The 222,253-nt window shown below is 64.6% G+C and carries 215 protein-coding genes and 1 tRNA gene (2 of these 216 only partly in view); 112 read left to right on the forward strand and 104 right to left on the reverse strand.

The window, feature by feature from the left end; translation table 11 throughout:
- From ACYCVF_RS23815 to ACYCVF_RS23830, 4 genes are all read right to left on the reverse strand, one after another.
- On the reverse strand, nt 1-273 hold the beginning of the coding sequence (locus ACYCVF_RS23815; protein WP_459600832.1) for a CarD family transcriptional regulator. The gene continues 537 nt to the left of window position 1, outside the view; the window shows 273 of its 810 coding nt (coding positions 1-273); it begins with the start codon at nt 271-273; the stop codon falls past the left edge of the window.
- Nucleotides 274-616: 343 nt separating this feature from the next.
- Nucleotides 617-955: a ferredoxin FdxA gene (gene fdxA / locus ACYCVF_RS23820; protein WP_025033361.1), complete on the reverse strand. Its 339-nt coding sequence runs from the start codon at nt 953-955 to the stop codon at nt 617-619.
- A 132-nt stretch (nt 956-1,087) separates the two neighbouring features.
- Nucleotides 1,088-1,339, reverse strand: a complete 252-nt coding sequence (locus ACYCVF_RS23825; RefSeq protein ID WP_459600899.1) for an RNA-binding S4 domain-containing protein — start codon at nt 1,337-1,339, stop codon at nt 1,088-1,090.
- Nucleotides 1,340-1,361: 22 nt separating this feature from the next.
- The gene (locus ACYCVF_RS23830; protein WP_459600834.1) at nt 1,362-4,829 is read right to left on the reverse strand and encodes a helicase-related protein; all 3,468 of its coding nucleotides are present in this window, start codon (nt 4,827-4,829) and stop codon (nt 1,362-1,364) included.
- A 32-nt stretch (nt 4,830-4,861) separates the two neighbouring features.
- Here ACYCVF_RS23830 and ACYCVF_RS23835 point away from each other — a divergent pair, with 32 nt between their 5' ends.
- Nucleotides 4,862-5,173, forward strand: a complete 312-nt coding sequence (locus tag ACYCVF_RS23835; RefSeq protein ID WP_459600836.1) for a hypothetical protein — start codon at nt 4,862-4,864, stop codon at nt 5,171-5,173.
- A gap of 395 nt (nt 5,174-5,568) precedes the next feature.
- On the opposite strand, the gene ACYCVF_RS23840 is transcribed toward ACYCVF_RS23835, so the two are convergent.
- Entirely contained in the window at nt 5,569-6,378 is an 810-nt protein-coding gene (locus ACYCVF_RS23840; protein WP_459600901.1) for a DUF3108 domain-containing protein, read from the reverse strand.
- A gap of 525 nt (nt 6,379-6,903) precedes the next feature.
- On the opposite strand from ACYCVF_RS23840, the gene rpmB reads away from it, so the two are divergent.
- From rpmB to ACYCVF_RS23870, 6 genes are all read left to right on the forward strand, one after another.
- Nucleotides 6,904-7,215, forward strand: coding sequence for a 50S ribosomal protein L28 (gene rpmB / locus ACYCVF_RS23845; protein WP_271531252.1), 312 nt, complete (start codon nt 6,904-6,906; stop codon nt 7,213-7,215).
- Nucleotides 7,216-7,413: 198 nt separating this feature from the next.
- Nucleotides 7,414-8,025 carry a DEAD/DEAH box helicase family protein gene (locus ACYCVF_RS23850; protein ID WP_459606628.1) on the forward strand — a complete coding sequence of 204 codons (612 nt, stop codon included), beginning with the start codon at nt 7,414-7,416 and terminating at the stop codon, nt 8,023-8,025.
- Nucleotides 8,009-8,839, forward strand: coding sequence for a hypothetical protein (locus ACYCVF_RS23855; RefSeq protein ID WP_459606629.1), 831 nt, complete (start codon nt 8,009-8,011; stop codon nt 8,837-8,839). The genes ACYCVF_RS23850 and ACYCVF_RS23855 overlap by 17 nt, the downstream gene beginning before the upstream one ends.
- Before the next feature lie 60 nt (nt 8,840-8,899).
- Entirely contained in the window at nt 8,900-9,781 is an 882-nt protein-coding gene (locus ACYCVF_RS23860) for a hypothetical protein (protein WP_459606630.1), read from the forward strand.
- A gap of 111 nt (nt 9,782-9,892) precedes the next feature.
- On the forward strand, nt 9,893-11,257 hold the full coding sequence (locus ACYCVF_RS23865; protein ID WP_459600838.1) for a DUF2235 domain-containing protein: 1,365 nt from the start codon (nt 9,893-9,895) through the stop codon (nt 11,255-11,257).
- 138 nt (nt 11,258-11,395) lie between these two features.
- Nucleotides 11,396-11,872: a cupin domain-containing protein gene (locus ACYCVF_RS23870; protein WP_459603659.1), complete on the forward strand. Its 477-nt coding sequence runs from the start codon at nt 11,396-11,398 to the stop codon at nt 11,870-11,872.
- Nucleotides 11,873-12,077: 205 nt separating this feature from the next.
- Here ACYCVF_RS23870 and ACYCVF_RS23875 read toward each other — a convergent pair whose 3' ends face one another.
- Complete coding sequence (locus ACYCVF_RS23875) at nt 12,078-12,875, reverse strand: helix-turn-helix transcriptional regulator (RefSeq protein ID WP_459603658.1); 798 nt, start codon at nt 12,873-12,875, stop codon at nt 12,078-12,080.
- Between the two features lie 312 nt (nt 12,876-13,187).
- Here ACYCVF_RS23875 and ACYCVF_RS23880 point away from each other — a divergent pair, with 312 nt between their 5' ends.
- From ACYCVF_RS23880 to ACYCVF_RS23890, 3 genes are all read left to right on the forward strand, one after another.
- Entirely contained in the window at nt 13,188-13,502 is a 315-nt protein-coding gene (locus ACYCVF_RS23880) for a hypothetical protein (protein ID WP_459603657.1), read from the forward strand.
- A gap of 271 nt (nt 13,503-13,773) precedes the next feature.
- A complete protein-coding gene (locus tag ACYCVF_RS23885) occupies nt 13,774-14,193 on the forward strand; it encodes a DUF6647 family protein (RefSeq protein WP_459603656.1) in 420 nt (139 codons plus the stop codon).
- 288 nt (nt 14,194-14,481) lie between these two features.
- Nucleotides 14,482-14,727: a PilZ domain-containing protein gene (locus tag ACYCVF_RS23890; RefSeq protein ID WP_028177491.1), complete on the forward strand. Its 246-nt coding sequence runs from the start codon at nt 14,482-14,484 to the stop codon at nt 14,725-14,727.
- Nucleotides 14,728-15,200: 473 nt separating this feature from the next.
- On the opposite strand, the gene ACYCVF_RS23895 is transcribed toward ACYCVF_RS23890, so the two are convergent.
- The 5 genes from ACYCVF_RS23895 to cobS form a co-directional block, all read right to left on the reverse strand.
- The gene (locus ACYCVF_RS23895; protein ID WP_459603655.1) at nt 15,201-15,608 is read right to left on the reverse strand and encodes a hypothetical protein; all 408 of its coding nucleotides are present in this window, start codon (nt 15,606-15,608) and stop codon (nt 15,201-15,203) included.
- A 221-nt stretch (nt 15,609-15,829) separates the two neighbouring features.
- Nucleotides 15,830-16,942: an NADH:flavin oxidoreductase/NADH oxidase gene (locus ACYCVF_RS23900; protein ID WP_459603654.1), complete on the reverse strand. Its 1,113-nt coding sequence runs from the start codon at nt 16,940-16,942 to the stop codon at nt 15,830-15,832.
- Nucleotides 16,943-17,170: 228 nt separating this feature from the next.
- Nucleotides 17,171-18,268 (reverse strand): esterase-like activity of phytase family protein, encoded by a 1,098-nt coding sequence (locus ACYCVF_RS23905; RefSeq protein ID WP_459603653.1) that lies wholly within the window; start codon nt 18,266-18,268, stop codon nt 17,171-17,173.
- Nucleotides 18,265-20,169 (reverse strand): cobaltochelatase subunit CobT, encoded by a 1,905-nt coding sequence (gene cobT, locus ACYCVF_RS23910; RefSeq protein WP_459603652.1) that lies wholly within the window; start codon nt 20,167-20,169, stop codon nt 18,265-18,267. The genes ACYCVF_RS23905 and cobT overlap by 4 nt, the downstream gene beginning before the upstream one ends.
- 204 nt (nt 20,170-20,373) lie before the next feature.
- Nucleotides 20,374-21,372 carry a cobaltochelatase subunit CobS gene (cobS, locus tag ACYCVF_RS23915; RefSeq protein ID WP_459606631.1) on the reverse strand — a complete coding sequence of 333 codons (999 nt, stop codon included), beginning with the start codon at nt 21,370-21,372 and terminating at the stop codon, nt 20,374-20,376.
- A 297-nt stretch (nt 21,373-21,669) separates the two neighbouring features.
- Here cobS and ACYCVF_RS23920 point away from each other — a divergent pair, with 297 nt between their 5' ends.
- A complete protein-coding gene (locus tag ACYCVF_RS23920) occupies nt 21,670-22,323 on the forward strand; it encodes a DedA family protein (protein ID WP_459603650.1) in 654 nt (217 codons plus the stop codon).
- 63 nt (nt 22,324-22,386) lie between these two features.
- Here ACYCVF_RS23920 and ACYCVF_RS23925 read toward each other — a convergent pair whose 3' ends face one another.
- Nucleotides 22,387-22,572 carry a hypothetical protein gene (locus tag ACYCVF_RS23925; RefSeq protein WP_459603649.1) on the reverse strand — a complete coding sequence of 62 codons (186 nt, stop codon included), beginning with the start codon at nt 22,570-22,572 and terminating at the stop codon, nt 22,387-22,389.
- Nucleotides 22,573-22,714: 142 nt separating this feature from the next.
- Entirely contained in the window at nt 22,715-23,971 is a 1,257-nt protein-coding gene (locus tag ACYCVF_RS23930) for a citrate synthase family protein (RefSeq protein WP_459603648.1), read from the reverse strand.
- 74 nt (nt 23,972-24,045) lie between these two features.
- Between ACYCVF_RS23930 and ACYCVF_RS23935 the strand changes: the two genes are divergently transcribed.
- The gene (locus ACYCVF_RS23935) at nt 24,046-25,140 is read left to right on the forward strand and encodes a citrate synthase/methylcitrate synthase (RefSeq protein ID WP_459603647.1); all 1,095 of its coding nucleotides are present in this window, start codon (nt 24,046-24,048) and stop codon (nt 25,138-25,140) included.
- Nucleotides 25,141-25,564: 424 nt separating this feature from the next.
- Here ACYCVF_RS23935 and ACYCVF_RS23940 read toward each other — a convergent pair whose 3' ends face one another.
- Nucleotides 25,565-26,200: a J domain-containing protein gene (locus ACYCVF_RS23940; RefSeq protein WP_459603646.1), complete on the reverse strand. Its 636-nt coding sequence runs from the start codon at nt 26,198-26,200 to the stop codon at nt 25,565-25,567.
- A gap of 105 nt (nt 26,201-26,305) precedes the next feature.
- Here ACYCVF_RS23940 and ACYCVF_RS23945 point away from each other — a divergent pair, with 105 nt between their 5' ends.
- A complete protein-coding gene (locus ACYCVF_RS23945) occupies nt 26,306-26,575 on the forward strand; it encodes a BolA family protein (protein ID WP_459606667.1) in 270 nt (89 codons plus the stop codon).
- Between the two features lie 113 nt (nt 26,576-26,688).
- On the opposite strand, the gene ACYCVF_RS23950 is transcribed toward ACYCVF_RS23945, so the two are convergent.
- From ACYCVF_RS23950 to ACYCVF_RS23960, 3 genes are all read right to left on the reverse strand, one after another.
- Nucleotides 26,689-28,041 (reverse strand): hemolysin family protein, encoded by a 1,353-nt coding sequence (locus ACYCVF_RS23950; RefSeq protein ID WP_459603645.1) that lies wholly within the window; start codon nt 28,039-28,041, stop codon nt 26,689-26,691.
- A 67-nt stretch (nt 28,042-28,108) separates the two neighbouring features.
- Nucleotides 28,109-29,251: a 3-dehydroquinate synthase gene (aroB, locus tag ACYCVF_RS23955; RefSeq protein WP_459603644.1), complete on the reverse strand. Its 1,143-nt coding sequence runs from the start codon at nt 29,249-29,251 to the stop codon at nt 28,109-28,111.
- Entirely contained in the window at nt 29,248-29,871 is a 624-nt protein-coding gene (locus ACYCVF_RS23960) for a shikimate kinase (RefSeq protein WP_459603643.1), read from the reverse strand. Before ACYCVF_RS23960 ends, aroB begins: the two co-directional genes overlap by 4 nt.
- Nucleotides 29,872-30,018: 147 nt before the next feature.
- Here ACYCVF_RS23960 and ACYCVF_RS23965 point away from each other — a divergent pair, with 147 nt between their 5' ends.
- The 4 genes from ACYCVF_RS23965 to ACYCVF_RS23980 all read left to right on the forward strand — a co-directional run bounded on the left by ACYCVF_RS23965 (nt 30,019) and on the right by ACYCVF_RS23980 (nt 34,334).
- On the forward strand, nt 30,019-30,165 hold the full coding sequence (locus tag ACYCVF_RS23965; RefSeq protein ID WP_035669499.1) for a hypothetical protein: 147 nt from the start codon (nt 30,019-30,021) through the stop codon (nt 30,163-30,165).
- A 17-nt stretch (nt 30,166-30,182) separates the two neighbouring features.
- On the forward strand, nt 30,183-31,139 hold the full coding sequence (gene xerD, locus ACYCVF_RS23970; protein ID WP_459603642.1) for a site-specific tyrosine recombinase XerD: 957 nt from the start codon (nt 30,183-30,185) through the stop codon (nt 31,137-31,139).
- A 304-nt stretch (nt 31,140-31,443) separates the two neighbouring features.
- Nucleotides 31,444-32,406, forward strand: coding sequence for an acetyl-CoA carboxylase carboxyltransferase subunit alpha (locus tag ACYCVF_RS23975; protein ID WP_459603641.1), 963 nt, complete (start codon nt 31,444-31,446; stop codon nt 32,404-32,406).
- A gap of 404 nt (nt 32,407-32,810) precedes the next feature.
- Nucleotides 32,811-34,334: a L,D-transpeptidase family protein gene (locus tag ACYCVF_RS23980; protein WP_459603640.1), complete on the forward strand. Its 1,524-nt coding sequence runs from the start codon at nt 32,811-32,813 to the stop codon at nt 34,332-34,334.
- 185 nt (nt 34,335-34,519) lie between these two features.
- On the opposite strand, the gene ACYCVF_RS23985 is transcribed toward ACYCVF_RS23980, so the two are convergent.
- The 7 genes from ACYCVF_RS23985 to ACYCVF_RS24015 form a co-directional block, all read right to left on the reverse strand.
- Nucleotides 34,520-35,215 carry a branched-chain amino acid ABC transporter ATP-binding protein gene (locus ACYCVF_RS23985; RefSeq protein ID WP_061023328.1) on the reverse strand — a complete coding sequence of 232 codons (696 nt, stop codon included), beginning with the start codon at nt 35,213-35,215 and terminating at the stop codon, nt 34,520-34,522.
- Nucleotides 35,208-35,942 (reverse strand): ABC transporter ATP-binding protein, encoded by a 735-nt coding sequence (locus ACYCVF_RS23990; RefSeq protein WP_459603639.1) that lies wholly within the window; start codon nt 35,940-35,942, stop codon nt 35,208-35,210. The genes ACYCVF_RS23985 and ACYCVF_RS23990 overlap by 8 nt, the downstream gene beginning before the upstream one ends.
- On the reverse strand, nt 35,929-37,020 hold the full coding sequence (locus tag ACYCVF_RS23995; RefSeq protein ID WP_459603638.1) for a branched-chain amino acid ABC transporter permease: 1,092 nt from the start codon (nt 37,018-37,020) through the stop codon (nt 35,929-35,931). Before ACYCVF_RS23995 ends, ACYCVF_RS23990 begins: the two co-directional genes overlap by 14 nt.
- 129 nt (nt 37,021-37,149) lie before the next feature.
- Nucleotides 37,150-38,367, reverse strand: a complete 1,218-nt coding sequence (locus tag ACYCVF_RS24000) for a substrate-binding protein (RefSeq protein ID WP_459603637.1) — start codon at nt 38,365-38,367, stop codon at nt 37,150-37,152.
- A 4-nt stretch (nt 38,368-38,371) separates the two neighbouring features.
- The gene (locus tag ACYCVF_RS24005) at nt 38,372-39,229 is read right to left on the reverse strand and encodes a branched-chain amino acid ABC transporter permease (RefSeq protein ID WP_459603636.1); all 858 of its coding nucleotides are present in this window, start codon (nt 39,227-39,229) and stop codon (nt 38,372-38,374) included.
- A gap of 36 nt (nt 39,230-39,265) precedes the next feature.
- Entirely contained in the window at nt 39,266-40,780 is a 1,515-nt protein-coding gene (locus ACYCVF_RS24010; protein ID WP_459603635.1) for an amidase, read from the reverse strand.
- A 164-nt stretch (nt 40,781-40,944) separates the two neighbouring features.
- Nucleotides 40,945-42,129: a substrate-binding domain-containing protein gene (locus ACYCVF_RS24015; protein WP_459603634.1), complete on the reverse strand. Its 1,185-nt coding sequence runs from the start codon at nt 42,127-42,129 to the stop codon at nt 40,945-40,947.
- Nucleotides 42,130-42,308: 179 nt separating this feature from the next.
- On the opposite strand from ACYCVF_RS24015, the gene ACYCVF_RS24020 reads away from it, so the two are divergent.
- Both ACYCVF_RS24020 and ACYCVF_RS24025 read left to right on the forward strand, forming a co-directional pair.
- Nucleotides 42,309-42,752, forward strand: coding sequence for a MarR family winged helix-turn-helix transcriptional regulator (locus ACYCVF_RS24020; RefSeq protein ID WP_025576502.1), 444 nt, complete (start codon nt 42,309-42,311; stop codon nt 42,750-42,752).
- Nucleotides 42,753-42,919: 167 nt separating this feature from the next.
- The gene (locus ACYCVF_RS24025) at nt 42,920-43,342 is read left to right on the forward strand and encodes a response regulator (RefSeq protein WP_459603633.1); all 423 of its coding nucleotides are present in this window, start codon (nt 42,920-42,922) and stop codon (nt 43,340-43,342) included.
- Here the strand turns inward: ACYCVF_RS24025 and ACYCVF_RS24030 are convergent.
- A complete protein-coding gene (locus tag ACYCVF_RS24030) occupies nt 43,293-44,819 on the reverse strand; it encodes a sensor histidine kinase (protein WP_459603632.1) in 1,527 nt (508 codons plus the stop codon). The genes ACYCVF_RS24025 and ACYCVF_RS24030 overlap by 50 nt on opposite strands.
- A 292-nt stretch (nt 44,820-45,111) precedes the next feature.
- The gene (secA, locus tag ACYCVF_RS24035; RefSeq protein WP_459603631.1) at nt 45,112-47,952 is read right to left on the reverse strand and encodes a preprotein translocase subunit SecA; all 2,841 of its coding nucleotides are present in this window, start codon (nt 47,950-47,952) and stop codon (nt 45,112-45,114) included.
- Between the two features lie 350 nt (nt 47,953-48,302).
- Here secA and ACYCVF_RS24040 point away from each other — a divergent pair, with 350 nt between their 5' ends.
- Both ACYCVF_RS24040 and argJ read left to right on the forward strand, forming a co-directional pair.
- The gene (locus tag ACYCVF_RS24040) at nt 48,303-49,229 is read left to right on the forward strand and encodes a peptidylprolyl isomerase (protein ID WP_459603630.1); all 927 of its coding nucleotides are present in this window, start codon (nt 48,303-48,305) and stop codon (nt 49,227-49,229) included.
- A gap of 102 nt (nt 49,230-49,331) precedes the next feature.
- The gene (gene argJ / locus ACYCVF_RS24045; protein ID WP_459603629.1) at nt 49,332-50,573 is read left to right on the forward strand and encodes a bifunctional glutamate N-acetyltransferase/amino-acid acetyltransferase ArgJ; all 1,242 of its coding nucleotides are present in this window, start codon (nt 49,332-49,334) and stop codon (nt 50,571-50,573) included.
- A gap of 117 nt (nt 50,574-50,690) precedes the next feature.
- Here the strand turns inward: argJ and ACYCVF_RS24050 are convergent, their stop codons facing one another.
- The gene (locus ACYCVF_RS24050; RefSeq protein WP_459603628.1) at nt 50,691-52,016 is read right to left on the reverse strand and encodes a TadE/TadG family type IV pilus assembly protein; all 1,326 of its coding nucleotides are present in this window, start codon (nt 52,014-52,016) and stop codon (nt 50,691-50,693) included.
- A 135-nt stretch (nt 52,017-52,151) separates the two neighbouring features.
- On the opposite strand from ACYCVF_RS24050, the gene mutT reads away from it, so the two are divergent.
- Entirely contained in the window at nt 52,152-52,562 is a 411-nt protein-coding gene (gene mutT / locus ACYCVF_RS24055) for an 8-oxo-dGTP diphosphatase MutT (RefSeq protein ID WP_459603627.1), read from the forward strand.
- Nucleotides 52,563-52,665: 103 nt separating this feature from the next.
- Here mutT and ACYCVF_RS24060 read toward each other — a convergent pair whose 3' ends face one another.
- Entirely contained in the window at nt 52,666-53,514 is an 849-nt protein-coding gene (locus tag ACYCVF_RS24060) for a methyltransferase domain-containing protein (protein WP_459603626.1), read from the reverse strand.
- Between the two features lie 195 nt (nt 53,515-53,709).
- Between ACYCVF_RS24060 and ACYCVF_RS24065 the strand changes: the two genes are divergently transcribed.
- Genes ACYCVF_RS24065 through ACYCVF_RS24080 form a run of 4 tightly spaced genes read left to right on the forward strand, consistent with a single transcriptional unit; the run spans nt 53,710 to nt 56,187 of the window.
- Nucleotides 53,710-54,519: a ComF family protein gene (locus tag ACYCVF_RS24065; protein ID WP_459603625.1), complete on the forward strand. Its 810-nt coding sequence runs from the start codon at nt 53,710-53,712 to the stop codon at nt 54,517-54,519.
- A gap of 35 nt (nt 54,520-54,554) precedes the next feature.
- Nucleotides 54,555-54,830: a glutaredoxin 3 gene (grxC, locus tag ACYCVF_RS24070; protein WP_459603624.1), complete on the forward strand. Its 276-nt coding sequence runs from the start codon at nt 54,555-54,557 to the stop codon at nt 54,828-54,830.
- Entirely contained in the window at nt 54,827-55,705 is an 879-nt protein-coding gene (locus tag ACYCVF_RS24075) for a carbon-nitrogen hydrolase family protein (RefSeq protein ID WP_459603623.1), read from the forward strand. The genes grxC and ACYCVF_RS24075 overlap by 4 nt, the downstream gene beginning before the upstream one ends.
- The gene (locus ACYCVF_RS24080) at nt 55,702-56,187 is read left to right on the forward strand and encodes a DUF1178 family protein (protein WP_459603622.1); all 486 of its coding nucleotides are present in this window, start codon (nt 55,702-55,704) and stop codon (nt 56,185-56,187) included. The genes ACYCVF_RS24075 and ACYCVF_RS24080 overlap by 4 nt, the downstream gene beginning before the upstream one ends.
- Before the next feature lie 111 nt (nt 56,188-56,298).
- On the opposite strand, the gene ACYCVF_RS24085 is transcribed toward ACYCVF_RS24080, so the two are convergent.
- The 3 genes from ACYCVF_RS24085 to ACYCVF_RS24095 form a co-directional block, all read right to left on the reverse strand.
- The gene (locus ACYCVF_RS24085) at nt 56,299-57,198 is read right to left on the reverse strand and encodes an EamA family transporter (protein WP_459603621.1); all 900 of its coding nucleotides are present in this window, start codon (nt 57,196-57,198) and stop codon (nt 56,299-56,301) included.
- 136 nt (nt 57,199-57,334) lie between these two features.
- A complete protein-coding gene (gene ubiG / locus ACYCVF_RS24090; protein WP_459603620.1) occupies nt 57,335-58,102 on the reverse strand; it encodes a bifunctional 2-polyprenyl-6-hydroxyphenol methylase/3-demethylubiquinol 3-O-methyltransferase UbiG in 768 nt (255 codons plus the stop codon).
- A gap of 14 nt (nt 58,103-58,116) precedes the next feature.
- Entirely contained in the window at nt 58,117-58,584 is a 468-nt protein-coding gene (locus tag ACYCVF_RS24095) for a PH domain-containing protein (RefSeq protein WP_459603619.1), read from the reverse strand.
- A 152-nt stretch (nt 58,585-58,736) separates the two neighbouring features.
- Between ACYCVF_RS24095 and ACYCVF_RS24100 the strand changes: the two genes are divergently transcribed.
- The 5 genes from ACYCVF_RS24100 (at nt 58,737) to ACYCVF_RS24120 (ending at nt 65,917) form a co-directional block, all read left to right on the forward strand.
- The gene (locus ACYCVF_RS24100; RefSeq protein WP_459603618.1) at nt 58,737-59,993 is read left to right on the forward strand and encodes an aspartate kinase; all 1,257 of its coding nucleotides are present in this window, start codon (nt 58,737-58,739) and stop codon (nt 59,991-59,993) included.
- A gap of 373 nt (nt 59,994-60,366) precedes the next feature.
- Nucleotides 60,367-62,634: a phosphoenolpyruvate--protein phosphotransferase gene (ptsP, locus tag ACYCVF_RS24105; RefSeq protein ID WP_459603617.1), complete on the forward strand. Its 2,268-nt coding sequence runs from the start codon at nt 60,367-60,369 to the stop codon at nt 62,632-62,634.
- 56 nt (nt 62,635-62,690) lie between these two features.
- Nucleotides 62,691-63,776 (forward strand): peptide chain release factor 1, encoded by a 1,086-nt coding sequence (prfA, locus tag ACYCVF_RS24110; RefSeq protein ID WP_459603616.1) that lies wholly within the window; start codon nt 62,691-62,693, stop codon nt 63,774-63,776.
- Between the two features lie 3 nt (nt 63,777-63,779).
- Nucleotides 63,780-64,661 (forward strand): peptide chain release factor N(5)-glutamine methyltransferase, encoded by an 882-nt coding sequence (gene prmC / locus ACYCVF_RS24115; RefSeq protein ID WP_459603615.1) that lies wholly within the window; start codon nt 63,780-63,782, stop codon nt 64,659-64,661.
- A gap of 464 nt (nt 64,662-65,125) precedes the next feature.
- On the forward strand, nt 65,126-65,917 hold the full coding sequence (locus ACYCVF_RS24120) for a DUF4167 domain-containing protein (protein WP_459603614.1): 792 nt from the start codon (nt 65,126-65,128) through the stop codon (nt 65,915-65,917).
- 123 nt (nt 65,918-66,040) lie between these two features.
- On the opposite strand, the gene ACYCVF_RS24125 is transcribed toward ACYCVF_RS24120, so the two are convergent.
- The gene (locus tag ACYCVF_RS24125; protein ID WP_459603613.1) at nt 66,041-66,787 is read right to left on the reverse strand and encodes a methyltransferase domain-containing protein; all 747 of its coding nucleotides are present in this window, start codon (nt 66,785-66,787) and stop codon (nt 66,041-66,043) included.
- Between the two features lie 108 nt (nt 66,788-66,895).
- Here ACYCVF_RS24125 and gloB point away from each other — a divergent pair, with 108 nt between their 5' ends.
- Entirely contained in the window at nt 66,896-67,663 is a 768-nt protein-coding gene (gene gloB, locus ACYCVF_RS24130) for a hydroxyacylglutathione hydrolase (protein ID WP_459603612.1), read from the forward strand.
- Between the two features lie 9 nt (nt 67,664-67,672).
- Entirely contained in the window at nt 67,673-68,095 is a 423-nt protein-coding gene (locus tag ACYCVF_RS24135) for a cupin domain-containing protein (protein ID WP_459603611.1), read from the forward strand.
- A gap of 121 nt (nt 68,096-68,216) precedes the next feature.
- Here the strand turns inward: ACYCVF_RS24135 and yddG are convergent, their stop codons facing one another.
- The 3 genes from yddG to ACYCVF_RS24150 form a co-directional block, all read right to left on the reverse strand.
- On the reverse strand, nt 68,217-69,086 hold the full coding sequence (gene yddG, locus ACYCVF_RS24140) for an aromatic amino acid exporter YddG (RefSeq protein WP_459603610.1): 870 nt from the start codon (nt 69,084-69,086) through the stop codon (nt 68,217-68,219).
- A gap of 143 nt (nt 69,087-69,229) precedes the next feature.
- Complete coding sequence (gene phbB / locus ACYCVF_RS24145) at nt 69,230-69,955, reverse strand: acetoacetyl-CoA reductase (RefSeq protein WP_459603609.1); 726 nt, start codon at nt 69,953-69,955, stop codon at nt 69,230-69,232.
- Between the two features lie 240 nt (nt 69,956-70,195).
- On the reverse strand, nt 70,196-71,374 hold the full coding sequence (locus ACYCVF_RS24150; protein ID WP_459603608.1) for an acetyl-CoA C-acetyltransferase: 1,179 nt from the start codon (nt 71,372-71,374) through the stop codon (nt 70,196-70,198).
- 302 nt (nt 71,375-71,676) lie between these two features.
- On the opposite strand from ACYCVF_RS24150, the gene phaR reads away from it, so the two are divergent.
- Both phaR and ACYCVF_RS24160 read left to right on the forward strand, forming a co-directional pair.
- Nucleotides 71,677-72,267: a polyhydroxyalkanoate synthesis repressor PhaR gene (gene phaR / locus ACYCVF_RS24155; protein WP_459603607.1), complete on the forward strand. Its 591-nt coding sequence runs from the start codon at nt 71,677-71,679 to the stop codon at nt 72,265-72,267.
- Nucleotides 72,268-72,310: 43 nt separating this feature from the next.
- Nucleotides 72,311-72,928 carry a class I SAM-dependent methyltransferase gene (locus tag ACYCVF_RS24160; protein WP_459603606.1) on the forward strand — a complete coding sequence of 206 codons (618 nt, stop codon included), beginning with the start codon at nt 72,311-72,313 and terminating at the stop codon, nt 72,926-72,928.
- Between the two features lie 6 nt (nt 72,929-72,934).
- On the opposite strand, the gene ACYCVF_RS24165 is transcribed toward ACYCVF_RS24160, so the two are convergent.
- Nucleotides 72,935-73,822 (reverse strand): branched-chain amino acid aminotransferase, encoded by an 888-nt coding sequence (locus tag ACYCVF_RS24165; RefSeq protein ID WP_459603605.1) that lies wholly within the window; start codon nt 73,820-73,822, stop codon nt 72,935-72,937.
- Nucleotides 73,823-73,969: 147 nt separating this feature from the next.
- On the opposite strand from ACYCVF_RS24165, the gene ACYCVF_RS24170 reads away from it, so the two are divergent.
- The gene (locus ACYCVF_RS24170) at nt 73,970-74,905 is read left to right on the forward strand and encodes an alpha/beta hydrolase (protein WP_459603604.1); all 936 of its coding nucleotides are present in this window, start codon (nt 73,970-73,972) and stop codon (nt 74,903-74,905) included.
- Between the two features lie 9 nt (nt 74,906-74,914).
- On the opposite strand, the gene ACYCVF_RS24175 is transcribed toward ACYCVF_RS24170, so the two are convergent.
- Nucleotides 74,915-75,160, reverse strand: coding sequence for a hypothetical protein (locus ACYCVF_RS24175; protein WP_459603603.1), 246 nt, complete (start codon nt 75,158-75,160; stop codon nt 74,915-74,917).
- A 209-nt stretch (nt 75,161-75,369) separates the two neighbouring features.
- On the opposite strand from ACYCVF_RS24175, the gene ACYCVF_RS24180 reads away from it, so the two are divergent.
- Entirely contained in the window at nt 75,370-76,239 is an 870-nt protein-coding gene (locus tag ACYCVF_RS24180) for a hypothetical protein (protein ID WP_459603667.1), read from the forward strand.
- Between the two features lie 66 nt (nt 76,240-76,305).
- On the opposite strand, the gene ACYCVF_RS24185 is transcribed toward ACYCVF_RS24180, so the two are convergent.
- Both ACYCVF_RS24185 and ACYCVF_RS24190 read right to left on the reverse strand, forming a co-directional pair.
- Nucleotides 76,306-76,866, reverse strand: coding sequence for a carboxymuconolactone decarboxylase family protein (locus ACYCVF_RS24185; protein ID WP_459603602.1), 561 nt, complete (start codon nt 76,864-76,866; stop codon nt 76,306-76,308).
- A 162-nt stretch (nt 76,867-77,028) separates the two neighbouring features.
- On the reverse strand, nt 77,029-77,493 hold the full coding sequence (locus ACYCVF_RS24190) for an Lrp/AsnC family transcriptional regulator (protein WP_459603601.1): 465 nt from the start codon (nt 77,491-77,493) through the stop codon (nt 77,029-77,031).
- Nucleotides 77,494-77,651: 158 nt separating this feature from the next.
- Between ACYCVF_RS24190 and ACYCVF_RS24195 the strand changes: the two genes are divergently transcribed.
- Nucleotides 77,652-78,668 (forward strand): 1-aminocyclopropane-1-carboxylate deaminase, encoded by a 1,017-nt coding sequence (locus ACYCVF_RS24195; RefSeq protein WP_459603600.1) that lies wholly within the window; start codon nt 77,652-77,654, stop codon nt 78,666-78,668.
- Between the two features lie 199 nt (nt 78,669-78,867).
- Here the strand turns inward: ACYCVF_RS24195 and recQ are convergent, their stop codons facing one another.
- The 6 genes from recQ to ACYCVF_RS24225 form a co-directional block, all read right to left on the reverse strand.
- Entirely contained in the window at nt 78,868-80,733 is a 1,866-nt protein-coding gene (gene recQ / locus ACYCVF_RS24200; protein ID WP_459603599.1) for a DNA helicase RecQ, read from the reverse strand.
- Between the two features lie 103 nt (nt 80,734-80,836).
- Nucleotides 80,837-81,580, reverse strand: a complete 744-nt coding sequence (locus ACYCVF_RS24205; RefSeq protein WP_459603598.1) for a polysaccharide deacetylase family protein — start codon at nt 81,578-81,580, stop codon at nt 80,837-80,839.
- A 105-nt stretch (nt 81,581-81,685) separates the two neighbouring features.
- Nucleotides 81,686-82,684 carry a homoserine O-succinyltransferase MetA gene (gene metA / locus ACYCVF_RS24210; protein WP_459603597.1) on the reverse strand — a complete coding sequence of 333 codons (999 nt, stop codon included), beginning with the start codon at nt 82,682-82,684 and terminating at the stop codon, nt 81,686-81,688.
- 12 nt (nt 82,685-82,696) lie between these two features.
- A complete protein-coding gene (locus ACYCVF_RS24215) occupies nt 82,697-83,998 on the reverse strand; it encodes an O-acetylhomoserine aminocarboxypropyltransferase/cysteine synthase family protein (RefSeq protein WP_459603596.1) in 1,302 nt (433 codons plus the stop codon).
- Nucleotides 83,999-84,253: 255 nt separating this feature from the next.
- Nucleotides 84,254-85,816: an amidase family protein gene (locus ACYCVF_RS24220; RefSeq protein WP_459603595.1), complete on the reverse strand. Its 1,563-nt coding sequence runs from the start codon at nt 85,814-85,816 to the stop codon at nt 84,254-84,256.
- Nucleotides 85,817-85,945: 129 nt separating this feature from the next.
- The gene (locus ACYCVF_RS24225) at nt 85,946-87,127 is read right to left on the reverse strand and encodes an MFS transporter (RefSeq protein WP_459603594.1); all 1,182 of its coding nucleotides are present in this window, start codon (nt 87,125-87,127) and stop codon (nt 85,946-85,948) included.
- Nucleotides 87,128-87,225: 98 nt separating this feature from the next.
- Here ACYCVF_RS24225 and ACYCVF_RS24230 point away from each other — a divergent pair, with 98 nt between their 5' ends.
- The gene (locus tag ACYCVF_RS24230) at nt 87,226-88,179 is read left to right on the forward strand and encodes a LysR family transcriptional regulator (RefSeq protein ID WP_459603593.1); all 954 of its coding nucleotides are present in this window, start codon (nt 87,226-87,228) and stop codon (nt 88,177-88,179) included.
- 112 nt (nt 88,180-88,291) lie between these two features.
- Here ACYCVF_RS24230 and ACYCVF_RS24235 read toward each other — a convergent pair whose 3' ends face one another.
- From ACYCVF_RS24235 to ACYCVF_RS24245, 3 genes are all read right to left on the reverse strand, one after another.
- Nucleotides 88,292-88,585 (reverse strand): hypothetical protein, encoded by a 294-nt coding sequence (locus tag ACYCVF_RS24235; RefSeq protein ID WP_459603592.1) that lies wholly within the window; start codon nt 88,583-88,585, stop codon nt 88,292-88,294.
- 315 nt (nt 88,586-88,900) lie between these two features.
- Nucleotides 88,901-89,272, reverse strand: a complete 372-nt coding sequence (locus ACYCVF_RS24240) for a hypothetical protein (RefSeq protein WP_459603591.1) — start codon at nt 89,270-89,272, stop codon at nt 88,901-88,903.
- A 269-nt stretch (nt 89,273-89,541) separates the two neighbouring features.
- Nucleotides 89,542-89,892: a hypothetical protein gene (locus ACYCVF_RS24245; RefSeq protein WP_459606632.1), complete on the reverse strand. Its 351-nt coding sequence runs from the start codon at nt 89,890-89,892 to the stop codon at nt 89,542-89,544.
- A 349-nt stretch (nt 89,893-90,241) separates the two neighbouring features.
- On the opposite strand from ACYCVF_RS24245, the gene ACYCVF_RS24250 reads away from it, so the two are divergent.
- From ACYCVF_RS24250 to ACYCVF_RS24260, 3 genes are read left to right on the forward strand one after another with little or no spacing between them, the layout of a single operon-like run.
- A complete protein-coding gene (locus ACYCVF_RS24250) occupies nt 90,242-90,508 on the forward strand; it encodes a hypothetical protein (protein WP_459603589.1) in 267 nt (88 codons plus the stop codon).
- Entirely contained in the window at nt 90,501-90,797 is a 297-nt protein-coding gene (locus tag ACYCVF_RS24255; protein WP_061019981.1) for a hypothetical protein, read from the forward strand. The genes ACYCVF_RS24250 and ACYCVF_RS24255 overlap by 8 nt, the downstream gene beginning before the upstream one ends.
- Nucleotides 90,798-90,854: 57 nt before the next feature.
- Complete coding sequence (locus tag ACYCVF_RS24260) at nt 90,855-91,133, forward strand: DUF1488 family protein (RefSeq protein WP_459603588.1); 279 nt, start codon at nt 90,855-90,857, stop codon at nt 91,131-91,133.
- Nucleotides 91,134-91,452: 319 nt separating this feature from the next.
- On the opposite strand, the gene rpsU is transcribed toward ACYCVF_RS24260, so the two are convergent.
- Nucleotides 91,453-91,731 carry a 30S ribosomal protein S21 gene (gene rpsU, locus ACYCVF_RS24265; protein ID WP_061020015.1) on the reverse strand — a complete coding sequence of 93 codons (279 nt, stop codon included), beginning with the start codon at nt 91,729-91,731 and terminating at the stop codon, nt 91,453-91,455.
- Between the two features lie 433 nt (nt 91,732-92,164).
- Between rpsU and ACYCVF_RS24270 the strand changes: the two genes are divergently transcribed.
- The 3 genes from ACYCVF_RS24270 (at nt 92,165) to ACYCVF_RS24280 (ending at nt 92,988) form a co-directional block, all read left to right on the forward strand.
- A complete protein-coding gene (locus tag ACYCVF_RS24270; RefSeq protein WP_459603587.1) occupies nt 92,165-92,374 on the forward strand; it encodes a cold-shock protein in 210 nt (69 codons plus the stop codon).
- A gap of 97 nt (nt 92,375-92,471) precedes the next feature.
- Nucleotides 92,472-92,738 (forward strand): transcriptional regulator, encoded by a 267-nt coding sequence (locus tag ACYCVF_RS24275; RefSeq protein ID WP_459603586.1) that lies wholly within the window; start codon nt 92,472-92,474, stop codon nt 92,736-92,738.
- 34 nt (nt 92,739-92,772) lie between these two features.
- Nucleotides 92,773-92,988: a hypothetical protein gene (locus ACYCVF_RS24280; RefSeq protein ID WP_459603585.1), complete on the forward strand. Its 216-nt coding sequence runs from the start codon at nt 92,773-92,775 to the stop codon at nt 92,986-92,988.
- Between the two features lie 14 nt (nt 92,989-93,002).
- Here ACYCVF_RS24280 and ACYCVF_RS24285 read toward each other — a convergent pair whose 3' ends face one another.
- Together ACYCVF_RS24285 and ACYCVF_RS24290 are read right to left on the reverse strand one after the other, a co-directional pair.
- Complete coding sequence (locus ACYCVF_RS24285) at nt 93,003-93,188, reverse strand: hypothetical protein (protein ID WP_459603584.1); 186 nt, start codon at nt 93,186-93,188, stop codon at nt 93,003-93,005.
- Between the two features lie 434 nt (nt 93,189-93,622).
- Complete coding sequence (locus ACYCVF_RS24290; RefSeq protein WP_459603583.1) at nt 93,623-94,639, reverse strand: zinc-binding metallopeptidase family protein; 1,017 nt, start codon at nt 94,637-94,639, stop codon at nt 93,623-93,625.
- A 389-nt stretch (nt 94,640-95,028) separates the two neighbouring features.
- On the opposite strand from ACYCVF_RS24290, the gene ACYCVF_RS24295 reads away from it, so the two are divergent.
- Nucleotides 95,029-95,835 (forward strand): transglutaminase-like domain-containing protein, encoded by an 807-nt coding sequence (locus ACYCVF_RS24295; RefSeq protein ID WP_459603582.1) that lies wholly within the window; start codon nt 95,029-95,031, stop codon nt 95,833-95,835.
- A 22-nt stretch (nt 95,836-95,857) separates the two neighbouring features.
- On the opposite strand, the gene ACYCVF_RS24300 is transcribed toward ACYCVF_RS24295, so the two are convergent.
- Together ACYCVF_RS24300 and ACYCVF_RS24305 are read right to left on the reverse strand one after the other, a co-directional pair.
- Nucleotides 95,858-96,097, reverse strand: a complete 240-nt coding sequence (locus ACYCVF_RS24300) for a DUF6894 family protein (RefSeq protein WP_459603581.1) — start codon at nt 96,095-96,097, stop codon at nt 95,858-95,860.
- A gap of 582 nt (nt 96,098-96,679) precedes the next feature.
- Nucleotides 96,680-96,916 carry a DUF6894 family protein gene (locus ACYCVF_RS24305; protein ID WP_459603580.1) on the reverse strand — a complete coding sequence of 79 codons (237 nt, stop codon included), beginning with the start codon at nt 96,914-96,916 and terminating at the stop codon, nt 96,680-96,682.
- 542 nt (nt 96,917-97,458) lie between these two features.
- On the opposite strand from ACYCVF_RS24305, the gene ACYCVF_RS24310 reads away from it, so the two are divergent.
- From ACYCVF_RS24310 to ACYCVF_RS24320, 3 genes are all read left to right on the forward strand, one after another.
- Nucleotides 97,459-98,436, forward strand: a complete 978-nt coding sequence (locus ACYCVF_RS24310; protein WP_459603579.1) for an AfsR/SARP family transcriptional regulator — start codon at nt 97,459-97,461, stop codon at nt 98,434-98,436.
- A 149-nt stretch (nt 98,437-98,585) separates the two neighbouring features.
- Nucleotides 98,586-100,598, forward strand: coding sequence for a caspase family protein (locus ACYCVF_RS24315; protein WP_459603578.1), 2,013 nt, complete (start codon nt 98,586-98,588; stop codon nt 100,596-100,598).
- Between the two features lie 103 nt (nt 100,599-100,701).
- On the forward strand, nt 100,702-101,040 hold the full coding sequence (locus ACYCVF_RS24320; RefSeq protein ID WP_459603577.1) for a hypothetical protein: 339 nt from the start codon (nt 100,702-100,704) through the stop codon (nt 101,038-101,040).
- A gap of 446 nt (nt 101,041-101,486) precedes the next feature.
- Here ACYCVF_RS24320 and ACYCVF_RS24325 read toward each other — a convergent pair.
- Together ACYCVF_RS24325 and ACYCVF_RS24330 are read right to left on the reverse strand one after the other, a co-directional pair.
- Nucleotides 101,487-101,576 (reverse strand) — tRNA-Ser (locus ACYCVF_RS24325).
- 545 nt (nt 101,577-102,121) lie between these two features.
- Nucleotides 102,122-103,255 (reverse strand): ROK family protein, encoded by a 1,134-nt coding sequence (locus ACYCVF_RS24330; RefSeq protein ID WP_459603576.1) that lies wholly within the window; start codon nt 103,253-103,255, stop codon nt 102,122-102,124.
- 328 nt (nt 103,256-103,583) lie between these two features.
- Here ACYCVF_RS24330 and rplU point away from each other — a divergent pair, with 328 nt between their 5' ends.
- From rplU to ACYCVF_RS24345, 3 genes are all read left to right on the forward strand, one after another.
- On the forward strand, nt 103,584-103,970 hold the full coding sequence (rplU, locus tag ACYCVF_RS24335; protein WP_061028931.1) for a 50S ribosomal protein L21: 387 nt from the start codon (nt 103,584-103,586) through the stop codon (nt 103,968-103,970).
- Nucleotides 103,971-104,072: 102 nt separating this feature from the next.
- Nucleotides 104,073-104,342 carry a 50S ribosomal protein L27 gene (gene rpmA / locus ACYCVF_RS24340; RefSeq protein WP_024338898.1) on the forward strand — a complete coding sequence of 90 codons (270 nt, stop codon included), beginning with the start codon at nt 104,073-104,075 and terminating at the stop codon, nt 104,340-104,342.
- A 140-nt stretch (nt 104,343-104,482) separates the two neighbouring features.
- Nucleotides 104,483-105,076 carry a GNAT family N-acetyltransferase gene (locus ACYCVF_RS24345; protein WP_459603575.1) on the forward strand — a complete coding sequence of 198 codons (594 nt, stop codon included), beginning with the start codon at nt 104,483-104,485 and terminating at the stop codon, nt 105,074-105,076.
- Nucleotides 105,077-105,108: 32 nt separating this feature from the next.
- On the opposite strand, the gene ACYCVF_RS24350 is transcribed toward ACYCVF_RS24345, so the two are convergent.
- Nucleotides 105,109-106,023, reverse strand: coding sequence for a DMT family transporter (locus ACYCVF_RS24350; protein ID WP_459603574.1), 915 nt, complete (start codon nt 106,021-106,023; stop codon nt 105,109-105,111).
- 266 nt (nt 106,024-106,289) lie between these two features.
- Here ACYCVF_RS24350 and ACYCVF_RS24355 point away from each other — a divergent pair, with 266 nt between their 5' ends.
- The 3 genes from ACYCVF_RS24355 (at nt 106,290) to ACYCVF_RS24365 (ending at nt 109,631) form a co-directional block, all read left to right on the forward strand.
- Nucleotides 106,290-106,772: a MaoC family dehydratase gene (locus ACYCVF_RS24355; RefSeq protein WP_459603573.1), complete on the forward strand. Its 483-nt coding sequence runs from the start codon at nt 106,290-106,292 to the stop codon at nt 106,770-106,772.
- An 85-nt stretch (nt 106,773-106,857) separates the two neighbouring features.
- The gene (gene obgE, locus ACYCVF_RS24360; RefSeq protein ID WP_459603572.1) at nt 106,858-107,898 is read left to right on the forward strand and encodes a GTPase ObgE; all 1,041 of its coding nucleotides are present in this window, start codon (nt 106,858-106,860) and stop codon (nt 107,896-107,898) included.
- Nucleotides 107,899-107,996: 98 nt separating this feature from the next.
- Nucleotides 107,997-109,631: an alkaline phosphatase family protein gene (locus tag ACYCVF_RS24365; RefSeq protein WP_459603571.1), complete on the forward strand. Its 1,635-nt coding sequence runs from the start codon at nt 107,997-107,999 to the stop codon at nt 109,629-109,631.
- Nucleotides 109,632-109,765: 134 nt separating this feature from the next.
- Here ACYCVF_RS24365 and ACYCVF_RS24370 read toward each other — a convergent pair whose 3' ends face one another.
- The gene (locus tag ACYCVF_RS24370) at nt 109,766-110,743 is read right to left on the reverse strand and encodes a Bug family tripartite tricarboxylate transporter substrate binding protein (protein ID WP_459603570.1); all 978 of its coding nucleotides are present in this window, start codon (nt 110,741-110,743) and stop codon (nt 109,766-109,768) included.
- Between the two features lie 194 nt (nt 110,744-110,937).
- Here ACYCVF_RS24370 and proB point away from each other — a divergent pair, with 194 nt between their 5' ends.
- From proB to ACYCVF_RS24420, 10 genes are all read left to right on the forward strand, one after another.
- Nucleotides 110,938-112,059: a glutamate 5-kinase gene (proB, locus tag ACYCVF_RS24375; protein ID WP_459603569.1), complete on the forward strand. Its 1,122-nt coding sequence runs from the start codon at nt 110,938-110,940 to the stop codon at nt 112,057-112,059.
- A gap of 203 nt (nt 112,060-112,262) precedes the next feature.
- Nucleotides 112,263-113,570 carry a glutamate-5-semialdehyde dehydrogenase gene (locus ACYCVF_RS24380; protein ID WP_459603568.1) on the forward strand — a complete coding sequence of 436 codons (1,308 nt, stop codon included), beginning with the start codon at nt 112,263-112,265 and terminating at the stop codon, nt 113,568-113,570.
- A gap of 19 nt (nt 113,571-113,589) precedes the next feature.
- Nucleotides 113,590-114,234: a nicotinate-nucleotide adenylyltransferase gene (locus ACYCVF_RS24385; protein WP_459603567.1), complete on the forward strand. Its 645-nt coding sequence runs from the start codon at nt 113,590-113,592 to the stop codon at nt 114,232-114,234.
- A 212-nt stretch (nt 114,235-114,446) separates the two neighbouring features.
- Entirely contained in the window at nt 114,447-114,803 is a 357-nt protein-coding gene (gene rsfS, locus ACYCVF_RS24390; protein ID WP_024338888.1) for a ribosome silencing factor, read from the forward strand.
- A 95-nt stretch (nt 114,804-114,898) separates the two neighbouring features.
- Nucleotides 114,899-115,381 (forward strand): 23S rRNA (pseudouridine(1915)-N(3))-methyltransferase RlmH, encoded by a 483-nt coding sequence (gene rlmH / locus ACYCVF_RS24395; RefSeq protein WP_459603566.1) that lies wholly within the window; start codon nt 114,899-114,901, stop codon nt 115,379-115,381.
- A gap of 32 nt (nt 115,382-115,413) precedes the next feature.
- Nucleotides 115,414-116,739 (forward strand): murein hydrolase activator EnvC family protein, encoded by a 1,326-nt coding sequence (locus ACYCVF_RS24400; protein ID WP_459603565.1) that lies wholly within the window; start codon nt 115,414-115,416, stop codon nt 116,737-116,739.
- Nucleotides 116,736-118,094, forward strand: a complete 1,359-nt coding sequence (locus tag ACYCVF_RS24405) for a S41 family peptidase (protein ID WP_459603564.1) — start codon at nt 116,736-116,738, stop codon at nt 118,092-118,094. Before ACYCVF_RS24400 ends, ACYCVF_RS24405 begins: the two co-directional genes overlap by 4 nt.
- Nucleotides 118,095-118,237: 143 nt before the next feature.
- Complete coding sequence (locus tag ACYCVF_RS24410) at nt 118,238-119,464, forward strand: divergent polysaccharide deacetylase family protein (RefSeq protein WP_459603563.1); 1,227 nt, start codon at nt 118,238-118,240, stop codon at nt 119,462-119,464.
- Between the two features lie 78 nt (nt 119,465-119,542).
- Entirely contained in the window at nt 119,543-120,049 is a 507-nt protein-coding gene (locus ACYCVF_RS24415) for an RNA pyrophosphohydrolase (protein WP_459603562.1), read from the forward strand.
- A 64-nt stretch (nt 120,050-120,113) separates the two neighbouring features.
- Nucleotides 120,114-120,614: an RNA pyrophosphohydrolase gene (locus ACYCVF_RS24420; protein WP_459603561.1), complete on the forward strand. Its 501-nt coding sequence runs from the start codon at nt 120,114-120,116 to the stop codon at nt 120,612-120,614.
- A 170-nt stretch (nt 120,615-120,784) separates the two neighbouring features.
- Here ACYCVF_RS24420 and ACYCVF_RS24425 read toward each other — a convergent pair whose 3' ends face one another.
- The 5 genes from ACYCVF_RS24425 to ACYCVF_RS24445 form a co-directional block, all read right to left on the reverse strand.
- Nucleotides 120,785-121,192: a F0F1 ATP synthase subunit epsilon gene (locus tag ACYCVF_RS24425; RefSeq protein ID WP_459603560.1), complete on the reverse strand. Its 408-nt coding sequence runs from the start codon at nt 121,190-121,192 to the stop codon at nt 120,785-120,787.
- Nucleotides 121,193-121,280: 88 nt separating this feature from the next.
- Nucleotides 121,281-122,714: a F0F1 ATP synthase subunit beta gene (gene atpD, locus ACYCVF_RS24430; protein WP_459603559.1), complete on the reverse strand. Its 1,434-nt coding sequence runs from the start codon at nt 122,712-122,714 to the stop codon at nt 121,281-121,283.
- A gap of 84 nt (nt 122,715-122,798) precedes the next feature.
- The gene (locus ACYCVF_RS24435; RefSeq protein ID WP_459603558.1) at nt 122,799-123,671 is read right to left on the reverse strand and encodes a F0F1 ATP synthase subunit gamma; all 873 of its coding nucleotides are present in this window, start codon (nt 123,669-123,671) and stop codon (nt 122,799-122,801) included.
- A 178-nt stretch (nt 123,672-123,849) separates the two neighbouring features.
- A complete protein-coding gene (atpA, locus tag ACYCVF_RS24440; RefSeq protein WP_061028897.1) occupies nt 123,850-125,379 on the reverse strand; it encodes a F0F1 ATP synthase subunit alpha in 1,530 nt (509 codons plus the stop codon).
- Nucleotides 125,379-125,939: a F0F1 ATP synthase subunit delta gene (locus tag ACYCVF_RS24445; protein WP_459603557.1), complete on the reverse strand. Its 561-nt coding sequence runs from the start codon at nt 125,937-125,939 to the stop codon at nt 125,379-125,381. The genes atpA and ACYCVF_RS24445 overlap by 1 nt, the downstream gene beginning before the upstream one ends.
- A gap of 656 nt (nt 125,940-126,595) precedes the next feature.
- Between ACYCVF_RS24445 and ACYCVF_RS24450 the strand changes: the two genes are divergently transcribed.
- Nucleotides 126,596-127,099: a septal ring lytic transglycosylase RlpA family protein gene (locus ACYCVF_RS24450; protein WP_459603556.1), complete on the forward strand. Its 504-nt coding sequence runs from the start codon at nt 126,596-126,598 to the stop codon at nt 127,097-127,099.
- Between the two features lie 236 nt (nt 127,100-127,335).
- On the opposite strand, the gene ACYCVF_RS24455 is transcribed toward ACYCVF_RS24450, so the two are convergent.
- A complete protein-coding gene (locus tag ACYCVF_RS24455; protein WP_459603555.1) occupies nt 127,336-129,546 on the reverse strand; it encodes a primosomal protein N' in 2,211 nt (736 codons plus the stop codon).
- A gap of 111 nt (nt 129,547-129,657) precedes the next feature.
- On the opposite strand from ACYCVF_RS24455, the gene ACYCVF_RS24460 reads away from it, so the two are divergent.
- Both ACYCVF_RS24460 and ACYCVF_RS24465 read left to right on the forward strand, forming a co-directional pair.
- Nucleotides 129,658-130,623, forward strand: coding sequence for a tyrosine recombinase XerC (locus tag ACYCVF_RS24460; RefSeq protein ID WP_459603554.1), 966 nt, complete (start codon nt 129,658-129,660; stop codon nt 130,621-130,623).
- Nucleotides 130,624-130,707: 84 nt separating this feature from the next.
- The gene (locus tag ACYCVF_RS24465; RefSeq protein ID WP_459603666.1) at nt 130,708-131,301 is read left to right on the forward strand and encodes a DUF4337 domain-containing protein; all 594 of its coding nucleotides are present in this window, start codon (nt 130,708-130,710) and stop codon (nt 131,299-131,301) included.
- Nucleotides 131,302-131,475: 174 nt separating this feature from the next.
- On the opposite strand, the gene ACYCVF_RS24470 is transcribed toward ACYCVF_RS24465, so the two are convergent.
- The 12 genes from ACYCVF_RS24470 to ACYCVF_RS24525 form a co-directional block, all read right to left on the reverse strand.
- Entirely contained in the window at nt 131,476-132,006 is a 531-nt protein-coding gene (locus ACYCVF_RS24470) for a hypothetical protein (RefSeq protein ID WP_459603553.1), read from the reverse strand.
- Between the two features lie 35 nt (nt 132,007-132,041).
- On the reverse strand, nt 132,042-133,442 hold the full coding sequence (lpdA, locus tag ACYCVF_RS24475) for a dihydrolipoyl dehydrogenase (protein WP_459603552.1): 1,401 nt from the start codon (nt 133,440-133,442) through the stop codon (nt 132,042-132,044).
- A 57-nt stretch (nt 133,443-133,499) separates the two neighbouring features.
- Nucleotides 133,500-134,261 (reverse strand): SDR family oxidoreductase, encoded by a 762-nt coding sequence (locus tag ACYCVF_RS24480; RefSeq protein ID WP_459603551.1) that lies wholly within the window; start codon nt 134,259-134,261, stop codon nt 133,500-133,502.
- A gap of 54 nt (nt 134,262-134,315) precedes the next feature.
- On the reverse strand, nt 134,316-135,560 hold the full coding sequence (gene odhB / locus ACYCVF_RS24485; protein ID WP_459603550.1) for a 2-oxoglutarate dehydrogenase complex dihydrolipoyllysine-residue succinyltransferase: 1,245 nt from the start codon (nt 135,558-135,560) through the stop codon (nt 134,316-134,318).
- A gap of 165 nt (nt 135,561-135,725) precedes the next feature.
- The gene (locus tag ACYCVF_RS24490) at nt 135,726-138,695 is read right to left on the reverse strand and encodes a 2-oxoglutarate dehydrogenase E1 component (protein WP_459603549.1); all 2,970 of its coding nucleotides are present in this window, start codon (nt 138,693-138,695) and stop codon (nt 135,726-135,728) included.
- Between the two features lie 137 nt (nt 138,696-138,832).
- Nucleotides 138,833-139,717, reverse strand: coding sequence for a succinate--CoA ligase subunit alpha (gene sucD, locus ACYCVF_RS24495; protein ID WP_135171531.1), 885 nt, complete (start codon nt 139,715-139,717; stop codon nt 138,833-138,835).
- A 34-nt stretch (nt 139,718-139,751) separates the two neighbouring features.
- On the reverse strand, nt 139,752-140,231 hold the full coding sequence (locus ACYCVF_RS24500; RefSeq protein ID WP_459603548.1) for a DUF1579 domain-containing protein: 480 nt from the start codon (nt 140,229-140,231) through the stop codon (nt 139,752-139,754).
- Between the two features lie 4 nt (nt 140,232-140,235).
- Nucleotides 140,236-141,432 carry an ADP-forming succinate--CoA ligase subunit beta gene (sucC, locus tag ACYCVF_RS24505; protein WP_459603547.1) on the reverse strand — a complete coding sequence of 399 codons (1,197 nt, stop codon included), beginning with the start codon at nt 141,430-141,432 and terminating at the stop codon, nt 140,236-140,238.
- A gap of 200 nt (nt 141,433-141,632) precedes the next feature.
- Nucleotides 141,633-142,601 (reverse strand): malate dehydrogenase, encoded by a 969-nt coding sequence (mdh, locus tag ACYCVF_RS24510; RefSeq protein WP_459603546.1) that lies wholly within the window; start codon nt 142,599-142,601, stop codon nt 141,633-141,635.
- A gap of 263 nt (nt 142,602-142,864) precedes the next feature.
- On the reverse strand, nt 142,865-144,052 hold the full coding sequence (gene zapE, locus ACYCVF_RS24515; protein WP_459603545.1) for a cell division protein ZapE: 1,188 nt from the start codon (nt 144,050-144,052) through the stop codon (nt 142,865-142,867).
- Between the two features lie 177 nt (nt 144,053-144,229).
- A complete protein-coding gene (gene thpR / locus ACYCVF_RS24520; RefSeq protein ID WP_061029339.1) occupies nt 144,230-144,766 on the reverse strand; it encodes an RNA 2',3'-cyclic phosphodiesterase in 537 nt (178 codons plus the stop codon).
- 175 nt (nt 144,767-144,941) lie between these two features.
- On the reverse strand, nt 144,942-145,577 hold the full coding sequence (locus tag ACYCVF_RS24525) for an arylesterase (RefSeq protein ID WP_459603665.1): 636 nt from the start codon (nt 145,575-145,577) through the stop codon (nt 144,942-144,944).
- A gap of 55 nt (nt 145,578-145,632) precedes the next feature.
- Here ACYCVF_RS24525 and ACYCVF_RS24530 point away from each other — a divergent pair, with 55 nt between their 5' ends.
- From ACYCVF_RS24530 to ACYCVF_RS24545, 4 genes are all read left to right on the forward strand, one after another.
- Nucleotides 145,633-146,355: an ABC transporter ATP-binding protein gene (locus tag ACYCVF_RS24530; RefSeq protein WP_459603544.1), complete on the forward strand. Its 723-nt coding sequence runs from the start codon at nt 145,633-145,635 to the stop codon at nt 146,353-146,355.
- Entirely contained in the window at nt 146,352-148,922 is a 2,571-nt protein-coding gene (locus ACYCVF_RS24535) for an ABC transporter permease (protein ID WP_459603543.1), read from the forward strand. Before ACYCVF_RS24530 ends, ACYCVF_RS24535 begins: the two co-directional genes overlap by 4 nt.
- 270 nt (nt 148,923-149,192) lie before the next feature.
- On the forward strand, nt 149,193-149,984 hold the full coding sequence (locus tag ACYCVF_RS24540) for a Bax inhibitor-1/YccA family protein (protein ID WP_459603542.1): 792 nt from the start codon (nt 149,193-149,195) through the stop codon (nt 149,982-149,984).
- 226 nt (nt 149,985-150,210) lie between these two features.
- Nucleotides 150,211-150,741 carry an N-acetyltransferase family protein gene (locus ACYCVF_RS24545; protein WP_459603541.1) on the forward strand — a complete coding sequence of 177 codons (531 nt, stop codon included), beginning with the start codon at nt 150,211-150,213 and terminating at the stop codon, nt 150,739-150,741.
- A 66-nt stretch (nt 150,742-150,807) separates the two neighbouring features.
- Here the strand turns inward: ACYCVF_RS24545 and ACYCVF_RS24550 are convergent, their stop codons facing one another.
- From ACYCVF_RS24550 to acnA, 3 genes are all read right to left on the reverse strand, one after another.
- On the reverse strand, nt 150,808-151,179 hold the full coding sequence (locus ACYCVF_RS24550; protein WP_459603540.1) for a DUF2794 domain-containing protein: 372 nt from the start codon (nt 151,177-151,179) through the stop codon (nt 150,808-150,810).
- A gap of 586 nt (nt 151,180-151,765) precedes the next feature.
- Nucleotides 151,766-152,542 (reverse strand): DUF1223 domain-containing protein, encoded by a 777-nt coding sequence (locus ACYCVF_RS24555; protein ID WP_459603539.1) that lies wholly within the window; start codon nt 152,540-152,542, stop codon nt 151,766-151,768.
- A 233-nt stretch (nt 152,543-152,775) separates the two neighbouring features.
- Nucleotides 152,776-155,496, reverse strand: a complete 2,721-nt coding sequence (gene acnA, locus ACYCVF_RS24560; RefSeq protein WP_459603538.1) for an aconitate hydratase AcnA — start codon at nt 155,494-155,496, stop codon at nt 152,776-152,778.
- Nucleotides 155,497-155,737: 241 nt separating this feature from the next.
- Here acnA and ccmA point away from each other — a divergent pair, with 241 nt between their 5' ends.
- From ccmA to ACYCVF_RS24585, 5 genes are all read left to right on the forward strand, one after another.
- On the forward strand, nt 155,738-156,340 hold the full coding sequence (gene ccmA, locus ACYCVF_RS24565; RefSeq protein WP_459603537.1) for a heme ABC exporter ATP-binding protein CcmA: 603 nt from the start codon (nt 155,738-155,740) through the stop codon (nt 156,338-156,340).
- Between the two features lie 280 nt (nt 156,341-156,620).
- Complete coding sequence (gene ccmB / locus ACYCVF_RS24570) at nt 156,621-157,289, forward strand: heme exporter protein CcmB (RefSeq protein ID WP_459603536.1); 669 nt, start codon at nt 156,621-156,623, stop codon at nt 157,287-157,289.
- 91 nt (nt 157,290-157,380) lie between these two features.
- Nucleotides 157,381-158,172 (forward strand): heme ABC transporter permease, encoded by a 792-nt coding sequence (locus tag ACYCVF_RS24575; RefSeq protein ID WP_459603535.1) that lies wholly within the window; start codon nt 157,381-157,383, stop codon nt 158,170-158,172.
- Between the two features lies 1 nt (nt 158,173).
- Nucleotides 158,174-158,353: a heme exporter protein CcmD gene (gene ccmD / locus ACYCVF_RS24580; protein WP_459603534.1), complete on the forward strand. Its 180-nt coding sequence runs from the start codon at nt 158,174-158,176 to the stop codon at nt 158,351-158,353.
- On the forward strand, nt 158,350-158,943 hold the full coding sequence (locus ACYCVF_RS24585) for a DsbE family thiol:disulfide interchange protein (RefSeq protein ID WP_459603533.1): 594 nt from the start codon (nt 158,350-158,352) through the stop codon (nt 158,941-158,943). Before ccmD ends, ACYCVF_RS24585 begins: the two co-directional genes overlap by 4 nt.
- Nucleotides 158,944-159,080: 137 nt before the next feature.
- Here the strand turns inward: ACYCVF_RS24585 and ACYCVF_RS24590 are convergent, their stop codons facing one another.
- Together ACYCVF_RS24590 and ftsY are read right to left on the reverse strand one after the other, a co-directional pair.
- Nucleotides 159,081-159,683 (reverse strand): septation protein A, encoded by a 603-nt coding sequence (locus tag ACYCVF_RS24590; protein WP_459603532.1) that lies wholly within the window; start codon nt 159,681-159,683, stop codon nt 159,081-159,083.
- 3 nt (nt 159,684-159,686) lie between these two features.
- Complete coding sequence (gene ftsY, locus ACYCVF_RS24595) at nt 159,687-160,631, reverse strand: signal recognition particle-docking protein FtsY (protein ID WP_459603531.1); 945 nt, start codon at nt 160,629-160,631, stop codon at nt 159,687-159,689.
- 47 nt (nt 160,632-160,678) lie between these two features.
- Here ftsY and ACYCVF_RS24600 point away from each other — a divergent pair, with 47 nt between their 5' ends.
- Nucleotides 160,679-161,380, forward strand: a complete 702-nt coding sequence (locus ACYCVF_RS24600) for an RluA family pseudouridine synthase (protein ID WP_459603664.1) — start codon at nt 160,679-160,681, stop codon at nt 161,378-161,380.
- Between the two features lie 220 nt (nt 161,381-161,600).
- On the forward strand, nt 161,601-162,710 hold the full coding sequence (locus ACYCVF_RS24605) for a DUF2336 domain-containing protein (RefSeq protein WP_459603663.1): 1,110 nt from the start codon (nt 161,601-161,603) through the stop codon (nt 162,708-162,710).
- A gap of 35 nt (nt 162,711-162,745) precedes the next feature.
- On the opposite strand, the gene mtaB is transcribed toward ACYCVF_RS24605, so the two are convergent.
- On the reverse strand, nt 162,746-163,999 hold the full coding sequence (gene mtaB / locus ACYCVF_RS24610; RefSeq protein ID WP_459603530.1) for a tRNA (N(6)-L-threonylcarbamoyladenosine(37)-C(2))-methylthiotransferase MtaB: 1,254 nt from the start codon (nt 163,997-163,999) through the stop codon (nt 162,746-162,748).
- Nucleotides 163,999-164,874 (reverse strand): diaminopimelate epimerase, encoded by an 876-nt coding sequence (dapF, locus tag ACYCVF_RS24615; RefSeq protein WP_459603529.1) that lies wholly within the window; start codon nt 164,872-164,874, stop codon nt 163,999-164,001. The genes mtaB and dapF overlap by 1 nt, the downstream gene beginning before the upstream one ends.
- 234 nt (nt 164,875-165,108) lie before the next feature.
- Here dapF and ACYCVF_RS24620 point away from each other — a divergent pair, with 234 nt between their 5' ends.
- Both ACYCVF_RS24620 and ACYCVF_RS24625 read left to right on the forward strand, forming a co-directional pair.
- Entirely contained in the window at nt 165,109-165,873 is a 765-nt protein-coding gene (locus tag ACYCVF_RS24620; protein WP_459603528.1) for a GyrI-like domain-containing protein, read from the forward strand.
- Between the two features lie 5 nt (nt 165,874-165,878).
- Nucleotides 165,879-166,583 (forward strand): SIMPL domain-containing protein, encoded by a 705-nt coding sequence (locus ACYCVF_RS24625; RefSeq protein ID WP_459603527.1) that lies wholly within the window; start codon nt 165,879-165,881, stop codon nt 166,581-166,583.
- 160 nt (nt 166,584-166,743) lie between these two features.
- Here ACYCVF_RS24625 and ACYCVF_RS24630 read toward each other — a convergent pair whose 3' ends face one another.
- On the reverse strand, nt 166,744-167,724 hold the full coding sequence (locus ACYCVF_RS24630) for an MBL fold metallo-hydrolase (RefSeq protein ID WP_459603526.1): 981 nt from the start codon (nt 167,722-167,724) through the stop codon (nt 166,744-166,746).
- A gap of 525 nt (nt 167,725-168,249) precedes the next feature.
- On the opposite strand from ACYCVF_RS24630, the gene ffh reads away from it, so the two are divergent.
- The 7 genes from ffh to ACYCVF_RS24665 all read left to right on the forward strand — a co-directional run bounded on the left by ffh (nt 168,250) and on the right by ACYCVF_RS24665 (nt 174,245).
- On the forward strand, nt 168,250-169,794 hold the full coding sequence (ffh, locus tag ACYCVF_RS24635) for a signal recognition particle protein (RefSeq protein ID WP_459603525.1): 1,545 nt from the start codon (nt 168,250-168,252) through the stop codon (nt 169,792-169,794).
- A gap of 92 nt (nt 169,795-169,886) precedes the next feature.
- Entirely contained in the window at nt 169,887-170,219 is a 333-nt protein-coding gene (gene rpsP / locus ACYCVF_RS24640; protein WP_459603524.1) for a 30S ribosomal protein S16, read from the forward strand.
- 9 nt (nt 170,220-170,228) lie between these two features.
- Nucleotides 170,229-170,801 (forward strand): ribosome maturation factor RimM, encoded by a 573-nt coding sequence (gene rimM, locus ACYCVF_RS24645; RefSeq protein WP_459603523.1) that lies wholly within the window; start codon nt 170,229-170,231, stop codon nt 170,799-170,801.
- A 34-nt stretch (nt 170,802-170,835) separates the two neighbouring features.
- The gene (gene trmD, locus ACYCVF_RS24650) at nt 170,836-171,579 is read left to right on the forward strand and encodes a tRNA (guanosine(37)-N1)-methyltransferase TrmD (protein ID WP_459603522.1); all 744 of its coding nucleotides are present in this window, start codon (nt 170,836-170,838) and stop codon (nt 171,577-171,579) included.
- Between the two features lie 109 nt (nt 171,580-171,688).
- Nucleotides 171,689-172,072: a 50S ribosomal protein L19 gene (gene rplS / locus ACYCVF_RS24655; protein ID WP_459603521.1), complete on the forward strand. Its 384-nt coding sequence runs from the start codon at nt 171,689-171,691 to the stop codon at nt 172,070-172,072.
- A 466-nt stretch (nt 172,073-172,538) separates the two neighbouring features.
- A complete protein-coding gene (gene leuC / locus ACYCVF_RS24660; protein ID WP_459603520.1) occupies nt 172,539-173,945 on the forward strand; it encodes a 3-isopropylmalate dehydratase large subunit in 1,407 nt (468 codons plus the stop codon).
- A 90-nt stretch (nt 173,946-174,035) separates the two neighbouring features.
- Nucleotides 174,036-174,245 carry a hypothetical protein gene (locus tag ACYCVF_RS24665; protein ID WP_459603519.1) on the forward strand — a complete coding sequence of 70 codons (210 nt, stop codon included), beginning with the start codon at nt 174,036-174,038 and terminating at the stop codon, nt 174,243-174,245.
- Between the two features lie 96 nt (nt 174,246-174,341).
- Here ACYCVF_RS24665 and ACYCVF_RS24670 read toward each other — a convergent pair whose 3' ends face one another.
- Nucleotides 174,342-174,950: a hypothetical protein gene (locus ACYCVF_RS24670; protein ID WP_459603518.1), complete on the reverse strand. Its 609-nt coding sequence runs from the start codon at nt 174,948-174,950 to the stop codon at nt 174,342-174,344.
- A 176-nt stretch (nt 174,951-175,126) separates the two neighbouring features.
- Here ACYCVF_RS24670 and ACYCVF_RS24675 point away from each other — a divergent pair, with 176 nt between their 5' ends.
- Nucleotides 175,127-175,426 (forward strand): DUF1330 domain-containing protein, encoded by a 300-nt coding sequence (locus ACYCVF_RS24675; protein ID WP_459603517.1) that lies wholly within the window; start codon nt 175,127-175,129, stop codon nt 175,424-175,426.
- Between the two features lie 13 nt (nt 175,427-175,439).
- On the opposite strand, the gene ACYCVF_RS24680 is transcribed toward ACYCVF_RS24675, so the two are convergent.
- Together ACYCVF_RS24680 and ACYCVF_RS24685 are read right to left on the reverse strand one after the other, a co-directional pair.
- Complete coding sequence (locus ACYCVF_RS24680; RefSeq protein WP_459603516.1) at nt 175,440-175,736, reverse strand: hypothetical protein; 297 nt, start codon at nt 175,734-175,736, stop codon at nt 175,440-175,442.
- Nucleotides 175,736-176,029 (reverse strand): hypothetical protein, encoded by a 294-nt coding sequence (locus ACYCVF_RS24685; RefSeq protein ID WP_459603515.1) that lies wholly within the window; start codon nt 176,027-176,029, stop codon nt 175,736-175,738. Before ACYCVF_RS24685 ends, ACYCVF_RS24680 begins: the two co-directional genes overlap by 1 nt.
- A gap of 252 nt (nt 176,030-176,281) precedes the next feature.
- On the opposite strand from ACYCVF_RS24685, the gene ACYCVF_RS24690 reads away from it, so the two are divergent.
- The 4 genes from ACYCVF_RS24690 to ACYCVF_RS24705 all read left to right on the forward strand — a co-directional run bounded on the left by ACYCVF_RS24690 (nt 176,282) and on the right by ACYCVF_RS24705 (nt 179,152).
- Complete coding sequence (locus ACYCVF_RS24690) at nt 176,282-176,680, forward strand: metallopeptidase family protein (protein WP_459603514.1); 399 nt, start codon at nt 176,282-176,284, stop codon at nt 176,678-176,680.
- 279 nt (nt 176,681-176,959) lie between these two features.
- Nucleotides 176,960-177,565 (forward strand): 3-isopropylmalate dehydratase small subunit, encoded by a 606-nt coding sequence (gene leuD / locus ACYCVF_RS24695; protein ID WP_459603513.1) that lies wholly within the window; start codon nt 176,960-176,962, stop codon nt 177,563-177,565.
- Nucleotides 177,566-177,703: 138 nt separating this feature from the next.
- Nucleotides 177,704-178,489 carry a glycosyltransferase family 32 protein gene (locus tag ACYCVF_RS24700; RefSeq protein WP_459603512.1) on the forward strand — a complete coding sequence of 262 codons (786 nt, stop codon included), beginning with the start codon at nt 177,704-177,706 and terminating at the stop codon, nt 178,487-178,489.
- Between the two features lie 243 nt (nt 178,490-178,732).
- On the forward strand, nt 178,733-179,152 hold the full coding sequence (locus ACYCVF_RS24705; protein WP_459603511.1) for a hypothetical protein: 420 nt from the start codon (nt 178,733-178,735) through the stop codon (nt 179,150-179,152).
- Between the two features lie 18 nt (nt 179,153-179,170).
- Here the strand turns inward: ACYCVF_RS24705 and ACYCVF_RS24710 are convergent, their stop codons facing one another.
- Together ACYCVF_RS24710 and ACYCVF_RS24715 are read right to left on the reverse strand one after the other, a co-directional pair.
- Nucleotides 179,171-180,652, reverse strand: a complete 1,482-nt coding sequence (locus ACYCVF_RS24710; protein WP_459603510.1) for a caspase family protein — start codon at nt 180,650-180,652, stop codon at nt 179,171-179,173.
- Between the two features lie 675 nt (nt 180,653-181,327).
- Nucleotides 181,328-183,004, reverse strand: a complete 1,677-nt coding sequence (locus ACYCVF_RS24715) for a methyl-accepting chemotaxis protein (protein ID WP_459603509.1) — start codon at nt 183,002-183,004, stop codon at nt 181,328-181,330.
- Nucleotides 183,005-183,509: 505 nt separating this feature from the next.
- Here ACYCVF_RS24715 and ACYCVF_RS24720 point away from each other — a divergent pair.
- A complete protein-coding gene (locus tag ACYCVF_RS24720; RefSeq protein WP_459603662.1) occupies nt 183,510-184,448 on the forward strand; it encodes an AraC family transcriptional regulator in 939 nt (312 codons plus the stop codon).
- Between the two features lie 75 nt (nt 184,449-184,523).
- Here ACYCVF_RS24720 and ACYCVF_RS24725 read toward each other — a convergent pair whose 3' ends face one another.
- Nucleotides 184,524-185,405, reverse strand: coding sequence for an HpcH/HpaI aldolase/citrate lyase family protein (locus ACYCVF_RS24725; protein WP_459603508.1), 882 nt, complete (start codon nt 185,403-185,405; stop codon nt 184,524-184,526).
- A gap of 102 nt (nt 185,406-185,507) precedes the next feature.
- Here ACYCVF_RS24725 and ACYCVF_RS24730 point away from each other — a divergent pair, with 102 nt between their 5' ends.
- Nucleotides 185,508-186,149 (forward strand): carbonic anhydrase, encoded by a 642-nt coding sequence (locus tag ACYCVF_RS24730; protein WP_459603507.1) that lies wholly within the window; start codon nt 185,508-185,510, stop codon nt 186,147-186,149.
- Between the two features lie 54 nt (nt 186,150-186,203).
- On the opposite strand, the gene ACYCVF_RS24735 is transcribed toward ACYCVF_RS24730, so the two are convergent.
- The gene (locus ACYCVF_RS24735) at nt 186,204-187,238 is read right to left on the reverse strand and encodes an aspartate-semialdehyde dehydrogenase (protein WP_459603506.1); all 1,035 of its coding nucleotides are present in this window, start codon (nt 187,236-187,238) and stop codon (nt 186,204-186,206) included.
- A gap of 116 nt (nt 187,239-187,354) precedes the next feature.
- Here ACYCVF_RS24735 and ACYCVF_RS24740 point away from each other — a divergent pair, with 116 nt between their 5' ends.
- Both ACYCVF_RS24740 and ACYCVF_RS24745 read left to right on the forward strand, forming a co-directional pair.
- The gene (locus ACYCVF_RS24740) at nt 187,355-188,143 is read left to right on the forward strand and encodes a hypothetical protein (RefSeq protein ID WP_459603505.1); all 789 of its coding nucleotides are present in this window, start codon (nt 187,355-187,357) and stop codon (nt 188,141-188,143) included.
- Nucleotides 188,144-188,300: 157 nt separating this feature from the next.
- Nucleotides 188,301-188,687, forward strand: a complete 387-nt coding sequence (locus ACYCVF_RS24745; protein ID WP_459603661.1) for a hypothetical protein — start codon at nt 188,301-188,303, stop codon at nt 188,685-188,687.
- A 155-nt stretch (nt 188,688-188,842) separates the two neighbouring features.
- Here ACYCVF_RS24745 and leuB read toward each other — a convergent pair whose 3' ends face one another.
- Complete coding sequence (gene leuB / locus ACYCVF_RS24750; protein WP_459603504.1) at nt 188,843-189,955, reverse strand: 3-isopropylmalate dehydrogenase; 1,113 nt, start codon at nt 189,953-189,955, stop codon at nt 188,843-188,845.
- Nucleotides 189,956-190,198: 243 nt separating this feature from the next.
- Between leuB and ACYCVF_RS24755 the strand changes: the two genes are divergently transcribed.
- Nucleotides 190,199-191,407, forward strand: a complete 1,209-nt coding sequence (locus ACYCVF_RS24755) for an MFS transporter (RefSeq protein ID WP_459603503.1) — start codon at nt 190,199-190,201, stop codon at nt 191,405-191,407.
- Between the two features lie 53 nt (nt 191,408-191,460).
- Here ACYCVF_RS24755 and ACYCVF_RS24760 read toward each other — a convergent pair whose 3' ends face one another.
- The 4 genes from ACYCVF_RS24760 to ACYCVF_RS24775 all read right to left on the reverse strand — a co-directional run bounded on the left by ACYCVF_RS24760 (nt 191,461) and on the right by ACYCVF_RS24775 (nt 194,679).
- A complete protein-coding gene (locus tag ACYCVF_RS24760; RefSeq protein WP_459603502.1) occupies nt 191,461-192,243 on the reverse strand; it encodes a molybdopterin-binding protein in 783 nt (260 codons plus the stop codon).
- A 14-nt stretch (nt 192,244-192,257) separates the two neighbouring features.
- A complete protein-coding gene (locus ACYCVF_RS24765) occupies nt 192,258-192,887 on the reverse strand; it encodes a cytochrome b/b6 domain-containing protein (RefSeq protein WP_459603501.1) in 630 nt (209 codons plus the stop codon).
- Between the two features lie 183 nt (nt 192,888-193,070).
- The gene (locus tag ACYCVF_RS24770; RefSeq protein ID WP_459603500.1) at nt 193,071-193,625 is read right to left on the reverse strand and encodes a fasciclin domain-containing protein; all 555 of its coding nucleotides are present in this window, start codon (nt 193,623-193,625) and stop codon (nt 193,071-193,073) included.
- Nucleotides 193,626-193,917: 292 nt separating this feature from the next.
- Nucleotides 193,918-194,679 (reverse strand): SDR family oxidoreductase, encoded by a 762-nt coding sequence (locus ACYCVF_RS24775; protein WP_459603499.1) that lies wholly within the window; start codon nt 194,677-194,679, stop codon nt 193,918-193,920.
- Nucleotides 194,680-194,765: 86 nt separating this feature from the next.
- Here ACYCVF_RS24775 and ACYCVF_RS24780 point away from each other — a divergent pair, with 86 nt between their 5' ends.
- Nucleotides 194,766-196,295 carry a malonate--CoA ligase gene (locus ACYCVF_RS24780; RefSeq protein ID WP_459603498.1) on the forward strand — a complete coding sequence of 510 codons (1,530 nt, stop codon included), beginning with the start codon at nt 194,766-194,768 and terminating at the stop codon, nt 196,293-196,295.
- Between the two features lie 183 nt (nt 196,296-196,478).
- Here the strand turns inward: ACYCVF_RS24780 and ACYCVF_RS24785 are convergent, their stop codons facing one another.
- On the reverse strand, nt 196,479-197,339 hold the full coding sequence (locus ACYCVF_RS24785) for a sulfite exporter TauE/SafE family protein (RefSeq protein WP_459603497.1): 861 nt from the start codon (nt 197,337-197,339) through the stop codon (nt 196,479-196,481).
- 509 nt (nt 197,340-197,848) lie between these two features.
- On the opposite strand from ACYCVF_RS24785, the gene sdhC reads away from it, so the two are divergent.
- The 4 genes from sdhC to ACYCVF_RS24805 all read left to right on the forward strand — a co-directional run bounded on the left by sdhC (nt 197,849) and on the right by ACYCVF_RS24805 (nt 201,390).
- The gene (gene sdhC / locus ACYCVF_RS24790) at nt 197,849-198,247 is read left to right on the forward strand and encodes a succinate dehydrogenase, cytochrome b556 subunit (RefSeq protein ID WP_459603496.1); all 399 of its coding nucleotides are present in this window, start codon (nt 197,849-197,851) and stop codon (nt 198,245-198,247) included.
- A complete protein-coding gene (gene sdhD / locus ACYCVF_RS24795) occupies nt 198,244-198,660 on the forward strand; it encodes a succinate dehydrogenase, hydrophobic membrane anchor protein (RefSeq protein ID WP_459603495.1) in 417 nt (138 codons plus the stop codon). The genes sdhC and sdhD overlap by 4 nt, the downstream gene beginning before the upstream one ends.
- A gap of 3 nt (nt 198,661-198,663) precedes the next feature.
- A complete protein-coding gene (sdhA, locus tag ACYCVF_RS24800; RefSeq protein ID WP_459603494.1) occupies nt 198,664-200,499 on the forward strand; it encodes a succinate dehydrogenase flavoprotein subunit in 1,836 nt (611 codons plus the stop codon).
- A gap of 108 nt (nt 200,500-200,607) precedes the next feature.
- Nucleotides 200,608-201,390 (forward strand): succinate dehydrogenase iron-sulfur subunit, encoded by a 783-nt coding sequence (locus ACYCVF_RS24805; protein ID WP_459603493.1) that lies wholly within the window; start codon nt 200,608-200,610, stop codon nt 201,388-201,390.
- Here the strand turns inward: ACYCVF_RS24805 and ACYCVF_RS24810 are convergent, their stop codons facing one another.
- On the reverse strand, nt 201,391-202,593 hold the full coding sequence (locus ACYCVF_RS24810) for a GAF domain-containing protein (RefSeq protein WP_459603492.1): 1,203 nt from the start codon (nt 202,591-202,593) through the stop codon (nt 201,391-201,393).
- Between the two features lie 434 nt (nt 202,594-203,027).
- Between ACYCVF_RS24810 and ACYCVF_RS24815 the strand changes: the two genes are divergently transcribed.
- The 8 genes from ACYCVF_RS24815 (at nt 203,028) to ACYCVF_RS24850 (ending at nt 213,756) form a co-directional block, all read left to right on the forward strand.
- The gene (locus tag ACYCVF_RS24815) at nt 203,028-204,641 is read left to right on the forward strand and encodes a GMC family oxidoreductase (protein WP_459603491.1); all 1,614 of its coding nucleotides are present in this window, start codon (nt 203,028-203,030) and stop codon (nt 204,639-204,641) included.
- Nucleotides 204,642-204,989: 348 nt separating this feature from the next.
- Nucleotides 204,990-207,143: a hybrid sensor histidine kinase/response regulator gene (locus tag ACYCVF_RS24820; RefSeq protein ID WP_459603490.1), complete on the forward strand. Its 2,154-nt coding sequence runs from the start codon at nt 204,990-204,992 to the stop codon at nt 207,141-207,143.
- A 52-nt stretch (nt 207,144-207,195) separates the two neighbouring features.
- Nucleotides 207,196-209,148 (forward strand): ABC transporter ATP-binding protein/permease, encoded by a 1,953-nt coding sequence (locus ACYCVF_RS24825; protein ID WP_459603489.1) that lies wholly within the window; start codon nt 207,196-207,198, stop codon nt 209,146-209,148.
- A gap of 229 nt (nt 209,149-209,377) precedes the next feature.
- The gene (locus ACYCVF_RS24830) at nt 209,378-210,202 is read left to right on the forward strand and encodes an FkbM family methyltransferase (RefSeq protein WP_459603488.1); all 825 of its coding nucleotides are present in this window, start codon (nt 209,378-209,380) and stop codon (nt 210,200-210,202) included.
- Between the two features lie 24 nt (nt 210,203-210,226).
- Complete coding sequence (locus ACYCVF_RS24835; RefSeq protein ID WP_459603487.1) at nt 210,227-210,613, forward strand: VOC family protein; 387 nt, start codon at nt 210,227-210,229, stop codon at nt 210,611-210,613.
- Nucleotides 210,614-210,679: 66 nt separating this feature from the next.
- A complete protein-coding gene (locus ACYCVF_RS24840; protein WP_459603486.1) occupies nt 210,680-211,165 on the forward strand; it encodes a pyridoxamine 5'-phosphate oxidase family protein in 486 nt (161 codons plus the stop codon).
- Nucleotides 211,165-211,407 carry a hypothetical protein gene (locus ACYCVF_RS24845; RefSeq protein WP_459603485.1) on the forward strand — a complete coding sequence of 81 codons (243 nt, stop codon included), beginning with the start codon at nt 211,165-211,167 and terminating at the stop codon, nt 211,405-211,407. Before ACYCVF_RS24840 ends, ACYCVF_RS24845 begins: the two co-directional genes overlap by 1 nt.
- 186 nt (nt 211,408-211,593) lie before the next feature.
- Nucleotides 211,594-213,756 (forward strand): OmpA family protein, encoded by a 2,163-nt coding sequence (locus ACYCVF_RS24850; RefSeq protein ID WP_459603484.1) that lies wholly within the window; start codon nt 211,594-211,596, stop codon nt 213,754-213,756.
- A gap of 56 nt (nt 213,757-213,812) precedes the next feature.
- Here ACYCVF_RS24850 and ACYCVF_RS24855 read toward each other — a convergent pair whose 3' ends face one another.
- A complete protein-coding gene (locus ACYCVF_RS24855) occupies nt 213,813-214,769 on the reverse strand; it encodes a homocysteine S-methyltransferase family protein (protein WP_459603483.1) in 957 nt (318 codons plus the stop codon).
- Nucleotides 214,770-215,002: 233 nt separating this feature from the next.
- Here ACYCVF_RS24855 and ACYCVF_RS24860 point away from each other — a divergent pair, with 233 nt between their 5' ends.
- Entirely contained in the window at nt 215,003-215,623 is a 621-nt protein-coding gene (locus tag ACYCVF_RS24860; RefSeq protein WP_459603482.1) for a TetR/AcrR family transcriptional regulator, read from the forward strand.
- 9 nt (nt 215,624-215,632) lie between these two features.
- Here ACYCVF_RS24860 and ACYCVF_RS24865 read toward each other — a convergent pair whose 3' ends face one another.
- The 6 genes from ACYCVF_RS24865 to ACYCVF_RS24890 all read right to left on the reverse strand — a co-directional run.
- A complete protein-coding gene (locus tag ACYCVF_RS24865; protein WP_459603481.1) occupies nt 215,633-217,390 on the reverse strand; it encodes an alkaline phosphatase in 1,758 nt (585 codons plus the stop codon).
- A 117-nt stretch (nt 217,391-217,507) separates the two neighbouring features.
- Nucleotides 217,508-218,845: an argininosuccinate synthase gene (gene argG, locus ACYCVF_RS24870; protein ID WP_459603480.1), complete on the reverse strand. Its 1,338-nt coding sequence runs from the start codon at nt 218,843-218,845 to the stop codon at nt 217,508-217,510.
- Nucleotides 218,846-218,937: 92 nt separating this feature from the next.
- Nucleotides 218,938-219,714 (reverse strand): phosphatase PAP2 family protein, encoded by a 777-nt coding sequence (locus ACYCVF_RS24875; RefSeq protein ID WP_459603479.1) that lies wholly within the window; start codon nt 219,712-219,714, stop codon nt 218,938-218,940.
- 135 nt (nt 219,715-219,849) lie between these two features.
- Nucleotides 219,850-220,344 carry a hypothetical protein gene (locus ACYCVF_RS24880; RefSeq protein ID WP_459603478.1) on the reverse strand — a complete coding sequence of 165 codons (495 nt, stop codon included), beginning with the start codon at nt 220,342-220,344 and terminating at the stop codon, nt 219,850-219,852.
- Nucleotides 220,345-220,470: 126 nt separating this feature from the next.
- Complete coding sequence (gene rlmN, locus ACYCVF_RS24885) at nt 220,471-221,673, reverse strand: dual-specificity RNA methyltransferase RlmN (RefSeq protein WP_459603477.1); 1,203 nt, start codon at nt 221,671-221,673, stop codon at nt 220,471-220,473.
- Nucleotides 221,674-221,857: 184 nt separating this feature from the next.
- Nucleotides 221,858-222,253, reverse strand: the 3' portion of a protein-coding gene (locus ACYCVF_RS24890; RefSeq protein ID WP_459603476.1) for an invasion associated locus B family protein. The gene runs 252 nt beyond the window's last position; only the last 396 of its 648 coding nucleotides appear in the window; its start codon lies beyond the right edge, outside the window; the stop codon is at nt 221,858-221,860.

A 222,253-nucleotide genomic window follows, 5' to 3' on the forward strand; every position in this document is an offset into this window, starting at 1 on the left:
CAGGATCTGGCCGACACCGTGAGCGGGATAGACGACGAATTCGTTGGCCTTGAAGCCCTGACGCTGGGTCACGACCTTCTTTTCCTCGACCTTCGGAGGAGCAGCGGGCTTGGCAGCCGGCTTGGCGGCGACGGCGGGAGCCTTGGCAGGCGCAGCAGCAACAGGGGCCTTCGCCGCGGGCTTGGCAGCGGGGGCCTTGGCGGTCACAGGCTTGGCGGCAGCAGGCTTGGCAGCGGTCGCTTTCGCGGCCGGTTTGGCAGTCTTGTTAGGCATTGCGCTTCTTTTGTTCTTCGAGGACTTTGCAGCCGGCGCCTTCGTCGCGGTCCGACCCTTGGATGCGCTACGGCTGGCCGCGGCGACTTTTTTGGCCTCCTTATGGGAAGCCCTCGCTGAAGTACTCTTTTTACGCGTTTTCTGTGACACAGCCTGCGCGCGGAAACTGCCACGCCCCTGTTCGACATTTGGTTTCACGGGAACCCAGAGGGGCCAACCGGCTGACGGGGTTCGGCTTAATGTGCCCAATATAGCACATTTCCCGCAAAAATCAATGATTTAGGGGTCTTCAGGCCTGGTTTTCGGCGGCAGCGCCGCTATTAGGGTTAAGTTTGGGCGCGAATTAGTCCCCGGAGCCCGGGTTCGGAGAGAAATATTTCTCGAACTTGCCGTCCATCCCGTCGAACTCCTTGGCGTCGGCGGGTGATTCTTTCTTCTGGGTGATGTTGGGCCAGCTCTTGGCGTAGTCGGCGTTGACCTGGAGCCACTTTTCCAGGCCCGGTTCCGTATCCGGCTTGATGGCGTCGGCGGGGCATTCCGGCTCGCACACGCCGCAATCGATGCACTCGTCGGGGTGGATGACGAGCATGTTGTCGCCCTCGTAGAAGCAGTCGACCGGGCAGACCTCGACGCAGTCGGTGTACTTGCACTTGATGCAGTTTTCAGTGACGACGTAAGTCATCCAACGCTCCGAAAAGCTCTTTTAAAAGTCGCGGCTTGCGTAGCGCGGATGGCCCGGCGCCGCAAGGTCGTGAAGGTCCGATCATGACGGCTTTGCGCTGTTGATCGGCCAAGAAATGAATGCGAAGCGCAATTAATTGCGCATCCCGAGCTCCTCGTAGAGCCCCCGTGCCGAGGCAGCATCGCCGCGGCGTTCGTTGAAGCCGGTCACCTTCAGGACGCGCACCGTGCGATCGAGCGCGATGGTGAGCACGTCGCCGATCTTGACCGCATGTCCGGCCGACGTCTCGCGCACGCCGTTGATGCGGACGTGGCCCCTGACGACCAGCTCGGCCGCGGAGGTGCGCGCCTTCACCACCCGCGCGTGCCACAGCCATTTGTCGATGCGCTGCCGCTCGGTCGTCGGATCACTCCTTCCGGCCGGAGAGCTGCTCCTTCAGCGCGGCGAGCTTGGCGAAGGGCGAGTTCGGATCGACCGGACGGTCGCGCTCGCGCGGGGTCGCGCTGGAGGCGTAGGGACGCAGCGACGGTCCGGATTCGCGGTCGCGACGATCGCGGCCCTTGTCGCGGTCACGGCCACGGTTGTCGCGGCCCTTGTCGCCGAACTTGCCTTTGTCACGGTTGCGATCCTTGTCGCCGCCCTTGCCCTCGAAACGACGATTCCTGTCGTCGCGGCCCTCGGGACGCGGCGCGCCTTCCCCACCGCCTTCGCGCGGCTTGCGGAAGTCCCTGCCGCCATCGCGGCGACCGCCGCCGTGGCGATGTCCGGACTTCGCGCCTTCGGCAGCTTCGCCGGGCGCGGCGTTCGCCGCACCGCCAGCTTCCGCACCCGCCTGAGGGCGAGGCTGATGGTGACGCTGGTGGCGATGGCGCTCGTGGCGCGGCTTGCGGTCCTCGTGACGGCCGCCGGGACGCCAGACCTCGACGAGTTCAGGCTCCGCCGGGGCGGTCGCCACCTCGGGCGTCGCAGCTTCGGGTGCGGCAGCGTCGGGCGATGCAGCGGCTTCGATCGCTGCCGTCTCGGCGGCGGCGGCTTCCAGGCCGGCGGCCTCGGCCGGCGCAGCGGTCTCCTCAGTGGACGGCGCGATGCCGGGCGCATCTTCGGGCGTGACGGGCGCTTCGGGCGAGGCCTCGAGCGCCGGCTCGGCCGGCGCGGCCTCGTCCTGCGGCTCCACGCCGGGCGCGTCTTCGACGGTGACGGCTTCAGCCGCCACGTCCGCGGCCGGCGTCTCGGATGCAGCCGCCTCTTCCGGCAGACCCGCAACGGCCTCAGCCGCAGTCTCGGTCGAGGTCTCTATCGAAGTCTCTGTCGAAGTCTCGATCGAAGTCTCGGCGCTGCCTTCGACGGGCGGCGTCTCCGCTGCAACGGTTTCGGCGACGACCGGCTTTTGCGGCAGCGGCGGACGCTTCTCCATGCGATAGCCGAGCGCGCGCAGCACGGAGGCGAAGTCCTCGCCGGCCGATCCCGTCAGCGAGGTCATCGCCTGGGTGACGACGAAGCTGCGGCCGTCGAACGCGCCGGCGGGCTTTTCGCCGGGCGAGTTCTCGCGCCAGGCCAGCGCCGGGCGGATCAGATCGGCGAGCCGCTCCAGGATGTCGACGCGCACGGCGCGCTCGCCGGCCTGCTTGTAGCCGAGCACGCGATAGGCATCGCGCGGCAGGGCCTTGTCGACCGGGAACGAGGTGCGGCCCGAAGATGCCAGATGCTGCGCGCCGGAGAGCGACGAGAGATCGACATTGTCCTGCTTCAGCGCCCAGAGCAGTGCGGCGAGCGCACGTGCGGCAGGCTTGAGCAGGCCCGGGAAATAGATGTGGTAGGCGCCGAAGCGGACGCCGTATTTGCGCAACACCGCGCGCGAGGGCTGGTCGAGATCCTTCAGCTCGTTGGCGATCCTGGGACGCTCGAGCACGCCGAGCGCCTCGACCAGCTGATAGGCGATGCCGCGGGCAATGCCGGTGACGTCCTCGGCCTTGGACAGCTCGAACATCGGCCCGAGCAGTTTCTCGATATGGGTCTTGAGCCAGAGCTCGAGCCGCGCCTGCACCTTGTCGCGGGGGCCGCCGGTCAGGCGCTCGTCGGAGATGATGCGAATGCGCGGATGCAGCGCCTGGTCTGCGGCAGACAGCCGCGCCACGGCATCGCCGGTCCAGCGGATGATGCCTTCGGAGGTGAGCACGAACTGCTCGTCCGGTGCATTGCCGAGCTTTTCGGCACGCGCGTTGATCTCGCCGGCGAGCACCGCTTGCGCTGCAGCCTGCAAGGCTTTCGCATCGGAGCCGGCTTCCGCCGCATCCGGTGCAAAGGTGAAGCCATCGAGGCGGCCGATGACATGGCCTTCGACGATGACTTCGCCGGTCTTGCCGATTTCCGTATTCAAGCTCGTGTTCTCCCGCAGGCGGCGCATCAATACACTGGTCCGGCGATCAACGAAACGCTCAGTCAAGCGTTCATGGAGCGCATCCGATAATTTATTTTCGACCTCGCGCGCGATTCCCTGCCAGCGTTCGGGGTCTTTCAGCCAGTCCGGTCGGTTGGCGACGAAGGTCCAGGTGCGGATCTGGGCGATTCGGGCCGACAGCGTGTCGATGTCGCCGTCGATGCGGTCGGCCTGGGTGACCTGGGACTCGAACCAGGAATCGGGAATGCATCCCTTCCGCATCAGGAAGCCGTACAGCGTCGTCACCAGCTCGGCATGGGCGGCGGGCGACAATTTTCTGTAGTCCGGGACCTGGCAGGCCTCCCAGAGCCGTTCCACCGCGGCCTTGCCATGCGCGATATCGCGCACCTCGACGTCGCGCGCGGCGTGATCGAGCACGCGCATGTCCTCGGCGATCGGCGCGCGCGTCAGCGCCTCGTGGCCGGGAGCGAGGTTCAGCGACACCTGGAGCGCGCCAAGCGAGGAGAAGTCCAGCCTGGAATTGCGCCATTGCAGCACCTTCACGGGATCGAAAGTGTGGTTCTGCAGCGCGTTGACGAGTTCGGGCTCGAACGGCGCGCAGCGGCCGGTGGTGCCGAAGGTGCCGTTGCGCGTGGCCCGTCCGGCGCGGCCGGCGATCTGCGCGAATTCGGACGGCGTCAGGCGGCGGAACTGGTAGCCGTCGAACTTGCGGTCGGAGGCGAAGGCGACGTGGTCGACGTCGAGATTGAGACCCATGCCGACGGCGTCGGTGGCGACGAGATAGTCGACGTCGCCGTTCTGGAACATCGCCACCTGCGCGTTGCGGGTGCGCGGCGACAGCGAGCCCAGCACCACGGCGGCGCCGCCGTGCTGGCGGCGGATCAGCTCGGCGATGGCGTAGACCTCGTCCGCCGAGAACGCGACGATGGCGGTGCGGCGCGGCTGGCGGGTGATCTTGCGGTCGCCGGCGAATTCGAGCTGGGACAGGCGCGGCCGCGTGATCATGGAGACGCCCGGCAGCAGCCGCTCGATGATCGGGCGCATCGTGGCGGCCCCCAGCAGCAGCGTCTCGTCGCGACCGCGGCGGTTGAGCAGCCGATCGGTGAAGACGTGGCCGCGTTCGAGATCGGCGGCGATCTGCACCTCGTCGACGGCGAGGAAGGAGACGTCGAGATCCCTCGGCATCGCCTCGACGGTGGAGACCCAATAGCGCGGGTTCTTCGGCTTGATCTTCTCCTCGCCGGTGACCAGCGCGACGCTGGCTTCACCGGCTCTGGCGGCGATCTTGTTGTAGACCTCGCGCGCGAGCAGGCGCAGCGGTAGGCCGATCATGCCCGAGGGATGCGCGAGCATCCGCTCGATGGCGAGATGGGTCTTGCCGGTGTTGGTCGGCCCGAGCACCGCAGTGACGCCCGCGCCGGGCACTCGATCGTGAAGTGCGCGCTCGGAGGCGAAGGGGGAGGGAGAAAAAGCCATGTCTATCGATTAGGTAGTAGCAATTGGGGCGAATGTCAGTGCCGGATGAGGCGGGCCGGGGGCTGGGTGTCGGCCATGTCTCCGAACGCTGCGCAGCAACCATGCACTCCACTGTCATGCCCCGGCTCGACCGGGGCATCCAGTACGCCGCAGCCTCTCCACTCCATCACAACCGCCTCGGCGTACTGGATCGCCCGGTCAAGCCGGGCGATGACACCGTGCGTATGGAAGCGCCCTCCCCGAACCTTGCGCAACTGTCTCACTTTGCGACGCTTTTTCGGTTCGCTTTAAGCTTCGGAACGACTCTAGAACGAATCGCGGCCGAATCGCTGACTCCGGATTGAGTCCCGTTCCGTTCTCGCAACATGTCGCGGGACTCGTGTTGGTTGTGCACTAGATGGAGGTTCGGGCTGCCGCACAAGCGGCGTCTGGAGGGCGAAATCGTTAAAGCTGGGGACGGCGCGGAGTCGAATCAGAATCGGGGCGGAGTCAAATGGATTCCAGGCCTCGCGGCCCGCCAAAATAAAAAGTGCGAAAACAACCCCATGCACAGTAGGTAAGTCATTGATTTTATTAAGAGTCGATTCCGAACCCCATTTCTTTCGTCATTCCGGGGCGCGACGCAGTCGCGAGCCCGGAATCCATCGGGCCGCAGCGACTGTCTCACGATGGATTCCGGGCTCGCGCCAAGGGGCGCGCCCCGGAATGACGGCCGAGAGAGAAGGCGCGGCCCTCTCGCCTACTGCGTCTTCGCCACGCGCGGCGGCTGGGCCGCGGTGATGAAGCTGGTGGCTTCCAGCATGGCGGGGCCGAGCGGGGTCGGCACTTTCAGCCAGAACGGGACCAGGATGCGCGTGCCGGCGATGGGGGCAAACGCGATCTCCATGTTGCGCTGGGCGGCGAGGTATTTGATCACGGGGCGATCGGGGATGTAGCCGGCGACCGGCACGAAATAGATCGAGCACACCACGACCGGGCCCTTGTACCCCTTCTCCGCCTTCACGCTCTCCATGCGCTTGAAATCGAGCTTGAGCTCGTAGCGCATGCGGCCGTCGAACACGGGCGCGGAGTTGTGGCAGGCGTCGGGCGTAACGGGGTCGCCGGTGCCGGGCACGCGCAGCAGCGAGGCCGTCATGGGGTCCCAGACGCCGCGGCGATGCGCCTCGGTGACGACGATACGATCAGGATCGACCGGCGGCTCCGGCAGGATCGCGAACTCCTTCACATTGCCCTTGTCGAGCGTGATGCGGATCTCTTCGGTCTTCTTCTGCGTGGTGGTGGAGGCCTGGTAGCCGGTCGCCACCAGCGCGCCGTTGATGATGCGCCCCTGCGAGGCGCCGGTGCCGGACCCGCCCGTGAACGATTTCAGCAGCCCCGAGGTGCCGCCGGAGGCCGCCGCCGAGAATACGTCGTCCTGGATGTCGATGTTCCAGGCGCCCTTGCCGACGGGAATGCCCGCGAGCGAGGCCTCATATTGCGCCTCGAGCTTGCCTTGCGCCGCGGCCGGCACCGCGCCCCACGCGACAGTCAGGGCGCACAGCGCCGTCAGCCAGCCGGCACGGCGCGGACGGACCGGACGCAGATCTTGCGCAAAAGTGAGCGTTGAATGCACGAAACAATCCAATCGGAGCGCGATGCGCTGTTACTTAAGCCAAAAACCGCGGCAAACAATGTGTCCAGGCGTCCTGACCCGGGAACTTCACTGGACTCTTCGGCGGTGAATACGCCCTTTATGTGATGGTAAAGCGCGACAAACATTGCCGTTTTGGTGATCTGGCGGTATCCGCGGGCTCCCACCTCTCGCGGCCCCCTCAGCTGTCATGCCCCGGCTTGACCGGGGCATCCAGTACGCCGCGGCCCCTCGCCTCCAGCCGCACCGTCGCGGAGTACTGGATCGCCCGGCCAAGCCGGGCGATGACACCTGTTGCGGGGTACGAATCCCCGCCCAAAACCTTGACGTCCCGCCCCTTCCCCCCTATACGTCCGCCCGCTCCCTGCAAGGACAGAGAATTTGCCCCCGTGGCGCCCCGAATGGCGGCCGCACTCGTTGGGGGTTCAGGATAAGGATTATGCCATGTCTCGCCGCTGCGAACTGACGGCCAAGGGCCCCCTCGTCGGCCACAAGGTCAGCCACTCCAACATCAAGACCAAGCGCCGCTTCCTGCCGAACCTCGTCAACGTGACGTTCATCTCGGAAGCCCTCGGCCGCAACGTGCGCCTGCGCGTCTCCACCAACGCGGTCAAGAGCGTCGACCACAATGGCGGCCTCGACCCCTTCCTGCTCAAGGCCAACGCCGACAATCTGTCGCCGCGCGCCCTCGAGCTGAAGCGCGCCATCCAGAAGAAGGTCGGCCCGACGCCGGCGCCGGAGAAGAAGGCGAGCTGAGTTTTTCGGAAATTGGGCGGGGGCTAGGTTGCGTCGCGTGGCGTAGGCTTAGCCGAGTAAGAGTTTGAGTGGCGGCCGGATCGGAAGATCCGGCCGTTTTTGTTTTTGCTCACCCTCATTATACCTCCGCCTAGCTTGCTCCGAATCTAATGCTCGCTATGATCGTGCAAAACGATAGTTCAACTAGGGGGCAATCGATTGGGGCTCAGCATCACCGAGCTACGCGCCATTGCGCAGCAGCGCGATAGATATCAAACGCAACTGTCTCGCCTAAGAGCAGCAGGCAAACAGACGTCATGTATCGAGGCGGCTGTTGCGAGTGCTTGCGAGACCCTTAGCACCAAGACAACATCGTTCGTGATCTACGGTGAGCCGCAGAGCGGCAAGACCGAGATGATGATCTGCTTGACCGCGAGGCTCCTGGATGATGGGCATCGAATTGTGGTGCACCTTCTGAATGACAGCGTGCAGCTTCTCCAACAAAACCTAGATCGCTTTCAACGGTCGAAGCTTTCACCTGCGGCCCGCAACTTCTCGGAGGTTATCGACCCAGAGTACTCCCTATCGACAGGGTATCACGTCATCTTCTGCAAAAAGAATGCGAGCGACCTCACGAAACTAAATCAAAAGCTGGAGAAAATTGGCAGTAAGGTGATCGTGGATGATGAGGCCGACTTCGCAACGCCAAACGCATTGATCAACAAGAGCGACGTAACCCGGATATCCACGAAACGCAGACTTGGAGACTCGCCGATTCGTCCGATACTGGTTCGACGATTACGCCCGTCGTCAATTGAGCTCGCTTGCTGAAGGGATCTTCGACGTCAAGGACGAGCCTGTGAGAGAGGCATTGTGGTGCGCCTTCTCACGTCTCATCATCACTAAGCAGGCTGGCGCGTCATTGGCGATGGATTTGTCGCACAGCCGTCCCCATCGTGCATTCGAAAATGCGCCAATAAAGCCGTTCAATAAGTTCCTTGCAGCAGTCGAGTTGGTTATTAAGAATTGTATCGCCAAGAACAAACCCGATAGGGGGCCGCCAACCCGGACCCTTCTTGGCGATGCTCGCGACCTTCCAATCAGAGCCGGCTCGATAGATCTTGTGCTGACCTCTCCGCCATATCTAAACGCAATCGACTACATGCGGTGCAGTAAATTCTCACTGGTTTGGATGGGATATACGGTCAGTGAGTTGGGCAACATTCGCACCGAAAGCGTAGGCACAGAATGCGGCGATCAAGATGCACGCGAGAATGAAGGCATTCGAAAGATCATTTCGGAGTTGCGGTTAACACCTAAGCTTTCTGCTCGTCACGAAGCGGTACTGGCGCACTATGTCGATGATATGATGCGAGCCGTGGGCGAGGCCGCGCGTGTTCTTTCGCCGGGCGGGAAGGCCGTATACGTTGTCGGCGAAAATACTGTTCGGGGTACGTTCATTCCGAATGCCAAGATTGTAGCCACCGTGGCAGAGAGGTCGGGGCTCAGCATTGACCAACGGCGGGCAAGAACGCTTCCAGCTAACCGGCGCTATCTCCCTCCTCCCCCTGCCAAACACCTTACTGCCGCCTCGTTGGATACCCGAATGCGGCGAGAAGTTATTCTTTCGTTTTCAAAGCCGTAACGAGACCACTCCCCGCGAGAGTTTGAGTGGGACGTCAACCCATAAGGTTGGAACCAAGTAGTGATTGATCTTCACGAGCGCCTCTCTGAGTTTTCGTACGGTTATGGAATTACCAGAGAAGTACAGAACCTTCTGTCTGACGTCGCAATTGAAACTGTACCCTTCATGCCCAGTCTCATCCAGGAAGATGAGTTGGGCTTTGATGTGGGCTTCAACAGACCGGGTGCGGCTCTCTTGCTTCAGTTCAAATTGGGCCAATCTCTCCGCCGCTTCGTGCGGGGATATAATTGCTTTGTTGTTCCCGCATTGGATAAGCCGTTCTTCCGATTTTCGGTGGATACGGCGGAGCCCGATGGACAGTTCGAGACGCTGCTAAAGGCTGAGCAAGATGGAGCAGAGACATATTACGTGGCGCCTAGATTTGCGGACTGGCCTGAGTACGCACGTTTATTTGAGACCGGCGCTGTGCTCGAGCAATCTATACTCGTGACTCCAAGCACGATCCGCAATGCTCTTGTCGCGCAAGGCTCGCCGGACGGCATGCATCGTGTAGTGTATGATACAAACTCCGTGTACGTATGCTCCGAGCCTTATCAAGTCAGCGACACTCGAAAGACTTCGCTTGTGGAAGGCGTCGTCCAGCGAGTGGTCGCTGAAGGCGAAAATTTGGCCAAGACAGTTCGAAGAATATACGAAGGGTTCGATCACCGGTCGTCAATTAGGCGGCTACGGCCAGATGCAACACTCCAGGGCGAGCAGGCATTGAGCAGTGCTGGGTCTATCGGCGAACGAACTCCCGAGCCAAAAAGGAAGCAGGAGCGCAACCAACGCTTGGAGCAATTGCGGAAGCGAGCGCGGACCGAAGATGACGCCGTTAGTGCAGCTCTAGGCCTTGAACTGTGGGCATTGGGAATCCAATTGATTTTCGCAAGTCGCGATTGATGGTCGCTGCAAGATGCACTCGACAAGCCACTGTACCGGGCTGTAGAGGGGTCCCTATTTCCTCCCTTTCCGCTATACTCGCCCCGGTAGCATCACCCGGAGGCGCATCCCATGGAGCCGGCGCACACCACCGACCGCAAGCCCGAGCCAAAACACCTCGTCATCTGCTGTGACGGCACCGGCAACGAGATCAGCGAGAACATCTCCAACGTCCTGAAGCTCTATCGCTGCCTGCGCAAGACCGCGAAGACGTCGCCGCGGCAGATGGTGTTTTACGACCCCGGGGTCGGCACGTTGACGGAGCCGACGACGTGGCACCGGCTCAGGGCCAACGTCAATCTGGTGCTGGGGCTCGCCACCGGCTATGGGCTCGATGACAACGTGCTGTCGGCCTATGGCTTCCTGGTCGAGCATTATGCGCCGGGCGACCGCATCTATCTGTTCGGCTTCTCGCGCGGGGCCTATACGGTGCGGGTGCTGGCGGGGCTGATCCACAAGATCGGGCTGATCTCGCCGGAGCAGGCGAACCTCGCGGGAAGCGGCCTCATCGCCTACAAGCAATATTCCGGCACCGGGCGCGGCAACGCCGTCGAGGACGTCGAGAACGTCGCGTTCGACGACCAGGGGCCGCTGCCGAAGGACGCGTTCGACCTCGCGGCGCAGTTCGCGCGCATCACCTCGACGCGCTGGCCGACCATCCACTTCATCGGCGTCTGGGACACGGTGGCGAGCGTGATCGTGCCGCGCGCCGACCGGCTGTTCTGGCCGAGCCTGGAGGAGCTCGCCTTCACGCTGCGCAATCCCAGCGTCAGGATCTTCCGGCAGGCGATCGCGATCGACGAACGGCGCTGCATGTTCCGCCTGAAGCAGTACCGCGAGCCGCAGGACTTCTGGAGCAACCGCTACGTGCCGGACGAGAAGAAGGTGCCGCAGGACATTCTGCAGGTGTGGTTCGCCGGCGTGCATGGCGACGTCGGCGGCGGCTATCCGGAGGCCGAGAGCGGCGACTCCAAATATCCGCTGATCTGGATGATCGAGGAGGCCGCCAAGGCCGGGCTGAACTTCAACCCGCGCACGGTGAACCAGCTCGCGTGGGGCGTCCAGCGCAAGAACTCGCCGTTCCACTACGTCGCGCCGGCCTATACGGGGAAGACGGGCCAATTGCACGATTCCATGACGGCGGCCTGGCGCGTGCTGGAGTATTTGCCGAAGAGCGCGAAATACAAGGAATGGCCGGAGCGGAAGGTCTATTTCGGCTTCTACATCCCCGACTGCGAGCCGCGCCTCATCCCCGAAGGCGCGCATGTGCATGAGAGCGTGCTGAAGCGGATGGCGGTGGAGCCGGACTACCGGCCGGTGAACATGCCGAAGGCGTATGTGACGGTGCCGATGCCGGTGGAGCCGGGGCATGCGGAGGCAACGGCGGAGATGGAGGGCGCGGCTTCGCCGCCGGCTGGAGAGCCGAAGACGAGCTAGGGCGCGGAAACGTCGACGTCAGCCTGCCGAGGCACAGCGAAAGTTTCAAATGTTGGGCGTGACGGCGGATTGTGCCCCTAGCGGACGGCCACAACCTATCGTAGCATTAGGAGACCTCAGTCTAGCAGGAGCGCAACGATGCCGTCCTCCAAGCTGACGATTGGTTTCATAATTATAGTTTCTTGGTTCGGATCTCCGATGGCGCAAGCGCAATCACCTGCGTATGCCCGCGTCGTGCCTGCTGACATCAAGTGGAGCGCACTACCCTCCATGCCCAAGGGGGCACAGATTGCCGTGCTCCATGGCAGTCCCGCCAAGCCTGGCCTGTTTACGATCCGCGTCAAGTTGCCCGCGAATTTCAAGCTGCCGGTGCATTCTCACCCGGACGAACGCGTCCGTACAATCATTTCCGGCACCTACTATTCTGCGATTGGGGACAAGGTCGAAAGCTCGACGCTGATGGCCTTTCCTCCGGGTACGTTCTCGCATGTGCCGGCCAAGGTATGGCAGTTTGCGGAAACAAGGGATGAAGAGGTCGTGTTTCAGATCACCGGCGTCGGGCCAACAGGTATCGATTATCTCAACGCCGCGGACGACCCCCGAAAACCTCGATAGGGCGGGCGGACACGTTTCTTGCTTTTGGTCCTCAGCTGCGTTGCCGGGCGGACCGGATGATGTCTGCCTTGGAGGGTGAGCAGAAGCCCTTAAGCATGATGGGATGAGGCGTGATCGATGCAACAGATGGAGGTGCATTCCCTCTCCCGCTTGCGTGCGCCTTGCTCAGAGATTGCCTCTTAGGCCGACGTTCGGGCTCGATGCATCATCGCAGCTTGCCGAGCCAGAGCGCGGCGAGCGCCGCGCGGTTGCGCACGCCGAACTTGGCGTAGATCGACTTGACGTGGAAGTGCGTGGTGTTCGGACTTTGGCCAAACTTCTGCGCAATCTCCTTTTCCGCGTGCCCGTCGAGCAGTGAAAGCAATACCTTGCGCTCAGCCGGTGTCAGGGCGGCGTTGGCTATGAGCAGACCGTGGCTGAGCAGTTGTTGGCGGTGGAACCATCTCAACCCCCGCATCGTAAAGCCCAGAAGCTCGCCGTCCTGCGCCGAGAAGCGCGGTGCCTGCGCATCGCGAAAGACGAACAGGCGGATCCTCACGTCCTCATTGAGCGCAATGCGCACTGAAATGCTGTCGACGAACCCGACGTCCAGATAGTGCCGACGATAATGCTCGCCCTCGAACCATTCCGGCGGCAGCGCTTCGAACAGCAGGCGGACGCGGAACGGCTCATCACCGGACGTGGAAAGAATCTGGGACAGGTCGACCTTGCCGGACCAGAGCGTATCGTACTGCTTCTGCACGGATGCCGCCACGGCCGGTATCGGGTCCAGCACCCGGACAAGGCGCGGACGCCAGCCAAGCAAGGGATCGGTCCGTTTACGCGAAGGCAATCGCACGACCGCCCCCCACAGCACATTGCGTGCCGACAACATGGTCCGCAGTGCGGACAGCAGGTGTGTCAGCGCGGCGTCACCGTCGGCGACCGAGAAGTCGGCCAGCTGATCCCAGAGTGCATAGACTTCTTGGTTTTGCGGATCGATGGGATCCGTGGAGAGATGCATGTCATTCCCGAAGCGTGTGCAGGCCGCCGACTGCTCGAGTATCCATAAAGGACAATGCACCACCTTTCCAGGTAGTTCTCAGACAGTTCAATCGGCGCGATAGTCAGCTCGGTTGTTGGGAAACGGGTCCTCACCGTTCGTATTCCAGTGCGATTGATCGCACCATCTCGCGCCTGCGGGACGCAGGTGTGCTTTTCTCGAGACTCACACCCGGAGCGCAAATCGGCTTCGAGCGGTGAGCATCCAAGCGCATTCTTTTCGTAAACGTCATCGCGGACCACATTGCCTCAGGAGGTTTTCCTGCAAATTTACATGATTGAGCGTGGTCACGCCGACCATCCGATTGCGCGACTGCCTTTCACGTGGTGGGAGCGCGCCCGCTTCCGGTCGAAGCTACGTGCGGACATCAGGGACAGATCTGATTTTCTACGCGATATCGGCGTCGACGTGTTTGAAGCGCATGCCGAGGCGTTTCGCTTCTTCTGGCAACCGATCACGCTGAAGCGCCTGCCGATCCCGGACCGCGCCCCTGCAACTGCCGCCATCGCGCGGCCGGCCGTCGATGGCAATGGCTCCAGATATCGTGCTGACAACGCTTCAAATCGTCAACCGACCCTGGTGTCCTGACGATGAAGAGCACTTCGCAGCCTTCGTCCGCACTGCCGCCTCTTGCGTCGTTTCAGATCGGGAATGAATGGCGACGCTTCCTTGCTTCCATCAAGTCGGCGCTGCGAAGCTCACGGCGCCTTCAGGCGGATCGAATCCTGCGTCAATACGATCATTTGATCGCGCGTCCCGAGCAAGCCGCCGCAGGGCCAACCTGGCCGGAATTCCGAAACTCGGAGAATCCTCGCCACCGGCAGGCCGCGCTGCGGTCTCACCGCAGGAGGTCGTTTGCTTGGATAGCCTGATCGCAATCTACATCGCATGGATCGTTGCCAAGACCGGCTTGCTGGCTCCTGATCATCCGCAGATCCACTTCGTGACATCGGCGGACATGGCAATGCGACACGGCTCGCCGGAAAATAGCGGGTTGGAGTTGCAGGCGCTCTACAATCGCGACGAGGGGGCAATCTACCTGCCTCAGGGCTGGCGACCCGATGATCTGCGACAGAAAAGCACTCTGGTGCATGAAGTGGTGCACCACGTGCAGAGGGCAAACAACATCGTCCTCCCCTGTATCGCTGCCTACGAACGCCAGGCCTACGAACTGCAGATTGAATGGCTGCGGGAACAAGGCGTGACTGATCCGTACGAGCTCATCAGAACCAACGAGCTGGGCATCTACATGGCCAGCGTATGCCGTGACGGATCATAGGCGCCAAGTGCCAGGGGGACCCGTGTGGTGGGACCGGTGACGGTCTCTCGCGTTGAGCACGGCCCCCTGCCGAGACATCACCCACCCCACTCGCGCGGCGCGATCCACTGAGCGAGCTTCGCTCGTCCCCGACCCTCCAGGGCAGGGTGGCCCGCTACCGCCGCTTTTCTGCCTTCGCCGGCACTTTTCGTTAAAATTCTTCTGCCGGCCTTAGCTGCTTCGCATCAACTCCCCGGCATCATCGTCACCCGAACCCGCCGCTAGATGCGGAATTGGAGGAGAGTGCCAATGCATCCGCGCCGCCATGTCCGCGTCAAGCCTGCAGGGCTGGTGTCCCGGCAGGCCAAGATCATCACCGACCCGCGCGCGCCGGTGATCCCCTGCACGCTGATCGACTATTCGCCCGGCGGGGCCTGCGTCGATCTCGGCGGCCAGGTGAAGATTCCCGATCGCTTCGAGCTCCTGCACGTCAACACCAAGAAGCGCTGCCGCATCGCCTGGAAGCGCGGCACGCGCGTGGGCGTGGTGTTCTGAGAAGCGCTGTAGCTGGTAAACAAAAGGCTCGCCAAGCACTCCGCTCGGCTCCCTCCCCCCTTGTGGGGGAGGGTTGGGGAGAGGGGTGGCCCAGCAAAGGGTGTTGGTCGCATGCGAGGTGGCGGCCACAGAGCGCCGCGCAACTCGCAAGAGCTCGTCGTGTGGCTACCCCTCTCCCTAGCCCTCCCCCACAAGGGCAGGGCTATCGCATATAGGCGGTCTCGCCTGTGGCCATCCTTCGAGACGCCCGCCGTTGGCGGGCCCTCAGGATGAGGACCGAGGTCGTGGCGACCGTTTCAACGAGCACGGATGCTGTCTAGCCTCATCCTGAGGAGACCGCGCAGCGGTCGTCTCGAAGGACGAGGCGTGCGCACCGGCCGTCGCGACAAGTCATATGCGATCGCCCTGCCCACAAGGGGGGAGGGAATGCATTGTGCTTGTGGCGCGATCTTTCACTGCAGCAATAAGCGCTTTTACTTCCGCATCCTGGCCTTGGCGCCCGCGACGATCTGCATTGCGACGCCGGCGAGCCAGGCAACGAGCGCCAGCCAGGCGTAGCTGATGTGCGGCTCCAGCCGGAGCACGATGATCGCGACGGAGACGAAGGCGATGAGCGTGGCGCAGAGCGTGCCGGCGGAGCTCATGAATTCGGCCGCGTCGATCTGGCTGTGCGCATCGTCGAACGGCAGTTGCGGCGTATCGATGCCGAGATAGAAGCCGATCCCGCCGAGCACCATCATCAGGAGCAGGAAGCCCTGCGTGGTGAGCGCGGGAATGGCCGCCCCCACATAGGCGCCGACGAACAGCCCGCAGGCCGCCCCGGCCATCGCAAGGCCGACGCGCTCGAACACGTGCGCAGCTTTTCGGACAGGATAACGCATGGGCAGCCCCTCCATTGCCTCGACCGCGCGAGGCTAGGCCAGTTTTGAGGGCCGTGGAAGCTCGGGGAGCTACGGAGGGGTGAGGAACATCTGAATCACCTGGTGCACGCCTGCCTCCCATTGTCATTGCGAGCGAAAGCGAAGCAATCCAGAGTCTTTCCGCGGAGGGATTCTGGATTGCTTCGCTGCGCTCGCAATGACGGGGGGCGGCAGCGCGCTGCCTACCGCGCCCCGAACGTCGTCTTGCCAAACAGCGCCTTCTGCGTCGAGGGCTGCGAGCGCCAATATTGCGGGGGCGCTTCGACCTCGCCGCCGAGCTCGGCGGCGGCGTGCCAGGCCCAGCGCGGGTCGTAGAGCATGCCGCGGGCGAGCGCGACCATGTCGGCCTTGCCGGATGCGACGATCTCTTCCGCGAGCCTTGCTTCCGTGATCAGGCCGACGGCGATGGTGGGCAGGCCGGTCTCGCGGCGGATAGCGTCAGCGAACTGCACCTGATAGCCGGGGCCGAGCGGGATCTTCTGCAGCGGCGAGACGCCGCCGGAGGAGGCATCGATCCAGTCGACGCCGCGCGCCTTCAGCGCCTTCGCGAACGCGATGGTCTGCTCCAGGTCCCAGCCGCCCTCGACCCAGTCGGTCGACGACACCCGCATGCCGACGGGCTTGTCGTCGGGAAACGCGGCGCGGACCGCGTCGAACACTTCCAGCGGGTAGCGCATGCGGTTGTCGAGGCTGCCGCCATATTCGTCGGTGCGCTTGTTGGAGATCGGCGACAGGAACTGATGCAGGAGGTAGCCGTGCGCGCCGTGGACCTCGATGGCGTCGATGCCGAGCCGCGCGGCGCGGCGGGTCGAGTCGACGAAGGCTTCGCGGATGCGCTTGAGGCCGGACGCGTCCAGCGCCGCAGGGGCGGCCTCGCCCTCCTTGTGCGGCAGCGCCGACGGGCCCACCGTCTGCCAGCCGCCTTCGCTGACCGGAATCAGCTGGCCGCCGTCCCACGGACGCGCGCTCGAGGCCTTGCGGCCGGCATGGGCGAGCTGCATCGCGACCGCGGTGGAGGAATGCTTGCGCACCGAATTGAGGATCGGCTTCAGGGCGGCTTCGCAGGCATCGCTGTAGAGCCCGAGACAGCCGGGCGTGATGCGGCCGATCGCCTCCACATGGGTGGCCTCGATGCAGAACATCGCCGCGCCCGACAGGCTGAGATTGTTGATGTGGGTGAAGTGCCAGTCGGTGGCGACGCCGTCATCGGCCGAATACTGGCACATCGGCGACACCACGATGCGGTTCTTCAACGTCAGGCCGCGCAGCTTGATCGGGGAAAACAGGGCGCTCATGCGGGGAGTTCCGGGGGATGGAGGGGCAATGATGGGAGTGTAGTGACGGAGGCGTCGATTGCCAGCGGTATAGCAGGAATGGCCGGCGTGACGGAATGCATTGCCGGAAGATGGCGAGCGAATCGGCCTCCGCATCGTCATTGCGAGCGCAGCGAAGCAATCCAGTCTGCCGCTGCGGAACGATTCTGGATTGCTTCGCTGCGCTCGCAATGACGGGGAGAGACTGCCCTACTCCGCCAGCGTGAATTGCAGCAGCAGGGTTCGCTGCAGCATCGAGAAATTATCGTCGGAGATCAGGGTCAGCACCGTCTCGCCTTCGCTCGTGACGTGGGCGTCGATGCCCTCCATGTTGTCGATCTCGTGGCCGAGATCGGCGGCGAACAGCGCGGGGCCGTCGACCAGCACACCGGGCGCGATCGACTTGAGCGGAATCGAGCGGATGCGGATGTTGACGCCGGTGAACCAGGAGAATTTGCGCTCGAGGATGAGCAGCTCGCCCGAAGGCAGCAGCACGGCATCGCTGATGTCGTAGTTCTCGGTGCGCCGCACGCTGAACTGGCCGGGCGTGGAGCCGCCGATCAGGAGGGCGACGAGATTGCCGTCGGCGTCGAGCCCGCGCTCGGAGAAGGCGATCAGGGTGCCCGCGAGCGGCTGTCCCTGTCCCTGTCCCTGGGCCCTGGGCACGAAGACCATCGCCTCCAGCCCCTTGTTGTAGGGCAGCTTGCGCAAAGCCGGCGGAATGGCGATCGACTCGCCGCGGGCGCTCGTGCCGCCCTTGGCGAAATCGTAGCGCAGGATCTGGTTGACGCGCTCGAGCCCGACATAGACGAGGTTGCCGTCGCGCGCGAGCGATTCGGAATCCCACCAGAGGTGCTTTTCCGTGATCGGCCGCCCCTCGGCGCCGAGCAGCGGCGCGGCCTCGACGTCGGCGAGGCCAACCATCTCGCGGCCGGAATAGCGGATGGCGCCGGTGAACCAGCCGCCCTGGTCGGAGACCGACAGGAAACGCTCGCCCTTGCCGTCGAGGAAGCGGATGCCGGACAAGCCGCCGAAGCCGCGATAGGACGAGGTCAGCACCAGCCCGCTGCGATACTCCAGCGCGCCGAAGCGCGTGCGCGAGCGGTCACGCGGGTCGAAATTGGGGATCGGGCGCGCATTGACCTCGACGCTGACGGGGGCGGCGACGGCATGCTCGACCTGGAGCGGGACTTGAGCTGTTCTTGGCGGCGGCTCGGCCCTCGCCTGCGAAAGGCGGGAGACGGCGAGGGTGGAAAATCCCGCCGCTGCAAAGCCTAGAAAGCTGCGGCGGGATGAAAGCGTGCTCACGAATGCAATTTGCGTCGGGGGCGGCCGGCCGCTTGCGTGGGCGCCGTGTTGGTCTCGCTGAAGAGTTCGGCGAGCTTCTCGGTGATGGCGCCGCCGAGTTCCTCGGCGTCCACGATCGTCACCGCGCGGCGATAATAGCGCGTCACGTCGTGGCCGATGCCGATCGCGATCAGCTCGACCGGCGAGCGGGTCTCGATCTCCTCGATGATGTGGCGCAGGTGCCGCTCGAGATAGTTGCCGGGATTGACCGACAGCGTGGAATCGTCGACCGGGGCGCCGTCCGAGATCATCATCAGGATCTTGCGCTGCTCGGGCCTGCCGAGCAGGCGCTTGTGCGCCCAATCCAGCGCCTCGCCGTCGATGTTTTCCTTCAGCAGGCCCTCGCGCATCATCAGGCCGAGATTCTTCCGCGCACGGCGCCAGGGCGCGTCGGCGGATTTGTAGATGATGTGGCGGAGGTCGTTGAGGCGGCCGGGATTGGCCGGCTTGCCGGCGGCAAGCCACGCCTCGCGGGATTGCCCGCCCTTCCAGGCGCGCGTGGTGAAGCCGAGGATCTCGACCTTGACGCCGCAACGCTCCAGCGTGCGCGCCAGGATGTCGGCGCAGGTTGCGGCGACCGTGATCGGGCGCCCGCGCATCGAGCCGGAATTGTCGAGCAGCAGCGTCACCACGGTGTCGCGGAACGTCGCCTCCTTCTCGTGCATGAAGGACAGCGGGTGATAGGGATCGGTGACGACGCGCGACAGGCGCGCAGGGTCCAGGATGCCCTCTTCGAGATCGAACTCCCAGGCGCGGTTCTGCTGCGCCATCAGCTTGCGTTGCAGCCGGTTGGCGAGGCGGGCGACGATGCCCTGCAGATGCGCGAGCTGCTTGTCGAGATAGGCGCGCAGCCGCTCCAGCTCGTCGTGGTCGCAGAGGTCCTCGGCAGCGATGATCTCGTCGAATTTCGGCGCGAAGGCGTGGTACTCCGGCCCGCGCGGCTCGTTCTTGCCGTGCGAATTCGGACGCGTCGCCTCGCCCGGCGTCTCGTCGTCGCCGAGCTCGCCGTCGTCGAATGTGTCGGAGGTCGAGGCCTGCGCGCTTTCCATCGCGCTCTCGCTCATCTCTTCGGACGAGGCCTGCGCCTGGTCGGCGCTCATCTCCTGCGCGGCGTCGGAATCGGGCGAGCCTTCGGCGCCGGACTGGTCGTTGTCGCCGTCCTGGTTCTCGTCGTTCTCGTCGTTGTCGTCGGTGTCGGCATTGCGCTCGTCGCCGAGCTCGAGCGCCGACAACAGGTCGTGCACGGCATCGCCGAACCGGGCCTGGTCCTCGAGCACGCCGTCGAGCCGGTCGAGCCGCTTGCCGATCTTGTCCTCGAGGATGGGGCGCCAGAGATCGACCATCTTCTTGGCCGCGGCCGGCGGAGCCATGCCGGTCAGGCGCTCGCGCACCAGCATCGCCAGTGCGTCCGCGAGCGGCGCATCGGCACGGTCGGTGATCTCGTCGAACTTGCCGCGATGGAAATGGTCGTCGAGCATCGCGGTGAGGTTCTTCGCAACGCCCGCCATGCGGCGTGCGCCGATCGCTTCGACCCGCGCCTGCTCCACCGCCTCGAACACGCCGCGCGCCTGCGGATTGCCCGGCATCAGCTTGCGGTGAACCTTGGGATCGTGACAGGCGATCTTGAGCGCGATGGAATCGGCATGGCCGCGCACGATCGCGGCGTCGCGCTTGGTCATTTTCCGCGCAGGCTCGGGCAGCCGCGCCTTGCCGGGCGCAAGGCCCGGCCGCTCGGCGGCGAAGGAGACGTCGAGCTCGGGCGATTTCGCGATCGCCTTCAGGCAAGAGGCCACCGAGCGCTTGAACGGCTCGGTCGGCGCTTCCTTGTTGGTTCGGAATTTGGAGTTGGAGGTGGTGCTCATCTCGATCTCACCGTCGTCCCGGGCTCAGCTTGGTCCGTCGTCCCCGCGAACGCGGGGACCCATCACCACAGGGAGCGGCTATTGAGCACACTGACAACCTCGATCTTCGCAACAACGACGTCCTGTGGTTTTCGCGACGAGCGCAAGCGCACGCGCGGAGGTCCCGGATCTGCGCTTCGCTTGTCCGGGACGACATCCCACGCCTCAGCTCAGCGCCACGTTCACCGACGATTCCGGCAGCTCGGCGTTGAAGCAGCGCTGGTAGAACTCGGCGACCAGCGGACGTTCGAGCTCGTCGCATTTGTTGAGGAAGGTGACGCGGAAGGCAAAGCCGATATCGCCGAAGATGTCGGCGTTCTCCGCCCAGGTGATGACCGTGCGCGGGCTCATCACCGTCGACAGATCGCCATTGGCGAAGGCGTTGCGGGTGAGATCGGCGAGGCGCACCATCTTGTTGACGATGTCGCGGCCTTCCTGCGTGCGATAGTGCTTGGCCTTGGCCAGCACGATCTCCACCTCCTCGTCGTGGCTGAGATAGTTCAGCGTGGTGACGATCGACCAGCGGTCCATCTGACCCTGGTTGATCTGCTGGGTGCCGTGATAGAGGCCCGAGGTGTCGCCGAGGCCGACCGTATTCGCCGTGGCGAAAAGCCGGAACGCCGGATGCGGCTTGATGACCTTGTTCTGGTCGAGCAGCGTCAGGCGTCCGGAGACCTCCAGCACGCGCTGGATCACGAACATCACGTCGGGGCGGCCGGCGTCATATTCGTCGAACACCAGCGCGACGTTGTGCTGGAGCGCCCAGGGCAGGATGCCGTCGCGGAATTCTGTGACCTGCTTGCCGTCGCGGACCACGATCGAGTCCTTGCCGACGAGATCGATGCGGCTGATGTGGCTGTCGAGGTTGACGCGAACGCAGGGCCAGTTCAGGCGGGCGGCGACCTGCTCGATATGGGTGGATTTGCCGGTGCCGTGATAGCCGGTCACCATCACGCGGCGGTTGCGGGCGAAGCCGGCGAGAATGGCGAGCGTGGTGGCGCGGTCGAAGCGGTAGTCGGAATCGACTTCGGGCACGTGAGGATCGACTTCGGAATAGGCCGGCACTTCGAGATCGCTGTCGATCCCGAACACCTGGCGCACCGACACTTTCATGTCGGGCAGACCGGAAACTTCCTCAACTTTGGACATGGCGGCGGTCGTCATCAATCCTCCGAGGTCCCGGGCGGTCCCGAAACCGGTTATTCGCACGTTGGCTGCGGCTGGGTGCTGGACAGCAACCTATCAGAGACCAGTGGCGGGCAGAAGCCCGCCCTCCAATCAAAGTTCCATCGTCTTTTCATTTAGATAGGCAAGGAGCGCAGTTTTTGGAGGGCTGCCTTGCGAATCACGCTCGAATTTCGGGCTGGGTAACGCCGCTGCCTGCCCAATTGGCACTGTTGCCGCACGTGCTTACTTAGGTAGGGTCTGAACTCCGATGCACCAGCCCGCCGCAGAGACGACGTGACGTCCTTCCTCGATCCGCTCATCTCCTTCGTCTCGGCCCATCCATGGCTGGGCTATCTGGCGCTGTTCCTGGCGGCGCTGCTCGAAGCCGTGCCGGTGGTGGGATCGGTGATTCCCGGCTCGACCATCATCCTGGCACTGAGCGCGCTGGTCCCGGGCGGCGAACTCAAGCTGCAATGGGTGTTGCTGGCGGCCGCGCTCGGCGCCTTGCTCGGCGACGGTTCGGCCTACTGGATCGGGCACCGGCGCCAGCGCGAGATCCTGAACACCTGGCCCCTGACCAATTATCCGCGCGTGGTCGCCGAGAGCGAGAGCTTCTTCAACCGCTTCGGCACCTGGGCCGTGTTCTTCGCCCGCTTCGTGCCGCCGGTCCGAGCCTTCGTTCCCGTGACCGCCGGCGCGCTCGGCATGGCGCCGGCCCGATTCTACGCGGTGAACATCCCGGCCATCCTGGCCTGGGCCCCCGCCCATGTGCTGCCGGGGGTGCTGGCAGTGTCGGCGCTGCACGAATATGCGGGGCTGCATCATCATGAGCATGTCGGCAAGCACATCTGGATCCTGACCGTCGCCGCCGGCGCGATCGTGCTTGCGCTGGTGCTGTGGGTTCGTCGCCGCCGCAACGGCGTCAGGGCAGTGAAATCGCGGGCGTGACGCGCATTCGTCGCGTGAAAGGCCACACCGTTGCTGCCGTCGTGCGCTGGCTGCGCTGCACACTCATTGGGTATTGGCCGCAGAGACCGTGAACCGGCCCGCCGAGTCAGCATCCCGGTGCGCTGCCTGGCTTGATATCTGGCGCTGTGAAGGTTGCGTTTCCGAGATATCAGCGCTGGACAGATAGACGTTTGTCTTCGGCAGCAGAAGGATCATTCCAAGAACGATGAGCTTTAATCCCAGTCGCATGCTCGCCTCCTCTCCCTGGTTGTCGATAGCAGGAGATGAAGCGCCACAAAATTCGGGTGGGCCCCCTAAGGGAAAGTACGCAACAGCCGTTTCTTTGTCCCGTTCCGAGATCGCCTGCGGGTCCGGAAACTGCCGGTCACGCTCAAGGCCGCAGACGTCCGCTTTGCGTTGGCACGCTGACGTTCGCGGCCGCCACCCTCCGCCCCGGCGCCGGCCCGACATACCTGGCTCTCGGCCTGATCAGCTTGCCGAACTGCAATTGCTCGCTGGCGTGGGCGATCCAGCCGACGCTGCGGGCCATCGCGAACAGAGCAAGCTCGCTGCCCGCCGGCAGGCGCAGGGCGTGCACGAGCACGGCGAGGGCGTAGTCGATGTTGACGAACTCGCCAGTCGCCTCCGCGATCCGCTCCGGCACCTCGCGGGTGAATTTGCGCGGCGCGCCGGCACGCGAGAGCGCATTGAGCAGCGACTGCGCACGGGGATCGCCGCGCTTGTAGACGCCATGGCCAAAGCCGGCGAAACGCTCGCCCAGCGCGACGCGCTCGCGCACCATCGGCTCGACGTCGCGGTCGACCAGCGCTTTCACGAGCTGCGAGGCCAGCACGCCGGCCCCGCCATGCTTCGGCCCTTTCAGCGCGGCGAGTCCGGCGATGACCGAATCGTAGAGATTGAGGCCGGTCGAGGCCGCGCAGCGCGCGGTGAAGGTCGAGGCGTTCAGCTCGTGGTCGGCGAGCAGAACAAGCGCGCGGCGGATGAGGTCGGGCGCATGCTTGTTGTCCGCCGCCCAGGCCTTCGCGACCTGCCGGTGCAGCGGCTCGGCCGAGGACTCGGCGTTGAGCATGGTTGCAAACAGCAGGCGGACGATGCGCGCCCCGACCAGCGCGCGGCCATCGGGCGCACGGGTGAAGGCGCGGGGATCGGCGCTGGCGGCCAGAGCGAGCACGGCAATGGCGCGATCGATCGGCGCCGCCCGGCGCGCGGCCTGCCCGATCGCGCGCATCTCCTCGGATATCTCCGGCTGATTGTCCGGACCGAACGGATCGACACCGGAGACGTCCCAGAGCAGCGTCGCCGCGTGCTCCAGCGTGTCGCTCTCGGCGAGATCGACGCAATTGACGCCGCGATAGATCGCACCCTCTTCGGTGATGGTCGAGATCTCCGTGTCCATCACCGGCAGATCGGCGTCGAAGCTGCGCAGACCGCGCGGCTCCGGCGACGGAACACGCCTTTCCTTCAGCGCGCGGACGTCCTCGGCCCGATAGCGGTTCTTGCGCGAATCCGGCGTCGGCTCGGAGCGGATCAGGCCGCGGCTGACATAGGCGTAGAGGGTGGCCGGGGAGATCGCGAGCTCGGCGGAGGCTTCCCGGGCGGACAGGTACAGCCCATCGGATTTTTTCATATTGATTTATGTAATCAAGATTGATCAACGAGTCGAGAGGCCCGACCTTTCCTCCGTGAAAGGGAGAAGAGGCCATGAACATCCACCTGACCAAAAGCCAGATCGGGCTCGACGGCGTTCCCGCGGCCGAAACCGTGCTGAGCCATGTCGACGGCGAGCGCGGCGAGCTGATCATAGCCGGGGAGCATGTCGGCCGGCTGGCGAGCCAGTCGAGCTTCGAGGGCGTCACCGCCCGGCTCTGGAACGGCGCGACCAAGGCGGCGCTGAGCGAAGCCGATGTGCGGGCGAGCCTGGGCTCCGCGCGCGAGCGCGCCTTCGCGCGGCTGCCTGACCTGCTGCCGGCGACGCGCGGCATGAGCATCGTCGACGGGTTTCGCGCCGCGGTCGCGGGGCTTCGCGCCGAGAACGGGCTGGAGCATGAGGCGACCATCGTCGGCGCGTTTCCGGTGATCGCCGGCGCGCTGGTCCGGCGCGCCAGGGGACTCGAGCCGGTCGCGCCCGACCCGAATGCAAGCCATGCCGCCGATACGTTGCGGATGCTGCGCGGCACCTCGCCGGAGCCGCGCGAGACCACAGCACTCGATGCCTACCTCGTCACCGTCTGCGACCACGGCATGAATGCCTCGACCTTCACCACGCGCGTGGTGGCCTCGACGCAGGCCGATCTGTTCGCCGCGGTGACCGCCGGCTATTGCGCACTCACCGGTCCACTGCATGGCGGCGCGCCGGAGCCGGTGCTCGAAATGCTGGATGCGATCGGCAGCAGCGAACGCATCCAACCGTGGGTGGATGCGGCGCTCGCGCGCGGCGAACGGCTGATGGGCTTTGGCCATCGTGTCTATCGCGTGCGCGACCCTCGCGCCGACGTGCTGAAGACCGCGATCGAGCGGCTTTCGGCGAACGGCGCCGATTTGCCCTTCGCCGGCGAGGTCGAAGCCTATATCCGCGCAGCGCTGCGCAAGAAGAATCCGGAGCGGCCGCTGGAGACGAATGTGGAGTTCTTCACTGCGATTTTGCTCGACGCGCTCGCAATTCCAAGACAGGCCTTCACGCCGATCTTCGCGGTGGCCCGCGCCGCCGGCTGGACTGCACATGCGCGCGAACAGCAGCGGACCGGACGTTTGATCCGGCCGAGCTCGTCGTATGTGGGGGCGATGCCTGCAGATTAGGCGCAGGCAGGATTTTCGGGCCTTTCGAGCACGCGACGGAACGACTCAGCGGCAAGCGGGAACAAAGACGCTGGCCGCGCATTCACGCTCGCCCCTACGAATGTCTTCAGGGGCAGTCACGAAAAGGAATGGTAATGAAGAAGTTCTCCTACGCCCTCGCTGCCGGAACGCTGTTCGCTCTATCGTCAATCGCAGTGCCAGCCCATGCGCTGCCGGCGCATCCCATCCCAAACGCTTCAGTGTCGGGGGACGTCGTGAACGCACGCTATCATTACGTTCCGCGCAGGGTCTGCACCGTACGCACCGTGGTCACGCGCGGCTATCATGGACGCCGCGTCGTCAAGCGCGTCCGTGTTTGCCGGACACGGTAATCTTGAAGGTGCCGTCCGCTTCCGGGCGGACGGCATCCAAGCGCAGTGAGGCCTTACGCCTCGCGCACCACCGTCTTCAGATAGTTATACGCCTTGATGATCTCGATCAGGCGGTCCTCGGTGGAGCGGTCGCCGCCATTGGCGTCGGGGTGATGCTGCTTGACCAGCGCCTTGTACTTGGCCTTGACGTCGGCCAGCGTAGCCTGGGGGCCGAGGCCCATGACCTGGAGCGCCTTGCGCTCGGCGTTCATCACCTTGCGCGTCTCGGCCTTGGGCGGCGCCTCCGGCCCCTTCCGCCAGCCCGTGCGCCCGTTGAGCTCCTGGAACATGCTGAACGGATCAAACGCGCCGTCGATCTCGGCTTCCGCGCCCTTCTTGACGCCGCCATTGGCGCCCATCTTCCAGGTCGGACGGTGACCGGTCAGCGCATCCTTCTGGTAACGCGCGACCGCGTCGGCATTCATGCCGGAGAAGAAATTGTAGTTCTGGTTGTACTCGCGCACGTGGTCCAGGCAGAAGTGCCAGTACTCGCGCTGGTTCTCGCGCCCTTTGGGCGCGCGGTGGCTGCCCTTGTTCTGACATCCGGTCCACTCGCAGGCGACCACGCTGTCGCGCGGCTTCGCTTCCGCCTGCTTGCCGCGTGGCTTGACGCGGATGGAGTCGAAGAACTTTGATGAATCGATCGGCATGGCTGACTTTGACTACGCAATGCCAAAACCTTCAAGTCTTGACATTGCAATTAGCGTGAAGCCCGGGGAGTTGACGGGCCGCGATCGCGTCCCTTAATGGCACTCATGGTCATGAAAGACACTATCAGCAACAAGTTGCAGGAAGCTTTCACGCCGGAAAGCCTGCGGGTCGTCGACGAGTCACATTTGCATGAGGGCCACGCCGGCCATCAGCCGGGCGGCGAGACGCACTTTCGCGTCTATATCGTGTCGCAAGCCTTCAAAGGGAAGAGCCGGGTCGATCGCCATCGCATGATTAATTCGGCGCTGGCCGCGGAACTCTCGGGCGGCGTGCATGCGCTCGCGATCCACGCGCAGGCGCCGGGGGAAGACTAGGCCGTCATTCCGGGGCGATGCGAAGCATCGAGCCCGGAATCTCGAGATTCCGGGTTCGCCCTTCGGGCGCCCCGGAATGACGATGCTGTTGCAACGTAAGCAGAACCTAGACTCTAGAACGACGTCCCGGCCCGCCTCGGCTTGGCCTCCTCCAGTTCGGCCTCGCGTGCGAACGGTGAAATACGGAGCGCGGTGATGCGGTTGCGCTCGCGGCGGAGGACGCGGAAGCGGAAGCCGTGGAAGGTAAAACTCTGGCCGCGGTCGGGGATCGAGCGCGCTTCGTGAATGACGAGGCCGGCGACCGTCGTTGCCTCTTCATCGGGCAGGTGCCAGTCCAGCACGCGGTTGAGATCGCGGATCGGGACCGAGCCGTCGACCACGACGGAGCCGTCGGGCTGACGGCGGACACCGGCGACCACCACGTCGTGCTCGTCCGAAATGTCGCCGACGATCTCCTCCAGAATGTCTTCCAGCGTGACGAGCCCTTCGACCTCGCCATACTCGTCGACGACGAGCGCGAAATGGGTCTTGCGACGACGAAACGCCTTGAGCTGCTGGGATATCGGCCGCATTTCCGGCACGAACCAGGGCGGCAGCATGATGGTGGTGACGTCGATGCGCGACGTATCGCCGTCCGAGGCGCGAATTGCGCGCAAGAGATCCTTGGCGTGCAGAATGCCGATGATGTTCTCCGACTTTTCGCGCCACAGCGGAATGCGGGTGTACTCGGTGGCCAGCACCTCCCGCACCAGCTCCTCCGGCGGCAGGTCGGCGCAGATCATCACCATCGCGGTGCGATGAACCATCACGTCGGACACGGTCAGCTCGCCGAGGCGGAAGACATTATGAATGTATTCGGCCTCGCCGCTTTCGATCTTGCCGTGCACGGCCGATTCCTCGACCAAGCCCTCGATCTCGGAATCCGTCAGGATCTCGTGCTGCGAAAACTCCTGAACGCCGATCAGGCGCAGGATCGCGCCCGAAGCCGCGTTGAGACACCAGCTCAGCGGATAGAACACTAGGTAGGAGGCATGCAGCGGATACGCGATCCACTGCGACACCGGCATCGGCTCCCTGATCGCAAGCGTCTTCGGCACCTGCTCGCCGATGATGATGTGCAGCGAGGAGAAAACCAGGAAACCCGCCACGAAGGAGGTGAAGTGCAGCGTGGCCTCCGACAATCCGAGCGGACTGAGGATCGGGCTCAGCAGCGCGGAAACGGTCGGCTCACCGATCCAGCCGAGACCAAGGGAGGCCATGGTGATGCCGAGCTGGCAGCAGGCGAGATAGGATTCGATGTTGCCCATCATCCTCTGCAGCAGGTGTGCGCCGAAGCGGTTCTGCTCGACCATAGCCTTGACGCGAAAGCCGCGGCTCTTCACCAGCGCAAATTCGGCTGCCACGTAAAACGCATTGGCGGCGAGCAAGAGAACCGCAAGCAGCAGATTGATCGAGATCGAACTCATGTTTGCCTCGCGACCGCCTCGACCTTCCGCACCTCTTCGCGGGCGGCACGTCCGGACAATTCCGCCATCACTGCGACAGTTTCGACTTCAGGAAATCGCGCACCAGGGCCGGCTCCACATCCTTGGCAATGACGGCCCGGCCGACCGCCTCCAGCAGGATGAAAGTGAGCTTGCCGCGCTTGACCTTCTTGTCCTGCGCCATCAGCGCCATGAGCGCGTCGGCGTCGGCGAGCCCTTCCTGCGCAAAGCCGGCGATGTCCTGCAAGCGCGTCGGCAGGCCGGCCTCGATCAGGTGGCGCTCGACACGCGCCGCGTCGGCCTCGCCGATCATGCCGAGCCGGGCCGAGAATTGCGCCGCCAGCGTCATGCCGATGGCGACGCCCTCGCCGTGGAACAGACGGTCGGAGAAGCCCGTCGCCGCTTCCAGCGCGTGACCGAAGGTGTGGCCGAGATTGAGCAGCGCGCGCTCGCCGGTCTCGCGCTCATCGCGCGAGACGACCCCGGCCTTGGCGCGGCAGGAGGTCGCGATCGCATGCTCGCGGGCCGATCCGCCCTTGAATATGTCGGAATGGTTCTTTTCCAGCCAGGTGAAGAAGGCCTCGTCGCCGAGCACGCCGTATTTGGCGACCTCCGCATAGCCGGCGCGGAACTGGCGCGGCGACAGCGTGTCGAGCACGGCGGTGTCGGCGATGACCAGCACCGGCTGATGGAAGGCGCCGAGCAGGTTCTTGCCCTGCGGCGAATTGATGCCGGTCTTGCCGCCGACGGATGAATCGACCTGCGCCAGAAGCGAGGTCGGCACCTGCACGAAATCGACGCCGCGGCGCAGGATCGCCGCGGCAAAGCCGGTGAGATCGCCGACCACGCCGCCGCCGAGCGCGATGACGAGATCGTTGCGTTCGATTTTCGCGGCGATCAGGGCTTCGCTGACCTTTTCGAGGCCCGCATAGGTCTTCGAGATCTCGCCTTCCTCGACGACGATGCGCGAGGTCGGAATGCCGCTGGCTGCAAGCGACGCCTCGGTCGGCTCGAGCCAATGTTTCGCGACGGTCCGATCTGTGACGATCGCGGTACGCACGCCCGGCCGCAAGGCAGCGACCCGTTCGCCGAGCGAGGCCAGCACGCCGCGGCCGATGACGATGTCATAGGCGCGATCGCCGAGCGCGACGTCGACATTGACGGGGTCGGAATGTTTCAACGGGGCAGTCATCGTACGGCACTCGCAACGTCGGCAGGTGGCTGAGACGCCTGCTCGCCGCAGAGATGGGCGTGCAGCGTCTCGATGCATTCCTCGACGATCTTGTCGTGCGGCACGTCGCGCGAGGCGATGGTGAGGTCGGCATTGGCATAAACCGGCTCGCGCTCGGTGAGGAGGCGCGTCACGGTGCCTTCGGGATCGGCGGTCTGGAGCAGCGGGCGATCGGCGCGGCGCCGCACGCGGCGCATGATGACGTCGTGGTCCGCCCTCAGCCAGATCGAGATGGCCTTCGCCGCGATGCGTGCACGCGTCTCCTCGCGCATGAAGGCGCCGCCGCCGGTCGCCAGCACGATCGGCCCGCCGTCGAGCAGCCGTGCGATCACGCGGGCCTCGCCGTCGCGGAAATGCGGTTCGCCATGGCGCTCGAAGATTTCGGGTATGGTCATGCCGGCTGCCGCCTCGATCTCGGTGTCGGCATCGACGAAGGGCAGCTTGAGCCGCGCCGCCAACCGCCGGCCGATGGTGGATTTGCCCACACCCATCATGCCGACGAGCACGATCGAGCGCGCACCGAGCGCCGACAGGATGTCGGCCTCAGGGGTCGCTTGTGCTGGCACCGCGGCGTCGGACATGAATCTCGCTCAACCTGCCACCAAAGGCGGCATCCTTTGGCCACCTATACGACCCCGCAGGGGGCCTCGCCAGAGGACTCTTGCCACGAAACGGCGAACATGTTGGATGATTCCATTGATTAATTTGCCCGCCCGGACCCCAGAACGATGCCCAGCCTGTTCCGCTTCCTGACGGTCGTCGCCGTGATCGCCGGCATCGTCTATGGCGTGGTGTTCGCGCTGGCGAACTTCGTCAATCCGAAGCCGCGGGAAATGACGGTGACGATTCCGCCGGATAAGTTTCTCAAGAAATAGGAGCTAGCCTCCAGGGCATGCGCACCAAGCCCTCAGATGCCAAGCTCATCGGCCTGTTCCTCGACATGCTCGCGGCGGAACAGGGCGCCGGACCCAACACGCTCGACGCCTATCGCCGCGACCTCAGCGACTTCTCGGAATTCCTGGGCCGCGTCGGCCGCAGTTTCGTGGACGCGGAAACGCAGACGCTGCGCGACTATCTCGCCGATCTCGACACCCGCGGCTTCAAATCCACCAGCGTCGCCCGCCGCCTGTCGGCGATGCGGCATCTCTACCGCTTCCTCCTGAACGAGCGCATCCGTGGCGACGATCCCGCGGCGATCCTGTCCGGTCCCAAGCGCGGCCGCGGCCTGCCGAAGGTGCTGTCGATCGCCGATGTCGACCGCATGCTCCGCCGCGCCAAGGAGTTGAGCGAGGCGGAAGATGCCTCGCCCTCGAAGCGGCTGCGCGCTCTCAGGCTCTATTGCCTGCTCGAGGTGCTCTATGCCACGGGCCTTCGCGTCTCCGAGCTGGTGGCGCTGCCGCGCTCGGCGGCCAAGCGCGACGCCCGCATGATCGTGGTGCGCGGCAAGGGCAACAAGGAGCGCCTGGTGCCGCTCAACGAGGCCTCGCGGCAGGCGATGGCGGACTATCTCGCCGCGACCGAAGCGGCAAAAGCCGACAAGCAGAACAGCGTGGCCGCCTCGAAATGGCTATTCCCCTCCTTCGGCGAGAGCGGACATCTGACGCGGCAGCATTTTGCCCGCGACCTCAAGGAGCTCGCGGTCGCCTCCGGGCTGCAGGCCCGGCTGGTCTCCCCGCACGTGCTGCGCCACGCCTTCGCGAGCCACCTGCTGCACAATGGCGCCGATCTGCGCATCGTGCAGACCCTGCTCGGCCACACCGACATCTCGACGACCCAGATCTACACCCATGTGGTCGAGGAGCGGCTGAAGAGCCTGGTGCGCGACCTGCACCCGCTGGCGGAGAAATAGGCTTGGGAGGTGCGCTCCCTCGCCCGCTTGCGGGAGAGGGTTGGGAGAGGGTGCCTCCACGACGGGACACTCCCCAAGAGGAGAAAACCCTCACCCGCGCCTTCGGCGCGACCTCTCCCGCAAGCGGGAGAGGTAAACTAACCGCCTTGACTTCGGGCGCATCTCCGCAGAAAGAGCCGGGGCCTTACGATTGATTTGGCTGGCGCCACACGAGCACACAAGCCAAGCCATTGAAGACGCTAGACTTCTTTCCGCGACCCTAACCTCGCTTCGCTCCAAGGCCCCGTCCCCCTATATTGAGTTGATGCAAGACCAGATGCGCAGCTATCTCGACTTCGAAAAGCCCGTCGCCGAGCTCGACTCCAAGGTCGATGAATTGCGGGCGCTCGCGGCGTCCGGCACCGACATCAGCGACGAGATCGGGCGGATCGAGGACAAGGCGGCGCAGGCGCTGGCCGACCTCTATCAGAACCTGACGCCGTGGCAGAAGACGCTGGTCGCGCGCCACCCGCAGCGGCCGCATTTCAACGATTTCATCAAGGGCCTGATCACCGAGTTCACCCCGCTCGCGGGCGACCGCAAGTTCGGCGAGGACGAGGCGCTGGTCGCCGGCTTCGGCCGCTTCCGCGGCGAGCCGATCTGCGTGATGGGCCAGGAGAAGGGCGATTCCACCGAGAGCCGGATCCGGCACAATTTCGGCATGGCGCGGCCGGAAGGCTATCGCAAATGCGTGCGGCTGATGGAGATGGCCGAGCGCTTCGGCCTCCCCGTGTTGTCGCTCGCCGATTCCGCCGGCGCCTATCCCGGCATCGGCGCAGAGGAGCGCGGACAGGCCGAGGCGATCGCGCGCTCGACCGACGCCTGCCTGGCGTTGACCGTGCCGAACGTCGCCATCATCACCGGCGAGGGCATGTCGGGCGGCGCCATCGCCATCACCACCGCCAACAAGGTCTTGATGCTGGAGCACGCGATCTACAGCGTGATCTCGCCGGAAGCGGCGTCCTCGATCCTCTGGCGCGACGGCACCAAGGCCCAGGAAGCCGCCAACAACATGAAGATCACCGCCCAGGACATGCTGCGCTTCGGGGTGATCGACGCCATCCTGAAGGAGCCGGTCGGCGGCGCCCATCGCGACCCCGCCGCCATGATCGCCACGACGGGTGAGGCCATCGCCAAGGCCTTCGACGAGCTCCGGGACCTCGACGGCGAGGCCATCCGCAAGCAGCGGCGCCAGAAATTCCTCGAGATCGGCCGAAAACTGGGCTGATTTGGCTTCCTTGCGGCTCCCAGACGGCGGTGCGCTCCCTCCCCCCGCCCCCGGTAACCCCGCATTAACCCTTTTTTTGCCCAAATCGGCGATCTCAGTGGTGGTTTGGCCGCGCGGTCCAAGTTCCGGCCCAGTTTAAGTCTCTGTTGACCACACCTTTGGGCCAACGCCCTCGTGATCCCCGCTCGGGTTGCGACCACATGACCCAGAGGTTAGAATTTTAATCAATGGCTTCAGGGCATAAGCGCTGGAGCGTGGTCTGAAATAGCCCGTTGACGGGTCCGGTTCGCCGGTCGGATCATGCTCCAAAGGATTTGGGGTTCGCGCTCTCTGCCCGGCACGGTGTGGGGTCCAACTTGATTTCTCGTTCGCTTGCTCGCGCGCTCTTGGCTTCGGTTGCGCTGATGACGGCCGGCGTTCTGCTGACCGGCTGCAACACCGACCAGGTTTCGCTCGCGACCAACGCCAAGGCCAACCAGCCGGTGCCGCCGAAGCTGATCGCTGCGATGGCCGAGAAGGACATGGATCTGCAATCGCCGATCCTGGTCCGCCTGTTCAAGCAGGAGGCCGAGCTCGAGATCTGGAAGCAGACCCGCTCGGGCCAGTTCGCGCTGCTCAAGACCTACCCGATCTGCCGCTGGTCGGGCGATCTCGGCCCCAAGGTGCGCGAAGGCGACCGCCAGGCGCCGGAGGGATTCTACTCGATCAATCCGGGCCAGATGAATCCGCAGTCGGCCTATTACCTCTCCTTCAACACTGGCTATCCGAACGCGTTCGACAAGGCGCTGGGCCGCACCGGCTCGCAGCTGATGGTGCACGGCGATTGCTCATCGCGCGGCTGCTACGCGATGACTGACGAGCAGATCGCGGAGATCTATTCGTTGGGGCGCGAATCCTTCTTCGGCGGCCAGAAGGCGTTCCAGCTCCAGGCCTATCCGTTCAAGATGACGCCGGTGAACATGGCGAGGCACCGGAACAATCCGAACATGCCGTTCTGGAAGATGATCAAGGAAGGCTATGATCATTTCGAGGTGACGCGGCAGGAGCCGAAGGTCGATTTCTGCGAGAAGAAATACGTCTTCGACGCGGCGAAGCCGGCTGACGCCAAGCGCGACCTGGTGTTCGACGCCTCGGCGAAATGCCCGGCCTATGTGATCCCGGAGGAGATCGCCAGCGCCGTGCGCGGCAAGCAAGCCAAGGACGAGGCGGAATACGCCAAGCTCGTCGCCAAGGGCACGCCGGTGGCGCGCATGAACACCGGCATCGACGGCGGCATGAACAAGATCTTCGCCGCGAAGATTCCGGAAGGCTCGACCGGCCTGTCCGAGGGCGCCGAAGGCACCACGCTGCAGATGTTGGCGATGGCGAAGGCGCCGGGCACGATCCCCGGCCACGTCAATCCGCCCAAGCCGAATCTCGATGCGGTGGCGGCCGCGCCAGCGCCGCAGGACGTGCCGGTCGCAGCCGTCAGCGCGCCCGCAGCCACCCGCGTCGCCGCGGCTGCGCCTGCCGAGAAACCCCAAGCCGAGAAATCGCAAGGCGGCGGCTTCTTCTCGAACCTCGGCCGCAAGATGGGCATGGGCTCGTCCGACACGACGGCGACCACGCCACCGCCGCAAGCCACCGCCTCCGTCGCCCCGGCCACCACGACGACGCCGGCCACGGCCGCGTCCCGGCTCAAGGCCGCAGTGACCCGCTTCGTGCCGGGGCATGACAAATCCAAGGATACGTCGAAGGACGCGCCAAAGCCTTCTGCCGTCGCCGCCAAGCCGGCCGAGCCGGCGAAGCCAGATACGCGCCTCGCCGCGACGCGTCCGGCGCTGAAGCCGTCCGTCTCGGATGGCGCGGGCGAAGCGACGCAGATCATGGGCGCCGCGCCAGTGGTGCAGTCGAACTCGTTCGACAGCCGGTTTGGGGCGGTGAAGTAGGGCGGCACGGCGCCCTATCCTGGCCTCATGCCGTCATTTCCGCGAAGGCGGGGAATCCAGTATTGCAGAGACAGAGTTTGTTCATCGAGACGCCGCGGCGTACTGGATGCCCCTTCGGTGCGCGGGCATGACAGGTGGGATCGGGGTGAGGACCCTGCGCCTCACTCAAAGAACGCTGCAACGTACTACGGCGCCAGATACCGCATCAGCTCCGGATTGTCCCTGACCTCGCCTGCGTTCCCCTGCAGCGCGACCCTGCCGCGGTCGAGCACGTAGGCGTAGTCGGCGACGCGCAAGGCGAGGTCGAGGTGCTGCTCGACGATGATGACGGCGATGGTCTTCGCGAGCTCGATCAGGCGCTCGGTGATCTCCTCGATCACGCCGATCCAGACGCCTTCGGTCGGCTCGTCCAGCAGCAACAGCTTGGGATCGCCCAGCATGGCGCGGCCGATGGCGAGCATCTTGCGCTCGCCGCCGGAGAGCGTGCCGGCGGGCTGGTCGAGGCGCTGGCCGAGCTTGGGGAAGATGGTCAGCACGTGATCGACTGCGTCGGCCTTCTTGCTCGCGAGCGAGCCGACCGCGAGATTGTCGCGCACCGACAGGCGCGCGAACACCGAATGCTCCTGCGGCACGTAGCCGATGCCGGCGCGGACGCGCTCCTGGGTCGCCCGGCGGCTGATGTCGCGGCCGTCGAAGGCGACCTCGCCCTTCCACGCCGGCAGCTCGCCGACGATGGTCTTCATCAGCGTGGTCTTGCCGGCGCCGTTGCGCCCGAGCACGGCGACACCGCCGCGCCAGGGAATGCCGAGGTTGATATCGAACAGGACCTGGCTCCGGCCATAGCCGGCGTCGAGATGCTTGATGTCCAAAAATTCAGGCACGGCGCAGATAGATCTCCTGGACGGCTTTGTTGGCCTGGATCTCGGACACCGTGCCCGAGGCCAGCACCTTGCCCTGGTCGAGCACGGTGAGGCGATCGCAGATGTCTCGGATGAAATCGAGGTCGTGCTCGACGATGACGAGCGAGCAGTGCTGCTTGATCGGCTGGAGCAGCTCGCCGGTGACGCGGCGCTCCTCGAGGCTCATGCCGCCGGTGGGCTCGTCGAGCAGCAACAGCTTCGGCTTGCCGGCGAGCGCCATCGCGATCTCCAGCCATTGCTGCTGGCCGTGCGACAGCGCCGCGGCTGCATCGAAGGCGCGGTCGGCGAGACGGAACTGCGTCAGCATGGTCATGACCTGGTCGTGCAACGCGCCGCGCGTGCGCGAGAACACGAGGTCGAACAGCGAGCACTGCGCCTGCAGCGCGAGCAGGATGTTATCGTAGAGCGTCAGCGTCGGCAGCACGCTGGTGATCTGGAACTTGAGGCTCATGCCGGCCCGCGCCCGCTCGGTCGGCGTGAACGCGGTGATGTCGGTGTTGATGAAGGAGACCTTGCCCTGCGTCGGCACCTCGGCGCCGGCGATGCACTTCATCAAGGTGCTCTTGCCGGAGCCGTTCGGGCCGATTAGGCCGTGAAACTCGTTCTCGCCGACGGTGAGCGCGGCGCCGTCGAGCGCGGTGAGCTTGCCGAAGACCTTCTTGATGCCGACGGCTTCAAGGAGCGGCATTGCGCTTCTCCTTTTTCGTCTCCTTGGCCTTGGCACCAAAGCTGCCGACCCGCTCGCGCTCGCCGAGCACGAAGCTGATCAGGCCGAGCGGCCGGAACAGGATCACGAGCAGCAGCAGGACACCGAGAATGATCGGCCAGATCTCGCGATAATTGTCCGACAGCCAGAAGCTGACACCCTCGACGATGATCGCGCCGATGACGGCGCCGATCAGCGTACCGGAGCCGCCGAACAGCACGTAGAGCACCACTTGCGTCGAGACCACGACGCCCACCATGTTGGGCCAGACGAAACCCTCGTGGAAGGCGTAGAGGCTGCCGGCAAGGCCGGCGACGGCGCCCCCGATGGCGAAGATGATGGCTTTCAGATGCTGCGTCTTGTAGCCGAAGAAGGCGATGCGCTGCTCGTTCTCGCGCAGGCCGGCCAGCGCCAGACCGAACTGCGAGCGTACCAGGAAGCGACAGAGCAGGTAGACGACGACGAGGATGCCGAGCACGAGATAGTAGAAGGACGGCCCTTCCGTGAACTCGTAACCGCCGAGCGACATCGGCGCGATCGAGGGAATGCCGTTCTGGCCGCCGAGATAGTACCAGCCGCGCGCGAGGCGATCCGCGGCGTAGGAGCCGGTGAGCGTGCCGAGCGAGACGAAGATCACGCTGGAGGGATGCCGTCCGAGCAGCAGGAAACCGCCAAGCAGCAGCGCGAAGGTGAGACCAATGACGGTCCCTGCCGGCAGCACCAGGAAAATGTTGGTGATGTCGAGGTCGCGCGCGAGCAGCGCCACGCCATAGCCCGCCGATCCGAAGAACAGCGCCTGGCCGAAGCTCATGATGCCGGCGTAGCCCCAGACCAGGTCGAACGACAGCGCGAACAGCGCGAGGATGATCACCCGCGTTGCGAACACCGTGAGATAGTCCTGCAACAGCAGTGGCGCGAACAGCGCCGCGAGGAGCACGAGGCCCTCCACGATCGGCAGGACTTTTCGGCCCCCCGATGCGCTTTTGGCCACCGGAAGGGCCGCTTCGCTGCCAACTTTGGCGTGGACAGCCTGCTTAGCTGCACCCATGGACTTCAGCATTTCGAATTCGACATCGTGGGATCAGTCCGCCTGGTCGTGATTCACCTCTCCCCAACGGGGAGAGATGAACAGAGAGCCTGTCGGCCGGCACAGATGCAAGCCAAACTGACGATGACCCGGCATTTGTCGTCAGCATTCCTTGGGGTCGACGAGGCCGTTGCTGCGGGCGACGATCTCGTAGTTCCCACCCTTGGCGACCGCGGTGTACATCTTCATCTTGCAGTGCCGCTTGCCCGGCACCATTTCGGCCGGTCCGCCCGGGCCTTCGGCGATCTTGGCGTGGTCGAGCGCGGCGGCGACCGATTCGCGATCGATCTTGCCGGCTTCCTTGACCGCGGCTTCCCACAGCTTCAGGCCGCGATAGGTGCCGGTGGCGGCGCTGCCGGCGGCGAACAGGAAGTTGCCGGGGAAATCCTTCTCGTATGCGGCCTGGATCTTGGCGTCGAACGGATTTTCCTTGGTCAGCACCTTGAAATAGTCGAGGCAGCTCGCGAGGCCCTCGATCTCGGCGGCCTGGTTGATGTTGAGCGTGTTCTCATCGTAGTAGACGCAGGCGAGCCGCCCGCCGTTCTTGAGGAAGCCCGCCTCATAGAGCTGCTTGAAGAACGGACCGACGCCCGGCGGAATGACGGTGTTGAAGACGACGTCGACCTTGTTGGAGATGATGCGGTTGACGGTCGAGGAGAAGTCGACCTGGTCGAGCGGGTAATATTCCTCGAACACGACTTCGCCGCCGTTGGCTTCGATCACCTTGCGGGCGTAGACGTTGAGCGTGTGCGGCCAGACGTAATTGGCGCTCGGCAGCGCGAACTTCTTGCCGCCGTTCTTGATCAGCCAGGGGATGAACTCGTCGCACTGCTGCGCCGGCGTCGGGCCGGTGCAGAACAGATAGGGCGTGCACTCCTTGCCTTCGTAGAGCTGCGGGTAGATATAGAGCGTCTTGCCGCGAGCGACGATCGGGTCCTTGATCGCGTTGCGCATCGACGAGGTGATGCCGCCGAGCACCATGTCGACCTTGTCGCGCTGGATCAGCTTTCGCACGTTGCCGACGGCGACGGATTCGTTGGACGCGGTGTCCTCGATGTAGAGCTCGAGCGGCCGGCCGAGCAGGCCGCCGGCCGCGTTGATCTCCTTGATCACCATCTTGGCGACATTGGCGTCGGCATTGCCGGCATAGGCGATCGGGCCGGTCAAGTCGGTGGCGATGCCGACCTTGATCGGTCCTTCCGCCGCATTGGCCCAGCCGGCCGGAATCACCCAGCTGCCGATGCCGGTCGCAACCGCGCCGGAAGCAAAGGCGAAATTCGAAAGAAAGCGGCGGCGTGAGAGCTGAGTGCGGTCGAACATGTGACTAAACCCCTTTTCCAGCGATGATGCCCTGCGGGCGGAATTTGATGAAGACGATGGCAAGGACGAAGACGAGCACGTCGGCGACGACGGGTGCCATCACCCAGGGCAGCGCGGCGCTGAGCGTGCCGATGACGCCGGCGCCCGCGACCGGGCCGATGAAGGAGCCGACACCGCCGACCATGACCGCGACGAAGCCCTGGATCAGGAAGCGCAGGCCGAGATCGGCGTAGAGGCTGAAGACCGGCACGATCAGCGCGCCGGCAAGCCCTGCGAGCGCGGAGCCGAACGCGAAGGTGGCGCCATACATCAAGGGCGTGGAGATGCCGGAGGCGCGCGCCAGCGACGGGTTCTCCAGCGTAGCGCGCATGCGCAGGCCGAAGCTGGTGCGCGAGAGCAGCAGGTAACAGCCGGCCATCACCAGGAGCGTGACGACGATGATGGTGAAGCGCCAGGCCGAGATGTGGATGGAGCCGATGTCGATCGAGCCGCCGATCGGCTCCGGCACGGTGAGATAGAAGCCGCCGATCAGGCCGCGCACGGATTCGCGGATGATCAGCCCGAGCGCATAGGTGCCGAGCATGGCGACGATCGGAGCGGCATAGAAGCGGCGGATGATCAGCGCCTCCAGCACGAAGCCGAGCGCGCCGACCACGAAGGGCGCTGCAACCATGCCCGTCCAGATCGGCAGGCCCTTGGCATAGGCGAGATAGGTGATGTAGGCCCCGAGCAGGACGAACTCGCCTTGCGCGAAGTTGAAGATGCCCATCATGCTGGCGATGATCCCGAGCCCCAGCACGATCAGGACGATGATCGCGCCGAAGCTCAGGATCTCGAACGCTGCGACGAACGCGTTAGCCATGCGCTGCGTTTCCGCTCGCCTGCATCGATGCGCCTCTCACATCTTCTTCCAGTCGCCGATCTGCTCGAAAGCATGCGCGGCGCGGTAGATGGTCGTTTCCTCGAACATGCGGCCGACCAGCATCAGGCCGGCCGGCAGGCCGTCGACCATGCCGCAGGGCAGCGACATCGCCGGATGATGGGTGATGTCGAACGGCGCGGTGTTGGAGATCATCTCCAGCGCGCGGGCGACGTATTCCTCGCGGCTGGCATTGGGCTCCGGCAGCTTGGTCGCCTTCATCGGCGTCGTCGGCAGCAGGAGCAGATCGTAATCCTTGAACGCCTTGTCGTAGGCCGCGGTCAGCCGGCGGGAGATGTTGAGCGCCTTGCCGTAGAAGCGCGGACCGAAATTGTTGTTGATGTAGGTGCCGAGCATCATGAACAATTTCGTGGTCTCCGACAGCGAGTCGGCCTGCCCGCGCCAGCCGCGATGGAAATCCATCAGCGAGGTCGAATAGAGATCGCCGCGGCTGAGGCCGTAGCCGTCGCCGAACATCATGGTCTGGGTCAGGCCCTCGGTCCCGATCGGGGTCCAGATCGCGCCGCCCAGGAGATGCATCGGAATCGAGACGGTCTCTACGGTGGCGCCCAGATCCTTGAAGCGCTTTGCCGCCTCGCGCACGCTTTCATTCACCGCGGCCTCTGCGCCCGGCTGCTCGAAACCTTCCTTCAGGATGCCGATCTTCATGCCCTTGACGCCCTGGCCGAGCGCCTTGGTGTATTCCTCGACCTTCGGTGCCTTGATCCGCGGATCGTAGCCGTCGTCGCCGGCAAGCACTTCGAGCAGCAGCGCGTTGTCGGCGACCGTCGCGGTCATCGGGCCGGTATGGTCGACGTAGATCTCGATCGGCATGATCCCGGTATAGGGCACAAGACCCCAGGTCGGCTTCATGCCGTAGATGCCGCAGAACGACGACGGCATGCGGATCGAACCGCCCTGGTCGCCGCCGATGGCCATGTCGACCTCGCCGAGCGCGACCACGACGCCCGAGCCCGAAGACGAGCCGCCGGCCGAGTAACCCATCTTGTGCGGATTGTGCACCGGCCCATAGGAGCCGGTGTGGCTGCCGCCGGACAGGCAGAAGTGCTCGCAATGCACCTTGCCCTTGATCTCCGCGCCGGCATCCAGCATGCGCGTGACGATGGTGGCGTCGAAATCGGGCATATAGCCTTCCAGCGTCGACGAGCCGTTGGTCATGGGAACGCCGGCCAGCATGATGTTGTCTTTCAGGGCGACGGTCTTGCCCTTGAGCTTGCCGCTGGCGGCACCCTTCACGGTCGACTTGCGATACCAGGCATTGCGCGGATTCTCCTCGGCTGACGGCCGGTAGCCCGGCGTGCGCGGATATTTCACCTCCGGCACCTCGTCCGGCATCGCGGCAACGAGATTGTAGGCTTCGATCGAGCCCTGCATCAGGCCGCGGAATGAGGTCACGTCGTCGTCGGTCAGCGAAAGGCCACACTGCTCGGCGACACTGCGAAGTTGGTCGGGCGTGGGAAGGACAACTGTCACGGCGCTCTCCTTGAAGGCTTCTTGATTCCTGGCGTGGACGGAAGCCTTTCGCTCTCACCTGCACGGCGCGGGCCAACCGGCTTCACGACGTTACTAGAGACAGAAATATTTTCCTTTTCAAGTATAATTTCGCAACGCCGCTGCGGCGTATCGGCAAAGGGCGCTCAGAGCGTCTTGATGATCCTGAAGTCGAGACCGTCGGCCTCGGCAAGGTACATCGGCATCTCGGCGCGGCCATCGCGAAGAGTCACCGGACCGCGGCCTGCCGAGTAGACCGTGTTGCGCGCGGCCTTCAGGAGCGCACGAAAGGCCAGCGAGCCGGCACGGGTGGCCACGGATTCGAGGAAGCGCAGCCCCTCATAGTTCGATTGGCCGACCGAGCCGACCGGCGGCGCATTGGCGCCGAACATGGCTTCGTATCCGCTGAGGAACTCGTCGTTGGCGCGCGAAGCCATGCAGTTGAAATAGCCGGAGGCGCAGAACAGATTTTCGGTGTTGTCGGCGCCGATGCCGAGCAGCACGGTCTCGTCCATCGCACCCCCGAGCCGCAGCGTCGAGGTGGCAAGGCCCGCTTCCGCGAAGGCGCGGTTGAAGGTGATGCTGTCGGTGCCAATCAGGGAGATCAGCACCACGTCCGGCTTGGCGGCGCGGATGCGCGCCAGATGCGGCTCGTGATTGTCCTCGCCGACCGGGACGAACTCCTCGCCGACGACCTGGCCGCCCGCTTCCTTGATGTAGCGCTTCACCGCGCGATGCGACTGCCACGGCCAGACGTAATCGCTGCCGATCAGGTACCAGCGCGCCGCCTTCTTGACCTCCGCGAGCCAATGGATCGACGGTCGGCTCTGCCAGCGCGGCGTCTCGCCGATCGCCATGACCCCCGGGGTGCGCTCGCCGCCTTCATAGACGGGGGTGTAGATATAGGGGATGCGGTTACCGGTGACCTTGCGCAGCGCGACGCGGACGGCGCTGATGTGCGATCCCATGATGAGATCGACCTCGTCGAAGGCAATCGCCTGCTCGGCGCGGCGAACCACCTCGTCGATCGGGCCGCCGGAATCGTAGATCGACAGCTCCAGCTCGCGGCCCAGAATGCCACCGCGCTTGTTGATCTCGGCGACCGCCAGCATCGCGCTGTTGGTGGAACTCGGGCCCCATATCCCGGGCGACCCGGTGAAGGTGAGAAAATTGCCGATACGCAGCTTGTTGCGCGCGCCCCGCCGCTTCATGAAATGCGCATCGACCGGAGACAGGTCGAAGTCCGCCGCCGATGACGACAAATTCCTGAACAGCAGGGACGGCGGCAACGCCGGGCCGCCGTGAGCCGGGAACTTTACCGTCGCGCGCACGCCAACTCCTGTCTGACACCAGACCTGAAAGCACATTGAGCAGGCGGTCGCGGCTTCCGCCCTTTTGTTGGGCAATGATCCTATTTTGAAAACATTGAATATTCAACAATTGAAGTGCATATAGATGCAGCATTGATTGCAAGACATTCACTCATTTGGGTCAAGACGAAGTCTTAGCCGTGGCAAAACCGTCGAAAGAAAACTCCCCCATCACCGAACACCTGGCCTACCTGCTCGCGCAAGCCAACCGCGAAATCAACCGGCAGCTCGAACTGCGGTTGAGCAAGGAGGGCGTGCCGGTCGAGCAATGGCGCATCCTCAAAGTGCTGTCGGACGGCAACGGCCATTCGATGGGCGAGCTTGCGGATGCCGTGCTGCTCAACCATCCGACATTGACCAAGATGATCGACCGCATGGTCTCGGACACGCTGGTGTACCGCGTGCAGGATCCGAACGACCGCCGCAAGGTCCTGATGTTCATCTCCGACCGCGGCAAGGTGCTGTGCAAGAAGCTCAACTCGCTCGCGGTGGACCAGGAGGAGCACATCCTGGAGAGCTACGGCGACAAGTCGACGAGCGAATTGAAGCGGCTTCTGGAGAGCCTTATCGACAGCTCGAATTGAGTCGACAGCTCGGATTGAGGTGCGGCTGGGCGGGCCGAAGGCCGATCATGACACGCGGCGTGGCGGAACAAAAAGCGGAACTGATGGTTGATCCCGGGCGCGTACGGCCGTGAGGAGCCAATCCACCGAGCCGGGCCCGTCTGTTTGAGGCCACCCACGGGTCGCGAATGACACGCTCAGTATTGATCGTCGAAGACGAAATCTTCGTCGCCAGCGATATTGCCCGCATCCTGGAAGACGCGGGCTATCGTGTCGCTGCGATCGCTGCGGATCGCAAGGAGGCCCTGGAAGCAGGGCCCAGGGCGCAGATCGCGCTGGTGGACGTCAATCTGCGCGACGGGTCGACCGGGCCGCAGATCGCACTCGACCTGTCGCGCACCTACGGAACCAAGATCGTCTACGTCACCGCAAATCCCGCGCAGATCGCGCCCCGGGCGGAGACCGCGATTGGATTCATCCGCAAGCCCTTCAGCGATGATGCGATCCTGACCGCGGTTCATCACGCCGCCGGCGAGGTGGCTCGGCCCCGTTCCCCCGACGTCACGTTCTTTGCGGCAGCGGCCGGCTCATCGAGGCCTTTGGAATCGTAGCCACGGCTCGCAGCCCCTCCGGTTTCCAGGCGTATGAGATCGCCCCGCCGAGCTGGTTCGACATGCTCAAGGCGATCAGCCTGGAGCCGAAGCCTTCCACGGCCGGCGCCGCCTCGACTCGCGGACCGCCGCGTTCCGTCCACGCAATGACGACATCCTCGTCCGCCACGCTGATGTCGATGGCGACGCGTCCCTCCAGCGTCGAGAGCGCGCCGTACTTCGCAGCGTTGGTCGCCAGTTCGTGGAACGACAGCGCCAACGGCGTTGCGGAGCGGTCGTCGATGCGAAAATCACCGCCGGTGATCGCAACCCGCTGCGCCTCCGACTGATAGGCCGACAGAAGCTGCTCCAGGAGGCCCTTGAGGGTTGCCTGCGTCGAGGTCGGCTGCGATCGGGCGCTGTGCGGACGCACGAAGTCGTGCGCCTTGCCGAGCGACATGATGCGTGAACGCAGCTCGTCCGCCAGCCCCTTGAGCTCCGGATGCGTGCGCGTCGACAGGCCGATCAGCCCGTTGATCACGGAGAAGATGTTCTTGATGCGATGGCTCAGCTCCTGGCTGATCATCTCGCGCTGCTCCATCAGCAGCTTCTGCTCGTGGATGTCGGTGCAGGTACCGAACCAGCGGGTGATGTTGCCTTCGGCATCGCGAATTGGCAGAGCGCGTCCGAGAGTCCAGCGATAGTTGCCCTCGGCATTCCTCAAACGGTATTCGATCTCGTAGGGCTCGCCGGTTCTCAGCGAATGCCGCCAGCGCTCCCAGGCCGCGTCCTGATCGTCGGGGTGGAACATCCCGTTCCAGCCCTCGCCGTCGGTGGAGCCCTCCGGCACGCCCGTGAATTCGTACCATCTGGCATTGTAGTAATCGTGGTGACCATCGGGCAACGTCGACCACACCATCTGGGGCATGGTGTCGGCCAGAATACGAAATTTCTGCTCGGTCTCCGACAGCGCCTGCTTTGCGACGGCCTCGCTGGCCTGCTGGATTTTCGTCTTCTTGCGGTGCCCCATCGCGCCCATGACCTGGGAGGCCATGACCCGCAGACCCTGCTGCTGCAGCGGCGTCAGGCCCGGCCTGGGCACGCGATCGATGACGCAGAGCGAGCCGAGCGGAAACCCGTCCTCCGTCACGAGCGGCGCGCCGGCGTAGAACCTGATGAACGGGTCTCCCGTCACCAGGGGATTTTCGGCGAACCTCGGATCCCTGGTCGCATCGGGCACGACCATCAGGTCGGAGCCCAGCATGGCATGCGCACAGAACGAGGATTCGCGCGGCGTTTCGGAGACGTCGAGGCCATGTTTGGCCACGAAGCGCTGCATCGTGTCGCCCACCACGCTGACGAGACAGATCGGCACGTCGCACAGAGCCGCCGTGAAGGACGTCAGTTCGCCGAAGCCCGCCTCATCGGCGACGCTTTCGAGATCGTGCGCCTCGAGAATTTCGGTTCTCGACGGCATGAGATTGTCTGCGGAACTCATGAAAAGGTCTTAACCCCGCGCCAGCGCAGCCATCATCAAGCGACACCCCATCATCGCCGGCGGTGTGGCGGCCTACCCCCGCTAAGCCGTCCCGACTTGCACCCGATCGTCGGAGTTGGTCAGGCAGCGGCGGACGACATCGTCCTTGCTTGCGAGACGAGCGCACGTCCCCGCAAGGTCACGACATGACAACAACATTTGTTAAAGAGGGTTCCGCCAATGCCTGCGGCGCTGGCGCCGCAGCAGCAATGGAACCAAAGCGAGCCGGCCGGCAGCCCGGCCGATGCTCGGGCTAGGCATACCTGCCGTGGCAGTGCTTGTACTTCTTGCCCGAGCCGCACGGGCAGTCCTCGTTGCGGCCGATCTTGCCCCAGCTGGCGGGGTTCTTCGGATCGCGTAGCGATGCATCCGTGGCCTGGGCGCCGAGGGTGACGCTGGCAAGCGCCATTTCGTCTTCGCCGGTATTCGGGTCGAACTTATGCGCCTCCATCGGCGGCAGGACGGGAGCTTCCTGCTCCGGCGGGACGATCTCGACCCGCATCAGCTGCGCCGTGACCGCCTCACGCAAATGCGCACTCATCTCCTGGAAGAGATTGAAGGCTTCGGTCTTGTATTCCTGCAAGGGATCGCGCTGGCCGTAGCCGCGGAGGCCAATGACCTGGCGCAGATGGTCGAGCATGATCAGATGCTCGCGCCAGAGATGGTCGAGCGTCTGGAGCAGGATGGTCTTCTCGACGTAACGCATCACGTCGGGACCCCATTGCGCGACCTTGGCAGCCATGTGCTCGTCGGCGCGGGTCTCGATGCGGGAGAGCAGCTCCTCGTCGGCGATGCCCTCTTCCTTGGCCCAGTCGTCGACCGGCAGGTCGAGATCGAGCACGCGCTTCAGCTCTTCCTTCAGGCCCGCAACGTCCCACTGCTCGGCATAGGCATGCTCGGGCACGTGCTTGGCGACGAGGTCGTCGATGAAGGCGTGGCGCATGTCGGTGACGGTCTCGGCGACGCTCTCGTCCTTCATCAGCTCGATGCGCTGGTCGAAGATGACCTTGCGCTGGTCGTTCTGGACGTTGTCGAACTTGAGGAGGTTCTTGCGGATGTCGAAGTTGCGCGCCTCGACCTTCTGCTGCGCCTTCTCCAGGGCCTTGTTGATCCAGGGATGGATGATGGCCTCGCCCTCTTGCAGGCCGAGACGCTGGAGCATGCTGTCGAGGCGGTCCGAGCCGAAGATGCGCATCAGATCGTCTTCCAGCGAGAGGAAGAATTTCGAGCGGCCGGGGTCGCCCTGACGGCCGGAACGGCCGCGCAGCTGGTTGTCGATACGGCGGGATTCGTGGCGCTCGGAGCCGATGATGTAGAGGCCGCCGGGCTTCTTCACGGTCTTGGCGGGCTTGGAACCCTTCGCCGGCTCGATCTCGACGGTCTCCTCGGCCTTCAGCACGATGTCGCGGAAGTGCTCGATGTCGGCCTTGATTTGCTCGATCTTCTTGGCCTTCTCGGCCTCGTCCTCGATCCCGGCGGTCTCCTGCTGGATCCGCATTTCGAGCGAGCCGCCGAGCTTGATGTCGGTGCCGCGGCCGGCCATGTTGGTCGCGATCGTGATCGCGCCGGGCACGCCGGCTTCGGCGACGATATAGGCTTCCTGCTCGTGGAAGCGCGCGTTCAGCACCGCGAACAGCTTTGCCGGCTTGCCGGCGCGGGCCGCGGCATACAGCTTCTGCATCGCGTTTTCGCTGCCGAAATCGATCTGCTTGTAGCCGTGCTTCTTCAGGTATTCGGCGATCACTTCCGATTTTTCGATCGAAGCGGTGCCGACCAGCACCGGCTGCAGCCGAGCATTGGCGCGCTCGATCTCCGCCAGGATCGCGGCGTATTTCTCGTTCTGGGTGCGATAGACCTCGTCGTCCTCGTCCAGACGAGCGACCGGCAGATTGGTCGGGATTTCCACGACCTCGAGCTTGTAGATGTCGAACAATTCGTCGGCTTCGGTCAGCGCCGTACCGGTCATGCCGGCCAGCTTCTCGTACATCCGGAAATAGTTCTGGAACGTGATCGAGGCCAGCGTCTGGTTTTCGGGCTGGACCTGGACGTGCTCCTTGGCTTCCAGCGCCTGATGCAGGCCTTCCGAATAGCGGCGGCCGGCCATCATGCGTCCCGTGAACTCGTCGATGATGACGACCTCGTCGTCGCGGACGATGTAGTCCTTGTCGCGCGTGAAAAGCGTGTGGGCGCGCAGGGCCTGGTTGATGTGGTGCACGACGGAGACGTTCTCGACGTCGTAGAGCGACTCGCCCTTGAGCTGGCCGGCATCGCGCAGCAGCGTCTCGATCTTCTCCATGCCGGCTTCGGTCAGCGTCACCGTGCGCTGCTTCTCGTCGACGTCGTAGTCGGTCTTGTCGAGCTTGGGCAGGAAGCCGTCGATGGTGTTGTAGAAGTCGGAGCGGTCGTCGAGCGGACCGGAGATGATCAGCGGCGTGCGCGCTTCGTCGATGAGGATGGAGTCGACCTCGTCGACGATGGCGAAGAAGTGCGGGCGCTGGACCATGTCCTCGAGCCGGTACTTCATGTTGTCGCGGAGATAGTCGAAGCCGTATTCGTTGTTGGTGCCGTAAGTGATGTCGCAGGCATAGGCCGCCTTGCGCTCGGCATCGTCGAGCCCGTGCACGATCACACCGGTGGTCATGCCGAGGAAGCCGTAGATCTGGCCCATCCAGCCGGAGTCGCGGCGGGCGAGATAGTCGTTGACGGTGACGACGTGGACGCCCTTGCCGGCGAGCGCGTTGAGATAGACCGCGAGCGTTGCGACCAGCGTCTTGCCTTCGCCAGTCTTCATCTCGGCGATGTCGCCCTCGTGCAGCACCATGCCGCCGATCAGCTGGACGTCGAAATGGCGCTGACCGAGCGTGCGCTTGGCCGCCTCGCGCACGGTCGCGAAGGCGGGCACCAGGAGATCGTCGAGCGTCTTGCCGTTCGCGAGCTGCTGCTTGAATTCAGCGGTGCGCGCTTTCAGCGCCTCATCGGACAGGTTGGAGACCTCGGGCTCCAGCGCGTTGATCGCGTTGACGCGGGACTGATATCCCTTCACCCGCCGGTCGTTGGCGGAGCCGAAAAACTTGCGGGCGAGCGCGCCGATCATGCCTAGTTCCTGTGTTCGCGATTTAACCGCGTTGCAGCCGAGAAGTTGTCACCCGCCTGCCTATCAACTCACCGTGACGCTTCGCGGCGTCAGAGCCCGGACTGCGGTCATCCGCCATATGGGTGGGAATTGGGCAAGTCTGGGTTCAACGGCCAAAAACGCAGCAAAATAAAAGCCATCGCCATGGTCGCGACCGGGCAGAGATATGGCCCGGTCAGGGCCTTGTCAACGGCGGGCGCATTGCGGCTAATTCATCATTTTGACAGACTTTTCGCGTTGCCAAGCCCCCCTGAATTGGGCGAGTGTCCGCCCCGCTCGAGCAGCCCCCTGCTTCAACAAAAGGATTTTCCATGACCACCTCGTCCCCGGTAATCACCGGCCAGCGCTTCCGCCATGCATCCGCCCTGGCTGGCTGCCTCGTTCTGGCGCTGTCCCTGGCGATCGCGGGCCCGCTCCGGGCTGCCGACGATCCGGTGCTGGCGAAGGTCAATGGCGCCGAGATCAAGAAGAGCGACGTCGCCATGGCCGAGGAGGAACTCGGGGCGAGCCTCGCCCAGATGGACCCGGCGACCAAGGATGAGAACGTCCTGTCCTTCCTGATCGACATGAAGATCGTCAGCAAGGCTGCCGAAGACAAGAAGATCGCCGACAGCGAGGAGTTCAAGAAGCGCCTGGCATTCGCCCGCAACCGGCTTCTGATGGACAGCCTGCTCGCCAGCGAGGGCAAGGCCGCCACCACGCCGGACGCCATGAAGAAGGTCTATGAGGAGGCCTCCAGGCAGATCACCGGCGAGCAGGAGGTGCGCGCCCGCCACATCCTGGTCGAGACCGAGGATGAGGCCAAGGCAGTGAAGGCCGAGCTCGACAAGGGCGCCGATTTCGCCGAGCTCGCCAAGAAGAAGTCCAAGGACCCGGGCTCCGCCGATGGCGGCGACCTCGGCTTCTTCACGAAGGAGCAGATGGTGCCGGAGTTCTCGGCCGTCGCGTTCGCGCTGGAGCCGGGCAAGATTTCCGATCCCGTCAAGTCGCAGTTCGGCTGGCACGTCATCAAGGTCGAGGAGAAGCGCAACCGCAAGGCGCCTGATTTCGAGCAGGTCAAGGCCCAGATCGAGCAGTACGTGACCCGCAAGGCCCAGGCCGAGTATGTCGCCAAGCTGCGCACGGAAGCCAAGGTCGAGCGGCTGGACCAGCCGGCGGCGGGTGCATCCAAGGACGCCAAGCCCGCGGACACGGCCAAGCCGTCCGACAGCAAGATGGCGCCGCCGGCGAAGAAGTAAGAATTCGCTGTCACTTCGCTGACGCCGAGAGTATCTAAGCATCGCAATGGCCGGGCATCCCCCGGCCATCTGCATGTCCAGACCTCACCAAGGCGCCCCACGATGTCCTCCACCGTCTCCCCGCTCGCTCCCACGACCGTTCCCGACATGCCCGCGATCGCGGGCATCCGTCTTGCGACGGCCGAAGCCGGCATCCGCTACAAGAACCGCACCGACGTGCTGCTGGCGGTGATGGACAAGGGCACCGCGGTCGCCGGCGTCTTCACCAAATCGAAATGCCCGTCCGCGCCGGTGGAATGGTGCCGCGCCAAGCTGAAGGGCGGCAAGGCGCGCGCTCTGGTGGTCAATTCCGGCAATGCCAACGCCTTCACCGGCAAGACCGGCCGCGCCTCCACGGCGCTGACGGCAAAGATCGCGGCCAAGGCGATCGGGTGCAGCGAGGGCGAGATCTTCCTGGCCTCGACCGGCGTGATCGGCGAGCCGCTGGATGCGACCAAGTTCGACGGCGTGCTCGGCCGCCTCGCCGAGACCGCCGAGCCCGGCCATTACCTCGCCGCGGCCAAGGCGATCATGACCACCGACACGTTCCCGAAGGTCGCGACCGCGACCGTCAAGCTCGGCAAGGCCAAGGTCACCATCAACGGCATGGCCAAGGGCGCCGGCATGATCGCTCCCGACATGGCGACGATGCTGTCCTTCATCTTCACGGACGCCCCGATCGCGCCGGCGGCCCTGCAGGCGCTGCTCAAGAGCGGCGTCGAGGACACGTTCAATGCGGTGACGATCGACGGCGACACCTCGACCTCGGACACCCTGCTCGCCTTCGCGACGGGAGCCGCCGCCGAGCAGGGCGCGCCGAAGATCAGCCGCGCCAGCGACCCCCGGCTGAAGGCCTTCGTAAAGGCATTCAATCAGGTGCTCGCCAATCTCGCCGAGCAGGTGGCGCGGGACGGGGAAGGCGCGCGCAAGCTGATCGAGATCACGGTCGAGGGCGCCAAGACCAAGGCCTCGGCGCGCAAGATCGCAATGTCGATCGCAAACTCGCCGCTGGTGAAGACGGCGATCGCCGGCGAGGACGCCAATTGGGGGCGCGTGGTGATGGCGGTCGGCAAGGCCGGCGAGCCGGCCGATCGCGACAAGCTCTCCATCTCGTTCAACGGCATCCGCGTCGCCAAGAGCGGCGCGCGCGATCCGGACTATGACGAAGCCCAGGTGTCGGAAGCAATGAAGGCGCCGGAGATCGCGATCAAGGTCTCGCTCGGCCTCGGCAAGGGCCGTGATCGCGTGCTGACCTGCGACCTCACCAAGGAGTACGTCGCGATCAACGGGGATTACAGGTCGTAGGGCTCGAGGCAGTCGTTCCGGGGCCCGCGAAGCGAGGCCGCGCGGAATCCTGACGTCATGCAGCTCGAGATTCCGGGATCAATGCCGAGCCATTGCCCCGGAATGACGGCAAAGCCGTCAGCCCGAGAGCCTCGCGTCCGCGACCGCCTTCTTGAACAACGCGTTCATCGCGTCCGCGATGCCTTCCGTCGGGCTCACTTCGAAATACAGCCCGGTCGAGGCGCAGCTCTGCATGTTCTTCGCGATCTCGCTGTTCGGCGACGGACCATAGGGGCCGGCATTGAACGGATTGATCCAATTCATGTACCAGGTGTTGGTGGGCAGCGCGAGGTACGTCGTGTACAGCACGGCGATCTTGACGCCGCGATCCTTCATCGCCTTGCAGAGCGCAGGATTGAGCGGCGACTGGCAACGCGTGGTGCCCGAGCGCGGTTTCAGGCATGCGGTGTTGTTCTCGTCAGCGACCCCGTCGGATACGAAGAACAGATATTTGAGCGGACTGGACGACGTGCCCGGTCCGGGCGCACTGATCTGACCGTTGATCGCGGGAAATACCGCGGTGAACGGGGTGTCCTGATCGTTGTTCTCGTTCTGGCCGTTCACCGACATCAGGTCGATCTTACCTGCCGCCGTCTTGGCGCTGGAGAGAGAGGCCGACAGCGAAAACAGACTGCGCAGGCCGAGCGTGCTCGCGGAGCCGCCGAAATCGTAGATCGCCATCCTGAACTGGTTCGAATAGGTCTGGGTGGCGCTCGCCGTATCCATCAACGACTGCGTGGCGCTCCGAAGCACGTCGATCCGGGTGGTCACGCCAAGCTTCTTGGCAAGGTCGTAGTAATTGTTCTTGTCCTTGAGATCGTGGCAGGCGAAAGCGCACTTGTCCGATGTGTTGTTGACCATCTTCTGCACGTCGGCCGGCGTCGCACCGACGCCCATGGACGGCGAATTGTCGAGCATCAGATAGAAGTCGATATAGAGCGGCATGCTGGCCGTCGCCTTCGACGTGCCGGTCATGGTCAGCGCGGCCTTGCCGATCAGGCCGAGAAACATGGTGTTGATGGTGGCGCTGAACGCAACGGTCGAGGTGACGGTCGAGCCGGACTTGACGACCGTGGTCGTGAGGCTGGTGAGCTTGTAGTCGGACAGATTGGCGCGATTGGCGTTGAAGATGTTCTCGGCATCAGTGACGCCAACGGCAATCGAGCCGTCCGAAGTCATGGCGCCGGCCGCCTTGAACGCCGGGGAAGCCTTGGCGATCGAGCCGACACTGGCGGCGTCGGCCGCGGCCTGAAGCTTGGACCGGGCGTGGGTCGCGCGCGAATAGTCGACGGCGCAGCCGACGGCGCTGATCAAGGGAACGCAGGACAGCGCGAAAATGACCGCGATATTCCCGCGCCGGTCATGGACGAACCGGTGGATGATGGTGGAAATCGCTGCGCGCATGACTCGGTCCGGAGTGGTTTGATTGTTCCACTCTAGGAACCGCCGATTAAATATGACTTATGGAGACCCCAGAACACGGACGGCAATGGGGTAAACAATCCGTTGCGAATGGACTTCAGCAATCGAAAGTCACGGATGGCCGATCTGAAACTGACACTGGTGGTGGCCTGCGCGCTGGTCGACGCCGACAAGCGCGTCCTGATCGCGCAGCGCCCCGAGGGCAAGGCGCTGGCCGGCCTCTGGGAATTTCCCGGCGGCAAGCTCGAAGCGGGCGAGCGGCCGGAGCAGAGCCTGATCCGCGAGCTTCACGAGGAGCTCGGTATCACCGTAGCCGAGCCATGCCTCGCACCGCTGACTTTCGCGAGCTACGGCTACGAGACCTTTCACCTCCTGATGCCGCTATACATCTGCCGGCGCTGGGAAGGGCAGGTGACGCCGCGCGAGGGCCAGAACCTCGCCTGGGTCCGCACCAACAAGCTGCGCGACTATCCGATGCCGCCGGCGGACATTCCGCTGATCCCGCATTTGATCGATTTGCTGATGTGATGATGCTCTTGCATCGTCATTCCGGAGCTCGCGAAGCGAGAACCCGGAATCTCGAGATTCCGGGTTCGATGCTGCGCATCGCCCCGGAATGACGATGGATAACCTACGTTTCTCCCGCCTTCCTCACCGCTTCCGCCAGGCTTGCCTTGGCCGACCCGGGCTTGAGCGGCTGCTGCTGGCTCGCATGGGGGGCCCAGCCGGACAGCCAGATGATGTCGAACGTCGCGCGGACGCGGCCGTCGGCATCGGCAAAGCGCTCAGCGTAGATTTCGGCCATCCGCAGCAGAGTCGCGCGCCGGCTCGGCGTCCGCCGCCGCTCGATCAGCACGTTGGCCGCGCCCATGCGGCGCAGATCCTGCATCAGCGCGAACGCATTGGCATAGCGCACCACGACACGGTCGACATCGGTCACCGGCAACGCAAAGCCCGCGCGCTGCAGCAGCGCGCCGATATCGCGCAAGTCCGCGAACGGCGCGACGCGCGGCGACACGCCGCCCTCGCATTCCGCTTCGGCGGCAGCAAAGGCCTGCCGCAGCTCCGTGAGGCTGTCGCCGCCGATCATCGCAGCGAGCAGCAGCCCGTCCGGCTTCAGCGCGCGCCGGACCTGCGCGAACACGCCGGGAAGGTCGTTGACGAATTGCAGAGCCAGCGCCGAGACAACGAGATCAAGGCTTTCCGGCGCAAAGGGCAGCGCCTCCGCGCCCGTCGCATCGGGTGCAATCCGCGCGATTGTCGGAAGCCGTGTGCGCAACGCCGTGAGCCCGTCGCCGGGCGTCCAGAGATCGGCTGGAGCGTGAAACTCGCGCACCACCGCAGCCAGCCGGTCGGTCATGTCCTCGGCGATGCGATCGAGCAGGAACGTGACCTCGCCCAGCGCCCGTGCACGCCGCTGCCGCGCGTTCAGCAAGGCGCGATCGAACAAGGCGAGCGGGGTTTGCGGGGTTTGAGCCATGCTGCTGGTTACGCTGATCACGACGGTTCTGGCAACGCTCTCCTGTCCGTTGCAGCACTCTTGCGCTGCTGCGCAGCCGGAGCCACGCATCCGCGCGTGCAGCTCTCTGGGCCCCGGCTCAGCGGCGAAGAGCGCTACGTCCGGCGCGCGAGACCGAGGCTTGAGCGGATGATTGCGGAACGCTAGCCTTCCCTCATGGAAGCCGAAACCACCCGCATCCGTTCCTTCGCCTCCCCGCTGCGGGCGGCGTGGACGGCTGGCCGCCACGTGCTGTCGCGCGCAGCACGGCTCGCGCTCGACGTTGCGCTGCCGACGCAGTGCGTCTCCTGCCACGAGCCGGTCGACGGCGAGGGCGTTTGTGCTTCGTGCTGGGCGCGGTTGTCGTTCATCGAGCGGCCCTACTGCCCGCGGCTGGGCATTCCCTTCGTCTATGACCCCGGCCCCGATATGCTGTCGATGGAGGCGATCGCGAGCCCGCCGGCCTACCAGCGAGCGCGGGCGGCGGTGCGCTACGATGATGTGGCGCGTACGCTGGTCCACGCGCTGAAATACCAGGACCGCACGGACCTGGCACCGGCCATGGGCCGCTGGATGGCGCGCGCGGGCGGCGAACTGCTCGCCGGCGCCGACATGCTGGTACCCGTTCCCTTGCATTGGCGGCGAGCCTGGCGCCGGCGCTACAACCAGTCCGGAGCGCTCGCGCGTGCCATCGAACGGCAGAGCGGGGTGAAGGTCCGAGGCGAGGTGCTCCGCCGGGTACGCCCGACCGAGCAGCAGATTGGCCTGTCGCGGGCTCAGCGCGCCACCAATGTGCAGGGTGCATTCCAGGTATCTCCCGACCGTCAGGCTGACGTCCAGGGCCGCCGCATCATCGTGATAGACGATGTCCTGACGTCGGGGGCAACGCTGGATGCCTGCGCGCGGGTCCTGCTGCGCGCCAAAGCGGCCCAGGTCGACGTGCTGGTCTTCGCCCGGGTTGTCGAGAGCGGCCCCCGTCCCATATAATTCAATGACTTCATGACATGAGAGCGCTGGACGCCATGACTGCTGCTGTCGAGATCTACACCAGGCCGGGCTGCGGCTATTGTTCCGCCGCCAAGTCGCTGCTGACCCGCAAGAAGGCGGCCTTCACCGAATTCGATGTGGCCAAGAACCCCTCCTGGCGCGAGGAAATGTACGGTCGTGCCGGCCAGGGGTCGACGTTCCCCCAGATCTGGATCGGCGGCACCCATATCGGCGGCTGTGACGAGCTCTATGCGCTCGATCGGGAAGGCAAGCTCGACGGCATGCTCGAGAGCGTCAAGGCCATCTCATGAGCGAGAACCGCACATTCACCGCGGCGATGGTGCAGATGCGCACTGGCCTGATGCCCGGGCCGAGCCTCGAACAGGCAACGAGGTTGATCCGGCAGGCTGCGGCCAATGGCGCCGACTACGTGCAGACGCCCGAAGTCAGCAACATGATGCAGCTGAACCGCAAGGCGCTGTTCGAGCATCTCCAGAGCGAAGAGGACGACACTTCGCTGAAGGCGTACCGGGCGCTCGCGGCGGAGCTGAAGATTCACCTCCATGTCGGCTCGCTGGCGCTGCGCTTCTCGGCGGAGAAGGCGGTCAACCGCTCCTTCCTGATCGGGCCCGACGGCAACGTGCTCGCGAGCTACGACAAGATCCACATGTTCGACATCGAGCTGCCGGACGGCGAGAGCTACCGCGAATCCGCCAACTACCAGCCGGGCGAGACGGCCGTGATCTCCGACCTGCCCTGGGGCCGCGTCGGGCTGACGATCTGTTACGACGTGCGCTTCCCGGCACTCTACCGCGCGCTCGCCGAGAGCGGTGCGTCCTTCATCACCGTGCCCTCTGCGTTCACCCGCAAGACCGGCGAAGCGCATTGGCACGTGCTGCTGCGCGCGCGCGCGATCGAGACCGGCTGCTTCGTCTTCGCCGCGGCCCAGGCGGGCCTGCACGAGAACAAGCGCGAGACCTATGGCCATTCGCTGATCATCGATCCCTGGGGCGAGATTCTCGCCGAGGGTGACGTCGAGCCCGGCATCATCATGGCGAAGATCGACCCGGCCAAGGTCGAGACCGCCCGTCGGGCTATCCCGTCGCTCCAGCATGGCCGCCGCTTCGGCGTCTCCGATCCCAAGGCCGGGCCGGACCACCTGCACCTCGTGCGGGGATCGGCATGATCCGCTACGCACTTCGCTGCGACCGCGACCATGACTTCGAGAGCTGGTTCCAGAGCTCGTCCGCCTATGATTCGCAGGTGAAGCGGAAGCTCGTGACCTGCCCGATCTGCGGCTCGGCCAAGGTCGAGAAGGCGATCATGGCGCCGCGCATCGTCGGCAAGAAGGGCCGTGGCCGCGCGACACCGCCGCCGGAGCCAGTCACCACGGCCACGACGCCCGACGCTGCGTCATCAGGACCGACCTCGCTGCTGATGGCGCAGGAGCGCGAGCTGCGCGCCAAGCTCAAGGAGCTGCGTGACCACATCGTCAAGTCCGCCGACAATGTCGGCGACCGCTTCGCCAACGAAGCCCGCGCGATGCATTACGGCGACAAGGAGCACCGTCCGATCTACGGCGAGGCCTCGCCGGAAGAGGCGAAGTCGCTGATCGACGAAGGCATCGAAGTCTCGCCACTGCCGGTGCTGCCGGAAGACCGGAATTGACGCGCACGCTTCTTCGTCATGGCCGGGCTTGACCCGGCCATCCACGCCTTGCCCAGCCCACGAAGAACGTGGATGCCCGGGACGAGCCCGGGCATGACGGCATTTGAACGATCAGGCCGCGACTAACAGCGCCACGCCGGCCACGATCAGCACGATGCCAAGAATCTCGCGCGTAGCGATCGGCTGTTTGAATGAGTAATGGGCCACGGCCTGCGCGAACAGCACCTCGACCAGTGCGAGGGTACGGACATTGGCTGCGGCCGTGAGCGCAAAGGCGAGGAACCAGAATTGCGAGGCGAAGGCGCCCGTGAAGCCGGCGAGCATCGACGGCCTCCATAATCCGAGGATTCCGCGCAATACGTCTGGCGCGCGCCAGAGCAGATAGGTGGTCAGCACCAGCGTCTGTACGAACAGGCCGAGCACCAGCGTGAAGGACGCTGCCGTCACGAACGACACATTCGGCACGTTGATGATGGCGCCGCGGAAGCCGACCGCCGACAGCGCGAAAGCCGCGGCGGCGATGAGGCCCGTAATGGTCGGCTTCAGCTCGGCAAAGCTCTTCTCGCCGCCCGGCCTCAGCGCGGTGATGACGACGCCGACCGTCGCGATCACGATCGCGAGCACCTTGAGCCAGGTCAGATGATCGCCGAGGAAGATGAAGCCGAAGACGGCGGTCTGGATCGCCTCGGTCTTCAGATACGCCGTCGTCACCACGAAGGAGCGGTCGTTCATCGCCAGCAGCATCAGGCCGGTGGCAACGATCTGGCTGAGCGCTCCTAACAACAGCCACGGCCAGAACACGGTCGGCGGCATGCCGACATGATCGCCGGTCGCCAGCAGCACCACACCAAGAAACAGCACCGAGAACGGAAAGCCGAACAGGAAGCGGATGTTGGTCGCGCCCCAGGTCCCCAGCGGCTTCGTCAGCGACCGCTGCATCGCATTGCGCGCGACCTGCCCGAGCGCGGCAATGACGGTGAAGGGAATCCAGAGGCTGGCGATGGTGAGCATGGGGTGGTGGCGGTGGGAGGGAGAAGATTTCGGCCAACCTGACCCTAGCAGCGAAGCAGGTCAATCATACGGATGTCATGGGTGCGATGCTCTCGCAACAAATTCGGAGTACAGCCCGCACCTCACCCACGGTAGTTCACACCATGCCTTCGGCCACCACCATGTAATTCACGTCCATGTCGGACGAGAGGGACCATTTGTCGGCGAAGGGGCTGTAGACGACGCCGGTCTGCTCGGTGATGACGAGGCGGTTGTCGAGCAGATATTTCGCGAGCTCGTCGGGGGTGACGAACTTGTTCCATTCGTGGGTGCCGCGCGGCAGCCAGCGCAGAACATATTCGGCGCCGACGATGGCAAGGGCGAAGCTCTTCCAGTTGCGGTTCAGTGTCGAGACGACCATCAGGCCGTTCGGCTTCAGCATCGCGGCGCAGCGCTTCAGAAAGACGCCGACATCGGTGACGTGCTCGACCACCTCCATCGCCAGCACGATGTCGAAGCGCTCGCGCGGGTCGACTTCCTCCACCGTGGTGCAGCGATAGTCGATCGCAAGATGGCTCTTGTCGGCGTGCAGCTTCGCAGCCGCGATGTTGCTCGCCGAGGGGTCGATGCCGATGACCTGTGCGCCCAGCCGCGACAACGGCTCGCACAGCAGGCCGGCGCCGCAGCCGATGTCGAGCACGCGCAGGCCGCCGAGACAATTGAGGCTGCGCACGTTGCGCTCGAACTTGCGGCAGGCGGCGTCGCGGATGTAGCCGAGCCGCAGCGGGTTGATCCGGTGCAGCGGCGCCATCTTGCCCTTGGGGTCCCACCACTCCGCCGAGAGTTTTGAGAACTTCGCGATCTCGGCGGCGTCGACGGTCGAGCCCGGCTGGGCAGAAAGGGAAGTATTTTGCTGCATGCTCATGGTTACGCGCGGTCCTACCGCGTGGTGATCGAGCTACGGAAGGCGAGCGGCGAGGCGATTGTCCTGATCGTCTCGATCCCCTCGCCGACGCCGCGAATCGTCACGTCGCCGTAGTTGAGAATACGTCCTAGAATGGTCTGGTCGACATCGACGCTCTCGACCTTGTCCAGCGCCATCTCGAAGGTGCGGCGCTTGATGAAACCGGTCTTGTGCACGACCCGGAGGTTGGTGACGTCGGTCTCGGTGGTGAAGCGATGGAACCAGCCCTTGATGGTCCAGTACAAGGCTGCCAGGGCCACCAGCCCCGCCGCGCCGAGGCAAAGCAAGACGAGCCAGTCGGCGATCGCCTGCCGGGACAGCACGAACAGGGCCAGCGCCACGATCCAGGCCACGATGGCCGGAAAGTAAAAGATCCAGTGCGCATTGGTCGAATACAGCACCCGCTCGCCCGGTTGCAGGATCTCGTCGATATAGCGCGCCATGACCTCGGTTAACCCACTACCCCTGCAACCCACCCGCAGGAACCCGCTTGCCCCCGGCCCCGCCGCTCTGTATACGCGCGGTCGGTGTCCCCGAGGCACCCGTCCAGTGCGGGCCACCATACTGATCCTTATGAAGGAATGCACGCGTCGTCATGAGCCGCCTCGTGATGAAATTCGGCGGCACGTCCGTCGCCAACATCGAACGTATCCGCAACGTCGCACGCCATGTGAAGCGCGAGGTCGATGCCGGCCATGAAGTGGCCGTCGTCGTCTCCGCCATGGCCGGCAAGACCAACGAGCTGGTGGCCTGGTGCACCGAGGCCTCGCCGATGCACGATGCGCGCGAATATGACGCCGTGGTCGCCTCGGGCGAACAGGTGACCTCAGGCCTGCTCGCAATCGTGCTGCAGGGCATGGGCATTCAGGCCCGCTCGTGGCAGGGCTGGCAGATTCCGATCAAGACCAGCGACGCCCATGCCTCCGCCCGGATCGAGGACATTGACGGCAGCGAGATCATCAAGCGCTTCAAGCAGCGCAAGGAGGTCGCGGTCATCGCCGGCTTCCAGGGCATCAACCCCGAGACAGGCCGCATCACCACGCTCGGCCGCGGCGGCTCCGACACCTCGGCCGTGGCGATCGCTGCCGCCGTCAAGGCGGACCGTTGCGACATCTACACCGACGTCGACGGCGTCTACACCACCGACCCGCGAATCGTGCCGAAGGCCAAGCGGCTCGACAAGATCGCGTTCGAGGACATGCTGGAACTGGCCTCGCAGGGCGCCAAGGTGCTCCAGGTTCGCTCGGTGGAACTCGGCATGGTCCACAACATGCCCATTTTCGTCCGCTCGAGCTTCGACAAGCCCGAGGATATCGACCCGCATGCCAACCAGCCGCCCGGCACGCTGATCTGCAGCGAGGAGGAGATCATGGAAAGCCACGTCGTCACCGGCATCGCCTTTTCGAAGGACGAGGCCCAGATCTCGGTGCGCCAGATCGAGGACAAGCCTGGCGTTGCGGCCTCGATCTTCGGCCCGCTGGCGGATGCCAACATCAACGTCGACATGATCGTGCAGAATGTCTCCGAGGACGGCAAGACCACCGACCTGACCTTCACGGTGCCGGCCGCCGACTACACCCGCGCCAAGGATACGATTACCGCAGCCAAGGCCAAGATCGGTTATGCGCGGCTCGATACCGCCACCGACGTGGCCAAGATCTCGGTGATCGGCAGCGGCATGCGCAGCCATGCCGGCGTCGCCGCCCAGGCGTTCTCGGCCCTCGCCGGACGAAACATCAACATCCGGGCCATTACAACCTCCGAGATCAAATTCTCGGTGCTGATCGACACGGCTTATACCGAGCTTGCGGTGCGTACCCTGCATACGCTCTACGGCCTCGACCAGGGCTAAAGCGCGACCATCGTCGCGCTTCAGATTGTTGCTAGAGCATGGTCTTTCCGGAAAACCGCTTCGCACTTTTCCGGACCATGCATAGGCTAATTTTCTCTTAGCGGTCGCAGCAAACGCGAAGGTGTACACACCTTCGCGTTTGGCAGGCGTTTTGCTTGGCAAAACAAGCCTCAATTCGCTATACGGCGAACAGGGTGGGCTGCCGCAGACTGTGTCCCAGTTCAGGCGGCGCTGATTCGGTACAAGCGCTGATCTCAAGTAGATTTTGGGTTTGTGCCAGCGCCGGACGAACAATTTGGTTGTTTTTCTGGAATTTTGGGCCAGCCGCCGGCCGATACCGCCGGGCCCGGCAGACGGAGGAGATTGACGGTTCATGCGGAGCGCGTCGGGAGGTCCCCGCGTCTTGTTGAGACGGCTCCGCGAAACCATGGCGGAGCAGGTCTCGGCCCAGGAGCGGCTGGACAAGATCGTGGTGCTGATCGCCGCCAACATGGTGGCCGAGGTGTGCTCGGTCTACGTGCTGCGCATCGACAACACGCTCGAGCTCTACGCCACCGAAGGCCTCAACCGCGAGGCGGTGCACCACACCGTGCTGAGCGCCCATGAGGGCCTCGTCGGCCTCGTCGCCAGCGAGGCGACGCCGCTCAACTTAAGCGACGCGCAGAGCCATCCCGCCTTCTCGTTCCGACCCGAGACCGGCGAAGAAATCTATCACTCCTTCCTCGGCGTGCCGATCCTGCGGGCCGGCAACACGCTCGGCGTGCTGGTGGTGCAGAACCGCGCCAAGCGCAACTATGTCGAGGAGGAGCTCGAGGCGCTCCAGACCACCGCCATGGTGCTGGCCGAGTTGATCGCCTCGGGCGAGCTGTCCGCGCTGGCCCAGCCGGGCCAGGAGCCGGCGGCGCGCCATTCCGCGCAGAAGGTTGGCGCGATCCTGTCCGAGGGCATCGCGCTCGGCCATGTCGTGCTGCACGAGCCGCGCGTCGTCATCAAGGACTACATCGCCGAAGACCTGCCGAAGGAGATCAAGCGGCTCGACACCGCGCTTGCCAAGCTGCGGGCCGATCTCGATCGCATGCTGGAGCGCGGCGACGTCGCCGAGGGTGGCGAGCACCGCGAGGTGCTGGAAGCCTACCGCATGTTCGCCAACGACCAGGGGTGGTCACACAAGCTGCACGAGGCGGTCGCCACCGGTCTTACCGCGGAAGCCGCCGTCGAGCGCGTGCAGTCCGACACCCGCGCGCGCATGCTGCGCTCGACCGACCCCTATTTGCGCGACCGGCTGCACGACCTTGAAGACCTCGGCTACCGCCTGATGCGGCAGCTGGTCGGCCAGGATCACGCGCCTTCGCGTGAACAATTGCCCGACAACGCGATCGTCATTGCGCGCGCGATGGGCCCGGCGGCGCTGCTCGACTACGACCGCAAGCGCCTGCGCGGCATCGTATTGGAGGAAGGCACCGCCAATTCCCATGTCTCGATCGTGGCGCGTGCGCTCGGCATTCCCGCGGTCGGCGAAGTCCCGAACGCGCCCGGCATTGCCGATCCCGGCGATGCCATCATCGTCGACGGCACCTCGGGCTCGATCTATGTGCGCCCGTCGCAGGAGATCGAGGCCGCTTTCGCGGAGCGCGTGCGCTTCCGCGCCCGCCGCCAGGCACAGTATCTGGCGCTGCGTGACCGGCCCTGCGTCACCAAGGACGGCCAGAAGGTCGAGCTGATGATCAATGCGGGATTGGCCATCGACCTGCCGCACATCGAGGATACCGGCAGCGCCGGCATCGGCCTGTTCCGCACCGAGCTGCAATTCATGGTCGGCCAGAGCCTGCCGCGCACCAGCGACCAGCTCGCGCTCTATCGCACCGTGCTCGATGCCGCCGGCAGCAAACCCGTCACCTTCCGCACCCTCGACATCGGCGGCGACAAGGCGCTGCCCTACATGGAAGCGGTGATCGAGGAGAATCCCGCGCTCGGCTGGCGCGCGATCCGCCTCGGGCTCGACCGTCCCGGCCTGTTGCGCGGCCAGATCCGCGCGCTCTTGCGCGCCGGCGGCGGCCGCGCGCTGCGCATCATGTTCCCGATGATCTCGGAGGTCGCCGAGTTCGATGCGGCCAAGGCACTGGTCGAGCGCGAGCTCACTTATTTGCGCCAGCACGGCCATACGCTGCCGGAACGGATCGACATCGGCACCATGGTCGAGGTGCCCGCCCTGCTCTATCAGCTCGACGAGCTCCTGAAGAAGGTCGATTTCATCTCGGTCGGCTCCAACGATCTGTTCCAATTCATGTTCGCGGTCGATCGCGGCAATGCCAAAGTCTCCGAGCGCTTCGACACCATGTCTGCGCCGATCCTGCGCGCACTGCGCGACATTGCACGCAAGGCGTACGCTGCCGAGAAGTCGCTCTCGCTCTGCGGCGAGATGGCGTCCAAGCCGATCGGCGCGCTGGCGCTGATCGCTCTGGGCTATCGTTCGCTGTCGCTCTCGGCGACTGCGCTCGGCCCGGTCAAGGCCATGGTGCTCGATCTCGACGCCAAGAAGGCCGAAGCTGTGCTCGGTCCGTTGCTGGACGCGCCCGCGGGCAGCGTCTCGATCCGGCAGAAGCTGACGGAATTTGCCGAGGCCGAAGGCCTGGCCTTGTAGCGGGCCCGTTACCGCGTCCTGCCGCCCCGCCTCTTGCCGCTATTGAGACCGAACCGATGTCGTCACTTCCCGAAGCCAAACTGGACGTTCTGCTCGCGCATCACGCCTCGCTCGAGGCCGAATCGCTGGGACAGCTCTCCTCCGAGCGCTATGTGCAGATCACGCGCGAGCTCGCCGAGATCACGCCGCTGATCGAGGCAGTCAAAACCTATCGTTCTGCCGTCAAGGAGCTCGCGGATACCGAGGCGCTGATCGCCGATCCCGCGACCGATGCCGACATGCGCGGCATGGCGCAGGCCGAGCGCGACGAGCTGACGCAAAAGATCGAGGAGCTGGTCCAGAAGATCCGCGTCGCGCTGTTGCCGAAGGATGCCATGGACGACCGCAACGTGGTGCTGGAAATCCGCGCCGGCACCGGCGGCGACGAGGCCTCCCTGTTCGCCGGCGATTTGTTCCGGATGTATGAGCGCTTTGCCAGCCTTCAGGGCTGGAAGGTCGAGGTGATCTCGGCGAGTGAAGGCACCGTCGGCGGCTACAAGGAAATCATCGCGGAGGTGCAGGGCCGCGGCGCGTTCTCTAAGCTGAAATTCGAATCCGGCGTGCACCGCGTGCAGCGCGTGCCCGATACGGAGACGCAAGGACGCATCCACACCTCGGCAGCGACGGTGGCCGTCCTGCCGGAGGTCGAGGACGTCGACGTCGACATCAAGAATGACGACCTGCGGATCGAGACCATGCGCGCGCAAGGCGCGGGCGGCCAGCACGTCAACAAGACCGAATCGGCGATCCGCATCACCCATATCCCGACCGGCATCGTGGTGATGATGCAGGACAGCCGCTCGCAGCACAAGAACCGGGCTTCCGCCATGAACATCCTGCGCTCCCGCATCTACGACGCCGAGCGGCAACGGGTCGACGCCGCGCGCTCGGCCGAGCGCAAGGAGAAGGTCGGCTCCGGCGACCGCTCCGAGCGCATCCGCACCTATAACTTCCCGCAAGGACGCGTCACCGACCATCGCATCAACCTCACGCTCTACAAGCTGCCGCAGGTGATCGCGGGTGAAGCCCTGGGCGAATTGATCGACGCGCTGACGACGGAGCACCAGGCTGCACAGCTCGCTGCGCAAGGCGCGGCGGCCTGAGGCGTGAGCAACTCCTTCACCGGACAATCCATCGAGGGTGCGCGGCGCAGACTGGCCGCACAACTGAAATCGGCACGGCTCGATGAAGCCGAGCTCGACGCGCGCATCCTGGTCGGCGCGGCACTCGGTCTCGACCTCACCGGCCTGATCACGCAGGCTGCCCGTCCCCTCACCACGACCGAGGCATCGCGGCTCGCGCAGCATGCACAGCGCCGCATCGCCGGCGAACCCGTGGCGCGCATCCTCGGAATACGCGAATTCTGGGGCCTGCCGTTCCGCTTGTCGGAAGCGACGCTGGTCCCGCGCCCTGATACCGAGGCCGTGGTCGAGCTCGCGCTCGAGATTATTCGCGAGAGGAAGGCATCTCATCCGCCGCGTATCGCCGACATCGGCACCGGGTCCGGCGCGATCATGCTCGCGCTGCTGCACGAAATACCGGATGCTGTCGGCGTGGGCACCGACCTCAGCCAGAACGCGCTCAGAACCGCCAGAGACAATGCAGCGGCGCTCGGCCTCGCGGACCGCGCCGTCTTCGTCGCCTGCTCCTACGCCGCGGCACTCCGCGGTCCGTTCGACCTCATCGTGTCGAACCCGCCCTATATTCCCTCGGCCGAGATTCCGAAATTGAGCATCGAGGTGCGCGAGCACGATCCGCATCTGGCGCTCGACGGCGGCAACGATGGATATGACGCCTATCGCGCCCTGATCCCGCAGGCGAGCGAGCGCCTCGCCCCCGGCGGCGCGCTGATCGTCGAGGCCGGACGGGGCCAGGCCCAGACTATCGGAACCTTGATGAGGGGCGCCGCATTGTCCGTGGACCGGCCGCCCAAGGCCGACCTCGCGGGCATTCCGCGGGCCGTTTCGGCCCGAAAAATGCCCCCATAAAAGCCGGATTGGGCTGCAAAAACCTCTTGGAATATCGCCTGGGAACGACTACGTTCCGTTCAACACATCGGTGCCGGCCCCGTACACACCTACGGGCAAAAGCCGGGCTCTCGGGCGAGAGCTTTACTGATTATAGGTTCCTAGCCGCAGGTCCTGTTGAGCGCGATGGCCATGGAGCTGCGCTGCTCTCCGACCGCAAAGTGAACGAAAGCCAGATATTGCGCTTGAACACTTACGCAAGACCGCTGGGCTTGTTTCGGCAAGCGAAATGAATGGGTTCGCTGGCAAATGAATGCTGGCGGGTGGGGAACGCGTCTTTGTTGAACGCGATGGTCGGCGAACATTTGCAGGGCTCGATCCGCCCTCCCGCGCGGTGCGCGCGAGAGACGTGAACCGCTGTCACCGAGGCACTCCTAGCGATCAGTAATGCGTGCAACCTTTAGGGCTGGAATTAAAGGCAGGACATGAGAAACGGTCAGAACAAGCAGCGGATGCGCAACCGCAATAACAATAACAACAACAACAACCGGCGCGGCCAGAACCCGATGACCCGGGTCTACGAGTCCAACGGGCCGGACATCAAGATCCGCGGCACCGCTTCGCACATCGCCGAAAAGTATCTCCAGCTTGCGCGTGACGCGCGCTCCTCCGGAGACCCCGTCGCGGCCGAGAACTACTACCAGCATGCCGAGCATTATTTCCGCCTGATCGCGGCGGCCCAGGAGCAGTTCCGCCAGAACCAGCAGCCGCGCGGCGATGAGCCCATCAGCAGCAACAGCGACGACGGCGAGGACGACGGCGAGAATTTCTCGGCCTTCGGCCAGGAGCCGGGCTTCGTCCCGCAGCCCCAGCAGCAGCCCTTCATGCGAGACCGGGATGGCCAGCGCGATCACCACCAGCGCGACCATCAGCACCGCGACGGCCAGCAGCCCTATCAGCGCGACAACCAGCAACCGCGCGAGCACCGCGAACGCGATCATCGTCCGCAGCCGCAATATCAGCCGCAGCCGCAGCCGCTGCCCGCGAACCAGCCGCAGCCCGTCATCGCCGATGCCGGCGGCGTCGATCGCCTGCCCTCCTTCATCACCGGCGCGCAGCCGCAAGTGAATGCCGGCGCGAATGGCGGCCAGGGTGGTTTCGAAGGCGGCGGAGGCGGTGAGCGCTTTCCGCGACGGCGGCGCCGTCCGCATGGTCCGCGCCCCGAGCGCGAAGCGGCCCCGGCCGCGTCCAGCGACGAAGTCGCACCCGGCGAGTAAGCCTCTTCTGGATCTTCTGACATGAATCGTCCCGACCTCGTCGGGACGATTTTGGGCTGTCCGTTAACTGCTCCGTTCGCAACTGCAGGCAAGGATGGCCCTCTCCCGTCGCGAGAGGCGAGGCTAGCTGCGCGTCACCGTCGTCTGGGACGGCACCAGCACAGGCTTTGCGAGCGAGGGAATGAGTCGCGCGCGCTCGCGCTTGGCGGGGATCGCGCGGTAGACCTGCTTGGTCGCCTCCACGATATGGACGCCGGCAAAGGGCAGCGACAAGGCCGCACCGGCACGCTCCCACATCTGCGCGGATTTGAGCACCCAGCCGCCGGCATAGGGCGGCATGAACAGCGCCTCACCCCAGGCAGTCGGCGTGAACCAGGTCTGACGCAGCAGTTCGGTAATCTGCGAGCGCGAATAGGGCCGGCCGTGGCCAAACGGCGTGCTGTCGGTGCGGGTCCACACTCCGCGCCGGTTCGGAATCACAGCGATTACGCGCCCGGACGGCGAGAGCACGCGCCACACCTCGCGCAGCAGCGCCGCCGGATCGTCCGACATCTCGAGCGCGTGCACCAGGAGGATGCGGTCGACCGCGGCGTCGGGAAGCGGCAACGAGAATTCGTCGACCAACGAAGCCAGCGCCGGCCGTCCCGTCGGCCACTTCAGAACGCCCTGCGCCGCCGGCATGAAAGCGATGCAGCGTTCGGCGTCCTCGCGGAACAGTCCGAGATAGGGTGTGGGATAACCGATGCCGAGCACGCGCTGACCCTCGGCGCGGGGCCAACGCTCCCTGATGCCGCGATTGATCATTTGCCGCGCCACGATCCCGAGACGGCGGGAATAGAACTCACGGAGGTCGACGACATCGATGGTCATGACGCCAATGTAACATGCGCGAGCAGGCCGCCGCGCGCGGAATATTGCATTGCCTGCGCAACGTTAACGCCATATTTGTCTGACGGGGCTGAGCGCGATGGAGATGACATGGCCGCCGAAATTCGTACTTTCACCTGTTTAAATGACAATTTCGGTTATCTGATCCACGATGTGGAAACCAAGGCGACGGCGTCGATCGACGCGCCGGAGGCCGGCCCCATCCTCGAGACCTTGGCACGCGAGGGCTGGCAGCTCACCGACATCCTGATCACCCATCATCACGGCGATCATGTCGGCGGAGTCGCCGAACTCAAGCAGAAATACGATTGCCGCGTCGTCGCGCCGCATGACAAAACAACGAAGATTGCAAACGTCGACCTGCGCGTCGCCAATGCCGACGTGGTCAAGATCGGCAATTTGCTGGCGCGCGTCGTGGAGACGCCCGGCCACACGCTCGACCACGTCTCCTACGTGTTCGACACCGAGAAGACGGTATTCGCTGCCGACACGCTGTTCTCGATCGGCTGCGGCCGCGTGTTCGAGGGCACCTATCCGATGATGTGGGATTCGCTTCTGAAGCTGCGGGCCCTGCCCGACGACTTCAAGCTCTATTGCGGCCACGAATACACCGCGTCCAACGTGAAGTTCGCGCTCACCGTCGACCCCGACAATGCAGCGCTCCAGGCACGCGCCGCCGAGGTGACGAGGTTGCGGGCCGAGAACAAGCCCACCATTCCCTCACTGCTTGGTGACGAGAAGCGAGCAAACGTGTTCCTGCGGGCTGATGCGCCCGAGGTCGCAGCCAGGCTACACATGAAGGGTGCGGACGCCGCCGCGGTGTTCGGCGAATTGCGCGAGCGTAAAAACAAGTCCTGACGGGGATCGATGCCGACCGCAGCCGAGATCATCGCGCGCCTCGAATTGCGGCCGCATCCCGAGGGCGGCCATTATCGCGAGACGTTTCGCGACCAGGCCACGGACGCCAACGGGCGTTCGCGCTCAACCCTGATCTACTTCCTGCTTGCTCACGGCGAGCGCTCGCATTGGCATCGCGTCGATGCGGTCGAGACCTGGCACTACTACGCCGGCAGCCCGCTGACGCTTCGCATCGCCCATGACGGCTGCTCGCAGCACGAGGTGCGGCTCGGTACGGATCTCATGGGCGGCGAGCGGCCCCAGGGAATCGTGCCGGCCAATGCCTGGCAGATGGCAGAGACCACCGGCGAGTGGACACTGGTCGGCTGCACCGTGGCGCCAGCGTTCGAGTTCGCGAAGTTCGAGCTCGCACCGAAGGACTGGGAGCCTTAGCTCGCCACTTCCCGGGTGACGCCCGAGCGAGGAAATTGAACCGACTTCACCACGATTGACGTGGATACATGGATCCAGGTTCTGGATCCGGGTTCTCGCTCCGCGCGCCCCGGAACGATGATCATCGCTTTCGCAGCACCATGTCCTTCGCCGCGATCAGGCCGCCGCCGGCGATCAGGATCGCGGCAATGGCGATGTTGGCGCTGGCCTTGGCAAAACCGGCAGCGATGAGGAAGCCGGTCGACAGCAGCGGCGTCGCGTAGGAGGCGGCGCCGAGCACGCGGATGTCGCCGCGCTTCATGCCGATGTCCCAGGCGTAGAATGCAGCACCGACCGGGCCGATGCCGAGTGCGATGACCGAGAGCCATTGCACCGTGGTCTCCGGCCAGACCGTGGTTTCAAGCAGACCATGCATCAGCGCAGCCAGTACGGCCGTGACGAGGCAGAAGCCTGCGACGGCATCAGTCGGCACCGCCTTCAGCCGGCGTGACAGCACCGAATAGGTTGCCCAGACGAAGGCGGCGATGAAGGCCGCGATCAATCCCGGCAGCGTGCCCGGCGCGAAGCCCGAGGTGTTGCCGGCGAACAGCAGCACGGTGCCGACGAGGCCGAGCACCGCGCCGAAGATGTGATGCGCGGCCAGCCGCTCGCCGGGCAGGAATGACGAGAACAGCACGATCAGCAGCGGCCACAGGTAATTCAGAAGGCCGGCTTCGGCCGGCGGCGCAAAGCGCAGCGCGAGAAAATACAGCGCGTGATAGCCGAACAGGCCGCCGACGCCGACGACCCAGACGACGAGCGGCTGACGCAGGCTTTTCGCCGCCTCGCTCCGCCCGATCCAGGTGAGCAGGCCGACGACACCGCCAATCGCGAAGGTCATCGCGGCGAGCTGGAACGCCGGGATCTTTCCGGTCGCCACCGTCATCACTGACAGCAGCGACCACATCAGGATCGCGGTCAATCCGATCAGTGTTGCCGTGCGGGGAGTCATCGGCCCAATGCTTCCGTCATGGCCGAGCTTGTCCCGGCCATCCACGTTCTTCCGTGGCGACGGCTGTTGTAAGGCCGTGGATGCCCGGGACAAGCCCGGGCATGACGATGTGGAAATTTATCGGCGCTCGTGATGCGATCGCATCACACCATGTACTGGCCGCCGTTGACCGTCAGCGTCGAGCCGGTGATGAAGCCGGCCTCGTCGGCCGCGAGGAACACGACCGCGCGCGCAATCTCCTCAGGCTCGCCGAGCCGGCTGGCCGGGATCTGCGGGATCACATTCTTCTCCAGAACGTCCTTCGGCACCGCCTGCACCATTTCGGTGTTGATGTAGCCGGGGCAGATCGCATTGACGGTGATGCCGCCCTTGGCGTTCTCGAGTGCGAGCGCCTTGGTGAAGCCGATGTCGCCGGCCTTCGCCGCGGAATAGTTGACCTGACCGAACTGCCCCTTCTGGCCGTTGATCGAGGAAATCGAGATGACGCGGCCGAACTTGCGCGCGCGCATGCCCTCGATGACCTGACGCGTCATGTTGAACAGCGAGCCGAGATTGGTATTGATGACGGCGTTCCACTGCTCGAGCGTCATCTTGTGGAAGGCGGTATCGCGGGTGATGCCGGCATTGTTGACGAGCACCTCGATGGGCCCGAGATCGGCCTCGACCTTCTTCACGCCCTCGGCGCAGGCATCGAAATTGCTGACGTCCCATTTGTAGACGGCGATGCCGGTCTCGGCCTTGAACTTCTCCGCCGCCGCGTCGTTGCCGGCATAGCTCGCCGCAACCTTGTAACCCGCCGCCTTCAGCGCCTTGCTGATCGCCGCTCCGATGCCCCGCGTACCACCCGTCACCAATGCAACACGTGCCATGTCGTATTCCTTCCCTTGGACTCGTCGGACGTTTCTGAGATCGCTTTTTAGCTGCGGATTATGCGGGACGTTTGACGGACATCAAGAACAAAACGCCCGGCGTCGAGCCGGGCGTTTCTCTTTAGTCGAGGCGTGGACGGTTGCGAAGAATATTTGATTTGCAACCGCCGCCTTTTTAGTCGCGTGCAACGCACGCGCTGACGTGTGCGGCGCACGCGTCAGCTGCGTGTCGGAGCGTCGTCAGTCGCGCGCCAGGCACATCGCGATGCCCATGCCGCCGCCGATGCACAGCGTGGCCAGGCCCTTCTTCGAATCGCGCTTCTGCATCTCGTGCAGCAGCGTCACCAGCACGCGTGCGCCGGACGCGCCGACCGGATGGCCGATCGCGATCGCGCCGCCATTGACGTTGACCTTGGAGGTGTCCCAGCCGAGGTCCTTGTTGACGGCGCAGGCCTGCGCCGCGAAGGCTTCGTTGGCCTCGATCAGGTCGAGATCGCCGACGCTCCAGCCGGCCTTCTTCAGCGCGGCGCGCGAAGCCGGGATCGGGCCCGAGCCCATGATCTTCGGATCGACGCCGGCCTGAGCCCAGGACACAATGCGCGCAAGCGGCTTCTTGCCTTCCTTGGCCGCCTGCTTCGCGGTCATCAGCACCACGGCGGCGGCGCCGTCGTTGATGCCGGAGGCCGAACCGGCGGTGACCGTGCCTTCCTTCTCGAAGGCAGGCTTCAGCTTCGCCATCGCGTCGAGCGTTGCGCCATGGCGCGGATATTCGTCGGCGCTGACCACGATGTCGCCCTTGCGGGTCTTGATGGTGACGGGAACGATCTCGTCGTTGAACTTGCCGGCCTTCTGCGCGGCCTCGGCCTTCTGCTGCGAGGCGACCGCGAACTCGTCCTGCTGGGCGCGGGTGATCTGCCACTGCCGCGCGACGTTCTCGGCGGTGTTGCCCATGTGGTAGCCGTTGAAGGCATCCCACAATCCGTCCTTGATCATGGTGTCGACGAACTCGACCGGGCCCATCTTGACGCCGCCGCGCAGATACTGGGCGTGCGGGGCCATGCTCATGGATTCCTGGCCGCCCGCGACGACGATCTCGGAATCGCCGTTCAGCAGCGCCTGATAGCCGAGCGCGACCGTGCGCAGGCCGGAGCCGCAGAGTTGGTTCACGCCCCAGGCCGGGCTCTCCACCGGAATGCCGGCGGCGATCGAAGCTTGACGGGCCGGATTCTGGCCCTGGGCGGCGGTCAGGATCTGCCCCATGATCACCTCGGAGACCCGGCCGGGCTCGATGCCCGCGCGCTCGAGCGCGGCCTTGATGGCGACGGCACCGAGATCGTGGGCGGGAAGGGTCGCGAACGCTCCGTTGAAGCTTCCGACCGGGGTGCGGGCGGCGCTGACGATGACGACATCGTCTGACATGGGCATCTCCTGGGGTTGATTGGGGCAGACGGGGCTGGGGAAACGGCTCGCCAGTCTCGACTTGCATCCTGTTAACGTCGTTGAGGCATGTCAATCGGACGGCGACCGAATTCATGCCGCAGCGCATTCAAAATAGCGTTCTTGGCGCTTTCGCAAGCACGATTTTGCTCTGCGATTAACCGTGCCGCACAAAACGGTAGCGTGAGCCCTTTGAAAATGCTTATTTTGTTGCGTTGCGTACTCTTCCCGCCCTGCGGCATGGCCGACAGGTTCCCGTTCTCCGCGTTTGCAAGTGAGAGCCCATGGCGAAATCAGACCAACCCACGACCATCAAGAAATACGCGAACCGCCGGCTCTATAACACCGGAACGAGCACCTACGTGACGCTGGAAGACCTCGCCGCCATGGTCAAGAATGGCGAAGATTTCCTGGTCTATGATGCCAAGTCCGGCGACGACATCACCCGCTCCGTGCTCGCCCAGATCATTTTCGAACAGGAGAACAAGGCCGGCCAAAACCTGCTGCCGACCACCTTCCTCCGCCAGCTCATCCGCTTCTATGGCGACAGCATGCAGATGGTGGTTCCGAAATATCTGGAGCAGTCGATCGCGACCCTGACCCAGGAGCAGGAAAAGTTCCGCAAGCAGATCGCCAATACGCTGTCCGGCACTCCTTTTGCCCCATTGGAAGAGCAAGTTCGTCGCAACATGGAGCTGTTCCAGCAGACTTTCTCGATGTTCAAGCCGTTCGCAGCGCCCCGTTCGGCCGCCACCACCGAGCCGGAGGCAGATCCGAGTGCCGAGGCGCCGAAGGAAAGCAACATCGACGACCTGCGCCAGCAGATGAAGGAAATGCAGGAACGCCTGGAGCAGATGTCGAAGAAGGACGAATAGTCCTTCATATTCGTACCGGTGTCAGCGAGCGGGAGGACGAGCCGTGTCTGACCGAAGCACCCATTGGGACCATGTCTACGCCAGCAAGGGCGAAGCTGAGGTCAGCTGGTATCAGGACAGCCCGGCGACCTCGCTGGAGATGATCCGCGCGGCCACCCCCAATCTTCGTGCAGCTATCATCGATATCGGCGGCGGAGCATCAAGGCTGGTCGATGCGTTGTTGCAGGACGGACATCGCGACGTCACCGTGCTGGATCTTTCTGCCAATGCGCTCGACGCGGCGAAGAAGCGGATCGGCGGAGCTGCTTCGAGGGTCGACTGGATCGTTGCCGACGCCACGTCATGGCAGCCGGCGAAGACCTACGACGTCTGGCACGACCGCGCCGCGTTTCACTTCCTGACCGATCCCCGCGACAGGGTCGCTTATGTCGAGCGCCTGCGGTCGGCGGTTGCGACCGACGGCCACGTCATCATTGCGACGTTTGCACCCGATGGTCCCGAGAAATGCAGCGGCCTGCCGGTGCAGCGCCATGACAGTGCCAGCCTTGCGGCGGAGCTTGGACCGGAGTTCGCGCTGATCGAGACTCGCAGCGAGACGCATCATACGCCGTGGGACTCGACGCAGGCGTTTCAATTCAGCCGGTTTCGGAGGAGCGGTTAACGCCTCTCAAGCGGCGAGCTTCACGTCGTGCGCAAAGTCCCAATAGAGTTGTCGCGCGCGGGTATAGAACGGACCGGGCTTCAGCTCGCGCTCGTCGATGCGGATCACGGGCGCGACCTTGGCGAAATTGCCGGTTGAGAAAATCTCGTCGGCGGCCAGGAAATCAGCATAGCGCAGCGTCTTCTCGACCACGGTGGCGCCGTCGCCGCGAAGCAGGCTGATGACGCGCTGGCGCGTGATGCCGTTCAGGAAAGTGCCGTTCGGCACCGGCGTAAACACCACGCCGTCCTTGGCCATGAACACGTTGGAATTGCCGAACTCGGCGACGTTGCCGAGCATGTCGAGCATCAGCGCGTTGTTGAAGCCGCGCGCGGCGGCCTCGGCGAGCGCGCGCGAATTGTTCGGATAGAGGCAGGCAGCCTTGGCCTCGACCGGTGCGCATTCGGCTGTCGGCCGCCGGAACGGCGACAGCGTGATCGCGTTGCCTGCGGGCTTTGGCATCGGCGCCTCGTAGATGCACAGGCACCAAATGGTGGTCTCGGGGTCGAACAGCACGCCGCCGCCGCTTCCGTTCTGTGCCCAGTACATCGGACGGATATAGAGCTCGGCATCAGGCGCAAATCGAGCAATACCGTCCTGCGCGAGCGTTAGCCAGGCGTCTGTATCGACCACCGGCTTCAGGCCGAAATTGATCGCTGACTGATTGACGCGGGCGATGTGGCGATCGAGATCGGGCGCAACACCCTCGAACGCGCGCGCGCCGTCGAATACGATCGAGCCGAGCCAGGCCGCATGCGTGCGCGGCCCCATGATCGGCACATTGCCGTCGTGCCATTTGCCTTCGAAGAAGGTCCAGCTCGGCGAGTAGACGATGGGCTTCTTGATCTCGGCCATGACCGGCCTCCCCTTGGGAATATCCGGGCACTATTGCCCCAACTTCTAAACGATTTGCTGCGGGGATGAGCCACCCTCCCCCTTTGGCGGCGCTGGGTTAAGACAGGCCAAACCGGCTATAATGCGGATAACGATACGGAGTACGCCATGCCGCTCGATCCGCTCGCAAAGCGTTTGTTGACCATGATGGCTGCGGCTGGGCCGCAGGCCCGGAGCCGGCCGAGCGTGGAGGCGCGGCGCCAATCGCTGGCAAAGCTGATGCAGTTCACGCGTGCCGAAGCGCCGGATGTGACGACGTCCGATGGGATGCTGCCCGGTCCCGGCGGCGCGATGCCCTATCGCCTCTACACGCCGGCGAGCGCCGGGGAGCTCGCGCCCGGCTTCGTGTTTTTTCACGGCGGCGGCCTCGTCGCCGGCAGCATCGCCACACATGACCGCATCGCGGCAGCGCTGGCGCATGCCACCGGCTGCCGCCTCGTGTCGATCGACTACCGGCTCGCACCCGAGCACAGATTTCCCGCCGCCGTCGACGACGCGATCGCCGGCACCGAATGGGTGGCGCGCGAGGCAGCATCGCTCGGCATCGACGCAGATCGCCTGGTGATCGGCGGCGATTCCGCCGGCGCCACGCTCGCCGCGATCGTGTGCCAGCAGGCGGTGCAGACCGCCGGCCTTTCCATCGCCGCTCAATGCCTGATCTGCCCGGTGCTGGACTTCGAGGAGACCTCGCCCTCGCGCGAGGCATTTGCCGAGGGCCACCTGATCGATCGCGTCACGATCGAAGCCGATCTCTCCGATTATCTGCCTGACGGCATCGACGCCGCCGATCCCCGCGTCTCTCCGCTACGCGCGACACGGCTCACGGGCCTGCCGACCGCGATCATCCACACAGCCGAATTCGACCCGATGCGCGACGAAGGCAATGCCTATGCCCGCAAGCTGCTCGCCGCGGGCGTCGCCGTCGAGCACGTCTGCCACGACGGCATGGTCCACAATTTCCACGCCATGGGCGCTATCCTGCCGCAGGCGCAGCTCGTGCTGTCACAGATCGGCGAGCAGGTGCGGAGGGCAGTGAAGACGTGAGAGCGCGCATCACACGCGCGCGTCGAGAACGGCCCGGGCTGCCACGACATATTCAGGCCAATGCGAGTCCGCGTAACGTTCGGCTTGCCGTGCGCAGCCGACGTCGGGCGCGTGCGCGGCGGCGATCATGCGCGCAAAGCGCTCTTCGGCGACGGTTACGTCATCAAGCATTGGGGCCGGAGCAGCCGCCACAGCGGCCGGAGCGACGGCGAGGCCCGCCATTCCGGCGAGCACGATGCGGCGTGACGTGTTCATGGCTGTCGTCCTCCATTGTCCGGCCTGCACTCTGGCCGTCGAGAGCGTCGGTGCTATAAGCACAGGGTAGCCGCGCCCATCGATACAGTCCATCATTGCGGATAGCGCTTGACCACGGCGGCGATCAAGTTCCATCTGGCACACGATTACGTCACCACAGGCCCACGGATTGTCACGTGTCACGTCGCAGCCCATCGCACCGTCCGGCTTTGCGCGCTGTCGCGACGGGGCTGGTCTGTCTGACGATTTCGTCAAGCGCCGTCTTCGCCGAGACCGATGACGACGAACCGGCAAAGCCGGCGATCCCGAACATCTATCTCGATTTGCGCACGATCTATGCGATGATCCCGGCGGGCACGCTCGGACTCGGCTTCGGCAACACGTCGGTGTCGTCCGCCATTCAAGCCCTGGCGCTGCGGAGCGGCGCAACTCTGCCGAACGGCTTGCCGGCGGCGAAGTCGATTGCCGTCGACCTGCCGCTGACCGTCGACGTCAGCGACCGTGTCTCGCTCTATGGCGGCGTGTCGGGCTCGACGACTGACATCGGCGGCGGCTGGTCGTCCTTTGACATCACGAGCTGGAACATCGGCGTGCAGGCCGATCTCTACCAGCAGAACGGCGGCAAGATACCGACCATCACGCTGCAATCGACCCTGACGCAGTCGGTGCCGAACGAACAGGGCATGACGAATTCGTTCAACAACATCCTGGAATTCGACTACGCGCTCGACGAGGACGAGACGCGGGGCTGGCTGGCGGGCATGCAATACACGACCACCACCATCGCAAGCCCGTTCGCCAGCATTCGGCCGAACACGATCCTCTATGCCGGCGGCTACTACCAATGGCCGAGCAACTGGAAGTTCACCGGGCGCCTCGGCATGCAGTCCTTCGGCGGCGCGCAGTTCGCCGGACGGACGCTGGCGGAGTCCTTCACCCAGCCGGTCCTGCGGCTCGACCTCGACCGCATGGACGACAACGACAACCGCCTGTTCGGCGTCACCGCGCAGATCGCCTGGACACCGAAGGCGTCCTACCAGCTAACGCTGCGTACGCCGCTCTACGCCGTGCGCAACTAAGCATGATCCCTGAGAAGTCGCGGCGGTTTCGCGAGAGGATCATGCCCAAACGATACAAAGCTGCTGCTACTCCGGAACCGGCACGTCGAACGTGTTGAGCGTGACCGACACCATGCAGTAGACGCCGACCAGATAGGACAGTTCGGCCGCGCCGTGCTCGCCGAACTCCTTCACGGCCGCACGATAGGTCAGTTCCGGCAGCACGCCACCGCTGACCAGGGCCGAGGCCATGTCAAAGGCGATTGCCTCCTGCCTGGTGAGGTCCACCGGCCGCTGCCCCGCAACGATGGTCGCGAGTTTCTCGTCGGAGAGACCACGTTGCTCGGCGACCAGCACATGAGCATAGAGCTCGTAGCCGGAGCGGAAATGCGAGCCGGTGACGAGTATCGCAACCTCGCGCACCGGCGCCGGCAGCAGAGGGTTCGACGCAATCGCCTTGACCAGCTCCCACACCGGCTTGCCGAAGCGCGGCTCGCGAATCCAGGGATTCCAGGGCCCGAGCAACGCGCCGTCGTCGCGCATGTTCACGAAGCCCTTGAAGTGGTCCTTGATGCCGGCCCGCATGTCGTCATAGAGCGGCTTCTGTTCGTCGGTCAGATCCTTGGGATCGAGAATGGGAAGGCGCACGATGGGATCTCCTCGTTGAGAAGAGGCAACCGTCACCTGCATGCGTGCGCAGGGCAAGTGAAGTTGCCGTGACGGCCGTGCCATTTTGCAAGTGGCATGCAGATGCGCGCGGCCCCAGAGCAAGCGTCGTCCCTGAGTGACCGATTGCGCACGTCCGGCCGGTCAAAACTCCAGCGGCGCGTTGTCGACGACTTCCTTCATCACGAAGAATGTACGGGTCTGGCGCACGCCGGGCAGTGCGATGAGCTGCTCGCCGTGGATGCGGTTGAAGTCCTCCATGTCGCCGACGCGGATTTTAAGGAAATAGTCGAAGTCGCCGGCGACGAGGTGGCAGTCGAGCACGAATTTCAGCCTGGCGATCGCCTGCTCGAAGATGGCAAAGCTCTCCGGCGTCGAGCGGTCGAGCACGACGCCGACCATCACCAGCGTGCCCTTCGCCACCTTCTTGGGGGCGATCATGGCGCGCACGGTGGCGATGAACCCGTCCTCGAATAGGCGCTGGGTGCGGCGATGGCAGGTGGCGGGGCTGAGGGCGACGGTTTCGGCCAGCTCGGCGTTGCTCAGCCGACCATTATTCTGCAGTAATCTCAATATCTTAAGGTCGGTGCGGTCGAGCCGGGCAGACATGAAAGAAACTTCCATATGAATGCGGTATCATGGAAGATACCTTATCAAGAACCGCTTTAGATGCAACAAAACGTGCAGCATGCGTGCAATATTCGAGAGCACATTTTCCCGGGACGATGCTACGCAGCCAGCAGCATCAACGCCACTCGGGATGACCCATGAAGCTCGACAAATATCCGCGCTATCCGCTGACCTTTGGCCCGACGCCCATCGAGAAGCTGGAGCGGTTGTCAAAACATCTCGGCGGCAATGTCGAGATCTATGCCAAGCGTGAGGACTGCAATTCCGGCCTCGCCTATGGCGGCAACAAGCTGCGCAAGCTCGAATACATCATTCCCGATGCCATCGCCTCGAACGCCGATACGCTGGTTTCGATCGGCGGCGTACAGTCCAACCACACCCGCATGATCGCCGCGGTCGCGGCCAAGATCGGCATGAAGTGCCGCCTCGTGCAGGAGGCCTGGGTGCCGCACGAGGACGCGGTCTATGACCGCGTCGGCAACATCATGCTCTCGCGCATCATGGGCGCCGACGTGCGCCTGGTCGACGAGGGCTTCGATATCGGCATCCGCAAGAGCTGGGAGCAGGCGATCGAGGAGGTGAAGGCGGCGGGCGGCAAGCCCTATGCAATTCCCGCCGGCGCCTCCGTGCATAAGTTTGGCGGCCTCGGCTATGTCGGCTTCGCAGAGGAGGTGCGCAAGCAGGAGGCCGAACTCGGCTTCAAGTTCGACTACATCGTCGTCTGCACCGTCACCGGCTCGACCCATGCGGGCATGCTGGTCGGCTTCGCCGCCGACGGCCGTGCCCGGAAGGTGATCGGCATCGACGCGTCCTTCACGCCGGCGCAGACCAAGGCACAGGTGCTCGAGATCGCGCAGAACACCGCTGAGCTCGTCGAGCTCGGCAAGGAGCTGGTCGCCGATGACGTCGTGCTGATCGAGGACTACGCCTATCCCGCCTATGGCGTGCCGTCGGAGGAGACCAAGGAGGCGATCCGCCTCACCGCGCGGCTCGAAGGCATGATCACTGATCCCGTCTATGAGGGCAAGTCGATGCAGGGCCTGATGGATCTTGCGAAGAAGGGCTATTTCGAGAAGGGCGCCAAGATCCTCTACGCCCATCTCGGCGGCGCACCCGCGCTGAACGGGTATGCTTATGCGTTCAGGAATGGCTGAATGAAGCCGTCGCTCTCCCCTCATACACAGCTCTCGTCCCGGACAAGCGCAGCGGAGCGCTGATCCGGGACGCATACGCTGCAGCAACAGTTTTGCGAAGGCTCGTAGTTGCCAGCCTGTCGTCACCACATCGACCTGTGGTTATGGATCCCGGATCTGCGCTTCGCTTGTCCGGGATGACGGCGGAGTTTTTGGCTTGCTATCGCGTCCTGATGATCTGCAGCAGCTCGTCGCCGTAATGCTCAAGCTTCTTGTCGCCGATTCCCGGCACGTTGCGGAGTTCGTCCAGCGTCGTCGGCCAGGCCCGGACGATACCGTCGATCGTCGCATCGTGCAGCACCACATAGGCCGGGACGCCGCGTTCGCGCGCGACGTCTGAACGCCAGGTGCGCAGTCGCGCGCGCAGCTCTGGATCGACATCGCCTTGCGGCGCGCTCGCAGCAGGCGCGAGGTCGCCGCGGCGGGACTTGGCCCGGCTCGAACGGATGCGCGTGCCAGGCGCTTCCTCGCGCAGCCACACCTCCGTTTCGCCGCGCAGCACGCCGCGCGCGGAGTCCATCAGCTTCAGCGCACCGAACGCCTCGCTGTCGCTGTGCAGGTGACCCATCGCCACCAGTTGCCGCAGCACCGTGCGCCACTGTTTTTCGTTGAGCTCGCGGCCGATGCCGAACACCGAGAGCTTGTCGTGGCCGAACTGCGTCACCTTCTCGGTCTGCCGCCCCACCAGCACGTCGATCAGATGCATCGCGCCAAAACGCTGGCCGGTGCGATAGACGCAGGAGAGCAGCTTCTGCGCCAGCACCTTGCCGTCGCGCATCTTGGGCGGCGTCAGGCAATTGTCGCAATTGCCGCAGCTTTCGCTCAGCACGATCTCGCCGAAATAGGCGAGCAGCCGCCGGCGCCGGCAGTGCGGCGTTTCGGCAAGGCCAACGAGCGCGTCGAGCTTGCCGATCGAGACCCGCTTGAATTCGTCGGAGGCGTTGGACTCGTCGATCATGCGGCGCTGCTGCACGATGTCCGAGAGGCCATAGGCCATCCAGGCCGTCGACGGCTTGCCGTCACGGCCCGCTCGCCCCGTCTCCTGGTAATAGGCCTCGATGCTCTTGGGCAGGTCGAGATGGGCAACGAAGCGCACGTCGGGCTTGTCGATGCCCATGCCGAACGCCACGGTCGCGACGATGACGATGCCGTCCTCGTTGAGAAAGCGGTCCTGGTTGCGCGAGCGCACGCTGCCGTCGAGCCCGGCATGGTAGGGCAGCGCCGCAATGCCGGCGTCTTGAAGCGCGGCAGCGACCTCCTCGACCCGATTGCGCGACAGGCAATAGACGACGCCGGCATCGCCCGCGTGACGCTCGTGGATGAGCTCCTTCAGCTGCGACACCGCGTTGCGCTTGTCGACGATCTCGTAGCGGATGTTGGGCCGGTCGAAGCTCGAGACGAATTGCGGCGCGCCCGTGAGCCCAAGCCGCTCGACGATTTCCTTTCGCGTCAGCTCGTCGGCGGTCGCGGTCAGCGCGATGCGCGGCACGTCGGGAAACCGCTCAGCGATGATGGAGAGGCCGACATACTCCGGACGGAAGTCATGGCCCCATTGCGAGACGCAATGCGCCTCGTCGATCGCAAACAGCGACACCTTCGCCCGCGCCAGCAGCGACAGGCAGCGCGGCGTGACCAGGCGTTCCGGCGCGACATAGAGCAGGTCGAGATCGCCCGCAAGAAGGCGTCGCTCGATGTCCGATGCCTCCTGCGGCGTCAGCGACGAGTTCAGCGCGGCGGCATTGACGCCGGCCTCGATCAGCCCGGCGACCTGGTCGCGCATCAAGGCGATCAGCGGCGAGACCACGATGCCGCAGCCCTCGCGCAGCAATGACGGAAGCTGGTAGCACAGCGACTTGCCGCCGCCGGTCGGCATCAGCACCAGGCAATTGCCGCCATCCGTGACGTGCTTGATGATCTCACCCTGCTCGCCGCGGAAGCCGGGCAGGCCGAACACGGAATGCAGCACCGACAGCGCGTCGCGGCCGGCGGCCGGCGCAGGGAGCGGAGCGGTGAAGGGAGCGGTCATGGGCGGAACAGCATCGTGCCGTGAGATTCGTCACAAGGCCAGTCGCATGGCGGCGCCGGCGTGGCAAGAGCGTTCGGGTGGGCGCGCCGCGGAACGGAAGAAGTTAGGCTCCGATCCGTCGCAACGCCTCCGCGACCGTCACGATCGGCATGTTGCGCTTTCGGGCGGCCTCGAGTGCATGACGCATCAGGCGCGGCGTGCAGCCGAAGGGGCTTGGCGTATCGGCGACGTCATGGCCGTAGAAGATCAGCCACCCGCCACTTGCGACTGCCTCGTCGAAATAGCGGTCAACGCCCGCCGGGTCGATCTCGCAATTCACGAGCGGCGAGGCGCGCAGGAATTGGAGGTCGATGACGTCGCGATTGACGCCGGGAAGGATGCCGCGCGCGGAACGGAAGGCTTTTGCGAGTTGCGGTTTGCGCCAGACCGAGGCGATCCCGTAGGGATAGGCGAAGTTCTCCAGCTTGATCGAGGAATCGATAGCGCGGAAATGACTGCGGTTCCGATCGATCTCGCGCGCCATGGCGGCTTCGTCCAGATCGGCCGAGCATTGGTGCGAGAAGGTATGGCAGGCAATCTCGTGCCCGGCGCGGTGAAGTCGCAAGATCGCCTCGTTCGACAGTCCACGCCAATGGTCCGAAGGACGATCGATCAGGCTGCCGGCGAGGTAATAGGTGCCGCGGCCGCCATGTTGCTCCAGAAGCTCGGCGCCCTCACTTGCGGCGCTATCGGGGGCATCGTCGAAGGTGAAGCTCACCATCGGCGCATGCGCGGGCAGTCGGTGCGGCGCGACACGGAAATGCCGGGCCAGCCGATTGCTCACGCGTCCCTGGAGTGCCGACAACACGAACTGAGTTTCCTGTGATTCCGTGTCTGTACTGAAACATTCGCGCCCGGGCCGAGGCAAGCCTAACGCCCGAGTAATCCTAACGGGGCACCAAGATCGCTTCGACTAGCGCGCCGCCACCGGCGCGTCCGAATGCGCTCCGAGATAGCGCAACCAATTGCGGAACAGCACCGCCGCGGCACTGCCAGCACCGATATCGGCGCGGAGGTTCAATCCAGGCAGTTCGTTGGTAAGCGCCGGGTGGCGTTGGTGTGCCGCCTTCTTTTCGAAGCGAGCCAATTTCTCTTCCGTTGCTGCGTCAAAATAGCTCACCGGCAGGCGCGGATAAGTCTCGCGCTCCCGCGCGAGATAGCGGCCGATGTCGCGCAGATATTCTCGCTGGAGCGACAGCGCGTCATATTCAGGGTGGCCCTGGAAGAACACGAAGCGGCTGGCATATTGGCGAACGAAGACGTCGACGCCGGCTTGGCCCGAGCGGGTCAGCACCTGATAACCGGCCTGCACGAGGTCGCTTTCGGCGATCTCGTTCAGGCGCGAATGCGAGACCTTGAACGGTGCAGGTGCGGCACGGGTCAGCGAATCGCTCGTCACGACGTCGCAATCGAAAACGCCGTGACATTTGGCCGGCAGCCGCCGCCGTTCGATACCGTCGAGATGCAGCACCGCGGCATGTGCGGCAAGGCACGACCAGATCGTCGAGCGTGTGTTGGCCCTGGCCCAGTCGATAAGGTTCGTCAAGTCCCGCCAGTATGGCTCCTGGTCGAGCTCAGGCGCGATCGGTTCTGCGCCGGTCACGATCAGCCCGTCGAACTTCCGGCGCTCGAGATCCGAAAGCTCGGAATACTCGCTCTCGACATGCCACTTCGCTTCCGGCGACCGCTTCACGGTGGGAAGCGAGAAGCAGTGGAAGCGGATACGGCGCGGACCTGCGGCAGCCTGGAGCAGCCTCTTGAACTGGCGCTCGGTCGCCTTCAGCGCGGGATCAGGCATGTTGTTGACGAGCCCGATGGTGAGTTCGGCGCCGGCGTCGCGCGCGAGATCGTGCGCGGCCGGCACCAGCGCCGGGCCGTCGATGACTTGATCCCTCTCGATCAAGATCGTCATGGGCGCCGCCGCCTACTCCGCGGCCTCGAGGCGCGCCGTCGGGCAGGCCTTTTCCAGCGCCTGGTCGATGTCCTCGATGATGTCCGAGACATGCTCGATGCCGATCGACAAACGGATGGTCTCCGGCAGCACACCGGCGACGCGCTGCTGCTCCGTCGACATCTGCCGGTGGGTGGTCGAAGCCGGATGGCAGGCCAGCGACTTGGCATCGCCGATATTGACGAGGCGCGTTATCAGCTTCAGCGCATCATAGAAGGTCTTGCCGGCCTCCATGCCGCCCTTGATACCGAAGGTGAACAGCGAGGACGCGTTGCCGCTCAGGTACTTCTGCACCAGCGGATAATGGGGACTGTCCGGAAAGCCGGTGTAATTGACCCAGGCAACTCGCGGATCGCCGCGGAGGAATTCGGCGACCTTGCGCGCATTCTCGACATGGCGTTCCATGCGCAGCGCCACGGTCTCGATGCCCTGGAGCAGCAGGAAGGCGTTGAACGGCGACAGCACCGAGCCCATGGTGCGTTGATAGACGCTGCGCGCGCGCTCGATATAGGCGGTGCGGCCGAAGCGCTCGGCATAGACGAGACCGTGGTAAGAGGCATCGGGCTTGTTGTAGGCCGGGAAGCGCTCGGCATATTTGGCCCAGGGGAAATTTCCGGAATCGACGATGGCGCCGCCGAGCGTGGTGCCGTGACCGCCCAGGAACTTGGTCAGCGAGTGCACGGCGATGTCGGCGCCGTAGTCGAACGGCTTGAGCAGGATCGGCGTGGCCACCGTGTTGTCGACGATCAGCGGCACGCCATGCGCATGCGCGATTTTCGCCAGCGCCTCGATGTCGCAGACATTGCCGGCGGGATTGCCGATCGTCTCGGCGAACACGGCGCGGGTGTTCTCATCGATCAGCTTCGCGATCGCATCCGGCTTGTCGCTCTCGGCGAAACGGCCGGTGATCCCTTGGCGTGGCAGGATGTGCGAGAGCAGCGTGTGCGTGGTGCCGTAGAGCTGCGGCACGGAAACGATGTTGCCGCCGTGATCGGCGACGTTGACGAAGGCGAAATGCAGCGCGGCTTGGCCGGTCGCGACCGCGAGGGCGCCGACGCCGCCTTCGAGCTGGGCGATTCGCTTCTCCAGCACCGAGCTGGTCGGATTGGCGATGCGGCTGTAGCGAAAACCTTCAGCCTCGAGGTTGAACAGGGCGGCTCCGTGATCGGCGCTGTCGAAGGCGTAGGCCGCCGTCTGGTAGATCGGCACGGCCACCGCATGCGTGGTGGCTTCGGGCTCGTAACCGGCGTGAATAGCGATCGTCTCGTTGCGCATCGTGCCACCTCCGCGTGGGGCGGGCCGCACTTATTGGCCTGTATGAGGCACGTGCGTTGTCCGCCGTTTCTCTGTTAGAGGCGGGTGGTAAAGCGGACAATAATTCGTATAGAGATCGAGGAAGTAACCCTAACGCTTGTTGGCGAATTGACGAACATTCGAGTTAAATTGGATTAATGAATTGAAGGATCGCCGTGGCGAGCCGCCCTCTCCCCCGATCTGAACGCGACAAGGGGAGAGGGCGGCATTGTCACCCTATTCCATCATCTCCCAGAGCTGACGGGTCAGCACGCCTGCGCGCTTCTCGATCGCGGCCGCGGCATCGAGCGCGAGATCTTCGCGATAGCGCCCGGCAATGAGCTGCACGCCGATCGGCTTGCCTTCATGCAACGCCACCGGCACCACGGCGCCGGGCAGGCCCAGCACGTTGATGGCGGAGATGAAGCGGATCTCGCCCCAGAAGATCTCTTGGACGCGCTCGGGGCTGACGGTGTCGTCACGCGGGCCCGGCGTCGGCTTCACCGTGGTCGGCGCCAGCACGACCGGATACTCTTCGAAGAACAACTGCCAAGCGCGGATGTGACCATTGCGCGCGGCCGTCGCCTGCATCCAGGCCTTCAGATCGAGCACGTTGGCCCTGGCCTTCATGCCGCCCCAGGCTTTGTGGAAATCCTCCGACGTGACCTTCAGCATGCCGGCCTCCTGCATCACCACGGTCTCGTTGGTGATGATGTCGCACCAGGTCTGCCAGACACCATTGATGTCGGGCACTTCGACCTCGGTGACGCGGTAGCCGGACCGCTCGAGATGATCGGCAGCCGTGCGCAGCGCCGCGGAGACGGACGGATCGACGTCCATGTCCTCCGGGATCTTTGCCAGCGCGACCTTGATCGGCCCCTTCGGCCTGGGTCCGACCAGCGGTGCCGGCACCCACCAGGGGTCGCGCGGATCGCGCTGGCTCATCGCCTCCAGCGCGAGGCGAACGTCGGCGACGTGGCGCGCGAGCGGTCCCTGCGCCGACATCAGATGCGCCAGCATCGGACGCTCGGCCGTTGCGCTCTCGTTGAACGCGGGGATCCGCCCCTGTGTCGGCTTGATGGTGGCAATGCCGTTGCAATGCGCCGGCCAGCGCAGCGAGCCGCCGATGTCGTTGCCATGCGCAATGGTGCCGATGCCCGCCGCGACCGCCGAGCCCGCACCGCCTGAGGAGCCGCCGCAGGTGATGTCAGGATCCCAGGGGTTCAGCGTCAGCCCGTGCAGAGGATTGTCGGTGAAGCCGCGGAAGGAGAATTCCGGGGTGTTGGTCAGCCCGATGACGATCGCGCCGGCCTTCTTCAGGTTGCGCACGACCGGCGCATCCGAGGGGGCAACCAGGCCCTTGTTGGCGGGCACGCCGTTGAAGTTCGGCCGGCCCTGATAATCGACGTTCTCCTTGATCGTGATCGGCACGCCGTGCAGGAGGCCGAGCTCGCCACCCCTGGCGCGCTGCTTGTCGGCCGCATGTGCAGCCTTCAACGCTTCCTCCGAGAGGTCGACGACGACGGCGTTGAGCCGCGGATTGACGGCGCGCATCCGATCGAGATGCGCTTCGACCGCCTCGACTGCGGAGATGGCGCCGGAGCGGATCGCAGCCGCGGTCTCGACCGCCGACCATTGCCAGGCCGGTCCCTTCGGGCGGCGTGGTGCGGCGGACTTCCCCCGGACGGCCTTACTGGCCGGCTTCGGAGCCGCGCTCTTGCGGCCGGGGCTCGCCTTTTTCGAAGTTTTCGCCGCCTTCTTCGATACGCTCTTCTTCTTGGTCGTCGTCTTCTTCGCCACGCCAGCATCTCCTTGAATTGCGCGGCGGAGGTTAAGGACGACATGCGGACCTGTACAGGTCCGTTTCTGCATGGCGCGATGACGTAAGGATCGATGGGACCAATCGCCAGTAAGCTTCACGCTTTCGCTCTACTCCGCCGGGCACGCCGCGACGGCGGCCTGCGCGCGATCGAGCCGGAGGCTCCACAGCGCCAGCGCGAGACCAACGGCGGTAATTCCGGCTGCCACCAGAGGCAACGCGGAGAGACCGAGCCCGTGATCGATGGTGACGCCACCGACCCAGGCGCCGATCGCGTTGCCGAGATTGAACGCGGCGATGTTGAGGCTGGAAGCCAGCGTGCGGCCGCTCGAGCCGGCGGCCTCCAGCACGCGAAGCTGGAGCGGAGCGACGGTCGCGAAGGCGGCGATGCCGAGCAGCAGGATCAGCGCGATGGAGAGAATCTTGATCGACAACACGGCGGCCAGGCCAAGCAGCACGATTGCAAGCGCCGCCAGCGTCCCGGTCAGGGCCCGTCCGAGGCCGCGGTCCGCAAGCTTGCCGCCGGCGACATTGCCGATCGCGAGTCCGACGCCGAACACGAGCAGGATCGGCGAGACGGCGGCCTCCGAGAAGCCGGTGAAACGCGTCAGGATCGGCTGGATATAGGTGAAAACGACGAACAGGCCGGCAAAGCCGAACACCGTCATCGCCAGGCCGAGCAGCACCTGCGGACGGCTGAGCACTGCCACTTCTTCGGCAAGCGAGATCGGCCTGTCGCCGTTGCCGACGTGTCCGGGCACGAGCGCGGCCACCACCGCGAACGCAATCACACCGATGACCGTCACGGCCCAGAACGCCGCGCGCCAGCCGAGCATCAGGCCGAACCAGGCGCCGAAGGGCACGCCCAGAAGCGTCGCGACCGTCAGACCGATGAACATGGTGGCGATCGCAGACGCGCGCCTGTCCTCGGCGACGAGGCCGGTGGCCACGACCGAGCCGACACCGAAGAACGTGCCGTGGGCGAGCGAGGTCAGCACGCGCGCGGCCATCAGCAATTCGTAGTTCGGCGCCAGCGCGCAGGCTGCGTTGCCCAGCGTGAAGATCGCCATCAGCGCGAGCAGCACCGCCTTCCGCGGCATCCGACGCGTCGCCAGCGTCAGCACCGGCGCGCCGACGAACACGCCGAGCGCGTAGCCCGATATCAGCAGGCCCGCGACCGGCACCGAGACGTGCATGTCTGCTGCGACCTGGAGCAGGAGGCCCATGATGATGAATTCGGTGGTGCCGATACCGAAGGCACCAGCGGTGAGCGCGAGAACGGCGGGAGGCATGCGTAGCTCCAATGGACGGGACGAGCCACGCAGATAGCGGCACTGCCGCAAAACCATTAGAATGTCCGCAATCAAATCATTTGTGACGTGAATTCAACATGGCCCGTTTCGACACCAACCGCGCCGCCGAGATGGAGGTCTTCGTCCGCGTGGTCGATCTCGGCGGCTTCACCCAGGCTGCGCGAAAGCTGCGCCTGACGCCGTCGGGCGTCAGCAAGCTGATCTCGCGTCTGGAGGCCCGCCTCGGCGCGCGGCTCGTCAACCGCACCACGCGCAAGCTGACGCTGACCGAGGAAGGCCGGGCCTTCTACGAGCGCGCCGTGCGCATCCTCGCCGAGATGGAGGAGGCCGAGCGCGAGGCGGCCTCCGGCGCGGCGCCACGCGGCCGCCTCACGGTCAATTGCAACATTCCCTTCGGCATGCTGCACGTGATGCCGCTAATCCCGCGCTTCCTGGAACAGCATCCCGACGTCACGCTGGATCTCGTGCTCACTGATACGCTGATCGACCTAATGCAGGAGCGCGCCGACGTGGCCATTCGCGTCGGCCCGTTGCGCGCCTCACGTCTCGTCGCGAGAAAGCTCGGCAGCAGCCGCATGGTCGTGGTCGGCGCGCCGGATTATCTCGCGCGCTTCGGCTCGCCGAAGATTCCGGCGGATCTCAATGAGCACCGCGGCATAGGCTGGACTTTTCCGCGCAGTATCCGCGGCTGGCCGTTCAAGCGCGGCGACCATACCGAGGAAGCCGTGCCACCGCCCGTCGCGCGCGCCAGCGACGGCGAAGCCGCCCGGCGCCTTGCGCTGGGCGGTGTCGGCCTTGCCCGCCTCGCCCTCTTCCACATCGGCCCGGACATCGAATCCGGCCGCCTCGTCCCGGTGCTGCAAGGCTACAATCCCGGCGACCGCGAAGACATCCACGCCGTCTATGTCGGCCACACCGCGCCGCTCCCGGCGCGCGTCCGCGCATTCATCGATTTTCTGGCGGAACACGTGCGGGTGAGCGATCCCGTATTGAAGCGGAGCATGGATGGAAGGTGGAGATTGATGGGATGAGGCTGGCCGAGAGCATCAGTCTATCCCGCATATGCCGTTGCGGACCCTGTCGAGCGTGTCTGCGACGCCGCGATCTCAGCCCAGGATCGAAATGGAGGGCGGGGAGATCGCATCAGTGCTCGGTCCCCCTCAGGCGAATCACGATGCCGGTTGGTTCGGGTTGATGAGCGCGCAACCTGGTGAGTGACCCGTCGCTCCAATCGGCGATGTTGATGACCTCCCCGCTCCGTGGCTCCATTCGAGGCACCTCGATCAGCTCCAGGACATTCAATCCCCTCTCGTCAAGGAAAAATGTGTGGTCACCAAACACGTCGTTCAAACCGGAAATCGCCGGACTATCGTCAGCGACGACGTGAGCATTGAACTGGTTGAGCATCTGCTCGATCTGGGTTGAGTTCAGCTTCATGACGGCTCCTGATCTTGATTTGCAGCATCTCGACGCTGTGCGCAGGTTCGTGCGCTCTCAGCGTCCGCCGCTTTTTCTTGCGGCTCTCCGATGGAAAGCCATTCATAATGATTCGACGAAGAACGCCCGCCGGGCAAGCGACGGCGTTCAGACCGCGCACCGTCTCAGTTCAGGTATTCGGCGATCCACCGGAGGGAAGCTTCGAGGCGCTCACCGAGAGACGACCCGATTGCTCGATCCGGGTATGTTTCCGAAACGATCTTCGCGGATCGACGGCGATCATGACCATCCCGCCGCATTGCCTGATCTTGTTGCTCAGCTCTTCATGTCCGTCTTTGCGAGCTCGAGATCGATGGCGCCCGCACAGGCTCTGGCCAAGGAGTAGTCCATGCTGGTGGAGGCTACATTCCTCACGACCTCGCTGACGAGGTTTTCCTTGGAATAGGCACTGGTCGTCTTGAACCGCGCGATCGCCCCGTCCGCGGCTGTGAACTGGCTAACGCAGAGGGGTACGAGAATGGACATCCGGCCACTGCTCTCCGCCGCAACGCTCATGATTCTGGCGCGCTCGCTCGTCACCCAACCGCCCCAGATGAAACCGATCGTCACGGTCGCGACGCCGCCGAGGGCGATCCCCTGAAGGAGGCGGCTTCGCGATTCACCTTGCAAGAGCGCGGGAATCTCCATGTGCATTGCCTTTCTTGAATGGCTGAATACGAGAAGAGACGCAGACGACATCGTAGACGCGCCGACATGTCCGGCCTCCGGCGAGGGCCGTCGAGGAGGCAAGCGAAATTCAACCATCGGCTCAAGGTCAAATTGGACCGCACGAGGATCCGTCCGCCAGCCCCAGGCGGCGTTGCGCCAGCCTGTGATCGCCTCTCCATGGCCCCGGTTTGACGTCCCAGCCAGCTTCGCTTCAAGCCTTCCAAGCCATCAGGTCGGAACTGCGACCTTTATCTACTCTTCTTTGCCGGCCCGAAATCCGGTTGCCACGCGCTTTCCTTCCGGCTCGGCTGTGCCGCGATCACCTTTGCCTTTTCCTTCTTCGGCTTCTTGGTTTCGCGATTGCCGCGTTGCTGTCCCTTGGCCACGATGTCCATCTCCTGTTGGGGTTCGAGTTCATTCAGTTCGTCCGACTGCAGGATGCGGCCGCGCGGCGTGCAGACGCGGACGTCCATATAGCCGTCGCGAAGCAGCTTCCGCGCCAGCCGCAATGCGACGGTGGCGCTGCCACGGCCGAGATTGGAGCTACCATACTCGTTGGTTCCCGTGACCAGGTAGGGCACGCGCTTTGGCCTAGCCATTGAAGAGGACCGCAACAAACATCAGAAGCAGGAAATGCAGCGGAGCGATCACCGGCGGGACGATCCATTCCGAGGCGCGACAACGCGACATCGATCGCTCCTGCAACTCTGTCGGCGGGAGCGCACGTGACCCTCAGTCACCGGTCGATGCCGTTGAGGAGTACGGTGATGTAACAATCCTACGCCTGCGGCATGCCGATAGCGAGCGCTAAAACGCCGCGTACGAGCGTGGGCCGCCCTACAGCGTTGGCGCGCAGCAAAGACGAATGTACTGGCTATTGCCGTCTGATGGGCGCATGGTTGTCATTGCCGGTCGGTTGCGGCCCCTCTTGTAAGAAGGCAGGCGTGCATGACCATCCGCTCACGGCGAGAGACCGTCGCGTTCAAGCGTCCGTTCAGGATTCGCGGCATCGAGCGAGTGCTGCCCGCCGGCGCCTACGAGGTCATTACCGACGAAGAGGAAATAGAGGGCCTCACCTTCTCGGCCTATCGCCGGGTCGCGACGATGATCGTGGTGCCGGCGGAAGGCGTCCGCAATTCCATGGAGATGCTCTCGATCGGCTCGGTCGACCTCGCCAATGCGCAGGCCGCGGATGCGAGCGCCGACCATGACTGACCGGCCGGTCGATCTCGACAAGCATCGCGGCATGGCGGCACAGAAGGCCACCGATCTGCGCCGCGCGCTAGCCGACGTCGAAGCCCATGTCAGGGAGTTGCGCGAGCGGGAGACCGAACTCGAACACCGCATGATGACGGTGCCTGCCGCTTCGTGGCCGGAGGCCGCCGTCAAGGCGCGGCATCTGCTCAACCTCTATGCCGCGAGCCTGCCTGCCGAGGATACGAGGCATCGCGCGCTGGTGGCGGCGCTGCTCGATGATTTCGCCCGGCTCTCCGGGGAAGGCTGAGCGCAGAGCAAAACGCTGAAGCGCGATCGTGCCAGGAGCCCGGTAAGGGAGGAAACCATGACGCTCACGAGCGGCCGCTACATCGGCCACGAACATGACCGGATGATCGTGCTGTTCTCGATGCAGGACGACGGCAAGGAAATTCCTTGCGCGATCTCGACCACCGCGATGGACTCTCTCGAGTCCGGCCCGCCGGTGCGCCCCGAGCAGCGCGAGGCCCAGTTCGTGCGCCTGCGCGACCGCATCGAGGCGCGCGCGGCCGGCAAGTATCGAGCGACCGAGCTTGAAGGCAATCCACGGGGGATCGTGCTGCGGGGGATCGATTTCAGGACATAGCGAGTTGCTAGGTCCCGGTTGCCAGAGCAGCACCTGCGGTTTGGTCGCGAGGTGACTCGCTCTCGACAACTCGCCGAACGGACACCGCCGGCAGGGCGGACCTCCGAGACGAATCAATGCGTCGTGGAGGTCACCAAGATCCCGGAAGCGGCGATGGCCCGACTTTCGATCAAGTGTCTGTCTTGAACCGATCGACGCGGACCGCCATGAACCGAAGGTCCATCGATCAATACCGCTTTCGCATCGCTCGATCCTCGGCACTCGCGGAACTATCCGCCCTGCCGTCAATGGCTTTGCCAACCAGATGGACGCACTTTCGCTAAGCGCGTTCGGCCCTGGTGGTGTCCGGCAAGGGCGGCTTGCGCTCCGGCAGTTTCTTTTTCGGAGGTGCTGGCAGCAAGCCTTCCCTGATGGCCTGCTTCCGAGCGAGCTTGCGTGCCCGACGAATGGCCTCGGATTTTTCGCGCGTCTTCCGCTCCGAAGGTTTCTCGTACGAGCGCCGCTGCTTCATTTCGCGGAAGACGCCCTCGCGTTGCATCTTCTTCTTCAGAACACGAAGCGCCTGGTCGACGTTGTTGTCGCGAACAAGTACCTGCAATTGAAACTCCTCGCTGGGCTGCGGAATGCGGCAATCCTGCATGCAGCCAATTGCGCAGGAGTCTCGTGCCGATGGTGAGGATGAGTGACGGCGCGTTCTTCCGCCAGCCTCGAACAAGCCGGTCCATGCGTCGCGGCAATCAAGTTCGGTGACGCACCGTGACTAGTGTCAGCCGCGCTGTCAATGGTTGAGGCCGCTCGTACGTTTGGACAGCACCATCCGGGGCTTCTCGACGGTGCCAGGAACGACCACTGGAAACAATTTTGGGCGTTGCCTTGCAAAAAGCTGAAAGTCATGTATATTTAAGGTATTCGATTAGCCGCTGTGCCTTGTTGAACGCGCCCGCGGGCTCCTTTTCCAAAGACATCGACGAAGTTGAAGACTATCGCGTGATCTTCACGCGGCATGCGCTCGTGCGCTTTGGAGAACGAAAATGACGACAGGTACTGTTAAGTGGTTTAACGGCCAGAAGGGCTTTGGATTCATCCAGCCGACCGACGGCAGCAATGACGTGTTCGTGCACATCAGCGCGGTCGAACGGGCTGGTCTTGCTGGTCTCGCAGAAGGCCAGAAGGTCAACTTCGAGGTCAAGACCGACAAGATGCGCGGCAAAGTTAGCGCTGAAAACCTTTCGCTGGCTTGATTTGCCAGCGTCGTTTTCACGGATGTACTGAAACGGCACGCTGCCCGCTCGATCTTCGGATGGAGCGGGTTTTGTTTATACGAATGCGGGTTGAGGGATGATCGCCAGGAAATCGGCAGAGCCGTCGCCCGAAGGTATTGCGCGCTCGAACCGCAAACGATTGGCTGCCGAGGACGGTGCGCGAGCACTGGCTGACGCGGAAAAGCATGCCATCGAGGTGCGGAAGAACATGGCGCGCCTCCGCGAGCTGCGTGAGGCCAGGGAAGTTGCCGAAACGGCGCTTCGCGCATCGTTGCCGGCCCCCGCACCGAAGAAACGCAAGAGGCAAGCTGGCGCAATGGTCAAACCCAACGGCGCGCAGTAACGTCGTGAAACCGAGTCGCACCACAGGGTGGATCGTGCCCAGAGTCAAAGCAGATGGCGGCGGAACGATCACTTTCATGCTTGCGCTTGGCGCAGCGAGACAGATGTGCAGTCTCAGGACGACGTTTCAGACCGACAAGCAGGCCTTTAGCTACCTTCACAAATATCGAAAAGAATTCGAGCATATCGCCCGTGCACGCCTCGCCTCGGGCGAGCTTGAAGATGGAATCGTCGTGCTCTCAATGCTCTGAGCCGAGCGCGAGGACTATTCCTGCGCGTCCTTCGACTTGGCTTCGCGCGCCAATCGGGCTGCCTTCAGACGCTCGTGATTTTCGTGCAGGGACTGCTGGTCTTTCGCGTAGTCGGTCATCGGTTTTTCCGCCCTGACGGCTTTGAAGGCGTTGTTCGCTTCCCGCAGATGCCGGGCAGTCTTCGCTTCATTCTTGATCATTTTGATCTCCAGGAATTGTATATCGGTCGTGGCTCAGACGCTTGCCATGGCAACCCACGCATTGCTTCATACCCGGGCTTGCTTCTGTGGCGATGCATGACGCAGCTTTGAGTGGTTCGGCAAGCCCTCTTCTCCCCGAGGCACTCGATTGCCTCACGTCACCAAAGGAGAAAGAACATCGCATTCTGCAGTCGGCCAGCCAGCGAATGCAAGCACCCGCGGGCGAAATATGGACCTGAGAAGCAAACCAGCGTAGACGCGCTTTTTACACCAAATCCTTCGCGGAGTCTCTGTGCGTTATCGAGCAGGCGTGCATGAGATGCGGATCATGGTCATCAACTCGTTTGCAGTATCCCGGTTCCTGTCGGTTTTCGGCAACCCCGGGATTGGCGCCGCTCGTCCGCAAGACGCTCGGCCGTTCACAGCCGGTCAAATCATCCCAATCGCATCGCGTCTTGGGCGGTTGCGTTTCCTTCCGGCCGATTTCTAAACGCCGTGATCGCCATATGGACCAGATGCAGTTTGCCCTCGACTGCGGGTGAAATGTCGAAGGGGTACGCAGCGGCAAGTCCCAGTGAGCGATTGAGGCGGTTGATCGTCAGCGCGAGGGGAGTCCACAGCTCCAGGAGCGCACCGAAATCGCTCTCCAGATACGGGTCGCTCAGCGTGTGCTGAGCGCGCGCGTCCAACGAGAGCGGAAGTCCGGCCATGGAATCCAGGGTCGAGACGATGTGCAGGAAGTGAGCAAATGTCTCCGCCCAATCTTCCCAAGGATGAGACGTCGCGTACATGCTGATGTGGCTTGCCGGATCGTCTGACCGATCCTGACGCGCGTAGTAGGCCGCAAGCGCAGCCTGGTAGTTCTCGGTCTCGTCGCCAAACACGAGCCGAAATGGTGCTCGAAACCCCGCCTCGTGTATCAGGGCATTCCAGTAGAAATGTCCTATTTCGTGCCGGAAATGACCAAGCAGGGTGCGGTAGGGCTCGCGAAAGGAAACGCGCCTGATCTCGCGTTTCACGTCGTCGGCCTCCGCAAGGTTGAGCGTTATAAGACCGGATTCGTGCCCGGTCATGACCGGCCCGTGCTCGTCGGACAGAATCTCGAACGCCAGCCGAAATCCACCCTCGAACGCGATGGGCAGACGAAGCCGGCGCAGGTCGTAGATCAGCCTGCGCTTGGCCTCCTCCACGCGCGTCCAAAGCGACACGTTATGGGGATTTTGGGTGGTGGGAATGATGCGCGTGAGCGAGCAGGACAGGCAGTAGGAAGTTGTCGCAACGGCGCACCAGTTGCACGCGATGACGTTCCGATTGGCGCATTCCCGGCCGCTTTCCACGCCCACCATCGCCATGCCCTCGGGATCGAACATCACCGGCTGCCTGCACCTGTTGCATTCGGTGAGCTCGAAGGCCAACAGCTGGCGGCAATGAGGACATTTGAAGTCTCTCATGATCGCTCACGGCCATTGGGGGCGTCGATCAGCGCGCGTTGCCTCTTCAATGCGTGTTTCCTCAGAGCGTCGGCATCGGCGTCGTTCACGGTACGGCGCGCTCCCTGGTAGGACGCCTTCTCGGAAACAGGCTGCGCGAGCCAGTCTTGCGCAGGTTGAACGGACATGGGTTTGGGTCCGGATCGCATTTTCATCTTCAAGAAAGCCTTCAGTTTGAAATGGGTTCCCGTTGGGGACCAGACGAATGACCTCAAACGGGATCGAGCATACGGCTGGCGATAGGAGCTCGGATGACATACTGTTCAAGCGTGAGCGCTCTCGACATTCATCGATGACGATGCGCAGACATGTTTCGCGACGACCTCAATCGTCGCGTTGGAGCCAGGCCCATGAAGATCCGTGTCGGCTTCGAGATGATCTACGACTTTCCGCAGCCGACACCCCTGATTGCGGTCGTCGGCACGCACTTCACGCGCGCATCCGACGTTATCGTACCCGACCATCTCGTCACCCACCCTTCTGTGCCGATCACGCCCTATCGCGACGGCTTCGGGAACTGGTGTAGCCGGCTTGTCGCGCCCGCGGGCCGCATGGTCCTCACAGCGGATGGCACGGTAAGGGATAGCGGCTTGCCCGATCCGATCGTGCCATCAGCACAGCAGCATGCGGTGGAGGATCTTCCGCCGGACACCATCGTGTATTTGCTCGGCAGCCGATATGTCGAGACCGACCGGCTTACGGACGTGGCGTGGAAGCTGTTCGAGAGGACAGCGCCCGGTTGGGCGCGGGTCAAGGCCATCTGCGACTTCGTTCATAACCACATCTCCTTCGGCTACGAGCACGCCCGCTCCACCAAGACCGCATGGGAAGTGTTTACCGAAACCAAAGGCGTCTGCCGGGACTATGCACATCTGGCGATTGCGTTCTGCCGCTGCATGAACATTCCCGCGCGCTACTGCACGGGCTATCTCGGTGACATAGGCATGGCGCCTCCATATGCCGCCGGCGATTTCGCCGGATGGTTCGAAGCCTATATCGGCGGTCGCTGGCACACATTCGATCCACGGAACAACGTTCCGCGGATCGGTCGCGTCCTGATCGCGCAAGGCCGCGATGCCGCGGACGTTCCAATTACCCAGACGTTCGGACCCAACACGCTGCTGAGCTTCAAGGTCTGGACCGACGAACTCGTCTGATGATCGTCGCCGCGGCGAAAGCCTATTGCTTGGCTTTGTTGGCTTCGAAGGTCAGTGCCGCCTGAAATACGCGACCGTCCTCCGTTCGGACCTCGATCGCAACGTCCGGGCGTTCTTCCTGACCCGCCAAATCGCGAGCCAATCCCGCCAATGTGTGAGCCGCCTCCATCTCCGCCTCACGCTGCGTGGAAAACTCTATTCCATCTTCGTCCGGATAGAGCTCGCGATCGTCTCTGATATCGAAGAAATATCTGATCATCATGAGCGCCCCGTTGGAGAGATTGTCGGCGCCACGCCGGGAGGCCCGAAGGCATCTCCTGGCCCTTCTCGTTACAATGGCGGCTGCAATCCCGGGGAACTCAGCCACTTATTCACCTCGAGGGCAACATCGATCTGCCGAGCCTTCTGAAGAAGCTCGGAGCGCCGGACGCAGACAGGCATTCCCTGAGCCTGCTGGCGCAAATTGACCGCCTCTTGCGTGAGGCGGTATTCGAATGTTGAAGATCGAGATGCGCAACGAACCTGCATTGTTTGCTCCCTTTTGTGGGCGGGAGCGCGACAGGCGTTCTCATCACCGATGGATGCCTCGGGTCGGGCGGTGACGATTCTCATATAGGTGCTTGCAAGCACCTAACCAGACCGTCGAACAGACTATTTCGGTCGCTGCAAAGCCCTTGAGGCAATTCCGGCATTGTTCTTCAGCAACCAGCGGGGAAGACTGCGAAGCTCCTCCGGGGAACAGGCGGGGCGGTCGACGGCGGCCCGCTCGATCCCGCTCAGGCGAAGCGTCCGCTCGTCTCGGTCTTCAAACTCGAAAGAAGTGACGATAGTGGCCGAAGGGGTCTCAGTGTTTGGTGCTCGCGTTCCGATAAATTATCGATACGCAGAACAGCCGTTCAGTTCTCGAACGTACTTCCACTGCCAGATCGGGACGTTCGTTCTTGAAAACGGACTCTTTGGCGATCCCGGTCAGCGTTTGCATGGCTTCGACTTCGGCAGCCTTTTGATCGGGCAGGCGAAGTCCTTCCTCATCCGCAAAGAAATCGCGACCACTTTGGATGTCAAAGAAATAGCGTTCCATGAAGCACTCCATTCCATGCAGGCGGGAGCGCTCTCGGTCTCTCAGCCACCGACGCCCACAGGACAAGCCGCGGCCGGTGATGCCAGGACAATACGCCAGCCATCCCCTGGTTGCTAGAAATTACTCGGACATTGCAATCCGACCGGGCGAGTTGGCCGCGCGTTCCGCAGCGCGGGCACTGAACGTCCACGTCCTTTTGTCGTGTCCGGTCACTATGGCCGATCCGGCGTTGCCGGGCCGGTGGTTCGAGTTGAAGAGGGAGCCAGACCAGGACTGCTCGGGAGCGGCATCTGGAGGCGCCGTCCCCTGGTCCAACTTGGCGCTTTGCGGCCCTGTCATGCCGCCAAGAATGCCTTTGCGAGAAGGGGGCCCTCCAATCCTGAACCTTCAATTCAAGATTGATTCGTACTTGGGTCGCGCTGGTTCAATGACATTAACGACGCGTGAGTGGCGATTCCGTAGCTCTCCCAAAATGTGAAAAAGCTCACACGACAATCTTGGCTTCGCGTTACGTTCCGTTGGGGCGCACGAGGAGGCAGGTCATGGAGAACACACCAGCCCAGCGTCCGATATGCCGACTGTTCGGTCAATTGGAAGTCTGGGGTCGCCACGGGACCCGGGTTGAGTTTCTCAGCGAACGCTCAAAGCATCTCTTTGCCGTGCTTGCCCTGCAGAAACGGGCACCCGTCAGTCGTGACGTCCTCGTCGCGCGTCTTTGGAGCGATGGACCAGCCGAGCGTCTTCGCCGCAACCTCAGCACCGAAGTATGGCGCCTTCGTTGCGCGCTTGCGAACGCCGGCGAGAATGCCTCGCAGTGGATCAACGCCCGGCCGGAATCGCTGTCCTTGTCTGCGAACGAACAAGTCTGGATCGACATTGAAGCGTTTGATCAGTGCATCAAGGCGCCCTCACCGCAGTCGATCCCCTCAAACCCGCTTCCGACATCGGAAACCGTCGAGCAACTCTATCGTGGCGATCTTCTTCCCGAACTCAACTACGATTGGTGCCTGGCAGATAGGGAGGCCTATCGCGGCCGCTTCCTCGCCTGCCTCGAGACCCTGCTGATTGCGGCAAAGCACAGGTCCGATTGGGGAGAAGCCATCCGCATTTCTCGCCGAATCCTGGCCGAGGATTCCTTCCTCGAGCACATCCACCGCGAGATCATGCATTGCTACGACATGATGGGCGATCGGGTCGCCGCGCTACGGCACTATGAGAAGCTTCAGCTCGTATTTCGGCACGAGCTCGGAGTCTCGCCAACCCGTGAAACCACGGCGCTATTCCGTCGTCTACGCGACGATGGGGCACAGCAACCGGATTCGATCGCTCCGGAGTCCAATGTCGACCGGGACTTTGAGCGCCGGCTCGAACTCATTCAGAAGCACCTCCATCAACTCAGCCGGGAAGTTCGGGCTTTCGCTTCGATCATGCAGACGGCTCCTCGCCCGAGGCAACTGCACCAAACTATCGAGATACCGCCGGGCATCGACCTGGCAAGAAAAATTTCTCCCGCATCCTAGTTTGTGAGACGCGACCACTCCGGTTGTGACCGGCGCGAGACACCAGCGCTCGATAATCGCCCGGTGTCATGGAGTGCGGATGCTTACGAGCCGCAAACCTTGGCCGGCCGCAGTGTCCGAATCCGAACCACCAATTGCGAGGAATGATCATGCCAAATTACAAAGCATATATCGCTGCCATCGACCATTATCCAAACCCCGCAAACAACCTGCCAAGTTGTATCAACGACGCGAAAGCGTTCCATCAGAAGATCACCGACGTCTACAAATTTGCAGACGTTCGATTCGACCACGACGAAAAAGCAACCCTGCAAAACGTCGAGGCCGGACTGTCCTGGCTGTTCAACGGAGCGAGCTCGGATGATCGGCTCGTGTTCTTTTTCTCCGGCCACGGCTTCCAGGTCGCCCGGGGCCAGGATCTGGAAGAGGTGCTGTGTCTATACGACCAGTTCCTGTTCGATAACGTGCTCAGTCAAAAGTCCCAGGCGGCGCCTCCTGGCGTCTTTACGCTGATATCAGACAGCTGCCACTCAGGCGGCATGTACAAGGTCATGATGACCGACGGCCACATGGACGTCGCCCAGACCAAGGTACTCAAGGTCCCGCCGTTCATCGAGAGCGACAAGGTATTCCTTGATCCGAAGAAGGTCTCTCAACTGCGCTACCGGCCCTTCGGCGCGCGGCCCGGCGCAGCATCAAGGATGGGCAATCGCTTCGGAATGACGGCCGGAAAGGAGTTCGACGAGGCCGGCCAATTGCAGATGAATGGGATGCTGTTCTCCGCCTGCCTTGCAGACGAGACCGCATCTGCTTCGACGCCGAAGACCGGCGGCAAGTCGGCCTTCACCTACGCTCTCCTTGAGCAACTCACTGTCCTCGGTCCCAACGTCTCGAACCGGCGGCTCGTCGAAGGAACGACCAAGATGCTGCGGGACCTTGGCTTCCGGCAGACACCGGTCCTCACCGAACCCGCCAATCCCGCTGGTCTGTCCGCCGCGTCATTCCTGCTCTTCCAGGGTCAGGCCGCGCCTCCATTTTCTTCCCCCGACTGGATGACGAGGATCATCCAGGATGTACTCAGCAACCAGAGAAAGGATCCGACCATGATGCAAGACAAATCCTACGGCCAGCCTGCTGCAAGCGGCGACGAAAAGTTCTGGGGTGTGCTCGCGAGCCTCGCCTCGGTGGCTGTGCCGGCCATCGTCGATGCGCTGCGAAAGGGTGATTTCCAACCGCAAAAGGACTTCACGGCTATTCCGGGCGGCGAGGAGAAGTTCTGGCGCACCTTGCTCAACGTCGTCTCGACCGCTGTGCCGGCGGTGGTGCAGGCTTTGCGCAAGGGGGGCTACGAACCACAGAAGGATTTCTCTGGTGGTCAGGAGAAGTTCCTTGGGTCCATCCTCGGCATAGCCACGAGCTGCATGCCAACGCTGTTCCGCACAATCGCAGCGCAGGGAATTCAGCCGCAAAAGGATTTTGGCGGTGAGGAGAAGTTCTGGGGCGCTATTGCGAGCGCGATCTCGGCGACACTGCCAGTCGTTATCAACGCGCTCAGCAAGCAGGGCACCCCCGTCAAGGGATTCGAGGATGTACCCCCCGGCGATCAGAAGTTCTTCGGCGCCATCGCCAGCGTTATCGGCACACTCGGGCCGATCGTCATTCAGGCGCTGAGCAAGAGCGGTGTCGATCCGCAGAAGGACTTCCAGCAGGCCGGGCAAGAAAAGTTCCTCGGCGCCCTTATGAGCGTCATCGGCACGGTGGCGCCGGTCGTCATTCAGGCCCTGACGAAAAGCGGCGCCGAGCCGCAGAAGGACTTTGGTGGCGAGGAGAAATTCTGGGGAGCATTCGCGAACATCGTTCAGGCCGCGCTCCCCGCCGTCATCGGCGCGCTGCGCAAGGGTGATTTCCAGGGGGACAAGGACTTCGCTCCAACAATATCGGGAGCGGGCGCCGGCGATGAAAAGTTCTGGGGTGCGATCGCCCGTGTCGTGGCCTCTGCCATCCCGACGATCGTCGGTGAACTGACCAAGAGCGGTGCCGGACCAAGCACGATCTCACCGGCATTGGCTCCAAGCCTGGCCCCAAGCGGTTTGGCGATGCCGCACGACCTGATCGCAAACGTCGTCTCCTCGACGTTGCCCCAGCTGCAGCGGACACACTAGCCTGCGAGAACCCGCGCCTCCTGGCCCCAGGAGGCGCGGCCCACTGAACACGGCACGCGGGTTGCCGCCACTCGAGGCGCCCGCCGATTGTTTGGAGGCGGTCATGACCGATTTCGTTGACTTTGCGGGTGTAGCCGAGCGACGCGGCGACACCGTTCGACTCGTATCTCAAGGCAACAATGGGACTCTGCAATTCGCGGCAGATGACGTGAAGCTCGAGAGCAATCGGGTTGCAGTGCGCCTGGGCGCCGTGGCCATCGCGGTCGAGGAACCCGGCGACAGCAAGGTCGATGACCGTCCGCCCGCCGACACGCTTCGCGACACCTGTCCAAGTGGCATTACGTGTTGCATCGGATCCGTTCATATTTGTTGCGATGATTTCCGGGTGATCGGTACTTGTACAGGCGCCTGGGGCTGCGCTCGTGCGCGATTTATTCCCTGATCGAGACAGCGCGTTTTGGGCCGCTGGCGAATTCATAAACCAACAACGCTAGTCAGCTTTGGTTTACCAGTCCGGTTAAGCCTTCACGGCCGAGCCCATGACATGGTGGCTCGCAGATCGAGGGAAAACTTCGACAGGGAAAGCGTCAGGGTCAGGCCACCAAGCGCCTGACCCTCCTTTTTTCGGGGCATGCAATGCGAGCGAAGACGCCAGCGAAGTCAAAGCGCAACGGGAACAAGATCAGCCAAACGTCGGCCCATGTGTCACCCATGATATTGATGGCCACGCGAAACCTGATCAACATGATCGCGGTCGGCCTGACCTCGGGCGCGGTTCTGCTCACGCTGTTGGCGGCCAAACATTCTTGAGCAGCCGCGGATTGCCGGAGGCGATGTCATGGAAGAAACAGGCCAATGACCGGACCGGCTGGAAAACCATCTTTGACCTGGCGGAGAGGGAGGGATTCGAACCCCCGATAGGCTTGCACCTATGCCGCATTTCGAGTGCGGTGCATTCAACCACTCTGCCACCTCTCCTGAAGGCGCCAAGTAAGGAGCTGCGGCCCCTGTGGTTGGGGCGTTAATAGGCGAGGATGGCGAGCCAGACAAGGCACGGAAGACGAAAATCGGGCCGGTTATCCGCCGGACCCAGCAGCGGTCGCGGTGGCTGGCACCGCTGGCGGGTTTTGGTCTGCCTTTGAGCCGGTTCGGCCCGGAGTTTTCGCTCTTCGCCCGGTCGAGGATCGAGGCCGCGGACGCACACGCGGATCATGGCTCCGAAGGAAAGCAGGCGGGGTGGGACCGCCAGACGCGGTAAAAACTGGCGGTCCCGGTGCCGCTCATTGCAATACTGGCCGGGAAGGGCGGCTTCGCCGGCCGAGTGAAAGCGACGATTCGACCGTAACGTGCACCCCGGCCGCCGCAACGCAATCCGCTCCTTAACCTAACCGGTCAAGGTTACTCCGGGGGCATTCAGCCCAAGGGCCCTCACCCGGACCGCATCGTCGATACGCTTTGGCCTGTCCCGCAGGGAGAGGTGTCAGTGCCGGCCCGCGCACCGATCAGCCGAAGCCCGTCCTGATCTAGTCGCTCTTGTCCGCCTTGCCCTTTTTCTTCCCGGTCTCCGTGGACTCCCGGTCTTTTCCGTTACCGTTCTCCTTGCGGCGGTTGGTGAAGCGCGCATTGCCGAGCCCGGTGCCGATGGTGAGCACGCCCCAGCGCTCGACATCCTGCATGAACGGCACTTCCGACAGGCCCTGAACGACGCCGTCATTGTGCATCAGGATCGCGGTGTCGTGATCGCCGATGGCGGGGATGCCCTCGATCAGGCTCGCCGGCAGGTTGAACTTGCTGCTCTCCCAATTGCCCGGCAGGTTCTGCGCGCCCTTCTCGATCGATCCGTCCGGATTGATCACGCCGGGGCAGGCGATGCCGATGAACGGCGCGAGCTTGTAGCCTTCCTTCTCGGCTTCCGTGATCAACCCCTTCAGCATCTTGGTGAGCCGCTTCACCGCGCCTTCGCGCGTCGGCTCGTCGTCGGCATGGCGCCACAGCTCCGAATGCACCACCTTGGCCTTCGACAGATCCTTGGCCTTCTTCCAGCTGGTTTCCACGAGGCCGCAGCGAATGTTGGTGCCGCCGATGTCGACGGCGAGGATGCTGTCATGGGCCTCGAAGATCCAGGACGGTGCCAGATGCAGCGCGCCGATCAGGCCGGCTTCATCGGGGTGATGGCGGATCGGCAGCAGGTCGATCTTGAAGTCCTCGGATTTGAGGATGATCTCGGCGCGGGCGATCACGAGCTCGCCGAGTCGGGAATCGCGAAAGCCGCCGCCGACGACGATGCGCTCGGTCTTGGCCCAGGCCTTGGTCTTGAGGAAGCGGCGCGTGACATAAGCGAGCTCCTGGGAGAAATCCTCGATGGCGCTGTGCACCACGGCCGAGGCCTCGGTGTCGTCGCCGACCAGGATGGCGTCCAGCGTCTTCTTGTTGATCTCCTCCGTCGGCACCTTGCCGAACGGGTCCTCCCCCGTCTTGCGCAGCGGCTTGCGCCAGTGATCGAGGACGTCCCGGAACGCGCCCTTGCTGGCGCGATCGCCGAGAAAGCCGTCCTCGTCCTTGATCTCGATGTTGAAGCTGTCGACATCCACCGACGGCAGCCGCTCGGCGCCGTGCTGGGCGATGCCCGTCGTCTTGACCAGTTCGTCCGTTGCCATGATAGCCCTTGCCCGCGTGAGATTTGCGAGGACAACGGCGAGGGAACCCGTTGGTTGCAGCCCGGGCCGAGATTCCCCTCGGCCCTTGCAAACGCGCCAAATGCTTCAGATCTCGGGCCTTTTCCCGCGGTTTTCCTTGACTTGCGGCATCCAGCGGCTATAAGTCCCACAACCGGCGCGGGGCGTTTCTCGCGCCGCTTGCTTTTGCTCGGGTTTTCAATGGGATACGTCCCACCCGCGCAGACCCGCATGAACCCGTAACGACTGACAAAAAGCCGGCCCGGACAAACTGTCGCGAGGCCGGGATTGAACACGAAGGAAAAAAACGATGTTCGCAGTCATCAAAACCGGCGGCAAGCAATACCGCGTCGTGCCGGATGATGTCCTGGAAGTTGGCAAGATCGAAGGTGAAGTCGGCTCGATCGTGCAGTTGAATGAAGTTCTGGTGGTCGGCGGCGACACGCCGGTGCTGGGCGTTCCGACGGTGGCGGGTGCGTCCGTTGCGGTCGAGGTGCTCGACCACAAGCGCGGACCGAAGGTCATCGCGTTCAAGAAGCGCCGCCGCAAGAATTCGCGCCGCAAGCGCGGCTATCGCGACGAGATCACGGTGCTCCGCATCAGCGAGATCCTGACGGATGGCGCCAAGCCCACCAAGGGCCCGCGCCCGAAGCGGGAGAAGGTAGCCAAGGAGCCGGCAGCCGAGGCCGCCGAATAAATAGAACTGATCACGCCAATTCACGAATTGATGCGTGAGACCTTTTGAAATGATTCCGTCAAGGAATTGACCTAGACATACGCAGGATTTCGGAGACGAGCCATGGCTCACAAAAAAGCAGGCGGTTCATCGCGTAACGGACGCGATTCCAAAGGCAAGCGCCTCGGTATCAAGGCGTTCGGCGGGGAGGTCGTCACTCCCGGCAACATCATTGCGCGTCAGCGCGGCACGACCTGGCACCCCGGCCTCAATGTCGGCATGGGCACGGACCACACTCTGTTCGCCAAGATCGAGGGTCGTGTTGCGTTCCAGGCCAAAGCCAACGGCCGCACCTTCGTATCGGTGCTCCCGATCGCCGAGGCGGCTGAATAGACGGTGGATCAAATTTGGAGTCCGCCGGGTCCTGACTGAACCGGCGGAGTCCACAAGCAGGCTCCAGGGGAGGCGGGAAACCGGCCTCCCCTTTTCTTTGACTTGCTCACTTTGACTTAGTGACTTTCACGGAGCCGGACATGTTGCAGGATTTCTCGAGCGTGACCTTGCAGGAGGCGAGACCCAGCGTCGTCGCCACCGAACGGCTGACCTTGCGGCGGCCGACACTCGCCGACGTCAGGACCATCGCCCGGCTCGCCAACGACCGCCGCATCGCGGAAAACACCCGCCGGCTGCCGCATCCCTATTCGCAGGACGATGCCGTCGCATTCATCCGCGCTACTGCCGCGCTCGGCAGCGAGACCGTGTTCCTGATCGAGCACGACACAGGGCCGGTCGGCATGGTCGGCATCGACTGCTCCACATCAGGCAATGCCGAGCTCGGTTACTGGCTCGGCGTCGAGCATTGGGGCCGAGGCTATGCGACCGAAGCCGCCCGCGGTGCGATCGACTTCTTCTTCGAGGAGTTCGAGGACGAGCACCTCCATGCCGGCGCGCGCGTCACCAATCCCGCCTCGCGCAAGGTGCTGGAGAAGTGCGGCTTCCAGTGGAGCGGCGTGCAGCTGCACCGCTTCCTGGCGCTGGGCTCCTCGACGCCCGTCGACTGCTTCCGCCTCTCACGCGGCGTCTGGGCGTCGCTGAAGAGCTGGAGCAGTGCGCGGCGCATGAGGTGACTCAACCCTCCCCTGGAGGGGAGGGTGGACACCTACGCAGGCGGATTCACGTCGGCGCTCGGGCGCCCCAGATCGCGCTCGCGCAGATAGATGTAGAACCCGGCGCCGATGATGATGGCGGCGCCGACGAGGGTTGCGATCGATGGGACGTCGCCGAACACGACGAAACCGAAGATCACCGCCCAGACGATCATCGAATATTGGTAGGGCACGACGACGCTGGCCGGCGCGAGCTTGAGCGAGCGGTTGACGCAGAACAGCGCGGCGACCGAAACGCATCCCGCCAGCGCGAAGATCACGAGGCTGCCGGGTGTCGGCGGCACCCAGTGGAAGGCCGACAGCACGGCTCCCAGCGAAAACGTGCCTATGAATTGCGAGGACGCCATGACGATGTCGGGCGTCTTGCGCAGGCTGCGCGTGATCAGCATCAGGGTCGCAAACGACAGGCTGCCGCCGAGCGCGATCAGCGCCGGAAGGCTGACGGTCTGCGCGGACGGGCGCAGCGCGATCAAGACGCCGCAAAAGCCGATCAGGATGGCGGTCCAGCGCCGCCAGCCGACCTTCTCCCCGAGGAAGATCGCCGACATCGCAGTGACGAAGATCGGACCGGCGAGATAATAGGTGATGACGTCGGCGAGCGGCAGATAGACGGTCGCGAGGAAGAAGGCCGCCACCTCCAGCGTCGACAGCACCACGCGAATCAGCTGCAAGCCCGGCCGCTCCAGATGCAGGAACTGGTGACGCTGCTTCCAGACCAGCGGCGACAGCAGGAGCAGCGCCGCGCAGGCGCGCAGGAACAGCAGCTGTCCCACCGAATAGGTCCCGACCAGGAACTTGCCCATGGCGTCGCCGAACGAGAACATGAAGATCGACAGCACCATCAGCGCGATGCCGGCCAGCCGCGCCGAGCGGTCGTCATAGGCGGAGAGGTTCTTGAACAGGGGCATCGACAGAGTTTGCTTCGGGAAACGCGTCGTTGCGAGCGAAGCGAAGCAATCCAGGCTGTCACGACGGCGGCAGCCTGGATTGCTTCGTCGCTGCGCTCCTCGCGAGTGGAGGAATGGACAGCAGCGCGATCAATATGGACGTCGTGAGGTCCTTTTAATGGCGACAAGGCACCAAACAAGTCCGAGTTTGATCAATTGAACGCATTGTCGCACCGCGTGCAGCGCGATACGGATCATTCTCCAGGTCCATTCCGATGGTGCAGCGCATGAGCGATTTCGATCCCACCCGGCATCGCATGATCCCGACGCAGCGCTGGTTCGAGGATTTCGTCCTCGGCGAGCGTTTCGTGCTGCCGAGCCGCACCCAGACGTCGGCGGTGTTCGCCGCATTCCAGACCGCGAGCGGCGACACCCATCCGGTGCACTATGACGTCGAATATTGCCGCAGCCGCGGCATGCCGCATCTGCTCGCCCACGGCTTCCAGACCCTGATCCACACCGCGCCCGGCGCCGGCCTGTTTCCGTTCATGGTCGAGGAGTCCCTGGTCGGCTTTCTCGAGCAATCGAGCCGGTTCCTCAAGCCGGTGTTCGCCGACGACACCATCTATCCCGCACTCGAGGTCACCGAGCTGGTACCGGGACGCACGACCGGCGCGGTGACGCTCGCAAGCACCGTGTTCAACCAGCGCAAGGAGCTGGTGCTGGAGGGGACGCAGAAATTCCTGATCCGGCGGAGGCCTGCTGGTTAAGGAAGGGCCGAAATTCGCGGAAATTCGGCCGATTCAGGGGCAAGTCCGGGTTGCCGCGCGGGACCGGCTGGCCTACCTATGGCCCATGAAATTCCTTGACGAAGCAAAGGTCTATATCCGCTCCGGTGACGGCGGGAACGGCTGCGTGGCGTTTCGCCGCGAAAAATTCATCGAATTCGGCGGTCCCTCCGGCGGCAATGGCGGCCGCGGCGGCAATGTCATCATCGAGGTCGCCGACGGGCTCAACACGCTGATCGACTACCGCTATCAGCAGCATTTCAAGGCCCAGAAGGGTGAGAACGGCTCGGGCTCGGACCGCCACGGCGCCAACGGCAAGAACATCGTGCTGAAGGTTCCGGTGGGCACGCAGATCTTCGACGAGGACCGCGAGACGCTGATCCACGACTTCACCAAGGTCGGCGAAAAGTTCGTGCTGGCCGAGGGCGGCAATGGCGGCTTCGGCAACGCGCATTTCAAGACCTCGACCAACCGCGCGCCGCGCAATGCCAATCCAGGCCAGGTGGGCGAGGAGCGCTGGATCTGGCTGCGGCTGAAGCTGATCGCGGATGCCGGTCTCGTCGGCCTGCCCAATGCCGGCAAGTCGACCTTCCTCTCCAAGGTCAGCGCGGCCAAGCCGAAGATCGCCGACTATCCCTTCACTACGCTGCATCCGCAGCTCGGCGTCGTGAATGCCGACGGCCGCGAATTCGTGCTGGCGGACATTCCGGGCCTGATCGAGGGCGCCCATGAAGGCGTGGGTCTCGGCGACCGTTTTCTCGCTCATGTCGAGCGTTGCCGCGTGCTTCTGCATCTCGTCGACGCAACCTGCGAGCATGCCGGCAAGGCTTACAAGACGGTTCGGACGGAGCTCGACGCCTATGGCGGGCAGCTCACCGACAAGATCGAGATCGTCGCGCTGAACAAAATCGACGCGGTCGAGCCGGATGAGCTGAAGAAGCAGAAGGACCGCCTCAAGCGCGCCGCCAGGAAGACGCCGCTGCTGCTCTCCGGCGTGACCGGCCAGGGCGTCAAGGAAGCCCTGCGCGCGCTGGCTGAGGTGATCGGAGAGGCCCCGGTGTCCGCCAAGGCGAAGAGCGCGGCCGAAGCGGAGCCGTGGTCGGCGTAAAGTAAGCACCACTCTCTCCACACGTCCCCTTACGGGAGAGGTTTTCTTCGCATCATCAATAGCGCTATATCAAGCGAACGAAGGGTGGAGCGGGACGCATGGCGCGCGCGAAGAACGTTCTCTGGATCATGTGCGACCAGCTTCGCTATGACTATCTCGGCTGCACCGGCCACCCCACGCTGAAGACGCCGAACATCGACGCCATGGCCAGGCGCGGCTTGCTCTTCACCAAGGCCTATGTGCAATCGCCGATCTGCGGCCCGTCGCGGATGTCGTTCTACACCGGGCGCTACATGCGCTCGCACGGCTCGCACTGGAACGGCTGGCCGCTGCGCGTCGGCGAGCCCACGCTCGGCGATCACCTCAAGAAGATCGGCGTGCGCAACGTGCTGGTCGGCAAGACCCACATGGCGCCTGACCTCGAGGGCATGAAGGCACTCGGCATTCCCCCGGAATCGGTGATCGGCGTGCACGTCGCCGAATGCGGCTTTGAACCTTACGAGCGCGACGACGGCCTGCATCCGACCGGACGGCCGCGACCGAAATACGATGACTATCTGCGCCGGCAAGGCTTTGAAGCGACCAATCCGTGGGAGCATTGGGCGAATTCAGGCGCGGCCGACGACGGCTCGTTGCAAAACGGCTGGCTGCTGGTGCATGCCGACAAGGCCGCGCGCGTGCCGGACGAGCATTCCGAGACGCCCTACATGACGCTGCGGGCGATGGACTTCATCAGCGAGGCCGAGACCGACGGCCGTCCCTGGTGCCTGCATCTGTCCTACATCAAGCCGCACTGGCCCTACATCGCGCCCGAGCCTTACGCCAGCATGTATTCGACCGACGACATGATCCCGGTGATCCGCTCCGAGCGTGAGCGCCAGAATCCGCATCCGGTGTTCGGCGCCTATATGGACATGCGCTACTCCCGCAACATGGCGCGCGACGATGCCCGCGAAAAGGTGATCCCGACCTATATGGGCCTGATCACGCAGATCGACGACCAGATGGGCGTGCTGATGAAGTTCTTGGAAGCGCGCGATCTGCTCGACACCACCATGATCGTGTTCACCTCCGATCACGGCGATTATCTCGGCGATCACTGGATGGGCGAGAAGGACCTGTTCCACGAACAGTCTGCGAAGATCCCGCTGATCATCATCGATCCCTCCAAGGAAGCCGACGCCACGCGCGGCACGCGTTGCGATGCGCTGGTGGAGGCGATCGATCTCGCGCCGACCTTCGTCGATTATCTCGGCGGCAAGGTGCCGGGCCACATCCTCGAAGGACGTTCGCTGCTCCCGCTGCTGCGCGGGCCAACGCCGCCGGATTGGCGCAAGGTGGCGTTCTCCGAATACGACTACGCCATGCAGGACGTGCGGCTGAAGCTGAACCAGCCGATCGAACGCTGCCGTCTGTTCATGGTGTTCGACGGCCGCTGGAAATACATCCACGCCTCCGGCTTCCGGCCGATGCTGTACGATCTCGAAACCGATCCGGACGAGTACCTGGATCGCGGCGACGACCCCGATTGCGCCGCGATCATCGCGCGATTGCAGGCCGAGCTGTTCGACTGGGCGCTGCATCCGAACGGCCACGTCACCACGTCGCGCGAGAAGATCGCCGCCTATGCCGACAACCAGCTCCAGGTGAAAGGCGGCATCCTGATCGGCATCTGGGACGAGAAAGAGCTGGCGTCGATTCGTGATGGCATCGAGCAACGCGCGAAGCTCTAAGACCCTCATGGTGAGGAGGCGCCTAAGCGCCGTCTCGAACCATGCAGGCCGAGCTGCAACAGCGGGGCCTGCATCCTTCGAGACGCCGCTTCGCGGCTCCTCAGGATGAGGAAAAAGAGTAGCGCGCGAGGTTGCTAATTCTCGATCTTATAGCCCGTCGCCTTCACGATCGGCTGCCACAACGACGTGTTCGCGGCGAGCTCCTTGGTCAATCCTTCCGGCGTCGACCCGACCGGGATCATCCCGATCGCCGTCAGCTTCTCCTTCACCTCGGGCTTGGCCAGCGCCGCACTCGCGGCCGCGCCGAGCTTGCTCGCAAACTCCGGCGGGCTGCCGGCGGGAAGCCACATGCCGTACCAGGCATCCGCAACGAGATCGATGCCGCTCTCCTTCAACGTCGGAACGTCAGGCGCGAACGGCGAGCGCTCGGCACTCGAGACCGCGATGATCTTCACGCCCTTGGCACGATGCTGCGGCAGCGCGTCTGCCAGCGTGGTGATGCCGAACGAGATGTGGCCGCCGACGAGATCGTTGAGGATGGGCGCGCTGCCGCGATAGGGCACACGGGTCAGGGGAATGCCGAGGTCCTTCTCGAGCTTGGAGCCCGTGAAATGGGGAATGGTGCCGTTGCTCGGCACGCCGAACGAGGTCTTGTCCGGATGCGCCTTCAGCCACGTGACGAAACTCTTGAAATCCGGGGCGTCGATCCCCGGGCCGATCACGACGGCGAACTCGAACCGCGCCAACAGCGACACCGGCATGAAGTCCTTGGCGGTGTCGAAGCTCGGTGTCGTCTCCACCATCGGCAGCAGGTACATGGTCGGGCCGGTCGTCACCAGCACCATGCTGCCGTCGGGGCTTGCCCCCTTCACCGCCTTGATGCCGATCAGGCCGTCGCCGCCGGTGCGGTTCTCGACCACGATGGTCCGTTGCAGCAGCGGCGCCATTTCCTGCGCGATGAGACGGCACAACGTGTCGCCGCCGGCCCCCGCCGCGAACGGGAAGATGACCTTTGTAAGTCCGGCCTGCGCGTGCGCCCCGCCTGCCTGCGCCAGCAGCGGCAGCCCAAGATATCCCCCGAGACATCCGGCCATGAATTTGCGGCGATCCATGCGTTTCCTCTTTCGGCTCGTTATCGTTGGCGGCCATTAGAGCCAGGCGGACGCCGGACACAAGGCCGACCTGCGCCGTTTACCACGCCGATACCTTGCGCCGGTCACGGTCCTGCTGCAAAAGCAGGGCTCATCGGCGCCGCCTGTCGCTCCGCCGTTCCCGAGCAATTTGCATCCAGCGCCAACACATACACATGGCCAGCCCCGAACTCAGTCAATTCCGCCGCATCGTCGTCAAGGTCGGCTCCGCGCTGCTGGTCGATTCCGACAAGGGCGAGGTGCGGGCGTCCTGGCTGGCTGCGCTGGCCGACGACATGGCGAAACTGCACCGCGAGGGCCGCGACGTGCTGGTGGTCTCCTCGGGCTCGATCGCGCTCGGCCGCAGCCGGCTCAAGCTGCCGCGTGGTCCGCTGAAGCTGGAGGAGAGCCAGGCCGCCGCCGCGGTCGGCCAGATCGCGCTGGCCCGGATCTGGTCGGAGGTGCTCGGGGCGCACGGCATCGGCGCCGGCCAGATCCTGGTGACGCTGCAGGACACCGAGGAGCGCCGCCGCTATCTCAATGCCCGCTCCACCATCGGCAAGCTGCTGGAATGGCGCGCGATCCCGGTGATCAACGAGAACGACACGGTCGCCACCAACGAGATCCGCTACGGCGACAATGACCGTCTCGCCGCGCGCGTCGCCACCATGGCGAGCGCCGACCTGCTCGTGCTGCTGTCCGACATCGACGGGCTCTACGACGCCCCGCCCAAGAACAATCCGAACGCCAGGCTGATTCCCGTGGTCGAAAGCATCTCCTCGGAGATCGAGGCGGTGGCGGGAGACGCCGAGTCCGAGCTGTCGCGCGGCGGCATGCGCACCAAGGTCGAGGCGGCCAAGATCGCGACGACTGGCGGCACCCATATGCTGATCGCATCCGGCAAGATCGAGCACCCCCTGCAGGCCATCGCCGATGGCGGCCGCTGCACATGGTTCCTGACGCCGGCCAACCCCATCACCTCGCGCAAGCGCTGGATCGCGGGCACGCTGGAGCCGAAGGGCACGCTGACCATCGATGCGGGCGCCGTGACGGCGCTACGCGCCGGCGCCAGCCTGCTGCCGGCCGGCGTGATCAAGGTCGAGGGCCAGTTCGCCCGCGGCGATGCCGTGATCGTGCGTGGCCCCGACACCAGCGAGGTCGGCCGCGGCCTGATCGCCTATGACGCCGCGGTCGCCGAGCGAATCAAGGGCCGCTCCTCCCCGGACGTGATGTCCATCCTCGGCATGAGCGGCCGGTCGGAGATGATCCACCGGGACGATCTGGTGGTGGGCGGGTAGGCCTCTGCCGTCATGCCCGGGCTTGTCCCGGGCATCTACGTTCTTGGTACCGCGCGAAAGGTCGTGGATGGCCGGGACAGGCCCGGCCATGACGGCCGGGGTGGGCCAGTGCCACCCATGAGGGAAACCTGCCATACCCCGCCCGCCCTTCGCAAAAGCGGGATTTCCGTGCTAGGACACCGCCTTAGCAGAAGGTTGACCCCATGGCCGCCCCCCTCAAAGCCGTTGACGGCAATGCCGATCGGACTAGCGATCTCTTGGCGCTGATGTCCGATCTCGCCAGCCATGCCCGCGCTGCCGCGCGCGTGCTGGCGCTGGCGCCGCCGGAGCAGAAGAACCGGGCGCTCGAGGCCATGGAGCGGGCGATCCGCGCAAACTCTGCTGCGATCCTCGCCGCGAATGCCGAGGACGTCGCCGAGGCACGCGCCTCCGGCAACATGACCGCTTCCTTCATCGACCGCCTGACGCTGACGCCGGCGCGGATCGAGGGCATGGCCGAAGGTATCGCCATCGTGCGCGGCATCGCCGATCCGGTCGGTGTCGTCATGGAGAGCTGGCAGCGGCCGAACGGCATGACGATCGAGCGCGTGCGCGTGCCGCTCGGCGTCGTCGGCGTGATCTTCGAGAGCCGGCCCAACGTCGCGGCCGACGCCGGGGTGCTGTGCCTGAAGTCCGGCAATGCCGTGATCCTGCGCGGCGGCTCCGACAGTTTCCGGTCGTGCCGCGCCATACATGAATGCCTGGTGCAGGGCCTGCGCGATGCGGGCCTGCCCGAAGCCGCGATCACGCTGGTGCCGACGCGCGACCGCGCCGCGGTCGGCATGATGCTGTCAGGCCTGAACGGCGCCATCGACGTGATCGTGCCGCGCGGCGGCAAGAGCCTCGTCGCACGCGTCGAGCAGGAGGCGCGCGTTCCGGTGTTCGCGCATCTCGAAGGCGTCAACCACGTCTATGTCGACGGCAGCGCCGACCTCGCCATGGCGAAGTCGATCGTGCTCAACGCCAAGATGCGACGTACCGGCGTCTGCGGCGCGGCCGAGACGCTGCTGGTCGATCGCGCCGCTGCCGGCAAGAACCTGAAGCCGCTGGTGGAGATGCTTCTCGATGCCGGCTGCGAGGTGCGCGGCGACGACGCCGTGCAGAAGACCGATGCACGGGTCAAGCCTGCCAGCGAAGACGATTGGGACACCGAATATCTCGACGCGATCATCGCGGCGAAGGTGGTCGACGGCGTCGACGGCGCGATCGCGCACATCCAGAGCCACGGCTCGCATCACACCGATGCGATCGTGAGCGCGGACGAGCGTGCGGCGAACAAGTTCCTGAACGAGGTCGATTCCGCGATCGTGCTCCACAACGCCTCGACGCAGTTCGCCGATGGCGGCGAGTTCGGCTTCGGCGCCGAGATCGGCATCGCTACCGGCCGTTTCCACGCCCGCGGCCCCGTCGGCGCCGAGCAGCTCACGAGCTTCAAATATCGCGTTCACGGCACCGGGCAGACGCGGCCGTAGACGTCGCGAGGCGCGGACATTGAGCAACAATTTCGTCGTGCCGCGCTTCCCGGCGCAAGCAGTCCCGCCCCACACGCCGGGCATGCGCATCGGCCTGCTCGGCGGTTCGTTCAATCCGCCGCATCAGGCGCATCGCGCCATCAGCCGGTTCGCGCTGAAGCGATTGCAGCTCGATCGCGTGTGGTGGCTGGTCACGCCGGGCAATCCGCTCAAGGAGAACGGCACGCTGCACGAGCTCGGCGCACGCGTGCAGGCCGCGCGCGACATCGCGAACGATCCGCGCATCGAGGTGAGCTGTCTCGAATCCGTCATTCACACGCGCTACACTATCGACACGATCAACATCTTGCGCCGCCGCTTTCCTGGCTTGCGCTTTGTCTGGATCATGGGCGCCGACAATCTGGCTCAATTCCATCGTTGGCAGGAGTGGCGCCGCATCGCCGCACAGGTGCCGATTGCAGTCATCGACCGCCCTCCGCAGAGTTTTCGCGCTCTCGGCTCGGTCGCCGCCCAGGCGTTATCGAGGTACCGGCTGCCGGAGAATAAGGCGGCACTGCTTGCGGATCGGCCGGCGCCGGCCTGGGTATTCCTGACCGGATTGAAGCTGAATCTGTCCTCGACGGGCCTGCGGAACCCGGACGGGAGCTGGAAAGGTACGAAGTGAGACGAAGTGTGCGGACTGAGGGCTCTCTGGCATATTGAAACCCTTAACCCCACATGATGTAGTGTAACCAGTGGGCGCCGGATTCGGCGCTCGCGATACAGTGAAAGGAATGGTCCCTGGCCACATCTGTATTGTCCAAGTCAGCTTCGACAAAGTCTGTTTTACCCAAGGTTGCCAAGCCAACGCGTAAAACATCGACCCAAGCTGCGGCCTTGAAGGCGCAACCCGACGCCGACAAGACGCTGAGCCTGATCCTCTCCCGCCTCGAGGACATGAAGGCGGAAGAGACGGTCACCATCGACCTTCGCGGCAAATCGGCGTATTCCGACTACATGATCGTCACCACCGGCCGGGTGAACCGGCACGTCGGCGCGATCGCGGAGAACGTCACCAAGAGCCTCAAGGAAAACGGCATCAAGAACATCCATGTCGAGGGCTTGCCCAATTGCGACTGGGTGCTGATCGATTCCGGCGACGTGATCGTGCACGTGTTCAGACCCGAAGTCCGCGAGTTCTACAATCTCGAGAGATTGTACACGCAGGGCCCGGGGGCGGCGAAGGCGATCTAGGCTCATCGAGCCGATTTCGAATCGGCTGACGCGCATGCTAGCGTCGTGCGCGCGCCCGTGGCGTGCGGTCTTGAAACGCGACCCTGAAGAAGATCATGCGTGTTGCCGTCATTGCGGTGGGCCGGCTGAAGCAAGGCCCCGAACGGGAACTTGCCGACCGCTATTTCGAGCGGTTCGAGGAGACCGGCCGCAAGCTCGGATTTCGCGATCTGACCGTCCATGAAATTCCCGAAAGCCGTGCGCGCGACGCGGCGACGCGGATGGCCGAAGAGGCCGCCGCGATAAGCGCGCATGTGCCGGAGAAATCGATCCTGGTGGCGCTGGACGAGCGCGGCCAGAATCTCGACTCCACCGTATTCGCACGGCATCTCGGGCGCTGGCGCGACGAGGGTGCCGGACATACTTTCTTCGTGATCGGAGGGGCGGACGGACTTTCGCCCGAATTGCGCCGTAAGGCCAAGCTCGCGATCGCGTTCGGCTCTGCGACCTGGCCGCACCAAATGGTCCGCGTCATGCTTCTGGAACAGCTTTATCGGGCCGCCACCATTCTGGCCGGCCACCCCTATCACCGCGCGTGATGCGCGCCACAACGAGCACCTTTGCCGACACGATGCGAGCGCCGCTCCTCAACCTGTTGCTGATCGCAAGCGTCGCCGGCGCAAGCCTCGCGCAAGCCCAGACGGCAACACCGGCTCCGCAGACCGCGGCGATCTCGCCCGATGCGATCAAGCAGCGCGAGCAGGAGCTCGAGGCCGCGCGTGCGAGGCAGAAGAGCGCGGAAGAAGCGCAGGCCAAGCTCAAGGCCGAGATCGCGGCGCTCGGCCAGGACCGCACCCAGCTCAATCAGCAGCTGATCGAGACCGCCGCCAGTGTTCGCACCGTGGAGACCAAGATCGACGAGGCCGAAGCGCGACTGCGCGCGCTGAACGGCCGCGAGCAGCAGATGCGCTCCTCGCTCGATTCGCGCCGTGCCGACATCGTCGAGGTGCTGGCGGCCTTGCAGCGCGCCGGAAGGCGCACGCCGCCGGCGCTGCTGGTGCGGCCCGAAGACGCGTTGCAATCGCTGCGCACGGCGATGCTGCTCGGCGCCGTCGTGCCGGAATTGCGCGGCCGAGCCGAGAAGATCGCGGCCGAACTCGGCGAGCTCGTTGCCCTGCGCAAGACGATCGCCACCGAGCGTGACCAGCTCGCCTCCGATCGCGACAAGGTCCGCAACGACCAGACCCGGCTCGCCGCCCTGGTCGACGAGCGGCAGCGCCAGCAGGCGGCGCGTGAGAAAGACTTGGACACCGAGAGCTCGCGCGCCATCGCGCTATCAAAGCAGGTCGGCGATCTCCAGGGGCTGATTGCCAAGATGGAGCAGGACCTGCAAAGCGCCGCCAAGGCTGCCGAGAAGGCCGCGGAGGCCGCAAGGCAGGCCGAGGCGAAGGCGGCCGCCAGCGCCAAGTCCGGCCCCGGCGCTTTCAAGGACAAGTCCCGCACAACGCCGGCGATGGCCTTCGCCTCGGCCAAGGGTCTCCTGCCTCTACCGGTTAACGGTAACAAGATCAGGGACTTTGGCGGTTCCGACGGAATCGGCGGGGTCCAGAAGGGCATTTCGCTGGCTACCAAGCCCGGCTCCCAGGTCACGACCCCGTGTGACGGCTGGGTGGTCTATGCCGGCCCCTTCCGCAGCTATGGACAACTCTTGATCCTCAATGCCGGGGGCGGGTATCATGTCCTGATCGCCGGGATGGAGCGCATTTCGGTCAGCATCGGTCAGTTTGTGCTCACGGGGGAGCCGGTCGCGACCATGGGGTCGACATCGCAAGTCGCCTCCATTCTCGCCACGAACGCGAGTCAACCTGTGCTGTATGTCGAGTTCCGTAAAGACGGCACTCCAATCGATCCAGGCCCATGGTGGGCCGCAAATGAAGGCGAGAAGGTTCGCGGATGATGCGCAAGACTTCAGTAATCCTCCTCAGCGCCGCCACCGGTGCAGCGCTGACGCTGTTCGTGACCCAGCCCCGCGCGGTGTTCATGGGCTCCAGCGCGCGAGCCGCCACCGCGGACACCTATCGCCAGCTCAATCTGTTCGGCGACGTCTTCGAGCGCGTGCGCTCCGACTATGTCGAGAAGCCCGACGACACCAAGCTGATCGAGTCCGCCATCAGCGGCATGCTCACCGGCCTCGATCCACATTCGAGCTACATGGACGCCAAGAGCTTCCGCGACATGCAGGTGCAGACGCGCGGTGAGTTCGGCGGCCTCGGCATCGAGGTGACGATGGAAGACGGCCTGATCAAGGTGGTCTCGCCGATCGACGACACGCCGGCCTCGCGCGCCGGCGTCATGGCCAACGACATCATCACCAATCTCGACGACGAGGCGGTGCAGGGCCTGACCCTCAACCAGGCTGTCGAGAAGATGCGCGGCCCGGTCAACACCAAGATCAAGCTGAAGATCATCCGCAAGGGCCAGGACAATCCGATCGACGTCACCCTGGTGCGCGACAACATCCGCGTCCGCTCCGTGCGCGCGCGCATCGAGCAGGACGACATCGGCTATATCCGCATCACCACCTTCAACGAGCAGACCACCGAAGGCCTGAAGCGCGAGGTCTCCAACCTCTCGAACCAGATCGGCGACAAGCTCAAGGGCTTCATCATCGACCTCCGCAACAATCCGGGCGGCCTGCTCGAGGAAGCGGTCACCGTCTCCGACTCGTTCCTGGAGAAGGGCGAGATCGTCTCGACCCGCGGCCGCAATGCCGAGGAGACCCAGCGCCGCACCGCACATGCGGGCGATCTGACAAAGGGCAAGCCGGTCATCGTGCTGGTCAATGGCGGCTCGGCCTCGGCTTCGGAAATCGTCGCCGGCGCGCTGCAGGACCACAAGCGGGCGACGATCGTCGGCACGCGCTCGTTCGGCAAGGGCTCGGTGCAGACCATCATTCCGCTCGGAAGCGGTAACGGCGCGCTGCGGCTGACCACGGCGCGCTACTACACGCCGTCGGGCAAGTCGATCCAGGCCAAGGGCATCGTGCCCGACATCGAGGTGCTGCAGGATGTTCCGGACGAGCTGAAGTCGCGCACCGACACCAAGGGCGAGGCTTCGCTGCGCGGCCATCTGAAGAACGACGGCGACGAGAAGACCGGATCACAGTCCTACGTCCCGCCGGATGCCAAGGACGACAAGGCGCTCAAGCTCGCCGGCGACCTGCTCCACGGCATCAAGAACAGCGCCTCCGCCGCGCCCACGCCGGGCGGCGACAACAAGGCTACGACCGACAAGCCCAAAGCGGCGAACTAAGTCCTCGCAGTCTGCGATCTGACGGAAAGGGCGGCTCCCGGAGCCGCCCTTTTTGCTGGCAACTCCGATCCCCCGGCCTATCCCGGCCTGCCGCCGCTTGACCTCGGCGTGGTATCGTCGGCTGGAGTGATTCGGGATCTCGCATGACTGAAACGGCCGATGATCTGAGCGCGCCGCTCGGACAGGACAAGCCGCGCCGGAGCCGTCGGCTGCGGCTGCCGTTCACGGCCATGCAACTGATCGCCGCCCTGCTCGGCCTGTTCCTCCTCACCTTTGCCGGCTTCGCCATCTTCAACAAGGATCCGCTCGGCGGCGAACCGATGACCCGGCTCGCGATCCGCGCTCCCGATGCCGCGGACAAGGCGAACGACGAGAAGCCCGCCGCCGGCCATGGCCAGGACGGCAAGCAGGACAGCAAGGAGACGCCGAAGCAGGCCGCTCCCGGCGCGCAGAAGACCATCACCATGATCGATGGCTCGACCGGCGCCCGCCACGACGTGGTGATCGGCGCTGGCGAGGACGCCGGTGACAAGGGTGCTGGTACGGCTTCCGCATCACCGCCCGTCATGGCCGGGATCAATCCGAAGCTGCTGGAGAAATCACGCTACGGCATGATCCCGGTGGCTGCCGACGGGCTGAAGCCGTTCAACGTCTATGCGGCGGACGCGGACCGCGCCCTGGCCGCCAAGATGCCCGTGGTCGCGATCGTGATCGGCGGCCTCGGCGTCGGCGCCGCCAAGACCACCGATGCCATCATGAAGCTGCCGCCGGCCGTGACGCTGGCCTTCACGCCCTATGGAACCGACCCCGGCAAGCTCGCCGAGCGCGCCCGCGCGCAGCGCCACGAGATCTTCCTCCAGATCCCGATGGAGCCCTACGACTTCCCCGACAATGATCCGGGACCGCAGACGCTCCTGACCTCGCTCAGCCCCGACCAGAACATGGACCGCCTGCACTGGCACCTGAGCCGGATGCAAGGCTATGCCGGCCTCACCAATTTCATGGGTGCCCGCTTCATCGCCACGGAGCCGGCGATGCAGCCGATCATCCGCGAGGCGGCCAAGCGCGGCCTCGGCTTCTTCGACGACGGCTCCTCGCCCCGCAGCATCGCGCCCCAGGCTGCGGCGAGTCAGTCCATGCCGTTCGGCAAGGGCGACATCGCGATCGACGTAGTGCCGACCCCGGCCGAGATCGACCGCGCCCTGAACAAGCTTGAATCGACGGCGCGCGAGCGCGGCATCGCTGTCGGCACGGCCTCCGCGCTGCCCGTCTCGATCGAGCGCATCGCCGCCTGGACCAAGACATTGGGCGACCGAGGTATCCTTTTGGTGCCATTGACAACCGCGATGCTGAAATCAAAATCCAGCTAGATCAACGAATTGGTACGGCACGGGTCCCCCGCGGGGCCGCATCAAGCCGCACCTGGGGCATGCGAGAGGTCTGGCGGAATGGCGCGTTACGAGGATCTGCCCTACCGGACCTGCGTCGGTGTGATGCTGATCAATCCAAAGGGACTGGTGTTCATCGGCCGCCGCGCCGGCGGCATCGAGCATGTCGACGACACCCATGTCTGGCAGATGCCGCAAGGCGGCGTCGATCCCGGCGAGGACACCTGGGAGGCGGCCAAGCGCGAACTCTACGAGGAGACGAGCGTACGCTCGGTCGAGCGGCTCGGCGAAGTCCCCGACTGGCTCACCTACGACATTCCTCGCACGGTTGCGGGGCGCGCCTGGAAGGGCCGCTACCGCGGCCAACGCCAGAAATGGTACGCGGTGCGCTTCACCGGCAAGGACAGCGAGATCAACGTCGAAAAGCCCGGCGGTGGCGGCCACAAGGCCGAGTTCGTGAGCTGGCGCTGGGAGCCGATGAAGAATCTCACCGGATTGATCATCCCGTTCAAGCGCCCGGTCTACGAGCGCGTGGTGAAGGAATTTTCCGCGCTGGCGGAGGAATAAAGGCCGTTGTCATTCCGGGTTCGGTGCTAATGCATCGCCGGGCATGACGACGAAAGATCCACACGTGACCAATGACAAACCTTACCGGCCCAACGTGGGCATTGCCCTGTTCAATGCCGACGGCCGTGTGCTGATCGGCCATCGGTTCAAAGGCGACGGTCCCGAGATCATCCTGCCGGGGCTCGACTGGCAGATGCCGCAGGGCGGCGTCGACGAGGGCGAGAACTTACGCGATGCGGCGATGCGCGAGCTCTGGGAGGAGACCAGCGTCGTCAGCGCCGACTATCTCGGCGAGACCGACTGGCTCACCTACGAATTCCCTCCTTACGACGGGCCGCAGACGCATCGGCTGGTAAGGTTTCGCGGCCAGCGCCAGAAATGGTTCGCGCTGCGCTTCACGGGCCGCGACGACGAAATCGATCCGCTGACGCCGCGCAACGACCAGCCCGCGGAGTTCGACGCCTGGCGCTGGGAGCGCCTCGATCGTGTGGCCGATCTCGTGGTGCCGTTCCGCCGCGAGGTCTACCGCGCCGTGGCGCGGGAGTTTGCGACCTTCACAAACTGAAAGATACGAAAACAACCCCATGCACAGTAGGGAAGTGTTTGACGTATCGAGATAAAATCGGCGGCAGCTCCAGCGGTGGCGCAACAAAGTTTCAACGCCCGCCACGGTCGTGACGAGCGCTGAACCTGTTCAGGAATTTAGGCTTGAGCCCCGGAGCGGTGCCCCGGGGCTTAATGCATAGCCGTAGAGCTGAGCTGCTGCTGGATGCTCTTGAAGTGGTCGATCCGCTCGATGGCGCGATCGAGCTCGTCGCCTTCGTGCTCCTTCAGTCCCTCTTCCATCTCAGCGATGGTCTCGGCGAGCTGCGCACGGTCGAGCTCGGCCAGCGACGTCGCGACGTCGGCGAGCACAGTCAGACCCTTTTCGGAGACTTCGGCGATGCCGCCGAGAACGATGATCTTCTCATGCTTGCCGCCCGTGGTGATGGTGAGAATACCGGGGCGGATTGCGGCCACGACCGGCGCATGTCCGGCCAGCACGCCGAAATCACCCTCGACGCCGGGGATGTCGACCTGATCGACCTCACCTGAGAAGGCGAGCTGTTCCGGAGAGACGAGATCGAAATGGAAGGTGGCCATGGAGAACCTGCGAATAGCGAGTGGCGAATAGCGAGTGGCGAGTAGGAGCAGCGTACTATTCGCTACTCCCTATTTCGCCATTCGCCTCTTAAGCCGCTTCAGCGGCCAGCTTCTTGCCCTTCTCGACGGCTTCTTCGATGGTGCCGACCATGTAGAAGGCGGCTTCGGGCAGGTGGTCGTACTTGCCTTCGACCAGTCCCTTGAAGCCCTTGATGGTGTCGGCGAGGTCGACGAACTTGCCCGGCGAACCCGTGAAGATTTCGGCGACGTGGAACGGCTGCGACATGAAGCGCTCGACCTTGCGGGCGCGCGCCACGGTCAGCTTGTCCTCTTCCGAAAGCTCGTCCATGCCGAGAATGGCGATGATGTCCTGGAGCGCCTTGTAGCGCTGCAGCACCTGCTGGACCTGACGGGCGACCGCATAGTGCTCCTCGCCGACGACCAGCGGGGAGAGCATGCGCGAGGTCGAATCGAGCGGGTCCACCGCCGGATAGATGCCCTTTTCGGCGATCGAGCGCGACAGCGTCGTGGTCGCGTCAAGATGCGCGAACGAGGTCGCCGGCGCCGGGTCGGTCAAGTCGTCGGCCGGAACGTAGATGGCCTGCACCGAGGTGATCGAGCCCTTCTGGGTGGTGGTGATGCGCTCCTGCAGCGCGCCCATGTCGGTGGCGAGCGTCGGCTGATAACCCACCGCCGAAGGAATACGGCCCAGCAGCGCCGACACTTCCGAACCGGCCTGGGTGAAGCGGAAGATGTTGTCGACGAAGAACAGCACGTCCTGGCCCTTGTCGCGGAAATCTTCCGCGATGGTCAGGCCGGTGAGCGCGACGCGGGCGCGGGCGCCCGGGGGCTCGTTCATCTGGCCGAACACCAGCGCGCACTTCGACTTGACGCTCGGATCCGGGTTGTGCGGATCGGCGTTGACCTTGGACTCGATGAACTCGTGATAGAGGTCGTTGCCTTCGCGCGTGCGCTCGCCGACGCCGGCGAACACGGAGTAACCGCCGTGCGCCTTCGCGACGTTGTTGATCAGTTCCTGAATCAGCACGGTCTTGCCGACGCCGGCGCCGCCGAACAGGCCGATCTTGCCGCCCTTGGCGTAGGGAGCGAGAAGATCGACGACCTTGATGCCGGTGACGAGAATCTCAGCTTCGGTCGACTGGTCGGTGTAGCTCGGCGCTTCCTGGTGGATCGCGCGCAAGCCTTCCGACTTGACGGGACCGGCTTCGTCGATCGGCTCACCGATGACGTTGATGATGCGGCCGAGCGTGCCTTCGCCGACGGGAACGCGGATCGGAGCGCCGGTGTCGGTCACTTCCTGGCCGCGGACCAGACCTTCGGTGGTGTCCATCGCGATCGTGCGCACGGTGGATTCGCCGAGATGCTGGGCGACTTCGAGCACCAGGCGATTACCGCCGTTCTTGGTCTCGAGCGAGTTGAGAATGGCCGGGAGGTGGCCTTCGAACTGCACGTCGACGACGGCGCCGATGACCTGGGTGACGCGACCGACCTGGGTTGCCATTGAATGTCTCCTTCGATCCGAACTTCTAAACCACGGTCGGTTCTGACCGGGATGTTGCGTGTGGTGGGTACTGAAGCGCCTTGGTCAGACGGCCTCGGCACCCGAGATGATTTCGATCAGTTCCTTCGTGATCTGCGCCTGACGCGTACGGTTGTAGACCAGCGTCTGCTTGCGGATCATTTCGCCGGCGTTGCGCGTCGCGTTGTCCATCGCGCTCATCTGCGCGCCGTAGAACGAGGCGTTGTTTTCGAGCAGTGCGCGGAAGATCTGGACTGCGAGGTTGCGGGGCAACAGGCGGGTGAGGATCTCGTCCTCTTCCGGCTCGTACTCGTAAGACGTCGTATTCGCCGCGGCGCCCTCCTCGACGACCAGCGGGATGACCTGCTGGGCGGTCGGGATCTGTGCAATTACCGATCTGAAGCGCGAGTAGAACAGCGTGCAGACGTCGAATTCGCCGTTGTCGAACCGCGCCAAGACCTTCCTGGCGATCTCCTCGGCGTTGACGAAGCCGATCTGGCGCACGCTGCGCAGGTCCATATGCTCGACGATCTGCTTGTCGAACTGGCGGCGCAGCTGCTCGTAACCCTTGCGGCCGACGCAGAAGAACTTCACGTCCTTGCCCTGCGCCATCAGCGCCAAGGCACGATCGCGGGCGAGACGCACGATCGAGGAGTTGAAGGCGCCGGAGAGGCCGCGCTCGCCGGTGCAGACCAGCAGCAGATGAACCTGATCCCGGCCGGTGCCGGCCAGCAGCACCGGCGCGCCGGGCGAGCCGACAGCGGCGCTGGCGATATTCGAGATCACCACACTCATCTTGTCGGCATAGGGACGCGCCGCTTCCGCAGCGGTCTGCGCGCGGCGCAGCTTGGAGGCCGCGACCATCTGCATGGCCTTGGTGATCTTTTGCGTCGCCTTGGTGGAGGCGATGCGGACGCGCATGTCTTTAAGTGACGCCATTCTTCGTTCACCCCGGCGGTTCGACGCTTATTGATCGAACCGCTAGCCTATCCCAGTCGTCATGCCCGGGCTTGTCCCGGGCATCCACTTGCCGCCTCACACGTCGATTGACGTGGATGCCGGGACTTCAGATACGAAGACGCGCCTCGCGCTTCAGCCCGGCCGTGACGGTTCTCTCTTACGCGAAGCTCTTCGCAAAACCCTCGACCACCGACTTCAGCTTGGCGGCGGTGTCGTCGGTGAGGTCGCGGGTGTCGCGGATCGAGTTGAGAATATCGACGTTCTTGCCGCGCAGCAGCGAGAGCAGACCGTCCTCGAACGCGCGCACCTTGTTGAGCGGGAGCGGATCGAGATAACCGTTGGTGCCGGCCCAGATCACGCAGACCTGCTCTTCCATCTTCAGCGGCGCGAATTGCGGCTGCTTCAGCAGCTCGGTGAGACGCGAGCCGCGGTTGAGCAGGCGCTGGGTCGAGGCGTCGAGGTCGGAGCCGAACTGCGCGAACGCCGCCATTTCGCGGTACTGCGCCAGCTCGCCCTTGATCTTGCCGGCGACCTTCTTGGTGGCCTTGGTCTGCGCCGAGGAGCCGACGCGCGACACCGACAGACCGACGTTCACGGCAGGACGGATGCCCTGGAAGAACAGGTCGGTTTCCAGGAAGATCTGCCCGTCGGTGATCGAGATGACGTTGGTCGGGATGTAGGCCGACACGTCGTTGGCCTGGGTTTCGATGACCGGCAGCGCGGTCAGCGAGCCGGAGCCCTGGTCCTTGTTCAGCTTCGCCGCGCGCTCGAGCAGGCGGGAATGCAGATAGAACACGTCGCCCGGATAGGCCTCGCGACCCGGCGGACGGCGCAGCAGCAGCGACATCTGGCGGTAGGCGACGGCCTGCTTGGACAGGTCGTCATAGATGATGACGGCGTGCATGCCGTTGTCGCGGAAGTACTCGCCCATGGTGCAGCCGGTGAACGGCGCGATGTACTGCATCGGCGCCGGATCCGAGGCGGTGGCGGCGACGACGATCGAGTATTCAAGCGCGCCCTGCTCTTCCAGCACCTTCACGAACTGGGCGACGGTCGAACGCTTCTGGCCGACCGCGACATAGACGCAGTACAGCTTGATGTTCTCGTCGGGCTGCGCATTGAGCGGCTTCTGGTTCAGGATGGTGTCGAGCGCAATCGCGGTCTTGCCGGTCTGACGGTCGCCGATGATCAGCTCGCGCTGGCCGCGGCCGATCGGGATCAGGGCGTCGATCGCCTTGAGGCCGGTCGCCATCGGCTCGTTCACCGATTTGCGCGGAATGATGCCGGGCGCCTTGACGTCGACGCGCATGCGCTTCTCGGCCTGGATCGGCCCCTTGCCGTCGATCGGGTTGCCCAGCGCGTCGACGACGCGGCCGAGCAGACCCTTGCCGACCGGCGCGTCCACGATGGCGCGGGTGCGCTTGACCGTCTGGCCTTCCTTGATCTCGCGGTCGGCACCGAAGATGACGACACCGACGTTGTCGGTTTCGAGGTTCAGCGCCATGCCGCGGGTGCCGTTCTCGAACTCGACCATTTCACCGGCCTGGACGTTGTCCAGACCGTAGACGCGGGCGATGCCGTCGCCGACGGACAGCACCTGTCCGACTTCGGAGACTTCAGCTTCCTGGCCGAAATTCTTGATCTGGTCCTTGAGGATCGCGGAAATTTCCGCGGCGCGGATGTCCATCAGCCTGCCTCTTTCATCGCGTGCTTGATCGAATTGAGTTTGGTGCGAAGCGAACCATCCACCATGCGGCTGCCCACCTTGACGACGAGGCCACCGATGATCGAAGGATCGACCTTCACGTTCAGCGCGACGTCCTTGCCGGTCACCGATTTCAGGGCAACCTTGAGGGCGTCGAGATTCTTGTCAGAAAGCGCTTCCGCGACGGTCACATCCGCCGTCGCCTCGCCCTTGAACTTGGCGACCAGGGCGCGATAGGCGCGGATGACGTCGGCCACCACGAACAGACGGCGGTTGGCGGTCAGCACCTTCAGGAAGTTGGCGGCGATACCGGCGATACCGGCCTTGGCGAGCACAGCCGACAGGGCCCTCGACTGGGCGTCGGCCGCGAACACCGGGCTGCGGACGAGGCGATTGAGATCGGCGCTCTCGGCCAGCAGGGCCTCGAATTTCTCGAGATCCGCCTTGACCTCGTCGACCGCTTTCTGGTCGCGGGCCAGTTCAAACAAGGCCGTTGCATAACGACCCGACACACCTGAAACGGACGTATCTTCTGCAGCCACAGACGCGCTCTTTTTTGCTGTCAAACTCGCAAGGGAAAAACCGTCGCCACGAAGCGGCGCCTAGCGATCCAAGCCCTTGGAATTCAAGCGGGACTTCGATTTTCGACCAGCACGGGAGGTGCCGGGCTCGTTAAAATCGCGGCTTTGCTAACATAGCAGGAGCGCAGTCGCAACATGACGCAAAGTTTAAGGCACGATTCTGCCGCCGTTAGTCGCAGCCGGTGATCCCCGGAGCGCACAGTGACGGGATGAGGCCGATGACATCCCACCTCGCGGAATTGCCGCGGGCCTTGCCGCTTCCCCCTCCATTGGTTCCTGCCATCAGCGCATAGCGGCCATGAACACGGATCACTGAGGCGTGATTCCGAGCCTCGCCAGTTCCACTCGCTGAATACTTACTCAATTCTAAACGACCGAAGTAATGACTTCGTTTTACAGTAATTTGAAGCAATCAATAGGTTAATAAATCGTTAAATCGCAAGATTAAAGGACATCGATCGAATATCGGGTTCGGGTCACAAGATGTTTCATGACGACACATAGCGGATTTACTGCCCAATTCACGCCTCATTAGGAATCGAAACGCCAATCCGCTCACAAACTGATGAGGGCTCCACTAGCCACATATGTGGCAATACTAGCTTAGGGACCAATAAATGCTGTCTTTGAAGACGCTGGGCTCTGTGACCCGGCCGCGCGCGGCAATCGCTTTCGTCGCCGCAACTCTTTTCGTCGGTGGAACCGCCACCGAAGCTTCCGCCAAATCCCGGCATCACCGGCATCACCATCATCACCGCCACCACGCCCAGACCGACACCAACGCGACCTCCGATTGGCGCAACGCCAATGCGTCGATGACGCCGACTTCCGGCACGGGCCGCAGCTTCTCCGGCATCGCTTCCTTTTACGGCAACGAGTCCGGCAGCAAGACCGCGTCGGGCCAACGCTTCAACCAGAACGCCATGACCGCGGCGCACCGTTCGCTGCCCTTCGGCACCAAGCTGCGCGTCACCCATGGCGGCCAGAGCGTCGTCGTCACCATCAACGACCGCGGGCCGTTCATTCGCGGCCGTGTGCTCGACCTCTCCACGGGTGCCGCCCGCGCCATCGGCCTCACCAGTCGCGGCGTCGGCCGCGTCACCGCGGAAGTCGTCTCCTGAGGCGCGATAAAGCGCCTCTTTTCACACGCGCAGTTTCCATCAGTTTGATGCGCGCATGAAACAAGCCCGCGGTCTTGGGGGACCGCGGGCTTTTTTGTTGACCGTCGTCATTCCGGGGCGATGCGCAGCATCGAACCCGGAATCCATCAGGCGGCGAAGTCCGCAGTGAAATGGATTCCGGGCTCGCGCTTCGCGCGCCCCGGAATGACGGCGGCGAATGAGGCCGCGACTGCGCCCTACAAGAAGCTCTGCGGATCGACATCGACTTCGAGCTTGAGATTGCCTGATGGCTTCGGGCACACGGCGAGCCAGCTGCGCAAGTAGTCCGACAGATCGAAACCGCGCGCCGATTTCACCAGGATGCGGAAGCGATAGCGGCCCTTGATGACGGCGAGCGGCGCTTCCGCTGGCCCCAGCACCACGACGCGTTCGTCGCGCGGCGCCAGCGCGACGAGCTTGCGGCCAAAGCCTTCCGCGCTCGGGCGGTCGCCCGCGGAGATGATCAGGCTCGCGAGCCGCCCGAACGGCGGATAGAGCGTCTTCTCGCGCAGATCGATCTCGCTGTCGTAGAAAGCCTCGCGGTCGCAGGCGATCAGCGCCTTCATCACGGGATGATCGGGCTGGTGGGTCTGGAGATAGCCAACGCCGCGGCCCTGCTCGCGCCCGGCGCGGCCGATCACCTGGTTGAGCAATTGCCAGGTGCGTTCCGCCGCGCGCGGATCGCCGTTGCTGAGGCCGAGATCGGCATCGACCACGCCGACCAGGTTGAGCCGCGGGAAATTGTGGCCCTTGGCGACAAGCTGCGTGCCGATGATGATGTCGACGCGGCCCTCCGCGATCTCGGCGAGCTCTGACCGCATCGTCTCGATCGAGGTGATGAGGTCGCTCGACAGCACCATGGTACGCGCGTCCGGAAACAGCGCGGCCGCCTCCTCCTGGAGGCGCTCGACGCCGGGTCCGACCGCCACCAGCGATTCCTCGGCCGAACAGTTCGGGCAGATGTGCGGACGCGGCATCGAGAAGCCGCAATGGTGACAGACGAGGCGCTGGCGAAAGCGATGGTCGACCAGCCAGGCATCGCAGATGGTGCAGGCGAAGCGATGGCCGCAGGCACGGCACAAGGTCAGCGGCGCATAGCCGCGGCGGTTGAGGAACAGCAGCGCCTGCTCGCGCCGCTCGATTGCGATCTTGATCTCGCCGGCAAGCCGCGGCGAGATGAAGCGGCCGCGCGCGGGCGGCTCGCGGCGCAGATCGATCGCCTCGATATGCGGCATGTGCTGGCCGCCGAAACGCGAGGGCAGCGCGACGCGCTGATAGCGGTTCTTGCGCGCATTGACCTCGGATTCGACAGAGGGCGTGGCGGAGGCCAGCACGACGGGGATCCTGGCGATATGCGCGCGCACCACAGCCATGTCGCGGGCATGGTAATGCACGCCGTCATCCTGCTTGTAGGCCTGGTCGTGCTCCTCATCGACCACGATGAGGCCGAGATCGGCGTAAGGGAGAAACAGCGCCGAGCGCGCGCCGACCACGACCGGCGCGGTCCCTGCGGAAATCGCCGCCCAATTGCGCGCGCGGGTGCGCGGCGTAAGCTCCGAATGCCATTCGATCGGCCGCACGCCGAAGCGCTGCGCGAAGCGATCGAGGAACTGGCCGGTCAGCGCGATCTCCGGCATCAGGATCAGCGATTGCCTTCCGCGGCGGATCGTTTCCGCAACGGCCTCGAAATAGACCTCGGTTTTGCCCGAGCCGGTCACGCCGTCGAGCAGCGCGACGTGGAAGGTGCCGTTGGCCGCAAGCGCGCGCATCGCGTCCACGCCGGCACGCTGCAGCGGCGAAAAATCCGGCCGGTCGAAATCCGGATCGGGTGCCGGAGGGGGCGGAGGCGGCGGCATCGGCTCGACCGTGAGCGTGCCTTCATCGACGAGGCCGTCGATCACGCCGGACGAGACGCCCGCTTCCTTGGCGGCCTCGGACTTGCCGTGCAGCAACCGGTCCGAAAGCACCGCGATCACCCGCTGCCGCGCCGGCGTCAGGCGCTTCGGGGGCTCCCCGACCAGGCGCACGCCGGCGCGAACCCGCTCCGGGCCGAGATTCTCGCCCATGCGCAGGCACATGCGCAGCACCATGCCGCGCGGGCTCAGCGTGTAATTGGCGACCCAGTCGACCACCGAGCGCAGCTCGGGCTTCAACGGCGGGATATCCAGCTTCTCGCTGACCTCCTTCAGGCGATTGTGCAGGCGCGGATCGGGATTGGCATTCTCGCCCCACACCACGGCCAGCACCTCGCGCGCGCCGAGCGGCACACCGACGAGATCGCCCGCCTTCAGCTCCATCCCGCGCGGCACCTTGTAGGAGTAGGTCTGGTCGAGCGCGACCGGCACCAGCACGTCGACCATGCCGGTCGCGTTGGCGGGGGCGGTCTGGCTGCGCGACGAATGATCCATGAGGGGAGAATCGGAACCGGGGTCCTTGAGGCTAGCGTCACGGGCCGGCCTTAGCGAACGATAAACGAGTGTGATGCGATATACTGTGCGGAATCACCACGTCCAGAGCGCATGAGCAAAGCGGCCGCCCCCCAGATCGAGCTCGCCAGCGCCGATCCCTCGATCGCGCAGGAGATGGCGCGCTGGCTGTCGCATCTGGGCGCCGAGCGGCGGCTGTCGCCGAAGACGCTGGAGGCCTACGGGCGCGACTTGCGGCAGTGCCTGGATTTCCTCAGCAATCATTGGGGCGAGCGGGTCACGCTGGCACGGTTCGCGGCGCTGGAAGCCACCGATATCCGCGCCTTCATGGCAATGCGCAGGGCCGACGACATTGCCGGCCGCAGCCTGATGCGCGCGCTGGCCGGCCTGCGTTCGTTCGGCCGCTTCCTCGAGCGCGAGGGCAAGGGCAAGGTCGGTGCACTCTCCGCGATCCGCGCGCCAAAGGTTGCGAAGAGCCTGCCGAAGCCGTTGCCGATGGCCTCGGCCAAACGGCTTGCCGACGCCGACGAGCGCGCCGGCGAGGACCGCGAGACCTGGATTCTTGCGCGCGATGCCGCGGTGATGGCGCTGCTGTATGGCTCGGGCCTGCGCATCTCCGAAGCGCTCGGCCTGAAGCGCCGCGAGGTGCCGCGCCCCGGCGAAGGCGACGTGCTTGTCGTGACAGGTAAAGGCAACAAGACCCGGATGGTGCCGGTGCTGCAGAACGTGCTTGCGCTGATTCAAGAATACGTCGCGATGTGCCCTTATCCGCTGCCGGCGGAAGGGCCGATCTTCGTCGGCGCGCGCGGCGGCCCCTTGAGCCCGCGCATCATCCAGCTCGCGATGGAGCGGCTGCGCGGCGCACTCGGCCTGCCCGACAGCGCCACGCCGCACGCGCTCCGGCATTCCTTCGCCACGCACCTGCTCTCGCGCGGCGGCGACCTACGCGCCATCCAGGAATTGCTGGGCCATTCCTCGCTCTCGACCACGCAAATCTACACCGGCATCGATTCGGAGCGGCTGCTGGAAGTCTATGCCAGCGCGCATCCCCGGCGGTGACACACTCTCGTCATGCCTCGCGTGCCTCTTGCGCGGCGACCACGGTTCGGTCAAATCGTGGGGAACCGATGCAGGAGAGTCATGATGGGCGCACACGAAAGCATGGAGCACGCCGAGCACGCCGAACACGCGTCCGGCTCGAACAAGAAGATCGCGCTCCTGATCGCGGTGCTGGCGCTGTTCCTCGCGATCTCGGAGACGCTCGGCAAGGGCGCCCAGACCGAATCGATCAGCAAGAACGTCGAGGCCGCCAATCTCTGGGCGTTCTTCCAGGCCAAGAGCATCCGTCGCACCGTGGTGATCACTGCGGCCGAGCAGGGCAAGCTGACGCTGGGCTCGCTGGCCGATGACGCCGCCATGAAGCCGGCCGTACAGAAGCAGATCGACGACTGGACCAAGACGGCGCAGCGCTACCGCTCCGAGCCGGAGACCGGCGAAGGCACCGAGCAGCTCGCCGACAAGGCCAAGCACGCCGAGCACGCCCGCGACGAGGCGACGGCGAAATACCACCATTTCGAGCTGGCCTCGGCCGCCTTCCAGATCGGCATCGTGCTGGCCTCGGCCACCATCATCACCGGCATGCTCGCACTCGCCTATGTTAGCGGCGTGCTGACGATCGCCGGTCTCTTCATGACCTCGCTCGGCCTGTGGTGGCCGCATCTGCTGCATCTGCATTGAGGCGTTGAGGCGCGCGCAGGAGCCACACCAACGGTGTCATGCCCCGGCTCGACCGGGGCATCCAGTATTCCAGAGGCAGCGAGATTCATCACGACGGCCGCGGCGTACTGGATCGCCCGGTCAAGCCTGGCGATGACAGCAAGTGTGTGGCGAACACCGAACACGCCGCAGCGCTCACCGCGCCTGGTGCACGCTCCTGCGGAAGCGCTGGATCATGCGCAGCGTGCGGTAGGACCAGCCTTCGCCGTTGCCGGCGATCAGCTCCCTGATGCGCCGCTTGATCGGATCGACCAGCTCGGCGGCCTTGGCGCGCACCTTCAGCACCAGATCATAGATTCGCTCGAACCAGTGCATCTCCAGGAGCTTGTGGCGCGTCACGTCGAACACGAAGGCGGTGACGCCGACGCCGACCAGCTTGCCGAACACGATCGTGAAGAACGCGCTGGTCCAGTATTCGTGCGCGAGCAGCCAGAGGCCGACCAGCTTGAGCGGAAACAGCGGCACGACGGGGACCGCGAAGACGATCAGCGACATGGCCGGCGACAGCGCACTGACGCGCTCCGTCAGCCATTGCTTGAAGCGGGCAAGCGGGATTGCCGCGACGATCTTGGCAACGATCGGCTCGAGATGGTCCCACAGCCAGGCTTCGATCAGGAAGACGATCGCAAGCAGGACCCAGAGCGGTTGAAGAAGGCGGCGCAGCATGTGTTGTCCCGCCCGATTCCGAGCTGGGCGCTTGGCTACATATGGATGGCCCGCTTGCCGACTGCAAGCGCGGCTTCCTTGACGGCCTCCGAGCGGGTCGGATGGGCGTGGCAGGTGCGCGCGAGATCCTCCGCACTGCCGCCGAACTCCATGAGAACGCACGCTTCATGGATCATTTCGCCGGCCTCTCGGCCGATGATGTGAACCCCGAGTACGCGATCGGTCTTCGCATCTGCGAGAATCTTCACGAAGCCGTCAGTGGTCTGGTTGACCTTGGAGCGGCCGTTGGCGGTGAACGGAAACTTCCCGACGGTGTAACCGACGCCCGCCTGCTTCAGCTCCTCCTCGGTCTTGCCGACGGATGACACTTCCGGGGTGGTATACACGACGCCCGGAATGACGTCGTAGTTCACGTGACCGGCTTGTCCGGCGATGATCTCCGCGACGGCAACGCCTTCGTCCTCGGCCTTGTGCGCGAGCATCGGGCCTGCGACGACGTCGCCGATGGCATAGACGCCCTTCAGGCTGGTGGCGAAATGCGAATCGATCTGCACGCGACCGCGCGCGTCGAGCGCGACGCCGGCTTCCTTAAGGCCGAGACCGTCGGTGTAGGGCACGCGGCCGATGCAGACGAGCACGACGTCGGCTTCCAGCGTCTCGGCCGCACCGCCGGCCGCTGGCTCGATCGTCGCCTTCAGCGTCTTGCCCGAAGCGTCGACCGCGGTGACCTTGGCCCCCAGCTTGAACGCAAAGCCCTGCTTTTCGAGGATGCGCTGGAATTGCTTGGCGATCTCGCCGTCCATGCCCGGCAGGATGCGATCGAGGAATTCGACGACGACGACTTCGGCACCCAAGCGGTGCCAGACCGAGCCGAGTTCGAGGCCGATCACGCCGGCGCCGACGATGAGGAGCTTGCCGGGGACCTTGTCCAGCGACAGCGCGCCGGTCGAGGAGACGATGCGCTTCTCGTCGATCTCGATGCCCTTGAGACGCGCGATGTCCGAGCCGGTGGCGATGACGATGTTCTTCGCTTCGATGACTTGCGACTTCCCGTCGGCGGAGACCTCCACCTTGCCGGTCCCCAAGATCTTGCCGGTGCCCTTGAGCACGTCGATCTTGTTCTTCTTCATCAGGAACTCGACGCCCTTGACGTTGCCGTCGATGCCCTGCTGCTTGAAATTCATCATCGCCGGCAGATCGAGCTTCGGCGCGGAAACGCTCACGCCCATTTTCGCAAAGGAATGGCCGGCTTCCTCGAACATTTCGGAGGCGTGCAGCAGCGCCTTCGACGGCATGCAACCGACGTTGAGACAGGTGCCGCCGAGCGTGGCGTTCTTTTCGACCACGGCGACTTTCATGCCGAGCTGGGCTGCGCGCACCGCGCAGACGTATCCGCCCGGTCCGGTGCCGATGACGACGAGATCGTAGGTAGCCATGAGAGAAAGTCCCGTAAGGTTTGGCGTGATGAGGATGTGTCAGCGTCCGCCGGTGCGTCAGCGTCCGCCGGACACATCGAGAATGGCTGAGGTGACGTAGGAGGCCTCGTCCGACATCAGCCAGACGATGGCGTTGGCGATTTCCTCCGCGGTGCCGACCCGCTTCATCGGCACCATATGGGCCAGACGATGGGCGCGGTCGGGCTCGCCGCCGGCGGCATGGATTTCGGTGTCGATCAGGCCGGGACGGATCGCGGCGACACGGATGCCTTCGCCCGCGACCTCATAACCGAGGCCGACGGTGAAGGAATCCACCGCGCCCTTGGACGCGGCGTAATCGACATAGGTGTTGGGGGCGCCGAGCCGGGCTGCGACAGACGAGAGGTTGACGATGACGCCGCCCTGGCCGCCGTGCCTGGTCGACATCCGCTTGATGGCCTCGCGCGCGCAGAGGATGGAGCCGGTCACGTTCACCGCCATCACGCGCTGGATGCGCTCGGCCGACATTTCGTCCACGCGCACGCCGCTCTTGCCCACGATGCCGCCATTGTTGACGAGCGCGCCAAGCGTGCCGAACTTGTCAGCTTCCTTGAACAGATCGATGATGTCGCGCTCCTCAGCGACATCGCATTTCACCGCGATGGCCTTGCCGTTGCTGGCCTCGATCTGCGCGACCACCTCGTCGGCAGCCTGCTTGTTGCTGGCATAGCCGACCACGACACGAAAGCCGCGCGCGGCCGCCGCGATCGCGGTCGCCCGCCCGATGCCGCGGCTGCCGCCGGTGATGACAACGACCTTATCCGTCACGCGCACCTCCATGGTTCGACACGCGCCGCCGCGTTGATCGCGACGGCGCTCGCAGAGCAACAGGGATCAGAGATCGAGCACCAGGCGCGCCGGATCTTCCAGGCTCTCCTTGACGCGCACCAGGAAGGTGACGGCTTCCTTGCCGTCGATGACGCGGTGATCGTAGGACAGGGCCAGGTACATCATCGGGCGGACCTCGATCTTGCCGCCGACGACCATCGGGCGCTCCTGGATCTTGTGCATGCCGAGGATGCCGGACTGCGGCGCGTTCAGGATCGGGGTCGACATCAGCGAGCCGTAGATGCCGCCATTGGTGATGGTGAAGGTGCCGCCCTGCATCTCGTCGATCTTGAGCTGGCCGTCACGGGCGCGGCGGCCGAAATCGGCGATGCCCTTCTCGATGTCGGCGATCGACTTGTTGTCGCAATCACGCACCACGGGAACGACGAGACCCTTGTCGGTGCCGACGGCGACGCCGATGTGATAGTAGTTCTTGTAGATCAGGTCGGTGCCATCGATCTCGGCGTTGACGGCGGGGATATCCTTCAGCCCCTGCACGACGGCCTTGGTGAAGAAGCCCATGAAGCCGAGCTTGGAGCCGTGCTTCTTCTCGAACGCATCCTTGTAGTGCGCGCGCAGCGCCATGACGTTGGTCATGTCGACCTCGTTGAAGGTCGTGAGCATGGCCGCGGTGTTCTGCACGTCCTTGAGGCGGCGCGCGATGGTCTGGCGCAGGCGGGTCATCTTGACGCGCTCTTCGCGGGCGGCGTCATCGGCCGGCGATGGCGCGCGCACCTGCACGGCGGCGGCGGGCTGGTTGACCGGGGTCGGCGCGGAGGCGGCGCGCTCGATCGCGGCCAGCATGTCGCCCTTGGTGACGCGGCCGTCCTTGCCGGAGCCCGGAACGGTCGAGGCGTCGATGCCGGTCTCGGCCGAGAGCTTGCGCACCGACGGGGCGAGCGGCGCATCGGCCGGCGGCGCCTTCGGCGCAGCGGCGGCAGCCGCCGGAGCTGCAGCGGCTGCTGCAGGAGCAGCGGCAGGCTTGGCGGGAGCGGCGGCAGGCTTGGCAGCGCCGGTACCTTCGGTGATCTGGCCGAGCAGCGCGCCGACGGCGACGGTCGTGCCATCGGCAGCGATGATCTCGCTCAGCGTGCCCGCGGAGGGCGCGGGGACTTCGATGGTGACCTTGTCGGTCTCGAGCTCCACCAAGGGCTCGTCGACGGCGACCGGGTCGCCGGCCTTCTTGAACCAGCGGCCGATGGTGGCCTCGGTGACGGATTCGCCGAGCGTCGGCACACGAATTTCAGTCATGGTCTTTTCCTTAAGGGGATCGCCAATGCGGTCATGAATTACACAGGTGTCATGCCCCGCGAAGGCGGGGCATCCAGTACTCCGCGGCGTTCGTGGTCATCACGGCCGTCACGGCGTACTGGATCGCCCGCCTTCGCGGGCGATGACAGCGTCCTAAAAAACTTCTCAGCTCAGTGCTTCGTCCAGGAACGCCTTCAGCTGCGCCTGATGCTTGGACATCAGACCCGTGGCGGTCGCGGCGGAAGCTGCGCGGCCGACATAACGCGGACGCCGGCTCGCACCGTTCACCTGGTTCAGCACCCATTCCAGATAGGGCTCGATGAAGTGCCAGGCACCCATGTTGCGCGGCTCTTCCTGGCACCACACCACTTCGGCCTTCTTGAAGCGCGACAGCTCGGCCACCAGCGCCTTCAGCGGCACCGGATAGAGCTGCTCGACGCGCATCAGATAGATGTCGTCGATGCCGCGCTTCTCTCGCTCCTCGTAGAGGTCGTAATAGACCTTGCCGGAGCACAGCACGATGCGGCGGATCTTCTCGTCGGGCACGAGCTTGACCGCCTCGCTCGGCAGCATCTGGGCGTCATCATAGAGGATGCGGTGGAAGGTCGTGCCCTTCGCGAGCTCTTCGAGACGCGACACCGCCCGCTTGTGGCGCAGCAGCGATTTCGGCGTCATCAGGATCAGCGGCTTGCGGATCTCGCGGTGAAGCTGGCGGCGCAGCACGTGGAAGTAGTTCGCCGGCGTGGTCGGGTAGACCACCTGCATGTTGTCTTCCGCGCACATCTGCAGGAAACGCTCGAGCCGTGCCGAGGAGTGCTCCGGTCCCTGGCCCTCATAGCCGTGCGGCAGGAGGCAGACGAGGCCGGACATGCGCAGCCATTTGCGCTCGCCCGAGGAGATGAACTGGTCGAACACGACCTGCGCGCCGTTGGCGAAGTCGCCGAACTGGGCTTCCCACAGCGTCAGCGTGTTCGGCTCGGCGAGCGAATAGCCGTATTCGAAGCCGAGCACGGCCTCTTCCGACAGCAGCGAGTTGATGACCTCGTAATGGCCCTGCTCGTTGCCGAGATGGTTGAACGGCGTGTAGCGGCTCTCGTCTTCCTGGTCGATCAGCACCGAGTGACGTTGCGAGAAGGTGCCACGCTCCGAGTCCTGCCCGGACAGGCGGACGTGATGGTTTTCCTGAAGCAGCGTGCAGAACGCCAGAGCCTCGCCGGTCGCCCAGTCGATGCCGTTGCCGCTCTCGATCGCCTTGGCGCGGTTCTCCAGGAAGCGCTGGATGGTGCGGTGGACGCGGAAGCCGTCCGGCACCTTGGTGATCTTGCGGCCGACGTCCTTCAGAACAGGCAGATCGACGCCGGTGACGCCGCGCCGCGCATCCTCTTCCTGGTCGGCGATCTTGAAGCCCGCCCACTTTCCGTCGAGCCAGTCGGCCTTGTTCGGCTTGTAGGAGGTGCCAGCCTCGAACTCGGCATCGAGCCGGGCGCGCCAATCGGCCTTGGCCTTGTCGACCTCGCCCTCGGTCATCACCCCTTCGCTGATGAGGCGGCGGGCATAGAGCTCAAGCGTCGACGGATGGGCCGCGATCTTCTTGTACATCACCGGTTGGGTGAAGGCCGGCTCGTCGCCCTCGTTGTGGCCATGCCTGCGGTAGCAGAACATGTCGATGACGACGGGCTTGTGGAATTTCTGCCGGAACTCGGTCGCGACCTTGGCCGCGAACACCACGGCCTCCGGATCGTCGCCGTTCACGTGGAAGATCGGCGCGTCGATCATCTTCGCCACATCGGACGGATAGGGCGAGGAGCGCGAATAACGCGGATAGGTGGTGAAGCCGATCTGGTTGTTGACGATGAAGTGCACGGAGCCGCCGGTGCGGTAGCCCTTCAGGTCGGACAGGCCGAAGCATTCCGCGACCACGCCCTGGCCCGCGAAAGCGGCATCGCCGTGCATCAGCAGCGGCATGACGGAGATGCGCATGTCCGGCGGATCGCCGTGCTGGTCCTGCTTTGCGCGGACCTTGCCGAGCACGACGGGGTCGACGATCTCGAGATGCGAGGGGTTGGCGGTCAGCGACAGATGGATGCGGTTGCCGTCGAACTCGCGGTCCGAGGAGGCGCCGAGGTGATATTTGACGTCGCCCGAGCCTTCGACCGCGTCCGGATTGGCCGAGCCGCCCTTGAACTCGTGGAACAGCGCGCGATGCGCCTTGCCCATCACCTGGGTCAGCACGTTGAGGCGGCCGCGATGCGGCATTCCGAGCACGATTTCCTTCACGCCGAGATTGCCGCCGCGCTTGATGATCTGCTCGAGCGCAGGGATCAGGGATTCGCCGCCGTCGAGGCCGAAGCGCTTGGTGCCGGTGAACTTGGTGTCGCAGAACTTCTCGAAACCCTCGGCTTCGACCAGCTTCATCAGGATCGCTCTGCGGCCTTCGCGGGTGAACGAGATCTCCTTGTCCGGACCCTCGATGCGCTCCTGGATCCAGGCCTTTTGCGCAGCATTGCTGATATGCATGAACTCGACGCCGAGCGTCTGGCAGTAGGTGCGTTCGCAGATCGCGGTGATCTCGCGCAAGCTGCCGTATTCGAGACCGAGCACGTGATCGAGGAAGATCTTGCGGTCGTAATCAGCCTCGGTGAAGCCGTAGGTGCGCGGATCGAGTTCCTCGCGGTTGCGCGGCGCCTCGATGCCCAGCGGATCGAGCTTGGCGTGGAAGTGGCCGCGCATGCGGTAGGAGCGGATCAGCATCAACGCGCGGACCGAGTCGCGCGTGGCCTGGAGGATGTCGGCGGAGGAAATGTCCGCGCCCTTGTCGCCTCCCTTGGCCTGCGCCTTGGCGGCGATCTTGGCACCGACCGCCTTCTCGACTTCGGCCCAGTTGCCGTCGAGAGCGGAGGTCAGATCATCCTTCGGCGTCAGCGGCCAGTTATCCCGCTCCCAGGACGGGCCGGCGGCATTCTTTCGGACGTCAGCGGGCTGATCGTTGAGGCTCTTGAAGAATTCCTGCCACTCGGTATCGACCGAGGACGGGTCCTTCTCGTAGCGGGCGTAGATTTCGTCGATGTAGGTGGCGTTGGTGCCCTGCAAAAAGGAAGACAAGGCAAAGGCTGCGTTCGCGTCCTGGCGAGACATACTGGAGTTCCTGGCGATTTCGGTTCGCGCATAACAAACGGCGCTGGCGCCGAGCTCCCCGGCAGAGGCTCGGCGCGACAGGCACCCTTTACCCTATTTGCTGCGAAACTTCGCCCGGAAAAGCACGAAGAAGTGAATTAGCCCTTCAACTTTTCGGCAAGCGTATGCCCGAGGCGGGCGGGTGAGGGGGACACTGTAATCCCTGCCGATTTCATCGCCTCTGTCTTGGAACCGGCGTCACCCTTACCGCCCGAGATGATCGCGCCGGCATGGCCCATGCGGCGACCGGGAGGGGCGGTGACACCGGCGATGAAACCGACCATCGGCTTCTTGCGTCCGCGCTTGGCCTCGTCCTTAAGGAACTGGGCGGCGTCCTCCTCGGCGGAACCGCCGATCTCGCCGATCATGATGATGGATTCGGTCTTGGGGTCGGCGAGCAGCATCTCCAGCACGTCAATGAACTCAGTGCCCTTGACCGGGTCGCCGCCGATGCCGACCGCGGTGGTCTGGCCGAGACCTTCCTGGGAGGTCTGGAACACGGCCTCATAGGTGAGCGTGCCGGAGCGGGAGACGATGCCAACCGAACCGGTCTTGAAGATGTTGGCCGGCATGATGCCGATCTTGCACTCGCCCGCGGTCATGACGCCCGGGCAGTTCGGCCCGATCAGGCGCGACTTGGAGCCAATCAGCGAGCGCTTCACCCGCACCATGTCGAGAACAGGGATGCCCTCGGTGATGCAGACGATCAGCGGGATCTCGGCGTCGATGGCTTCGCAGATCGCATCCGCCGCACCCGGCGGCGGCACGTAGATCACCGAAGCATCGGCGCCGGTCTTCTCTCGCGCCTCGCGCACGGTGTCGAACACCGGCAGGCCCAGATGCGTCGCGCCGCCTTTGCCCGGCGAGGTGCCGCCGACCATCTTGGTGCCGTAGGCGATCGCGGCCTCGGAATGGAAGGTGCCGTTCTTGCCGGTGAAGCCCTGGCAGATGACCTTGGTGTTCTTGTCGATCAGGATGGACATGAGGTCTGCTTTCGCGAAACTAACGAGTGAGAGGTCAGTGGATGCGGCGATAGACGCCGGTGAGCACGTCGGCCCAGCCTTCCGCGTCCGGCGAGAACTGGATCTTCAACGAGTAGGAATTATCGTCGATGATTTCGTAGACATGGCGCGCATTGCCACGGAGCGAGCCGCGCACCAGCGTCAGGGTCTTGCCGACCCATCCGCCGGAGGCGGGCGAGGGCGGCGTGTAGCCGAGCGAATCGTACCAGAACAGTTTGTAGGTCCGGTCGTCGCGGTCGTAGGTGAAGATGCCGTGGGTGGCGAAGGCTTGCTTGCCGTCGCGCATCTGGACACTGTCCTGGATCAGGTAGAATCCGTTCAGGTCCATGCGCGCGACGACGCGGGAGGTGGCCGGCCCGCCTTCCATCCAGCGAGACGGAAAGACCACCTCTTCGCCATTCCATTCGCCGGCGAACGCGGCGAGACGCGCGTGCTCGGGGAGCGGGGATGATGCGGCGAGATGGTCCTGGGTCATGGCCCTAGCCTCCCTTGACGGCCTTCACGATCTTCTGCGCGGCGTCGTCGAGATTGTCGGCCGGCACCACGTTCAGGCCGGATTCATTGATGATCTTCTTGCCGAGCTCGACATTGGTGCCTTCGAGGCGAACCACCAGCGGCACGCTGAGACCGACTTGCCGCACGGCAGCCGTGACGCCCTCGGCGATCACGTCGCACTTCATGATACCACCGAAGATGTTGACCAGAATGCCCTTCACGTTGGGATCGGCGGTGATGATCTTGAAGGCGGCCGCAACCTTATCAACGCTGGCGCTGCCGCCGACGTCGAGGAAGTTGGCCGGCGCCATGCCGTAGAGCTTGATGATGTCCATCGTCGCCATGGCAAGACCGGCGCCGTTGACCATGCAGCCGATGTTGCCGTCGAGCGTCACGTAGTTGAGATCGTGCTTGGACGCCTCGATTTCCTTGGCATCCTCCTCGGTCTCGTCGCGCAGCGCGAGCACTTCGGGGTGACGGAACAGCGAATTGTCGTCGAACGACACCTTGGCGTCGAGCACGCGGAGCTGGCCCTGCTTGGTCACGACCAGCGGGTTGATCTCCAGCATCGCCATGTCCTTGGCGACGAAGGCCGCGTAGAGCTGCGCGGTGAGCTTCTCGGCCTGCTTGGCGAGATCGCCGGTCAGGTTCAGCGCCTTGGCGACGGTACGGCCGTGATGGCCCATGATGCCGGTGGCGGGATCGACGGAGAAGGTGACGATCTTCTCGGGGGTATTGTGCGCGACGTCCTCGATGTTGACGCCGCCTTCGGTCGACACCACGAACGAGACGCGCGAGGTCTCGCGGTCGACCAGGAGGGAGAGGTAGAACTCCTTGTCGATGTCGGAGCCGTCCTCGATGTAGAGGCGATTGACCTGCTTGCCGGCGGGGCCGGTCTGGATCGTCACCAGGGTGGCGCCGAGCATCTGCTTGGCGAATTCCGTGACCTCAGCAGCGGACTTGGCGATGCGGACGCCGCCCTTGTCACCGGCGGAAGCTTCCTTGAACTTGCCCTTGCCGCGGCCGCCGGCATGGATCTGGCTCTTCACCACCCAGATCGGGCCGGGGAGCGCCTTGGCGGCGGCTTCCGCGTCAGCGGACTTGAGGACCGGCACGCCCTTCGAGATCGGCACGCCGAACTCGTTCAGCAGCGCTTTGGCCTGATATTCATGGATATTCATATGGTCGCTCCCTGAACCCGCGGGCGGTGACCCCGCCTCAGTCTTGTGGCTGGCATACCATATACCACAACAACTGCAACACGGTTTCGTTGACTTCGAGATCTCTGGACTGTCGAACCCGGGGCCCGCCCGGTCAATGGGCGCCGGAAGTGAAACCGCCGAAGACCGATTTTCGGGCTCCGGCGGGGCGTTGCTCGCAGTTAGCGGCCGAGAAGATCGGGTGCGATCTTCTTGCAGGCATCGACCAGGCCCTGCACGGCACCGACCGACTTGTCGAAAGCCTCGCGGTCCTTGCCGGCGAGCTCGATCTCGACGACGCGCTCGACACCCTTGGCGCCGATTACGACGGGCACGCCGACATACATGTCCTTCACGCTGTACTCGCCATTGAGATAGGCGGCGCAGGGCAACACGCGCTTCTTGTCCTTCAGATAGCTCTCGGCCATCGCGATGGCGGACGCAGCCGGGGCATAGAAGGCCGAGCCGGTCTTGAGCAGATTGACGATCTCGGCGCCGCCGTTACGGGTGCGGTCGACGATCTCGTCGAGGCGCGCCTGCGAGGTCCAGCCCATCTTGACGAGATCGGGCAACGGAATGCCGGCGACCGTGGAGTACTTCACCAGCGGCACCATGGTATCGCCGTGACCGCCGAGCACGAAGGCGGTGACGTCTTCGACGGAGACGTTGAACTCGTCGGCCAGGAAGTAGCGGAAGCGGGCCGAATCCAGCACGCCGGCCATGCCGACGACCTTCTTGTGCGGCAGGCCGCTAGCCTTCTGCAGCGCCCAGACCATGGCATCGAGCGGATTGGTGATGCAGATGACGAAGGCGTCGGGGGCGTACTTCTTGATGCCGGCGCCGACCTGCTCCATGACCTTGAGGTTGATGGAGAGGAGGTCGTCGCGGCTCATGCCGGGCTTGCGCGGCACGCCGGCGGTGACGATGCAGACCTTGGCGTTGTCGAGGGCCTCGTAGGAGTTCGCGCCGCTGTAGTGCGCGTCGAAGCCGTCGACCGGGGAGGACTGCGCGATGTCGAGCGCCTTGCCCTGCGGCACGCCCTCGGCGATGTCGAACATCACGACGTCGCCCAGTTCTTTCAGGCCGATGAGGTGAGCCAGCGTTCCGCCGATCTGGCCGGAGCCAATCAAAGCAATCTTGTCGCGCGCCATGTGTACCTGTCCTTTAGACACGTAAGGAGGGGAAAACTGAGAGGGTGGTTATCCCTTTCGCCTCCCCCGTTCAAGTCGGTGGATGCCCATTTGTCGGGCTTGCCGAGAGAGCCGCCAGCCACATTCGGTTCGTCATTCCGGGATGCGCCGGCAGGCGCAGGCCCGGAATCCATCGGGCTGCAGAGTCGGTAGCGGGATGGATTCCGGGCTCGCGACTTCGTCGCGCCCCGGAATGACGCCAATGGGAACGGAGAAAATAGGACTTAAGTCTCCACCAGCCCCTTGGTCGAGCCGCTCGCGGCGGAGTCCTTGCGGCCGTGGGGGAGCGCCAGATAGGACTGCGAGCTCATCTCGATCAGCCGCGAGGCGGTCCGCTTGAACTCGTTGGCCTCGTTGCCCTCGGAGGCAAGGTAGAGCGAGATTGGGTTCGCGTCAGCCGAGGCCATCAGCTTCACGGCATTGTCATAGAGCGTGTCGATCAGCGTGATGAAGCGCTTGGCGGCGTTGCGCTGGGACAAATCCATCACTGGAATACGGTCGACCAGGATGGTGTGATAGTCGTGCGCCAGCCTGAGGTAGTCGGATGCGCCGAGCGGCTTCTCGCAGAGGTCGGCGAAGGAGAACCGTGCCACGCCGTGGGCCGAGCACGGCACGTGCAGGATGCGGCCCTTGATCGAGATGTCGCGCGGCCTGCATTTGGCGCCGCCTGACATGCGCGACCAGGCGCGGTCGAGCGCCGCATCCGCATCGGCATCGGCCGGTGTCAGCCACATCGGCACGCCCTGGAGCTTCTCGAGCCGGAAGTCGGTACGCGCGTCGAGCCGCGCCACGTCCATGTGATCGGTGATCTGCTTGATGAAGGGCAGGAACAGCGAGCGGTTCAAGCCGCCCTTGTAGAGATCGTCGGGCGCGACGTTGGACGTCGCGACCACCACGGTGCCGAGTTCGAACAGCTTTGCGAACAGGCGCCCCAGGATCATCGCGTCCGCGATGTCGGTGACGTGGAATTCGTCGAAGCAGAGCAGCCAGCTCTCCTCGAAGATCGCGGTCGCTGTCAGCGCGATGACGTCCCCGTCGGCGATGTCGCCGCGTGCGATGCTCTGGCGATAATCGTAGATGCGCTCATGCGCTTCCGCCATGAACTCGTGGAAATGCGCGCGCCGCTTGTGCTCGATGGTGCTGTGCTGGAAGAACAGGTCCATCAGCATGGTCTTGCCGCGGCCGACCTCGCCATGGATGTAGAGCCCGCGCGGCGCCTCGTCCTTGTCGCCCCCGCTGAAGAGGCGGCTGAGCAGGCCCTGCTTGCGCTGCGGCTTGTAGGTTGCGAGCCGCTGGTCGAGCGCCGCATAGGCCTCGGCGACCTCGGCCTGCGCAGCATCGGGCTCGATCGCGCCGGACGCGATCTCGGCCTGGTAGGCCTCGCGGAATGAGGAACTGGGCGTGGAGAGCATGGCCCTTTTACCGCCAGAGACTGGCGGAAATTGCAAGTCGTGAAATGAGGTCAGAGGTATGCGCTTTCGTGTCCCGGAGGCGCGGCAGCGGTCTTGCGCGGCTGCGCTGACGGACCGACTATGTCGTTCGTCGCGGAGCGCTGGGGCCCGGATCGGCGGCGGGGGGACGACTGCGAGCTAGGCACACAGCTCGTAGGCGTCCTCGACCACATACGGGCCGCCGCCCGTCGATGCCCGCGACGAGAACAACACGAAACGTTCGGCCATGAACGCCTTGCTCGGGAAGTAGCCGCGCAGCGAGAGATAGTCGGCGACGTCGCGGTCGGTGGCATCGTGCAGCCGGGCCAGCGTGACATGCGGGATGAACTTGCGGCCTTCGGGGTCGAGGCCGATCCGCTGCATCATCCGCTCGAGCTCGGCCTGCAAGTCCATCAGCGGCTTGCTCGGCACGATCGTCGCGACGACTGCCCTCGGTTTGCGGCCGCCAAAACTCGTAAGCCCCTGCACCTTCACCTCGAACGGCTTGCGGTCGACGCGAAACAGCAACGAGGCGATCTCGTTGGCGGAAGCGCCGTCGATGTCGCCGATGAAGCGCAAGGTAACGTGATAATTTTCGGGATCGATCCAGCGGGCGCCGGGGAGGCCACCCCTCAAGTTGGAAAGCGACTGGCCGATCTCGGCCGGAATTTCCAGCCCCGTGAACAAACGCGGCATCGTTTCGCACTCCCGATGCTTGGGTACAGCCCGCAAGGCAAGGACCATATCCAAATTAGAGCCGGCGACGAATCACCGGTAACTCGATTCCTATCGCAGTTGTGTGACTCTGCGAAGCATGCCGCGCCCCACCCCGGTAAAACCCTGGGAATTTGGGGGTAGCGCTGCCTGCTTTTCAACGCCGTTGCTCAGCTATCGTGCCGAGGAATGCCTCCACGGTGGGCATGATGTTGCCGATGATGATGTCGACGCCGGCTGCGGTCGGATGAATGCCGTCAGCCTGGTTGAGCTTGGCATCGGCGGCAACGCCTTCAAGAAAGAACGGATAGAGCGGCACGTCGAATTGTTTCGCCAGATCCGGATAAATCGAATTGAAACGCGCGGCATAGTCGGCGCCGTAATTCGGCGGCGCCAGCATTCCGCACAGCATCACTGCGATCTTGCGCGCCTTGAGCCGCTGGATGATGTCAGTCAGCGCGGCGCGCGTCAGGGCGGGATCGATGCCGCGCAGCGCATCGTTGGCGCCGAGCTCGACGATGACCCCGTCAGTTCCATCGGGCACCGACCAGTCGAGCCGGTCGCGGCCGCCGGAAGAGGTGTCACCGGACACCCCGGCATTCGTCATCTCGACCTCTATGCCTTTGGCCTGCAAGGATTTTTTGAGCTTCTGAGGAAACGCCTCGGGAGCCGGGAGGCCGAGACCGGCGCTGAGGGAATCGCCCAGAACGACAAGCTTGACCGGTTTTGTCGCTCCCGCCCAGGCGGGGTCCGCCATCGTCATCAAAGCGAGCATCAACACGGCTATGTGCATGAACAATCCGTAACGCCTCTCGACCGCGCCAGCGGAGTTGCCATATGACCGGACCATGGATACTCGCATAGAACCCTCTTCGCTCGCCGCCACCGCCGCGGACACCATCGCCATCTCCAACGTCAATCTCTCACTGGGCACCGGTGCGGCACGCGTTCACATCCTCAAGAATATCAGCCTGCGGGTCGCCTCGGGCGAGACGATCGGCCTGATCGGCCCGTCAGGCTCGGGCAAATCCACGCTGCTGATGGTGATGGCGGGGCTGGAGCGTCCTGACAGCGGAGAGGTGGTGTTATCGGGCACGCCTTTCAATGCCCTCGACGAGGACGCGCTGGCCCGCTTCCGCGGCCGCCATGTCGGCATCGTCTTCCAGTCCTTCCATCTGATCCCGACCATGACGGCGCTGGAGAACGTCGCCGTCCCGCTGGAGCTTGCCGGCAATCCCGACGCCGCGAAGCGCGCGGCGCAGGAGCTGCAATCGGTCGGGCTCGGCGACCGCCTGCATCATTATCCGACGCAGCTCTCCGGCGGCGAGCAGCAGCGCGTCGCGCTCGCGCGCGCGCTGGCGCCTGATCCCACGATTCTCGTCGCCGACGAGCCGACCGGCAATCTCGACGAGGCCACGGGCAAGCAGATCGTCGATCTCCTGTTCAGCAAGCATGCCGAGCGCGGCATGACATTGGTGCTGGTGACTCACGATTCCTCGCTGGCACATCGCTGCGATCGCGTCATCCGCCTGCGCTCGGGGCGCATCGATACGCAGTCCGCACCGGCATGAGCATTTCAGTCGAACCGTTTGCGAAGCCCAATGGCGTCGCGCTGTCGTTGCGCTATGCGCTGCGCGAATTGCGCGGGGGCTTGCGCGGCTTCTATGTCTTCATCGCCTGCATCGCGCTCGGCGTGATGGCGATCGCCGGCGTCGGCTCGGTCTCGGCGAGCCTCTCCGACGGTCTTGCGCGCGAAGGGCGCACGCTGCTCGGCGGCGACGTCTCCTTCGTGCTGTTCCAGCGCGAGGCCCGGCCCGACGAGGTCGCCTTCCTGCGCTCGCGCGGCACCGTGTCGACCGCCGCAACCTTGCGCGGCATGGCGCGGTCCGCCGAGGGCAAGCTCGCGCTGGTCGAGATGAAGGCGGTCGACGACACCTATCCGATGCTGGGACAGCTGACGCTGGCACCGCCCCTGCCGATGTCCGATCTGCTCGTCGAGCGTGACGGCGCGTTCGGCGCCGCCGCCGATCCGACGCTGCTGGCGCGGCTCTCGCTCAAGACCGGCGATCGCGTCACCATCGGCGCTGCGACCTTCCAGATCCGCAGCACCGTCGAAGCCGAGCCCGACAAGCTCGCCGGCGGCATCGGCTTCGGGCCACGCTTCCTGATCAGCGAAGCCGGCCTGCGCGCCACCGGCCTGATCCAGCCCGGCAGCCTGGTACGCTGGGTCTACCGGGTCAAGCTGCCCGACACCGCGAACAACGAGCGCGCCACAGAAGCCTTCATCGCGGACGCCCGCAACGCCGCCCCACAGGCCGGCTGGGAGATCCGCAGCCGTTCCAACGCCTCCCCGCAACTCGAGCGCAACATCGGCCGTTTCACCGAGTTCCTGACGCTGGTCGGCCTCGCCGCCCTTCTCGTCGGCGGCGTCGGCGTCGCCAACGCCGTCAAGAGCCATATCGACCGGAAGCTCGAGGTGATCGCGGCCTTCAAGGCCGTCGGCGCCACCGGCCGCGACGTGTTCGGCATCTATCTCGCGCAGGTGCTCCTGCTCGCCGCCATCGGCTCGGTGATCGGCCTTGCGCTCGGCGCCGCCATGCCCTTCGCCATCGTCGGGCTGTTCGGCAAGCTCCTGCCGCTGCCGGTGGTGCCGGCCGTGCACGCCGACGAGCTCGCGCTGTCCTTCGTCTACGGCCTCCTCACTGCGCTCGCCTTCGGGCTGTGGCCGCTCGGCCGCGTCCACGACGTGCCGGTGGCCGCGCTGTTCCGCGACACCGTCAGCTCCGAATGGCACAGGCCGCGCCTCGGCTACCTGGTGTTCATGGGCGTCGTGGTCGTCCTGCTGGTCGCCGTCGTGATCGGCCTGTCCTTCGACAAGCGCATCGCCGCGGTGTTCGTTGCCTCATCGGTCGTCGTGTTCGTCCTGCTCCGCGGCATCGCCGCCTTGCTGATGGCGATTGCCCGCCGCCTGCCGCGCACGCGGCTGCCGATGCTGCGGCTGGCGATCGCCAACATCCACCGGCCCGGCGCGTTGACGCCCTCCGTCGTGCTGTCGCTGGGACTCGGGCTCGCCGTGCTCGTCACCATCACCCAGATCGACGGCAATCTGCGCCGGCAATTCCTCGCAGCTCTCCCCGATCAGGCGCCGTCCTTCTTCTTCATCGACATCCCGAGCGCGCAGGCCGAGCAGTTCGACTCTTATCTGCGGCAAATCGCTCCCGGCGCGAAGGTGGAGGACGTGCCGATGCTGCGGGGGCGCATCGTCGCGGCGCGCGGCGTTCGCGCCGAGGACCTCAAGCCGACGACCGATTCCGAATGGGTGCTCCAGAGCGACCGCGGCCTGACCTACACCGCCGAGCTGCCGAAAGGTTCCAAGGTGGTCGAGGGCGAGTGGTGGAGCGCCGATTATTCCGGCCCGCCGCTGGTCTCGATGGAAAAGAAGATCGCCGTCGGACTCGGCCTCAAGCTCGGCGACGAAATCGTCGTCAACGTGCTCGGGCGCGACATCCCGGCCAAGATCGGAAATCTGCGCACCATCGACTGGCAGGGACTCGGCATCAACTTCGTCCTCGTCTTCTCGCCGAACGCCTTCAAGGGCGCCCCGCACACCCACATCGCGACGCTGACGGAAGCGGGCGGCAACGCGGCCGGCGACGGCAAGATCATCAAGGAGGTCGCCGACGCTTATCCGATGGTGACGAGCGTGCGCGTGCGCGAGGTGATGGAGACGGTCGGCTCGGTGGTGACCAACCTGGCGCTGGCGATCCGCGGCGCCAGCGCCGTGACCCTGATCTCGGCGATCCTGGTGCTCGGCGGGGCGCTCGCCGCCGGCCACCGCCACCGGGTCTACGATGCGGTGATCCTGAAGACGCTGGGCGCGACGCGGCTGCGGCTGCTCGGCGCCTATGCGCTCGAATACCTCCTGATCGGGCTCGCCACCGCCGTGTTCGGCGTGTTCGCCGGAAGCATCGCGGCCTGGATAATCGTGACGCGGCTGATGACGCTCAGCTTCGTCTGGCAGGCCGGCAGCGCGGCCGGCGTGGTCGCGGCCGCCCTCGTGGTCACCGTCGGGCTGGGGCTCGCCGGCACGCTGCTGGCGTTGAACAAAAAGCCCGCGACGGTGTTGCGGAATTTGTGACAAAAGGTAGCGGGTCGCCGCGCGGCAGCGGAATCGCACGATTCCTGCGATTAACCATGGCCGCCCGTCAGGATTGTGCCCGAGGGCGACATTCAGCCGCGCGTGGACGGTTGCACCGAATGTGTTAGTTTCCCACATATCGGATGGGTTCGGAGACCCGATTGTTAGCCAAAATTTAGTCGGCAGCGATTGGTATTCCGAGATAGAATTTGACGAACCGGCGGCATGGCGACCCTCGTGCCGGACCGGCCAACCAACGGGAATTCGACCATGTCGGACCTAGACCGTAACTACGCTTCTCCTTTCGGCAGGGCCGCCGGGCGTGTTGACGCCGCGACGGTCGACGCCGGCCTGCGCGCCTACATGCTGCGCATCTACAACTACATGACGATCGGCCTCGCCATCACTGGCCTTGCCGCGCTCGGCGTCTACATGGCCGCCGTGACTGACGTTGCGACCCCGGAAGCCGTCCGGGTCGGCAAGATGTTCCTGACGCCGTTCGGCTATGCGATGTTCGTGAGCCCCCTCAAGTGGCTGTTCATCCTGGCGCCGCTCGCGATGGTGTTCGTGATCTCGGCGGGCATCAACCGTCTCGCACCCTCGACCGCCCAGATCCTGTTCTGGGTGTTCTCGGCGCTGATGGGCATCTCGCTGTCGTCGATCTTCCTGGTGTTCACGCACACCTCGATCGTGCGGGTGTTCTTCATCACCGCGGCGACCTTCGGTGCCCTCAGCCTCTACGGCTACACCACCAAGCGTGACCTGACCGGAATGGGCTCGTTCCTGTTCATGGGCCTGATCGGCATCGTCCTCGCCAGCCTGGTGAACCTGTTCCTGGCCAGCTCGATGCTGCAGTTCATCGTGTCGGTGGTTGGCGTGCTGGTGTTCTCGGGCCTCACCGCCTGGGATACGCAGCGGCTGAAGAACGACTACATCTACGGCTATGCCTCGGCCGGCGGCGACATCGCAGAGCGTGCGGCCATCACCGGCGCATTGTCGCTGTACCTGAACTTCATCAACCTGTTCACGCTGCTGCTGCAGCTCCTCGGCCAGCGCGAGTAAGCGCCAGGACTGAGGGAACGGACACGGACCCCGGCCGAAAGGCCGGGGTTTTTGTTTGGGCCGTGATATTCCCTCACCACCGTCATTGCGAGGAGCTCTTGCGACGAAACAATCCAGAGCCCCTCCGCGGATGCATTTCTGGATTGCTTCGCTGCGCTCGCAATGACGACATGGAGAGGCTGTTAGCCCCTTCCAGCGGCCGGGCGAAGACTCTAATCTTCCCGCCATGCCCGCACCCGAAATCAGGCCCACGCTCGAGGCCGACCTTCCCGCCATCACCGCCATCTATCAGCAGGCCGTCCGCGAGGGCACCGCCACGTTCGAGCTGGAGCCGCCTGACCTCACCGAAATGACGCGCCGCTATCGCGTGCTGGTCGACGGCGGCTATCCCTATTTCGTCGCCATGCTCGAGGGCCGCGTCGCCGGCTATGCCTATGCCGGGGCCTACCGGCCGCGTCCGGCCTATCGCTTCACGGTCGAGAACTCGATCTATCTCGATCCTTCCTTCCACCGCCGCGGGGTCGGCGCTTTGCTGCTGGAGCGGCTGATCACCGAATGCGAGGCACGCGGCTTCCGCCAGATGATCGCGGTGATCGGCGATTCCGCCAATGCCGGATCGGTCGGCGTGCACACCCGGTGCGGCTTCAGATTGATCGGCACACATCCCAATGTCGGGCTGAAATTCGGCCGCTGGCTGGATACGGTGATGATGCAGCGCGACCTCGGTGAGGGCGCGAGCACGGTGCCGGGGCCGTAAGCTCGGCCCTGGTCCTGTAGGATGGGCAAAGGCGCGAAGCGCAGTGCCCACGCACCGTTCGTGCGGCTACACCACCGCCAGCTTCCGGTCGATCACCAGCAGCACCCGCTCAAGCTCATGGCCGCGGCGCAGGATGAGGCCGGTCGCCGAGATCACGCTGTACATGCCCTGCTTGCGCGCGAGCCGCGGGTCCTTCTCGATGCGGTAGATCGGCACTTCCGAAGCGCGGCGATAGACCGAGAACACGGCGCGGTCCTTCAGGAAGTCGATGGCGTAGTCGCGCCACTCGCCGTCGGCGACCATGCGGCCGTAGAGATTGAGAATGCGGTGCAGCTCGAGCCGGTTGAACGTCACCCGGCTCGGCTGTGCATTCGCCGCGGCGGGGCGCGCCGCCGCGCGCTGCTCGCTCGGATCGGCATCCTCCGGCATCAGACCCATGGGAAGCGCCTCCTCATCGCACGCCAATGACCCGCGTCCGCGAAGACCGTCCCCGGAACCGCGTTCATGACAATCGCATGATTGCGCCAACCGTCCCTCACTGCAAGGGCCCCCCTTTGCTCAACCCGTCGAATCGGCTGCGACTCGGGACACACGCAATGGTGGAACTCTGTCGCGGCAAACCGTCACGGGATCGTTAGCAGGAATCATAGTGTCGCCGCTTTTCCGCCAAGCGCCCGCCGCCCTGCATTGCGATAAGACTCACGTGCGTTGACCCGGTCCTTTCGGTTCCGGATTCCTCAGCCCCCAGCCCCCCGGGGTCGAACAGGATCGGGTCTGTACGCACGGCAAGGAGGGCCAACGCAAGTTGGTCCTTTTTTGTTTGTGTCGGGATGTTTCTCTGCCGGCCCGCTTTCTTTCTCATCAACCTGAAGCCCCTCGCCTCGTCCTGAGGCCGCGCGCTTGCACGGCGTCTCCAAGGATGAATGCCCGGCTCCCGTGAACGGCGCCTTCATGGAGACGCGTGCCAGGCGCGCTCATCACCATGAGCGGTGAGGGCGAATGCGACGCTGGTGAGAGGGTCGAATCAGTGCAGCGACGTGTACGCCGCGCCCAGCATCGGGCCGGGCTTCTCCCGGCTGCCGTCCTGGACGTAGACCACCGCGCCGTCGACGCCGTCGCGCGTGAGGTTCTCGATCGGCACCGTCCAGCTTTCCGGACGGCCGGTCCAGTCGCCGACCTTGAGCAGGTTCCGCACCACGTTGTGATAGGTGACCTGCTGGCCGCGATTCTCGCCTCGGGTGATCGCGATCGGAACCGACTTGGAGATCGAGCAGATCCAGACCTCGCCGCGTGAAACTGCGGGCTCCTTGCTTGCGGCCACCGAGACGTTGATCTGCTTGCCGGAGAGCGACATCGTCACCGGCACGCTCATCACGCCAGCGCCCTTGTCGGTTTTTCCGATCGCGCTCTCGATGCCGACGCGATCGCTGCCGATAACGTGCGTGGAGCCGTTGACGACGACCTGCGGCGTGTAAACCTCGCGGTCGCCGCGCATGCGCGAATAGGCGCGCTGCCGTGCAGAGAAGCGCGAGTCCGCCAGCGTGTCTTTCCAGCCGAGATAATCCCAATAGTCGATCGGCATGCTCAGCGCGATGATCGACGGGTCTTTCGAGAGATCGCCGATGATCTGGTCGGCGGGCGGGCAGGACGAGCAGCCTTGGGAGGTAAACAGCTCAACCACGGCGCGGGGATCAGCGTGGACGGGGCGGACGACGGCGACGATGGCACAGATGCCGAGAGCTCCCGACCAGAGGGCACTGGACCAGCGCGAAATCGGATGAGAAGCCGTCATTGTCGTCATGTCGAAACGCCGCACACCGTTGCTCGTAGGAGGAGAATCTTATCGCCTGATGGTCACCGTAGTCTTACGGAGCGCGGTACATTCATCCGTCCGGGCAACCGTCCAAGGGAAGGTTTTCCGCCCGGCGGGCCCATCTGAAGCGTACCGCAAACGCGCGAAGGCGGCCTTTGATAGGCCGCCTTCGTTGAGGCTTCTACTCACTTCGCAGTGAGCCATCGTTCACAAATCCGCGCTTACGCGGCCAGCTTGCGCAGCACGTAGTGCAGAATGCCGCCGTTGCGGTAGTAGTCGAGCTCGTCCAGCGTATCGATGCGGCAGAGCAGCGAAACGCGCTGCAGCGAACCGTCGCCGGAGACGATCTCCGCGGTCAGCTTCTGACGCGGCTTGAGGTCGCCGACGAGGCCGCGCAGCGTGACCTTCTCGTCGCCTTTGAGACCCAGCGACGACCAGGACGTGCCTTCCTCGAAGGTCAGCGGCAGCACGCCCATGCCGACCAGGTTGGAGCGATGGATGCGCTCGAAGCTCTGGCAGATCACGGCGCGAACGCCGAGCAGGCGCGTGCCCTTCGCGGCCCAGTCGCGCGAGGAGCCGTTGCCGTATTCGGCGCCGGCGAACACCACCAGCGGCACCTTCTCTTCCTGGTACTTCATCGCGGCGTCGTAGATCGACATCTCCTCGCCGTCGGGCCAGTGCTTGGTCAGGCCGCCTTCCGGGATGTTGCCGTCGGCGCCCTTCAACATGAAGTTCTTGATGCGGATGTTGGCGAAGGTGCCGCGCATCATGACTTCATGATTGCCGCGGCGCGTGCCGTACTGGTTGAAGTCCGCGGGGCGTACCTGATGCTCGCTGAGATATTTGCCCGCGGGCGAGGTGAGCTTGATCGAACCAGCCGGCGAGATGTGGTCGGTGGTGATCTTGTCGCCGAACATGGCGAGAATCCGCGCCTCGATGATGTCGGTGACCGGCTCCGGCTCCTTCTTCATGCCTTCGAAATAAGGCGGGTTCTGCACATAGGTCGAAGACATGTTCCAGCGATAGGTCTCGCTCTCGACCGTCTTGATCTTGCGCCAGTTGGTGTCTCCCTTGAACACGTCGGCATACTTCTTCTTGAAGATCGACGCGGTCACGAACTTCTTCATGAAGGCGTTGATCTCCTTGGTCGTGGGCCAGATGTCCTTCAGATAGACCGGCTTGCCATCCTTGCCCTCGCCGAGCGGGTCGGTGGCGAGGTTCTTGGTGACGCTGCCGGCGAGCGCATAGGCGACGACCAGCGGCGGGGAGGCCAGGTAATTCGCCTGCACGTCCGGCGAGACGCGGCCTTCGAAGTTGCGATTGCCGGAGAGCACGGCTGCCGCGACGACGCCGTTGTCGTTGATCGCCTTCGAGATCTCCTCGGGCAGCGGACCGGAATTGCCGATGCAGGTGGTGCAGCCGAAGCCGACCAGGTTGAAGCCGACCTTGTCGAGATAGGGCTGGAGACCGGAATTGGCGAGATATTCCGCGACCACCTGGCTGCCCGGGGCGAGCGAGGTCTTCACCCACGGCTTGGCCTTGAGGCCCTTCGCAGCGGCGTTGCGCGCGAGCAGGCCGGCGCCGATCAAGACGCTCGGGTTGGAGGTGTTGGTGCAGGAGGTGATGGCGGCGATCACGACGTCACCATGGCCGATGTCGAAGTTCTTGCCTTCGACCGGGAAGCGCTTGGCGGGCTCGTCGGCCTTCTTGTACTCGCTGGCGAGCGCGAGCGAGAAGCCGTCGGCGACGGTCGGCAGCGCGATGCGGCCTTCGGGACGTTTCGGGCCGGCCATCGACGGCACGACGTCGCCGAGATCGAGCGTCAGCGTCTCCGTGAACACCGGATCCGGCGACTTGGAGGTGCGGAACAGCCCTTGCGCCTTGGCATAGGCCTGCACCAGCGCGACCCGCGCCGAGGCGCGGCCGGAGGTCTTGAGATAATCGAGCGCGGCGGCATCGACCGGGAAGAAGCCGCAGGTCGCGCCATACTCGGGCGCCATGTTGGCGATCGTCGCCTTGTCGGCCACCGAGAGGTGGTCGAGGCCGGGGCCGAAGAACTCGACGAACTTGCCGACGACGCCGAGCTTGCGCAGCATCTGCGTCACGGTCAGCACGAGATCGGTCGCGGTGACGCCTTCCTTCAGCGCGCCCTTCAGCTTGAAGCCGACGACGTTGGGCAGCAGCATCGACAGCGGCTGGCCGAGCATGCAGGCTTCCGCCTCGATGCCGCCGACGCCCCAGCCGAGCACGGCGAGACCGTTGACCATGGTGGTGTGGGAATCGGTGCCGACGAGCGAGTCGGGATAGGCGACCTCGAAGGTGCCCGTCTTCTTGCCGACCGTCATCTTCTCCTTCCTGGTCCAGACCGTCTGGGCCAGATATTCGAGGTTGACCTGGTGGCAGATGCCGGTGCCGGGCGGCACGACGGAGAAGTTCGAGAACGCCTTCTGGCCCCACTTCAGGAACTCGTAGCGCTCCTGGTTCTGCTTGTATTCCTCGGTGACGTTCTTGCCGAAGGCCTTGTTGTCGCCGAAGAAGTTCACGATCACGGAGTGGTCGATGACGAGGTCGACCGGCACCAGCGGATTGATCTTCTCGGCATCGCCGCCGAGCTTCTGCATCGCGTTGCGCATGGCGGCGAGGTCGACCACCGCGGGCACGCCGGTGAAGTCCTGCATCAGGACGCGCGCCGGGCGGAAGGCGATCTCATGCTCCAGCGACTTCTTGCGCAGCCATTTCGACACAGCGACGATGTCGTCCTTCTTGACCGAGCGGCCGTCCTCGTTGCGCAGCAGGTTCTCGAGCAGGACCTTCATCGAATAGGGAAGTTTCGAAATTCCCTTCAGACCATTCTTCTCGGCCGTGGGCAGGCTGTAATACACATAGGTCTTGGCGCCGACCTTGAGGGTCTTTTTGCATTTGAAGCTGTCGAGCGAGGTCATGTAGGAGATCCCAATTGTCAGTTATACCCGGCAGGGTATTTTAACACCGTCAGCGTATCAGGCTGGGCCGCTTGCAGGGGCAGGTTGAGTTGCTGCATCAAGTAGTTCCGGGCTTATAGAAGCTTTCTAACCGCGCCGCCACAGCCACAATCGTGCCGCAGCAATTCGCGAGCCAAAAATTCCCATGCGCTACCCCAAGATTTCCTGAGGCCTGGCTTTGAGCGGGCTGAAACGAGGCGAGATGCGGCTTTCCGGTCACGGGCTCCGATGCGTGCGAGGCGGACGCGAGGTGTTCGCCGGCCTCGATTTCGCAGCCGCCTCGGGCGAAGCCGTGGCGGTGGTGGGTCGCAACGGATCGGGCAAGACCTCGCTGCTGCGGCTGATTGCGGGCCTGCTCGTTCCCGCCGGAGGGACGATCGCACTGGACGGGGGCGACGGCGAACTGACGCTGCCGGAGCAGTGCCACTATCTCGGTCATCGCGACGCCCTGAAGCCGGCGCTGAGCGTGACGGAAAACCTGGCGTTCTGGGCTGATTTTCTCGGCGGCGCGCCCGCCGACCCCGCCGCCAGCCTTGCGACCGTCGGCCTCGCCCATGCCGTCGATCTGCCGGCCGCGTTCCTGTCGGCCGGCCAGCGCCGCCGGCTCTCACTGGCCCGCCTGCTGACCGTCCGCCGCCCGGTCTGGCTGCTGGACGAACCGACCAACGCGCTGGACGTCGCCGGCCAGCACATGTTCGCCGGCCTGATGCGGGAGCATCTCGATCGCGGCGGGCTGATCGTCGCTGCGACCCATGGCCCGCTCGGCATTGATTCGCGGGAGCTTCGGATCGGGGGTGCCGCGTGATGATGGCGGACCCTCAGCTTTCCAAGCGGCCGGACCACTCTCTCTCCGTTCCCTCCCCCCTTGTGGGGGAGGGTCAGGGAGGGGGGTGCCACACGGCACGGCGTCTCGGTCCTAGCGTCGGCGTGACGAGCGCTCTGTTGCCGGCAGCCCGCATCCGAAAAGCATCTCTCCCGGGGCTACCCCCCTCCCCTGCCCTCCCCCACAAGGGGGGAGGGAGCGCAGCTTGCGAAGTTCGCGAGCGGTCTTCTGATGACCAGTTCGTCGCCGAGAGACCCACCCCATGACCGCCTTGTCCGCCCTCATTCGCCGGGACATCCGGATCGCGCTTCGCGTCGGCGGCGGGGCCTTGATCGGTGTGCTGTTCTTCCTCACCGTGGTGGTGCTGATGCCGTTCGCGGTGGGGCCGGATCTGGCGCTGCTGTCGCGGCTGGGGCCGGCGATCCTGTGGCTCGGTGCGCTCCTGGCGAGCCTGCTGACCCTCGACCGACTGTTCATGGCCGACCACGAGGACGGCTCGCTCGACCTGATCACGATGAGCCGGACGCCGCTGGAACTCGCCTGCGCCGCCAAGGCGCTGGCGCATTGGCTGGCCGCCGGCCTGCCGCTGATTGTCGCAACCCCCGTGCTTGGCCTGTTGCTCAACCTCGACATGGTCGCAACCGGCGCGGTGGCGCTGACGCTGCTGGCGGGCACCCCGGCGCTGACCTTCACCGGCATGATCGGCGCGGCGCTGGCGGTGACGCTGCACCGCGGCGGGCTGCTGATGGCCGTGCTGGTCCTGCCGCTGTCGATTCCCGTGCTGATCTTCGGAGTTGCGGCCTCGCAGGCCGTGATCGTCGGTCCCATGACGTTCGGCGCGCCGTTCTCGATCCTGTGCGCGTTGTCGCTGGTCAGCTTCGTGATCGGCCCGTTCGCGGCAGCGGCGAGCCTGCGGCATGGACTCGATTGAGATGGACTGGACTGACCTTGACCCCGATCAACTTTCGGGACGGGCTTTCGTGCTGATTGCCTGAGCGGCCCCCGGTGATTATCAGGATACCATGACGCTGATCGACCTCGCCAATCCGACCCGGTTCCTCGCGCTGACCGCGCGGGTGTTGCCGTGGCTTACGGCTGCGACCGTCATCCTGCTCGCGATCGGTCTCTACCAGGCCGCGCTCGCGCCCGACGATTATCAGCAGGGCGCGACCGTCAAGATCATGTTCATCCACGTGCCCAATGCCTGGCTATCGATGTTCGTGTGGGGCGTGATGAGCATCGCCTCGCTGGGCACGCTGGTGTGGCGGCATCCGCTTGCCGACGTCGCCGCCAAGGCGGCTGCTCCCATCGGCGCTGCCTTCACCTTCCTCGCTCTGCTCACCGGCTCGCTCTGGGGCCGGCCGATGTGGGGCACCTATTGGGAATGGGATGCCCGCCTGACCTCGGTGCTGATCCTGTTCCTGATGTATCTCGGCCTGATGGCGCTGTGGCGCGCGGTCGACGATCCCTCGCGCGCGGCGCGTGCGGCGGCGGTGCTGACCTTGGTCGGCGCGATCAATCTGCCGATCATCAAGTTCTCCGTCGACTGGTGGAACACGCTGCACCAGCCGGCCTCGGTGATGCGCATGGGCGGCTCCGCTCTCGACAAATCGTTCCTGATCCCTCTGCTGGTGATGGCGGTCGCATTCACGCTGCTGTTCGTCACGCTGCACCTGGCTGCGATGCGCAACGAGATTTTGCGTCGCCGCATCCGCTCCCTGCAGATGATGCAGGCGAGCCGCATCGCGTTTTCGAGCGAAGTGGCCGGCCGTTCGCGTGAAGACAACGCGTCAAAAGAAGCAGGGGCTGCGTAACATGTCGCTCGGTCCCTACGCGTCTTTCATCATCACGTCCTACGCGGCCGCCGCCCTCGTGGTCGCGATCCTGATCGGCTGGGTCACGCTCGATTATCGCAGCCAGACGCAGCGCCTGCGCGAGTTGGAGGAGCGCGGTATCACTCGCCGCTCAGGCCGCAGCGCGACGGAGCTACGATGAGCGATCAGTCGAGCTCCGCTCCACCGCAGCGCCGCACCTTCCTGATGGTGCTGCCGCTGATCGCCTTCATCGGACTTGCGCTGCTGTTCTGGTTCCGGCTCGGCAGCGGCGATCCCTCGCGGATTCCCTCCGCGTTGATCGGTCGGCCGGCGCCGCAGACGCTGTTGCCGCCGCTGGAGGGATTGCAGGCTGGCAATGCGCAGGTGCCGGGGCTCGATCCCGCCGCGTTCAAGGGCAAGGTCAGTCTCGTCAACGTCTGGGCATCCTGGTGCGTGCCGTGCCATGACGAGGCGCCGCTTTTGACCGAGCTCGCAAAGGACAAGCGCTTCCAGCTCGTCGGCATCAACTACAAGGACGCCTCCGACAACGCGCGCCGGTTCCTGGGCCGCTACGGCAACCCGTTCAGCCGCGTCGGCGTCGATACCAATGGCCGCGCCTCGATCGAATGGGGCGTCTATGGCGTGCCGGAGACGTTCGTCGTCGGGCGCGAGGGCACCATCGTCTACAAGCTGGTAGGCCCGATCACGCCGGACAATCTGCAGAAGGTGTTGTTGCCGCAGATGGAGAAGGCGTTGGGGGCTGGAAGCTGACGCCGCGCTTGCGCGAGAAGGAGCCGGCCTCACACACTGCTGTCTCTGGAATACTGGATCGCCCGATCAAGCAAGTCGGACGATGACAGCGGAGTTTGTGGCTGCATCTCAGCCCGCAACGACGCGCGGAGAGGCCGTCAGCCCTTGCTCACATCCCCGGCCTCCGCCTCGCTCGTTTCCAGCGACACCGGCTCGAGATGGTAGCGCTTGGTCAGCGGCATCTGGGCGATGGCGAAGATCATCGTGATTGGCGTCACGCCGAACACCTTGAAGTTCACCCAGAAGTCCGTGCTCTGGGTACGCCAGACGATCTCGTTCAGCACCGCCATGCCGGCGAAGAACAGCGCCCAGCGCAGCGTCAGGATGCGCCAGCCCTGCGGCGTCAGATTGAACACCTGGTCGAACATCACGGCGATGAAGGACCGGCCGAACAGCAGGCCGCCGCCGAGGATCGCGGCGAACAGGCCGTAGATGATGGTCGGCTTGACCTTGATGAAGGTCTCGTCGTGCAGCACCAGGGTCAGCGTGCCGAACACCAGCACGACCACGCCGGTCACGATCGCCATGATCGGGATGTGGCGCGTCACCACATAGGAGGCCGCCATCGCCGCAAGGATGGCGACCATGAAGGCGCCGGTCGCGGCGAACAGGTTGAACTTCGCGTTGACGAAGAAGAACACGAGCAGCGGACCGAGCTCGGTCGCGAGCTTGAACAGTGGATGCGGCTGGGTCTTGTCCATTCGTCAGCTCTCGATTCCGGCGATGGCGCGGGCGAAGTCGCGCGCGGTGAAGGGCGCGAGATCGTCGACGCCTTCGCCGACGCCGATGAAATGCACCGGCAGTTTGAATTTCTCGGCGAGCGCCACCAGGATGCCGCCGCGGGCGGTGCCGTCGAGCTTGGTCATGACGAGCCCGGTGACCCCTGCGGTGCGATGGAAGGCCTCGACCTGCGACAGCGCGTTCTGGCCGACGGTGGCGTCCAGCACCAGCAGCACCGCATGCGGTGCGGTAGCGTCCACCTTGCGAATCACGCGCACAACCTTTTCGAGCTCGTTCATCAGCTCGGCCTTGTTCTGCAAGCGGCCGGCGGTGTCGATCAGGAGCACGTCGGAGGCCTGCTCCTTCGCCGCGGTCAGCGCGTTGAAGGCAAGGCTCGCCGAATCCGATCCTTGCGCGCCCGCGATGACCGGCGTCTTCGTCCGTTCGCCCCACACCTTGAGCTGCTCGATCGCGGCTGCGCGAAACGTGTCGCCGGCGGCGAGCATCACCTTGCGACCTTCGGACGCGAGTTTCTGCGAGAGCTTTCCGATGGTGGTGGTCTTGCCGGAGCCGTTGACGCCGACGACCAGGATCACGAACGGCTTCCTGGCGGCGTCGATCTCGAGCGGCTTCGCCACCGGCGACAGCACCTTCTCGACCTCGGTCGCGACCACGTCCTTGACCTCGTCCGCCGAGATCGCCTTGTCGTAGCGCCCCGTGCCGACGGCCTCCGCGATCCGGACCGCGACCTCCGTGCCGAGATCGGCGCGCAGCAGCACGTCCTCGATGTCGTCGAGCATGGCGCGGTCGAGCTTGCGCTTGGTGACGAGGTCGGCGACCGCGGTCCCGAGCGAGGACGAGGTGCGCTTCAGCCCGTTGGACAGGCGGCGCCACCAGCTCAGCTTGGGGGTCTCGGAGGTATCGTTCATGGCGGGGGTGTGTTAGCCGTTCCGGCGATTAAACGAAAGTCTTGCCATTGCTCGATGTTCCCGAATTGACCGCCGAGGAGATTTTGTCGCGCGTGCTCCATCGCGACGGGCTGATGCTGGTGATCGACAAGCCGGCCGGCCTGCCGGTGCATCGCGGCCCCAAGGGCGGCGCCAATCTGGAGGACTCCTTCGACGCGCTGCGGTTCGGCCTGCCGCGGCCGCCGGTGCTGGCCCATCGGCTCGACAAGGATACCTCCGGCTGCCTCGTGCTCGGCCGCCATCGCAAGGCGACCGCCTCGCTCGGCCTCCTCTTCAAGCACGGCAAGATCGGCAAGACCTACTGGACCGTGGTCGAGGGCGGCCCTGCCGAGGACGAAGGCACCATCGACATGCCGCTCGGCCGGCTCAATGCCGAGCGCGGCTGGTGGCAGAAGCCGGACCCGGAGGGGCAGAAGGCCGTCACCAACTGGAAGGTGATGGGCCGCGGCGACGGCCTGACCTGGCTCGCCATGGAACCCGTCACCGGCCGGACCCATCAATTGCGCGTGCACTCGTCCGCGACCGGCTGGCCGATCTTCGGCGATAACATTTACGGCAACGGTCCGCGCTTCGGCGAGCCGAAGCTGCATTTGCATTCCCGCGAGATCGTGGTGCCGATCTCCCGGAACAAGGAGCCGATCCGTGTGGTGGCCCCGGCCCCGCCGCATATGCACGAGAAGCTGCGCGCCTGCGGGTGGAACGGGGAGTAGGTGCAAACCCTCATGGTGAGGAGGCCGCGGAGCGGCCGTCTCGAACCATATGAGGCCCCCGCTGCCGCACCTCGGCCAGCATCCTTCGAGACGCCCGCTTCGCGGGCTCCTCAGGATGAGGGTCATCGCTGCATAGTTTACCAAACCTTCAGCGCTCCGCTCTAATGATAGCGGTTGCTTAGAAAAAGCTTCCGTATCCGCTCAGGACGAGCCGCGCGTGATGACCAAGGCCGGGCTATCGATCGTTGACGAGGTCGAATCCGCGATTCGCGCAGGGTCGGCGGAAAAGGGGCTGGAGACGGCCCGGCGCGTCACCGACCTGTTCCTGGCTTCCGCCGGCAGCTTCGACGACGAACAGATCGCGCTGTTCGACGACGTGCTCGCGCGCCTGATCGGCACCATCGAGCTGCGCGCCATCGCCGACATGGGCGCACGCATCGCACTGGCCGAGATCAGCGCGCAGCTCGCGCCGATCGCGCAGGCGCCGCCATCCGTGATGCGCCGCCTCGCCAACAATGATGAGATCCGTATCGCCGGCCCCGTGCTGCAGGAATCCGCGCGCCTCGACGATGGCGAGCTGGTGAGGATCGCCTCCAGCAAAAGCGAGCCGCATCTGCTCGCGGTCGCCGGCCGCTGGTGGCTGAAGGAGATCGTCACCGATGCGCTGCTGGCGCGCCACTATCCCAGCGTCAGCCGGCGGCTCGCCGCCAATCCCGGCGCACGTGTGTCAGGCAACGGATTTGCCATCATCGTCGGACAGGCCGAGAGCGATCCGGAGCTGGCGGTCAGCGTGGGCGTCCGCGTCGATCTGCCATCGGAGCTGCGCCGCCAATTGCTGCGCTCTGCGACGGACGCGGTGCGCACCCGGCTGCTGTCGCGCACACCGCCACATCTGTTCGAGGAGATCCAGAGCGCCATCGCGGCGGTCACGGTCGGCATCGAGCGCGAGATGTCCGGCGCTCGCGATTTCGAAGGTGCCAAGCGCGCAATTGCGCGTCTCGCGGCGACTGGCCAGCTCGATGAGGCGACGTTGCTCGGCTTCGCCCGACAGCGGCGTTATGAGGAGACGGTGGCGGCCCTGGCGGCATTGTCCGGTTCGACGGTCGAGGTGATTCGCCCGCTGATGCAGAGCCTCCGAGAGGACGGTCTGCTGGTGCCGTGCAAGGCGGCGCAGCTCGGCTGGGACACGACGGCGGCCGTGCTCGAGAGCCGCTTTGCGATCGGCACGATGAAGCCGGCGGATCTCGCGCGGGCACAGGGGCATTATGCGCGCATGACGACGGAAGACGCGCGGCGCACGCTGCGGTTCTGGCAGGTGCGGGCGTCGTAGGGTGCGTTAGGGGCGCGCAAAGCCGCGGCGTACTCCTATGTGGTGAGACGCTCGCCATCATTGCCGCCGATCGTCAGCGGCACAACACTGCCGACACGTTCACCCGCAACCGCCACCGGCAGATAATGCTCCGTCCGCCCCTGCCCTTCGCTCTCGATCAGCACCTCGCGCGTTGCGCCGATCTCGGCTTGCAGCCGCCGCCGCAACGCCGCTTCACCCGCTGCCCGCAACCGCTTCGCACGCTCCTTGATCGCACCACCCGCCACCTGCGGCATCCGCGCGGCCGGCGTGCCGGGACGCGGCGAATAGGGAAAGACGTGGAGGAACGTCAGGCCGCATTCTTCGACGAGGTCGAGCGAACGCGAGAACATCTCTTCCGTCTCGGTAGGGAAGCCCGCGATGATGTCGGCGCCGAAGGCGATATCGGGGCGGAGCCGGCGGACCTGGTCGCAGAACGCGATGGCATCGCGCCGCGAATGCCGCCGCTTCATGCGCTTCAGGATCATGTCGTCGCCTGATTGCAGCGACAGATGCAGATGCGGCATCAGCCGCGCATCCTCGGCAATGGCATCGAGCAGATCGCCGTCAGCCTCGATCGAATCGATCGAGGAGATGCGCAGGCGCTTCAGCTCGGGCACGTGCCGCAGGATCTGCTTGGTCAGCATGCCGAGTTTCGGCGCGCCCGGCAGATCGGCGCCGTAGCTGGTGAGGTCGACGCCGGTCAGCACGACCTCGGCATGACCACGCTCGACCAGTGTCCGCACCTGCTCCACCACGGCACCCATGGGCACCGAGCGCGAATTGCCGCGGCCGAACGGGATGATGCAGAAGGTGCAGCGATGGTCGCAGCCGTTCTGCACCTGGACGAACACACGCGGCAGGCCGCTCGTATAGCCGTCGACGAGATGCGGCGCCATCTCCTTCACCGACATGATGTCGCTGACGGCGATCTTTTCGCTGGCGCCGCTGCCGAACGCCGCATGCGTCTCGCGCCACGCCGCGCCGCGCATCTTGTCGTCATTGCCGACGATGCGATCGACCTCGGCCATGTCGGCGAACATCGCAGCTTGCGTCTGCGCGGCACAGCCGGTGACGACGATGCGCGCACCGGGCCGCTCGCGCTTCAACTTGCGGATCGACTGGCGCGCCTGCGCCACCGCCTCGTTGGTGACGGCGCAACTGTTGATGACGATGGTGTCGGAAAGGCCCGCGCCCTCCGCCTTGCTGCGGATCACCTCGGCCTCGAAGGCATTGAGGCGGCAGCCGAAGGTGACGATGTCGACGGCCATCAGGCGACAGGCGCGAACAGCGCCGGATCGAAACGGCCCTCATATTCGAAGGTCGCGGTGCCCGTCATCAGCACGTGGTCGTCGCGCTCGCGCCATTCGATGCCAAGCTTGCCGCCGGGCAATGTGACCTCGACCTTGCGCTCCGCGCGCTTCAGCCGCGCCGCGGCGACGGCGGTGGCACAGGCTGCTGATCCGCATGCCCTGGTCAGGCCGGCGCCGCGCTCCCAGGTCCGGATCGTGATGTGCTCGCGATCGACGATCTGGGCGAGCGTGATGTTGGCCCGCTCGGGAAAGATCGGATGATTCTCCAGCAGCGGCCCGAAACGCTCGAGGTCATAGGCGTTGACGTCGTCGACCCAGAACACCGCATGCGGATTGCCCATGCTCACCACGGAGGGCGAATGCAGGATCGGATTGTCGATCGGCCCGATCTGCAATTCGATGTAGCGGGTGTCGCGAAACTCTTCCGCCAGCGGAATGTCCTGCCAGCCGAACTTCGGCGCACCCATGTCGACGGTGTAGAGATCGGCCGCCGGACCCTGCCAGGCATTGAGCAGGCCGGCGGCCGTCTCGAAGGTCGCCGTGGCCTGTCCGGTCTTCTCGAAGATGCGGCGCACCACGCAACGCATGCCGTTGCCGCAGGCGCCGGCCTCGGAGCCGTCATTGTTGTAGATGCTGATGAAAGCCTCGGTGCCGTCCAGCCGCGGCTTCTGGAGCACCATGAGCTGGTCATAGGGCACGCCGCCTTGCGCGGACGCCACGGCCCGGGCGTCGTCCGGCGTCACCTTTGCCGTGGAATCGCGCAAGTCGACGACGACGATCTCGTTGCCGATGCCGTTCATCTTGGCAAATGCGTGATTGGCCAGCGCGCTCATGAAAATTCCCGAATTTCGCCCGCCTTATATGGCGATCCTTGCCGGCTTGGCCAGTGATTTGCGGCCGCGAACCAGGACATCGGCCATGACGCATCTGTCATGGGACGAATTCGGCACTCGCGTGTTAAAACGGCGCGGTTCGCGCGAACCCGGACGCGCGGCCGGATTGAGGCCTTGGTGGGTAAGGCCTTGATGAATGAGGCCTCGGTGGATCAAGGCCTTGGGGAGAATAGAATGACTGGTTTTCGTCGTTTCGCTCTGGCCGCGCTGATCCCGGCGGCGGCCATGATTGGCCTGTCCGGGGCTCCGGCACAGACGCCCAGCCCGGCGCCGGCCGCGTCGGCAAGCCCCTCGCCGGCGCCGTCGGCGACACCCGCCCCCGCGGTAAGCGCCTCGCCAGCCCCGGCGGCGAGCCCGGCGCCGGCGGCCAGCGCCTCGCCTTCCCCGGCAGCGACGCCTTCGCCCGCAGCCAGCGCTTCACCCAGCCCGGCAGCGCCCCCGCCCGCGGCGGCCGCAACCCCCGCTCCGGTGCAGACCGCCGATCCCTTCGGCCTCGAGACCACGCTGGAGCCGAGGAAGGTCGTGATGGTCAAGGGCACTGCCAATTGGGACTCGGCCTTCGACACGCTGATCGACGCCTTCAAGGCACTGAACACGCTGCTGGACAAGCAGGGCATCAAGCAAGCCGGCAATTCGATGATCGTCTACACCTCGACCGACGACACCGGCTTCACCTTCCTTGCCGAGATCCCGGTCGACCAGGATCCCAAGAACCTGCCCAAGGACATGAGCATCGGCAAATCGCCGGAAGGCAAGGCGCTGAAATTCGTCCATCGCGGCTCCTACGACAACATGGACAACACCTATGAGGCGATCACCAATCACCTCGACGACAAGAGACTGGAAGCCAAGGACACTTTCATCGAGGAGTACCTCACCGATCCGCTGAAGACGGCCGAGGACAAGCTCGTGATCAATGTTTTCGTGCCGCTGAAGTGAGAATGATGAAAAAACCTGCCCTGCTCGCCCTCGTATTCGCCACCGCCCTGCTGACGGCGCCCGCGCGCGCCGACGACTTTCCATCCGCCATCTCGGTGAGCGGCGAGGCTACGATTTCGGCGGCACCCGATCTGGCGCAAATCGATGCCGGCGTCGCCAACGATGCCAAGACGGCGAAGGAAGCTTCCGATGCCAACAACGCCGCGATGGGCAAGGTGCTGCTGGCGCTGAAAGGCGCAGGGATCGCCGAGAAGGACTACCAGACCTCGCGGCTGTCGCTGCAGCCGCAATACGGCCAGAACAAATCCACCGGCGCGTCGCCCGTGGTTGGCTTCCGCGCGAGCAACCGCGTCACCGTGAAGATTCGCGACGTGACCAAGGTGGCCGGCATCATCGACACGCTGGTCAGCGCCGGGGCCAACGACATCGGCAATATCTCGTTCGAGGTGACCCAGGCGTCAAAGCTGCTCGACGATGCGCGTGAGCAGGCGATCGCCGATGCGCGACGCAAGGCGGAGGTCTACGCCAAGGCCTCCGGCGTGACGCTGGGCGCGCCGCTCAGCGTCACCGAGGGCGGCGGCCCGGTGCCGCTGTTCAAGGGCCGGATGGCAGCGCCAATGGCCGCAGCACCACAGGCCGCGGTTGCACCCGGCGAGGAGACGCTGTCGGTGACGGTGAATGTGAGCTGGGCGATCAAGCCGGGGCAGTAGGTCTCGTGCCCTGGACGCGCTGCGGCACGCAGTGGCGCTGCGCAGCAGCCGGGGCCCAGCGAGCTACACACGACAACGCCGCAACATTGGCCCCGGCTCAGCAGCGCATCACCAGCGTGCTGCGCCGCGTCCGGGGCGCGAGCGGTGTATGCGGAGAGACCTAAATCTCCACCACCTGCCCGGGCTTCATCGCCACGAATCTTTCCTGCGGAATCTTCGCGGCATCGAGCGCTTCGACCAGTGCCTTCGCCGGCGCATCGATCGCTTCATCCGTCAGCTGAAACGTGCCGTGATGGTGCCCGAGCGCGTCCTGCGCGCCGCAGTCGAGCAGCGCTTTCACGGCATCTTCCGGGTTCATGTGCTGGTCGCGCATGAACCAGCGCGGCTCGTAGGCGCCGATCGGGAGAATCGCGAGGCGCACTGGCCCGTGCTTCTCGGCGACGCGGCGGAAGTGCCGGCCGTCGCCATAGCCGGAATCGCACACGACATAGATCCTGCCGGCCGGCGTCTCCAGCACGAAGCTCGCCCACAGCGCCTTGTTGCGATCGAACAGGCTGCGCGCGGTCCAGTGCCGTGTCGGCACCAGATGCACGGCGATGCCGCTGCCGAGCTCGACACGGTCGTGCCAGTCGAAGGCCTCGACCTTGATCGTGGGATCGGCGACGCGCATCGTGACGTCATTGCCGAGCGGGGTGACGACGCGCGGGGCAAAATTCTTGGTCAGCCGCGACAGCGTCGCGATATCCAGATGATCGTAGTGTCCGTGCGAGACCAGCACGACATCGATCTGCGGCAGCTTCTCGAAGGCGATGCCGGGATCGTTGTGCCGCTTCGGCCCTGCCCAGGCGACCGGCGAGACCCGCATCGACCAGACCGGATCGACGAGGATGTTGAGACCGCCGGCCTGGATCAGCCAGCTGGCGTGGCCGACGAAGGAGAGCCGCACCTTGTCGCCCTCGACGCGCTCCGGCGGGATGTCGGCATGCGGGCTCGGCGCCCACACGGGCCATTTCGCGCGCTGTCGCCCGCCGCCAAATTGCCAGCGCAGCACCTCGCGAAGCGATTTCGGCGGCGCCCCGTCCGGATCGAAGAAGTGCAGGCCATTGAAATGGTCGGAGGCGGGGCCGTCATAGGTTTTCATGCGGAAGATCCAGAGCGAGGGCGCCGACCAGAGCACCGGCGCCGGCGAGCAGCCCCCAAAAGTCGGGTGACCGGCAGGCTCGTAAGGATAGTCGGGCGGTAAGACATCACCGGCTATATGGGCTGGGCTGGCAGAAAAGGAACCCGTGGCCAAAAAGGTCACATTTTCAGTACCTTGCCTTACCAAGGGCGTCCCGGCACCCTAACTTTCCTTGACTTTTGGGCGGGAGCGGCGTTTAACCCCGCCACTTTCTCGGAAAGGCTTTCTTTTCGACCCGCCGACTGGCCCTGGAGGCCGGAGGTCAACGCCCGACAGCGCTGTGCGCCCTCGGGCGCAAAGGTGTTTGGAAGATCGACTGCCCACGGAAGTGGTCATCGCCCGACTTGATCGGGCGATCCAGTATCCCAGAGGCGGCTCGGCTAGAACCGAGGTGCCGCGGCGTACTGGATGCCCCGCCTGCGCGGGGCATGACAGCGGAGAGTAACGGCGCGCCCCTCATCGGGGGACAGCAACAGGACAACGGCATTGTTCGACAATCTGTCGGAACGGCTTGGCGGCATTCTCGATCGTCTGACGGGGCGCGGTGCGCTGACCGAAAAAGACGTCGATGCCGCGATGCGCGAGGTGCGCCGCGCGCTGCTGGAAGCCGACGTCGCGCTTGAAGTCGTGCGCAGCTTCACCGAGCGCGTTCGCGAGCAGGCGATCGGCGCCACCGTCGTCAAGTCGGTCACGCCCGGCCAGATGGTGGTCAAGATCGTCCATGACGAGCTGATCAACACGCTCGGCGCCGAAGGCCAGACCATCGACGTCAATTCCGTGCCGCCAGTGCCGATCATGATGGTCGGCCTGCAAGGTTCCGGCAAGACGACCACTACCGCAAAGCTCGCCCGCCGCCTGGTCCAGCGCGACAAGCGCAAGGTGCTGATGGCCTCGCTCGACGTCTATCGCCCGGCGGCGATGGAGCAGCTGGCCGTGCTCGGCCGCGACCTCGACATTCCGACCCTGCCGATCGTGGCGGGCCAGCAGCCGCCGCAGATCGCGAAGCGCGCGCTGGAAGCCGGCAAGCTCGGCGGCTACGACGTCGTGCTGCTCGACACCGCCGGCCGCACCACGCTCGACGAAGAGATGATGGCGGAGGCGGCGGCGATCAAAGCCGCGGCGAACCCGCACGAAGTGCTGCTGGTTGCCGACTCTCTCACCGGCCAGGACGCCGTGAACCTCGCGCGCTCGTTCGACCAGCGCGTCGGCCTCACCGGCATCGTGCTGACGCGTGTGGACGGCGACGGCCGCGGCGGCGCCGCGCTGTCGATGCGCGCGGTCACCGGCAAGCCGATCAAGCTGCTCGGCACCGGCGAAAAGACCGACGCGTTGGAGGATTTCCATCCCGATCGTATCGCCGGCCGCATCCTCGGCATGGGCGACGTGGTGTCGCTGGTCGAGCGCGCCGCCGCCAACATCGACGCCGAAAAGGCCGCGCGCACTGCCGAGCGCATGCGCAAGGGTCAGTTCGACCTCAACGACATGCGCGAGCAGCTCTCGCAGATGGCGAACATGGGCGGCATCAGCGGCCTGATGGGCATGATGCCCGGCATCTCCAAGATGAAGAACCAGATCGCGGCGGCCGGCATCGACGACAAGATCCTGAAGCGTCAGGTCGCGATCATCGATTCCATGACGCGCGAGGAGCGCCGTCATCCGGACCTCTTGAAAGCGAGCCGCAAGAAGCGCATCGCCGCCGGCAGCGGCCAGAGCGTCGAGCACGTCAACAAGCTCCTCAAGATGCACCGGAACATGGCCGACGTGATGAAGGCCATGGGCTCGGGCAAGCGCGGCCCGCTCGCCGGCATCGCGCAGGCCATGGGTTTCGGCGGCGGCATGAAGATGCCGTCTCCGGACGAGATGAAGGCGCTGCAGGAGAAGATGCAGGGCGGCGGACAAGGCCTGCCCAACCTGCCGAAGGATTTGCCGGCCGGGCTTCGCCAGGGCCTGCCGAACGTTCCTGGACTGACCGGGCTCAGCGGCAAGCCCACGCTGCCGGGCCTGGGCGGTTTCCCGGGCAAGAAGAAATGAGGAATTCGTCGCACGGGATCACAACCGGTCTCGCGCGACGCGAAAATACCAGTCAACCGAACAAAACAAAACGTACTTTGAAGGAGAACTGAATGTCCGTCGTCATCCGCCTCGCCCGCGCAGGCACCAAGAAGCGTCCCGTCTATCACGTCGTCGTTGCCGACTCGCGCTTTCCGCGCGACGGCCGCTTCATCGAGCGTCTGGGCTATTTCAATCCGCTGCTGCCGAAGGACAACGAGGCGCGTCTCAAGCTCGACATGGACAAGGTGAAGGCCTGGGTTGCCAAGGGCGCGCAGCCGTCGGATCGCGTGGCGCGTTTCCTCGACGCTGCCGGCGTCAAGAAGCGCGAAGCGCGCAACAACCCGCAGAAGGCCGTGCCGCGCAAGGAGCGCAAGGCGCAGGCCGAAGCCGCCGCGAAGTCGTAAGGCCAGGCCATGTCGGCGCTGGTCTGCGTCGCGCGGATCGGCGCCGCGCATGGTGTGCGCGGTGCGGTCAAGCTGTGGACCTTCACCGAAGATCCCTTCGCCGTCAGGCGCTACGGCCCGCTGCTGTCCAAGGACGGCAAGCGCGAGTTCGAGGTCGCAACGGCGCGCGAGGCCAAAGATCATCTGGTCGCGACGTTCAAGGGCGTCACGACCCGTGATGAGGCCGAGCGACTCAACGGCATCGAGCTCTATGTTCCGCGCGAAAAGCTGCCCGCAACCGACGCGGACGAATATTACCACACCGACCTGATCGGTCTCACCGCCGTCACCACCGACGGCGAACCGCTCGGCCGCGTCGTCGCGATCCAGAATTTCGGCGCCGGTGACATCATCGAGATCGCCCCGCCCAAGGGATCTGCAAAGGGCGCGACGCTGCTGCTGCCGTTCACCAACGCGGTGGTGCCGGAGGTCGATCTCGCCGGCGGCCGCGTCGTGATCGCGCTGCCGCAGGAGATCGAGGGCGAGGAGAGCCAAGACGAGGCTCTCTCTCCAGGTCGTCGCCGGCAAAGCGGGGACCTATAACCACAGGCCGTGGTTTTTGGCTAAGCTGACTGCAATGACCAATCCCTCCCCCTGGCGCGCGACCGTGCTGACGCTGTTTCCGGAGATGTTTCCGGGGCCGCTGGGCGTGAGCCTGGCCGGCCGGGCGCTGGCAGGCGGGCTCTGGCAGCTCGAGGCAAGGGACATCCGGGCCTCCGCCACCGACCGCCACCGCAGCGTCGACGACACCCCGGCCGGCGGCGGCCCGGGCATGGTGCTGCGGGCGGATATTTTGGCCGCCGCCATCGACGCCGCCGAGATCGAACCGGAGCGGCCGCGCCTCTTGATGAGCCCGCGCGGCCGGACCTTGACCCAGGCCCGCGTCACGGAGCTGGCCAGGGGCCCCGGCCCCCTGATCGTCTGCGGGCGGTTCGAGGGGGTGGACCAGCGGGTGATCGACGGTCGGGGACTGGAGGAGGTCTCGATCGGCGATTACGTGCTTTCAGGAGGCGAAATCGCAGCCCTGGCCCTGATCGACGCCTGTGTCCGGCTGCTGCCGGGGGTCATGGGCAAGGAGGCCTCGGGAACCGAGGAAAGCTTCTCCGACGGCCTGTTGGAGTACCCCCAGTACACCCGCCCGCAGCTGTTCGAGGGGGCGCCGATCCCGGAGATCCTGACCTCCGGCGACCACGCCAAGGTGGCGGCCTGGCGGCGGGCCGAATCCGAAGCCCTGACGGCCGCCAGACGACCGGATTTGTGGGAAAAGGCCGCGAATCGGGGGTGGGGCCAAAAAACGCCAAAAACCAAGACAGACGGGTGACAAACGCTCCGGCTTGCCTTATAGGAGCGGCCACATCCGCAATGGCTGGATAGACGAATTTCGCGCAGCCCCCGTTTCGAAGGCTGGGCGCGCCGATGGAGATTTACCCATGAACCTGATCAAGCAGCTCGAGCAAGAGCAATTCGACAAGCTGTCCGCCGGCAAGAACATTCCGGAATTCGGCCCCGGCGACACCGTGATCGTCAACGTGAAGGTGATCGAAGGCGACCGCACCCGCGTGCAGGCCTACGAAGGCGTCTGCATCGGCCGCTCCGGCGGCGGTCTCAACGAGAGCTTCACCGTCCGCAAGATCTCGTATGGCGAGGGCGTGGAGCGCGTGTTCCCGGTGATGTCGCCGATGATCGATTCGATCAAGGTGGTGCGCCGCGGCAAGGTGCGTCGCGCCAAGCTGTATTATCTCCGCAACCTTCGCGGCAAGTCGGCCCGCATCGTTGAGAAGACTGAGCACGCCAAGGCCGCCGTCAACGAGTAAGCTCCGCTACCAGGCGAGTTCTAGAAGCGCGGGGCTCGGCTCCGCGCTTTTTTGTTGCGTCAGTGCGGCGCGCGCGGTGCCCGTCCTCACCCTGAGGAGCGCGGAACGCGCGTCTCGAAGGGCGAGGCCACCGGCCGGGCCTTCATCCTTCGAGACGCGCGCTAGAAGCGCGCTCCTCAGGATGAGGGGCATGCATGGCGCGCGTTGGCCGGCATTTGAAACCACTCGCGCTTCCAATTCGGACTGCTATATATCTCTAGAATGTTTCCAGGTCTGACCAGCCTCGTCCCCGTCAAGCGTATCGTCATCGATGATCGCTCGCGGCTGCCTGGCCGGTTCTTCGGACGCTTTGCGACCTCGGCAACGTCAGAGCTTACGCGCGCAGCCTAAAAGCTGCGCTGACGATCTGTTGCCCGCGCGGCCTGCCGCGCTCATCGCTGCCACACATTCTTCGGAGCTCAAGCTCATGTCCAAGCCGACCACCCTGTACGACAAGATCTGGAACGACCATCTGGTGCACGAAGCCGAGGACGGCACCTGCCTGCTCTACATCGACCGCCATCTGGTGCACGAAGTGACCTCGCCGCAGGCGTTCGAAGGCCTGCGCGTGACGGGCCGCAAGGTGCATGCGCCGGAGAAGACGCTCGCCGTCGTCGACCACAACGTGCCGACCACCGACCGCAGCAAGCCGAACCCCGATCCTGAAAGCATCGAGCAGATCAAGGCGCTGGCCGAGAACGCCAAGGAATTCGGCATCGAATACTACAACGAGTTCGACAAGCGCCAGGGCATCGTCCACGTCATCGGTCCCGAGCAGGGCTTTACGTTGCCCGGCACCACCATCGTCTGCGGTGACAGCCACACCTCGACGCATGGCGCGTTCGGCGCGCTCGCGCACGGCATCGGCACGAGCGAGGTCGAGCACGTGCTGGCGACGCAGACGCTGATCCAGAAGAAGGCCAAGAACATGCGCGTCACCGTCGACGGCAAGTTGCCGGAGGGCGTGACGGGCAAGGACATCATCCTCGCCATCATCGGCGAGATCGGCACCGCAGGCGGCACCGGCTACGTGCTGGAATATGCCGGTGAGGCGATCCGCGCGCTCTCGATGGAAGGCCGCATGACGGTCTGCAACATGTCGATCGAAGGCGGCGCCCGCGCCGGCCTGGTTGCGCCCGACCAGAAGGCCTACGACTTCCTGCGCGACCGGCCGAAGGCGCCGAAGGGCGCGGCCTGGGATGCGGCGATGCGCTATTGGGAGACACTGCGCTCCGACGAAGGCGCGCATTTCGACCACGAGCTGCGCCTCGATGCCGCGAAGCTGCCGCCGATCGTGACCTGGGGCACGAGCCCGGAGGACGTCATCTCGGTGACCGGCATCGTGCCCGACCCCGACAAGATCGCGGACGAGGCCAAGCGCATCTCCAAGCATCGTGCGCTCAAGTACATGGGCCTGACTGCGGGCACGAAGATCACCGACATCAAGCTTGACCGCGTCTTCATCGGCTCCTGCACCAACGGCCGCATCGAGGATCTGCGTGCGGCAGCGAAGATTGCTGAAGGCAAGACCGTTTCAGCGAACGTCAACGCCATGGTCGTGCCGGGTTCCGGCATCGTGAAGGAGCAGGCCGAGGCGGAAGGTCTGGACAAGATCTTCGTCAAGGCCGGCTTCGAATGGCGCGAGCCGGGCTGCTCGATGTGCCTTGCGATGAACCCGGACAAGCTGAAGCCGGAAGAGCGCTGCGCCTCGACCTCGAACCGCAATTTCGAGGGCCGCCAAGGCTTCAAGGGCCGCACGCATCTGGTGTCTCCGGCGATGGCCGCGGCTGCGGCGATCGCGGGACATTTCGTCGATGTCAGGGAGTGGCGGTAAGCCAGTTCCTGCAATTTTAGCGATCGCGGCAAACCGCCGTTAATCGACGACGCCGACAGTGTCCTCGCGACGTTCGCGAGGACACGCCTCATGGCCAACAAGCCGGAATATGTCGATCTGATCAGCGAGGCGACGCGCCAGCACCGCCGGCGCGCAACGCCGCTGCGCATCGTCGCCAAGCCGGAGATCGAGGAGACCTCGAAGCTCAGCCGCTGGCCGCCGGCGATGTTCAGGCAATGGAAGCTCGACAACCTGATGCGCTGGAAGTCGGCGTCGTGGAAGCTGAAGGATTGGCTTTAACGCGATACGTCATTCCGGGATGGCGCGGAAGCGCCGGACCCGGAATCTCGAGATCCCGGGTTCTCGCTTCGCGAGCCCCGGGATGATGTCAACTCATTACCAATAGCGGTACGGATGGTGCCAGCGCGGCCAATGGCAAACGCGGCGCGGGCCGTAATAGGTCAAGACGATCCGGCAGCGGCGCGGATAGTGGTAGGAGGGATAGTATCCGCCAACGTAATAGGGCCGGCGGAAGTGTCGATAGCCGTAATGGGGACGATGATGACCCCAGTGACGGTGGTGGCCCCAGTGACGGTGGTAGCCGCCATATCCGCCGTGCCGAAAGCCACCATGGTGATAGCCGCCGACATGGCGATGATGGAAGGCCGGCGCGGCGCGGAACCCGCCGATATGACCGCCGCGGAAGCCACCGCCGCGGAAACCGCCGATATGGCCTCCGCCATGGAAACCGCCTCCGCGGAAACCTCCGCCATGAAAGCCGCCGCCATGTCCGCGAAAGCCGCCGCCATGTCCGCCGTGCCCGCCATAACGAATTTGCGTGACGAGGTCGTCGGTCGCGGCCTTCGTCGCAGGCGACGTCGCCGGATTGATCAAGGTCAGAGCTTCAGCGCGTCGTGCGGTGCCGGCCGACAGCATCAGCGTCGCGGCGGCCGCGAGCCCGAGCAAGCGCATCGGGCTCGCTCTGAGACCCAATATTCTCAGCATGGAATTCTCCCTGAATCCGAACAGCGAAGTTGCGACGCGACGTTCTCCGCCCGCATCGCTGTTCAATTGCGGTCGCTCCCGGGATTAAATTGAGGAGAGCCAGGTGAACGCGCCATGAATGAACGACACTGCGCTTCGCGATGCGACGCCGTGCCGCGACGGAAGGAGTATGGGAGATGACTGTCTACGCAATTGCGCAATTGAAGATGACGGACCGCGCCGCCTACGACCGCTATCAGGCGCGGTTCTTCGATGTGTTCAGGAAGTATGGCGGAAGGCTTCTCGCCGCCGACGAGCATCCGCGTGTGATCGAAGGCGCATGGCCGCATGACAAGCTCGTCATGATGTCGTTCGCCGACGAGGCCGCGTTCCTCGCCTTCTCGAACTCGCCCGAATACGAAGACATCTCGCGCGACCGCAAAGCAGGCGCAGAGGCGACCGTGCTTCTGGTGAAGGGATTTGCGCCCGCCGGCTAACGCGGCGGCGGCGTCACCAGAAGGGGCCGAAGCCGAATACGAACGGCGCAGGCACGCCATAGGGATAGGGACGGTAGTAGACCGGCCGCGCGTAATAGCGCGGATCACGGCGCACGGCGGGCCGCACGATCGTGTGGTGCCGAGCGGGTCGTCGTGCATCAAAGACCGCGATCCCCGCCGAGGCCTCCGGGAAAGTCACCCTTTGCGCAGCGAAGGCGCGAGGCAGCCCGGCGGCAAGCGCGACGGCGACGGCCAATGGAACCGATCGCCTCACGATCAGCCTGATGAGCGACGGCGCCGAACCGGGCATCAGCCCCGGCGCCAGTAGCAGCTCACGCGCGGCACGATCACGGTGCCGCTCGGCCGGAATTCCTGCACGTAAGTGGCGTTGCAAACGCGGACTGCGTCCGGACCCGGATTGTAGCGCGGGTAAACCCCGTCGGGGCTGTAATAGGGCGTGACGCGCAAGCGCGCCGGGGGCCGCTTGCGCGGCGGGGGAAGCTCGTCCGGCGAGGCCATCTGGGCGAGGCGAATCTCGGGGCCGGTGGTCTGAACTTGAGTTTGGGCTTGGGCGCCAACACAAAACTGCGAAAACAACCCCATGCACAGTAGCGTCAGCGCTGTTTTTGCTCGCATTTTGCCGCCCACCCGAAACGTCCCATTCGAGGCCCCACGCTCCCCGTTTTGGCGGCGCCCGTCAACCTCGGCACGCTTATAAAGCGGGATGTATCGCCGCGGAACCCGCGCTGGAGCCCATTCCGATAGAATCGGAACGGGCTTCAGCTTCTTATTCTGACGCGTTTTCTTCACGCGAACCGGTATCCACTTCGGTCGAAAACGCTTTAGAAGAGGTCCATGTGGACGGAATTGAAAGCGCCCTCTCTGGCCGAGATGGAAGCGACGGCTCACGACATCTTCGAACGCCTGCCGGCGGAGTTTCGCAAGCTCTGCGAGGGCGTGATCATCCGCGTCGACGACTTCCCGACCGAGGAAGTGCTGGACGAGATGGAATGCGAGAGCGAGTTCGACCTGCTCGGCCTGTTCCAGGGCATCGGCCTGCCGCAGCAGAGCCTTGGCGACGTGGCGCGGCTGCCCAACATGGTCTGGCTCTATCGCCGGCCGATCCTGGACTACTGGGCCGAGCACGACGAGACCCTCGGCCACATCGTCCGTCACGTCCTGATCCACGAGATCGGCCATCATTTCGGTCTCTCCGACGACGATATGGCCGCGATCGAGGCAAACGCGGAGTAGGGTGTCGCCGCAGCGGCGGTGCGCTTCCTCCCCCGCCTGCGGCGGGAGGGCTGGGGAGAGGGTTTCTCCGCAACGGGACACTCTCCCCCAGAGGAGGGAGCCCCCACCCGCCGCGCTCCGCGCGTCGACCCCCGCAAGCGGGAGAGGTGCAGTCCCGATGCCGCGCCGGTCCGGCTCAAACCCGCAAAGGCAGATGAGATCTGCCGATTTCGGCCTAGGATTTGGACCCCGATCGCGATAAATACCGGTTCCCTGAACCACGTGCGGGAAAGCGCAACCATGGACAAGTTCACCACGCTGGAAGGCGTCGCGGCGCCGCTTAAGATTATCAATGTCGATACCGACATGATCATTCCGAAGCAGTACCTCAAGACCATCAAGCGCACCGGCCTTGGCAAGGGACTGTTCTCCGAGCAGCGCTACAAGGACGACGGCAGCGAGAATCCGGATTTCGTCCTGAACCAGCCCGCCTATCGCAACGCCAAGATTCTGGTGGCCGGCGACAATTTCGGCTGCGGCTCGAGCCGCGAGCATGCGCCCTGGGCGCTGCTCGACTTCGGCATCCGCTGCGTGATCTCGACCTCGTTCGGCGACATCTTCTACAACAACTGCTTCAAGAACGGCATTCTGCCGATCCGCGTTGCCCAGGAAGACCTCGACAAGCTGTTCGACGACGCCGAGCGCGGCGCCAACGCGACACTGACGATCGACCTGGCGAACCAGGAGATCCGCGGCCCCGACGGCGGCAAGGTCAAGTTCGAGATTGATCCGTTCCGCAAGCACTGCCTGATCAACGGCCTCGACGACATCGGTCTCACGATGGAGAAGAAGGCCTCGATCGACACTTATGAAGAGAAGCTGAAGCGCGAACGCGCCTGGGCCTGATCTTGCTTTTTCGTTCGAGCCCCGGTGCTGATGGCGCCGGGGCTTTTTCTTTGTCCGCGTTGTCGCTTTTTTGGTCGAGCATGATCTTGTCGGAAAACCGCTGCACACTTTTCCGGATCATGCTCTAAGCTCCCGCACATGCTGCCTGAGATCGTCACTTTCTGGCATGGCCCGATGGACGCACTACGCCAGACCTGTCTGCGCTCGCAGCTGGCGGCCGGCCATAAGGTCACTGTCTACAGCTTCGACACCATTCCCGGCCTGCCCGCGGGCATCGCAAATGCGGATGCCGAGGCGATCCTGCCGCACGCCTTCTCCGAACGCTTGCGCCCGCCGCAGCCGGACGGCAGCTGGCGCGACTGGACAATCCTTCAGTTCAGCGATTTCTTCCGCATGAAGCTGATGGCGAAGGGTCTCGGCCTCTGGCTCGATGCCGACGTGCTGCTCCTGAGGCCCGTCGAGATCGATCCGGCGAAACCCTATTTCGCCTGGGAGCGGCCGCGCCAGCTCGGCAATTCCGTGATCTATCTGCCGCCCGAACACGGCATCGTCGCCGCTTTCGAAGGGCTGATGGAGCAGGAGGAGCTGACGCCGAACTGGCTGTCCGTGCGTCATCGCATCACCTTCATGATGCGCCGCCTGCGCGGCGGCTCGGGCCGCCTCTCCGACATTCGCGTCGCGATCTACGGGCCGGCCGCCCTTACCGCGCTCGCGCGCCGCACCGGCGAGCTCGCTTGCGCACTGCCGAAGCAGTCGTTCTACGCCGTGCATGCCGAGCCGAAACTGTTCTTCGATCCTTCGAGCTATCTCGGCCTCGTCACCAACCCCGACATCATCGGCCTGCACATCTCACCCAAGGGCCGCGGCGGCGAAAAGCCGATTCCGGGCAGCCTGTATGCATGGGCGGCGGAGCGGTTCGCTTAACTCTTTTCGTGTGATGCGCTCCCGTGCCCTGGACACAGCGCAGCACGTCAGTGATGCGCTGCCGAGCCGGGGCCCGGCATGTGGCGAAATGGTCCCGGACTCTGCGGAGCGGCACTTCCCGCCACACCGCATGCGGGACACCGGAACAATTTTCCTGGCGCTTGCCGTTTGATCCAGCGCAACGCGCCTTTGCACCATTGTGCCTAATCTGGCTCTAATTCCACGACCCGAACGGAGCCTCGCATGAGCACCGCAACCAGACCCTATCCCATCGTCCAGGACCTCATCGACTCCTTTGCGAGCTGGCTGAAGCATCGCCGCGAGATGAACGAGATGCGGCAGCTCGATCGCGCCGATTTCGACCGGATCGCCAACGATCTCAGGATCGCGCCCGACGATCTGGAGGAGCTGGTCCGTCACGGCCGGCATGCCGCCGACGAGCTGCCGAAGATGCTCGAGCAGCTCGGCATTAACGCCGAAGGCCTCGGCCGCGCGCAGCCGCTGCTGCTTCGCGACCTGGAGCGGGTCTGCTCGCTCTGCAACCACAAGGGGCAGTGCGACCGCGATCTCGCCGACGGCACCGCGGCGGAGAACTATCACGGCTATTGCGCGAATGCCTCGACGCTGGAGTCGCTCAATCGCGCCGACGTGGCGCCGCGCTGAATTGCGCCTCGCAAGAAGTCACTTGCCGGCCACAAAGTAGAAATCCCGCCGTCCGGAGATCGAGCCGTAGCTGAACGGCTTCTGCCTGCGGCCGGTCGCTTCCATGACATCGTCGCGCACGAAATCGAACAGCCTGCGGACTTCGAGGCCTGGCGTCGGAAGATTCTTGACGAAAGCGGCGGCGAACGGACTGTTGGTCCCGTCACCGTCGAGCGCAGTCTCACCGTCCTTGGCGGCGTAGACCACCAGCGTTCCGGCCTCCGGCTCGACCGGCGCCAGACCTCGCGACACCGAGCGCGACGCCACCGTCATCGTGCGCTTCATCTGGCTTGCGAACGGGTTGTCGCGGCAGGCATCGAGAATGACGAGGCGCAGCTTCCTGGCGCGCTCCGCCGCATTGAGAGCCTGATCGACCGGCACGGCTTCAAATCCGATCTCGCGATCCGCCGCGATTCTGGCGTCCGTCGGAATGAGATAATTGACCCCGCCGACCTCCATGCCGTGTCCGGCATAGTACACGACGGCCCAATCCGCCGTTTCTGCACGTGCAGCGAACTCGCGCAGAGCGCTCACCAGCGCATCCCTGCGGAGGTTGGTCAGCAGGGTAACCGATTCGAACCCGGTGAGCTTCAGCACGTCGGCGACGAGGCTCGCGTCACGCACGGGGTTCGGGAGAGCGGCGACGTTTTCATAAGCCGAATTGCCGATGACGAGCGCGATGCGACGTTCACCGCCCGACACATCGGACGCGACGGCCGCCGGAGCGCCGCTGCTTTTCTCGACCAAGACTGTTGCTGGTCGCTGCGAAGGCAAGGCGGCGAGCCGCTCGCGCGCCTTGTCCTGCGCCCATCTTGTGGCGCCATGAGTCAACCCGAGCGTGGCGTTGAAATCGGCCCGTGCCTTGGCGACATCGCCGCGTTTCTCGTAGGCCAGCCCGCGATTGACATAGGCGTTCGCATAGGTGGAATCCACGCGTATCGTTTCAGTATAGTCCGCAATGGCGCGGTCGGTGTCGCCCTTGTTGCCGTAGGCGTTTCCGCGGTTGAAATACGCGTTCGCATTGGTGGGCTGAAGGCGCACTGCTTCGGTGTAGTCGGCAATGGCCCGATCCGCGTTGCCCTTGGTGCTGTAGGCGTTGCCTCGGTTGTAGTACGCGTTGGCATAGGCCGGATCGAGCTGGATCGTGGCCGTGTAGTCGGCGATGGCCCGGTCCGTGTCACCCTTGATGCTGTAACCGTTGCCCCGGTTGTAGTACGCGTTCGCATGGGCCGGATCGAGCCGGATCGTCGCCGTATAGTCGGCTATCGCGCGGTCCGTATCGGCGCTGGCGGCGTAAGCGTTCCCCCGGTTGTAATACGCATTCGCGTCCTTGGGATCTCGCCGTATCGCCTCCGAGGCAGCGGCAATGGCGGGGTTCGCGTCGGCCTTGACGCGATCAATAGCGGCTGCGGGGCCTGCGAGAACGAGAATGGCAAGACAATAGATTAGATTGCGAAGCATCTGAAAGCCCACTCGCAATATCGGAGACTGGAAGCAGTATTCGAACGACACAAATCTATCGGGGCAACCAGCCGGTCTGTGTAATCTAAATCACAGTCATGGCCCCGCCAAGCGAGCGGCAGTTGCGGCGCGCAGCGCTATGAGGCTTGATGGCAGCGACGACGGAGGTGCACGCCCTGTCCGGCTAGCAGGCAAGGCTATCGCATTTGAGCGCTTTTCCCAGCGGCCATCCTTCGAGACGCCCGCCCTTGGCGGGCCCTCAGGATGAAGACGGAGTGCGCGGCAGCGGTTTCAGCGGGCACCAATGCCACTGAGCCTCATCCTGAGGAGACCGCGAAGCGGTCGTCTCGAAGGACGAGGCGCTCGCTCAGGCCTCGCAAGAACTATGCGATGCCCTGCGCATGCGCGAGAGGTCGGGCAGAGGGTGTAGTCCCCAATAGGACAATCCCCAAGAATAGAAGGCCCTCTCCCGGTGCTTCGCGCCGACCTCTCCCGCAAGCGGGAGAGGTGAACGAGCCGAGGCAATCGATTTAACCCTGAAGCTACTCCGCTTCAGAGAGCGGTGAGAGGCAGGGCACCTGCAAAAAGCTACTCTGATCGACAGCGCTTACCGCGTTCAGCCGTCGGCTTGGCCCCATTGGGCAACAGCATGTTTCGAGGACACGACCGGTCTGATCAAGCGCGGCTCGCCATCGCGGCGGCTTCTGCCGCTGCACGCTGCATGCTGGTCGACATCTCGTTCGTCACCGTGCTTTGCTCCTCGATCGCAGCGGCGGTCGATGTCACGTACTCGCTGACATTGTTGATCGCCTGCTTGATCGTACTCAAAGCGTCGACGACATCGCCCGAGATCTGGTTGAGGCTGCCGATCTCCTGGCCGATCTTGTCGGTCGCCTGCTTGGCCTGGTTGGCGAGGCTCTTCACCTCGGACGCGACCACGGCGAAGCCGCGGCCGGCTTCACCGGCGCGCGCGGATTCGATCGTGGCGTTGAGCGCGAGCAGGTTGATCTGCCCCGTAATGTTGTTGATCAGCTCGACGATGCCGCTCATCGCCTGTGCGGCCTCGGTGAGGCGCTGCGCCTGCGAATCGGCAGCCGAGACCTGCTCCACCGCGCTGATCGCGGTTTCACGCGATTTGGTCATGGCCTCGGAGATCTCCCGCACCGAGGCGTTGAGCTCCTCCGAGCCGGCGGCGACGGATTCCATCATGCCGCGGACGCGCTCATTGCCCATGCGGATCAGCACCTGTTTGGTGGTGTCGGTGGCGTATTTCACCACTTTGAACGGCTTGCCGTTGAGATCGAGGATCGGGTTGTAGGACGCCTGGATGTAGACCTCCCTGCCGCCCTTGCCGATGCGCTTGTATTCGGCCGCCTGGTATTCGCCGCGGTTGAGCGCAGCCCAGAACTCGCGATAGGTCGCACTGTCTCGCTCGGCAGGCGCGACGAACATGCTGTGATGCTTGCCCCGGATCTCGTTCAAAGTGTAGCCGAGCGCGCCGAGGAAGTTGGCGTTGGCGGTGATGATCGAGCCGTCCATGTTGAACTCGATCACCGCCTGGGCCTTGTCGATCGCCGCGATCTGGCCGGCGAGATCCGCATTCTTCAGCTTCTGGGCGGTGACGTCGGTCGCGAACTTCACCACCTTGGAGGGCCTGCCCTTCTCGTCGAAGATTGGATTGTACGAGGCCTGGATCCAGACCTCCTTGCCGCCCTTGCCGATGCGCTTGTATTCGGCCGCCTGGTATTCACCACGATTGAGCGAGGCCCAGAACTCGCGATAGGCAGCACTGTCTCGCTCGGCAGGCGCGACGAACATGCTGTGATGCTTGCCCCGGATCTCGTTCAAAGTGTAGCCGAGCGTATTCAGGAAGTTCTCATTGGCGCTGCGAACAGTGCCATCCATGTCGAACTCGATGACCGCCTGCGAGCGGTTCGCGGCGGCAACTTGAGCCCCGAAGTCGAGGTTCTGCAGACGAATCGAGGCATCGGACCATTCCACCACGATTCCCGCCCGGCTGCCGTCGCCGCTGCTCAAGGGAGTTGCAACGAGGTCGAATTTCCGCTCGCCGATCTGGATCGTCGCGCGATGCACGGTGCTGAGGCTCGCGAGCATCCTGCGCTGATGTTGCGGATTCTTGTGAAATACGTCGATGTTGGTCCCGACGAGCGTATCCAGGTTGAAGTGCGGCAATTCCTTCTTGAGATCGCTCTCGGCGGCACGAAGCAAGTCCGTCACCGCGTCGTTCATGTAGACGATCTTGAGGTCGTTATCTGCGACCATCAGATTGGCACTCACGACCTTCGCCGCCATCAACGTCAATGCGTCGGAGCTCGACTTGCGCTTGAACATGATCTCTCCAATATCAACGCAGTTGTGTGCACGTCGAAGCGGGTTTCTGCTCGCGATGCGATCCGCGCGAATGTCCAAATATCTGAATCGAATTATCAGATTGTTTGTCCGATCGAAGACAGAATGGCCGGATTTTGCCACGGCGATTAACGTGACCGTGACGCGCGACGGGACGGCGGCGATACGGGCCTTGAACTTGCAAACGTGACCCTAAAATCACTATCGCAATCCGGCAAAGCGCTCGCAGCTTAGCATCCGATTACCGTCGGCATCGCGGCGCGCAACTGATCCATGAGCGCAAGACGATGTCGTTCGCAGCCGCAGCACGCGTCCGGGCATTTCGTCGCAGCCGCCATCAGTGCGTTCATGCCCCCTCGAGTGATCCAGTCACGTCCGACAACCGTTGCATTCAATCTCGAATTGGTAGCGCCCCGGAAGGGATACGGTAGTTTGCGCGGAGAGGAATTCTGATTTGGGCGCCGTTACCTATCTCGACCGCTATGCTGTGATCCGGTCGCGCGACAGCGATTTCGCGCGCGACCGCCTGTTTGCTGACTATGGCGCGGATCGGTTCGACAAGCATGACGATGAGTTCGGCATAGCGGCCAATCTTGCCCGCTTGAATTCCATCGGCCTCGCCTTCTGCGCCTACGATGGCGCGGCATCGCTCTCCTTTCCTGAATCGGAAATTCTCCGCCAGCTCTTTTCCATCCAGGGATCTGCGGGCTTCCGAACCAAGGGGAATAGCCAGCCAATCGAGGCATGGAGCCCGATCATCTCCGGCGACTCCAGGCTGGATCTCGAGTTTGCGCCCGGCTACCGCCAGCTGGTGTTGAGGATAGATGCCGCCGCGCTGGAGCGCTTGCTGAAGAGCATGCTCGGCGACGTCGGCGACATGAAGCTGCGTTTCGTCGCGGGCGAAGCCAATCCCGCGGTCATGGCGCATGTGCGCCAGGAAGTCTTCAGGTTCGCGGAAGAGCTGGACCGATTTGGCCAGGATTACTCGCCCATCGCCATCGGCGAGCTGGAGCGTGCGCTGATGGTCCGGATTCTCCTTGCACATCGGCACAATTTTTCTGATCGGCTTCAGCGTTCCGCTCCGGGCGCCAACCGGACCGTGATCGACATCGTGGAGTCCTACATCGAGGCTCATTGGGACGAACCCCTCGACCTCGAAAGGATCGCGGAGGTCGCCAATGTGAGCGTGCGAACGGTCTTCCGGGAATTCTGCGATGCCGGACGAGGATCGCCCGGCCAATTCGCGCGCCGTGTCCGGCTTCAACGGGCGGCAGAGCTTCTGCGACGGCCGGATGAGCAGACCAGCGTTCTCGCCGTTGCGTTCAAATGCGGGTTCCACAATCTAGGTCGGTTCGCATCCGAATACCGTCGGGCCATCGGTGAGCTGCCGTCCGAGACTTTGAAGAACGCGAAACGAAGGCAGTGAGAATGCTGTCGATGCGCCGCAATAGGGCAACGCAAGCGGAGCGGCGCCGCCGACAGCGATGCTTGGGTGCCCACCTCAGCCCTTCGCCATCGCGGCGATCGCGTCCGCGATCTCGATGGTACGGCGGGCCATATCGGCGTGCAGGCGTTCCACCATCGCGCCGTCGAGCCGGATCGCGCCGCGTGAGACGTTCTCCGGCAGCTCGAACGCGGCGATGATCTTTCGTGCGCGCGCGACTTCCTCTTCGGGCGGCGTGAAGATCGCATTGCAGGCGTCGATCTGCGAGGGGTGGATCAGCGTCTTGCCGTCGAAGCCGAGATCGCGCGCTTGCGCGCATTCGGTGGCAAAGCCGTCGGAATTGGCGATGTCGCTATAGGGACCGTCGAGGATTTCGAGGCCGTGGGCGCGCGTTGCCAGAATGCAATGGGTGATCATCGGCAGCATCGCGGCGCGGCCGGGCAGCATCCTGATGCGGGTTTCGCGCGAGATGTCGTTGGGGCCGAACACGAAGCCCGACAGGCGGCTCGATGGATCGCGGCCGGCCGCGGCCAGCTCCTCGGCATGAAGCACGGCGCGCGCCGTCTCGATCATGGCCCAGACCTTCACGGTGGGCGCGGCGCCGAGCTCGGCGAGGCGGCGGCCGATGGCGTCGAGATCCTCGATGCTCGAAACTTTTGGAACCAGGATGCCGTCGGGCGATGCCTTAGCGGCCATCGCGACGTCATCGTCCCACCACGGCGTATCGAGGCCGTTGGTCCGGATCAATATCTCGCGCTTGCCAAAACCCTTGGCCACGATCGCTGCGGCGATGCCGTCGCGCGCCGCCGCCTTGGCCTCGGGGGCGACCGAGTCTTCCAGATCGAGGATCAGGCCGTCGGCGGGGAGGTTGCGCGCCTTTTCCAGCGCGCGGGGGTTGGAGCCGGGCATGAACAGATGGCTGCGGCGCGGGCGGGTCATGCTGCGTTCCTTCCTCGTCTGTATTCCGAGCCCAGCCGATAGCACCTGGCCTGCCCGTTCGAAAGGCTTGTTCGCCCCGGCGGTCTATGATTAGGCATAGGTATGATGACATTCCCGAAGCATTTGCTGGAAGGCTACAAGGCCTTCGCCACCCAGCGGCTGCCGACCGAGCAGACCCGCTTTCGCGAGCTGTCGGTGAAGGGGCAGTCGCCGGAAGTGATGGTGATCGGCTGCTGCGACAGCCGCGTGTCGCCTGAGGTGATCTTCGACGTCGGCCCGGGCGAATTGTTCGTGGTCCGCAACATCGCCAACCTGGTGCCGGTGTATCAGCCCGACGGCACAGCCCATGGTGTCTCGGCGGCGCTGGAATATGCCGTGACGGTGCTGAAGGTGAAGCACATCGTCATCCTCGGCCACGCGCAATGCGGCGGCATCCGCGCCTTCGTCGACAAGATCGAGCCGCTCACGCCCGGCGACTTCATCGGCAAATGGATGCAGATGTTCATCAAGCCGGGCGAGGTGGTCGAGCAGCGCCAGCACGAGACCATGGGGCAGTTCGTCGAGCGTATCGAGAAGGCCGCCGTGTTCCGCAGCCTGGAAAACCTGATGACGTTCCCGTTCGTGCGCAAGGCCGTCGACAGCGGCCAGATGCAGACCCACGGCGCCTATTTCGGCGTCGCGGAGGGATCTCTGTTCGTGCTGGACAAGGCGACGAAGGAATTCAAGAGAGCGAATGGCGAATAGCGAGTAGCGAATGGAAGTCCCCATTCGCCATTCGCCAATCCTTATTCGCCTATCTTAGGCCGCCTTCTTCTTCGCGCTGATCAGCTTGCGGTTGATCAGCACTTCGGCGATCTGGATCGCGTTGAGCGCTGCGCCCTTGCGCAGATTGTCGGACACGCACCACAGCACGAGACCGTTCTCCACCGTCGCGTCCTCGCGGATGCGGCTGATATAGGTGGCGTCCTCGCCGGCGGCTTCATAGGGCGTGGCGTAACCGCCGGGCTCCTGCTTGTCGATGACGAGGCAGCCGGGCGCCTTGCGCAGAATCTCGCGGGCTTCGTCCGCGCTGATCGGATTCTCGAACTCGATGTTGACGGCCTCGGAGTGGCCGACGAAGACGGGCACGCGCACGCAGGTCGCGGAGAGCTTGATCTTGGGATCAAGGATCTTCTTGGTCTCCATCATCATCTTCCACTCTTCCTTGGTGTAGCCGTCCTCCATGAAGACGTCGATGTGGGGGATGACGTTGAAGGCGATGCGCGCGGGAAACTTCTTATTGACGATCTCGCTGTTGGTGTAGACGGCCTTGGTCTGCGAGAACAGCTCGTCCATCGCATCCTTGCCGGCGCCCGACACCGATTGATAGGTCGAAACCACGACGCGCTTGATCGTCGCCTTGTCGTGCAGCGGCTTGAGCGCGACCACGAGCTGTGCGGTCGAGCAGTTCGGGTTGGCGATGATGTTCTTCTTCTTGAAGCCTTCGGTCGCGGCCGCATTCACTTCCGGCACGATCAGGGGAACGTCCGCATCCATGCGCCAGGCCGAAGAGTTGTCGATCACGACCGTGCCGGCGGCGCCGATCTTCGGCGACCATTCCTTCGACACCGAGCCGCCGGCCGACATCAGGCAGATGTCGACGTCGGAGAAGTCGTAATGCTCGAGCGCCTTGACCTTGAGGGTACGGTCGCCATAGGAGACCTCGACGCCGACGCTGCGGCGCGAGGCCAGGGCGACGACCTCGTCCGCGGGAAATTTGCGCTCATCGAGGATGTTGAGCATTTCCCGTCCGACATTGCCGGTCGCGCCGACCACTGCGACTTTGTAACCCATCGTTCACTCTCCGATGAAAAAGCCCGTTCCTGAAGCTGACGCTTAAACAGGAAGAGCAGCGCTTCTATGCGAGAACCGGCCTCAAGACAACGTTGGACCATGCCTGAAGGCCGTGGATGCAGTCGCCTGAGGCCAGCACGGCCGTTAGCCCCACCCAGATCCATCTTGCGCTTGCAGCCTTTGCCGACGAGGTCGTCGGCACGCTGGCGCGCCTGATCGCCTATGTGGGGGCGCTTGCTTTGTTTGCCATCCTCGCCCTCGCGGCGCTCGACCAGCTCCCTGATCTCGGCGACGACGAACCGGCGGCAAGGCCGGGCTGGAGCGTGGCCGGCCGTTCGCACCCGGCTTTCGCCGTCGCCAAGTTCGATTCCTCCGAGAAAACAGCCTCTTACACCGTCCTCAGGCATCCCGAAGGTGGCCGCAAGGACGTGCTGCGCTGGACCGGAGAAGCGGACTCGCCCGTGGCCGAGCTCGAAATCTACCGGGAAGGCACCGAATTCGACGTGACGCGGCCGGCGGCCGCGGGTCTGGCCGTCCAGATGGGCTTGGGCGCGGCCACCGCGCTCGAGCAGGCCGGCCTGATCGACACCAAATTCGGCCCCGTCGCCCTGTTCCGGCCGGCCGGCGCAATGGAGGGTGTGCGGGGGTGCCTCGGCTACCTCAAGCGCAACGAGGAGCCTGCGCTCCAGATCTCCGGCTTCTCCTGCCAGGGCGACAGCGTGCCCGCCCGGCGCGCGGCGATCGCCTGCATGCTGAACCGCCTGACGCTGCTGAGCTCGGGCAACGAGCCGAAGCTGGCGGAAATGTTCGCCCATGCCGAGCTGAAGCGCCGCCCCTGCGATTCCCAGGGATCGTCCGACTGGCTGCTGGGCGCCGCGAACGCGCAATTGCGCGGGGCGCTTTGAGCTGCATCAAGCTCAAGTGACTGGTTTGCATGCAACTTTTGCCGGCGCGCACGATTATTCTCGCCTGGTGTGACCCAATAGACCTAGTTGCGGTCCCCCCGGGCGGGCTAGTATGGCAGTGCAAACGACTGGCGGCGTGCCGCCTGAAGGGGACGTGATGAGCTCGAAATTTTCTGCCGCGAACAATCTGGCGACTTGGCTTGCGGCGGGCGCCGCAATTGCCATCGCGTTCGCGACGCCGGCCTCGGCCGACACCAAGACCAAGCGCTACTATGACGAGCGCGGCCGGCCCTATTACGGTCCGAGCGGCCCCAACGCGGTCTATCAGCAAGGGCGCACCCGCATCTATGTGAGCAAGCGCTCCTGGCTGGATGGCGGCACCGAGGTCAATCCGGGCGACCGCAAGTTCACCGACTACGCCTTCCCGCCGGCGGTGGGCTATCCGTCCTTCGCCCGCGAGAACCTGAACCGCCCGATCGATCGCCAGCCGCTGTCCCCGCCGCAGGATGTCGGCGGCTATCCGCAGACTTTCCCACTGTACTGAGCGGACGAAGCGATCCGAATCAAAATGGCCGGGCTCACGCCCGGCCATTTTCGTTTCTCGCCCCGTCATTCCGGGATGGTGCGCAAGCACCAGACCCGGAATCTCGAGATTCCGGGTTCGATGCTGCGCATCGCCCCGGAATGACGGCACCAGCCTCAGGCGTGCAGCTTCTGCAATTCCTTCAGGATCGCTTCGCCCATCTGCGTGGTCGAGGCGGCCGTGGTGCCTTCCGACTTGATGTCGGCGGTGCGCAGGCCGCTCGCGAGCACCGCAGCGATCGCCTGGTCGACCTTGTCGGCGAGATCGCCCATGTCGAAGGAGTAACGCAGCGCCATGCCGAAGGACGAGATCATCGCGATCGGATTGGCGAGGCCTTTGCCGGCGATGTCGGGCGCCGAGCCGTGCACCGGCTCGTACAGCGCCTTGCGCTTCTTGCTCTTCACGTCCACCTCGCCGAGCGAGGCCGAGGGCAGCATGCCGAGCGATCCGGTCAGCATCGCCGCGATGTCGGACAGCATGTCGCCGAACAGATTGTCGGTGACGATAACGTCGAACTGCTTCGGCCACTTCACCAGCATCATGCCGCCGGAATCGGCGAGCTGATGCTCGAGCGTGACGTCGGGGTATTCGCGCTTGTGGACCTGGGTCATGACCTCGTTCCAGAGCACGCCCGATTTCATGACGTTGCGCTTCTCCATCGACGTCACCTTGTTCTTGCGCTTTCTGGCAAGCTCGAAGGCGACGCGGCCGATGCGCTCGATCTCATAGGTGTCGTAGACTTGGGTATCGATGGCACGCTTCTGACCGTTGCCGAGATCGGTGATGGTCTTGGGCTCGCCGAAATAGACGCCGCCGGTGAGCTCGCGCACGATCATGATGTCGAGGCCCTCGACAGCCTCGCGCTTCAGGCTGGAGGCATCGGCCAGCGCCGGGTAGCACACGGCGGGACGGAGGTTGGCGAACAGGGCAAGATCCTTGCGCAGGCGGAGCAGGCCGGCTTCGGGGCGCACCTCGTAAGGAACCGCATCCCATTTCGGGCCGCCGACTGCGCCGAAGATCACGGCGTCAGCGTCTTTCGCCTTGGCCATGTCGCCCTCGGAGATCGACACCTTGTGCGCGTCATAGGCGGAGCCGCCGACGAGGCCGGTGTCGGTCTCGAATTTGGCGATCCCGGCCGAGCCGAGCCAATCGATCAGCCGCTTCACCTCGGCCATCACCTCGGGGCCGATACCGTCGCCGGGGAGCAGCAGCAGTTTGTGGGTCGCCATGGTCGTTTCCTTCTCAATCCTCTCTCGTCATTCCGGGGCGCGAGCAAAGCGAGCGAGCCCGGAATCCATCGGGCCGCAGCGCAAGCGGGGAAATGGTTTCCGGGCTCGGCCAAGAGGCGCGCCCCGGAATGACGGCCGGGCGGAGTGCTAGAGCGGCGTTGCGCGCTTGGCAAGACACCATTGCCGCCGCGCGACTGTGCAAGACGGGTCGGGCCTGCCAGACTGCGCGTGCCGGAGTACCCCTTGCACCCACCCGAACGCTCTTCGCCCGACGCCCATCCCGCGCGGATGATCCTGACCCTGTCGCTGGCGGCGACGGTCGGGCTCGGCATCGGCCGCTTTGCCTATGCGCTGGTGCTGCCCGACATGCGGGAGGACCTCGGCTGGTCCTACTCGGCGGCCGGTTTCATGAACACGATCAACGCCGTCGGCTATCTCGCGGGCGCGCTGGTCGCGTCCCGGCTGATCCGGCGGCTCGGCTGGTCGGCCGCCATCCGCGGCGGAACCCTGGTTTGTCTTGCCGCGCTCGCAACCTGCGCGCTGACCGGGAATTTTTTCGCGCTCAGCCTGGCCCGGTTGGTGCTGGGTATCGGCGCCGCCATCGCCTTCGTTGCCGGCGGCGCGCTGGCCGCGACCATCGCGCAGTCGTATCCCGAGCGCGCCAACTTCCTGCTCAGCCTGTTTTATGCGGGTCCCGGCGTCGGCATCCTCTCCTCGGGGTTGATCGCGCCGTTCACGCTCCAGCATTTCGGGCCGGGCTCGTGGTGGATCGTGTGGTGGGCGCTGACGCTGCTCTCACTGGTGATGACAATTCCGCTGTTCCTGATCCGCATCGAGGGCAAGGCGCGATTCACCGAAGCAAGCCACGCCTCCTTTGCGATCCTCCCGGTGCTGATTTACCTGGCCGGCTACTTCCTGTTCGGCGCGGGCTACATCGCCTACATGACCTTCATGATCGCCTACGTCCGCGACGGCGGCGGCGATGCGACGGCACAGGCTGCGTTCTGGGGCCTGATCGGCGTCAGCGCCTTCGTCACACCCTGGGTCTGGCGCGGCGTGCTCGCGCTCGACCGCGGCGGACTCGCGACCGCCATCATCCTCGGCACCAACGCCGTCGGCGCCGGCCTGCCGATGCTGGGACATTCGACGGCATGGCTGGCGGTCTCCGCGGTCGTGTTCGGCATCGGCTTCTTCGCCGTCGTCAACTCGACCACCGCCTTCGTCCGCTTCAACTATCCGCACGAGGTATGGCCGACGGCGATTGCGGCGATGACGATCTCGTTCGGCATCGGCCAGACGCTGGGGCCGATCGTGGTCGGCGCGATCACGGATGCGCTGGGGAGCTTGAGCTACGCGCTGAACGTGTCGGCGGCGCTGCTGGCGCTGGGGGCGGTGGCGGCGTTGTGCCAGAGGAAGGTGGGGCCAGACGAGCGAATGGCGAATGGCGAATAGCCAATTGAGAGCGGCTCTGCCTATTCACTACTCCCCATTCGCTATTCGCCCTCTCAACTCCCGCTGAACGAATTATACCCCTGGTCTTCCCAGTAGCCGCCCTTGTAGTCGTTGGTGACTTCCATCGAGACGACGTATTTCGGGTTCTTGAAGCCGAGTTTCGTCGGCACGCGGATCTTCATCGGGAAACCGTACGCGCGCGGCAAGATCTCGTTCGCGTATTTGAACGTCATCTGCGTCTGGGGATGCAGCGCGCTGCGCATGTCGAGCGGCGAGTTGTAGCCGTCCTTGTCGGCGCATTGAAACCAGACATATTTCGCACGCGTGTCGGCGCCGATCAGCTTGAGGAAATCGCGCATGGGCGTGCCGGTCCAGCTGCCGATCGCGCTCCATCCCTCGACGCAGATGTGGCGCGTGATCTGCGTGACCTGCGGCAGCTTGTAGAGCTCGTCCAACGTCCATGATTTCTTGTTGTCGACGAGACCGCGCACCTCGAGCTTCCAGTCTGCGCCGTCGATGTCGGGCGCATCGTCGAGATCGTAATAGGCGTTGAACGGGAACGGTTTCGTGATCGCGCTCTCGGGGAAGGTCGGCGCCAGCGCGTCGGGATTGAAGATGAAAGCCTGCACCGCGTCGTTGAACTTCGAGACCTTCGCCAGCATGGTTTCCGCCGAAGACGAATCGATCACGTCGCAGCCGGTGAGCAGCGTCAACGCGCCCAGGCTGGCGCCGCCCGCGATGAAGCGGCGGCGGGTGACATCAGGCATCGTCTTGAGGGAGTCCTTGATCAGGAGCCGCTTGTCGACGCCGGGGATGAGAAACGGACGCTTGGCCATCACAATTCTCCTAATCAGCGACCGATGATCATCGCGCGCAGGCTCTTCGGCACCAGCAGCGCGAGCAGGACGTGGATGACGAGGAATGCGCAGATCGCGGCCATGCAGAAGAAGTGGACGTAGCGCGCGGCCGGATAATCACCGAACAACATCACCAGGTAATAGAGCTGCACCGGCTTCCATATCGCAAGCCCCGACAACACGATCAGCACGCCGACCACGATGATGCCGGCGTAGAGCAGGCGTTGGACGTAGTTGTAGACGGTGAGATCGTCGTGACCGAGCTTGAAGGTCAGCGCGGCCCTGATGTCGTGAAGCACGCCGGACGCGGTGATCGGCAGCAGCTTCCTGCGGAAGCGGCCGGTGACGATACCGGTGACGAGATAGGCGAGACCGTTGATCATCAACAGCCACATCGCCGCAAAGTGCCAGAGCAGGCCGCCGCCGAGCCAGCCGCCGAGCGTATATTCGCGCGGGAAGGTGAAGCCGAACAGCGGCGAGGCGTTGTAGATCTGCCAGCCCGACAGGATCATCAGGATCATGGCAAGCGCGTTGACCCAGTGCATGATCCGCACCCAGGCCGGCTGGATCACTTTGGCCGGGGTGGCCCTGACCTGCTCGTCGGAGATTGTGAGGCTCGCCATGGTGAGTTCCGTCCTGAAGGCCGCGTAACGGTAATTATACGCCGAAGTCTCCGCTTTCGTTACGCCCTGTCCGGCATTGAATCGATACCGCGAGCTTATCGTGGTCACAAAAATGCGAGCCGGGGCACGCCCCGGCTCGCCGTCTCAAGCATCCTGTCGGGGATGAAACAGAACCGCCTGGTGTTACGTCGCCGGCATCAGCACGGTGTCGACCACATGGATGACGCCGTTCGACTGGTTGACGTTGGAGATCGTCACCATCGAGGTGCCGCCCTTGGCATCGACGATCCAGACCTTTCCGTCCTGCTTCTTCACGGTCAGCTCCTCGCCTTCGGCAGTCTTCAGCTTCTTGCCATCGCTGAGGTCGGAGGCCTCGAGCTTGCCGGGCACCACGTGATAGGTGAGGATCTTGGTCAGCGTCGCCTTGTTCTCGGGCTTGACCAGGTTGTCGACGGTGCCGGCCGGCAGCTTGCCGAAGGCGGCGTTGGTCGGCGCGAACACCGTGAACGGGCCCTTGCCTTCCAGCGTGGGCACCAGGCCCGCGGCCTTGACCGCCGCCACCAGGGTGGTGTGGTCTTTGGAGTTGACCGCGTTCTGGACGATGTTCTTGGACGGGAACATCGCGGCGCCGCCGACCATGACGGTCTTCTCCTCGGCGCTGGCCGGCGCGACGACGGACGCGGTGATGGCCAGGGCGCTGAAGGCGGCGGCAGCGAGATAGGCAATGCGCTTCGACATGGAGATCTCCCGATTGAATTGAGGCCGGCAATGGCCGGCATTGAGTTGGGCAACAACGGCAACTGCGACAGTTTGACGTGAACCAGTAGCGCGTCGTTGGTCAGAACTACGGGAGGGTTTGCGATGGGGTTTCGGGGAATAATTTATCGTGATGCTTGAAACTATCCGGCGGGCTGTTCGTGTGATCGGTCCATCCGCCGTCATTGCGAGGAGCCCTTGCGACGAAGCAATCCAGACTGTCTCCGCGGACGCATTTCTGGATTGCTTCGCTTCGCTCGCAATGACGGGTCAATCAATCCCTGTTGTTCGGCGTCTGGATGAAGCCGCGATTGTGCGTCGGGCTGATCAAGAGCTCGTTGATGCAGACACGCGGCGGCATCGAGGCGATGAACGCGATGGTGCGGCCGAGGTCTTCGGGTTGCAGCATCTTCGCCTGCTCCTCTTCGCTCGGCACCACCGGGCGCAGCTTGAGGATCGGCGTTGCCACCTCGCCCGGCATCAGGCAGCAGGCGCGCAGGCCGTTGACGCATTCGTCCATGTTGAAGGAATGGGTCAGCGCCAGCACGGCGTGCTTGGTCGTGGTGTAGGCCGGGCCCGGCATCTTCGAGACGTGGCGGCCGGCCCAGGACGAGACATTGATGATCGTGCCGTCCTGCTGCTTGCGCATCGTCGGCAGCACCGCGCGCATGCAATAGAGCACGCCGTTGAGATTGACCTGGACCAGCTTGTCCCAGCCTTCCAGTTCCATGTCCTTCCAGCTGCGCTTGGGGACATTGATGCCGGCATTGTTGACGAGGAGGTCAATGCGACCGTGCCTTGCGACGATCTGATCGGCCGCCTTCTGGGCCTCGGCCGCGTTGGAGACGTCGAGCGCAATGGCCTCGGCCGCTCCGCCCGCCCCGGTGATCCTGGCCACCACGGTATCCAGGGCGTCCTTGCGGCGGCCCGAGACCACGACCGTCCAGCCGTCGGCGGCCAACGTCTCGGCGCCGGCTTCCCCGATCCCGCTGCCGCCACCCGTGACCCATGCCACGCGTTTCCCGTTTTTTGACATGCAAACTGTCTCCGTTGCTTCTGCGGGGCGGTTTTTGCTAATCCAGCCCTCGGTTTTGACCGGCCTTTGCCGGCGAGGAATGTTGCATGAACCAAGCTGCCAACGCCAATCTGTTTTCCCGCCTGTTCGATGGCCTTTCCGATCCGAAGCGCCTTGCGATCGAGACGCATGACGGCGCCCGCATCAGTTATGGCGATCTGATCGCGCGGGCCGGGCAGATGGCGAACGTGCTCGTCGCGCGCGGCGTGAAGCCGGGCGACCCCGTTGCGGTGCAGGTGGAGAAATCCGTCGCCAACATCGTGCTGTATCTCGGCACGGTGCGGGCGGGCGCAGTCTATCTGCCGCTGAACACCGCCTATACGCTGAACGAGCTCGACTATTTCATCGGCGATGCCGAGCCGTCGCTCGTGGTCTGCGATCCCTCCAAGGCCGAAGGCCTCGCCCCCATTGCCGCCAAGGTCAAGGCGAGGGTCGAGACGCTCGGGCCCGACGGCAAGGGCTCGCTGACGGAGGCCGCCGACAAGGCGAGCAGCGAATTCGCGACGGTGACGCGCGAAAACGACGATCTCGCCGCAATCCTATACACGTCGGGCACCACCGGCCGCTCCAAGGGCGCGATGCTCACGCACGACAATCTCGCATCGAACTCGCTGAGCCTCGTCGGCTACTGGCGCTTCACCGACAAGGACGTTCTGATTCACGCGCTGCCGATCTACCACACGCACGGCCTGTTCGTGGCGACCAATGTGACGCTGTTCGCCCGCGCTTCGATGATCTTCCTGCCGAAACTCGATCCGGACCTGATCATCAAGCTGATGGCGCGCGCCACCGTGCTGATGGGCGTGCCGACGTTCTACACCCGTCTGCTGCAGAATCCGGCGCTCTCGCACGAGACGACCAAGCACATGCGGCTGTTCATCTCGGGCTCGGCACCGCTGCTCGCCGATACCCATCGCGAATGGTCGGCGCGCACCGGACATGCGGTGCTCGAGCGCTACGGCATGACCGAGACCAACATGAACACGTCGAACCCATACGACGGCGAGCGCGTGCCCGGCGCGGTCGGCTTCCCGCTGCCCGGCGTGTCCGTGCGGGTCACCGATCCTGAAACGGGCAAGGAACTGCCGCGCGAAGAGATCGGCATGATCGAGGTGAAGGGCCCGAACGTGTTCAGGGGCTATTGGCGCATGCCGGAGAAGACCAAGGCCGAATTCCGGCCCGACGGCTTCTTCATCACCGGCGACCTCGGCAAGATCGACGCCAAGGGCTACGTCCACATCCTCGGCCGCGGCAAGGATCTCGTCATTTCCGGCGGCTTCAACGTCTACCCCAAGGAGATCGAGACCGAGATCGATGCCATGCCCGGCGTGGTCGAATCCGCCGTGATCGGGGTGCCGCATGCCGATTTCGGCGAGGGCGTCACCGCGGTGCTGGTGCGCCAGCCCGGCGCGGGCATCGATGAAGCGGCCGTGCTGAAGGGCCTGGATGGTCGCCTCGCGAAATTCAAGATGCCCAAGCGCGTCTTCGTCGTCGACGAGCTGCCGCGCAACACCATGGGCAAGGTGCAGAAGAACGTGCTGCGGGATACGTACAAGGACATCTACGCGAAGAAATAGCGGGCTCTTCGCGTAGTGTTGCGATGGGGAGCATCCACACGTCGCGCTGTCATGCCCCGGCTTGACCGGGCATCCAGTACACCGCGACCTCTCGGCTCAATCACTGCTGCCTCTGGACTACTGGATTGCCCGCCTTCTCGGGCAACGACACCACATGTGTGGTGCGCACTTTGCCTCAAGGCATCACTGCCCGCTCAACAAGCTCAGCACGAACCGGCTGCCCACGATCAACAGATAGCAGCCGAACGCCACCTCCAGCGTGCGTTTCGACATCGCATGCGCGGCCCTAACGCCTAGCGGCGCGGTGACGAGGCTCATCGGCATCACCAGCACGGCGCCGATCAGCGAGACGTAGCCGAGCGCGAACGGGGCTTGCAGCGCCGCGACGGAGGGATAGGTCGCCGCCGCCGGCCAGCCCGCATAGATGTAGCCGAGCGCGCCGGGGATCGAGATCAACACCGCGAGCGCCGAGGAGGTCGCAACCGCCTGATGGATCGGCCGACCGTAGAAGGTCATCAGGAGGCTCGAGAACAGGCCGCCACCGATTCCCATCAGCGTCGAGAGGATTCCGACGCAGAAGCCGTAGGCGCGCATCAATGGGCCGTTCGGCAGATCCTCGCCGAACCTCCAGCCCGCGCGCACGAAGATGAGGCGCGCAGACGCGGAATAGGCGACCGCGACGAAGACGATCTTGAACAACCGCTCCGGTGCGAAGCGCGCGACCGCGCTGCCGACGATGACGCCGATCAGGATCGGCAACCACCAGGAGCGCAGGATTGCCATGTCGACCGCGCCGCGCCTGTAATGCGCCTGGAACGAACGGATCGAGGTCGGGATGATCACGCAGAGCGAGGTGCCGACGCAGAGCGGCATCCGCACCTCGAGCGGCACGCCGGCGATGCGGAAGCACTCAAAGAACACCGGCACGAGGATCGCGCCGCCGCCGATGCCGAACACGCCGGCCAGAAACCCCGAGAGCGCGCCGGTTGCGATCAGCAGCAGGGCCAGCTCGACGATTTCCTTGATATCAAGACCTGCCATCACCCCCGACCGCCCCGCTGCGCCTCCGAAAGGCCGACCTGGATTCGGCTTCAGGTCAGCTGTAGGAGATCTGCCTTGCCGGGTCGACGCGCCGCCCCGGCGGTGTTGGGTGGGATGCAGCTTGCGCATATCCGCCGCCGCACGGAAAATCGGTGCACACGGCGGAATTTGCGATGGGATTCCGGTTGGCCCAGGCCGCTTCCGGCATCATGAACTCACCGGCTCGAATGACGTGCGAAGCCGGCCGCTTAGAGGCGTTCCAATAGTAATTTCAATGCGCCTCGACGGCGGACAAGAGGTGATTTCAGATTCATTTATTTCTTGGTGGACCGATGGCCTGGTATACCAAGCCCCTGATTGGCCTTGTTTCATCAAGGCCATAGAGCTGAACCATCGTTCGATTTATGGCGATTTGGTGATTGCACAGGCCAGATCGACTCCGTAAATAGAGCCGACCTTTCGCGATCCCCGCGCGCCCCATGCTGGGCCGCAACAAACATCAAAAGCCGCCCATGACCGCACGGATCGAACGACCGCTTTCGCCGCACATTCAAACCTACCGCTGGACCCTGACGATGGCGCTGTCCATCGTTCACCGTGCCACCGGCGTCGCCCTTTACGTCGGAACGCTGCTGCTGGCCTGGTGGCTGATCGCGGCGGCCTCCGGGCCGGCCGCCTACGCCAATGTCCAGGCCTTCACGGGCAGCATCATCGGCCGCCTGATCGTGTTCGGCTACACCTGGGCCTTGATGCACCATATGTTGAGCGGCATCCGGCATTTCGTGTGGGACCTCGGCTACGGCTTCAAGGCCAACGAGCGCGAAGCCCTGACCTGGGGCGCGCTGATCGGCGGCATCGTGCTGACGGTGCTGGTCTGGATCATCGCCTATGCGATCGGAGGCGGACGATGAGCTACAGCGAATCCCACGGCTCCCCGAAGCCGCCCTCCATGCGCACCCCGCTCGGCCGCGTGCGCAGTCTCGGCGCCGCCCATTCCGGTACCTCCGATTTCTGGCGCCAGCGCATCACCGGCGTCGCCATGACGCTGCTGATGATTCCGGTCGTGGTGATCGTGATGATGCTGCTCGGCCGCAATCAGGCCGGCGCCGCGCAGATCCTCGGCTCGCTTCCGATCGCGGTGATCCTCCTGCTCTTCATCGGCGCCAGCGCCTGGCACATGAAGATCGGGATGCAGGTGGTGATCGAGGACTACGTCCATAACGAGAAGCTGAAGCTCACCGCGATCATGCTCAACAACTTCTTCTCGATCGCGGTGGCGCTCGCCTCGACCTATGCGATCCTGAAACTTTCTTCCGGAGTGTAACCCATGGCCGCCACAACGAATGGCACGGGCAACGGCGCTCCCGCCACCAACGGCAAAGCCTACCCGATCGAAGACCACACCTACGACGTCGTCGTGGTCGGCGCCGGCGGCGCGGGCCTGCGCGCCGTGGTCGGCTGCAGCGAGGCGGGCCTTCGCACCGCCTGCATCACCAAGGTGTTTCCGACCCGCTCGCACACGGTTGCGGCGCAGGGCGGCATCTCCGCCTCGCTCGGCAACATGCACAAGGACGACTGGCGCTGGCACATGTACGACACCGTGAAGGGGTCGGACTGGCTCGGCGACCAGGACGCGATCGAATACATGGTGCGCAACGCGCCCGACGCGGTCTACGAGCTCGAGCATTGGGGCGTGCCGTTCTCGCGCACCGAGGACGGCAAGATCTACCAGCGCCCGTTCGGCGGCATGACCCTGGACTACGGCAAAGGCCAGGCGCAGCGCACCTGTGCCGCCGCCGACCGCACCGGCCATGCCATGCTGCACACGATGTACGGCCAGTCGCTGCGCCACGCGGCCGAGTTCTTCATCGAATTCTTCGCCATCGACCTGATCATGGATGACCAGGGCACCTGCCGCGGCGTCATCGCGCTCAAGCTCGACGACGGCACGCTGCACCGCTTCCGCGCCCAGACCGTGATCCTCGCGACCGGCGGCTATGGCCGCGCCTACGCCTCCTGCACCTCGGCGCACACCTGCACCGGCGACGGCGGCGGCATGGTGCTGCGCGCCGGCCTGCCGCTGCAGGACATGGAGTTCGTGCAGTTCCATCCGACCGGCATCTACGGCTCGGGCTGCCTCGTCACCGAAGGCGCGCGCGGCGAAGGCGGCTATCTCGTCAATTCCGAGGGCGAGCGCTTCATGGAGCGCTATGCGCCCTCGGCGAAGGATCTCGCCTCGCGTGACGTCGTCTCGCGCGCGATGACCATCGAGATTCGCGAGGGACGCGGCGTCGGCAAGAAGAAGGACCACATCTTCCTGCACCTCGACCATCTCGATCCCGCCGTGCTTGCCGAGCGCCTGCCGGGCATCTCGGAATCGGCAAGAATCTTCGCCAATGTCGACGTGACGCGCGAGCCGATTCCGATCGTGCCGACCGTGCATTACAACATGGGCGGCATCCCCACGAACTATCACGGCGAGGTGCTGACCAAGAAGGACGGCGACGACAACGCAGTGATCCCCGGCCTGATGGCGATCGGCGAAGCCGCCTGCGTCTCGGTGCACGGCGCCAACCGCCTCGGCTCCAACTCGCTGATCGACCTCGTCGTGTTCGGCCGCGCCGCGGCGCTCCGCCTCGCCGAGAAGCTCACGCCCAACGGCAAGCAGCCCGAGCTGCCGGCGAACTCGGCCGAGATGGCGCTCGGCCGCCTCGACCATTTCCGCTACGCCTCTGGCGGCACGCCCACCGCGAAGCTCCGCGAAGGCATGCAGCACGTGATGCAGAACAATTGCGCGGTGTTCCGCACCGGCGAAGTCCTGAGCGAAGGCCAGAACCTGATCCAGAAGGTCCACAGCGGCATCAGCGACATCGCCGTGTCCGACCGCTCGCTGGTGTGGAATTCGGATCTCGTCGAGACGCTCGAGTTCGACAATCTGATCTCGCAGGCGGTGGTGACGATGAACTCGGCCGCCAACCGCACCGAGAGCCGCGGCGCCCACGCCCGCGAAGACTTCTCCGAGCGCGACGACAAGAACTGGATGAAGCACACGCTGGCCTGGCTCGACGATGCCGGCAAGGTCAGGATCGAGTATCGACCGGTTCACAACTACACCATGACCAACGACGTGCAGTACATCCCGCCCAAGGCGCGCGTGTACTGATCGAACAGTAGGCCGTCGTTCCGGTCTGGTCCGAAGGACCAGACCCGGAACCTCGAGATTCCGGGTTCGACGCTGCGCATCGCCCCGGAATGACGAAAGGTTAGAGCAATGGTTGAATTCGCACTTCCGAAGAACTCCAAGATCACCGGCGGCAAGACCTGGCCGAAGCCTGCGGGCGCGACCGAGCTCCGCGAGTTCAAGGTCTATCGCTGGAACCCCGACGACGGCAAGAATCCGAGCGTCGACACCTATTACGTCGACACCAACGATTGCGGTCCGATGGTGCTGGACGGCCTGATCTGGATCAAGAACCACATCGACCCGTCGCTGACCTTCCGACGCTCCTGCCGCGAAGGCGTCTGCGGCTCCTGCGCCATGAACATCGACGGCCAGAACACGCTCGCCTGCACCCGCTCGATGCACGACGTGAAGGACGGCGCGGTCAAGGTCAACCCGCTGCCGCATCAGCCGGTCGTGAAGGACCTCATTCCCGACCTCACCAATTTCTACGCCCAGTACGCCTCGGTCGAGCCGTGGCTGAAGACCACCTCGCCGACGCCGCAGAAGGAATGGCGCCAGAGCCACGAGGACCGCGAGAAGCTCGACGGCCTCTACGAGTGCATCCTGTGCGCCTGCTGCTCGACCTCGTGCCCGAGCTATTGGTGGAACAGCGAGCGTTATCTCGGCCCCGCCGCGCTGCTCCAGGCCAATCGCTGGGTCTCCGATTCCCGCGACGAAGCGACCGGCGAGCGGCTCGACAATCTCGAGGATCCGTTCCGCCTCTACCGCTGCCACACCATCATGAACTGCGCCAAGGCCTGCCCGAAGGGCCTCAATCCGGCGGAGGCCATCGCCGAGCTCAAGCTCAAGATGGTCGAGCGCCAGATCTGATTAGCGCTGTGTGATACCCGCCTTCGTTCTCGCGGTGCTCTGCTGATGCTCCGCGACGCGCTCGATGGCGGGTTGGGTTGACGCTGCTGCCGCGCCTTTTTTTGCGGACCCCTGCTCGATCGTCCAGCGCAATTGGCGGTCCGTGGCGCGCAGCTTGATCTCGTCCGAGGCGAGCGCGGCGAGATTGGCAAGGATCTGCTTTTGGGTCTCGTCCAGCGTGCGCGGCCGGGTGTCGATCACGCAAAGTGAACCCAGCGTGAAGCCGTCGGGGTCGACCACCGGGCAGCCGGCATAGAACCGAAACCCCAGTTTCCCGGTCACGGCCGGATTTTCCGCGAAGCGCGGGTCGGTCGCGAGGTTCTCGGCGACCATGATATCCCTCTGCAGAATGGTGTAGTTGCAGAACGCCCAGCTGCGCGGCGTGTCGACCATCTCGAGCCCGTAGCGCGACTTGAACCATTGCCGTGTCGGGGTGAGCAGCGTCAGCAGTGCGACGGGCGCGTCGAGGCTGCGCGCCGCCAACCAGGTCAAGCGATCAAAAGCATCCTCCGGTGGCGTGTCGACAAGGCCGGAGCGTTCGAGCGCGAGAAGCCGCTGGCCCTCATTTTCCGGGAAGGGGAACGAAGGCGGCGTTCCGAACGGGAAGGAGGACTCGACGGTGCCCCGAATCGCGATTTCTATCGCTTGGGGTAACTCAGGCAATTCGTCGATGAAGCGTGTCATCGCGGTATCGAGCCCGACCGCGCCGATCTGCCCTCCTGCGGCCGAGCGGCCGACAACCAGGATCTGGGTGCGCCCGAGCGCTGGATCGGAGCGCAGGCTTTCCAGCAGGGCCAATCTGCTGGGATCCGATGGCTCACTTTCGATCACTATCGCCGCCGGCAGCCGAGCGCCGATCGCAAGCAGTGCCGCGTAGATGTCGGTGTAACCCTCGACGACACAGTAACTCACCTTCGCCAGAGCCGCTTCGTAGTCGGCGATGCGCTCCGGGCGCGCAATGACGATCACCCGCGCGGAAGCAAACATCGGCGGCTCGCCGGGGCCAGATATCACGGCGAGAACGTCGCGGCGGTAGACGCGGCGGTGGCCTCCCGGGGTTTTCCAGGAAGGGATCGATCCGCCTTCGATCAGAAGCTGAGCCGTGCGGACCGAGACGCCCAGTATCTTGGCAGCCTCCGCCGTCGTCAGAATTTCCTTGGCCATACCATCCATCTTTGCCCCCGACCGCGCGCCGGCCGGCCTCCTCCCAGACCTCACAATGTCGTGCTCCCGCTCCTGTTGACAAGAGGAGGCAGCTCCTATTTTGATAAATTCGATGAATATGATAGATTTGATAAATCTGATAGATCTGTTCTGCGCTGCTTGGCGGGTGCGAATCGCCGAGCCCCATCCCTTCCGAAGGAGAAGACCATGCCCTAGCCCAAGCGCTCCCCGCCAAGCCCAGGAGTCGTCAGCGCGCAAGCAGAGCCGCGACTCGGCCAAGCAAGCCACGAGACCTCAACTGCGGGAACGGCGCGATCCGTGACGCCCTCTGCCGGCCTCAGCCTTTCCGCTGGCGGTGGCCTTCATCTTCCTCTTCGGCGTCCGTCCGGAACGTTGTGTTCCCCCGGCGTCGCCCACTTGCCTGGAGTATCCCCATGAATGACTTTCTGCCCTCTGATCTTCCGGAGTTTGCTGACCGCGTTGCCGTCAATCAGCGCCGGCTCAGCGAAAATCCTCGCGGCAGCTACGACTTCATCGTCTGCGGCGCCGGCAGCTCGGGCTCGGTCGTCGCGCGGCGCCTTGCCGAAAATTCGTCCGTGACAGTCCTGCTGATCGAAGCAGGAGAAAGCGACGAGGTGCCGACCGTCATGGAGCCGTCGGCATGGCCGGGCAACCTCGGCAGCGCGACCGACTGGGGCTTTGTCGCGGAGCCCAACCCGCATTTGAACGGGCGCGCGCTTCCGATGTCGATGGGCAAGGTTCTCGGCGGCGGGTCAAGCATCAACGTGATGCTGTGGGCGCGCGGTCACCGCAGCGACTGGGATTTTTTCGCCGAAGAAGCGGGCGATCAATCCTGGGGCTACGACGCGGTCTCGAAGATCTTCCGGGAGATCGAGAACTGGCAAGGCCCGCCTGATGCGCGCCATCGCGGCACCGGCGGCCCCGTCTTCGTGCAGCCGTCACCCGATCCCGGCCCGGCCGCATTGGCTATGCTCGGCGCCGCGAAGGAGATCGGCATTCCGACCTATGAAAGCCCCAACGGTGAAATGATGGAGAGCGAAGGCGGCTGCGCCGTCACAGACATTCTCGTCCGCAATGGCAGGCGCAACTCCATTTTCCGCGCCTATACTTATCCATTTCTCGATCGGCCCAATCTCACCCTGCTGACCGGCACGCAAGTCTCCCGCATCCTGATCGAGCGCGGGAAGGCTGTCGGCGTCGAGGCTGTACGTCACGGCCGGCTCCTGCGGATGCACGCGACACGGGAGGTCGTACTCGCGCTCGGAGCGATCCAGACGCCGTCCGTGCTGATGCGTTCCGGCATCGGCGATGAGGCAGAACTCCGACCGCTTGGCATTCCCGTGGTCCAGCACCTGCCCGGTGTCGGTCAGAACCTCCAGGATCACGTGTCGTTCGGATGCATTTGGGAGTATCGCGAGCCGATCGCACCGCGCAACACCGGCAACGCGGCGACGCTCTACTGGAAATCCGATCGCGCGCTCAAAACTCCCGACCTGCTGTTCTGCCAGGTCGAATTCCCGGTGCCGAGCCCCGAGACGGCTGTCCGGGCGCCTGCCCACGGCTGGACGATGTTTGCCGGCCTCGCTTTGCCGAAGAGCCGAGGCAGGGTCAGTCTCCGAAACGCGGAGCCGCTGGCAACGCCGCGGATCGAAGCCAACATGCTGTCGCACCCTGACGACGTGAAGACGGCGATCGCCTGCGTCGAGGTTTGCCGCGCGCTCGGCAATACCCGCGCCTTCGAGCCGCTGGTGGCGCGCGAGAGCATGCCTGGCCCTCTCGGCGCCGCCGAGATGGAACGCTTCGTGCGCGACTCGGCGGTGACCTACTGGCACCAGACATGCTCCGCGAAGATGGGACGCGATGCGATGTCCGTGGTCGACAGCAAGCTCAGGGTGTACGGCATTGACGGTCTCCGCATCGCCGACGGCTCGGTGATGCCGCGGATCACCACCGGGAACACGATGGCGCCGTGCGTCATCATCGGGGAGAAGGCGGCCCGCGCGCTGCGCGACGAGCACGATATCTGACCGCCACTCTGGTGGCGCGAAAGACAGGCGATGTGCGAGCCCGCTCCATCGCTCCGCATTTTACGCGAACGAGCCGTCCCTTGTCCGAAGATGAGGGGTGGCTGCCGCCAGAAGCTCGGCTGGCGGGCGGCTGGAACCGCAGGAAACGCCCATCCCGACAAGCACAGTGTCATACGTGCAGCCAGGCTGGTCTGGGAAAGAACCCCGTCCGTCGGGCGCAATTTGAGTAGAATCTTCCTCGGCCCGCGAGGCGCGCGAATTAATGAGACTGCAACCCGTGGTTAGAGCCACAAGCTGCTTCCTTCCTGGCGCGAAATTCGGTTAAGCTTACGATCAGGGACCGGAGCCGTGCAGGGCGTGCATCGCAATTCGCTAAGGCTTTTGCAGTGGATGATGGCTGCATCCCTGGCGCTGCCGGTTGCGCTGTTCGCCATCACCGCAACGATCTCCTACACATCGACCCGCGACATCGCCGACCGCGAGATCGAGCGTACCCTCGACGTCGCGCATGAGCACGCGCTCAAGGTATTCGAGACCATCGACCGCAGCCTCGCCGAGCTCAACGAGGTCGTGCGCGCGCTTCCCGACGACGTCATCGTCTCGCGCGAGCCGGCCCTGCACCGCCGCCTGAAGCGCCTGACCGATTCGTTGCCGCAGCTCAAATCGGCATGGATCTTCGACGCGGACGGGAAGGCGCTGGTCAACAGCCTCGCCTCGCCGCCGCCGGAGCTGAGCTTTGCGGACCGCGACTATTTCTATGCCCATATCGACCAGAGCGTCGGCACCTTCATCGGCACCGCGCTGACGCCAAGGCCGCCCTATCAGGGCGCACGCTTCTTCGGCGTGAGCCGGCGCCGCGACTCCGATGACGGCACCTTCATCGGCGTGATCCAGGCCTCGGTCCTGCCGGAATATTTCGAGAGTTTTTACGCCAGAATCGGATCGGACCCCGGCAGCTTCTTCGCGATGGGACGCACCGACGGCGCGATGCTCACGCATTTTCCCCGGATTGACCGCGACGTTCGGCTCGATCCGACCGGACCGGTGGGCCAGACGATCGCGGCTCATCCCAAGCACGGCCTCATCACCGTCGCCTGGCCCTCGGACGGGATCGAGCGGCGCATCGGCTACAAGCGCCTCGCCGAATATCCGATCTATGTCAGCGCCGGGCTGGAGACCTCGGCGATCCGCGCACGCTGGTTCGCCACCATCGGCCAGCATCTGGTGTTCGGCATTCCCGCCACCGCGCTGCTGTTTCTGCTGCTGGCGCTCGCGTTCCGGCGCACCCAGCACCTTCAGGCAGAAGCTGCAAGACGGCGGGAGGCCGAGGAGGCGCTCAAGCACAGCCAGCGCCTGGAAGCGCTCGGGCAGCTCACCGGCGGAGTCGCCCACGACTTCAACAACCTCCTGACCGTGATCCGCGCCTCGGTCGACCTCTTGAACCGGCCGCAACTGACGGAAGAGCGGCGGCAGCGCTACATCACGGCCATCGGCGATTCGGTGGCGCGGGCAGCGAAGCTGACCTCGCAGCTGCTCGCCTTTGCGCGGCGCCAGACCCTGAAGCCGGAAGTGTTCGACGTCGGCGCGCGGCTGGAGTCGCTGCGCGACATGCTCGCCACGCTGCTCGGACCGGCGGTCGAAATCGTGATGCGGCTGCCGCGGGAGCCGTGTCTCGTCAATGCCGATGCCAGCCAGTTCGAGACGGCGCTGATCAACATGGCGAGCAACGCGCGCGATGCCATGCAGGGCAAGGGCAGGATCATCTTCAAGGTCGAGGCCACGACGAGCGCTCCGGACACGCTAGCGCACCTTTCAGCCAAACAGTCCCTGGGACAGCACGGCTTCGTCCGTGTCACCGTCAGCGACACCGGCATCGGCATTCCTGCCGCCCGATTGGGACGCATCTTCGAGCCGTTCTTCACCACCAAGCAGGTCGGCCAGGGCACCGGCCTCGGCTTGTCCCAGGTGTTCGGCTTTGCCCGGCAGTCAGGCGGCGAGGTGACCGTCACGAGCGAGGTGGGGCACGGCAGCACCTTCTCGCTCCATCTGCCGCGCGTGCCGCCGGACCTGCTGCCGCAACGTCAGGCGCCCAACACGGCGCCGGCGGTGGCCGGCAGCGGGATGTCGGTGCTGCTGGTCGAGGACAATATCGAGCTTGCCAATTTCGCCGGCGATGGCCTCACCGAGCTCGGCTACAGCATTACGCTGGTCGACAATGCAACCGATGCGCTCGCCGAGCTCGTCGTCGATGCGGATCGCTTCGACGTCGTGTTCTCGGACGTGGTGATGCCCGGAATGACCGGACTCGATCTGGCGCAAGCGATCCGCGAGCGCGGCATCGGCGTGCCGGTCGTGCTGACCACGGGCTACAGCCAGGCCCTGTCGCAGGAGGGCGCGGCCGGCTTCGATCTCGTGCAGAAGCCCTATTCCATTGAAGACTTGTCGCGGGTTCTGCACCGAGCCGCGCGGCTGCGGCGCGTCCGGGACGGCGCCGCCGAGTGATCCGCCGGTGGAACCCGAGGGAACCGTTTGATTTTCTTCGCGTTGTCCGCTCATGCACAAGCGGGCCGCAAAGCGCGAACAGGGCAAGAAGCCGCCCATTGTCGAGATCAAAGGCGAGAATGGCGATGACGTGGCGCCGCCGCCCCCCGAGTTGCTCGAACCCGATCCCGAACTGTCGCGCGAGGAGGCCGAGCAGGCCCGCAAGGACTATCTGCTGACCCGGTTCTGGATCAGCGCACGCGGCTTCTGGGGACGCAGCGGTGATCGCCTCGCCTGGCCGTTATCGATCGGCCTCGGCGTGCTCATCGTGCTGACCGTCGGCTTCCAATACGGCATCAATGTCTGGAATCGCGCGATCTTCGATGCGATCGAAAAGCGCGATGCGGCGAGCGTCTTCCATCTCACCGCGGTGTTCTTCCCGCTCGCGATCGGCAGCATCGTGCTCGGCGTGGCGCAGGTGTTCGCACGCATGGGCATCCAGCGGCGCTGGCGCGCCTGGCTCACGGCGAGCGTGCTGACGCGATGGCTCAAGAACGGGCGCTACTACCAGCTCAACCTCGTCGGCGGCGACCACGAAAATCCCGAATACCGGATCGCGGAGGATTTGCGCGTCGCGACTGATTCCCCGGTCGATTTCCTCGCCGGCGTCACCTCCGCGCTGCTGTCGGCCGTGACCTTCATCGTCGTGCTCTGGACCATCGGCGGCGCGCTCACCGTGACGCTCGGCGGGTCCAGCATCACCATTCCCGGCTTCCTGGTGATCGCCGCGATCCTCTACGCCGCGATCGCGTCCGGCTCGATCCTGGTGATCGGCCGACGCTTCGTGCAGGTCTCCGAGGACAAGAACCAGGCGGAAGCCGACTTCCGCTACACGCTGACCCGGGTGCGCGAGAACGGCGAGAGCATCGCGCTGCTCGGCGGGGAACAGGAAGAGCGCGAGGGCATCGACCGCAATTTCACGCGCGTGTTGCGGCAATGGGCACGGCTCGCCGGCCAGCATATGCGCACGACGCTGGTGTCGCAGGGCTCCAGCCTCATTGCTCCCGTGGTCCCTCTCCTGCTCTGTGCGCCCAAATTCCTCGACGGCAGCATGACGCTCGGACAGGTGATGCAGGCGGCCTCGGCCTTCACGATCGTGCAGGGCGCCTTCGGCTGGCTGGTCGACAATTATCCGCGGCTCGCCGACTGGAACGCGTGCGCCCGCCGCATCGCCTCGCTGATGATGTCGCTCGACGGCCTCGAACGGGCCGAGCGGGGTGACGGACTCGGCCGCATCAAGCGCGGCGAGACCAGCAACGATGCGATGCTGGAGATGAAGTATCTCTCGGTCACGCTCGACGACGGCACCGCCGTGGTCGGCGAGACCGAGGTCGTGATCGAGCCCGGCGAGCGGCTGCTGGTCGCCGGCGAATCCGGCACCGGCAAGAGCACGCTGGTGCGCGCCATCGCCGGGCTCTGGCCCTGGGGCGGCGGCAGCGTCAACTTTCATCCCGACCGACGTCTGTTCATGCTGCCGCAGCGGCCCTACGTGCCCTCGGGATCCCTGCGCCGCGCGGTGGCCTATCCCGGCGCGGCCGACGACTGGACGATCGAGGAGATCGGCGAAGCCCTGCACAAGGTCGGGCTCGATCATCTCAAGGAGAAGATCGAGGAGGAAGCCCCGTGGGACCAGACGCTGTCGGGCGGCGAGAAGCAGCGCCTCGCCTTTGCACGGCTGCTGCTGCACAGCCCCGACATCGTCGTGCTCGATGAGGCGACTTCGGCGCTCGACGAGAAGAGCCAGGACAGGATGATGAAGACGGTCACCGACGCGCTGCCGAAAGCGACCATCGTCAGCGTCGCGCATCGTGCCGAGCTCGAGGCCTTCCACAGCCGCAAGATCGTGCTGGAGCGGCGCAAGGGCGGCGCCAAGCTCGTCAGCGACATCGACCTGATTCCGCGCAAGGGCAAGCGCAAGCTGCTCGGCCGCTTCCTGCGCCAGAAGGCCGCGGGGAAAAAGGCGTAGTGCTCGCTCTAGGTGGCCCCGGACAAGCACGCCCCAAGCGCGCCGAGCCGAGACCAGACCCACAGGCAGCAATCTGGTGAGACTCGGAACGGTCGTCTCGCGTCACACTCCATCCTGTGGTTATGGACCCCGGGCTCGCTTCGCGCCCCGGGACGACACCTGTGATCGAGCGTTGGAGTCCTCATCAAAACCGGCTATGCATGCGCCGCTTGCAACGAGGACTGCCTGCTTGACGACCGACAATGCCCCTTCGTCCGCGCCGTTCGGCTCGTTTGCGCCGAATGCAGCGCAGGGCGCGATCATCCGTCTCGCTCAGCGCTCGGGCCTGAAGCGCGGCGCGTTCCGGCCATGGATGTCCCGGCTGGTCAACCTGCTGCGCGGCGGCCCGATCGACGTGCAATACCAGGGCGCCTCGTTCCGCTTCTATCACCAGGGCAGCGCGACCGAGCGCGGCGCGCTGTTCAATCCCGACTACAATCTCGACGAGCTCGATTTCCTGCGCGAGCACACCCCGGCGGGCGGCACGTTCGTCGATGTCGGCGCCAATGTCGGCACCTTTGCGCTGGTGATGGCGCGCCAGGTCGGCCCCATGGGCAAGGTGGTTGCGATTGAGCCGCATCCGCTGACGTTTGCGCGGCTCTCGTTCAATCACGCCGCGTCGAAAGCGGCGCAGGTGCACCTGGTGCAGGCGGCCGCGGGTGACAGCGACGGCGAGCTGATGATCGAGAGCGGCGGCGACAATCTCGGTGCCACGCACGTCGTCACCGGCACGGCCAGCACTGATGCCATCCGGGTCCCGTCGCTGCGGCTGACGCGCATTCTCCAAGAGGCCCGCGTCAAGCAGGTGGATTCGCTGAAGATCGACGTCGAGGGCTTCGAAGACCGCGTGCTGATCGGTTTCTTCCGCGACGCACCGCAATTGCTGTGGCCGCGCGCCGTGGTGATCGAACATCTGTCACAAAACGAATGGCGGCAGGATTGCATTGCCGACATGGTCGCGCGCGGTTATGCGATTGCGCGCAAGACGCGGAGCAATACCTTCCTGTCACGCTGACGGGAACGACCTGCGGAGGTTATGATGATCGACCATTTGGGTTTCTCCGTTTCCGACTATGAGCGCGCGAAAGCGTTCTACGCCAAGGCGCTGGCGCCGCTCGGCTACGGCCTGATCATGGAAGTGACGGCGGAGCAGACCGGACACGCCGCGGCCGCCGGCTTCGGCGCCGAGGGCAAGCCGGACCTCTGGTTCGGCGCCGAGGGCGCCATGAACAAGCCGGTGCATATCGCGATCGCGGCCAAGGATCGCGCCACGGTCGATGCGTTCTACAAGGCGGCGATCGCGGCCGGCGGCCGCGACAACGGTCCGCCCGGCATCCGCCCGCATTACCACGCGAACTACTACGGCGCGTTCGTGCTCGACCCCGATGGCCACAATATCGAGGCCGTCTGCCACGCGCCGGAATAGGAAGGATTCCAGCAGGAACATCGTTCCAGGCAGGCCGTTATCGTTCCTTGCAACAAGGAGCACGACATGGCCAACGACAATGCCCGCGACGTTGATCGCGTCTGGGATCTGATGAAGACGATCGGATTCGCGATGCTGGTCACGCGCGACGGTGACAAGCTCCGCGCGCGGCCGATGAGCGCATATCTCGATCGCGATGCGAACACGATTTTCTTCCTGACCGATGCTCGGCGTCACAAGGACGATGAGATCGCGCGCAATCCTTCGATCAATCTCTCATTCGCAGATGCCGGCAGCCAGAAATACGTTTCGCTGACCGGCACGGCCGTCGTCTCGAACGACCGGGGCAAGATCAAGGAGCTGTTCTCGACGCCGGCCAAGGCGTGGTGGGACTCTGCGGAGGACCCCGACATTCGCGTGCTCAAGGTCACGCCTGACGACGCCGAGTTCTGGGATTCGCCGGGAACGGTGATCTCCTATGTGAAGATGGCGGCCGCGGCGGTCACGAATACGCGCCCCGACATCGGCGAGAACCGCAAGGTCTCGATGTGATGCCGATCGAGCCGCCCGAGATTCCGCCCGCGACGCCCGGCACGCCGACCGAGCCGCCGCCCGGAATCCCGCCTGGCAATCCGCAGCCTGAAATCGCACCGCCGGTGCGCGAGCCCGGCGAAGCACCGCGGCCGGACGAATTGCCGGGCCGCATGCCTGAGGAGATTCCATCGCGCGGACCGAACGGACCGCTCACGCCCAATCCTGCGACGGACGCAAGTTCGCCGCGGGATCTCGCATGAGATCGCCAATCACACGCGCGGCGATTGCAAGCTGCGTCTGAATGCGCAATGAACGTCACCATAGTGAGGTGATTTGCGTGCAGAAATAAATCGAGCCGCGGTCGTTGTGCCCGCCACAATGCGGCCTAACGCGTAGCTGTTCATCCCAACACTTCGTCAAAGAACCTTCCGGGGAAGTTCGCCACCATGACCAACCTTCGTTTCGTGCTGCTTGCAACGACGGCTCTGACCGCGATGCAAATCGCAAGCTCCGCATCGCATGCGCAAAGCGCGCCGCCGCTCGTCGTCGCACAGGCCCAGCCAGAGACGGGCCCTGACGGAAAACCGAAGCAGCCGCCGAAGGGACCGCCCGCGGCCGCTCCGCCCGCGCGCCCGGCCGCTCCACCCCCTGCGGCTGCACCGCCTCCTGCGCCTCCGCCTGCAGCCGCACCGCCGCGCCCCGCCGCGCCGCCACCACCGCCTCCCCCTGCGGCCCGCCCGGCTCCTCCGCCGCCGCCTCCGCCTGCGGCGCGTCCGGCGCCCCCGCCGCCACCTCCGCCGGCCGCTCCGAAGCAGCCTTCGCCGCCTCCGGCCGCGGCTCCGCAGCAACACGCTCCAACTCCGCCGCCGGCGACACGTCAGGCTCCTACCCCTCCGGCACCGCCAGCGGCACGTCCGGCTCCGACACCCCCGGCACCGCCGGCCGCGGCGGCTCCGCAGCCCACGCCGGCGGCACCTCCTCCTGCGGCACGCCCGGCCACTCCACCGCCACCTCCGGCGGCGGGTCCAGCGGGACGGCCTGCGCCCACGGCGACACCGACGCCGGCGGCGCCGCCTCCAGCCGGTGCGCCTGCGGCGCGCCCGGGGTCCCCGGCGCCAGCAGCAACGCCTGCCCCGACAACGACACCCGCACCGACGGCAACACCTGCGCCAACCGCCATCCCGGCTCCCGGCAGCACGCCTGGTGCACCGCCGGCTGGCCGCCCCGGCACGCCGCCGCCCGGACGTCCCGGCGCCCCCCCACCGGCCGGATCTCCGACGCCCGGTGCCGCGCCTGCTCCAACGGCGACGCCAGTTCCCGGGGCCACTCCGACAGCGCCGCCGGCCCCCGGCGCGACACCATCGCCGACCCCGGGTCAACAGGGTGGAACACCTCCGGCCGGCGCGCCCGCAGCCGGGACTCCGGCTGTGCCGCCACAGGCTGGTGCCCCGGCCAGGCCGCCGGCACCTCCCGCCGGCGCCGCGGCGCCGAGCGTCGTCCCCGGTTCGGCGGCCGCAACGCCGCCGCCGGACAGAAAGCAATACGCTACGCCCACGGTTTCGCCGGCCTTCCGGGCCGCGCCGACAGTCGCAGCGCCCTTGCCGCCGGCGCCGCGTCCGCCACAGCGTGACCTGACGCCGCTCGCGATCGGAGCAGGCGTGGTGGCCGGCGCCGTCATCGGCGCCACCATTGCCGATCTCCACAGCCAGCGACGCGAGACCATCGAAGGCGGACGCACCGTCTACACCGAGCCGGACCGCATCATCATTCGCGATCCGGGCGGGCAGGCTTATGTCCGCGGCAACGATCTCTATCGCTTCCGGTATGGCGCTCGCGACATCCGGACCGACACGGTCGGCGGCGAAACCCGCACGGTCGTGATTCGTCCCGATGGCAGCGAGATCATTACCGTGGTCGGTGCCGATGGTCGGCTGATGCGGCGCATCCGCAGGGATCCCCGCGGGCGCGAGGTCATCATCATCGACAACACCTACCGCGATCCGCGCGCGGTCGGCGGCTTCTATGTCGACGTGCCGCCGCCGGTGGTGAACATCCCCTACGATCGCTACATCGTCGACGCCCAGGAAGCGTCGCCTGACGTCATCTACCAGACCATGGTGGCGCCGCCCGTGCAGCGGATCGATCGGCGTTACTCGCTCGACGAGATCCGCTACAGCCCCAATGTTCGCATGCAGATGCCGAGCATCGACGTCAACACGATCATCTTCGAGACGGGATCGTGGACCATCCCGCCGGACCAGGCCGCCCGGCTGCAGGTGATCGCCGACGGCCTCAACCAGGCGATCCAGCGCAATCCGCGCGAGGTATTCCTGATCGAGGGACACACCGACGCGGTCGGCAACGAGGTCGACAATCTCTCTTTGTCGGACCGCCGAGCGCAGTCCGCGGCCGAATTGCTGACGCAGCAGTTCGGCGTGCCCGCCGAGAACCTGACGTCCCAGGGCTACGGCGAGCAGTATCTGAAGGAGCAGACGCAAGGGCCGAGCGCGATCAACCGTCGCGTGACCATCCGCAACATCACGCCGCTGCTCAACGGCGGCCAGGCCTCGCTGCCGCCGCCCCCGCCCGGCACCGCGCCGCCGCGCTGAGGCACAAGCACACGAACGCAAATGGCCGGGAGCGATCCCGGCCATTTCATTTTGTATTACGCACTCATCGCTTCTGACGGCAGGCAGGCCTCGCAAACGGCCGCAACGTGCCGATGATCGGTACCGCAACAGCCGCCGAGAATCCGCATTTGCGGAAACGCGCGCCTGAGCGAGAGGTAACGGCGGCCGAGATCGACGGGATCGCCGCTGTCGAGCGCCTCCGACTCGTCGAGCTCGGCATGGCTCTTCACCGATGCATTGGCCCTGATGCCGTGGATGCGCTGGACCCACGATTCGCCGGCCGCGAGCGCGCCGTCAAAATGAGTCGGATGCGCGCAGTTGATCAGGAAATATTCGCATGCGCGCTCCGTTGCGGCGTCGACCGCTTCGATCGCCTCGCGCAAGGACTCTCCCCTGACGAGCCGGCCGTCGGTCTCGACCGTGAAGGAGATCGCAACCGGAATTTTCTGGTTCATGGCCGCACGCACCACGCCGACGGCTTCGTTGATGCTGTTCAGCGTGAACGCAGTCACCATGTCGGCGCCGGCCTCGGCGAAGGCCGCGATCTGAGCCGAGTGGTAGGCTTCGGCCTCAGCCGCGTCCATGTTGCCGGCCTTGTAACCGTCGCCCCGCGGACCGATCGCGCCGTTGATCACGCATGGTGTGCGAGGCGACTCCCATGCGCCGCGCAATTCGTCGAGAAAGCGAATGGCACCCGTGTTGACGGCCTTGAGCGCGGCGGCATCGTAGCCGAGCTTGGCGGCCCAATCAGGATTGGCGCGCCAGGTCGGACTGTCGAGCACGAAGCCGAGTCCATGCTGCCGCGCGATGCGGAGATAGGCTTCGTAGTAGTGCTTCAAATGGGCACGGCCATCTGCGCTGTCGAGCAGCACGAATGCCGCGAAGTGGGGCAGCTCCAGTCCCTCGTGAAAGATCAGGGTGGTTTCCATGCCGCCGTCGGTCAGGAAAATGCCGCCGCGGTGCTGCGGCAGGGCGTCTCTGTATCTGGCCATTGATCGCTCCCTCATTTGCACGGGCCGCTCCCTTCGTTCGGTCGCGTCATGCCCGCCTTCGGTCTCGGGCAAACTGGTGCCGCATAATGTCGCGCTGCTCTAGAGGCCTGATGGTGCGGCTGAACTTCCGCCCGCAAACGGATACAAATCAAAGACTTGCGTGAACCAGCCGGACCGGCGTGGTTGTCCCGCTCGGCAGATTCCGCACCGTTGGTATGGTTTTGGAGGGAGCGATGGGAAAGGGCGAAGCGACGCGCGAACGCATTCTCGAGATCGCGGAAGCGGCGGTGCTCGCAAAGGGCTTCGGCGCAACCTCGATCGACGAGGTCATCGCCGAGGCAGGACTGACCAAAAGCGGCTTCTTCTATCATTTCAGGGACAAGAACGCGCTCGCGCGGGAGATGCTGCGCCGGTATGTGGACACGAACGATCGCCTGTTCGAGGAAATCTTCCAGCGTGGCCGCGAGCTCTCGGACGATCCGCTACAATCGTTCCTGATCTCGCTGAAGCTGCTGGCCGAGGTCATGGCCGATCTTCCCAACGGCCATCCCGGCTGCCTGATCGCCAGCATCTGCTATCAGGAACGCCTGTTCGACCGCGAGGTTCGCGACCTGACCGCGCAGTCGGTCCGGAGCTGGAATGCGCACTTCCGCACCATCCTCGACGGCATCGCGGCAGTCTATCCGCCGCGCGAGTCGATCGAACTCGACGATCTCGCAGAGATGATCTCGTGCGTGGTCGACGGAGCGATCATCATGTCGAAGACACTCAACGATCCGAAACGGCTGGAGCGGCAGATCCTGCTCTTCCGCAGCTGTGTGAAGCTGGTCTTCGCGCCGACTCCCTCATCGTGAACCGCTGCATCATTGACCCGCAGCCAGTCCCAACGCATCGGCCATGACGCGAAACACGTCGGTATTGTCCATCGAGCCGTGCACGCGCTCGCTGCCCGGCCCGGCCGCGGTCAGGATGACGTCCTCGCCCGAATGCACGCTGGCGCCGATCATCGCCGACAGATTGCCCGGGCGCAGCACCGCGCCCGGAACGTCCTTGTACTTGTCGTTGGCCTTGAAGGTCCCGCCGTCGCCAGACTTGACGGTCGGCTCATTGGGATTGTCGAGCTTCGGGCGGAAGGTCTCGTAGTGGTCCGGCAGACTGGCGGAGAAGATGGCAAGCCGCCGGCTCACGTCGATGCGCGCCGGATAGCCTTCCGCGTCGGGAGCCGGATAGTTGGGAAATCCGGCCCGATCGTAGACGCCGACGCGCTCGCGCAGCGGCACGTTGGGCGTGGTGGCCATGTCGTCGTTCACCGTGCCGACGAGGCTGTTGGGATGATTGTGGTCCGCCGCGACCAGGATCAGAGTGTCGTCGCCGCGCGTCCGCGCCCATTCACGCGTCTGACGCACGGCGTTGTCGAGCATGATCGTGTCGTAGACGGCCCGCTCCATGTCGAGCAGATGGGCATATTTGTCGATCATTCCGGATTCGACCATCAGGAAGAAGCCGGCCTCGTTCCGCGACAGCAGTTGCAGCGCCGCCTGGACCTGCTCGGTCAGGTCGGGCTGGTCGGGAAATTTCCTGACGCCGCCACCCTTCAGGAATTTGCGGTCGAGCACGCCGTCCATGTTGCCGGTGGCGAACAGGCCGAGCAGCTTGCGCGTCTCGGGCTTTGCCGAGAGAGCGCCGAGCTCGCTCGCCGTGGTCGCCACCTGATAGCCTGCATCGCGGAACTTGGCGATGTAGTCGGTCTCGTCCTTGCGCTTCGAGCCGGCGGCCGATCTCGGCAGGAAATTCGCGCTGCCGCCGCCCATCAGGACGTCCGGCTTGGCCGCAAAGAACTGCTCGACGATCTCGTCGTAGGCGGCACGGCGGCGCGTGTGCGCAACCATTGCCGCCGGCGTCGCGTCTTCGATCTCGGTGTTGGTGACGACGCCGATCGCCATGCCATGCCGCCTCCTGGCGAGGCTGGTGATGGTTTCGACCCGGGGATCGTCGAACGGGCTTGCGCTGCGATCCGCATAGACCCCCAAGGCGTTGACGGCGCTCTTGTGGCCGGTCGCATAGGCGCTGGCCGAGTTCGCGGAATCGGTGATGATCGAATCCGAGCCTGCGGTCGCCACCAGCGCCATATGGGGCATGTCGTCAATGGCGAGCTTGCCGCGGCTCTTGCCCTCCGAAATCCCTTTCGACAGGATTCGCGCGGCGACACGATGCGCCGGGGACATGCCATCGCCGATGAACAGGATGACGTTCTTCGCCTTGCGCGGACCCGTGTCGTAGACCGTCCATGTGACGCTGCGCTGCCGCGTGCCGTCGCTCACGTCCACGACAACGTTGCCCGGCTTGGTCAGCATGACCTCGCGCAGGATCAGGGCCGACTGATCCTTGCCGTCCTCGCGGTCGATGAAGGTCCCGGCCTGGCCGAACGCGGTCGCATAGTCCGCGCCGTTCACCGTGATCTTCAGATTGGCGGGATCGACCGGACCGGGGAGCTCGACCTTGAAGTCGAACTTGGCCCCCGCGAGGATCTCGGCACGATCGATCGGATAGATCGTCTGCGCCGGCACTGACGATGTCCAACAGAGGACGATGAGAGAGGCGAGTGCCGATCCCTTGACCATGCTCGATGCTCCGCAATCCGGTTTCCGACAGGAACGGGAAGCGTAGCGATCGAGAATGACACCGTCATTAAATTCGTCACCCGGATTTCGCTGCGTTGGATCCGAGACACGAAGACGTCACCCCTTGTCGCTCTCCAGGCGGAAGATCTGCGAGCCTTCGCTGCCCGAGAGCAGACCGGTGTCGCTGTAGAGCTTCAGCTTGGTGCGGGTGTCGGCGATGTCGAGGTTGCGCATGGTGAGCTGGCCGATGCGGTCGGCCGGCGTGAACGCGGCGTCCTCGACCTTCTCCATGCTGAGCCGTTCCGGCGCATAGGTGAGGTTGGGGCTTTCCGTGTTGAGGATCGAATAGTCGTTGCCGCGGCGCAGCTCGAGGGTGACCTCTCCGGTGACAGCGCGCGCAACCCAGCGCTGCGCGGTCTCGCGCAGCATCAGGGCCTGCGAATCGAACCAGCGGCCCTGATAAAGCAGCCGGCCGAGGCGCATGCCGCTGATGCGGTATTGCTCGATGGTGTCCTCGTTGTGGATGCCGGTGACGAGACGCTCATAGGCGATGTGCAGCAGCGCCATGCCCGGCGCTTCATAGATGCCGCGGCTCTTGGCCTCGATGATGCGGTTCTCGATCTGGTCGCTCATGCCGAGGCCGTGACGGCCGCCGATGGCGTTGGCTTCGAGGAACAGCGCGACCGGATCGCTGAAGGTCTGGCCGTTCAGCGCCGTAGGCTGGCCTTCCTCAAAACGCACCACGACCTTCTCGGCCTTCACAGTGCAGTCGTCGCGCCAGAACGGCACGCCCATGATCGGGTTGACGATCTTGATGCCGCTGTCGAGGCTTTCGAGATCCTTGGCCTCGTGCGTGGCGCCGAGCAGATTGCTGTCGGTCGAATAGGCCTTCTCGGCGCTCATCTTGTAGGCAAAGCCCTGCGCGGTCATGAACGCCGACATCTCGGCGCGACCGCCGAGCTCGTCGATGAACTGCTGGTCGAGCCAGGGCTTGTAGATCTTCAGGCCGGGATTGGTGAGCAGGCCGTAGCGGTAGAAGCGCTCGATGTCGTTGCCCTTGAAGGTCGAGCCGTCGCCCCAGATGTTGACGCCGTCCTCCTTCATCGCCGCGACCAGCATCGTGCCGGTAACCGCGCGCCCCAGCGGCGTGGTGTTGAAATAGGTGATGCCGCCGGTCGAGATGTGGAAGGCGCCCGACTGGATCGCGGCGATGCCTTCATGCACCAGCTGCGTGCGGCAATCGACGAGGCGCGCCTTCTCGGCGCCGAACTCCATCGCCTTGCGCGGAATCTCGTTGTAATCGGCCTCATCCGGCTGGCCGAGATTGGCGGTGTAGGCGTAGCAGCGCGCGCCCTTCTGCTTCATCCAGAGCAGCGCCGCGCTGGTGTCGAGGCCGCCCGAAAACGCGATGCCGACTTTCTCGCCCTTGGGCAGGCTTTTCAGGATCGTGGTCATGGGGCTTCCAATCGGGTCTCAAGGGCTGATGAAGGTGCGAACTTGACCGGGCGAATATCAAATTTCGCACGCCTCGGCATCCCTTTAATGGCTCAAACCGAGGGCTCGGGACCGGTCTTGCGGCCGAACAGGCGCTGGCGGAGCCGGTAGCCGGGCATGTTCAGCCGGGTCAGGGCCGCATCGACCGCCTCGTCCGAGAACCGCGTCCGCGGCCAGCGGTAAATCAGCGCGTACATGAACCAGATCACGACGAAGGTGACGAGGCCAGCGATGGAAACGTCGGTGAAGAAGTGGCCTCCAAAGGCCATGCGCAGGCCGCTCGTCAAGGCGCCGAACACCACTGCGGCAGCATAGGCGAGCGGGCGCCACGGCGGCGGCGCCAGCGCAGCCGGCGCGAGCGTCCAGAACGCGGTCGCGCCCTCGCCCGAGAAGAACGAGCAGTTGCGCGCGCAGCCGCCGCGCGGATCCCACCACGGCACGAATTGCTGGTCGCCGGCAAACTCCGTCACCGCCACCGGGCGTGGTCGGCCCCAATAGGTCTTGAAGGTCAGGTTGGTGAGGATGCCGGCCGACAGGATGATCGTGACCAGCAGGAAAACCATCGCGCGGCCCGACACCATCAGCGGGCGGTCGGGCCGGATCATCTTGACCACGAGCGCGACCAGCGATGGCAGCACGAATGCCCAGGCGACCCACATCGCAGCGTCACGTGCGAAACTGGCCCAGCCGTTCAGCTTGAGCGGAAACGTCCTGGTCTCGGGGTCGAAGAACAGCGCGGCGAGCTTGAGGTCGAGCTCGGGATAGAGGCCGAAAACGACGCCGATCACGAGCCACAGCGCCAGGGCGATGAAGAGACCAGTCCGGTTCATGGCGCGCGGTTTAGCGGAGAGCGGCGCAGATGAAAACCCTCGCAACCGTCATCCCGGGGCAGTGCGCAGCACCGAACCCGGGATCTCGAGATTCCGGGCCTGGTCCTTCGGACCATCCCGGAATGACGGAGCAAGCTATCGTGCATCCGGCCGCGAATTCGACGGCAGCGGCGGGGGGGGTTGGCGCGGGGCTGACGGCTCGCGCCAGGCGCCGGCGTTGCGGCCGGCGATCAGCCAGTAGACCACGCCGGCGGCGATTCCGGCACCGGTCATGATCTCCAGATGCCGCCGCACGATACCCTCGAACTGGAACGTGTCGGGATGGAACGGAACGAGGCCGAGATAGCAGGCGAGCCCGACGAGGCCGCCACCGAGGGCATAGGCGAGCGCGCTGCGGATATAGAGCGCTTCGGTGATCGCAACGATCACCGCCGCCGGCACCAGCGCGAAGCCCGAGACGAAGATGAAACCGAAGCCGAGCAGGATGTCGATCGTGCCCTGATCGACGGGACCTGCGCCGAGATCGGCGAATTCCGGAAACAGCAGCGCGACGACCACGATCATGCCGCCGACGAAACAGGCGGCGAGAAAGCCGATGAAGATGACGATGAGCCGGCCGATCAGGGACATGACGGGAAAGCCAACGTTGCCGTCATTGCGAGCGCAGCGAAGCAATCCAGACTGTCCCCGCGGAAAGACTCTGGATTGCTTCGCTGCGCTCGCAATGACGAGGATGCGAGAGCGTCGCCGCCATCATCAATCCGTCATCGCCATCGCGCGGAGCGCCTGACGCTCGCGTGCACTGAGCTTCTCGGTTTCCGACTTGAGCTGGCCGCAGGCGGCGAGGATGTCGCGGCCACGCGGGGTGCGCACCGGCGACGAATAGCCGGCGTTGAAGACGTATTCGGAGAATTTCTCGATCTGGTCCCAGTCCGAGCATTCATAGGCGGTGCCGGGCCAGGGATTGAACGGGATCAGGTTGATCTTGGCGTGAATGCCCTTGAGCAGCTTTACCAGCAGCTTGGCATCGTCGAGCGAATCGTTGACGCCCTTGAGCATCACATATTCGAAGGTGATGCGCCGCGCGTTCGAGGCGCCGGGATAGTCGCGGCAGGCCTGCAGCAGCTCCTTGATCGGATATTTGCGGTTGAGCGGCACCAGTTCGTTGCGCAGCTCGTCGCGCACCGCGTGCAGCGAGATCGCCAGCATGACGCCGATCTCCTCGCCGGCGCGCACGATATTCGGCACCACGCCCGAGGTCGACAGCGTGATGCGGCGGCGGGAGATACCGATGCCCTCGTTGTCCCCGACGATGAGCAGCGCATCGCGCACCGCGTCGAAATTGTAGAGCGGCTCGCCCATGCCCATCATCACGATGTTGGTGACGCGACGCGTGCCGTCCTCGCGATCGGCCCAGTCGTTCAGGCGGTCCCGCGCCACCATCACCTGACCGACGATCTCGCCGGCGGTGAGGTTGCGCACGAGGCGCTGCGTGCCGGTGTGACAGAAGGAACAGTTCAGCGTACAGCCGACCTGCGAGGAGACGCAGAGCGTGCCGCGATCGGTCTCGGGGATGTAGACGCACTCGACTTCATGCGCCTTCTGAACAGAATCGCCGCTCGGCAGCCGCAGCAGCCATTTGCGGGTGCCGTCGTTCGATATCTGCTCGGCGACGACCTCGGGCCGGTCGACCGTGAAATGCTGCGCCAGTTCGGCGCGGATGCCCTTCGAGATCGAGGTCATCTCCTCAAAACTCTGGGCGCCGCGGAAATAGATCCAGTGCCAGAGCTGCTGCACGCGCATCTTGCGCTGCGCCGGCGCGACGCCGATCTCGCCGAGGCAATCGGCAAGTTCGGTGCGCGACAGGCCGATCAGCGACGGCTTTGCCGGCGGCACATAGGTTTCGAGCGGAGTCTTCTCCACTAACGTTGCGTTGTGCGGCTCGGTCGTCGGTTGCATTGAATGGACCTAATGGCTTGGTCGTTCCGGGGTGGTCCGAAGGACCAGACCCGGAACCTCGAGATTCCGGGTTCGATGCTGCGCATCGCCCCGGAATGACGGCGAAAAATCTGGAACCGCCCCTATATAGCAACCGGAATTGCCGATTGCGACCTTATCGCCCGCAGCCTTAATGCCTGCGCCCTTACCGCCGGCAGTCCTGGGCGATCTTGTCGAGGGCCTGGGCGAGACCCTTCAGCGAGAACGTGTCGGTCGTCTCGGTGCCCTTGGCTGACACGCCCTTGACCACGAGATCGGCCGATTTGCGCATGGCCTCGACCATCCGCTCCTCCTCGGCCGCGTTCTTGATCCAGAGACCGTCGCCCTGCGTGTACATGGCGAAAGCAGCGCCGCCGACCTCGGCCGTCGATTCGGAGCCCGGCTTCAGCGCGTAGCCGATCATGACCGAGACCTCGTTGTTCACCTTTTCGGCCGGCCGGGTCGACACGAACGCATAGGCGGGATCGCGTGGCCGGTTCGGCGGGTTGGTCTTCGAGGAGGAGGGCTTTGCCAGCGCGAAGCAGACCTTCTTGCCATTGGG

Source organism: Bradyrhizobium cedriense (assembly GCF_054602315.1).

Excerpts from the sequence above, each read along its gene's own strand:
- ACYCVF_RS24075 (WP_459603623.1), top strand. The coding sequence starts at position 54,827 with ATGAGCGAGAACCGCACATTCACCGCGGCGATGGTGCAGATGCGCACT.
- ACYCVF_RS23865 (WP_459600838.1), top strand. The coding sequence starts at position 9,893 with ATGGAGCCGGCGCACACCACCGACCGCAAGCCCGAGCCAAAACACCTC.
- ACYCVF_RS24355 (WP_459603573.1), top strand. The coding sequence starts at position 106,290 with ATGAGCGATTTCGATCCCACCCGGCATCGCATGATCCCGACGCAGCGC.
- ACYCVF_RS24840 (WP_459603486.1), top strand. The coding sequence starts at position 210,680 with ATGGCCAACGACAATGCCCGCGACGTTGATCGCGTCTGGGATCTGATG.
- ACYCVF_RS24215 (WP_459603596.1), bottom strand. The coding sequence starts at position 83,998 with ATGCGCAACGAGACGATCGCTATTCACGCCGGTTACGAGCCCGAAGCC.
- ACYCVF_RS24030 (WP_459603632.1), bottom strand. The coding sequence starts at position 44,819 with ATGAGTTCCGCAGACAATCTCATGCCGTCGAGAACCGAAATTCTCGAG.
- sucD (WP_135171531.1), bottom strand. The coding sequence starts at position 139,717 with ATGTCCATCCTGATCGACAAGAACACCAAGGTCATCTGCCAGGGCTTC.
- ACYCVF_RS24545 (WP_459603541.1), top strand. The coding sequence starts at position 150,211 with ATGCCCGCACCCGAAATCAGGCCCACGCTCGAGGCCGACCTTCCCGCC.
- ACYCVF_RS24880 (WP_459603478.1), bottom strand. The coding sequence starts at position 220,344 with ATGTCCCTGATCGGCCGGCTCATCGTCATCTTCATCGGCTTTCTCGCC.
- ACYCVF_RS24470 (WP_459603553.1), bottom strand. The coding sequence starts at position 132,006 with ATGCTGCGCCGCCTTCTTCAACCGCTCTGGGTCCTGCTTGCGATCGTC.
- ACYCVF_RS24150 (WP_459603608.1), bottom strand. The coding sequence starts at position 71,374 with ATGTCAGACGATGTCGTCATCGTCAGCGCCGCCCGCACCCCGGTCGGA.
- ACYCVF_RS24780 (WP_459603498.1), top strand. The coding sequence starts at position 194,766 with ATGAACCAAGCTGCCAACGCCAATCTGTTTTCCCGCCTGTTCGATGGC.
- prfA (WP_459603616.1), top strand. The coding sequence starts at position 62,691 with ATGTCGTCACTTCCCGAAGCCAAACTGGACGTTCTGCTCGCGCATCAC.
- secA (WP_459603631.1), bottom strand. The coding sequence starts at position 47,952 with ATGATCGGCGCGCTCGCCCGCAAGTTTTTCGGCTCCGCCAACGACCGG.
- ftsY (WP_459603531.1), bottom strand. The coding sequence starts at position 160,631 with ATGAACGATACCTCCGAGACCCCCAAGCTGAGCTGGTGGCGCCGCCTG.
- ACYCVF_RS24585 (WP_459603533.1), top strand. The coding sequence starts at position 158,350 with ATGAGCGATCAGTCGAGCTCCGCTCCACCGCAGCGCCGCACCTTCCTG.
- ccmB (WP_459603536.1), top strand. The coding sequence starts at position 156,621 with ATGACCGCCTTGTCCGCCCTCATTCGCCGGGACATCCGGATCGCGCTT.
- ACYCVF_RS24530 (WP_459603544.1), top strand. The coding sequence starts at position 145,633 with ATGGATACTCGCATAGAACCCTCTTCGCTCGCCGCCACCGCCGCGGAC.
- ACYCVF_RS23990 (WP_459603639.1), bottom strand. The coding sequence starts at position 35,942 with ATGCCGCTCCTTGAAGCCGTCGGCATCAAGAAGGTCTTCGGCAAGCTC.
- mutT (WP_459603627.1), top strand. The coding sequence starts at position 52,152 with ATGGCCGATCTGAAACTGACACTGGTGGTGGCCTGCGCGCTGGTCGAC.
- ACYCVF_RS23830 (WP_459600834.1), bottom strand. The coding sequence starts at position 4,829 with ATGGCTTTTTCTCCCTCCCCCTTCGCCTCCGAGCGCGCACTTCACGAT.
- ACYCVF_RS24400 (WP_459603565.1), top strand. The coding sequence starts at position 115,414 with ATGCGAGCGCCGCTCCTCAACCTGTTGCTGATCGCAAGCGTCGCCGGC.
- ACYCVF_RS24815 (WP_459603491.1), top strand. The coding sequence starts at position 203,028 with ATGAATGACTTTCTGCCCTCTGATCTTCCGGAGTTTGCTGACCGCGTT.
- ACYCVF_RS24700 (WP_459603512.1), top strand. The coding sequence starts at position 177,704 with ATGCTGCCTGAGATCGTCACTTTCTGGCATGGCCCGATGGACGCACTA.
- ACYCVF_RS24450 (WP_459603556.1), top strand. The coding sequence starts at position 126,596 with ATGCTGTCTTTGAAGACGCTGGGCTCTGTGACCCGGCCGCGCGCGGCA.
- ACYCVF_RS24835 (WP_459603487.1), top strand. The coding sequence starts at position 210,227 with ATGATCGACCATTTGGGTTTCTCCGTTTCCGACTATGAGCGCGCGAAA.
- mtaB (WP_459603530.1), bottom strand. The coding sequence starts at position 163,999 with ATGGCCGTCGACATCGTCACCTTCGGCTGCCGCCTCAATGCCTTCGAG.
- ACYCVF_RS24860 (WP_459603482.1), top strand. The coding sequence starts at position 215,003 with ATGGGAAAGGGCGAAGCGACGCGCGAACGCATTCTCGAGATCGCGGAA.
- dapF (WP_459603529.1), bottom strand. The coding sequence starts at position 164,874 with ATGAGCGCGCTGGCCAATCACGCATTTGCCAAGATGAACGGCATCGGC.
- ACYCVF_RS24235 (WP_459603592.1), bottom strand. The coding sequence starts at position 88,585 with ATGAAGCTGAACTCAACCCAGATCGAGCAGATGCTCAACCAGTTCAAT.
- ACYCVF_RS24775 (WP_459603499.1), bottom strand. The coding sequence starts at position 194,679 with ATGTCAAAAAACGGGAAACGCGTGGCATGGGTCACGGGTGGCGGCAGC.
- ACYCVF_RS24025 (WP_459603633.1), top strand. The coding sequence starts at position 42,920 with ATGACACGCTCAGTATTGATCGTCGAAGACGAAATCTTCGTCGCCAGC.
- ACYCVF_RS24675 (WP_459603517.1), top strand. The coding sequence starts at position 175,127 with ATGACTGTCTACGCAATTGCGCAATTGAAGATGACGGACCGCGCCGCC.
- argG (WP_459603480.1), bottom strand. The coding sequence starts at position 218,845 with ATGACCACGATCCTGAAAAGCCTGCCCAAGGGCGAGAAAGTCGGCATC.
- ACYCVF_RS24825 (WP_459603489.1), top strand. The coding sequence starts at position 207,196 with ATGCACAAGCGGGCCGCAAAGCGCGAACAGGGCAAGAAGCCGCCCATT.
- ACYCVF_RS24330 (WP_459603576.1), bottom strand. The coding sequence starts at position 103,255 with ATGGCAACGGACGAACTGGTCAAGACGACGGGCATCGCCCAGCACGGC.
- ACYCVF_RS24500 (WP_459603548.1), bottom strand. The coding sequence starts at position 140,231 with ATGACCCAGGACCATCTCGCCGCATCATCCCCGCTCCCCGAGCACGCG.
- ACYCVF_RS24845 (WP_459603485.1), top strand. The coding sequence starts at position 211,165 with ATGCCGATCGAGCCGCCCGAGATTCCGCCCGCGACGCCCGGCACGCCG.
- ACYCVF_RS24535 (WP_459603543.1), top strand. The coding sequence starts at position 146,352 with ATGAGCATTTCAGTCGAACCGTTTGCGAAGCCCAATGGCGTCGCGCTG.
- ACYCVF_RS24850 (WP_459603484.1), top strand. The coding sequence starts at position 211,594 with ATGACCAACCTTCGTTTCGTGCTGCTTGCAACGACGGCTCTGACCGCG.
- phbB (WP_459603609.1), bottom strand. The coding sequence starts at position 69,955 with ATGGCACGTGTTGCATTGGTGACGGGTGGTACGCGGGGCATCGGAGCG.
- ACYCVF_RS24590 (WP_459603532.1), bottom strand. The coding sequence starts at position 159,683 with ATGGACAAGACCCAGCCGCATCCACTGTTCAAGCTCGCGACCGAGCTC.
- ACYCVF_RS24190 (WP_459603601.1), bottom strand. The coding sequence starts at position 77,493 with ATGTCTGCCCGGCTCGACCGCACCGACCTTAAGATATTGAGATTACTG.
- mdh (WP_459603546.1), bottom strand. The coding sequence starts at position 142,601 with ATGGCGCGCGACAAGATTGCTTTGATTGGCTCCGGCCAGATCGGCGGA.
- ACYCVF_RS24050 (WP_459603628.1), bottom strand. The coding sequence starts at position 52,016 with ATGCGCGCAGCGATTTCCACCATCATCCACCGGTTCGTCCATGACCGG.
- yddG (WP_459603610.1), bottom strand. The coding sequence starts at position 69,086 with ATGACTCCCCGCACGGCAACACTGATCGGATTGACCGCGATCCTGATG.
- ACYCVF_RS24255 (WP_061019981.1), top strand. The coding sequence starts at position 90,501 with ATGACTGACCGGCCGGTCGATCTCGACAAGCATCGCGGCATGGCGGCA.
- ACYCVF_RS24710 (WP_459603510.1), bottom strand. The coding sequence starts at position 180,652 with ATGCTTCGCAATCTAATCTATTGTCTTGCCATTCTCGTTCTCGCAGGC.
- leuD (WP_459603513.1), top strand. The coding sequence starts at position 176,960 with ATGGACAAGTTCACCACGCTGGAAGGCGTCGCGGCGCCGCTTAAGATT.
- ccmA (WP_459603537.1), top strand. The coding sequence starts at position 155,738 with ATGCGGCTTTCCGGTCACGGGCTCCGATGCGTGCGAGGCGGACGCGAG.
- ACYCVF_RS24760 (WP_459603502.1), bottom strand. The coding sequence starts at position 192,243 with ATGGCCAAGCGTCCGTTTCTCATCCCCGGCGTCGACAAGCGGCTCCTG.
- ACYCVF_RS24555 (WP_459603539.1), bottom strand. The coding sequence starts at position 152,542 with ATGACGACAATGACGGCTTCTCATCCGATTTCGCGCTGGTCCAGTGCC.
- grxC (WP_459603624.1), top strand. The coding sequence starts at position 54,555 with ATGACTGCTGCTGTCGAGATCTACACCAGGCCGGGCTGCGGCTATTGT.
- leuB (WP_459603504.1), bottom strand. The coding sequence starts at position 189,955 with ATGGCGACCCACAAACTGCTGCTGCTCCCCGGCGACGGTATCGGCCCC.
- ubiG (WP_459603620.1), bottom strand. The coding sequence starts at position 58,102 with ATGAGCATGCAGCAAAATACTTCCCTTTCTGCCCAGCCGGGCTCGACC.
- ACYCVF_RS24855 (WP_459603483.1), bottom strand. The coding sequence starts at position 214,769 with ATGGCCAGATACAGAGACGCCCTGCCGCAGCACCGCGGCGGCATTTTC.
- ccmD (WP_459603534.1), top strand. The coding sequence starts at position 158,174 with ATGTCGCTCGGTCCCTACGCGTCTTTCATCATCACGTCCTACGCGGCC.
- ACYCVF_RS24630 (WP_459603526.1), bottom strand. The coding sequence starts at position 167,724 with ATGAAAACCTATGACGGCCCCGCCTCCGACCATTTCAATGGCCTGCAC.
- rimM (WP_459603523.1), top strand. The coding sequence starts at position 170,229 with ATGTCGGCGCTGGTCTGCGTCGCGCGGATCGGCGCCGCGCATGGTGTG.
- ACYCVF_RS24040 (WP_459603630.1), top strand. The coding sequence starts at position 48,303 with ATGACCACCTCGTCCCCGGTAATCACCGGCCAGCGCTTCCGCCATGCA.
- leuC (WP_459603520.1), top strand. The coding sequence starts at position 172,539 with ATGTCCAAGCCGACCACCCTGTACGACAAGATCTGGAACGACCATCTG.
- ACYCVF_RS24685 (WP_459603515.1), bottom strand. The coding sequence starts at position 176,029 with ATGGGGTTGTTTTCGCAGTTTTGTGTTGGCGCCCAAGCCCAAACTCAA.
- ACYCVF_RS24705 (WP_459603511.1), top strand. The coding sequence starts at position 178,733 with ATGAGCACCGCAACCAGACCCTATCCCATCGTCCAGGACCTCATCGAC.
- ACYCVF_RS24275 (WP_459603586.1), top strand. The coding sequence starts at position 92,472 with ATGATCGCCAGGAAATCGGCAGAGCCGTCGCCCGAAGGTATTGCGCGC.
- ACYCVF_RS24715 (WP_459603509.1), bottom strand. The coding sequence starts at position 183,004 with ATGTTCAAGCGCAAGTCGAGCTCCGACGCATTGACGTTGATGGCGGCG.
- lpdA (WP_459603552.1), bottom strand. The coding sequence starts at position 133,442 with ATGGCTACCTACGATCTCGTCGTCATCGGCACCGGACCGGGCGGATAC.
- atpD (WP_459603559.1), bottom strand. The coding sequence starts at position 122,714 with ATGGCAACCCAGGTCGGTCGCGTCACCCAGGTCATCGGCGCCGTCGTC.
- rlmN (WP_459603477.1), bottom strand. The coding sequence starts at position 221,673 with ATGCAACCGACGACCGAGCCGCACAACGCAACGTTAGTGGAGAAGACT.
- rpmB (WP_271531252.1), top strand. The coding sequence starts at position 6,904 with ATGTCTCGCCGCTGCGAACTGACGGCCAAGGGCCCCCTCGTCGGCCAC.
- thpR (WP_061029339.1), bottom strand. The coding sequence starts at position 144,766 with ATGCCGCGTTTGTTCACGGGGCTGGAAATTCCGGCCGAGATCGGCCAG.
- obgE (WP_459603572.1), top strand. The coding sequence starts at position 106,858 with ATGAAATTCCTTGACGAAGCAAAGGTCTATATCCGCTCCGGTGACGGC.
- ACYCVF_RS24310 (WP_459603579.1), top strand. The coding sequence starts at position 97,459 with ATGGAGAACACACCAGCCCAGCGTCCGATATGCCGACTGTTCGGTCAA.
- ACYCVF_RS24245 (WP_459606632.1), bottom strand. The coding sequence starts at position 89,892 with ATGGCTAGGCCAAAGCGCGTGCCCTACCTGGTCACGGGAACCAACGAG.
- ACYCVF_RS23945 (WP_459606667.1), top strand. The coding sequence starts at position 26,306 with ATGGTCATGAAAGACACTATCAGCAACAAGTTGCAGGAAGCTTTCACG.
- phaR (WP_459603607.1), top strand. The coding sequence starts at position 71,677 with ATGGCGAAATCAGACCAACCCACGACCATCAAGAAATACGCGAACCGC.
- ACYCVF_RS24540 (WP_459603542.1), top strand. The coding sequence starts at position 149,193 with ATGTCGGACCTAGACCGTAACTACGCTTCTCCTTTCGGCAGGGCCGCC.
- atpA (WP_061028897.1), bottom strand. The coding sequence starts at position 125,379 with ATGGACATCCGCGCCGCGGAAATTTCCGCGATCCTCAAGGACCAGATC.
- rpsP (WP_459603524.1), top strand. The coding sequence starts at position 169,887 with ATGTCCGTCGTCATCCGCCTCGCCCGCGCAGGCACCAAGAAGCGTCCC.
- ACYCVF_RS24270 (WP_459603587.1), top strand. The coding sequence starts at position 92,165 with ATGACGACAGGTACTGTTAAGTGGTTTAACGGCCAGAAGGGCTTTGGA.
- ACYCVF_RS24260 (WP_459603588.1), top strand. The coding sequence starts at position 90,855 with ATGACGCTCACGAGCGGCCGCTACATCGGCCACGAACATGACCGGATG.
- ACYCVF_RS24350 (WP_459603574.1), bottom strand. The coding sequence starts at position 106,023 with ATGCCCCTGTTCAAGAACCTCTCCGCCTATGACGACCGCTCGGCGCGG.
- ACYCVF_RS24080 (WP_459603622.1), top strand. The coding sequence starts at position 55,702 with ATGATCCGCTACGCACTTCGCTGCGACCGCGACCATGACTTCGAGAGC.
- ACYCVF_RS24620 (WP_459603528.1), top strand. The coding sequence starts at position 165,109 with ATGACTGGTTTTCGTCGTTTCGCTCTGGCCGCGCTGATCCCGGCGGCG.
- ACYCVF_RS24765 (WP_459603501.1), bottom strand. The coding sequence starts at position 192,887 with ATGGCGAGCCTCACAATCTCCGACGAGCAGGTCAGGGCCACCCCGGCC.
- ACYCVF_RS24365 (WP_459603571.1), top strand. The coding sequence starts at position 107,997 with ATGGCGCGCGCGAAGAACGTTCTCTGGATCATGTGCGACCAGCTTCGC.
- zapE (WP_459603545.1), bottom strand. The coding sequence starts at position 144,052 with ATGCTCTCCACGCCCAGTTCCTCATTCCGCGAGGCCTACCAGGCCGAG.
- ACYCVF_RS23995 (WP_459603638.1), bottom strand. The coding sequence starts at position 37,020 with ATGCTGAAGTCCATGGGTGCAGCTAAGCAGGCTGTCCACGCCAAAGTT.
- ACYCVF_RS23870 (WP_459603659.1), top strand. The coding sequence starts at position 11,396 with ATGCCGTCCTCCAAGCTGACGATTGGTTTCATAATTATAGTTTCTTGG.
- ACYCVF_RS24525 (WP_459603665.1), bottom strand. The coding sequence starts at position 145,577 with ATGCACATAGCCGTGTTGATGCTCGCTTTGATGACGATGGCGGACCCC.
- ACYCVF_RS23940 (WP_459603646.1), bottom strand. The coding sequence starts at position 26,200 with ATGCCGATCGATTCATCAAAGTTCTTCGACTCCATCCGCGTCAAGCCA.
- ACYCVF_RS24100 (WP_459603618.1), top strand. The coding sequence starts at position 58,737 with ATGAGCCGCCTCGTGATGAAATTCGGCGGCACGTCCGTCGCCAACATC.
- ACYCVF_RS23835 (WP_459600836.1), top strand. The coding sequence starts at position 4,862 with ATGTCAGTGCCGGATGAGGCGGGCCGGGGGCTGGGTGTCGGCCATGTC.
- ACYCVF_RS24230 (WP_459603593.1), top strand. The coding sequence starts at position 87,226 with ATGGCCCGTTTCGACACCAACCGCGCCGCCGAGATGGAGGTCTTCGTC.
- ACYCVF_RS24380 (WP_459603568.1), top strand. The coding sequence starts at position 112,263 with ATGGCCGCCCCCCTCAAAGCCGTTGACGGCAATGCCGATCGGACTAGC.
- ACYCVF_RS23965 (WP_035669499.1), top strand. The coding sequence starts at position 30,019 with ATGCCCAGCCTGTTCCGCTTCCTGACGGTCGTCGCCGTGATCGCCGGC.
- ACYCVF_RS24735 (WP_459603506.1), bottom strand. The coding sequence starts at position 187,238 with ATGGGTTACAAAGTCGCAGTGGTCGGCGCGACCGGCAATGTCGGACGG.
- ACYCVF_RS24170 (WP_459603604.1), top strand. The coding sequence starts at position 73,970 with ATGCCGCTCGATCCGCTCGCAAAGCGTTTGTTGACCATGATGGCTGCG.
- ACYCVF_RS24875 (WP_459603479.1), bottom strand. The coding sequence starts at position 219,714 with ATGAACCGGACTGGTCTCTTCATCGCCCTGGCGCTGTGGCTCGTGATC.
- ACYCVF_RS24285 (WP_459603584.1), bottom strand. The coding sequence starts at position 93,188 with ATGATCAAGAATGAAGCGAAGACTGCCCGGCATCTGCGGGAAGCGAAC.
- rplU (WP_061028931.1), top strand. The coding sequence starts at position 103,584 with ATGTTCGCAGTCATCAAAACCGGCGGCAAGCAATACCGCGTCGTGCCG.
- proB (WP_459603569.1), top strand. The coding sequence starts at position 110,938 with ATGGCCAGCCCCGAACTCAGTCAATTCCGCCGCATCGTCGTCAAGGTC.
- sdhC (WP_459603496.1), top strand. The coding sequence starts at position 197,849 with ATGACCGCACGGATCGAACGACCGCTTTCGCCGCACATTCAAACCTAC.
- ACYCVF_RS24810 (WP_459603492.1), bottom strand. The coding sequence starts at position 202,593 with ATGGCCAAGGAAATTCTGACGACGGCGGAGGCTGCCAAGATACTGGGC.
- trmD (WP_459603522.1), top strand. The coding sequence starts at position 170,836 with ATGACCAATCCCTCCCCCTGGCGCGCGACCGTGCTGACGCTGTTTCCG.
- argJ (WP_459603629.1), top strand. The coding sequence starts at position 49,332 with ATGTCCTCCACCGTCTCCCCGCTCGCTCCCACGACCGTTCCCGACATG.
- ACYCVF_RS24415 (WP_459603562.1), top strand. The coding sequence starts at position 119,543 with ATGGCGCGTTACGAGGATCTGCCCTACCGGACCTGCGTCGGTGTGATG.
- ACYCVF_RS24120 (WP_459603614.1), top strand. The coding sequence starts at position 65,126 with ATGAGAAACGGTCAGAACAAGCAGCGGATGCGCAACCGCAATAACAAT.
- acnA (WP_459603538.1), bottom strand. The coding sequence starts at position 155,496 with ATGACCTCGCTCGACAGCTTCAAATGCAAAAAGACCCTCAAGGTCGGC.
- ACYCVF_RS24290 (WP_459603583.1), bottom strand. The coding sequence starts at position 94,639 with ATGAGAGACTTCAAATGTCCTCATTGCCGCCAGCTGTTGGCCTTCGAG.
- ACYCVF_RS24060 (WP_459603626.1), bottom strand. The coding sequence starts at position 53,514 with ATGGCTCAAACCCCGCAAACCCCGCTCGCCTTGTTCGATCGCGCCTTG.
- ACYCVF_RS24490 (WP_459603549.1), bottom strand. The coding sequence starts at position 138,695 with ATGTCTCGCCAGGACGCGAACGCAGCCTTTGCCTTGTCTTCCTTTTTG.
- rplS (WP_459603521.1), top strand. The coding sequence starts at position 171,689 with ATGAACCTGATCAAGCAGCTCGAGCAAGAGCAATTCGACAAGCTGTCC.
- ACYCVF_RS24625 (WP_459603527.1), top strand. The coding sequence starts at position 165,879 with ATGAAAAAACCTGCCCTGCTCGCCCTCGTATTCGCCACCGCCCTGCTG.
- ACYCVF_RS24065 (WP_459603625.1), top strand. The coding sequence starts at position 53,710 with ATGGAAGCCGAAACCACCCGCATCCGTTCCTTCGCCTCCCCGCTGCGG.
- recQ (WP_459603599.1), bottom strand. The coding sequence starts at position 80,733 with ATGACCGCTCCCTTCACCGCTCCGCTCCCTGCGCCGGCCGCCGGCCGC.
- cobT (WP_459603652.1), bottom strand. The coding sequence starts at position 20,169 with ATGAGCACCACCTCCAACTCCAAATTCCGAACCAACAAGGAAGCGCCG.
- ACYCVF_RS24680 (WP_459603516.1), bottom strand. The coding sequence starts at position 175,736 with ATGCCCGGTTCGGCGCCGTCGCTCATCAGGCTGATCGTGAGGCGATCG.
- ACYCVF_RS23930 (WP_459603648.1), bottom strand. The coding sequence starts at position 23,971 with ATGAAAAAATCCGATGGGCTGTACCTGTCCGCCCGGGAAGCCTCCGCC.
- ACYCVF_RS24320 (WP_459603577.1), top strand. The coding sequence starts at position 100,702 with ATGACCGATTTCGTTGACTTTGCGGGTGTAGCCGAGCGACGCGGCGAC.
- ACYCVF_RS24435 (WP_459603558.1), bottom strand. The coding sequence starts at position 123,671 with ATGGCGTCACTTAAAGACATGCGCGTCCGCATCGCCTCCACCAAGGCG.
- ACYCVF_RS24135 (WP_459603611.1), top strand. The coding sequence starts at position 67,673 with ATGCCGACCGCAGCCGAGATCATCGCGCGCCTCGAATTGCGGCCGCAT.
- ACYCVF_RS24195 (WP_459603600.1), top strand. The coding sequence starts at position 77,652 with ATGAAGCTCGACAAATATCCGCGCTATCCGCTGACCTTTGGCCCGACG.
- ACYCVF_RS24165 (WP_459603605.1), bottom strand. The coding sequence starts at position 73,822 with ATGGCCGAGATCAAGAAGCCCATCGTCTACTCGCCGAGCTGGACCTTC.
- ACYCVF_RS24865 (WP_459603481.1), bottom strand. The coding sequence starts at position 217,390 with ATGGTCAAGGGATCGGCACTCGCCTCTCTCATCGTCCTCTGTTGGACA.
- ACYCVF_RS23895 (WP_459603655.1), bottom strand. The coding sequence starts at position 15,608 with ATGCGTTATCCTGTCCGAAAAGCTGCGCACGTGTTCGAGCGCGTCGGC.
- ACYCVF_RS24425 (WP_459603560.1), bottom strand. The coding sequence starts at position 121,192 with ATGGCCACCTTCCATTTCGATCTCGTCTCTCCGGAACAGCTCGCCTTC.
- ACYCVF_RS24175 (WP_459603603.1), bottom strand. The coding sequence starts at position 75,160 with ATGAACACGTCACGCCGCATCGTGCTCGCCGGAATGGCGGGCCTCGCC.
- ACYCVF_RS24240 (WP_459603591.1), bottom strand. The coding sequence starts at position 89,272 with ATGGAGATTCCCGCGCTCTTGCAAGGTGAATCGCGAAGCCGCCTCCTT.
- ACYCVF_RS24305 (WP_459603580.1), bottom strand. The coding sequence starts at position 96,916 with ATGGAACGCTATTTCTTTGACATCCAAAGTGGTCGCGATTTCTTTGCG.
- aroB (WP_459603644.1), bottom strand. The coding sequence starts at position 29,251 with ATGACTGCCCCGTTGAAACATTCCGACCCCGTCAATGTCGACGTCGCG.
- ACYCVF_RS23980 (WP_459603640.1), top strand. The coding sequence starts at position 32,811 with ATGACGGCCGGCGTTCTGCTGACCGGCTGCAACACCGACCAGGTTTCG.
- ACYCVF_RS24000 (WP_459603637.1), bottom strand. The coding sequence starts at position 38,367 with ATGTTCGACCGCACTCAGCTCTCACGCCGCCGCTTTCTTTCGAATTTC.
- ACYCVF_RS24085 (WP_459603621.1), bottom strand. The coding sequence starts at position 57,198 with ATGCTCACCATCGCCAGCCTCTGGATTCCCTTCACCGTCATTGCCGCG.
- ACYCVF_RS23975 (WP_459603641.1), top strand. The coding sequence starts at position 31,444 with ATGCAAGACCAGATGCGCAGCTATCTCGACTTCGAAAAGCCCGTCGCC.
- ACYCVF_RS24095 (WP_459603619.1), bottom strand. The coding sequence starts at position 58,584 with ATGGCGCGCTATATCGACGAGATCCTGCAACCGGGCGAGCGGGTGCTG.
- metA (WP_459603597.1), bottom strand. The coding sequence starts at position 82,684 with ATGACGATCTTGATCGAGAGGGATCAAGTCATCGACGGCCCGGCGCTG.
- sdhD (WP_459603495.1), top strand. The coding sequence starts at position 198,244 with ATGAGCTACAGCGAATCCCACGGCTCCCCGAAGCCGCCCTCCATGCGC.
- ACYCVF_RS24730 (WP_459603507.1), top strand. The coding sequence starts at position 185,508 with ATGATGACATTCCCGAAGCATTTGCTGGAAGGCTACAAGGCCTTCGCC.
- ACYCVF_RS24805 (WP_459603493.1), top strand. The coding sequence starts at position 200,608 with ATGGTTGAATTCGCACTTCCGAAGAACTCCAAGATCACCGGCGGCAAG.
- ACYCVF_RS23925 (WP_459603649.1), bottom strand. The coding sequence starts at position 22,572 with ATGCGACTGGGATTAAAGCTCATCGTTCTTGGAATGATCCTTCTGCTG.
- ptsP (WP_459603617.1), top strand. The coding sequence starts at position 60,367 with ATGCGGAGCGCGTCGGGAGGTCCCCGCGTCTTGTTGAGACGGCTCCGC.
- ACYCVF_RS24690 (WP_459603514.1), top strand. The coding sequence starts at position 176,282 with ATGTGGACGGAATTGAAAGCGCCCTCTCTGGCCGAGATGGAAGCGACG.
- ACYCVF_RS24405 (WP_459603564.1), top strand. The coding sequence starts at position 116,736 with ATGATGCGCAAGACTTCAGTAATCCTCCTCAGCGCCGCCACCGGTGCA.
- ACYCVF_RS24605 (WP_459603663.1), top strand. The coding sequence starts at position 161,601 with ATGACCAAGGCCGGGCTATCGATCGTTGACGAGGTCGAATCCGCGATT.
- ACYCVF_RS23875 (WP_459603658.1), bottom strand. The coding sequence starts at position 12,875 with ATGCATCTCTCCACGGATCCCATCGATCCGCAAAACCAAGAAGTCTAT.
- rlmH (WP_459603566.1), top strand. The coding sequence starts at position 114,899 with ATGCGTGTTGCCGTCATTGCGGTGGGCCGGCTGAAGCAAGGCCCCGAA.
- ACYCVF_RS24480 (WP_459603551.1), bottom strand. The coding sequence starts at position 134,261 with ATGGAGGTGCGCGTGACGGATAAGGTCGTTGTCATCACCGGCGGCAGC.
- ACYCVF_RS24345 (WP_459603575.1), top strand. The coding sequence starts at position 104,483 with ATGTTGCAGGATTTCTCGAGCGTGACCTTGCAGGAGGCGAGACCCAGC.
- cobS (WP_459606631.1), bottom strand. The coding sequence starts at position 21,372 with ATGACGACCGCCGCCATGTCCAAAGTTGAGGAAGTTTCCGGTCTGCCC.
- ACYCVF_RS23880 (WP_459603657.1), top strand. The coding sequence starts at position 13,188 with ATGATTGAGCGTGGTCACGCCGACCATCCGATTGCGCGACTGCCTTTC.
- ACYCVF_RS24125 (WP_459603613.1), bottom strand. The coding sequence starts at position 66,787 with ATGACCATCGATGTCGTCGACCTCCGTGAGTTCTATTCCCGCCGTCTC.
- ACYCVF_RS23935 (WP_459603647.1), top strand. The coding sequence starts at position 24,046 with ATGAACATCCACCTGACCAAAAGCCAGATCGGGCTCGACGGCGTTCCC.
- ACYCVF_RS24460 (WP_459603554.1), top strand. The coding sequence starts at position 129,658 with ATGAGCAAAGCGGCCGCCCCCCAGATCGAGCTCGCCAGCGCCGATCCC.
- ACYCVF_RS24410 (WP_459603563.1), top strand. The coding sequence starts at position 118,238 with ATGACTGAAACGGCCGATGATCTGAGCGCGCCGCTCGGACAGGACAAG.
- xerD (WP_459603642.1), top strand. The coding sequence starts at position 30,183 with ATGCGCACCAAGCCCTCAGATGCCAAGCTCATCGGCCTGTTCCTCGAC.
- odhB (WP_459603550.1), bottom strand. The coding sequence starts at position 135,560 with ATGACTGAAATTCGTGTGCCGACGCTCGGCGAATCCGTCACCGAGGCC.
- ACYCVF_RS24005 (WP_459603636.1), bottom strand. The coding sequence starts at position 39,229 with ATGGCTAACGCGTTCGTCGCAGCGTTCGAGATCCTGAGCTTCGGCGCG.
- ACYCVF_RS24670 (WP_459603518.1), bottom strand. The coding sequence starts at position 174,950 with ATGCTGAGAATATTGGGTCTCAGAGCGAGCCCGATGCGCTTGCTCGGG.
- ACYCVF_RS24455 (WP_459603555.1), bottom strand. The coding sequence starts at position 129,546 with ATGGATCATTCGTCGCGCAGCCAGACCGCCCCCGCCAACGCGACCGGC.
- ACYCVF_RS23900 (WP_459603654.1), bottom strand. The coding sequence starts at position 16,942 with ATGAGCGCCCTGTTTTCCCCGATCAAGCTGCGCGGCCTGACGTTGAAG.
- sucC (WP_459603547.1), bottom strand. The coding sequence starts at position 141,432 with ATGAATATCCATGAATATCAGGCCAAAGCGCTGCTGAACGAGTTCGGC.
- ACYCVF_RS24250 (WP_459603589.1), top strand. The coding sequence starts at position 90,242 with ATGACCATCCGCTCACGGCGAGAGACCGTCGCGTTCAAGCGTCCGTTC.
- ACYCVF_RS24300 (WP_459603581.1), bottom strand. The coding sequence starts at position 96,097 with ATGATGATCAGATATTTCTTCGATATCAGAGACGATCGCGAGCTCTAT.
- ACYCVF_RS24315 (WP_459603578.1), top strand. The coding sequence starts at position 98,586 with ATGCCAAATTACAAAGCATATATCGCTGCCATCGACCATTATCCAAAC.
- gloB (WP_459603612.1), top strand. The coding sequence starts at position 66,896 with ATGGCCGCCGAAATTCGTACTTTCACCTGTTTAAATGACAATTTCGGT.
- ACYCVF_RS24725 (WP_459603508.1), bottom strand. The coding sequence starts at position 185,405 with ATGACCCGCCCGCGCCGCAGCCATCTGTTCATGCCCGGCTCCAACCCC.
- rpmA (WP_024338898.1), top strand. The coding sequence starts at position 104,073 with ATGGCTCACAAAAAAGCAGGCGGTTCATCGCGTAACGGACGCGATTCC.
- ACYCVF_RS24745 (WP_459603661.1), top strand. The coding sequence starts at position 188,301 with ATGAGCTCGAAATTTTCTGCCGCGAACAATCTGGCGACTTGGCTTGCG.
- ACYCVF_RS24465 (WP_459603666.1), top strand. The coding sequence starts at position 130,708 with ATGGGCGCACACGAAAGCATGGAGCACGCCGAGCACGCCGAACACGCG.
- ACYCVF_RS24295 (WP_459603582.1), top strand. The coding sequence starts at position 95,029 with ATGAAGATCCGTGTCGGCTTCGAGATGATCTACGACTTTCCGCAGCCG.
- sdhA (WP_459603494.1), top strand. The coding sequence starts at position 198,664 with ATGGCCGCCACAACGAATGGCACGGGCAACGGCGCTCCCGCCACCAAC.
- ACYCVF_RS24370 (WP_459603570.1), bottom strand. The coding sequence starts at position 110,743 with ATGGATCGCCGCAAATTCATGGCCGGATGTCTCGGGGGATATCTTGGG.
- ACYCVF_RS23890 (WP_028177491.1), top strand. The coding sequence starts at position 14,482 with ATGCATCCGCGCCGCCATGTCCGCGTCAAGCCTGCAGGGCTGGTGTCC.
- ACYCVF_RS24770 (WP_459603500.1), bottom strand. The coding sequence starts at position 193,625 with ATGTCGAAGCGCATTGCCTATCTCGCTGCCGCCGCCTTCAGCGCCCTG.
- ACYCVF_RS24575 (WP_459603535.1), top strand. The coding sequence starts at position 157,381 with ATGACGCTGATCGACCTCGCCAATCCGACCCGGTTCCTCGCGCTGACC.
- ACYCVF_RS24665 (WP_459603519.1), top strand. The coding sequence starts at position 174,036 with ATGGCCAACAAGCCGGAATATGTCGATCTGATCAGCGAGGCGACGCGC.
- ACYCVF_RS23950 (WP_459603645.1), bottom strand. The coding sequence starts at position 28,041 with ATGAGTTCGATCTCGATCAATCTGCTGCTTGCGGTTCTCTTGCTCGCC.
- ACYCVF_RS24225 (WP_459603594.1), bottom strand. The coding sequence starts at position 87,127 with ATGCCTCCCGCCGTTCTCGCGCTCACCGCTGGTGCCTTCGGTATCGGC.
- ACYCVF_RS24740 (WP_459603505.1), top strand. The coding sequence starts at position 187,355 with ATGCAGTCGCCTGAGGCCAGCACGGCCGTTAGCCCCACCCAGATCCAT.
- fdxA (WP_025033361.1), bottom strand. The coding sequence starts at position 955 with ATGACTTACGTCGTCACTGAAAACTGCATCAAGTGCAAGTACACCGAC.
- ACYCVF_RS23960 (WP_459603643.1), bottom strand. The coding sequence starts at position 29,871 with ATGTCCGACGCCGCGGTGCCAGCACAAGCGACCCCTGAGGCCGACATC.
- ACYCVF_RS24550 (WP_459603540.1), bottom strand. The coding sequence starts at position 151,179 with ATGGGTCTGATGCCGGAGGATGCCGATCCGAGCGAGCAGCGCGCGGCG.